Below are 230,686 nucleotides of genomic sequence, written 5' to 3'. Positions count from 1 at the left end.
GAGTACCACGCGGGGTTGAAGGCGAAACTATCACTGCTCGGTTTCGTCAGGACGTAGTCGTACCCGTAGGCGACTTGACTCCTGCCGCCGGTGGCGTTGGTCTTTCCCAGCGATAGGAAGCTCGGCGCGCCGGCGGAGACACCGGCGAGGTCCTGTTCGATCACATCGCTGCCGGTGGCGATGGTGTCGACGGAGAAGTTTTGCTGCTCGTCGGTTCTTCCCCAGCCGGTGCCGAGATCCACCTCGGCGTCGAACCTCGCGAGCCGTTCGTCAACGTAGGTTCCTTCGATACCCGGGTCGTAGCCGAGGACGAGGACGTCCTGGTTGTTCTCGAGGGCGATTCGCCGCGCCTCCTCGAGAGAGAGTTCCCATTTCACGAGATCCGAGGGATTGAGGATCGTTCGTGGTTCGAGATGGGCGACTTGCTCGATCTCGGGGCCGACATCGTCGGGAAGATCGGGCGCGAGAGTGTTCGCGGCAAGATAGTCGATCTGGGTCGCGACGAAGGGTTTCTGGCATCCCACGCTCAGGGAGAAGCCGGTGAGGAGCGCCAGGAGCAGAGGACGTCCGGGGATCATCGGAACTCGTTCCTTCGCACCTTCATCGTTGGTTCGCTCGCTTGGAAACACTCCCCGCCACCTCGACAAGATGCCTTGCTCGCGATTGTGCGGTTGGCAGGCTCGGTCGACGGCAATCGTCGCGCCGGCAAGTGGCGGCCAGGGAGGGAATGACCGAGCACTCCTTCTTGATCACCATCGACCACCGAGGACGATCTCTTTGGCGTTAATGCCGATAATGTCGATGTTGCGAGGTGAAATAGCTCGTTTTTTGGCGATTGGCGCCAATTCCCTCAAGCTCACGCCGGAAAGGGGCTGTTAGGAGGGTCTTTCGAGAACGTTGTCGCGAAGACGCTCGAAGAGCGCGCCGGCGACATGCAGACGCTCGAGGACCGCGCTGTCGATGTCGTCGACGCCGGCGGGTGTGTCGCTGTTGGTCACGGACATCCGGCGAACCGTGTGGCGCAGACGGTCGGCCAACAACATCGCCAGGGCTCGATAGAACCGTGCGGCGAAGACGTGGTCGTAGGCCAGCTTGTCGCTGAGCGCCTGACGTGGGATCTCCAGTAGTGTGGCGTGCCGGACCGATCGAACGCTCGCCAGAGGCGGCCGCTGATCCACGAAGGAAATCTCTCCCACGAACTCACCTGGACCGAGACGTGCGACCTCGCGATCGTCGGAGTGGGTCACCGCGAGTTCGCCCTCGACGATGATGCTCAGTCCCTCGATCGATCGCCCTTCGTGGATCAAGACCTCATTGGGGGAGAGACGTCGCTTGGCACCCGACTCGAGCAACCACTCGAAGTCCTCGTCCGAAAGTTGGCCCAGTACCAACAACGCATTTCGCATCATCGTCGATTCTTCCCAACCAATCAGTGGTGAAGATTCCGTGAAGTCTGCGGCAACGCAGCAGCGGTCTGCTGTTGGATCGCCCGAGCAGTTGCTAGATTACGGAGCGATCTACGAGAAAGGAGGCCCGAGGCCGTTCGCGAGGAGAACTTCGCGGCCGGGGAAACCTCCCCTCGAAGCGAGCCGAACACGTTGGCCCGAGGATGGGAAACGACAGGTTCGCTTGCCTTTGCGCTTAACGGCAATGCCGCAGGGGCCGTCGTTCCGCACTCATGGAAAGTCATCGATCCCGGTCACGAGGACACCGCATGCTCAGGGTAATGGTACTCCGCGGAGGGCCGTCGGCGGAACGCGAGATCAGCCTCAAGAGTGGAGCCGCCGTGGCGGAGGCCTGTCGCGCTCTCGGCCATCAGACAAGTGAAGCGGACATCGATCCGAACGACCTCTCCGCGCTTGACGTTCCCACCGACGTGATCTTTCCGGCGTTGCACGGGTTCTTCGGCGAGGATGGGCAGCTTCAGTCTCTCATGGAGTCGCGTGGACTCTGCTTCGTAGGGAGTGGTTCCGAAGCGTGCGAACGAACGATCGACAAGATCTCGGCCAAGCGGATCTGGCGCGAGTGTGGACTGCCAACGAGCCCTTGGCGCGAGGTTACGCCCGAGAATCTCGACGAGTTGGCGGGAATATTGACGCCCCCGTTTGTCATCAAGCCGGTCGATCAAGGTTCCAGTCTCGGGGTCCGCGTCGTCAAGGAGTCGGGAGACGCCCTCGAGGCTCTAGGGCAGGCTCTCGAATCGTGGCCGCGCGTCATGGTCGAACCGTACCTTCGGGGCCGGGAGCTGACCGTGGGCTTCCTCGGTGAAGGGCTGTTGCCGATCATCGAGATTGTTCCCGCCACGGAGACGTTCGGCTACGATGCGAAGTACGTCGATCAGCGGACACGATACGTCGTCCAACCCGGACTGAGTTCGCCGGTGCGGGAGCTGATCGAGGAGATCGCGAGCATCGCCTTCGCTTCCGTCGGCATTCGACAACTCGGGAGACTCGACTTGATTCTCGACGAACGACATGGCCCCATGCTCTTGGAACTGAACGCGATTCCGGGAATGACGGAGCGGAGTCTGGTGCCGATGGCCGCGCGCCATGTCGGCCTACACTTCGTCGAGGTGATCGAGCAACTGCTGGATCACGCGACGCGGCGTCATGCGGGGCTTGCGGAAGTCGCCACGTAACTGGGATTGAGGAGTGTTCGCTTGCCTTCCGACTGTTTGACGGGGCATCTTGTTCGAGACGCGTTCCGGCGGGTCAAGTGCTCCCCGGAGGGGATTCCGCTCGATGGTCGCTTCGGAGGAGTGGCGATCGAACCGTCGAAGGTACGTGTCGGCGAGATCCTCATCCCAAGCTTGCTCGACTCCGGTGAACGGACCGCCGCGGTAAGAGAAGGGCTCCGGCGACAGGCAGCACTGATCGTCTGCCCTCGAGGAACCGGAGTCGACGACCGACGCGTCGTCGAGGTCGATGATCCGGTTCGGGTTCTTTGGTCCTTGGCGCGGGTGTGGCGCCAAGGGATCGAAGCACCCATCGTCGTCGTGGCCGGCAGCACGGGGAAGACGACGACCAAGGAGATGCTCGCCGCGATTCTCAAGGGGCGCTGGTCCAGGACTCACGCGACCCTCGGGAATTGGAACGGCGAAGTCGGCTTACCCTGGTCCATCCTAAGAATGCCTTCCGATGCTCCCGTCGGTGTCCTCGAGTTGGGCATCGATCGTCCCGGCCAGATGCGCGAGCGACTCGATCTCTTGGAACCAAGTGTCGCGATCGTGACCCACGTCGCCGAGGAGCACTTGGCGGGACTCTCGGACATCGAGACCGTCGCTCGCGAAGAATCCCTAGCCCTCTCGGATGTCGCCAGACGTGGAGGCCTGCTCGCGATCAACACGGATGATCCCTGGCTTCGTCCCTTCGTCCATCAGTTCCCCGATGTGCGCAAAGTCGCGTTCGGGTTCTCCCCGCGACCCCGGCTTCAGCGAATGAGCTCCGCCGCGCCCATTCGCACGCGTCAACTGGTCGGCTGCTACCTTCCTGATGTGACGCAGCTCGGAGTATCCTTTCCCGACGGCGCCGTCGAGTCGTTTGCTTTGCCAATCGTGGCGAGACACCACGCGGAGAATCTACTCGCGGCGATCAGTGTCGCGGTGGGACTTGGCGTTTCCGCGGACGAGATTCGCGAAGGCTTGAACGGCTTTCGGCCGATGGTCGACCGAACGGCGTCGACGGAGTTGTCGTGTGGCGTGACCTTGATCCGGGACGAGTGCAACGCCAACCCGCGATCGATGCGCGCCGCGATCGACTATCTTGATGAACTGACGAGGGAGCGGGACTATGGGCGACGATTCCTGTGTCTAGGCGACATGCTCGACCTGGGCCGAGCCGGTCCGGACTTGCACCGTTCGTTGGCTCCCACGATCTGTGAGGGGGACATCGACAGCGTGCTATTGGTCGGTGATTTGATGTCTTGCCTTCACCAAGAACTCGAGCGGCGACGGTTCCCCGGTGACGTCTGCCATTTTCCGTCCCGCGAACGGCTCGTCGAGGCACTGGTGTCTCAGCTTGGACCACGGGACGCCGTCCTGGTCAAAGGATCGTGCGGGATGCGGATGGACCTCGTTTCCGCGGCGATCGTCGAGTTCGATCGCGACCTCGGGGCTCTCCTCGCGTGAGTCGATCAAACTGATCCACCGCGCGGGGCATCGACGCTCGATTCGGAGCGCTCACGATTAGTTCCCCTTCGGTCGCGTCTCCTGGGATTCGCTCCAGGCCAACGAACGAACCGTTCTCCTCGTAGAAGTCTTTAGAGCGATGTCGCTTCGAGGAGAATCGGCATGAGACAATCAGCGATCCCCTTTCTGTTCATGCGTGGCGGAACGTCACGCGGGCCGTTCTTCAAACGGAGCGATCTTCCTTCCGATCGGGACCGGTTAACCGACGTTCTGGTGGACGTGATCGGTTCGGGACATCCCCTCAACATCGATGGCATCGGCGGTGGTTCCTCGGTCACGACCAAGGTCGCGATGCTCTCGCCGTCCGAATCCCCCGACGCCGACATCGACTATCTTTTCGCGCAGGTCTCCGTCGCCGATCGATTGGTCGATTATCGGCCCACATGCGGCAACATGCTTTCGGCCGTCGGTCCGGCGGCGATTGAGATGGGGCTCTTTCCCGCTCGTGACGGCGAGACCCTGGTGCGCATTCGCGCCGTCAACAATGACGAGCTGATCGAGGCGTTGATTCAAACCCCGGGAGGAGAGGTTCGCTACGACGGCGCCGCCGCGATCGATGGGGTTCCCGGGACCGCCGCTCCGGTGATGCTCAAGTTCATGCGCATCGTCGGTTGCGAAACGGGGGCCCTGCTTCCAACGGGAAAGCCACGCGACCGAGTGGACGGCGTCGAGGTGAGCTGTGTTGATGTCGCGATGCCGGTTTGCATCGCCCGCGCGGGGGAGTTGGGGCTCACAGGCTACGAGAGCCGTGAGGAACTCAACGCCCTTCGTCCGTTCTTTGAGCGGATGGAGCGGATTCGCCGGGAAGCCGGACGGCGGATGGGCATGGGCGACGTCTCCGACTCGGTGGAACCGAAGTTCGCCTTGATCGCTCCCCCGCGCCAGGGCGGTTCCTTCGCCGCGCGCTACTTCACGCCTCGGGAGTGTCACCCAACGGTCGCCGTCACCGGTGCCCAGTGTCTCGCGGCGACGGCGCTCATTCCCGGGTCGGTCGCCGAGGGTCTTGTTTCCGCCGTCGATGCTCCCGTCACGATGTCGATCGAACACCCGATGGGCCATCTCGACGTCGAACTCGAATTCACCCGTTCCGCCGAGGGGATCGCTATCCACTCCGCGAAGGAACTTCGCACGGCTCGTTTGCTGGCCCGGGGAGAACTCTTCGTTCCGTGCCACGCCGAGGCGGCATGAAGGTCGCGAGCTGACATCAATCCTCCGTCCGGCGTCGCGCAATGCCTTCGCGACACCTTGGGTCAACACCTCGACACTACATCGTCGAGCGTCGGGCCGACTCGCGCTTTCTCCGCACTTCCGAGATCCGGATTGGGATTAGCATCGGGACGCGTTGGCGATAGTCGCGATAGAGGTCGCCGTGAAAGACGAGCAGGTCGCGTTCCTCCCAACGAATCGCCACCAGGATGTAGGCCGTCAAGCCCGCGGAGACCTCTTCGGCGCGAACCCCGACGCGACCGAAGGCCTTCAGCATCTCGGTGACGTGTTCGTGGGTCATTTCGACGAAGACGATATTGCCCGGTCCGTTCGACTCGACGACGTCCACGCTCGTCTCCTTCGGCGACCAGCCAAGTCGTCGGGCAATGGTCTCGACTTCGCGGCGGCCGATGTGCTGGGGGAGCTTCGCGACCAACGCCCGCGCCGAACGTGAGATGAACTCGCCACGCTCCAGCAAGTCGAACCCCGCGAGTGAATCGGACGGCGGGATGTCGATGACGAAACGTTCGCCACCCGCCGGATGAAACCCATGACGCTCCAGCCGCGCCTCGATCGTCGGCCCCATGCGGACCACGAGCGGGAGATAGCAACGCGTGAGAAAGTCGAACGGCGGCGCCCATGGGTTGTGCGTTCCCCCTTCGAGCACCAGCCGTGCGGGACCATCCGCGAGCGACAACGGTAAGAGGATCGTTTGCAACACGAGCGTCGCGCTTCCCGTGGAGCCAACGCTAAAGCGGTACTCGCCCGAGGCGACACGACGGGGCTCAAAGCGGAACAACCCCGGTTCTGATCGCTTCGCCCGGATCCGATCGATCCGCAACGACCGCCCCGGCGACGAGCGACAGGGCGAGCGACGAACGCAGCACCTGACCACCTCCTTCGCCTTTCGAACCATCGATGGCGACCACTGCGTCATTGGTCGAGCCTCGCATCTCCGTCGTCGGCCTTGTCTCCATCCTTGGATCACCCACGCTAGATTTTGGCGTTCACCACCTTTCAGGGACACCGCTCACGGCCCAGAGGTTCCTGGTCAATGGATGGACAATTCCAGAATCCATTGTCGCTTCACTCGGCCAAGGAGGTCCATCTTTCTATGCTGAGGGTGCGAGGGAGGGCGGTTCCCTCGCGGAGGATCGCTGTCAGTGGTGCTGGACGAGGCGACGTGATGAGGCCGATGACGCGCGAGACGACTCTTCCCGCTTGCTCGAAATACCCACTCGTCTGGTTGATGGCCGGATGCGGCCTGTTGGTGGCCTGCGGGGACAAGAACCCCAAGGCGGTCGTGACGACCCCGCCGGTCGTCGAAGTCGCTCATCCGATCGAGCGGACGGTGACCGACTACGAGGTCTTCACGGGAGAGACCCAGGCGGTTCAGTCAGTCAACGTCACCGCTCGGGTGACCGGCTACCTCACGAAGATCAACTTCCGCGATGGCCAGGATGTCAAGGCGAACGACATCCTCTTCGAGATCGACGATCGTCCCTACAAGGCGGCGCTCGAGCAGGCCAAGGGTGAGGTCGAATACAACCAAGCCAACCTACTCACCGCCCAAGCCCAACTCGACATCGCGCTGAAAACGCAAAAGGACAACCCCGCAGCGATCAGCAAACTCGAGATCAACAAACGCCAGGGACTTCGCGACGAGGCGCAGGGATCGCTCAAAGCCTCCCAAGCCCAACTCGCCGATGCCCAACTCAACTACGACTGGTGCAAGGTCCGTTCACCGATTGATGGGCGGACCGACCGGCACTTCGTCGATGTGGGCAACCTGGTCACCGCCGACAAAACGAAACTGACGAACATCGTTTCGCTCGCGCCGATGTGGGTCTACTTCTACGTCGATCAACGAACGGTCTTGAAGATCCGGGAACTCGTGCTCGGTGGCAAACTCCCCTCCGCGATGTCGAACACGACGCCGGCCGAATTGGGGTTGGCCAACAACAACGAGTTTCCCTTCGAGGGCTATCTCGACTTCGTCGGCAATCAGGTCCAAGCCGACACCGGGTCGATCTGGGTGCGGGGCACCTTTCCAAACACGGATCATCGCTTGCTCTCGGGGCTCTTCGCGCGGATCCGGGTTCCGGTCAGTCCGCCCTACGAGGCGCTGTTGGTCGCGGACGCCGCGGTCAGCATCAACCAGAGTGAGTACTACGTCCTGGTCGTCGACGAGAATGACGAGGTCGTTTACCGCCCGGTCGAGGTGGGCCAGGTTCAGGATGGTTTCCGTCAGGTCTTGCCCCAGCGGCAGGTCAGCGAGCCTGGCAAGGAGGGGGAGACCACAACCAAGACCTACAAGGCGCTTTCCCCGACCGATCGCGTCATTGTGCGGGGCATGCAGCGGGTCCGTTCGGGCATCAAGGTCAGTCCGAAGTTGGTGGACATGGTCAGCCAGTTGCCGGTGACCTCCTCGACCAAGGCAACAGAAGCGGAGTCGGCGTCGACGACAAAGGGCGAACCCGCTTCGAAGCCGAACTCCGCGGCGCCCGCCAAGCCGAACTCAGCGGCGCCCGCCAAGCCGGGCTCAGCGGCGCCCGCCAAGCCGGGCTCAGCGGCGCCCGCGAAAACGAAGGAAGCATCGACCCCGAGACCCAAGAAGAACTCAGCCGATGCCTCGGCATCGAAGAACGAACCCTCCGAGAAGGTGGAAGAGAAGGCCAAGAAGACATCCTCGTGACTCGGCGGTGGATGCTGCCGAGAACGACTAACGCCGGACCAGTATGTCTCGATTCTTCATCAAGCGACCGATCTTCGCGATGGTCTGCTCGATCATGATCACCCTCATGGGCGTCGTCGCCTTGTTGGCGCTGCCCGTGGCCCAGTATCCGCCGATCGTTCCCCCGACCATCCAGGTGACGACCTCCTACCCGGGGGCGAACTCCGTCGTCCTGGCCGAAACGGTCGCCGAACCGATCGAGGAACAGGTCAACGGGGTCGAAGGCATGATCTACATGTCGTCGACGTGTTCCAACAATGGCGACTACACCCTCACTGTCAGCTTCGACATTGGTACCGACCCGAACATGGCCCTCATGTTCGTGCAGACGCGAATTCAGAACGCGATCGCCCAGCTTCCCGACATCGTTCAGAAGCAAGGGATCACGACGCGGATGCAGTCCCCGAACATCCTCATCGCGATCAATCTCGTCTCCCCCAACGGACGTTACGACCAGCTCTACATGAGCAACTATGCCGAGATCAACATTTTCGACGCCCTCAGCCGTTTGCCGGGAGTCGGGACCGTGTTGATTCACGGGGAGCGCGACTACTCGATGCGGGCGTGGATCGACCCCGAGAAGTTGGCGGAACTCGGCCTGACGACGACCGACGTCTACGACGCGATCTCCGAGCAGAACGTCGAGGTGGCGCCCGGTTTCATCGGCCAACCGCCGGTCCCGGCGGGACAGGCGTACGAACTGGTACTGCAAACCAAGGGCCGACTCACCTCGATCGAGGAGTTCGGGGACATCATCGTCAAGGTGGGCCAACGGGGAGCGTTGGTTCGCCTCAAGGACGTCGCGGACATTCGGCTCGGGTCGCAGAATTCCGACCTGAGCGCCTACCGCGATGGTGCCCCCTCGGTGGCGCTCGCCGTCTATCCCCTTCCCGAGGCCAACTCGCTGTCGACCGCTCGCGGTGTCTATGCGCTGTTGGACAAGCTCGAGAAGGACTTTCCCGATGGGCTCGAGTGGGTGGTGGGCCTCGACACGACGCCGTACATTCGCAGCTCGATTCAAGACGTCGTCGGGACGTTGTTGACGGCGATTGGGCTCGTGGCGATCGTCGTTCTTCTTTTTCTTCAGAACTGGCGTGCCGCGCTCATTCCGTTGGTGGCGGTGCCGGTGGCGATCGTCGGTACCTTTTCCGCGATGGCCGCGCTCGGTTTCAGCCTCAACATGCTCTCGCTCTTTGGCTTGGTGCTCGCGATCGGCATCGTGGTCGACGACGCAATCGTCGTGGTCGAGAACGTCGAACGCTGGCTCGAGGAGGGCTATCCTCCCGACGAGGCGGCCGCGAACGCGATGGAGGAAGTGCAGGGGCCGATCGTCGGCGTGCTGCTCGTGCTGTGTGCCGTCTTCGTTCCCTGCGCGTTCATTCCGGGGCTCACGGGGCTCTTTTTTCGACAGTTCGCGCTGACGATCGCCGTGTCGACCGCCTTCTCCGCCTTCAACTCGTTGACCCTCAGTCCCGCGCTGGCGGCGTTGCTGCTTCGGAAACGCTCCGAGATGAGCGATCCGATCACGCGAGTGCTCAACGCCATTTTCGGGTGGTTCTTCCGGCTCTTCAATCGCGGCTTCGATTGGGGAACCAAGTCCTACACGTGGATCGTCGGAGGGATGTTGCGGCTGAGTCTGCTCGTGTTGGTCTTGTACGGCGGTCTCTTGGCCTTAACGGTCATCAGTTTCACCACCTACCCGACCGGACTGATCCCTCAGCAGGATCAAGGGTACATCATCGCCAACGTCCAGCTTCCCGAATCGGCGTCGCTCGAGCGAACCAGCGCCGTGCTCGAGAAGCTCGACAAGATCGCCCGCGAACAGCCGGGTGTACACGCGACGATGGCGATCTCGGGCTTCTCGATCATCGTGACGACCGATTGCTCGAACTGGGGAACGCTCTTCATCACCCTCGATCCCTTTTCGAAGCGCACCACGCCCGAGACGCAAGCGGCGTACATCACCGCGAAGCTCAACAAGATCTACCGGGAAGAGATCATTGGGGCCCGCGTCGACGTGATGGGGGCCCCGCCGGTCCCTGGTCTTGGGCAGTCGGGAGGGTTCCAGCTTCAGATCGAGGACCAGACGGGGCTCGGGCTTAGCGCCTTGGAGGGGACGGCCGAGGCCTTGGTGGACGCCGCCAACCAGCAACCGGGCTTGAAAGGGGTCTTTACCAGCTTCACCAACTCGGCGCCGCAGCTCTACCTCGACATCAACCGGACGATGGTGATGCAGACTGGCGTCAAGCTCTCGGACGTCTTCAACACGCTCAACGTCAGTTTCGGCTCGGTCTACGTCAACCTCTTCAACGAGTTCGGCCGCGTTTGGCAGGTCAACATCATGGCCGAGGGAAAGTACCGTACCGACATCAACGACATGAAGCTGTTGCAGGTGAAGAACCAGGCGGGCGAAACCGTTCCGATCGGGTCGTTCCTCTCGTCGCGGCCCACCACCGGTCCTCTCTTCGTGATGCGCTACAACGATCTCAACTCCGCGTCGATCAACGGCGGCAACGGGCCCGGCTACAGTTCGGGCCAAGCGATCTCGCTGGTCGAGCAACTCTGTGAGAAGCACTTGCCGCCGGGCATGACCTACGACTGGACCAACTTGAGCTACCAAGAGGTGACGGCGGGCAACACGGGGATCTTGATCTTCGGGCTGGCCGTGCTCGTGGCATTTCTGGTGTTGGCCGCACTCTATGAGAGTTGGTCGCTACCCTTCGCGATCATCTTGATCGTGCCGATGTGTCTGCTTTGCGCTTTGGCGGGGGTAGCGTCCGTGGGCAACTCGATGGACATCTTCGTTCAGATCGGTTTTGTCGTGCTCATCGGAATGGCGGCCAAGAACGCGATCCTCATTGTCGAGTTCGCCAAGCAGGAACGGGAGAAGGGGCTCTCGCGGCGGGAGGCGACCCTCAGCGCGTGTCGACTGCGGATTCGTCCCATTCTCATGACATCGGTCGCGTTCATCGCCGGCGTCTATCCCTTGGCGGTCGCCACCGGTGCGGGATGGGAGATGAGGCGGTCACTTGGCACGGCGGTCCTCGCGGGCATGTTTGGCGTCACGCTCTTCGGCGTCTTCCTGACGCCAGTCTTCTACTACGTCATCACGTGGTTCGGTCGTCGCCGCGATGACGCGGCCGCGGACGTCGACCCAGCGGCTACGTAGTCCTTTCTTCACCGTGCTGAGGGGAATCGTCGGCACCGACACCGCGCTCAAGCGATCCGGCACCGAGGGAGTCGTCAGCGCTTTCTGCAAGAGGCCGGAGGCTGGCTCGATCAGCTCCACTTCCGCGATCGTGGGATCTGCGATCGTGGGCGCGTTCGGCAGCGTTCCCGTCGGGCAACCATGCCCGATCCAGAGACAGCACGGCGTACGCTGATAGTCATCGCAGCACTTCTGACACTCCGGCGGCGTTGGGCAGGGGAGCCCTTTCCGACAGTAGTCGTCGGGACCGAAGCATCTTGTCGGCGGCGTTGGGCAGGGGAGTCCCTTCCGGCAATAGTCGTCGCAACACTTCTCGAGGCACTCACTGCCGCAGACGCAAGGGTAGCCGGGCCGGAAGAGATCACCCGCGAACGTGGCGGACGGGAGAGCGACGCCGATCAACCCGCAGCAGACGAAGACATCGATCCGCCACCAGTTACCCGAAAAGCAGTTCATCATGGGGCCTCTTTCTCCAGGTTCTCGAGAGCTTCGACTCCGCTCGGTTCGCTCGGCGCGGTGGAAGGCAGCGTCACCTTGGGAACGCTTTCGACCTTGGGTTTGGGAGTGCTCTCCGGTTTGGGGGCCGCCTGCTGATTGGCCCCAGCGTTGGGAAGGGGCAATTCGAGGAACGGGAGGCTGTCGCTGAGGGAGTGCGGCGGCTCCGTCGCGTACATCTCGTCCTCGGACGGGGGCTGACAGCGAATCTGCCATCCACCACCGAGAGCCCGGTAGATGTCGACAAACCCGAGAGCCACGTTGCCGAGCGTGTCGACATAGCTGACTTGCTGATCGACGAGATCCTGTTCGAGCAGGGCGACGCTGGTGAAGTTGGCTAAGCCATCGCGGTATTGGACGACCGCGGCGCTCACCGCCTCTTGATCGGCGAGCACGCTCTTGAGCAGGTACTCGGCTTGCTCTTCCGACTTGAACAGGAAGACGATGCCGTTTTCGACTTCCTGGTTGGCCGTCAACACGGTCTGCTGGTAGGCGGCGATGAGTTGTTGGAATTCCGCTCTCTGAAGTTCGACATTGGCCCGAATGCGACCGTAGTTAAAGATGTTCCACTTGAAACTGGGGCCGATGGTTCCGGCGAACGCGTTGCTGCGGAACAGGTTGCCGAGATCTTGTCCGTTGTAGTCGAGGACGCCGGTGATCGAGATCAACGGGTAGAGGTCCGTCTCCGCGATACCAATCTCCGCGCTTTGGGCCGCGACCTCCCGCTCGGCTTGGCGCACGTCGGGTCGTCGACGCAACAGATCCGCCGGCAGCCCGACCGCGACATCGACGGGGGCCTTTGGAATCGGGCCTTCGCCGAGGATTGGAGCCAAGTCGGTGGTGGGAATGCCCAGCAGGACGCAGAGGCTGTTGTTGGCCTGTCGGAGAATGATCTCCTGCTGCGGGATGATCGCTTGAGTCTGCGCGAGAATGGCTTCCGACTGATCGACATCGATCTTGGAGGTCTCGCCTCCCTTGTAGCGAGCCTTGGCGATCGAAACAGAGATCTCTTGGAGCTTGACCGAACGCGTCGCCAGTTCGATCTGACTTTGGGCGGTTCGATAGGAGACGTAGCTGGAGGCGACGTCGGCGATCAGTGTTACGAGGACGCCGTCATACTCCTCGACGCTCACGTCCAGATTGGCGTCGGCGGCCTCGATGGCCCGGCGATACCGCCCCCAGATGTCCAGTTCCCACGCCAAACTGAACCCGTAGTCCCAGATGCTGTAAAAGCGGTCCTGGACGAACGACGTATTGGCGGAGGCCGTGCTCAGGGCCTCGCGGGTGAAGCCGCCGTTGCCGGTTTGAGTCTGCGGGAAGAGATTGCCCACGGCGATTCGACGACTGGCTCGCGCCGCCAGGACGCGGAATCCGGCTTCGCGGACCGTTAGGTTCTGTTGGTAGGCCGAGCGGACCAGTCCGTTGAGGACGGGGTCGTTGAACAGCGTCCACCAGTCGGCGATGGAGCTTCGATCGGAAAGGAGACGCGGGTTGTCCCCGCTGTCGATCCAGTGGTCGGCGATGGGAGCGGGTGGCCGACCGTAGTCGGGGCCGACCTGAAAGCCGTTGCGCAAGTACTCATCGAGACTGGTACAGCCGGAGGCGCCGAGTAGGACGATCCCGGCGACGAGGACCATTGCCCATCCCGACCGGGATGTCGTGGGACGACGTTGTGGAGCCATTGCGCGATTTCCCCATGGGAGGAGATGAACCATCACTTCCCAGTGGACATCGGCAGAATCGACAGGACCGGTTCAACCGAAATGGAGCCTCCCGGCAATTTGGTTGGATTAGTGGGGATCGGAGGGATATGCGAACCTGTTGAACTGGTGGGTACCGAATTGAAGGGCCCGAAGGGGATCGCGACTGGTTGACTCAGCCCATCTCGTGGATCTTCTCTAAATTGCTTGCCCGTCCAGAGGCATTCAAGTTGATACGAAGGAGAGGGAGAGCTAGACTTTAGTAGCGTTTTTTGCGGTCGTTCGCCGATGGTTTCCAAACAGCCGCGAACGAACGGGGACGACAGCCCGCCCCTTGATTTCCTGCCAGACCGATGTGACTGATGGATCGTCGCTCACATTGTGCCTGCCTACCTTGAGGATCTCATCGCGATGGCGATGCAGCCAGGAAGACGGATCGATTGGACGACGACGGCTTTGGTGCTCACCTTGCTGGGAGTTCTGCCGACCGGATTGCGCGCCGAGGCTCCCGACCAGATCAAGTCGTTCATCGCCAATCACTGTCTCGATTGTCATTCAGGTAGCGAGGCGGAGGCCAATCTTGACCTGACAAGCCTCGACGCCTCCTTGAACCATGCGCACGACGTCACCAAATGGGTTCGGATTCACGATCGCGTCCACGCGGGGGAGATGCCGCCGGAGGAGAGTTCGACCGCTTCGGCCGAAGAAATGAAGCTCTTCGCGAAGCGACTCAGCCAGTGGCTTCAGTCGCATCAGCACGCGAAACAGAAGTCCGAGGGTCGAGTACGGGGGCGACGACTGACGCGTCTCCAGATGGAGCGCACCCTGCACGACTTACTCGGAATCGATATCCCGCTCGCGGACAAGTTGCCGGAAGAACCGCGCACCGACAGCTTCTCCACCGTCGCGGAAGATCAGACGATCTCTCACTTCCATCTCGACCGCCATCTGCACGTGGTCGATGTGGCACTCGATGAAGCATTCCAGCGCGCCCTTGGACAAGCGGATTCCTACGATCGGACGCTCGATGCCAAGACACTCTGCCGCCGCAATCCGCGCCGCCGCACGCGCGAGCCGGAACTGATCGACGATCGCGCCGTGACGTGGTCCTCCGGGGTGACCTTCTACGGGCGCCTGCCGGCGACCACCGCTCCCGAAAGCGGATGGTACCGATTTGTCATCCGCGCCAACGCGCTGAACTGTCCCGAGGGTCACGGTGTCTGGTGCACGGTTCGACGCGGCCTGTGCGTTTCCAGCGCTCCGCTGTTGCCCTGGGTCGGGGCCATTGAGGCGACCGAGGATCCGAAGACGTGGACCTTCGAGACTTGGTTGCCCAAGGGACACATGCTCGAGATTCGACCGGGCGACACGACGCTCAAGAGGGGAAGGTTCGCCGGAGGCCAAGTCGGTACCGGTGAAGGAGCTCCGCAGAACGTCCCCGGCGTTGCCATCGAATCGATCCACATGACGCGCATTCATCAGGGGATGACCGACGAGCAGATCCGCCATCGTCTCCTCGATGACTTGACGATCAAACCTGGAAAGAAGGGAAAACCCGGCACCGTCGTCTCGACGAACCCCGACAAGGATCTCGCGCGGCTGATTAAACGCTTTGCCCATTGGGCCTTCCGCCGACCGGTGACCGAGGAGGAGGTCGCTCCCTACGTGGCGATGGCGATCGACTCGATGTCCGAGGGCAACGACTTCGCCTCGACACTACGGACCGGATATCGGTCGCTGCTTTGCTCGCCCAGATTCCTGCTCTTTCAGGAAGAGCCTGGTCCTCTCGATCAGTACGCGATCGCCAATCGGCTCAGCTACCTACTTTGGAGCAGCATGCCCGACCGGGAGCTGCTGCAATTGGCGGAGAAGGGGGAGCTGTCCGATCCCAACGTGCTTCGCGCCCAAGTGCGACGCATGCTCGACTCGCCTCGCGGCAAGCAGTTCGTTCGCGACTTCGCCGCGGAGTGGCTGGACCTGGGGTTGATCGACTTCACCCAGCCCGACCGGAGACTTTTTCCACGCTTCGATCCGATCGTCCAGCAGTCGATGCTCGCCGAGACGCACGCCTATCTCGACGACATGGTTCGCGAGAACAAGAGCGTCACCTGGCTGATCGACTCGGACTACACTTTTCTGGATAGCCGACTCGCCCGCTACTACGGGATCGACGGCGTCGAAGGGGACGAAATCCGCAAGGTGTCGCTTGAGCCCGGCGATCATCGCGGGGGATTGTTGACGCAGGGGGCCATCCTAAAGGTGACGGCCAACGGTACCAACACGTCGCCGATCATCCGCGGGATTTGGGTCTCCGAACGGATTCTCGGGGTGCCGATTCCTCCGCCGCCGGAGAACGTGCCCGCCGTCGAGCCCGACATTCGCGGCGCCAAGACGATTCGCGAGATGCTCGCCAAGCACCGCTCCCAGGAAAGCTGCGCAGTGTGTCATCGCAGCATCGATCCTCCCGGCTTCGCTCTGGAGAACTACGATGCCGCCGGGTTATGGCGGGACCAGTATTTACAGAAGTCCGGACGTCGGGTTCGTCGAGGGGCGAAGGTCGACGCCAGCTACGACATGGCCGACGGGCGCCACTTCGAGGACGTCGACCAGTTTCAGACACTCGTGCTCGAAGATCGCCAAGGGCTCGCACGGAACGTGGTCGATAAGCTGATTACCTTCGGTACGGGGGCGGAGGTGGCATTCGCCGATCGGGACGACGTGGAAGCGATCGCCGCGCAGGCGGCATCGAGCGACTACGGAATGCGATCCTTGATCGAAGCGGTCGTCACCAGTCCCATCTTTCTCACCAAGTGATTCCAGGGGAGGCTTCTCGTGAGCCACGACATCAACTTCAACTTTGGACGCAAGATCGATCGACGCACCATGCTTCGCGGTGCGGGAGTCGCTCTGGCTCTCCCCTGGCTCAGCTCGATGGATGCCGCGTTCGCCGGCGTGACCGAACCGCCGCGGCGCTTTGTCGCGATGACGCTCGGGCTGGGACTGGTCGCCGACAACCTCAATCCGACCAAGGGGGGACGGGACTACGAACTCTCGCCCTACCTCGAGCCGATCGCGGACTTGCGGGATCAGTTCACCGTGGTCTCGGGAAGCTCCCATCCGGGCGTCACCGGAGGGCACCGCGCCGAGGCGAGTCTGTTGACCGCCAACCCGGGCGCTGGCACGGGGCGTTCGCGAAACACCGTCTCGCTTGATCAGTACATGGCCAAGCATCTCGGCCATCACACCCGGTTCCCATCGTTGATCCTCAGTAGCAGCGGCAGCACGAGTCCCTCCTACACCGAGAATGGTGCGATGATTCCCGCGGAGTCGTCGCCGTCGCGCCTCTACGCCCGACTCTTCATCAACGACTCGCCCGCCGATCGCAAGCGGCAGGCCAACAACATTCGCCAGGGTCGCGGGATCATGGACCTGGTCGCCGACGACGCCAAGCGGCTGACCCGTCAAGTTGGGGCCGGCGATCGTCAGCGCCTCGACGCCTTCTTCACCAGCGTCCGCGATCTGGAGAAGCGGATGGCCGCCTCGGAGGCATGGGCCGAGCGCTCCAAGCCGAAGGTCGACGCCAATCGCCCCAACGACATCGGCAATTCCAAGGATTTTGTCGGCCGTCAACGACTGATGAGCGACATGGTCCGACTGGCGCTCGAAACCGACTCGACCCGCATTGTCACCTATCACTTGGGCGGTAGTGGCGGTGTCGTCCCCCTTCCAGGAGTCGAGGAGGGCTATCATTCGCTCTCCCACCACGGACGCGACGAGGAGAAACTCGCTCAGTTGGCGTTGGTCGAAACCGCGATCGTCGCGGCTTGGGGCGACTTCCTCCGCAGCTTGCAGTCAACCGATGACACCGGCACCAGCTTGCTCGATCGGACCTCGGTGCTGCTGACGAGCAACTTGGGCAATGCCTCGAGCCACGACAATCGCAACATGCCCGTCCTGCTCGCCGGAGGCGGCTTCAAGCACGGCCAACACCTCGCCTTCGACAAGAAGAAGAACTACGCCCTCCCCAGGATGTACATCAGCCTGCTCCAGCGTCTCGGTATGGAAGTCGATCAGTTCGCCACCACGACCGGAACGATGCAGGGCCTCGAAATGACCTCGTAGATTGGGTCAGGGAACTCATGGATCCCAGCTCGATCCCCGGATGGTCTTTCTCAAGCCAAGCTGTCTCGGTCATGGCCAATGTCTCCGACATCTGCCCGTGACACTGCATCGCGGAGCTGGCGGTCGTACTCTACTTTCGCCATATCCCACTTCATCCGGTGCGTCGACGGCCGTGTTCGGGTTGCATCTCGCTTGGTCGTCATAACTGTCTAGCAACATTGGTCTTGTGTTGCCTCTTCAGGTGATGTGCTCATCGTCGCTGCGCGTCCATCGCTTCGTTGCTACATCATTGGCACTTCAAACGATTGGCTGTCCGTCAAAATCTCCACACGGCCGGCCCTCTTTGGAACAGTGGTTGCCATAGGAGAGACTCAGCTCCGGCACGGACGCCAATTGCTCGCAAGCAACGAGAACCCCCGTCGAACACTTCCGCCAGTGGGGATAGACACATGAACATGATGACGTCTGGACCACGCTCTTCTCCAGATCCTGACGCGATCAGTAGTGGAGTTGCCGCCGCGGCCGACAGCGGACTGAGCTTGGGAGCGAAGCCGAAGCCCGAGATTCAAAGCGGCCTTCCTGGCGACACGAGAAAACTGAGGCAGAAGGTTGCCCTTGTGACCGGTGGGAACTCGGGGATCGGTCGAGCGGTCGCGGTTCACTTCGCTCGCGAAGGGGCCAATGTGGCCCTGATCTGTTCCGACGCCGAGCACGAGGCTGCCAGACGGACGAAGAGAGCGATTGAAGCGGAGGGGCAAGATGCCTTGCTCATTCCCGGGGACATGTCCGATCCGGGCTCCTGCCGCGAGGCGGTCGAGCGGTGCGTCGAACGCTTCGGACGAATCGACATCCTCGTCAACAACGGGGCCTATCAGGAACAGCGGGATGGCTTGGACCAGATCTCCTTCGCGCAGTGGGAGAAGACCTTCCGGACGAACGTCTTTGGCTACTTCTGCATGACGAAGTTCGCGATCGAGCACATGCCGCCGGGGGCCGCGATCATTAACTCCGGATCGGTCGCGGGGTTAAACGGCGACGCACGGCTACTCGACTACGCCGCGACCAAAGGTGCAATTCATTCCTTCACGAAGTCCTTGGCCCAGAACCTTGTGGAGAGGCGAGTCCGTGTTAACTGTGTCGCCCTCGGGCTGGAAACGACACCGTTGTACCTCGCCGACGAGGACGAACCGGAACTTTCCATCGAGTTCGAGGAAATCGCTCGGTCCTATGTCTATCTCGCGTCCGACGCGGACTCGAAGTTCCTTACCGGCGAAGTGCTGCCGATGTGAGGAAGTGGACGCGATGGACGTGCGAGTCCCGCGAACCTCATGCCGGGAAGGTTCGCCAATCGGAAAGCATCCAGAAGTAACAGCCCATGTAGAATCCGAAAACACCGACTATGAGCGCTCGCAACCAGAGCGGTTCCACCATCTCGACATTGCGAAGGACGACGAAGAGGATGATGCCCACGACCGCGACCCCGTTCATGATCCAGCGAACGACGTCGAAGTGATCGATCAGGAACTCGCGGATCAGGTACGAGAAGACCAATACCCCCGCGAGGATGGGAATGGTGAGTACCGCGTCTCCCGTTGAGATGTCACGGCGCAAGGCGAAGAAGAAGATCAACGCGACGACGCTCAATTGCAAGATCCCGGCGACACCGGCGTTTCGGAGAAGGAGTTTGAGTCGGAGCACGTCTCGCAAGCCTCTCGGTGGGGGACAACTCGGCAGTGACGGCCCGACGGGTAGAATGTGGGCTCAGTCGCCGCTCGGGGTTGGTGTAGATTGCGAGGCTGCCGCAGTTCGACGGACATGATAGACCGCTCCCAAAGGTATTTGGCACGGTTCTCGCGGCAAGGGATTGATAGGAGGGTGATCGAGCGGGGAGTAGTCTCCTTCGTCGCGAACCCCAAAATTGCGCGATCACCCGCTCCTCACTTCGCCGTGATGCCGCCGTCGACGAAAAGGTTGGCGCCGGTGATGAAGGAGGACTCGTCGGAGGCGAGAAAGAGGATCGCGCTGGCGACTTCGTTCGTTTCGCCGACTCGGCCAAGCATCGTCCGGCCGCCGAGATCCGGGGCGGTGTTGACTTCACTTCGATCGAGGCCGTGGGACGTCGCGAACTCTTCCATCATCTCCGTCCAGATCGGTCCCGGGCTGACGGTGTTGACCCGGATCTTGTCGGGAGCCAAGTCGCCGGCCATGCAGCGCGTCAGTTGCAGGACCGCTCCCTTGGTGGCGTTGTAAGGGACCATCGCCGATTGGGCGAGAACCGACGAGGTCGACCCGATGTTCACGATCGACCCGCCGCCCGCGGCACGCAAGGGAGCGACCGCGTGCTTACTGACCCAAGCGATTCCGAGGACGTTGATGTCGAGAATCTTCTTCCAATCGTCGCCGGTGGCCTCTTCGACTGTCTTGCCGATGAGGATCGCGGCGTTGTTGATGACGATGTCGATTCGCCCGAAGGCCTCGACCGTCTTCGAGACCAGGTTCGCGCAACTTGCTTCCTCGGCGACATCGGTCGCGACGGCGATCGCCTCGCCGCCCGCCGACTTGATCTGTTCCGCCAGGGCCTCGAGAGGCTCGAGCGTGCGCCCGGCGAGAGCGAGCTTGGCGCCCTCGGTGGCGAAGAGTTCCGCCGTCGCGCGGCCGATGCCTCGTCCGGCTCCCGTGATGATGGCAACTTTATCCTTGAGGCGACTCATCATGAATCCTCCCATTGGGACTCGGTAATCACGATTCCTTCAGGTCGTAGCACATCAGCTTGTCTTGCTCGCGGAGGTAGAGCTTGCCGTCGACAATGACGGGGTGCGACCAGCTCTCGCGTTCCTGGAACGCGGGCTTGAGCGTTCCCTTGAGCCGGTACTCTTCGGGCGTCGCCTCGATGAGCGCGAGCGTGCCGTCTTGGTAGCGGAAGATGAGATGGCCGTCCGCGTAGAGGACCGCGGCCGAGCCCTTTCCGGGGCCGCGAATGTCGCCACCCCAAACGACATCCCCCGACTTCATGTCGAGACAGATGGGAAAGCCGTTGTTGTGCTTATGTCCGGCATAGAGGTGATCGCCCACCAGGAGCACACCGCCGTGGTGGTTCTGAAAGGTCTTCGCGGGGAGAAAGTAGACCTCTTCCGCCTTCACTCCGCCGCGCGGAGCGCGCGAGAGCTTCAGCAGCGCCGCGCCGGTGCCGTAGCCGGAGGTGCCGAAGACGTAGTCGCCGCTGGCGATCGGGGTCGGGATGTTGGCGGTTGGGTTGGCGACCGGATTGTAGCCCCAGAGGAACTTGCCGTCCTTGGCCCGCACGCCGATGAGGCCTCGGCCGGTGAGTTGGACATACTGCTTCACGCCCGCGCCGTTGGAAATGATCGCGGAGGAGTAACCCGCTCCGTCCTTGCCGTTGTCGCCGAGGTTGGGGACGGCCGACTTCCAGATCTCCTTGCCGGTCCTCTTGTTGAGGGCGACCATCATCGCGTCGGGGCCTCCGGGCGTGACGATGACCTTGTTGCCGTCGACGAGGGGAGACTCGGAGTAGCCCCAACTCGACATCATCTTGCCGTTCCAGTCCTTGGCGTGTCGCTTCCAGACGACTTTGCCGTCATCGGTTTGGAGGCACGCGATGGTGCCGTCGGAAAGCATGACAAAGAGCCGATCGCCGTCGACGGTCGGGGTGCAGCGTGAACCTTGGTAGCCGTGCTTGGGGACTTGGTCGGTCAGGACGCGGCGCCAGATCACTTTGCCGTCTTCCTGGTTCGCGGCGACGACCGCTTGGCCGCCATCGGAGTTGCCTGTGGTGAAGATGCGGCCATCGGCGATCGCGAGCCCGGCGTAGCCCGTGCCCATCCGGTCGGACATCCAGAGAAGCTTGGGTCGTTGCGTCTCCCAATCCTTGCTCAGTCCCGTTTCCTTGGAGAGGCCGTCGCGGTCGGGGCCACGCCATTGGTTCCACGCCGTTCCATCGGCTCCGCTCGAGCCGGCCTGCGCGATCGAAAGCGTGAGGGAAGGGGCCGCGAACAACATCGCGGCGGAAAGTCCAGCTAGGTAAAGCGTTCGGCTACGCACGCTCATCTCCCTTGTTATGGTGGCAACGCAACTTGGTTGTTGATTTCGACGTTCGCTCAGTCATCGTCGTGGCGTTCGGGCGGGGCAAACTCGACCGGTTTGTCCTCTTCGAAAGGATTGACGGGAACCAGTTCCTCTCCGAAGGGGTCGGGTGGCTGGCAAGCGGCCATGAGCCCGTTGAGTCGGCTGAGGATCGGATCATCCGACGGAACCTCCTCGTTCCGGGGACCGTTCGTCGCGGAGGGGATCCCCACGAGAAGGATACTCTCCGAATCGACCGGGCGCGTGGCATCGTTCCACAGCCGGCGACGTTCGGCGAGGAGATTCGCCACCAGCGAGCGTGCGGGGACCCGTCGATTCAGCCCGATCCAGCACTGGGCCTTCACCACGGCGAGAAGAAACTGGTCGCGGTTCGTGCCCGCGGCTTCCGAGAGACGCTCGATTGCGGTCAAGGCGTCGAGCGCCGACTCATAGTCTCTGCGCGCGTACGCCAACAGGAGTCGAACTTCCTCGAGCCGACGTTGTCGCGTTTGAGTGATCGAGGGGGAGCTGGGATAGCGGTCGAGTAGCTCTAGCCCGTGAGCGGCGAGGCGATCGATGGCCGCCTGGGTCGAGGTCGTTCGTTCCGATTGTTCGAGCGGTGTCGGGAAGATCTCGAGTCCCGTCGGGCCTTGGTAGGAACGTTCGCGACGCTCGACGGCGGGAAGGAGACCCGCCACGCGGAACGGAGATCGCTCGCCGGCCGCGTCATCGAGTACCGTTCGCTTCACGGCTTCCCCGATCGCCCAGAGAGCACGCTCGGTGGAGGCGGCATCGGGAGTCCAAGTGGTCAACTTCCCGCTGGAGAGTTCGATCAACCCGAGCGGGGCACCGACTTCGGGGATGCCGTAGCGAAGAGCCAGGAAGTCTCCCCGCGAGGATGCGGAAAGGGATCCCAAGGGGATGAGGTCGGTCTTGCCGTTGTCGAGTGGATGCCAGCTCCGAAGGATCCCGCCGAAGGAGAGATCCAGCTCGTTGACTTGGGAGGGAACTTTGGGACCTTGGACGATGGTGAAGATGCGCCGCGCGGCGGGGAGGACGACATGGTAGAGCCGGACTGGTCCCTTGGGACGCGATCCGCGCCGCAGGTCGTCGGTCGGCGTGAGGATTGGTTGTTCCTCCGATCCGTTGAGCATCGCTCGAACCAATCGGGCCCGTTCGCTGGCGAGGTGTCGCGATGGAATGCCGATGCCGGCATCGTCGTGGTGGATCGCGACGAGTGAGTTGCCGCTGGAGTCCCAGTTCGCGGTCTGGGAGGCGGAGGCGTTCGCGAGGATGCGCACGCCTTGCTCAAGGTCGTCGACCGGGTGGACGTAGAGATGAGCTTCGTCGGAGATTTCGGGTTCGATGCGATCGGGGACATCGCCCAAGAGATGTAGGCACGCGAGATACTGCCCGTCGGGCGACCACGAGGGGCGGGTGGCGTGCTCGATCGTCGCCAAATGGTCCCCACCGCTGAGTTTGAGCACATCGAGGCTCATCGAATCGATCCAAGGAACCGCGACGTGCATGCCCGTGGGGGCGACGTCGGGGGCCATGTCGGGCAGAAACGCCAGCGAACTCGCCGGGAGCGTCACGGCACGTTCGACGATGGTCTCGGTCTTGCCGAGGCGATGGTGGCGGCGGAGGGCGAGGGTGCCGGTGATGTACCGCTCCGCGGAAGTCTCGCTGGCCGGAGCGTCTGATTCGGGCAGAAACTCCATGTAGACGAGATAGCCGCCATCGGGAGCCCAGGAGGGGTTGCTCAGCAGTCCCTGGGAGCGCACGAGACGTCGGCGGGCTCCGCCGCGGGGATTGGCGATCCATAGCTCACTGGAAGTGTGCTCGTTCGCGAGGAGTGGGCAGGGGCGATCGAACCCCTCGACCGTTTGGTCCTCGAGATCGTCTCCCGAGTCGATTTTGTCAAAATCTTCGACGCGGACTCCCGGATCCTCGACGGCGCCGGAGGAGACCAGAGCGGCGCCATCGCCTCGCCCGAAAAGCCAATTCTGGGAAAAAATTGACTCTCCCTGCACCGTTTGGGTGAGGAAGGCGATCTCGGAGCCGTCTGGAGACCAGATGCCGGGGACGAAGAAGCAGCCACTTAGGAGCAAGGTGACGCCATATCGGGTGCGATCCATCAGGGCCATGGGAGAATCCAGTGAGAGGAGAAGGAGCCCTAAGGCGTTGAAACGGGGGAGATTCTGCCTCGTGGACGTCGCGGTCGTTTCGATATTGCCGAATTGTCTCAAACTGCGCTCGGCTTCACAAGTGATCCGGCAAAAGAGACGGGAAAACGATCTAGCGAGCGGGATCGGCTATGCTATTCTCGCCCCTGAACGAGGCACCCATGCTTCCTGTCTTCTCTATCTTGTTAAAGTTGAGAGGGGGGATTGGGGTGAATCTCGCTGAATTCGATTCAAAAAGCTACGAGTTTGCTCGTAACCAGATAGCATCTGAGTCGGATTTGGATCAGAACAGAGTCAACCACGCGTGGGTTGAGGAACCCTTGCCGGTCAATTTGGCATTGGCTATATATCGTGGTTTGAAACAGAGTGTGCCCACGGGGGCATACCCCGGGCCAGGCGACTGGGCCCACGGGGGATCGACCCTGGGCTGAACGACGGTGTCCGCGGGGGGTATACCCGCGACGAGAGAAGGCGGCGCGACAGCGAATCATGCGATTTACGTTAGTCGACAAAATTCTGGATCTCGAGCCCGGGTCGCGGATCACGACCGTCAAGAACCTTACCATGGCCGAGGAATACCTCGCGGAACACTTCCCGAGTTTTCCGGTCATGCCAGGCGTGATGATGATCGAGGCGATCACGCAATCGGGGGCTTGGCTTGTACGCGTGTCGGAGCAGTTCCGCCACAGCGTCATCCTGCTCAAGGAAGCCAAGATGGTGAAGTTTGGCCAGTTCGTCACGCCCGGTAGTCAGCTTACCGTCACGTGCGAACAGATCGCCAGCGACGAGACGACGACGACGCTCAAGGCGAAGGGCCAAATGAACGGTAAGACGAGCGTCTCGGCCAAGGTAGTCCTGGAACGGTTCAATTTGCGGGATCGTCACGCGGGCTTTCGTCGCGACGATCGACGTCTCCAGGCCCATCACTTGAAGACCTTCCAGATGCTGGCGACGCCTGATCTTCGCCAGAAATTTGACAAATTGGTTGCCCAAGGGGCTCGGACCGACTGATCGCGTCAAGGACGGGGTTGGGTCGAGCGGATGCCTCGCGAACCGGAGTTCGGACCAGACGATGGACCGCGCTCCCTTTCCCGAACGAACAGGACACGCACATGCGTCTTCAGGACAAGACCGCCTTGATCACGGGCGGTAGCCGGGGAATCGGCCGCGCGATCGCCAAGCGATTCGCCGACGAAGGAGCCAAGGTCGCGATCGTCTACAATCGCGGCAAGGAGCCCGCCGAGGAACTGGCCGCGCAGATCAAGGAGGCCGGCGGCGAGGCGCTGACCTTCCAGCACGACGTCAGCAACGCCGAAGGCGCGGGCGAGATTGTCGACCAGCTCGTCGAGAAGTGGGGAAAGCTCGACATCCTGGTCAACAACGCGGGGATCATCAAGGACGGGCTGTTCCTCCAGCTCGAGCCGGAGAACTGGGAAGCCGTCATCGACACGAACCTCAACGGCACCTTCTACTTCTGCAAGGCCGCCGCGCGAGCGATGATGGGCAAGCGATCGGGCTCGATCATCAACATGTCGAGCGTCGCCGCCCAGTTCAGTAACAAGGGGCAGTCGAACTACGCCGCCAGCAAGGCGGGGATCGAGGCCTTGACGCGCACCCTCGCCGCGGAAGTGGCGAGCCGGAAGATTCGCGTCAACGCGATCGCCCCCGGTTTCATTGAAACCGAGATGACCGAAACAGTTCGCTCGATGGCGGGCGACAAGATCAAGACGGCCATTCCGATGAAGCGGTACGGCCAGCCGGATGACATCGCCAACGCGGCGGTGTTTCTCGCTTCGGACGAGAGCACCTATGTTACCGGTACCGTCTTGACCGTAGATGGTGGGTTGCGACTCGGCGCGGTCGCCTAACCATTTGGAAGCACGACGGCAAGGCGAGTCGGTCGCGATGCCGATCGCGTGCTCAGTGCGTTGATTTGGTTTTGTTGTCTTGAAGGAGCGATCCATGTCGCAAGATGAGATTTTTCAGAAGGTCACGACCACGCTCGTGGATGCTTTGGGCGTTGAAGAAGACGAAGTGACTGCGGAGGCGACGCTGACGGGTGATCTAGGAGCCGAGTCGATCGACTTCCTCGATATCGTCTTCCGCCTCGAGAAGAACTTCGGCATCAAGATTCCGCGGGGCGATCTCTTCCCCGACGAGAAGCTCTTCTCCGATCCCAAGTTCGTCGCCAACGGCAAGATGACCGCCGAGGGCCTCGACGAGCTTCGCATGCGGATGCCCTACGCGGACATCAACTCGTTCGCCAACGATCCGAACGTGCAGCAGATCAGCAAGCTCTTCACGGTCGAGATGATCGTCCGTTACATCGAGAGCAAGCTCGCCGAGCCGGCCGACGCGTAAGTCCTCCCTCCCGCGTTTTGGCGGGAATTGGGACAAGTGTTGCCGCGGCAACGGAGCCGATGTCGGTCGCCCGCTTGGAATTCCCCGCGAGTTGGGGATGACGGAGCGTGTTGATGGGCTCGGTTTGAAAGAACGCTTGAGCGACCTGGACGATAGTCGACGCAAGCGTGGAAAAGACATTCGTGACGTCGGGCCCATGCGATTGAGCGAGCGCGAGAAGGATCTCTCGCGGAGGGGCCGTTCGCTCAATGTGGCTCGATCCTTTCGATTCGGCTGGTCAGGGAAGGGGATGCCGTGTGCCCTGGGGGTGTCACGAACGACCTCCCACCCGAAGGCATGGCGACCGTCGAGCGAAGTTTACGCGGGGAAAGAGTACCCCGCACATCGCTGTCGAGGCCTTAGCCGGCCTTGGATGCAGGGCCAGCGAGGGGAACGTCTGGTAAGGAACGCCACCTCGCGTCCCGCCCTTTGAGGACCAGTCCGATGCGTTGGATCTGGATAGATCACTTCGACGAGTTCCACAGCGGTCAGTCCGCGCGGGCCGTCAAAGTCGTCAGTGTGGCCGAAGACCACCTGCACGAGCAATTTCCCGGCTATCCGGTGATGCCGCACTCGCTTATTATCGAGGGGCTCGCCCAGACGGGTGGCATTCTCGTGGGTGAGGCGAACGATTTCTCCGAGAAGGTTGTCCTTGCGAAGATTCCCAAGGTCACCTTTCACGATCACGCGATCGCCGGCGATGTTCTCCACTACGAAGTGGAACTCGTCGAGTTGCGTGGCGAGGGAGGCATCGTCGACGCGAAGGTCTTCAAGAACGGCGAGCTGATGGTGGAATCGGAGATCGTCTTCGCCCATCTCGACAAGTCGAGAGGGATCGACGACGGTCTGAGTGCAAAGAACTTTGTCTTTACCAAGGACCACTTGATGGGACTGCTGAGGATGGCTCAGGGGTCTTACCAAGGTGGTGGTGGCGGAGCCAGTCGCGGCGTCGAAGAGACCCATCCAACCTCTGACGCGGTTGGAAATAATGGGCGTCCCTGAGCGAGCCTGAGGACTTCGTCTTTCAAAGGCATTACGACGGACGGCAAGAGATGAGCGGTTCCGATCGACGGATTGTGATCACCGGTTTGGGCGCCGTCACGCCGCTCGGCACGGGCAACGATACGGTTTGGCAAGCACTTGCGGCAGGCAAGAGCGGGATCATGCCGATCGAGTCGTTCCTGAGCGACGAGACCACGACGCGCATTGCTGGCGAAGTGCGCGACTTCGACCCGAAGAAATTCGTCAAACAGCGCAAGAGCCTCAAGGTGATGGCTCGCGATATCCAGCTCGCGGTGGGCGCCGCTCACCTCGCGGTGACCGATTCGACCATCGATCCCGAGAAGGTTGATCCCCTTCGCTTCGGGGTCTGCTTCGGCGCCAGCATGATCGCCAGCGATCTCGACGAGCTCGGCATGCCTGTCTCCGAGAGCATCAACGGCTCGCGCCGCTTCGACTTGAAGAAGTGGGGCGTCGAGGGAATGGAACAACTCTTCCCTCTCTGGATGCTCAAGTATCTCCCGAACATGCCCGCCTGCCACGTCTCGATCTTCTACGACGCGCAGGGGCCCAACAATTCGATCACCGCCGGCGAGGCCTCCTCGACCCTCGCGATGGGCGAGGCCTTTCGCGTCATCGAACGCGATTCGGCCGACGTCATGATCACCGGCGGCACCGACAGTAAGATCAATCCCCTGGCGATCGTTCGCTTGGCGCTGCTCGATCGCTTGACGCACCGCGGCGACGACCCGGCGAAAGCGAGCCGACCCTTCGACGCCGGCCATGACGGGCTCGTCCCCGGCGAGGGTTCCGCTTCGTTGGTCTTCGAGGAACTCGAGCATGCCAAGGCTCGGGGCGCGACGATCTACGGCGAGGTGACCGGCTTCGGCGTCAGTTGTCTTCCCAAGAAACATGGAACCGCCATCACCTCGGCGGTCAAACGAGCCCTCGCCGACGCCGGGATCGAAGCCTCCGACTTGGGCCACGTGATTCCGACCGGCACCAGTTGCCGCGACGAGGACCGGCTCGAATCGTTCGCCCTGGCGGAGATCCTCGGGGACTCGGCCAAGGACGTTCCGGTGGTCGCCTACAAGAGCTACACCGGACAGATCGGCGCGGGAAGCGGGTCGGTCGAGTTGCTCGCCAGTTTGCTGGGCCACAAGCACGGCGTGTTGCCGGCGACGCTCAACTACGAACGTCCCGATCCCGAGGCCGCCGAGCTCAAGGTGCTCCGCGAGCCGGTCGATTTCCCGAACAAGCCATTGTTGACGTACGACCTGAGCCACAGTGGTCAGTGTGGCGCTCTCGTGATCAACCCCTTCCAGGGCTAAGTTTCACGGTACACGAGCCGCGTTTGGCGCGATTAGGAACGGAAGATCATGCAACGACGCGTTGCCGTCACGGGCATCGGTATGATTGCCCCTCTCGGTCACGATCCCGAGTCGATCTGGAAAGCGCTCAAAGAGGGCAAGAGCGGCATCGATCGCATTTCTCTCTTCGATGCGTCCGAGTTTCCCACCAAGATCGCCGGTGAGGTCAAGGACTTCTCCCTCAACGAAGCGGGCGAGGAGGAGAAGGACTGGGTCTATTGCGGGCGAAATATCCAGTTCGCCATCACCGCCGCCAAGCAGGCGGTCGCCGACTCCGGCTTCCACGACAACGGCCACGAACCCGAACGGACCGGCATCTACCTCGGCGCCGGTGAGGGACGCCAGGACTTCTTCAACTTCGTCGAACTGATCGCCCACGCCTACGACCGCGAGGAGCGCGAAGTCGACACCGCCCAGTTCATCACCGAGGCGATGCAGCGCCTTCACGCGGTGCGCGAACTCGAACAAGAACCGGGCATGTCCGCCAGCCACCTTGCCGAGATGTTCGACGCCGAGGGCCCGAACCTCAACTGCTTGACCGCGTGTGCCGCCAGCAGCCAGGCGATCGGCGAAGCGACCGAGATCATTCGTCGCGGCGACGCCGACGTGATGATCTCCGGCGGCACCCACAGCATGATCCATCCCTTTGGTGTCTCCGGCTTCAACCTGCTGACGGCCCTGAGCACCAATAACGGCGCTCCGGCCCAAGCCAGTCGCCCCTTCGATCTCAATCGCGATGGCTTCGTCATTGGCGAGGGGGCCGGCATGCTCGTGCTCGAGGAGCTCGAGCGAGCCCGCAAGCGCGGCGCGAAGATCTACGGCGAGATCACCGGCTACGGCTCGACCGCCGACGCCTTTCGGATCACCGATACGCATCCGACCGGTCGCGGCGCGATCGCGTGCCTCAAGGAGGCGCTCAAGGACGCCAAGCTCAACCCGGAACAGATCAGCTACATCAACGCTCACGGGACCAGCACCGAAGTCAACGACCGGGTCGAGACGATCGCCGTCAAGGAGGTCTTCGGGGACGCCGCCTACAAGATTCCGGTGAGCAGCACCAAGAGCATGACGGGGCATCTGATTGCCGCCGCCGGCAGCGTGGAGTTGATCTTCATGTTGATGGCGATGAGCGAGAACATCGTTCCGCCGACGATCAACTACGATACGCCCGACCCCGAATGCGATCTCGATTACGTGCCCAACGAAGCAAGGGAGTGTCCGTTGACGCATTGCATCTCCAATAGTTTTGGATTTGGCGGACAGAACATCTCCCTGGTGGCGAGTCGGCTTGCCGATTGATCCTCGAAGGATCGGGAGAGGTTTGTTGGTACCCATGACGCGGTTCGGGTTCGCCGATCGTGCCGTCGAGCGAGAGGGGCGTCGGTCGTGAACTCCGCCCTTGTCACATTGCTGTATGTCCTTCTCAGTCTGGTTGGGCTGTTCCTGTTCCTATGGACGCTCTTGGCCTTTTGGGTCATTGGCCGCTACGGGCACTGGATCGTTCGCATCTTCGAAGAGAAACCGATGTTTCTCACGCATCAGGCCCAGCCGCATCCTGATGCCGAGGAAGTCGTCTTCGAGACCAAATCGGGCCGGAAGCTCGTCGGCAGCTACCTCAAGCACACGGGTCGGCAACGTCTCGGCGTCTTACTGCTCTGCCACGAGTTTCTCTGTAATCGCTGGACGTGTCTGCGCTACGCCGGCCATTTGCGCGAGGTCGGCTTCGATCTCTTCACCTTCGATTTCGGCGACACCGGCGATAGCGATCCGATCGAGGGCTACGACCCGCTTCAGTGGGTGACGAACTACGAGAAAGAGGATGTCCGCGCCGCGGTCCGCTACCTGGAAAGTCGCGAGGACCGCGATCCGCGTGGCATCGGCGCTTTTGGCGTCTCCAAGGGGGGCGGGGCGATCATCGCCGCGGCGGCCGACGAGCGGGCGATTCGCGCCGTCTGCACCGATGGGGCCTTTCCGACCCACTTGACGGTGACGCACTACATCAGCCGCTGGGCCGAAATCGTCGTCACGATGAAGACGTTTTACAACAACCTGCCGATCTTCTTCTTCGCGACGCTGACCGAACTGTTGATGTTGCGGATGCGGTTCCGGCGCAGCGTGCAGTACTTGCGGCTGGAACGGGCGATCGCGAAGTTCGGCTCGCGGCCGCTGTTGATCATTCACGGCAAGCGGGACAACTACATCAATCCGTGGATCGTCGAGCGTTTCTTCGAGTTCGCCCGCGATCCGAAGGAGCTGTGGTTCGTCAAGGGGGCCAAGCACAACGGCTGTCTCGATCAAGAGCCCGAGGTGTACCGGAGCAAGATCCGCGACTTCTTCGTCAAGGCGCTGGCTCCCGGCGGGGCCGATCCCACCGCCAGTTCGAAACAGCAGGATGCTTCCTCGCCATCTCCGGTCGCCGGTCCGTGATGCCTCGGCCCTGGCCGCTGGAACTCGCGGCGCTGGGTGATCCAAGGCCCGCGGAGCTTCCCGATTCCTCTCGGCTCACGGACTGAGCCCGTTGCCCAAAGCGACACGACCTCGAGGAACCTCGCGGTGGAGCGTCGGCAATCGGGAGCCTCGTCACGGCTCCTGGTCGAGAACCTCCCGCCGATGGGATTCCCCTCGCGAAAACTCTGTCTCCCCATGGGGGTGTTTCCATGTTTCGTCCGGTCAAATGGCTCCTCACGAAGATCGCGGCCAAGAAGGCCCACCGGGTCCGTGAGAAGTTTCACGCGCTCACCAACAACCCCATCGACACGCAGCGAAAGCGCCTCTTTTCTCTCATCGAGCGAAATCGAAACAGCGCCTTCGGCCGCGATCATCACTTTTCGGAGATCAAGACGGTCGCCGACTTTCGGCGTCATCTGCCGATCGCGACCTACGAGCAGTTTCACCCCTACATCGAGCGGGTGCGCCAGGGCGAAGTCGACGCGATGTTCGATAAGCAGCGCGTCGTGATGTTCGCGATGACCAGCGGCACCACCGCGACCCGCAAGTATGTGCCCGTAACCGAACAGTTCCTCAACGACTATCGGCGCGGTTGGCACATCTGGGGCATCCACATGTTCGAGGATCACCAAGAGCTCCTCTTCAAGACGATGCTCCAGTTCACTAGCGACTGGCAGGAATTCTCGGCCCCGTCGGGGATTCCCTGTGGCAGCATCAGCGGCCTGACGGTCCAGATGCAGATGTACGTCGTGCGCAAGACCTTCCTTCTCCCGCCGCCGGCCTCGAAGATCAAGGACATCCAGTCGAAGTACTACCTCGCGTGGCGACTCGGCTTGGTGCGCGACGCGAAGATCCTCTCGACCGCCAACCCGAGCACCGTGGTCAATTTCGGCCGGTTTCTCAACGAGCATCGCGAGCAACTTATCCGCGATGTCCACGACGGCACGCTCACCGCGCCGGGCGAGATCCCCGAGGGGATCTACAAGACCGAACGCAAGCGACTGCGCGCGATGCCCGAACGGGCCCGCGAACTCGAGAAGATCGTCGAACGCGAAGGGCGGCTTCTGCCCAAAGATGTCTGGCCCAACTTGGGGCTGCTTTGCAACTGGACCGGCGGAAGCGTCGCCAACTACATGCGGCACTATCCGGAACTCTACGGCGAGCACGGCGTGCGCGATATCGGCCTGATCGCCAGCGAGGGTCGGATGACGATTCCGATCGCCGATGGAACGCCCGCCGGCGTCCTCGAGATCACCTCGAGCTTCTTCGAGTTCGTCCCCGTCGAGGAGATGGATTCCGCCGATCCGACGGTGCTCGAGTCGCACGAGCTGCAAGAGGGCAAGGACTACTACATCCTGCTGACGACCTCCAGCGGCCTCTACCGCTACAACATCTACGACGTCGTCCGCTGTGTCGGCTGGCACAACAAGACGCCGCTCTTAGCCTTCCTGAACAAGGGGGCGAACTTCTCGAACCTCACCGGCGAGAAGATCTCCGAGCACCAGGTGGTCAATGCCGTCTCCGCGGCGCTGGCGAAGTGCGAGCACAAGCTCAACGCCTTCGCGCTGGCTCCCTGCTGGCACGATCAAATGCCTTACTATGGGCTCTTCGTCGAGGAGTCCGACTTCGCCGACCGGGAGCATGCCCAACGTTTCGCGGGAGTCGTCGAACGCGAGCTCCAGGTTCAAAACAGCGAGTACGAGTCAAAACGCGAGACAGCCCGACTTGGCCCGATCCAGATCAAGCTCCTTCCCGCCAAAGCCTGGCGGCAATGGGATCGCGAACGCCTCAAGCGAACCGGCGGCACCGCGGAACAGTACAAACACCCTTGCCTGATCGCCGACACGGAGTTCGCCGACTCGATTCCGCTCGTCGATCAAGTGACGCAAACGACGGGTTGATGCTTCGCCGTGTCGTTCGGCTCTCCTCACAGTCAAAAGATTGCCCCGTGAACCAAGACGCTCATCAACTCCGATCCCCGCAGCCGCTACCGGAGAACATCCGCTCGATCCAGCCTGGCGGAGGATGGGGCCAGGCCCTGGAGCTGGCGTGGGGACGTTGGCGGCGAGCTTTCCTGAAGACCTGCTTTCCCGGCTACGTGAAACGGATGCGATCGCTCCTCAAGGGTGACGCGTCGACCTGCCCCGTGGAGGTCATCGATAGCCGCGACTTGAAGTTCTTCCGCAACGTCGCCGACTGTTGGTTCGAGCCCGAGGACGATCCCTACCGGTGGCGCGAACGGATTCCGCTGGCCCGTTGGGGGCTGGCGGAGGTCGTCGTCTTCGGGATGCCGACGGTCCTGTTGACGATCCTCTTTCTGAGCGGGGTGCTCGTTTCCCCTTGGTGGGCGCTCGTGCCGGGGGCGGCCGCGGCGTTCGTCTTCTACTTCTTTCGCGACCCCGAACGCCCCATTCCCGGCGACGCGGCGACACTCGTCAGTCCCGCCGATGGGAAGGTCGTCCAGATCGAGGAAATCGACGACGATCCCTTTCTGGGGCAACCCGGCGTCAAGATCGGCATCTTCCTGTCGGTCTTCAACTGTCACGTCAATCGCGCGTCGCTCGCCGGTCAGGTCATGCGGCTCGACTACCGCAGGGGGCAATTCGCGAACGCACTCTTCGAGCACTCCGCGGAGGTCAACGAACGGCTGCAAATCGAGATGGTCGAGACGACCGCGCCCTTTCGGCCGATCGTCATTCGCCAAATCGTCGGCGCGATCGCGCGGCGGATCGTCTGCGATCTGCGGCCGGGGCAGGAAGTCGAGCGGGGCGCGCGGATTGGTATGATAAAATTTGGGTCGCGAACCGAATTGATCGTGCCGCGGGAGGATCTGGTCCTCTCGGTCAAGGTGGGCGATCGCATCAAGGGAGGCGCCACCGAGATTGGACACTACGCGCCGTAAATCAGCACGTCGCCGCCGTCGTCGTCGACGAACGGTCGCGGTCGTCCCGTCGCTCTTCACGCTCGCCAACGGCGTGTGTGGCTTCGCGTCGATCATCATGGCCAGCCGGATCCAACCGGCGGTCTTGATGACCGGGGGCGAGGGCTACGCCGAGGCGATGACCGACTTGGGGATCGCGGGCTGGTTGCTCGTCGCGGGGATGGTCTTCGACGTCCTGGATGGCCGGATGGCACGGTTGGCCAACGCCGCCAGTCGCTTCGGAGCGGAACTCGACAGCCTCTGCGATGTCGTCTCGTTCGGGGCGGCGCCGGCGTTCTTGCTGCTCAAGCTCGGCCCGACGCGGGCCAATCCGCTTCTCTACAAGATCCTGTTTCTCGCCGCGACCTTCTACGTGATCTGCACAATCCTGCGGCTGGCACGCTTCAACATCGAGACCGACGTCGACGAGGAGAGCCATCGCTATTTCAAGGGGCTGCCTTCGCCGGCGGCGGCGGGATGTCTCGCCTCGATCGCGATCATGCGCAGTCACCTCTACGGGCAGCATGGCGTTCTTGACGTCGAGTATCTCGGTCGTATGGTCGGCAACGCGCTGCCCTTCGCGACCATCCTTCTGGCGCTTCTGATGGTGTCGAACATCACGTATCTTCACGTCGTCAACCAGAAGATTCGAGGCCGGCACTCGTTCAACCACCTCGTGATGCTGGTAATCATGGTTGGGTTCGCGCTGCTGCTTCCCGAGTTGTCGTTGGTGCTCGGGTTCTGGGGCTTCGCGCTGGTGGGGCCAGTTCGCGCCGGCGTCTTGCGGTGGGGATGGCTCCCTCGAAAAGAGCCCACCAGTCGCTACTCGACGCGCGACGAGGAGACGTCGCCCGAGGAGGAACGCGATCCGATGGATGAACTCTACCCGCGTCCCACGGACGAGAATTGCTAAGATAGTCCCCGGAAGACCCCTCTTCTACCCTCGGAACTCACAAACCCGCTCGTCCGGGCACCTGGCGGCCCTTTCCCTTGGAGTGTTCGATGTTTACCGGCCTGGTCGAATCACTGGCGACGGTCGTCGACGTGCGCGACGATGCCAATGGCCGCAAGCTGACAGTGACGACGTCGGACTTGGCCGGCGAGTTGACGCTCGGCGAGAGCATCGCGATCAATGGCTGTTGCCTGACGGTCGTTCATTTCACCGAGGAGTCGGCGACCTTCGAGGCCGGTCCGGAGACGTTGGCCAAGACCAACCTCGGCGAGTTGCTCGCCGGTTCGCGCGTCAACCTCGAGCGGGCCCTGCGCGTTGACGGTCGGCTTGGCGGGCATCTCGTTCAGGGACACGTCGACGGCGTCGGCACCGTTGAGCGGCGCGAGACGCAGGGAGAGTGGGAGACGATCTGGTTCAACGTCGGGGCGCTCGCCCGCCAGATGGTGCCCAAGGGCTCGGTCACCGTCGACGGTGTCAGCTTGACCCTCGTGGAGGTGACCGAGACCTCCTTTAGCGTGGCGTTGATTCCACACACGTTGGCGGCGACGACGTTGGGGAGCCACCGACCCGTGGGAGCACGCGTGAACATCGAGACAGACATTCTGGGCAAGTACGTTCTCAAGCTCCTCGGCCAGTTCGCGGGCGGGTTGAGCCTCGAGACCCTTCGCTCGGCAGGGATGGCCCCATGACCGAAGAACACGAAGACCGGCAGGAAACGGTCTCCTACCCGCGTCCGACCCGCACGTACCTCAAGGGGCTGCTCGATTCGTTCGGGCTGCGTCCCCGGCGGCAGTACGGGCAGAACTTCCTGATCGATTTGAATCTTCTGGAACTGCTGGCACGCACCGCGGAGATTGGCCCGAACGACGTTGTCCTTGAGGTCGGCGCCGGTACCGGCGGACTGACAAACCGGCTCGCCGATCTCGCGCGCGAAGTCGTCTCCGTCGAGATCGACCCCGGCTTCTACGAACTCGCCCGCAAGGAGACGCGCGCTCGCCCGAACCTCACGCTCTTGCACATGGACGCCCTCAAGGGGAAGAATCGAGTTCAGCCGGAGGTGCTGACCGCGCTCGAGGAGGCGATGCGTCGGGCGGAAGCGTCGAGCTACAAGCTGGTCGCCAATCTTCCGTACGATGTCGCCGCGTCGCTTGTCGGGAACTTGCTGCTCGAGCGTCTCGAGGTCGACTCGATGACGATGACGGTCCAACTCGAGGTCGGCGAGCGCTTGGTGGCGGAGCCTGGCTCGAAGGACTACGGCCCCTTGAGCGCTCTGGTCGCCAGCGTCGGGGAGGGGCGGATCGTCCGCCAGATGCCGCCGAGTGCTTTTTGGCCTCGTCCGAAGGTGACCTCGGCGATCGTTCGCATCGACGTCGACGCGCAACGGCGTTCGGATTTGGAGGAACTGTCGGCGCAGCATCGGTTTGTTCGCGATCTCTTCACACACCGTCGCAAGAGCTTGCGCGCCGCCCTGATCTCCTTGCCGCGCTACAAACCTCTCAAAGCGAGAATGACCGATCTATTGGAGTCGGTGGGAGTTACAGGGGACGGCCGCGCGGAGCAACTCAGTCCCGCTGAGTTGGTCCGCATCCGACACGTGCTGGAAAAGACCCTCAATTCGGATGTGTGAATTGGAGGACTTGCCCCATGCCCGTCCCGTGTCTAAAGTTTTCGACTGGGCATCTCGACGAACGGACCTCTGGTTCGGCTCGTCGTGATTGCGTGCTCCACCCAACCGGCAGAGCAAGGAGCCGCGCTCGTGAGCGAGCCGATCGGCCAATATAAAGTCCTAGGAGAGCTCGGCTCGGGCGCCAGTAGCCGAATTTTCAAGGTCCGTCTCGAGAGCGACGGCAAGGAGTACGCCCTCAAGGTCATCTCCGTCAGTTCTTCCGAGGATCGCAAGTTCGTCGCTCAAGCCGAACGCGATTACGAGGTCTCCTCCGAACTCAAGCATCCCAGCCTCGTTCGCAGCTACGCCTTCGAAACCAACCGGCGAATGTTCCGCACGACCGGGGCGAAGCTGCTGATGGACTACGTCGATGGTCGTCCGCTGACGTTGGTGACCAAGCTCCCGATGATCAAGCTGGTCAAGATCTTCTACGAGGTCTCCGACGGGCTGGTCTACCTGCATCGCAAGGGGATCTACCACGCCGACATCAAGCCCGACAACATCATGGTCACGAGCGAGGTGAAGGCGAAAGTGATCGACTTCGGTCTCGCGTGGAAGTCGGGTGAATCGAAGGACCGTGTTCAGGGGACGCTGGAGTTCCTGGCCCCCGAGCAGGCCCAAAAGAAGATCGTCAACGCGTCGACCGACATCTTTAATCTCGGGGCGACGATGTACCGCGTCTTCACCGGCAAGCCGATCCTCTCGGAGATTCGCCGTGCCGACTCGAAGGAGAAGATCCTTCAGGTCGACACCCTCGTCAGACCGGTGCGCAAGGAGAACCACGACGTTCCGAAGGAACTCGATCTCCTGATTCGCAAGTGCGTCAAGCGAGCCGCTTATAATCGACCTGTAAACATGAAGGAAGTTCGCAACGAGCTTCGCAAGATCGGCCTGAAGCTCTCCCGAGCCAACCGCAAGTCGAGCACGTAGGGGTCGCTTGGTTCCCTCCTCCCCGATGGTTCCCTTCTCCCGGTGCGAGAAGGGTTGGGAATGAAGGGTTCCTACAAGAGTGACGTCGACCGTCGGGTGAACCTTTTGAACTGCCGACGTCGAGCGTGAACCTTTTGAACTGCCCACGTCGAGCGTGAACCTTTTGAACTGCCCACGTCGAGCGTGAACCTTTTGAACTGCCCGCGTCGAGCGTGGGCATACTGGCACCCCGCACCCAAGCGACTGTCTGCAACGATTGGACCGATCAGGATGCTGCTAGGTGGAGGAGGGATTCGTCGTCGGCGCGGCGTCATCCTCTTGCCCGAACTCCCGAGCGACCAAGCGGGTCAACTCATCGAGCGGCAGCGCGATCTGGCGTTCGCCGGTGTGAATGATGACGGTGTTCTGTCGGCCGAGGCAGGAGACGGTGAAGCGTTCGCGCGGACTGAAGCGAAGTTGAATCGACCCGTTGAACCCGGTCTTCGAACTCCGGAGATTGGCCTGGTGCCGGACACCCTTGTTGTCGTCAAGGTCGACTTTGAGTTCGTGGATCATCGGGCGTGGCCTTGAAGGAAAGGAGGTCTCGGTTCGCTAACGCTCGGTCGGTTCGCTTGCGTCTGGTCGGTTCACTTACGCACGTTCGGTCCGCTTACGCTCGGACTCCCTTCGCAAGAGGAGAAAGGAGACCGACGACACCTCCCTCCATTTAAGGCCTGACTCGGGTTGCCGTCAACGTTGGACATCGCCCCCGGGCGCATGCGGGCCCGGCGCGCGGCGGTATAACCGTGACGACGGCGCCGGGATGATCGCTGGAGGTAGGTCGAGGATGGCTGGCGAGAATCAGTCATGCGGGAACGACGGTCCCGTCGTCGTCGCGCCAATGGGCGACTCGCTAGAACCCGTTCTTCTCGACGATTTCATTCCCGCTCCGGGTTCCGATCGCACGCCAGATTTCGAGGTCGACACTGTTGGAGATGGTGCGGCAAGAGCCATCCATGAAGAGGGCGTTGACCATCCCTGGATGGTAGCTACGCGAGGTGACCGCGGCATACGTCGGTTCGGTGGAGCTCGTTCCCTCCTGACGCGAGTTGTAGTCGATGTCGTAGTCGCGGCTGTCGGAGTGGGTGTAGTTGACCACGGTGTTTGGCGTGAAGACGGTCGTGATGCCGCTATGGTGGACGCGGCCGTCGGGCCACTCCGTGTGTCCCGTGTTGTCGTTCGTGTTCGGCCCCAGCTTGAACTGCGCGCCCGAGGAGAATCCCGCGACCGTCGCCGGGGTTGAGGGAACCGTTGCTCCCGGATCGGACGAGTTTCTGAAGTAGGGAGTGAAGGCCTTCACCTCGGTGGCGGCGAGGGTGGAACTGGTCCCATCGGTGAAGCTACCAACGTTGAGACTGCTGTTGACGAAGAAGGCCCCATCCCCGCCTTGTCCATTGGTCGGGTTCCAGACCATCCAGGTGCCGAAGTTGAAGCCGTAGGTTTGCGGGTAGACCCTCGGCTGGCCGCTGCTGTCGAGCCGCATCTGATCGTGAACCTCGCTCGGACAGAGGTAAGTGGGGATGCGAAGGGTCGGGACACCGCTGGCCAACTGGGTGCCCCAGTCAACGTCGAGCTGAACTCGATCGTAGGCCGAAGCTCCCTCGAGATAGGGCAAGAGCCGCCCGTGAATCGACCAGGAGGAGTTGCCGGTGATCGACGAACCGGTGTTGAACGCGGCGCTGGGGGGAAAGAACCCGTTGGCGTCGAGGTAGTTGTGCAATGCGTTGCCGATTTGCCGCAGGTTGCTGATGCACTGAGTTCGCCGAGCGGCTTCGCGCGCTTGCTGGATCGCGGGCAAGAGCAGGGAGACGAGAACCCCGATGATGGCGATCACGACGAGGAGTTCGACGAGCGTGAAGCCTCGGAGCGAGGGGCGACGGTGCGGCATGGCTGGCCTTTCGCTGGCGGACGCGTTTCGTTCGGTTGACGTCCCGAAAAGATCGTCGATCCGGTGAGTCGGAAAATGGCGGAGGGAACGAACAAACGTGGTCAGTTCACTTCTTCAGAACGAGAAGCGATTCCTGTGCCAACGTGATGGGTTGCTGTTCGACGCAAATTCAGACGTCAATGGAAGGCGGCAAACTGGCCGTGGGGAAAAAGTGGCCGCGGCGCGGCGAAAAAATGATCGCGAGTCGGTTCGAACTGGTCGGAAGCAGTCACTCAACGCCGTAGCGGTTGAGCTTCTTTCGAACGGTGGTGCGATTGAGCCCGAGCCAGTTGGCGGCCTCCTGGCGACTCCCGTCGACGCGGCGAAGTGTCTCCTCGAGCAGCGCCGGCTCTACCTGGGCGAGGAGTCGATCGTAGAGATCGCGCGGGGGGAGTTCCTCCTGCGCGAGCAGCTCGCGCAACCAGGCCCGGACCGCGTGGGGAAGCGAGTCGACGGAACCACGACTAGTCGGACGAGAGTGCTCGCTGAAGTGGTCGGGGAGCAGGGGGCCGCCCCGAGCGACGAGCGCCGCCGACTCGAGGGCGTTGCGCAGTTCGCGAACGTTGCCGATCCAGGGGCCCTTCAACAAGTGAGCGTACACCTCCTCGGAGACGTGACTCACGCGCGGCGTGATCTGGGAGAGAAAGTGGTCCGCCAAGAGGGGGATGTCCTCGCGGCGATCCCGTAGCGGGGGAATCTCGATATCGAAGACGCGAAGCCGATAGTAAAGGTCGCGGCGAAACGTCCCTTCCTCGACCAGTCGAGCAAGGTCTTGATGGGTCGCGGCGAGAATGCGGACATCGGGATGGGTCACCCGTCCGCTCCCAACCGGCATGACCTCGCGCTGTTCCAAGAGCCGCAGGAGCTTCACTTGGACCAGGGGCGGGATCTCGGCGACTTCGTCGAGGAAGAGGGTGCCGCCATCGGCGAGGGAGATGAGTCCTTCGCGATGGTCCGAGGCGCCGGTGAAGGCCCCTTTGACGTGTCCGAAGAGTTCGCTTTCGACCAACGAGGGCGAAAGGGCGCCGACGTGGACGGGGACAAAGGGCTTGTTGCCTCTTCTGCCGTGACGGTGGATCGCTTGCGCGACCAGATCCTTGCCGACACCACTCTCGCCGGTGATCAGGACGGTGGCGTCACTTTGGGCGGCGAGGGCGATGCGCTTGAAGACCTCCTGCATCGGGGCGCTTTGGCCGAGGAGCGACTCGAAACCCTGACTCGATGTCGGTGAGGAGAGGTTCCCGTGTTCGGCGGTGTCGAGAGCGAGCTTGACCGACTTGAGGGCATCGTCGAGGTCGAACGGCTTCGTTAAGTAGTCGAACGCGCCCTTCTCGATCGCGGAGACCGCCGTCGAGAGTTGGCCGTAGGCGGTCATGACGATGATCGGCACGCGTGGGGCCAGTTCGCGGAACGAGTCCATCGCGGTCAGTCCATCCATCCCCGGAAGGCGGACGTCTAGCAGAATCGCACGCGGCGGTGTTTGCCGACAGCGTTCGATCGCCTGTTCCGCCGAGGCCGCCGTCTCGGTCTTGCGACCCTCCGAAGCCAAGGCCCGTGAGAGCGACCAGCAGACCGCGTGCTCATCGTCGACAATCAAGACATCACACGCATCATCGTTTTGCTTCATCGAACTCTTCTCTTCGGAGGCCATGGTCTCGACTGGTTCGTTCCTTGCCCAAGGGACTCTTGGGTGTTGTGCCCACGCGGCGCGTGGGCATGCGGGATACGTCCTTGATTCGGCAAGACATCTTGTCATGAACTTGCAACTAGGAGCCAACCGCTCTGTTCCAACTTGAAGTTGGTGATCGCGCAACCCCAACAGTCCGTTGATTTAAGCGTGCCAGGGCGAGCCATGTTTGCCAGGATCAAGGAGCAAAAACACAGGCGAATCCGTAGATTCGTCGAGCCTTTTCAGCGCCGAGATTGGTCAAAAGAGCCGTTCGCGGCCGGCAGCGAATAGATCAACGGGCCGCCAACCCTTTGGCACTGGCTGACAAGCAGCCAGTGGCACCCTAAAGCTTAGAAGAACCAGCACGCTCGCGCTCGTGTTGCTTGGGGATCGTCACTTCAAAACGCGTCATTCCGTCCTCACGCGTCCAAGTGATCGAGCCGCCCCGGCGCTGGACCACGGTCTTGGTCACGGCCAACCCGAGACCGATCCCGTCCTTCCGCCCGGTGACGAACGGATCGTAGACCGTCTCGAGAATCTCCTCGGGAAGACCCGGTCCCGTGTCGCGAACGATGAGGACGACGTGATCATTCTTACCGGTCGTTTCCCCATCGTCTCGCACCGGCGCCGTCAACTCAATCGCGACTTGTCCGGAAGTGCCGACCGCGTGGATCGCGTTGTCGACCAGATTGATCGCCACTTGGAGCCACTCCTGGGCGTGTCCCTCCACCGTGCACGAGGGCGACGTCACGCACGTCAGCTCGATCCCCTGATGGCGGCAGCGTGGCCGAAAGAGCGCCGCCGTCTCCTCAATCACCTCGCTCAAGTCGCACTGGGCCGCTCGGCCGCGGTCGCCTTCCCCTTGGGAGAGAAAGTGATGCAACCGCTCGTCGAGCATCCGCAGTTCGCGAAGCGCGACGTCGAGCCCCTCGCGCTCGGCGTCGGCATCGACTTCGCGCAAATGGGACTGGATCGCCAGTCGAGCGCCCGCCAAGCCGTTACGCATCTGGTGAGCGAGGCCGCCACCGACTTGCTCTAAGAGACGCAGACGCTCGGTTCGCTTGATCGTCTCTTCGTAGCGGGCCAGTCGAGCCGCCATGTCGTTGATCGAGTTGGTCAGGTCGGTGATCTCGTCGTCGACGGGACCTCGTTCGAGAGGTTGATAGTCACCCCCCACGATGTCGCTCGTTCGTGCCGAAAGCGTCTGGACGCGACGGCTGATGCGGTGGGCGACGGCGGTGACCGCCACGATCGCTAAGATCCCTCCCACCAGCGAGGTGATCGTGGTGGTTCGGAGGGCGTCGCGGTAGCTTGCTCGCAGCCCCGTATCGGCGCGCAGAACGACGAGCACGTCCCCGGGCGAGCTTGGTCGCTCGAGCCGGAACGCGTCGTAGCGATAGCCGATACCATCGACGGAGATCGACCGGTCGAGCCGGAGGGCGCCAGTGTCGCCACTGGCCGTCCGGCGCCCTAGATCGCTCGGAATCGACTCGCTCGATAGAGTTCCCTTGGCCGACCCGTCCCGCAACAGGACAAAGTCGAACCCGGAGAACTGCTTGATCTGTTCCAGGATCGGAAGGGTGAGGGGATACGAGGCCTCTTGGATAGAACGGGCCGTATCTCTCATCTGCGATTCGAGTTGGGTCGTTGCGGCATGCTCGGCGGTTTGGAGAGAAAACCACGCTCCGGCGAGGATGAGGCCGAGCACCAGCACGACGATCGGCCCCACCAGTTGCGTTTGAACGGTCCACCGCATGGCGTGATGTCGTCTCACCTCTCCAGGGGGCGTTGAGTCGTGGCGGATGGGAGGAAGCGTCCGCGAGAAATTCGCATTCGGGGATGAGTCCACCCTTGCTGACATCTTCGCACGGGAGGCCCGAGGAAGCCATCATCAGGTCGCCCGACCCGTCGTGGAGAGATCGTCGACGTCCGCAAAGTCTCTATCACCGTCCTCATCCCACGCATCTTGCCGTCGGCATTGCACTTCCTTGACGACTCCACCTTTGACCAGCGGCTCTGGAGGCGCTATCCTGGAATGGATCGCAGCCATCAGCAGTCGCCTGCCCCGATTCACGGTGTGCCGGTCCTTTGCGCAACCGCCCGACCTGCGGAGCCCTCACCGAATGCGTTTCACGTTACGGCTTGGCTGGACCCTTGTACTTTGTGTCGCGGCCTTTCTACCCACCACGGCACGCGCTCAAGCGACATCGTCGCTGACCGCACCGCACGTCAAACTCGACGAGTTGCTCAAGCGAGCGACTTCGTACGAGAGCCGCCATCTCTGGCAGCAAGCGGCGGACGTCTACGAGCGCGCCATTCGCTTTTATCCCGACGAGACCTCGCTGCGCAGTCGCTGGCGCAAGGCCGAGCAACTCTATAGTCTCTCGAGACGCTACCACGACATCAGCTACCGCGAGGAACTGCTGACCCTCGGTCGCGAGCGGTCGCTCGACCTCTATCGCGAGATCCTTTCCAAGGTTAAATCGCACTACGTCGACGAGGTCGACCTGGGGGATTTGGTCGAGCTGGGCTACACCAACTTGCGCGTCGCCCTGGCGCAGCCGATCTTCGTGGAAGCCAACTTTCGCGAGGGTCAGCGCGACAACGCCAAACGCCTGATCGAGGAGTTCTCGCGCAAGCGTCCGTTGAACATTCACTCGCTCGACGACGCCGTCGCGGAAGTCCGGGCCGTGAGCGATCGCTGCCGGATGTGGGGGATGAATCGACCCGTCTCGGTGGTGATGGAGTTCGTCTCGGCCGCTTCCGAAGGGCTCGATCCCTATTCGGCGCATCTGACCCCCAACCGGCTCCGCGATCTCTACGCGATGATCGACGGCAACTTCGTCGGACTGGGAATCGAGGTCAAGGGTTGCGATGAAGGGCTGCGGATCGTCTCGGTGCTCGCCGACAGTCCGGCCGAAGAGGCTGGCTTGAAGGATGGCGACACCATCCTCGTCGTCGATGACGAGCGGCTCGCCGGACGCAGCGCCGAGGAAGCCGCGAACTTCCTGCAAGGCCCCAAGGGTTCCCGCGTGCGGCTCTCCGTTCGCGACGGCGCCGGGCAGCGACGCGATTTGCTTGTCGCCCGCCGCGAGGTCATCGTTCACAGCGTGACCAACATCACGATGCTCGATCGCCAGTCGGGAGTCGGCTACGTGCGTCTGGTCTCCTTCCAGAAGCTGACCGCCACCGAACTGGACAAAGCCATCGCCGACCTTCGCCAGAGCGGCATGCGATCGCTGGTCCTCGACCTGCGGGGTAATCCCGGCGGCTTGCTCGATGTCGCGGTCAGCGTCGCCAACCGGTTCATCGACCGCGGTACCTTGGTGACGACGCGAGGACGAGCTTGGGGCCAAAGCTGGTCGCATCGGGCTCGGCCCGGCAAGACCTGGGATTTTCCGTTGGTGATTCTCATCGACGGCGACAGCGCCAGTGCGAGCGAGATCCTCGCCGGGGCGATCAAGGACCACCAACGCGGCACGATCGTCGGCACACGTTCCTACGGCAAAGGGTCGGTGCAGAGCATCTTCCCACTTCGAACGGTTCCGACCGGCCTGCGGTTGACCACCGCTCGTTTCTACTCGCCGCAAGGGGAAGCGTTCGAGCAGGTCGGCGTCGATCCCGACCGGATCGTCTACCGCGATAACGACCAACTCGGCGATCAGATCCCCGTTCCCCGCGAGCCGACCCTGACGGCCGACGCCCAACTGCGAGCCGCCCACTCCCTTCTCGCCGGCTCTCTCTCCGCCAGCCGCTAACCCCAACATCCTCGAGACGATTCCACGAGTTCACCAACCAACGTCCCTCTCCCGGCGGGAGAGGGATTTAGGGTGAGGGGCCAACGTCTGAAGTCCCTCTCCCGGCGGGAGAGGGATTTAGGGTGAGGGGCCAACGTCTGAAGTCCCTCTCCCGGCGGGAGAGGGATTTAGGGTGAGGGGCCAACGGTCTCCCGGTGGCTACTCCGCGTCGCTCGGCTTAAAGACCACACACCCCAGCGGCGGCAGCTTGATGTTGAGCTGGAACGGCAACTCGTGACACGGCTGTTCGAGGGCCATCACCCCACCGTCGTTGCCGACATTCGAACCCCCATAGATCTCCGAGTCCGAGTTGAGCGCCTCTTTCCAAAAGCCGCCGAAGGGGACGCCGACGCAGTAGTTGTCGCGCGGCACCGGCGTGAAATTGATCACGAAGAGGATCTGGTCGGACTCCTCCTTGCCCTTACGCAGGAAGGCGACGATCGAACTTTCCCAGTCGTGGAAGTCGACCCACGCGAATCCCGTCCACTCGAAGTCGACCTCGTGGAGCGACTTCTCGGCGATCATCAAGTGGTTGAGGTCGCGGATGAGTCGTTGAACGCCCTGATGCGGGCCGTAGTCGAGCAAGTGCCAGTCGAGACTGTGTTCGTAGCGCCACTCGCACCATTGGCCGAACTCGCCGCCCATAAAGAGCAGCTTCTTGCCCGGGTGCCCGTACATGTAGCAGTAGAGCAGCCGCAGGTTCGCGAATCGCTGCCAGAAGTCGCCGGGCATTTTGTCGAGCAACGCTCCCTTGCCGTGCACCACTTCGTCGTGGGAGAGCGGGAGCATGAAGTTCTCGGTGAAGGCGTAGATCAGGCTGAACGTCAGATCGTTCTGGTGGTACTTGCGGTAGATCGGCTCGCGGTGCATGTACCGCAAGGTGTCGTTCATCCAGCCCATGTTCCACTTGATCGAGAAGCCGAGCCCCCCGAGATAGGTCGGACGCGAGACCCCGGCCCACGCGGTCGATTCCTCCGCGATGGTCAGGACGCCCGGATAGTCGGCGTGGATCAACTCGTTGAGGCGTTTGAGGAAGTCGACCGCCTCGAGGTTCTCGTTGCCGCCAAACTGGTTGGGGATCCACTCGCCGTCGTTACGTCCGTAGTCGAGGTAGAGCATTGAGGCGACCGCGTCGACGCGAATGCCGTCGATGTGATACTTCTCGAACCAGAACAGGGCGCTGCCGAGCAGGAAGTTCGAGACCTCGTTGCGCCCGTAGTTGAAGATCAGCGTTCCCCAGTCGGGATGTTCGCCCTGGCGGGGATCCTGGTGTTCGTAGAGGGCCGTGCCGTCGAAGTGACGCAGCCCGAAATCGTCCTTCGGAAAGTGGGCCGGCACCCAGTCAATCAGGATCGCGATGTCGTTCTGGTGGCAGCGATCGACGAAGCTCATGAAGTCTTCCGGCGTACCGTAGCGGCTCGTCGGCGCGAAGTAACCGAGTGTCTGGTAGCCCCACGAACCATCGAACGGGTGCTCGGTGATCGGTAGTAGCTGGATGTGGGTGTAGCCGAGATCCTTCACATACGGGATGAGTCGATCGGCGACCTCGCCGTAGCTCAAGAGGCGTTCCGGTTCGCCGGGATCGCGCATCCAGGAACCGAAGTGGACCTCGTAGACCGCGATCGGCTGGTCGAGGGAGGTGTCGGCGTCGCGCTCGGCGATCCAATCCTGGTCGTTCCACTGGTATTGGTTGATGTCGTGGACGATCGTCGCGGTCTTGGGACGCAGTTCGTAGTGGAAGCCGTAGGGATCGCTTCGCAGCGGAAGGACCTCGCCATTGGGGCCGAGCAATTCGAACTTGTAGACCGTCCCGTTGTCGAGTTCGGGGATGAAGATGTCCCAAACGCCCGCGCCGGGGTGGAACCGCATCGGGTTGCGGCGACCGTCCCAGTGATTGAAGTCGCCGACGACGCTCACGCGCGAGGCGTTGGGAGCCCAAACCGCGAAGCTGACGCCCCGAACCCCTTCCCACTCGCAGGCGTGCGAACCGAGTCGCTCGTAGTTCTTGTAGTGTGTCCCCTCACCGATCAGGTGCAGATCGACGTCGCCGAGCACGGCGCTGAAGCGATACGCGTCTTCCATCTCGTAGGAGACGCCGACGCGGGGCTGCAATTGGAAGCGATAGGTCATCGGCAGCGACTTGCCCGGAAGGAAGACCTCGAAGAAGCCGTCCTCGTGAATGCGCGTCATCGGCACCGGTTGGTCACCCAGCAGGACGTTGGCCGATTCGGTTCCGGGGACGTAGCACCGGATCACCACCCCGGAGAGGCCGTCCTTCGTCGCTTGATGCGGGCCAAGAATCCCAAAGGGATCGCGGTGTCGCCCGGCGATGAACTGGTCGACGTCCTGGGACGAGACGAGCCCGTTGACCGACGATGCTGATGATGTGGAAGCTTGGGAAAGTGTATCCGGGGAACCGTTGGCATTCACGTAGGAGTACCTTCAGGCGGCGCGGAGTGGATCCGCTAGACGGTGATTACGGGCGTGCGCCCATTCTTACGAGAACCCCCCGATCGGCCAAGAACAGCCAACTCATTCCGAACGGTCGGTTCTCGAAGATGGTGCGTCTTGTGAGCCCTTTTCCGATAGCGCGGGTCGATAGAGGACGTTTGCTAGAATCGCCGCCGGGATTGTCCCTAGGAGAGACCCGATCCAGTAGATGAACTGCCCGTCCCAGAACCGGCCCGCCACCGCCGGTCCGATCGCCAGCGCCGGGTTGGCGATGCAGCCACCGACCGGCCGGCCCAGGAGCCAAAACCCCGCGGTCATCGCGCCCGCGACCAGCGCCACCAACCTCGGCCGTCGCCACACCTGGCCGGGCAGAGGGGACGGAGCCTCCGACCCGCTGGCGGTCAAGAGCGTCCACATGAACAGGGCGCCGAGGAACATCTCGAGCAACGTCGCTTGAAAGGGCCCGGCGTAGTCACCCCACATCGGAGCTCCGAAGCGGTCCCGGTAGAGGATCTCCGGCAGGAAGAACCCGTAGGAGAGGGCTGCCGCGGCGATCGACGCGAGGACTTGGACGCCGACCAACAGCAGCAGCCTCAACGGCCCGAGTCGGCCAATCGCCGCCAGCGCGATCGTGACCGCGGGATTCGCCAGGCCTGGGCTTCTCCGAATGCTCGCCAGCAGTGCCGCCGCCGTGATTCCCCCGAGCCCCAGCGCATGGGCGAGTGGATCGACTTTCGCGAAGGTCAACATCAACGATGACCAGACGATCGTGAAGGTCGCGACAGCCTCGGCAAACAGCATGGGTCATCCATTCCAACGAACAGTCCGTTACCATCGCTTCGTCGTAGAGGTAATCTCACGAGGAGACAACACTTCTTTTCCTCTTCGGGAGAAATGACATCGCGAGCGACGAGTGATGACTTTTCGTTCACTCGGCTCCACGATCGTTTGGCCACAAATGACGACAGCGCCGAGTTCCACGTGGTTGACGGTACCAACAGCGCCCCGTGATGGCGCCACCACCAACGGCCAGGTCGATCCGAACATCCTTCCAGGTTCTTCAACGGCAACGCCGTAGTCCAATGTAGCCCAGGGTCGCGCAACGCACTTTGGGGATGCTTGGTCGCTCCAGGTTCGTCAACGGCAACGCCGTTGTCTAGTGAAGCCCAGGGTCGCGCAGCGCACTTTGGGGGTGCTTGGTCGCTCCAGGTTCGTCAACGGCAACGCCGTTGTCTAGTGAAGCCCAGGGTCGCGCAGCGCACCCTGGGTAACGAATGGGACCAATTCCCAAACGCCGTAGGCGTTTTCTAAAAGGGGCAAGATGCGGCCGTTGTCAAAGGGTTGAACCGATGACGATGAACCTCGTCTCCCTCGGCATGTTGGAGAACCCGCTTCGGGGTTCTGGGGGCTCGGCGGCGGGATACCCAGGGTGCGCTGCGCGACCCTGGGCTTCACTAGACAATGCCTTCGGCATAGGCCCAGACAATGCCTTCGGCATAGGCCCAGACAATGCCTTCGGCATAGGCCCAGACGATGCTTTCGCCATGGGCCCAGCGCCGAGCTCGGCGAGAACCCGCTTCGGGGTACTACTTCTTCAGCGACGTCAGATACGCGATCAAGTCGGCGATCTGGTCGTCGTTGAGGCGGTCGAGCAGGCCGGTGGGCATGAGAGATTTCGTGCCGCGCCGCTTGGTTTCGATCTGGTCGCTGTTGACCCGTTTGACCTCGTTGGGGCCGGTCTGCAGAATCATGCCGTCGGCGGACTGGTAGATGATCATGCCCTGGATGATCTCGCCGTCGGCGGTGGCGACCATCGTCGTGCGGTAGCGATCGGAGATGTCGCGATGCGGGTCGACGATCGCCCGAAGCAAGTCTTCTCGTGAGAATCGGCCGGCCGCTCCCGCGAGATCCGGCCCCAAGGCTCTCGCGCCGCTGTGGCACGCGAGACACTTTGATTGTCGGAAGACTTGCGCGCCCCGCTCGGCGTCTCCCTTGGACCAGTCGATCGCCGCGAAACGCTCTTGCCATGCCGGCCAATCGAGAGACGAGCGTCCCTGAATGAGGGCCGCTTGGTCGGGATGAGTCGCTTGAAACCACTTCCGCCAGGCCTCGACGTCGGTGCCGTGTTCCTTGCCCGAAACCTTCGCGAGACGCTTGCCGAGATCCTTGCGAGCGGGCTCGACCTCCTTCTCACGCCCCAATTGCCCAAGGGCGACGACCAGCGCGGCGACCGATTCGGGATCCTCTTGTAGGCCGAGCTTCTCGAGTGCCCCGGCCGCGAGACGAATCGTCGAGGGCGACCCGAAACCGATCACTTCGCGGAGCCGCTCGCGGTCCTCTTCCGCCGGCTCCCGCGCGAGGATCGGCGTCGAGGCCTCCTCCAAGCCCAACTCGCCCCAGCGATCCCGAAGCAGCGGCACGACCTTCTCCGAAGGTAACTCGCCGAGCAAATCGATCAGTTCCGCGGTCCAGTCCTCGTCGTTGAAGTCGTCCCTGTTGATGTCGTCGAGATAGCGCGACGCGGCGCTGGCCCGGTCGATCACCGGCGAGCGCGTGAAGACGAGGTGATCGGGGCGCCCGAAGAGCGGATGGCTCACGAGGGCCTTGGGGAGCGAGGGATCGCGGTCGGCCATGCCCTCGATGAGTTCCTGAATACGCCGCCACCAGTTGCGATCGCGGTTGGCCTGCTGGTCGTCAAGTTTGATGCCGACGTTCAGGAGAGCCGCCGCGGTTCGCTCGGTCTGTCTGGTTGTCCGCTTGCTCGGCAGTCGAGCCAGACAAATCAGCGTGTGGATGTCGTCAAGCGGATCGGAGTCGGAAGTGATCTTGGCGAGCATCGGATCGAGGAGGCCCGCGTCCTCAATTTCCAGCATGCCGAAGAGCCGAGCCAGCTCTTGGTCGAGATAGGCGTCTCCCGTCGGATAGGCCTTCACCAGCCGGGCGATTGGCTCCGGCGGGACGGGCGGCTTTTCACGGCGAGAGTATCCTTCCCAAACGGTTCCCTTGAGACTCGGGTCCATCTGGTCGCCGACGCCGAGTTGGACGAGCCGGAGGGCTTCGCGTTTCGCGAGCGGATCGCTGGTTCGCAGAAAGAGGTCCGTCGCCGCCGCGACTAAGGGGGCCGAGTTCTCTTTGGTCGCTAGTCCCAACATGCCGGCGAGGGAGGAGGGGACCGCGTCGCCCGGCGTGAGTCCCCGCAGCAAGAGGCACGCGGCCCGATCGCTGGGGTTCTTCGGCAAATGTGCCGGCCACTTCTCGACCGGAAGTGATTCGAGCAGCCGAACGACCGCATGTCTCAGAAACGGATCGGGCGAGGACCAGCTGGTGGCGATGGCGCCGGCGACTTGTTGGTCGGAGAACTTGTCGCGGAAGCGCCGCATCGCTTCGAGGGCGAGCCGTCGTTTGACCGGGTTGTTGGCTTCCGCTAGCTCGAGGAGTCGCTTCTTGCGGTCCTCCGACCAATCGAGCGGTTGGTTATTCGCTAGGGGTCGTGGTCCGATGTCGCTCGTGGTTGCATCACCTGTCCAACGAATGCGATAGACCGCGCCGCGCGTGCCGCGGCCGCCGATCGAGACGATGAGGTCGCCCGTTTCGGGATGGACGGCGCCATCGGTGGGGGCGAATCCGGCGCTGCCTGTCGGCTCGACGAAGACTTCGGGCTCGGACTTGTAGCTGGCGTGGTCTTGTTGGAGCGGGATGAAGTAGATTCGGCCAAAGGTCCAGTCGAGCAGGAAGATCCCATCGTGGTACTTCTCGGGAAACTGACTGTTGCGGTAGGTGACGACGCCGGTCGGCGAGCCGCGGCCGAGATCGCACACCGGGGGCAACTCGTCGAAGTACTCCACCGGCGGACGCCAGGTCTCGGCCCGTTCGGGCGATTGCCAACTGTAGTGCCCGCCGGGCACGACGTGGTAGAGACGCGTGCCGGCGTACCAGGGTAGCGAAACGCAGCGTTCGTTGTCCGAGTCGTAGACGAAGAGGTCGCCAGCGGGCGTGAAGTCCATGTCGTAGGCGTTGCGGAAGCCGTCGGCGACGATCTCGGCTTGGGAGAAATCGGGCGAGAGACGAATCACCGCTCCCGCGAGTGGCTTGGTGATGGGCGATTTCTCGGAGCTGGACGCTTTCTTCGGAATGCCGGAATGGTTGCCGACCAGGACATAGAGCCAGCCGTCGGGACCGCGCTGGATCGCGTGCGCGGAGTGTTCGCCGCCGGTCTTGAAGGGAAAGATCAGTTCGGGGGGGCCGTCGGCTTTGTCGTTGCCGTCCTTGTCGGTGAAGCGGATCAAGCCCGCATCGCCCATCGCGTAGAGCGAATCCCCTTCCCAGAGGAGGCCCATCGCGCCGTTCTTGGGGACATCGGAGAAGGGAATGGCTCGGTCGGCAACGCCATCGCCGTCATCATCGCTCAAGATGCGGATGTAGCCTCGGCCGGCGACGACGACGCGGCCCTTGGGATCGAGGGTGAGGGCGTAGATGTCGTTGGCCAAGTCGCTTCCCGCGACTTCGATCGCTTCGAAACCCTTGGGAAGTCGCAATCCGAGTTGTTCCGATTGGTCTTCGCCGACGAGGAGGCAGACGAGCAGGGCGGGGATGAGCATGAACGTGGAGACTCCATCGAGGCGGGTTCGGTTCCCAAGAGGGCTCTAGGGTAACAAGTCCTTCACCGCGATGGGAGTCTCTGGCGCGGCAAGCGGAGCGACCAGATCCTTCTTTTCGAGGATCGTCGTCTTCGCATAGCGATGGCCGAAGGGATGATCCGCGTCGGCGATGGGCTCGCGGTGGATTTCGAGCTTGTTGTCGAGGAGATTCAGCACCCAATAGTCGGGGATTCCCGCGCGGGCATAAAGGCCGGCCTTCTCCCGGCGATCGTACGCGAGCGTTGAGGCGCTGGCTTCCAAGACGAAGTGGGCGGTGGTCGGAAGCTTTGAGGTGTATTCGCGAATGGTGCCGGGGATGACGGCAACGTCTGGTTCGGGCTCACAGTCTTCCGCCAGAGCGATGGGTAGTTGCGTGGTGACCGACCCTCGGCCGAAGACCTCTTCCAAGGTATAGACTGCGAGCCGGATTGCCGCGGCATGACGTGCTCCGTGGGGTGACATACGCAGGATCACTCCGTCGATGAGCTGGACGCGCTGGTTCTCGAAGAGACCTAGATCCGCCATCTGGTGGTATTCCTCACGCGTCCACCGTCGGACCTCCGGTTCGGTCGCCGTTGTCGAGATGTCGATGGTTGTGCTCAAGGGGCTCGCTCCGAACGTGTCTGTGGCACCTCGTTCATTTTCGGGTTGAACCGCGATCAAGGCAACAGATCGGCGACCGCGAGGGGAATCTCTGGCGCGGCAAGGGGAGCGACCTCGTCCTTCTTCTCGAGGATCGTCGTCTTCGCATAGCGATGGCCGAAGGGATGATCCGCGTCGGCGACGGGCTCGCGGTGGATTTCGAGCTTGTTGTCGAGGAGATTCAGCACCCAATAGTCGGGGATTCCCGCGCGGGCATAAAGGCTGGCCTTCTCCCGGCGATCGTACGCGAGCGTCTTGTCGCTGACTTCGACGACAAGCAGTGCCGTGGTCGGATGTTCCGCTGATCGTTGTTGCTCACGTAGATCGACGATGGCGGCATCTGGTTCAGGGGAGCAATCGTCCGCGAACGTCAACGGTAATTGGATCCGCACCTGCCCTTTCTGGAAGATGTTCACGAGAACGAACGTGACGCTGGTGATTGCTTCCGCGTGCCGTTTCCCGTGTGGTGACATTTTCAGGATTTCTCCATCGATGAGCTGGACTCGCTGGTTCTCGAAGAGACCCAGCTCCGCCATCTGTTGGTATTCGTCACAGGTCCATCTGCGTGGCTGCGGATCTTCGACCTGCGGAGTCAGTTGGGAGGCTAGGGCCATGCTGTCGCTCCAAACGGGTAGTCGTCACTCCGTTCTAGACTAACCGATGCGCTCAAGAGATTTGAGGGCTAGTCCAGGGGGAGTTGCCGTGCGGGTCGGCGGATGAGAGGAGATGAAGAGAAGGGGGAGGGGAGACTCTCGCGTTGCTCGCCTCTGGGGGATTGACGCGGGAGACCCCCTCTTTCTCCCCCTTGGAAAAGGGGGAGCGTTTGGATTGTAGCCCTTCGACGAGGGGGCGGCTCAGCCGATCTTCTTCCACTGGCCGTCTTTGGCGGACTCGAGGACGGCGTCGCAGACTTTCTGCGTGTAGAGTGCGTCCTCGAAGTCGGGCTTGACCGGTTCGCCCTTGTCCAAGCCGCCGATGAAGTCGGCCAGCGCGTTGATGAAGGTGTGCTCATAGCCGATGGTGCAGCCGGGCACCCACCACTTGTCCATGTAGGGATGTTCGGAGTTGGTGACGTGGATGTCGCGCCAGCCGGTGAGGTGGCTCGGAGTCTTCTGGCCCTCCGGGTTGCGGTACTCGAAGAAGCTCAAGAGCTGCGGATCCTCGAGGTTGAAGAAGACCGAACCGGCCTCGCCGTCGAGCTCGAAGGTGTTGTAGTTCTTGCGGCCGCGGGCGTAGCGGGTCGATTCGAAGGTGCCGATCGAGCCGTTGGCGAACTTCGCGAGGAACATGCACGCGTCGTCGATCTTGACCGCTTCCTTCTTGCCGGTCTCCTGGTGGACGCGTTCCTTGACGAAGGTCTCGGTCGCGGCGGTGACCTCGGTGATCGGACCGTTGAGCCAGTAGGCCGTGTCGATCGAGTGAGCCAAGAGGTCACCCGTCACGCCCGATCCCGCAACGGCTGCATCAAGACGCCAAAGAGCCGCGCCGCCCTGGGGGACGTCCTCGGCGATGGTCCAGTCCTGCAAGTAAGTCGCCCGGTAGTGGAAGGGCCGGCCGATGCGGCCCTCGTCGACGATCTGTTTCGCCAATGAAATGGCGGGAACACGGCGGTAATTGAACCAAACCATGTTCGGAACACCCGCTTTTTTGACGGTTTCGACCATCTTTTGGGCTTCGGCGACATTCATCGCCAGCGGCTTTTCGCAGAGGATCATCTTGCCGGCTTCGGCGGCCGCGGTCGCGATCTCGAAGTGCGTGTTGTTGGGACTGCCGATGTCGATGACGTCGATGTCCTTACGCTCAATGAGCTTGCGCCAATCGGTCTCGATCGACTCATAGCCCCATTGATCGGCGAATGCCTTGGCTTTGTCCTCGCTGCGAGCACAGCAGGCCTTGAGGACCGGCTTGTGGCCGAGGTCGAAGAAGTTGTTGACCTTGCGGTACGCGTTGGAATGGGTCCGGCCCATGAAGCCGTAGCCGATCATCCCGATATTGAGTGGTTTTGGCATCGTTTTGCCTTCATTTCGCTCAGAGTTGGGTCAATATTCCGTCCGTTTTGATCAAAAGTGGCGTCATTTCGCGCCGATTACTGGCCGTACTTGACGCGCTGCTCATCCAGGAACTTCTTGCACTTCTCGGTCGCTTCCCAAGCGCCCGGCCAGAAGCAAAGATCGACGACCCACCAGTCGTGCTTCAAGCCGCAATCCATGATCGGGGGCATCAGCGCGTCGAAGTCGAGGTTGCCTTCGCCGAAGGGCGGGTGGCTGCTGGTCTCGTCGTGATGCAGCGTGTCGTCGGAGTCGATGAGATGGACGTGGGTGATCTTCCCCTTGAGCTTTTCGAGCAGTTCCAAGGCGCCGCCGGGGAGGGTCTCTTTCTCGCCAGGCTGACGCGAGCCGACTTTCGCGACCATGTTGGCGTGGCAGGTATCGTAGAGGACGCCGAAGTTCGGGGCGTCGACTTGCTCGACGACCTGAAGGATCTCCGACGGCTTGTTCATGCAGAAGCCGGGCTCGAACTCCCAGCAGACCGTCAATCCCTCGTCGCCGCAGCGTTTGGCGACTTCCTTGAAGACCGAGACCACCTTGTCGAGGGTCTTCTCCGCACCGACCTTCTCAACGACGTCCGGCTCATCGAGACTGTCGACGCGGAACATCGTGATGCCCAAGTCCTTCGCGAACTTGATGTTCTTGTCGAGTTCGTCGTAGTAGGGCTTCAAGTCGTCGGTGTCGACGATCTTGTGCATCCAGAGATTCGGCGCGAGGCCCGAGAACTCCAAGCCCGCGTCGGCCATCTTCGAGCGGACCTCGGCCCGCGAGGCCTCGTCGGTGAGGGTGTCGGGGTTGGGATGCGGCGGAAAGGCCCCGAGTTCCAACCCGTCGAAGCCGAGCGCTTTGAGCTTCGAGATCACGTCGTCGAAGGGAACGGGATTGTTCTCGTACGGGCCGACGCTATAGGCCCAGGTGCCGATGGAGGTCTTCTTCGCCACGATCTGTTTCCTTCCGCTTTCTTAGGTGCTGCTAACTGATGATTCTCTGGTGCTCCCCCTTGTCCAAGGAGGGGATGATGGGAGGCCGGATTGTTCCTCCACGTTACAGTCCTCGAAGAGGGAAGCAGGAGAAGACCCCCTCTAACTCCCCCTTGGACAAGGGGGAGCAATCTATTCCGCTCTCCTTGGACAAGGGGGAGCAATTTGGGCCATGGGCCACGGGCCGACTCTGCTTTCGACTTCCGCCACGCCCTACTTACTTCTTGAAGTCGCCGACGTTCGGAGCCTTCGGCTGAGCTTCGGGGCCGAAGTAGCGGAGCATGACCATCGGGCCGGCTCCCGTGTTCTCAAAGGTGACGCCCGCTTGGGCGGCGGCCTCGGAGACGAAGACCTCGTCCTCGGTCAACTCGCCGTAGCGAATCATCGAGGGGGACTCGAGAGCCAAGTTGCCGATGCGGCCCTTGCCCTGAACGGTGATCAAGCCGTACGCCCCGCCGTCGGTGATCGTGCACTTGGTCCCCGGATCGATCGTCAGCTCCTTGGCGCTGAAGAGCTGCTCGCCCTTGATGCGTCCGTAGACGATCCAGCGATCGACGTAGCCGTCGGCGGCCGTGTCGGCGACCGGAATCGGCTCGAGGTAGTGCGAATCCTTGAAGTTCGGATTGACGTTCCCTTCCCAATCGAGCTGCTCGACGATGTAGTCGAGATCGCGATGGTGCTCGGCAGGAACGTCCTTGACGAGCAGGTCCCACGGCACGTAGCGGCCCTCGACCATCGACTGGTACATGCCGAAGACGTCCGAGCCCCACTGCGGCTCGTAAGTGACCAGCGAACCGGGCGCGTGAAGGACGCAGGGCGGCACGAGCCAGCCGGTGCCGGGCTTGAGGCGATAGGCCTTCGAGAGATCGAGGATGCCGTTGTCGCCCTCGTTCCAGCGTTCGAGGCAGCGACGGACATCTTCCTTGGTCGTGCCCGGCTCGAGGCCGAAATAGGTGTGCGGGAAGTTGTTGCCGATCGCGTTGAGCTGGGGCGGGAAGTAGTAGGACTCGGGCTTCCCTTCTTGGCCGACCTTGGCCGCTTGCTCTTTGCTCTGATGCATGTGGTGTGGGATCGGCCCCATGTTGTCGAAGAACTTGCTGTAGACCGGCCACTTGGCATAGGCATCCCAGAGGCGCGATCCGATCAGCTTGCTACCGTGGGCGGCGACGGCGTCGCGAAGGGTGAACTGCTTTCCCTCGTGGACGACGTAGCTGAGTCCTTCATCGGGCTCGCGGTTGTCGTTGGCCGCTTCGGTGGTCGAGGCGAACCAGCGCTCGTCGATGCCGCCGCGATGGGCTCCCATGGCGTAGTAGTCATCGGGATGGAGCTTGATTCGCTTGCCGGGCATCAGGAAGGAGCGGGGAACCCAGCAGGGAGCCAGACGCAGGATTCCTTCGCCGGCTTCGATCGCCGCGTTCATGAAATCGGCGCTGTTGTCAATCGTACGTTCGATGGGCATTCGTCGTCTTTTTCCTTTGATTCACCCATGTTGGCTTGTGGATGGGTGCGATGGTAAGCGTGGATCAGAGCCAAAGCAAATGGGATTTCCGAATCACCGCGCCGAACCCCTCGGCGGGTGACGTTGCTTGATCTGGGTCGCATTCGGTTCCCTGGGTTCCCAGCCCCTGTGGGATCGGCGAGCGGTCGCGGCGCGGTCGCGCCGGGCGGCATCTCTTGCGCTCGCCGAGTGACTCGGGAGCGTGCCGAAACACACCGATCCAACGAAAGCGCTTTCTATGGAAAGCACGACCTGTTTTGTTCTCTGGACAAAGCGGGTACCATGGTGCTGGCCAAATTGCCCAGGGGACCGATCTAGGGACGACCACATTCTCGAGGGGAAGCTGCGATGACGAAGCTTTGGAGGAGATCACGCCAAGTGCTGTCGCTCTTACTCGGATTGGTGGCGCTGGGCGCGTGGGGCACAACGACGGCCCGCGGCCAGAACCGATCGAGCAGGCAGCGGCAAGAAGGGCCGACGCGGCTCGTTCGCGGGACGCTCGTCGAGGTCGGATCGCGGGGAGTCGTTCTCAAGCCGAGCGATGGCTTTGGCACGACCTCCGTTCCCGCCGATCGCAACACGGAGTTACGAGTGCTCGGGTTGCCGACGGAGGAGATGCTCGTCAAGGGAGCGACCGCCGAGGTCAGTGGCGACGTCACCCCGGACTACGTCATCCGCGACGCGCAAGTGATGATCGACTACGGGACGCGTCGACGGGTACGTACCTCTGGTGGTTCCTACTACATGCGCAAGGCGAGCCGCGCCGAGGGAACGATCCCGGTCGTGATCGTCGGAACGATCCTCGGAACCGACCCGCTTCGAATCAAGGCGAACAACAGTATCAGGACGCGATACTACTTCGCGGAGGATGTCGGACAGGACAACGTCATCAACCGCACTTACGACTTCCCCTCGATCGGCAAGACGTTTGCCGTGGAACTCGAGCGCGACGAGAAGGGAAAGTTCGAGAACGTCTACGTCGACCTGGGGCCCAACTCGCAGTTCAGCAAGCCCGACGACCACGTCGTCGCGCGCGTCGATGCGGACACCGGCATCGCGCGTTCGGTGACGATCTATCGCGAGGAACCGGTCGACTTGGAAGCACTCGGGCTGAAAAAGAAGTCGAAATCCCGTCGATCGCGAACGCGCTCGACGCGACCATCGAAGTCGAAGTCCACGCCGAAGTCGGAGGAGGAAAGCGACGCGAAGGATAACTAGCTGCAATCCGTTCGGACGCGATTGAGTCACGACGGGGCGAGCCGAAAGGGGAGCCTTTGAATCGAGGGCTCCGAGAGGATACCATGGCGTCGGGCTCGTGTCCTGATTGGTGATTTCATTGACTAAAGGACTCTTGGATGCCATGCCCTCGCTCACCGTGGGCATGCGGGAAACGCGTATGATTGGGCAATCCTCCGCGTGATCTGAGGGCCGAGACTTGGTGGAACAAACTTGCCAATCCGGACACCTAGCAGGCCGTTGATTTATTCGCTGCCGGCTGCGAACGGCCCTTTCGGCCGATCTCGGCGCTTAAAAACCTCGACGAATCTACGGATTCGCCTGCGTTTGTTCTCCTTGATCTTGGCCAACATGGCTCGTTCTCGCCTTGGTCCGCTCAAATCAACGGACCGCTAGGGGGGCAATCCGCAACAAGTCGCGACGAGGGGACCATGATGGTAATGGGGCGCGTGACGTCGAGCGTGGGCGTTTGGCTGACACTTAGCTTGGCCGCTTGGCATCTGTTGGCACCGGGAGCCGTTTTCGGACAGGGGAGGTCTCGATCCCGACAACAGCAGGAGCGGGAGCAGGGAACTGGTCCCTCGCGAAGGGTGTTCGGAAGGCTAGTCGAGGTCGGCCCGCGGGGCATCGTCATCACCAACGAGGATGGGAAGACATCGGTCCCGGCCAATGACCTCACTCGCCTGAGGATCCTGGCGCAGCCGACCGAGAAGGTGTTGGTCGAAGGGGCGCATGCTGAAGTTGAAGGAAGGGTGTCCCCCGACCTTGTCTTCGAAAAGGGGCGAGTGATCGTCGACTATAGCCCGCGTCGAAACGGGAGCGTCCGACCGAGCTATCACATGCGTGAGACGAAACGGGGGACGCAGACGCTACCCGTGGTGATCGGCGGCACCATCATCCAGACCGACCCCTTGAAGATCCGAGCGGACGGCAGCGTTCGCACCCGCTATTTCTTCACGGAGGACCGAGGGCCCAACGGAACGATCAAGCGAAAATACGAGTTCCCCTCGGCGGGCAAGGTCTTCGAGGTGGGGCTCGACCGCAGCAAAGAGGGCGTTCTCCGAAACGTTCAGATCAACCTCGGCCCCGACGTGAAGTACAGCGATCCTGACGACCGGGTCGCGGTCGAAGTCGACATCGACACCGGCATCGCGCGTTCGGTGACGATCTATCGCGAGGAACCGGTCGACTTGGAAGCACTCGGGCTGAAAAAGAAGTCGAAATCCCGTCGATCGCGAACGAGGCGAAAGTCTCCGGATAAGAGCGAGAAAGAGGACAGCAAAGAGAACGAGTAACGCCTGTTCCACTTCATTCTGCTTGATGCGACAGACCCGAGCATCTACCCTGGCCCCGGGTCTGTCTCGTGGTCGTGGGTCACGACGCGCCCCCAGCGTTTCCGGGAACCGACGACCACCGCACCTTCTCGCACAGTGAGCATCAAGCCATGCCGTTGCGTTTTCTCGCTAGCCGGGCGATCAGTCCGTTGTCGTCTTTGAAGAGGTTTTTCGTCGGCGCCGCGCGCGGCCAGGATGTTGGGGGCGACTCGTTTCGACGCGCCGCCGTCGAGCTTGAATCGCTCGACGATCGGATCGTGCCGGCGACCTTCGCGGTCAATGGCACCACGCTGACGGTCGACCTGGTGGCGGGCGAGTCGGTCACGCTTTCGACAACCGGAACCGGTCAAGCCGACGACGGCGCTCTGTTGACACTCAACGCAGCGACCTTTACCGGAACGGACGTGACCGACGTCGCGGTCGGCAATGGCGAGTCGGTCCTCAAGTTCGCCAACAACGAGACCGACATCACTGACGTCGTGGTCAATGGCGCCAGCGCCAACACCTTCACCTTCGGTCAAGCGACGGAGCTTGTCGCGTTCGACTCGTCCCTCGACATCACGCTCACCAGCGGCACGGCGATCACCAACACCGAAGAATTCACGATGACGCAGGACCTGAGCGTCCTCGCCCCGGACGTCGACGTGACGCAAAGTGGCAACGGCAAGTTGATCCTGTTCCCGGCAGCGTTGTTCGAGGGGACCGTTTCGACGTTCGACCTCGGGACGACGGGGGATCTGTTGCTCGATGCCGACTTGAACGAATTCGCTACCGACCTCAAGATCATCGCCAACGATGTCGAATTGGTGAGCATCGGCGATTTGAACCAACACGAGGTCTTTCTCGGCGATTCGACCATCAGCGGCAACCTCGACGTGACAGCCGGTGTCGACATTGGAGACAGTGGGAATGTCGTCGTCGCCGGCAACTCGACGTTCATGACCGAGACCGACTTGGGCGGAGGGATCGGGTTCAACAATAGTGGCACCAAGTTCGGCGGACCGGTCAATGTCGACGGCGTGATCGCGGAGGCCGCGTTCAACACGCCGAATTCCGATCTGATCCTCGGCAACGTGACGACCAACGGCGGCGACCTCATCCTCTCCGCGATGAACATCTCGCAGACGGGGGCCATCAACGTCACCAACGAAGCGGCCACGGTTCCCCATGGGGTCTCCGTCTCGGTTCAGCCTGGCGGGGACATCATCCTCAACAACCCCAACAACGATTTTGACTCTGGTGTTGTCAACTTCATCGTCAGCAGCGCGTTCGGTGGTTCCGACACGATCAACAACATCGATGTCTTCACCAAGGGCGATCTCTTCTTCGTCAACGCGAGCGACCTGGAGATCCAAGGCGATTTGACTGTCGGCGCGGAGGGAAGTGTCGAACTCAATCTCAACAATGACTTCACGGTCGCCGGACTCGCCTCGATCTCCGCGGGGGGCGGGATCGAGATGCTTGACACCAACGTCAACCAGTTCACCCAGCTCAAGGTGACCCAGACCGACGCCAACTCGCCGGTCTCGATTCACAACCAGAGCGACCTCTCCTTCTGGGGGACGATCGCCGGGGAACTCGCTGTCGTCGTCGAGGGATCGCTGTCGCTCGGCGTCGTCGATGATTTGACCCTCACCGGCGGCAAGAGTGCGAGCGTCGTCGCCGACAACATCGCGCTCGTCGACACCACCGTCGATCTCGGCACGGGGCAGAGCACCTTCACCACGAGTCTCGGCACGCCGCTTGGTCTGATGACGACCGATCCCTTGACCGGGCAGGGGACGATTTCCACCGGTGGCGTCGCGATTGTTGCCGCCGGAATCGACGCCGGCGGCGCGACCAGCGTCGCGGGCACTGGGAGCTACGATGTCGGCGCGGTCAACGCGACGATCGCCTCGACGAGCGTCGCCAACCCGATCACGACATCAGCCGCCTTCGATATCACCGGTGCGGAGCTTCTTCTCGCGGTCCAGGGCAATGCCCCCTCGGTAGGCGCGACCTTCACGATCCTGACGGCCGGCTCGATCACCGGGACCTTCTCGAACCTCGACGGGTCGAATCAGATCAGCGCGGATGGAGTCACGTTCCAAGTGACGACAACCGCGACGACGGTCAGCCTCGAAGTGGTCGCCGTCGGCCCCTCGACCACCATCGACGGCATCGGGCTTTATCGGCCCTCCGCGGCGGAGTTCGTCTTCAACACCAGCGATGTCTTCAACTTCGTGCCCGAGCAGTTCTTCACGATCGGTTTCGGCAGCGTCGGCGATCAGGGCTTCGTCGGTGACTTTACCGGAGACGGGATTCCCAACGTCGCGGTCTATCGCGACAACGGCCCGAGCGATCCGGGCTTCTTCATCATCAACACGAGCCCGATCACCGACTTCGACCCGGATGCCTACGTCACTACGCCCTTGATCGGCAACGGGGATGAAGTTCCCTTCGCGGGCGACTGGAGCGGGGACGGCATCGACGGCGTCGGCTTCTACCGCAACTCCAACGCGACGTACGTGACGATCGGCTTGCCGTCGATTCTTCCTGGGCGAACGGGAGAGATCGGCTTGGGCGCGATCCGCAGTATCGTCTTCGGCAACCCCTCCTCCCCGGAGAACCCGACCGATCCCCCGGCGGTGGGCAAGTTCAACGCCTCCTACGCCGCCGACCAGATCGGCTTCGGGGCTCAGGGGACACTCGACCTGGCGGATGTGGACATCGCGACGTTGCCGGAGGGGAACTATTCGATCTCGGAGTTCTTCAATCCCACGCCGACCTTCTTCGGCACGACCGGCGATCAGCAACTCAGCGGCAACTACACCGGCGATGAAAACGGGCTCGACCAGCGAGGGCTCTACCGCAGCGCCGCCGCGACGTTCTCGATCTCGTCGGGGAGTCAGCCGAACATTGTCTTCGGCGTGATTGGCGATGTCGGCATCGTGGGCAACTGGGCCAGCGTGACCTCGCCGGTCGTTCCCGCGACCGAGAGCCTGATTGACTCATTCTTTGAGGAAGAAGTTGTGTAGTGCTGCGTCAAACGCTCGATTTCGGGTGGTGCACCCACGATCACTTCTCGCTGGCTGACCAGCAGCCAGTGCCACCCATTGGGGAGCTGTCCTGGCTCCTCGGTTGATTCAAGCATACTGGATTATAAGCATTTGAATAAGGAGTGCGTGTTCTCGCTCAATGGGGCGGTTCCTTCTTGTGCCACGCGAATCGTGGTCGTTCGGACAGACCGGTTTCACGACCGCGCGTTCGCGATGGATCGACGACAGTCCGCGTCTCGTCGCCTCAAGGAATAAGATAAATAGCGGAAGATCGTTCGTGCTCCGCCCCTAGATTGCGGTCGTTCACCTCGAAACAACTGGAGTTCCCATGCGATTTTGGTCACACCCCAAGTCTTGCTCCACTGGACGCTCGCTCCGTGGGGCCGCATCCGCGCCAACCGTCGGTCGAGCTGTTGGTGATACGCTATGGGTGGAAGGGTTGGAGGATCGCTGTGTTCCCGCCACGGGCCTTGGGCCGCAACTCGACGTCGATCCAGTCGACGCGGGCGCGGCCGATGTCACCGCCTCGGTCTCGGGGGGCTTCGCGCTCGACGGCATCGGGCTCTACCGCCCCTCGGCCGCCGAGTTCGTTTTCAACACCAGCAACGTCTTCGAGTTCGACGCCAATCAGGTCTTCAGCATCGGCTTCGGCAGTGTCGGCGATCAGGGCTTTGTCGGAGACTTTACCGGCGACGGAGTTCCCAACGTCGCGGTCTATCGCGACATCAGCCCGACCGAACCGGGCTTCTTTATCATCAACACCAGCCCGATCAATCAGTTCGATCCGAACGCGTTCGTCACCACGCCTCAGATCGGCAATGGGGATGAAGTCGTCTTCGCGGGGGACTGGAGCGGGGACGGAATCGACGGCCTCGGCCTTTACCGCAACGCCGACGCGACCTACGTGACGATTGGACTGCCGGCGATCTCCGCTGGTCAGACCGGCGAGATCACCTTGGGCGCGATCCACAACATCGTCTTCGGCAACCCGTCGTCGACGGGGAACCCGACCGATCCGCCCGCGGTCGGAAGCTTCCGCTCGGACTACGCGGCCGATCAGATTGGCTTCGGAGCCCAAGGGACGCTCGACTTGGCGGATGTCGACATCTCGACCCTGCCAGCGGGCAACCACTCCATCACCGAGTTCTTCAATCCGGAGCCGACCGTCTTCGGGACGACCGGCGATATGCAGATTGCCGGCGAATGGGTCGAGGACGACAACGGCCTCGATCAGCGGGCGGTCTTCCGCGTCGACACGTCGACCTTCTCGATCTCCTCGGGAAGTCAGCCCAATATCGGCTTTGGGGTCGCGGGGGATGTCGGGATCGCGGGACGCTGGGTCGGGTTGTCGCTCGAGGCCGCGTCGGAAGAAGGGCTCATCGATCAGTTCTTCGAAGAGCTGTAGCGGCCGCTCGGAGATCTCGGGACGGAGTCGTTGCTAGTCTGCCTTGATCGTCTTGAGATAGGCCAACGCCTCGTCCCGAGTGCCAATCGTTCCATCGAGCTGCTCATCGCGAATGCGTTCGAGCAGTTCGCCCATCCGCGGCCCGGGCTGGATGCCCGCCTTGATCAGATCGTGGCCCTTCAGGAGAGGCGCCGGATCGACTTCCTCATCGGTCCACCGATCGCGAAGCCGGCGCGCGTGGGTGATCTCCACGTCATCGGCCAACCCCGCCTCGGCGCGTGCCTCCGCCAGTTCGAGAAGTTCCTCCCCACCGACGTGCGCCATCAGCCGCTTGAGCCTCGCCGGTCGTTCCCCGCGCGCGTTGTCGAAGCCGTCGCGGTGCGTGGTGAGCCAAGCCGTGCGGTCGCGCTCGTCGTTGGGGCCATGCAGCCGTTCAAAGAAAGGTTCGACCAGCTTTCGGGCGTCGACCTGGGGCATCGTCGCGGAGAGGGCCGCGAGGCACAGGGGTAGGGAGATCGATTCGTGCCAATGGTCGAGCAGGCGGCAAGTCGTCTCCCAGCGACCCTCGTCGGTCGCCACTGCCCCCAGTTCCGGCAACGCGTGATCCCATAGGCAAAGGTCGCGGAGCATCCCGGCCCCTTGTCGGCGCGAGCGGGCCGTTAGCAGCAGGCGCAGTTCCGCGAGGATGCGTTCGGGGCTGACAACGTTGAGTTGCCCAGCCATCGCCCGGACCGCTCGGGCAGTCGCTTCCTCGACGTTGAAGGAGAACCGGGCCGCGAAACGCACCGCGCGTAGCAGACGCAGCTTGTCCTCCTCGAAGCGCGTCGGCGCGTCGCCGATGGCGCGAATGACGCCAGCACGCAGATCGTCGACGCCGCCGACGAAGTCGTGAACCTCATTGGAGAGAGGATCGAGGAACATGCCGTTGATGGTGAAATCGCGCCGCAGGGCATCCTCGCGAGGATCGGTGAAGCGGACCCCATCGGGATGGCGTCCATCGGAATAGCCGAGGTCGGCGCGGAAGGTCGCGACCTCAACGATACGGTTGTCGCGGCCGAGGACGCGGATAACCCCGAAGCTGACGCCGACGGCGATCGTTCGTCGAAAGAGCCGCTGAACCTGCTTGGGGTGGGCGCTGGTGGCGACGTCGTAGTCCTTCGGCGTGTTACCGAGCAGCAAGTCGCGCACGCAGCCGCCGGCGAGAAGGGCGACGTGGCCCGCGTCTCGCAAACGCTGAACGACCCAGCACGCGAAGGCTTGATCGTCGTCCATTTGATCGGGGTCGCTGGGAAAGATCGACGTGGCGTCAATCTTGTTCGGGGGTTGCGTCATCCACCTCGTCAATCGTTGGGTCGTGTTCTTCACTGGTCGAGGGAGCCCGCTCCTCGTCTGGCGAGCCGTCGTGGTCGGTCTCGGCATCGAGATCCTCTTCGCCGGTCGCCCCGGTGACCCAGATCCCGATGCGCGTCTTGCCGTACTTTCGGACCCGGTACCAGTCCTCGGCCCTGGGGAGATCCTCGGGGGCGATGGTCCGGGGGAATTGCAACACGAGCACATCTTCCGGTTTCAGGTTCGCCTGAACGTTGCCGACCAACTCCCACAGGCCGGGAAGATCTCTGGCGAAGAGCGGGTAGGGAGGTCCGATGAAGACGATCATCGGCTCCAAGTCAGCAGCGAAGTGCTTGCCCCAGACGAGGGCGTCGACCGCCCGGACTTGGGCTTCGGAGCCGAACCCCGCTCGGGAGAGATTGCGGCGAATCAGGGAGATTTGCCGATGATCGTTCTCAATGTAGATCGCTCGCTGGGCCCCGCGACTGAGGGCCTCCATGCCGACGATGCCGGTGCCGGCGAAGATGTCATAGAAGGTACATCCGTTCACCCAGTCGCCGAGCATATTGAAGACGGCTTGGCGAACGAAGTCGCTCGCCGGGCGAATCGTGTTGCTGGGAGGCGAGTAGAGTTTTCGCCCTCGCCTGGTTCCCCCCGTGATTCGCAAACGATCGCCCACTCTCGCCTCCTCGTTTTGGTTCGGGCCGACTGGCCCAGACTCCGCTTGACACACCTTGTTTTCATAGTATCCCCTGCGAACGTTCTATGATAGGAACAGGTTTGCCGACCGCCTCGGTGGAACTTGATCCTTCTTCGGCACGCCTTTCCGACCGTCGCCTCCGGAGGGCTGGCCGCGCGATTCGAACGACTCGACGGATTCATTGGATGTTCAAGTCGGTGTCCTGACGAGCGGGAGGCCTCGACCATCGAGGTTCCCGGGCTCCGGGCGCGACCCAGTTCAACGGTGGTGAGCATGAAGTCGCTAAAGTATCTCGCCTTGGGATTGAGTCTGGTCGCGCTGGCCGGGTTCGGAGTTTATCAGTATCTCTTCGCGCCGCCCGAGATTCTCGAGCGCGTCGCCAACAACAAGCCACTGGAGTTCGCTCCCTCGGAGTTCCCGACCTCGCTGCAGGTGATTCCCTCGGAAGAGACGGCCGACGGGTTTCCCAAGGAGGTGAAGATCGAGGCGGGCGATCACAGCTTCACCGCCCGCTACACCGGGCAGATGACACGCTCGAAGAACCTTCTCGTTCTGTCGATCGACCTCTACGCCTTGGCGAGCTATGCCGTCGATCCGCCGAAGGATGGCGATTCCGAGGCGATGCTCGACGAGATGTTCCAAAGTGGCGAGCGCAAGCTGTTGTTGTTGAAGTTTCTCAAGCCTCTTCCCGGGAAGCACATCTTCCAAGCGGTCGAAGAGGAAATCGAGATCAGCTTCACCGACGTCGATCTCGATCCCTTGCGTCCGAACATGGACCAGTTCCTCGCCCAGTTTGCCAACGGCTCGATGCCTGGCGACATCGTCTACATCGCTTGGCTTCCCGGCGGCCGCCTCTACAGCAGCTTCAACGAGCCGGAGGATGTCTCGCTGGTCCTCGAGGACGTACCCTTCGTCCGCGCCCTGTGGCGCATCTGGTTCGGACCGCAGTCCGGCCCCGAGCGTTTCGGCCTCGTCAGCAGCCTCACCGGCGACACGCAGATGAAGTGATCGAGCGTCCGCCTTCCTCTTTTCGAGTGCCACTGGCTGCTCGCCAGCCAGTGCGGACTGTCGTCTGGACAGACGAAAGCTCACCCTTCACGAGTCGTGCTCGCACTGGTTGCCGGCGCGGCTCTTCCCTTTCCTGACTCCCCTGCCGCGATTGACGATTGTTCCGGCGACGCCGCTCCGCCATGGGGCCAATGGGCCGAACCGTCAACATCCGTGATCAATTCGTTGCGACCGCCGACATTTCAGGTGATACTCGTAGTCAGGTTCCTCCTTCGATTGGGGTACGGAGGGGCCGCGAACATGATGACAATTCGACTCTTCCAAACACCGAGGAGACATCGTCGGCGATGCGATGCTGTGCAACCGGTCTATCTTGCGTGCTGCTGTTTGGAGCTCTTGGTTGTGGGGGGAGCGACGGTCCCGAACTGGGCCGCGTGGAGGGAACCGTCACCCTCGACGGGAAGCCGCTGCCCGCTGCCGAAGTGACCTTCAAACCGATCAAGGGGCGTCCCGCGCAGGCCACGACCAACGAAGAGGGCCACTACGAACTCGTCTATGGACCGGGCAAGCAGGGCGCGATGGTGGGCGAGAACAAGATTTCCGTGTCGACCCGCAAGCCACCCGAACAGGGCGAAACGCTCGACGACGGGCGACCGAACCCGGACAAGGGCGTGCCGGAGCTTGTTCCCGCGAAGTACAACGAGGAGACGACGCTCAAACGCGACGTCAAACCGGGAAGCAACACGATCGACCTGGAGCTGCAGTCGAAGTAGCCGACCGACGACGCGTCGCGTGTTGCTCGTCGTCTTCATTTCCATGGGAGCGAGCCACCGAGTTCGAGACCATCCAAGAGAGGGGAACTGTCGATGAAGAACGGGTTGGGTAGAGATCATGGGACGCCGGCGCGGCGTTGGGCCTTCACGTTGGTGGAGTTACTCGTCGTGATCGCCATCATCGGCGTGCTGGTTGCTCTTCTCCTGCCGGCGGTGCAACAGGCCCGCGAGGCCGCGCGTCGAGCCCAGTGCCGGAGCAACCTAAGACAGTTCGGCGTCGCGATCGCGAACTACGTCGATGCCTACGGCGTCTTTCCCTACGCCCACGGCTGGGATCGAGACAACGACGGTGGTCAGGTCGAAGGCCGCGAGTCGGCATGGGGCTGGGGGGCGTCGATTCTCCCTTACATCGACCAAACACCCCTCTTCGAGAAGCTCAATGTCGGCTACGTCGATCTCGACGTTCAATTGGCCAATCCCACCACGCTGGCCCTCATGCAGAAGCCGCTTTCCCTCTTTCGATGCCCAAGCGACAGTGGGCCCGAGCTCAACACCGGGCATCGGCTTCCCAATGGTGGCAGTGCCAATGCCGACTGCACCAACAGCACAACCGCTTGCATCGAGACCGCGACGTCGAACTACGTCGGCTCGGTCCATCATGGAGGTCTCGAACGCAACAACTGGGATGGTGTCATCGGTCGCGGTCACACCGCCAGCGTTTCCAACGACACCGCGCGGTGTACCGCCATTCGAGATATCACCGATGGGCTCAGCAACACCTTCGTCTTTGGTGAGCGTGCCTGGCAGATCGGAAACGTGCAGCTCCGGGCCGCGGTCGTCTTCGGCACCAACGGCGACTCGGAGAACAGCGACCATCAGGGATTGGTCTACGTCACCGCCGGGGGCCAGTTCCCGCTCAACTGCCTGGGAGCCGACTGCGACATGGGCTTTAGCAGTCCGCATTCGGGAGGAGCCCACTTCCTGTTCGCCGACGGGTCGGTCGCCTTCATCTCCGAGGACATCGACCAAGATCCGAGCAGTGCGATCGACAGCACTTACGAACGACTCATCGCGATCGGCGACGGTCAGATCATCGAGGACTACTGAGCGAGGGTTGGATGGAGCCCGTCCGCGATCACACTTCATAGAATAAGTTGTCCGGGCCAACTGTTCGAAGGGAGCGCGACGCGGCATGAACGACATCGACCAGCGCATGTATCGTTACGCGATGAAGCTGATGGTCGTGCTCGCGATCGGTTCGGCGGTCATGCTGACGCTCCACTACACCGTCGGCATTCTCAACGCTCGGACGACTTCGCTCATGGCGGTGGGCGTCGTTTTTTGGCTGATCATGTTCTATGGCTATCGGCAGGACTTGAACGAACGCGATCGGCTCGAACGCGAGGCTCGCCAGACGAGAGAGCCTCAGGAAGCCGATGCTTCAACTGGCGATCCCTCCAACGAATAGGTAGTCGAGCGCGGCGAGCGTCCCCATCCCCACCAAGAGCCCGGTCGCGATGGTCCAACGGAGTCGAGCGACCGCGTGATCGTCCCGGTCGGCGAGTTCGGGATCGCTGGCCACTTCCTCGAGAAACCGCACGCGTTGGGCGATGCTGCCGTGACGCCAACTCCACGCCGTCCGAGCCACTCCGTTAAGATTGGCGACATTCTCCAGCGACTGAATGAAGACTTCCGCGCCATCGGGATGAACCGGGACGGCATCGAGCTTCTCCGTCTCGGCCTGCCGGGCGTCGGCGTGTTGTTTCGCCAACGACTGCGAGCCGGCGGGATGCCCATTGGTGCCTCGGGGCGTCAGAAGCATGACCGGCGTCGGCGTGTTGGCGCGACGTCGCAGCGAGGCCGACACCGCCCGGCAGCCGTAGACGTCGGCTTGTCGCTCGAAACGCTGGGATAGGTAGCCGAAAACGATCGCGAAGTAGGGGACGAGGACGCCGAGTTCGACTCCGGCGCGCCATCCCCATTGCTGTAGTTCGTACCAACGCGCATCGCCGAGCGCGACGCGGGTCATGAGATCGAGCCATGGGACCAGCATCGAGATGAAGAGGATGCTGGCGATGACGAAGAAACAGTAGTAGGCGAGGTGATGGTGGCGAATGTGGCCGACTTCGTGCCCGAAGACCCCTTCGAGTTCCTCGGTGGAGAGGTGGTCGAGCAACGCGTCGCTCATCAGCACGTAGCGAAGTTGGGGGACCATGCCCGTGACGGCCGCATTAGCGATTCCCCCGCGCGTTCGCCAAACCAGGATGTTGGCGAATCGAAAGCCGACCTGTCTCGCGAAGGTCTCGAGTTCTCGGCGGAGGCTGCCGTCGGGCAGGGGGATCGCACGCCAGACGACGCGCAGAATCAGCGGAGACGCGATCAGCACCGATAGCGCGATGAGACTGGTGCCGAGAATCTGGAGTCCCGGGTGTTCGAGCCAGCTCCTCGGAAGGATCAGCTCGCCGAGGTCGTAGAGTCCGGTGGCGAAGAGGCTAGTCAGCAACAGGACGCCGAACTGATTGCGGGCCTGGAAGTCGAGATAGCCCAGTTGCGAGTGGCTCGGACGGGCGCGACGCCGTCGGGCTCCGCTTCGCAGCACTTCCTGATCGACGCGGTAGAAGGAGAGGATCGAGAGCGACTCGGCGCCGAGGTAGGGGGTCAGCAGGAGCAGCTCGTCGACGAAGATCCAGCCGTCCCAGGCGCCGTGATGACGGACGAGCGAATTCCAACCGATCGGCTCGAGGATAAGGATGAAGACGCCTAGGGAGACGAAACCGTGGAAGCGGCGAAGCACGGCGTAGCGGGAGTAGGGGCTCGTCGAGGCGGGGGGGCTAAGTCGCATCCGCTCGATGGTCGAGTAGGTGATCCATCGAGCGAGCAAGGTAACGACCGAGACGCCGACGAGGACGGCGACCGCTCGGGCGATGAACCGAGGTGGCTCTCCCACATCGCCTGCCGGCAACCCGTAAGCGACGGCAAGCGCGACTAGGAACGATAGACTCATCGGCGACGCCTGGGGAACTCACGACACCCGCACTCGAACTCGCCTCGGACCAACGGCCTCGGGCGCTCAGCCGAACGAGGGCGGCATCTCGCCACAGGCCGGCAACTTGACGACATGGACCGCGGAGATCCGATCGTCGGCCCGAATCTCCTGGAGCGCTTCGGGGCAGGGAACGCCGTCGACCGCCAAGATGCCAGTCGCTTCGCCTCCTTCGACTTCGCGTCCGACGGTCATCCCGGCGATATTGACGCCGTGCTTGCCGAGCACCGTGCCGACAAGCCCAATGAGGCCAGGCTTATCCTGGTGGACGTAGACGACCATCGTGCCGTCCATGATCGAGTCGAGGCGGTAGGAGCCAATCCGGACGAGACGGACGAACTGGCGTCCCCGCGTCGTGGCCGCTAGCACCGTCGTCCCTTGATCGGATTCGACCTCGACCCGTACGAGAGTCGCGAAGTCGCTATGCTCGGAACTGATCTTCTCGACGATCGTGATGCCGCGTTCCTCGGCGAGGACGCGGGCGTTGATCAGGTTGACCTCTTCCTCGAGGCTGTTCTCCAACAATCCCATCGCGAAAGCGGTCGTTAGCAGGCTCGTCTTCTTTTTGGCCGCTTCGCCCTGGTAGGTGATGGTCGCCTTGGAGATCGCTCCCTTGGCGAGCTGGGCTTGGAAAAGACCCAGCCGACGGCAGATGTCGAGGTGACGGCGGGCCTCCTCGAGCTCCGAGGGCTCCAGCGACGCCATGTTGACGGCGAAGCGAATGTTGCCCTTCTGCAAGTAGTTGACGATCAGGTTGGCCGCTTCGATCGCCACGTTGAGCTGGGCTTCCTGCGTCGAGGCTCCCAGGTGAGGCGTCACCACGACGTTGGGAAGTTTGAACAGCGGCGAGTCGGTGCAGGGCTCGGAACTGTAGACGTCGAGGGCGGCGCCGGAGAGATGACCCGACTCGAGAGCCTCGAGCAGGGCGTCCTCGTCGACGATGCCGCCGCGAGCGCAGTTGATGACCGCTGCTCCCTTGCGGAGCTTGGCCATCTGCGACTTGCCGACCATTCCCTTGGTCTGTTCGCCGAGGGGAACGTGGACGGTGACGATGTCGGCCCGGGGGTAGATGTCCTCCGGATCGGAGACGCTCTCGATGCCGAGTTCGGCGGCGCGCTCGGCGGAGAGGAAGGGATCGTAGCCGAGGATGTTCATTTCCAGGCCTATCGCCCGTTTGGCGACGGCCAGGCCGACGCGTCCGAGGCCGATGACGCCGAGGGTCTTGCCGGCGAGTTGGCTCCCGGTGTACTTCTTGCGATCCCAACGCCCTTCGCGAAGACTCAAGTCGGCGGCGGGGACGTGGCGGCTCAAGGCAAGCAGCAGGGCGATCGTGTGCTCGGCGGTGCTGAGCGTGTTGCCGCCGGGCGTGTTCATCACGACGATCCCCTCGCGGGTCGCCGCGGGGACCTCGATGTTGTCGACGCCGGCGCCGGCTCGGACGATAACGCGGAGCTTCGAGGGCCGCTGGAGCAGATCGGCGGTGATCGTCGTTCCACTGCGGATGATGACGCCATCACACTCCGCGAGGACCGACTTGAGCTCGTCGCCCTTTAGGCCGGGGGTGTTGACCACCTCGATCCCCTCGGCGGCCTCGAGAATACGAAGGCCTTCCTCCGCGAGCGGATCCGAAATCAATACTCGATGCATCCCTGTTGTTCCTGGCTTGTTGCGATCGTCGTGTTTTCGCCCGACTTGTTCGCCGAACTCGCGTCAGGCTAGCGGCCCCCTCGCGATGTGCTCCGGATCGTTGTCGGTGTGTTCTCTCTTTGTTAGCCACTATCGCGGCAATGTCGAGTTGCTCCGTATGGATGTCTCGATGAGCGCCGCAGGTTCAGGAGCTTGTCCAGGCCCTTGTATCGCATCGACTGCATCCGCTCTCCTGAGCCGCTTCGCGGCTCAGGCAGGTTTGAACCTGTTGGTTGAACCGAAGCGATGAACGGGACGACTACGGGTGATCTCGATTGGGATGGTAGCACGGCAATCGGGACTACCCGATGGTCAGCGACTACCCCTTCGGTACGAATCCTTCCGCGAAGACCGCGGTGGCGGCGGCGACCGCCTTGCCCGATTCGACCGGGTAGCCCAACTCCGCGAGCGTCCACTCGAGGGCCGCGGCGACACCAACCATGTCGAGGGCGTCGACATAGCCCATGTGCGCGATCCGGATGATCTTACCCTTGAGACTGCCCTGACCACCGGCGACCTTCAGAGCGTACTTCTTCTCAAGCAGCTTCGCCCATCCGGCCCCGTCGATGCTTTCGGGAACCTTGATCACCGTGAGACCGGCCGCGGGAGGATCGGCGAGCGTCTCCAGCCCGAGCGCCTTGACGGCGGCGTGCGTCGCCAACGACATTTGACGATGACGCTCCCACGACTCCTCGACCCCTTCGTCGAGAATCTGCTTGAGGCTCTCCGCCTGGGCGGCGATGAGCGTGTGCGCCGGCGTGTAGGGCGTGTCGCTCTCGGCGATCGACGTGAGGTACTTCTTCAGGTTGAAGTAGTAGGTCGGCGGACTGGGGACTTCTTCGAGGCGAGCCTTCGCCTTGGCGCTGACCGAGAGGAACGCGAGGCCGGGGGGCATCATCAGGGCCTTCTGCGAACCCGTGACGAGCAGGTCGACGTTCCAATCGTCGGTGCGGCACGGTTCGGTGCCGACGCCGCTAATCCCGTCGACGACGAAGACCGCCTTGGTCTTGGCGACGATCGCGCCCAGTTTTTCGATGTCCTGGCGGACGCCGGTGGAGGTTTCCGAGAGGGTGGCGTAGACGGCGACGGCGTCGGGGTGCTCGGCGAGGGCCTTCTCGACGTCGGCGGGTGTCGGGGCCTTGCCGTAGGGGGCCTCGAGCTTGATCAGCTCGGCGCCGAAGGTGTTGAGAAGTTGTTCCCAACGCTCGCCCCATTTGCCGCAGACCAGCGCGATCGCCTTGTCGCCCGGCTTGACGAAGTTCGCGACGCTGGTCTCCATCGCCCCGGTGCCCGAACTTGCGAAGATCACCAGGTCGTTCTCGGTGCAGAAGACTTTCTTCATGGCCGAGAGGGTCTCGGCGATGGCGGCCTTGTTTTCGGGCGTGCGGTGATGAATGACCGGCTTCGCCAGGCTCAAGAGCGTCTCCGGCGGCACCATGGAGGGGCCAGGCGTCATCAAACGATACTTCATTGCTCCATCCTTGCGATCTAGGAGAGACAAGCTGTTGTGGGCTCTTCGCGGATCGAGACGCGCGGTCGCTCGTGTTTGCCGATTCCCCCACCACGAAACGTGCCATTCTATGAGTTGGCCGCAACCCGGGTAGCGGGTGGGCAACGGCGTCGAGAGAGAAGCGCCCGCTCCGCCCAGATCGAAACCGGGGGCCGTTACGGTGTTGACTCATCCTCCGCACCAGATATAGGCCGAGCGGCGCTTGCAAGGCCACTGCCAGGCATCGACACCGAAGAGTTGATTCATCAGCGGCACTCCAGTCACTGGAACGAGCCGCGAGGCCGCACCAAGGGTTGCTGGACGAACGTCCACGACCACAACCTTCTCTAGGCACAAGGACGAGCGAATGTCGGTAGCCGTGGTCACCGGATCGGCGGGGCTGATTGGATCCGAAGCGGTCAGGTTCCTCTGCGACAAGTTCGACGTCGTTGTCGGGATCGACAATGACATGCGTCGCTATTTCTTCGGCAACGAAGCCTCGACGCTGTGGAATTGCAACGAACTCAAGGCCACCGTCGCCTCCTACGTCCACCGGTCCGCGGACATTCGCGAACAAAAGGACGTCAACGCGATCTTCGCCGAATACGGCAGCGACATCGAGCTGATCATCCACACCGCCGCCCAGCCCTCACACGACTGGGCCGCCCGGGAGCCGTTGACCGACTTCACCGTCAATGCCAACGGCACGATGATCCTGCTCGAGGCGACGCGGCAATTCTGTCCCGAGGCCAGTTTCGTCTTTACCTCGACCAACAAGGTCTACGGCGACAACCCCAACCGCTTGCCGCTCTTCGAGGACGAAACCCGTTGGGAAGTCGATCCGTCGCACGGCTACTTCGAGAAGGGCATCGATGAGTCGATGTCGATCGACTACTGCAAACACTCTCTCTTCGGGGCCTCGAAAGCGGCCGCCGACCTCGTCGTCCAAGAGTACGGTCGCTACTTCGACATGAACACCGTCGTCTTCCGCGGCGGCTGCTTGACCGGTGGCGGCCATTCGGGGACCGAGCTACACGGCTTCCTTTCGTACTTGATGCGGTGCTGCGTCGAGGGCCGGCCTTACACCGTCTTCGGATACAAGGGCAAGCAGGTCCGCGACAACATCCACTCGTCCGACCTGGTCAACATGTTCTGGCAGTACCATCAGGCCCCGCGTCCGGGCGAGGTCTACAACGCCGGTGGCAGCCGTCATAGCCACTGCTCGATGCGCGAGGCGATCACCCTCTGCGAGGAGATCTCCGGACGCAAGCTCGACTACACCGTCGTCGATGACAATCGCATCGGGGACCACATTTGGTACGTCAGCGACGTCTCGAAGTTCCGCGAAGACTATCCCGATTGGTCCTACCAGTACGACCTCGAGGCGATTCTCGGCGAGATCTACGAAGGTTGGCAGAAGCGGCTTCAGAAGGCGGCGGGCTAACCACGCGTTGGCACCACGGCTAGCGGGTCGCCGCAGGCCGCGATCAAGGAGTTGTCGTGAACTATCGTCATGTCATGATCACTGGTGGAGCCGGGTTTGTCGGGGCCAATCTCGCGATCCGCTTGCGCGAACATTCCTCGTCGACGCAAGTCACGGTGCTCGACAACTTGTGCCGCCGCGGTTCGGAGCTCAATCTCGCTCGGCTCGCTGAGCACGGCATCACCTTCGTGCACGGCGACATCCGCTGTCCCGAAGACATCGTCGATAGTCGACCCTTCGATCTGCTGATCGACTGCTCCGCCCAACCTTCGGTGCATGCCGGTCTCGACGGATCGCCGATGCCGGTGGTCCGGAGCAACCTCGACGGGACGGTTCATTGTGCCGAGGCCGCACGTCGGCACGACGCGGCTCTGTTGTTTCTGAGTACCAGCCGCGTCTACCCGATTCAGTCGCTCAACGAACTTCCGTACCAAGACGCCGGCACCCGTTTTCAGTGGACCGGGCATGCCGACACGCCGGGCTTCTCCGAGCATGGCGTGGCCGAGGAATTTCCGCTCACCGGCGCTCGGTCGCTCTATGGGGCGACGAAGCTCGCCAGCGAGTTGGTCCTTCAGGAGTACGCTTACAGCTACCAGATGCCGGTGCTGATCAATCGGTGTGGCATCCTGACCGGGCCCTGGCAGATGGGAAAGGTCGACCAAGGGGTCATCACCTATTGGATCGCGAGCCACCTCTTCGGGCGAGGGTTGCGCTACACCGGATTCGGTGGCGACGGCAAACAAGTCCGCGACTTGCTTCACGTCGACGATCTCTTTGACTTGATCGTCGCCCAAATCGGCAAGCCCGATCTTTGGGATGGGCGGGTGTACAACGTCGGGGGAGGCAACGACGTGTCGACTTCCCTGTGCGAGCTAACCGAGCGGTGCCGGGAGGTCTCTGGTTCGGTCGTTCCGGTCGAGCCCTCGCCGGAGACTTCGTCGGTCGACCTGCGGATCTACGTGTCGGACAGCCGCCGGGTGAGTGACGAGTTCGGCTGGCGCCCCCAACGCGGCGTGGGCACGATCGTCGAGGACATTTGGGATTGGATGGCGGCGCGGCGGGAACTGTTGGCGCCCGTCTTTGGTTGAACGCTAAGGGACTGCTCGAGGGCGACATCGTCTCTCGCGCGTCGCTCATGCGTCCGAAGGAGTTTCATGGCTGTGAATTCGCTCACGCTTTCGGTCGTCGTTCCCGTCCACAACGAGGAAGAGAACCTTCCCAACGTCGTCGATGAACTTCGTGACACGCTCAATCGCGAGCGGATCCCCTTCGAACTGGTGTTGGTCAATGACAACAGCACCGACGGTTCCAGGGGAGTCATCGAGGGGATGATGGCGGCCGACGAGCGGATTCGGACCGTCAACCGCCGACCGCCCGGCGGGTTCGGTCGAGCGATCCGGTCGGGACTCGACGCCGTCAAGGGCGATATCGTGGTCATCTGCATGGCCGACTGTTCCGACGACCCGGAAGATGTCGTCGCCTACTACCGCACGATCGAAGAGGGATACGACTGCGTCTTCGGTTCCCGGTTCATCAAGGGAAGTGTCGTTCGCAACTATCCCCGCTTCAAGCTGGTCTGCAACCGCGTCGTCAACAAGATGGTGCAGCTCCTCTTTCGTTGCCCCTACAACGACATGACCAACGCCTTCAAGGCCTACCGGACGGAAGTGATTCGGGATCTCGGTCAGCTTCAGGCGAGCCACTTCAACATCACGCTCGAGCTCTCGCTAGGCGTTTGGAACCGCAACTACAAGATCGCCCAAGTGCCGATCCGCTGGTACGGCCGGACGTGGGGGAGTTCGAAACTTCGGCTTCGGGAGATGGGCCGACGCTATCTCGCCACGCTCCTGAAGATGGGAGTCGACCGCACGCTCATCCTCGACGACATCCGTGCCGAGCAGCAGGCCGGCAAGCTGCAGAACCAAACGGCCACCTCGGAGCCGTGTGAGGCGACCTCGGCCGCTTAGGGGGTTGGCATCACACCGATCGAACGATCCCTCATTTCAACGATCGGTCGATCATTCCATTCCTCAACTGGCCGTGGGTGCTCCTGGGCATCTTGCGGCCGTTCCCTTTTCTTGACGTTCGTCGATTGCCGTTTGACTTGGGCCGCCTGAGAAAGACGTCGGCGGTCGTCGGCGTGTTGTATGCTTGGTTTGCATCTGGCTGGAACGATCCTCGACGAACGTTTGTCCATGCTTGCAAGGAGTCTTCCTGGTTCCTTGCCGGAACGGATCGTGGATTCGGGGGGCGACTCTGGTCTATGATGGAAGGGAGCCCACCAGCCGTCACAAGGATGGCCAATGTCCGCCGCGATTAGGAAGCAACGATGAACTTTCGCTCCGTTTTGCGATTCATCGTCCAGTCGATTCTCTTGGCCACGTTCGTGTGGCTGATCATCGTCCGGCCGGCGATGGTCTATCTCAATCACGACGACAAGCCTTCGAGTCGGATCTTCAAGATCGACGAGGCGACGGCGGAAGAGGAGGTTGCCGAGACGATCGCTGAGGGGATGACGCTCCTTTGGTTTTTCTTCCTCGGTGCCTCGGTCGGTAGTTTCATCAATGTCGTCGCCTATCGCTGGCCGCGGGGCATCTCGATCTCGATGGGCAAGTCGAGTTGCCCCCACTGCGAGCAACGGATCGCGTGGTACGACAACGTCCCGGTCCTCTCTTGGCTGCAACTAAAGGGGGCGTGTCGAAAGTGCGACAAGACGATCCCGGCTCGCTACATCGTCGTCGAATTGGTGATGGGGTCGATCTTTCTTTCCTTCTTCTTCCTGGAACTCATCGGTGGTGGGGCAATCGGCCATTCCCGCTTCGAGTTCACCTACGTCAGCCTGTTCAACGTTCTGCTCATCGATAAGCGAATCATCCTCTACATCTTCCTCTTCCATGGCCTGCTGATGGCATTCCTGATGACGATGGTGCTGATTCGTGTCGAGGGAAAAGCGATCTCGCCACGGCTGGTGATCCTGGGCATGGTGTTCGGATTCTGGGCCTTGCTCTACTTCCCCGACCTACAGCCCTACTCCGTGGAAGGGCTTTCCGCTCGTCGCTGGGGAGTCGGTTGGGGAGCCGACAAGGCGCGGCCCATTCTAGTCAACGCCTACGAGGCCTGTTACGGCATGGTGGTCGGAGGGCTCATGGGGCTGCTCCTGGCTCAGAGCAAAGGGGCCGGAGGGAAGGAATCCGCCCTGCGCACCGGCGCGATCGCGATGCTTTCCTCGGTCGGTCTCGCTCTCGGATGGCAGGCGGCGATCGCGGTCTCCGTCGCCAGTTCACTGCTCCTGCTGGTGGCTCGACTGGTCGGTTTCATCTGGCACGCCATCAACCGGATCCCACTTGCGATCTATCTTTTCGTGATGACCTACGCTCAAATCGCCGCATGGAGGTGGCTTACGAAGATCTGGTGGTGGCCAGGACCGGAGTCGCCCCATATCGTCTTCACCTTAGGCGTCGGCGTAGTGGCTCTTGTGGCGTTGCTATTTCGGATCATCGACTGGGCGAGCACGTTCCGTCTCCCGAAACAACCAATCACCAAACCCCGAGCGTCGCTGCGCTCCAGTTCGCCCAAGTGAACGAACTGACTCGAGCAGGAGCGAATCATGGGCTGGCAGGAAGTCCTTCAAAGCAATTATCCCGGGGCCAAACGCAATAGCGAGGTCGGCCGAACTTACGCCAAGCTTTTCGCCGACAAGGTCAACGCCGAACCCGAGACGACAATCTTCGCCAAGTGCTGCTGTGCCGACGAAGTGAACGGGTTCTGGCCGATTTTCACAGGCCTCTTCATCGGCCCGTTCCAACTCGGTGGACTCGCCGGGTTTCCGTTCACGGGGCAGACCGGCGTCGGTGCTTTCGCTCACCACGTCCCGGAGAACGGCACCGCGGTGATCCTCTATGGTCCCCATGTCGGCATTTCCGACATCGAAGGGGAAAAGGGAGGAATCGGCCACGTCCGTCGCATCGGGCAACCAGCGATCTCGTCATGCTGCGGCGCCCTGGTGGCGGCTCTCGACTACCTGAAGAATGGAACCTCGGCCGAAGCAGCCGTCGACGACTACCAGCAGACGACGCTCAAGGAGTCGCTGCTTCCCTTCAAGTCCGAGATTCTCCAAGGGCATCCCGCTCAGCAGAAGAAGGCGATCACCGACGTGATGTATCGCCTGATCCGGGAGCGGATTCGGAAACTCGTCGCGTGCATGGGTCAGGAGTTCCATGGCCACGCGATCGTGACGCTTGGTGGCATCTTCATCAACACCCACCACGCCAGCGAGGACTATTTCGAGCCCCGCGATGCCGAGCAGTTTATCGTCGAAAGTACTCCCGAGAAGGGGCGTTGGGAATCGCTTCTCGAGTATGACTTGGCGTAGGCTGACCGCTCGGTCGGGATCCAGCCCAAGATTGTTCGCAACCCGGTCAGACTCGATCGCCACGACTTGACCGCTTTCATCGCGATCGGAGCATGGCGATTTCCATTATGAATGGATTAAGTTTTTGCGAGTTGTGGGCGGTTTTCGTGTGCGTACACCGTTTGCGCTGTGAATGTTCCAATTCTGATGGAATTTCTCTCTCTTTCCCCCTCCTAAGCCTGTCGTGTGACGCATAGTTCTAGCGTACACGAACACGACGCTCATCAATCGTGGGGCCGAAGGTCCTGTCGCTCGTTTGACGCGACGGGTCGGCTCCTCGAACGGCAGGGGAACCATGTCGACCGCACTCACTGGACTTGGTGGATTTGCTCCACCGCTCGACGTGCTCCGTCGGGCGGCGGCCGGGGCAGCGCCTTCCCAGGAGTCGGTCGCTCCCCAGGCGGCCCCGCCAGCTCCCGAAGATGTCAACGAGATCAACTTCGAGAACGCGGTGGCGACCCCTCCCATCGGGCAGGCGCCTCCCGTTCAGTCGGCTTTTGATGCTTCCGACGCTTCGCAAGCGCCGGGCCTGGACACCGCGGCGACGAACGCCGCTTCCGCCGGACCTCCTCCTGGAGCGGCCAATCGGCCACCGCCTCCCCAGGAGCAGGGGCGCGAACCCGACTCCTTCGAGCAGTCGGTCGCGAACGCCATCTTCTCCTCGCAAGAGACCAACGGAACCGTCGAGGCCGCTAGCACGCCCGCCTACGAAGACACCGCAATTGAGTTCGGGCTCGGCGAGCTTCTGCGTCAGTCGACAGGCGATGCGGAAGAGGCGGCCGGGGCCGAGGCGACCATCGCCGAAGCCCTCGCCCAGCGAGTGGAAGCGTCGGCTCAGTACGAGGCTGGCTTCGGTTCCGAAACGGTCGAGGAGAGCGGCGCCGTCGAGGAACTCGCGGAAGCGGTCGCCGTCAACGCCGCGGCCCCAGAGACCTCCGCTTCGCGAGAGGACGAGCGTCCCGAGTTGACTCCCTATGCCAGTGCGTTCCCGTCGCTTTCCGCCGCCGGTTCCCAGATCGATTCGCTTGTCTGACGCAACTCGTTGGCCCACAAAACGCTCCCGACGTTGGGCCCCCATCGAGCAAGAAAATTCGGATTGACGCGTTTTGATCGACTCGGTAGCGTACCGGCAGAAATGACCGTGATGACTCTATCGGAACCGATCGTTGTCGCCAGCTACCGGCGGACGATGCGAAATCCTCACGGCCACTCATTCCTCGAACGCCGGCCCCCAGCCTTCCTTCGTCGGCACGAGTAGACTCCAGGATCGTTCCTCACGATCCGCTAGCCAGAGGCCACCCCATGCTGGTGCTCACACGACGACTTGGAGAAGGGATCCGTCTCGGCGACAACGTCGAGGTGCGCGTGCTTGAAGTGCGCGGACAGCGGGTGCGGCTCGGGATCGAGGCTCCTCGCGAAATGAACATTCAGCGAACGGCTCCCGAAGACCAACGCGAAGTCGTCGCGCTCGCCGGGGATCGTCCCGCAAGCGGCGACAACTACTCGTAGCGGAGCGCTTCGATCGGATCGAGCATCGAGGCTTTTCGCGCGGGATAGTAGCCGAAGAAGATCCCCACGGCCGCCGACGTCAGTACCGCGACGATGATGCTCTCGACCGAGATGACGAAATCCCACTGAAGCGCGATCGCGATCACCCAGGCGCACATCGCGCCGAGCGTGATGCCGACGCCGCCGCCGATCAGGGCGAGGATCACCGACTCGGCGAGGAACTGGTTGAGGACATCGCCGGTCCGGGCGCCGACGGCCATGCGGATGCCGATCTCGCGGGTTCGTTCGGTGACGGAAACGAGCATGATGTTCATCACGCCGATGCCGCCGACGACCAGCGAGATGCTCGCGATCGCGAAGATCAGCCCGCTGAGCGTGTTGGCGAAGGTCGTCGCCAGTTTCGCCATGTCGCGAATCGAGTTGATGGTAAAGTCCGCGTCCTGTCCCGGACGAATGCGATGGCGTTCGCGGAGAATGCGCTCCATTCCCGTTTTCACCTGATCGACCAGTCCGGGGCTGCGAGCCTCGACGACGATCAGCAGCGTCTTGGTCTTTCCCATCACCTTGCGCAACAGTGTCGAGATCGGAACCATGATGATGTCGTCCTGGTCGGCGCCGGTGATCGACATTCCCTTGGGTTCGAGCAGACCGATCACGCGAAAACGCTGGCCGTGGGCGCGAATTGTCTTGCCGACCGGATCGATGTTGGGGAAGAGCTTGTCGGCGACCGTCTTGCCGATGACGCAGACCTTGTCTTGCCTCTTGACGTGCTCTTCGTTGTAGGGTCTTCCCGAGCGAAATTTCCAACGACGGATGCGGAAGACCTCGGGCATGCCGCCGACCAGCGCGGTGCCGTAGCTTCCCATCTCGCTCGAGGCAATGGCGGGGAACTGGGTGATCTCCGAGCAGCCGTTGATCATGGGGCCGAGTTCGCGGCGAATCGCGTCCGCATCCGCGGAGGTGAAGGCTCCGTCGGCGACCCCGACGCGCAGGCCGCTTCGCGTCGTGCTGCCCGACATGCCGACCACCAAGTTGGGGCCGATCGCGCCAAGGGCGTCGTCTAGTTTGGCTTTCGCTCCCCGTCCGGCGGCGACCATCGCGATCACCGCCGCGATGCCGATCGTGATTCCAAGGCTGGTCAGTGCCGTGCGGCCCTTGTTGACATTCAGGGCGTTTAGCGCGGTGTTGAGGACGGCCCACAGATTCATGTTCCGACCCCCAGGACGACGGCGCGTCCCTCGATCAACTCCTTCAGCTCCGCCGCCGCGTCACGCCAGTTGGGCGTTGCGCGATCGGAGAGGACTTGGCCGTCTTGGAAGACGATCTGGCGCCGGCAACAGTCGGCGATTTTCTGGTCATGCGTGACCATGATGATGGTCTGATCCTCGTCCGTGTTGAGTCGTTGAAACTCCGCGAGGATCTCGAGGCCGGTGCGTGAGTCGAGGTTGCCGGTCGGCTCGTCGGCGAGCAAAATCTTCGGTTGATTGACGAGGGCGCGGGCAATCGCGACGCGTTGTTGCTGGCCGCCGGAGAGTTGGTTGGGCTTGTGGTCGATGCGTTCCCCGAGGCCGACCCGCTGCAGCAGTTGCACCGCGCGGGCATGGCGTTCCTTCGCCGTGACATTCTTGTTGTAGAGCAGGGGGAGCTGAACGTTGTCGATTGCACTGGTGCGACTGAGCAGGTTGAATCCCTGAAAGACAAAGCCGATTCGCTCGTTGCGAATGTCCGCGAGCCGGTTTCGCGTTAGCTTGCTGACGTCGTCGCCGCAGAAGTAGTACTTCCCGGCGCTCGGCGTGTCGAGACACCCGAGCAGGTTCATCAGCGTGCTCTTGCCCGAGCCGCTGGTTCCCATGATCGCGACGAATTCACCTTCGCGAATCTGGAGATTGATCCCGCGCAGGGCATGCACGCTGACATCGCCCGTCTGGTAGGTCTTCTCGAGGTTCTCAACGTGGATGACCGACTCGCGCTGGTCCATGCGGCAGCGTTCCTGCTGTTAGCGTTAGCCTGAGAAAGGAAGTTGAAACGATGTCGAGTCGCCGAGCGGCTCGCCGGTGATCACTTCGTCCCCCTCGTTGAGCGGGCCGCCGGTCACCTCCGTGACGATGCCGTCGGTGATGCCGGTCGAGATCACGCGCGGTTGCGGCTCCTCGTCGGCACCAAGCACCCAGACCAAACGTTGGTCCCCTTCCACTTTGGGAATCTCTCGGTCGAAACGTGCCGGCGTGTAGAGAAGCGCCGAGTTCGGCACCAAGAGGACGTTGCCCGCCTTGCGGACTTCGATATCCGCGGAAACCGTCGAGCGGGGTTTGACCATCCATTCGTTCGAGCCGGCATCGCGCCGGTTGTCGAACTCCAGGACGGTGGCGTATGAGACCGCGGTGCGATCGGAGTTGGGGGCGTTGCGGATCTGGATGACTTCCGCCTCGAATTGTTCATCCGGGTAGGCGTCAATGGTGAAGACGGCCTTCTGGTGAACCTTGACGCGGCTGTAGTCGGCTTCGCTCACCTTGACGATCGCCCGCATCCGATCGAGTGGGGCGGCGATCTTGAAGAGAGCCGGCGACGATTCGGTCAGACTCACCTTCGGTCGACCGACCGTTTCGCCCACGCGAATGTCGCGGTCGAGGACGACCCCCTCCATGTTGCTTCGAAGCTCGGACTTGTCGAGGTGAAGGTTCGCCAGTTCGATGGCGACTTTGGCGACTTCCGCATTGTTTTGAGCCTGCAGGCGCTGGGCTTCGGCCTGGGCGACGAGCGCCTTGGCTTCGGCGACGCCCGCTTCGGCGGAGTGAACCAAGTCGAGGGCGGAATCGACCTTCGACTGGGGAATGAGGTTCGCCTTCTGGCTCTTCGACGCCGTTTCGTACTCGCGCCGCGCCGCGGAGAGATCCGATTCGGCCTTCATCTTGCCGGCGAGGGCTCGTTCGACGGCGGAACTGGCCGCGTGGATCGCAACTTGGGCGGTGTCGAATTGGGCCTCGGCTTGTCGAAGTTGGACACGTTGCATGTCGGAGGAGAGTCGCGCGAGCAAGTCCCCTTCCTTGACCTGCTGGTTGAAATCGACCCGGACCTCGGAGACGACACCGGGGATCTCCGCCTGGATGACGCGCACCTCGACCGGTTCGGCGAAGCCGGTGACCGCGACCGCTTCGGTGATGTCACCCTGGGTGATGTGGTCAGTGAAGAACTTCTCTTCGGAAGTGTTGCCCCCGGTCATGTAATTTCCCGCGACGAGCGCGACGATGACCAGAACGAGAATGATCAGAAAGGCTCGCAACGTCCCTCTTTCACCTCCGTAGCGATGTTGGCTGGTTGGTCACGAATGCTGCAAGAGTGCGTGATGGGCACCAAACCATTGACGAGAACAAACGGTAGCCCGAGGGTTATTGTATAAGACCTCATCAAACTGATCGAACCTTCTGAATCAAGCAAGCAATCTCCTACCCGCTCCGCCGACCATCTTTCAAGTGATGCTTGGGATTCCTGCGTAAGATGGGCAGTCTCTGGTCGCCCTCGAAGCCCATTCCTCCTCCCGTAGAATGTCTCCATGGCCGATGAACGACTCGAACTGCTCCGCGACAATCTCGCCGCGATGAAACGGCGCATCGCGACGGCATGCGCGGCTAGCGGTCGCGACCAAAACGAGGTGACTTTGGTCGCCGTCACGAAGTACGCTCCGCTCGAGGATGTGCGCCGTTTGTATGAGTTGGGCGTGCGCGACTTTGGGGAGAGTCGACCGCAGGCACTCTGGGAACGTCATCCGCAGCTCCCCTTCGATGCGCGCTGGCATATGATCGGACGCTTCCAGACCAACAAGGCGCGACGAACGTTGCCACTGGTGAGCATGGTTCATTCGGTGGATCGCTGGTCGCTTGCGGAAACGCTGTCGTCCCTTTCCGCCGAGCGCGATCGGCGTTTGCCGGTGACGATCCAGCTTAACCTGACTGGTGAGGAGACCAAAGCCGGCTTCGCCCCGGAGCAGTTTGTGGAGGAGTTCGGCCGACTGCTCGAACTGCCAGGACTCGACATCGTCGGATTGATGACGATGGCCAAGCACGAGGAGGAGGTGGAGCGCTGCCGAGCGACGTTCGCCGAACTTCGGCAGCTTCGCGAGAGGCTCGGCGAGCGCCGGGCCCTTCCGGTCCTCTCCATGGGAATGAGCAACGACTTCGACATCGCGGTTCAGGAAGGGGCGACCCACGTTCGGATCGGCTCGGCGCTCTTCGCGGAGCCTGCCACGTGATTGAACTTCGCGAGCAGCCAGAGGGGATCGTCTTCGCGCTGAAGGTCCGGCCGGGCGGAAAACGCAACGCGGTCGTCGGCGATCACGATGGCGCCCTCAAGGTGACGGTCACCGCGGCGCCGGAGAAGGGCAAAGCCAACGCCGCGGTGGTGAAACTCCTCGCCAAGGAACTGGGGGTCGCGAAGAGCGATCTCACGATCGTCCGTGGGGAGACCTCCTCGACGAAGGAAATCCTCGTGAAACGCCTCGAGCGGAGTGCTTTGGCCGCTCGACTCGCCGCCTTGATGGCGCCATTCGGTCCCGCCGGCGCCTAGAATATCCGTTTGGACAATCATCACGGGCCCGAACTGGTCGCCCAACGTTTGATCGCGTGGAAACGAGAACCCGGACGTGAAGTCACCGACAGAAGGAATCGTCTATCTGGTAGGCGCCGGCCCGGGTGATCCCGAGTTGATCACCGTCGCGGGACGTCGACTTGTGCGGGAGGCCGACTGCGTCGTCTTCGACAAGCTCGTCGATCGTCGCTTGGTCGCGCTCGCCCCGCCTGGCGCCGAACGAATCTACGTCGGCAAAGCCGCCGGTTCGCGCCAGCACACCACGCCCCAATCTCGGATCAACGAGATCATCATCGAGAAGGCTCGCGAAGGGAAACGCGTCGTCCGTCTCAAGGGAGGCGATCCGCTCCTCTTCGCCCGTGGCGCGGAGGAAGCCGAGTGCTTGCAGCGAGAAGGGATTCCCTACGCCATCGTTCCCGGAGTCACCGCGGCGCTGGCGACCGCGGCGACTGCTTCGTTGCCTCTGACTCATCGCTCCTGCTCGTCGGCGGTCGCCTTTGTCACCGGTCACGAGGACCCGGCGAAGGCTCAGCGGCTCGACTGGACCAACCTCGCGAATTTTCCCGGTACGCTCGTCGTCTACATGGCGTTGACGCGAATCGGCTCGGTGGCGGGGGAACTCATTCGCCACGGAAAAGACCCCAAGACGCCGTTGGCCCTCGTGGAGTGGGGAGGCACCAATCGACAGCAGGTGCTCACCACGACGTTGGCCGACTCGGCGGATCGTCCAAGTCCCACGCAACTCGCCTCGCCGGTGATTGCCATTGTTGGAGAGATCTGCGAATATCGGGAGCGCCTGGGGTGGTTCGAAAAGCGCCCCCTGTTCGGGACGACGATCTTGGTCCCTCGCCCCGCCGAGCAAGTCGCCTCGACCGTCGACCAGCTTGAGCGTTTGGGTGCCCGCGTCCTCGTCGAGCCTCTGCTTCGGATCGAGCCTTGTGAGGAGACGGAGCCGATCGACGACGCGATCGCTCGGCTCGATCAATTCGACTGGCTGGTCTTCACCAGTCGCAATGGGGTGACTCACTTCCTCGATCGCGTTTGGGAGCATCACGGAGATCTCCGCCGGCTCGGCCGTTGCCGATTGGCGGTGATCGGGCCCGCGACCGGCGAGGCGCTCGCCGAATACCATCTTCGTCCCGATTTGGTTCCCGAGGAATTCAGTTCCGAGGGCCTTGCCCGCTCCTTGATCGCGAAGGGCCATCGAGGCCCGGCGCTCCTTCTTCGGGCGAACCGCGGGCGAGAGGTTCTTCAGGACGAACTTCGCGGTGCCGACTGGCCGGTGGAGACGGTGAGAGTCTACCGCCAGACGGACGTGGAAGCACCTTCGGACGAGACGCGCGAGACGCTGCGACGCGGCGGCGTCGATTGGGTCTTACTCTCCAGCGGCAACATGGCGCGGGGCTTCGTACGCTGGATCGACCAGGAGATGGAGGCGGCTGTCCGGCAAAAGACTCGTCTGGCGTCGATCAGTCCGATCACGTCGGCCGTCATCCGGGAACTCGGCCACGATGTCGGCGCCGAGGCGAGTTCCTACACGCTCGACGGTCTGGTCGAGGCGATTTGCTCGCAAACCTCCCGTCACGGTGGCTGATCTCTCTCGGTGCCGGCTCCGAGCATTCACCCGAATCCGCTCGCATCTTCCCCTTCCATGATTCAGACTATGCTCCGTCGCTGGTTCTTGATGGATACTTCGTGGTGACGCGCGGAGATGAATTGGAGTCGATCGTGTCGATGCAACGATGGTTGTTGGTGTGGTTCGGGGTGCTCGCGAGTTGCTCGGTGGTCGTCGCCGAGTCCTGGGATCGCTGGCGTGGGCCGGGCGGACGCGGCACGACGACGGAACAGAAACTGCCCACGACCTGGTCCGACACGGAGAACCTCCTCTGGAAGACCGAGCTTCCGGGGTGGGGCAACTCAAGCCCCGCGATCATCGGGAAGCGGCTCTACCTCACGTCCCAAACCGACGATGATCGTTGCTGGATCCTCGCGCTCGATCGTCTCTCCGGAAAGATCGTTTGGAAGAAGGAAGCGGGGCAGGGCATGCGCAACGCCCACAAGCTTCACAACATGGCGACGCCCTCGCCCGCGGCCGACGCCGAACACGTCTGGGCTCTCTTCGGCACCGGCGCGTTAGCTTGTTTCGATCGCGACGGCAACATGCTCTGGCAGCGCGACCTCGTCAAGGATCACGGCGACTACAAGATCAAGTTCGGCATGGGATCCTCTCCGGTCCTCTTTGGCGATCTTGTCTACGTCGTCTGCATGCACGGCGGTCCCTCCTACGTCCTCGCGGTCGACAAGCGAACCGGACGCGACGTTTGGAAAGCGGAACGGGACCTGCCCGCAAACAACGAGGCCGAGGATTCCTACTCGACCCCCCTGGTCATGGACGTCGATGGTCATCCCGAGCTGATTGTCGCCGGCGCCGATCACGTGACGTCCTATGAACCGAAAACGGGCGAGTTGTTGTGGAAAAGCAAGGGAACCGAGGTCGACCATCCCTACGGTCGCACGATCGCCTCGCCGACAGCGGAGAAGGGGATCATCATCGCTTGCTCGGCGGGTCGGCAGGCGCTCGGCAAGGCGGTCGCCCTCCGCGCCGGCGGCAGTGGTGACGTCACCGAATCGAACCGGCTTTGGCAGTTCGACAAGTTCACGCCCGACTGCCCGACGCCCCTCATTTACGACGATCGCGTCTACATCCTTCGCGACGACGGCATCGCGAGTTGTCTCGACCTAACCACGGGAAAGGACGACTGGATGCAGAAACGTCTCGGTCGGGGAAACTACAAGGCCTCGCCGGTCGGAGGTGACGGGAAGGTCTACTTCCTGAATACCGACGGGCTGACGACGGTCATCAAGGCGTCGAAGGAGTTCGAGGTGATCGCGAAGAACAAGCTCGAAGGCGTCTTCCTAGCATCGCCCGCGATCGCCGACGAGACGATCTTTCTCCGCGCCCAGCGAACGCTTTTTGCCGTCTCGGATCTCTCCAAGGGGGACCGCGTCGTTGGTCGTCCGAAAACGAAGTGACGGTAAGGACTTGGTCCTTGAGACACTCTCCGCGGCGAACGTGGTCTAGCCACGCTCACCTCTAGGGATGCTCCTCACGCACTACTTCTTCAGATGAATACGCACGACTTTCGTTGCTGGCGAGTTGCTGCGAGCAACTTTGCGAGGATCACTATGCGTCTTTCGGTGCAACTTGGATAATATGAAGCTTTCTTCATGGATCTCAGCTTCTTCTGCGCCGGAGGGAGCTGTCAGCAAATGCTAGGAGTTTCGAGGCATGCCGTTGAGTCTACTTGCCAGCCGTGCCGCTGGACCGCTGTCCTCCCTCAAGAAGTTTTTCGCCGATGCCGCGCGTAAGAGCGAGTGTCCACTCGATCGCTTCAGCGCCGCTGCGGAAGTCGAGGGCTTGGGCGATCGTATCGTGCCGGCCAACTTCTCGTTGAACGGAACAACGCTGAACGTCCTCTTGCTCCCCGACGAGTCGGTCACGGTCTCCACCATCGGCAACGGCGCTTCGGATAACGGTGGAGTCCTGACGCTCGACGGCACCACGTGGTCAGGATCCAACACGATGGACGTCGTTGTTGGCGATGGACAGGTCATCCTCGGTTTCGACAACAGCAATGATGACATGATCATCAGCAAGGTGAACATCGTCGGGCAGGGGAACAATTCGGTTACCTTGGGCGAGACGGTCGCCAACTTCGACGAGTCGCTCACGGTCACGCTGACCGACGGAAAGTCGATCACCAACCCCGAAGCGTTCGCGTTCGACGACGGTAATGACACACTGAAGGTTACCGCGACCGGCGTCGACGTCACGCAGAGTGGGAACGGCAAGCTCACCTTGAGCGGCGCCACCACGTTCGACCTCGGCACGACCGGTGATCTGATTCTCGACTCCGAGAACAACGACACCAATGCCGTCGATCTCTCGGTCATTGCCGCCAACGTCGAGCTGGTCGACGGGGACGGCTCGCTCGCTCTCGTCGAGTCGACGATTAGCGGCAACCTGGACGCGAAGGCCGTCGGCAGCATCACTGACAATGGCGATGTGGTCGTCGCGGGGACGACGACGGTCGAGTCCACGGGCGGAAGCATCACCCTTGACGCGGCGGAGACGAAGTTGGTCGGAGCGGTCAACGCGAAGACCGATGGCGGTAGCGTTCAACTCGATACGGTGACCAGCGACCTGATCGTCGGCGACGTCACCACCAAGACGGGTAATGTGATCCTCATCGGTAAGAACATCTCCCAGACGGGCGCGATCGACACCTCAAACGACGACGATACGGTGTTCGGTGATCTCTATCTCTCGACCCCGACCGTCGGCAACATTATCCTCAACAACGCGGAGAACTTCGTCGACGGGGCCAAGGGTGGTGAAGTCTTCATCTTCAGCACCGGCTCCACCATCTTCAACAGCCTTGATGTCTTCACCAAGGGCGACCTCGACTTCCAAGACAACTCCGGCATCCAGATCCTGACCGAGCTTTCGCTGGGGGCCGAAGGCGGAGTCGCCAACGACAATGACAACAACGGCACGGCGCTGACCGTGTTCGGTCTTACCTCCATCACGTCGGGTGGTGAAGTCGATCTGTTCAACAACGACAATGCGGACAACGACTTCAATGAACTCAAGGTGGTCCAGACCGATCCCGACTCACCCGTCGCGATCAAGGATAAGAGTAGTCTCGTCTTCTGGGGATCGATTGCCGGCGAGTTGCAGGTCGATGTCGGCAACTTTTTGACCCTCGGTGGTGTCTTCGATCTCGTCCTCACCGAGGACAAGGATGCGCTCTTCGACGCCGATCTCGGCATCGAGATTCTCGACTTCGGCGTCGGGCTTGGAGCTGGCGAGTCGGGGTTCGTTGTCGGCAACGGCGCCCCGGTGAAAGTCACCTCGGTCGACGGGACGGGAATTTTGAGCGTCAGCGAGGGAGGCACGGCGGAGATCATGGATGGGATCGTCGTCGGTTCCGGGAGCGAGCTCAAAGGTGACGGCACCTTCGATGTCGGAACCTCGGGAGTGATGATCGAAGAGGGCGGTGTCGTCGGCGCAGGCGACCCCTATGCCGAATCGATGTCCCCCGAGAACATCCAACTCGACATTCTCGGCGATCTGACCTTCAGTCCCGGCGGCATCATTCGCGATAAAATTTTCACATCCGACGATGTCGACTTGGTCAACGTTAGCGGCACCGCCACCATCACCGATACGAATCTGATCCTGTTCCTGGACGAGGCGTTCGCCCCGCAGATCGGCGATAGTTTCGTTCTCCTGACCGCCGACTCCGTTGTTGGGAACTTCGGCAACCTCAACGAGGACAACCAGCTCATCGTCGATGGCGTTACCTTCGACATCGTCATCGACGCGACCAGCGTGACCGCGACCGTTTCGGATGTCGCCCCGACGGCGATGATCGACGGCATCGGCCTCTATCGTCCTTCGGCCGCCGAGTTCGTCTTCAACACCAGCGACGTCTTCAACTTCGTCCCCGATCAGTTCTTCACCGTCGGCTTCGGCTTGGTCGGGGATCAGGGATTCATCGGCGACTTCACGGGTGATGGGATCGTCAACGTGGCGGTTTACCGCGATGTCAGCGACACCGAGCCTGGCTTCTTCATCATCAATACCAGCCCGATCAACGCGTTCGATCCGGCCGCCTTCATCACCACGCCGTTCATCGGTAACGGTGACGAGGTTCCCTTCGCGGGCGATTGGGATGGGGATGGAGACGCGGATCTTGGTCTCTACCGTAATGCCGACGCCACCTACGTGACGATCAACCTGCCGGAGATCGCCGTGGGGCAAACCGGCGAGGTCGCCTTGGGCACCGTTCGCAACATCGTCTTCGGTAACCCGTCATCGGTCGAGAACCCAACCGATCCGCCCGCGGTCGGTCGATTCCTGGTCAATTCGGTCGCCGACCAGATCGGCTTCGGAGCCCAGGGCACCCTCGACATGGCCAACGTCGACATCGCGACGCTGCCGGCGGGCAACTCCTCGATCACCGAGTTCTTCAACCCCGATCCGTTCGTCTTCGGGACCACCGGCGACCAGCAACTCGCGGGAGTCTTCACGGAGGTCTCGGCCGATGGGCTCGATCAGCGCGCGATCTATCGAGGCGAGACGGCCACCTTCTCGATCTCCTCGGGGAGCCAGCCGAACATTGTCTTCGGGTTGGTGGGTGATCAAGGCCTGACCGGCAACTTCGTGGGGCTACCGCTACCGGTCGTTCCCGTCACCGAGAGCTTGGTCGACAGCTTCTTCGAAGAGGAAGGGTAAGCTCGTCGGGTGGATCTCGATCCACCGCGAACGCTGATGACGTCGTGCCCGACCGCGTGACGTCAGAGAGAAAAAGCACGAAGAGCCGGGGCGTATGCTCCGGCTCGCTGCGCGTCGAGGTTGTCCAGCGTCATGATGGGCCGTTTCGCGCCATGACTTCTCGTCCCACGTTCATATGGACGATTGAAGTTGGAGAGGCGTTTCCTGCATGCCCACGCAAGCGTGAATCTCTTGAGCATGCCCACGCAAGCGTGAGCATGGCACCCGGCCGTCGAGGTTGTCCGGGTTGGCGGCGGACTACTTTTCGATGCCCTTGGTGGGATTGGGATCGAGCGAGAGATGGTCCTTGAGCAGGTACTTGGCGAGTTCCCGGACGGCCCGTTCGTCGTCGGCCGACGCGTAGTCCTTCAGGACGCTCTTGAGTTCCTCGTCGTCCGAGGTCGCGGCGACGCGGGCCACTTCCATGCGGACTTCCGGCGAGGGATCATCGCGGAGCGCCAGCACCCACCGAATCGGGTCGATCCCTTCGACCTCGAACGCCATCGTCACGACGCGCGAACGTTCCGAGGGTAGGGGGTGCTTGACGAGCTTGGCCAGCTCGACGACCGACTTTCGGACACCACTGGCCTGCAACAGGACGTTGGCGGCTTCGCACAGAGTCGCGTCCTCATGATGAAGGTACTCGACGAGTTTCATCTTCGTGGTCGGGCCGAGACTATCCGCCAGCGAGGCGGTAAGGCTCTCAAAGACCGTTCGCTTCACGGTGCAATCGGGATCGTCGATCAGTTCGATCAGCGCGAGATCGCCCTCGTGGAACGGAGCGCGAGCGAGCCCGGCCGCCGCGGCGGCGCGAATCTCAGGGTTTGACGAACGTAGCTGCGTCACCGCGTGCTCGTAGCAAGTCCTCTTCCACCCCTCGACGACCGAACGAACGACTTCGTCATTGCCACGCCACGACCAGACGTCGGTCAGCTTGCGTAGCGTCTGTTCCCGAACTCCGTCAACCTTGTCTTGGAGGGCCAGGAGGATGACGCCACCGGCGGTTTCCAGGGCGGTGGGGACGTTGGGAGACCAGGTCGCCAGATGCTTGCCGAGCAACTGGTAGGCGACCCCCACGGCTTGTTCCCGCCCGAAGTGGGAATAGGTCGGGTACATCTCGTGCAGGCGCGAGGCGATCAGCAACGCCAGATGAACGTGCTCGGGGTCGGTCGGATCGGGATGGCGATCGATCACCTCCGAGATGAACGCGCCGGCATTGCGACAGATCCCGCTGTCTTCCTGACGGAGGTAACTCGCGAGAATGGGAAGCGAAAGGATCTGACGTTGGGCCAACCACTCGCCGAGCTCTTCGTCGGGATTGGGGGCGTTGACGTAGCGCCAGGCGTTGTAGTGGACAAGAATCTGATCTCGTAGGGAGTAGACGACGCAGCCGGCCACGGTCAAGACCAGCAGGCCCGCGCATACGAGATAGAGAAGCCCCTGGGTGCGGCTGCCCTTCGGCATCATCGTGTTCGTCCTCATGGTGCGTGCGGTTCTCCGTGTCATCGACGGGTGGAAAGCCGACACGGCCCTCGATGGTTGGTCGCCTATAGCCCATGCGCGAGAGTGCCTCAACCGCAAACGGACGGCGGCGATCGGTTTTCATCATGCCGATGGGGCTGTTTGGGCGATAAAGAGCAAGTGCGGAGACCATCCGCGCCGTGGGTCTGAGCGGGTTGTCGGACTCTTGGGATACTTGCCAAGGATCGGCGGGATTTCGCAACGCTGGTGGTTGCATCGGGATCAGGCAGTCTTGACAAGGTGGGAAAGGGCCGTCGACGCCAATGCGACGACTCGTGCACGATCGCTGCCTCCTCGCCGCCCTGCTGATGCTGGCTCCGCTGGCTTTGGTGGATAGGGCGTTCGGGCAAGCTTCCTCCGTCACCACCTCGGCGCCCAGTCAGGGGCGCGTCGAGCAGGCACGCGTCGAGCGTCGGATGATCGTCGATGACTCCTTGCCCGCTCCGCTCGCCGAGCGACTACCGCTCGACTTGATCGGGGGCCCGCATCGCGAGCGAGCGATCGAAGTGCTCCAGAATCCCCAGCTTCACCATCGTGGTCCCGCGGAAGTCTTTTCCTGCGACGCCGAACTCTTCTCCTGGCTGATCAACCACCCCGACTGGGTGAGTCAGTTCTGGCGAGAAGTGGGGTTTCCGGTCGAAGAGGTCCATCCGATGCGTGATGGAGGCTACACCTGTCGCGAGGAACGCGGCATGGCGCGCTTCCACACCGTCTACGAGCAGGATGATCTTCGGATCATTTACTGCTACCTTGAGTACCGCCATCCGTTGTTGCCGAGGAAGCTTCGCGTCGAGATGGTGCTCGTTCATCGCTACCGAACGATGACACGGTCGGGTTCGAGCCCTATCGTGATCCATCGACTCGAGGGATACGCCCGTTCGAAGAACCTCTCGATCCGGGCGCTGATGAAGATCTCTCGGGAGACGAGTGATGAGCTCTTCGAGCGAACGCTGAAGGACTTGATGCTCTACTTTTCCCTGATGGGGCGCGTCATTCAGCAGCGCCCCACCTGGGCGGAGCAGACGTTCCGCGGACTCACCCAAGACGAGAGCAAGGAAATGGCGGAGTTTCGGCGGATTCTGGTGCGGCTCAACCAACCGGTGCCGCCACAGATTTTCGCCCCCAGCGAGATCGACTACCCGCGGCCACCAGCGGTCGCCACTCCTCCGGTCCTTTCGTCGCTTCCCGACGCGGACGTGAAGTAGCGGCGAGCCATCGCCGACGACCCCGTCGTGGGGACTAGGCTCCGTCTCAAAAGTCGGCTCTGGCTTCGGCTGGCTGCGTCGGCGCGGGACTTTGTCGGGCTGCATCGACGAATCCAGTGGATTCGCCTGCTTCGCCCTCCTCGTCCCGCACCAACTCGCTGAGCCTCGGACCAACGATCAACTTTTGAGACGAAGCCTAGTGATCTGGTCCAGCTTGACGTTAGTGTTGGTGCAACCCTAACCCTTTGGCACTGGACGACAAGCAGCCAGTGGCGCCGCAAAACTTAGATGGACCAGTGTACTAGCCGACGATCTCATCGTGAACACTAGCCGACGATCTCGAACTCGGGCGGCGCGGGGCCCTTCTCCCCCGACAATCCCTCGATGAGACGGTCGGCAATCGCAAGCAGCGGCTCACGGACGGGACTTCCTTCCTCGAGATTCTCGCCGATGCGACCATCATCGCTGGTGATGCGAATCGAAGGATCGAGCGGCACGGCCCCGAGGAACGGCACGCCGGCTTCCTTGGCCCACTCTTCGGCTCCGCCCGACCCGAAGATCTCCGAACGCATGTTCTCGACGACTCCGCGACAGGCGATCTTCACGGTCCCGAGCATGTTGAGGGCCTTGCGCGCATCGAGCAGGGCGACCTTCTGGGGCGTGCAGACAATCACGCCGCCGGAAACGGGTAGCTGTTGGGAGAGGCTCAGGACGACATCGCCGGTGCCAGGCGGCAGATCGACGACCAGATAGTCGAGCGGGCCCCATTCGACCATGAAGAGAAAGTCGCGGACCGCTTTGTGGAGCATCGGCCCCCGCCAGACCACGGCCTGCTCGGCGGGAACGAGGAAGCCCATCGACATCACCTTGATGCCATCGACTTCCGGCGGAATGTAGCGATTGTTGGTGACGCGTGGCTGGCCAACGACCCCGAGCATGGTGGGGATGCTCGGACCGTAGACGTCCGCGTCCATCAGTCCGACCTTGCCGCCTTTCATTTTGAGCGCGTAGGCCAAACTCGCGGCGATGGTCGACTTTCCGACCCCGCCTTTGCCCGCTCCAACGGCGATGATGTGCTTGACGTTCGGCGGCGCGGGGGCGGCTTGAGCGGTTTCCGCCGGTTGTTGGCCAGCTTGGTCAGCGGTTTGCCACTCAACCACGACGTCGGCCAATGCGGGAATTCGGGACTGAATCGAGGCCTTGATCTCGCGCGTGAGACGCTGACGAATCGGTTCGGGGAAGCCCGGATCGCGACAGAGGACGTTCAAGTTCGCGTCCTCGCCCTTGAGTCCCGCGACGATGCCCGCGTCCATCAGGTTCTTTCCCGTCGGCTCGGTCACCTGACTGAGGGCTTCGACAATGGCTTGCTGATACTCTTCTGCCTTGGTTCCCATGAACTCTTTCCTATCGCTGTTGGTCAATTCCCGTGGTGCCGAGCCGAGAAGGCCGCGACCGCTCGTGTACGAGTGCTCTGTTCCAACTTGAGGTTGGTGTACGGGCAACCCTAACCCCTTGTCACTGGCTGACAAGCAGCCAGTGACACCCTAGAACCTAGATGGACCAAAGCACCAGCGGTTCGTGGGGCTCGGGGCGAACCGGCCTCTTTCGCGCTTCGGACTTTTATCGGAAGTCGTTTGGAATAAACCAGTACGAACGCAAAACGGGCCGACCCCACGGAAATCTTAGAGGGGGCGTCCCGGAGAACCAAATCACGATAGAATTGGGGATCACGACCAGAAAGCGTCGAAGGACCCCGGAACCAGTGATGCAAGAGCTTAGCGACGAACTGTTGATCCAACCGGTGGCCGCGTGTGTCCGAGGCACCGTCAGACCGCCGGGATCGAAGAGCTACACCAACCGCGCGTTGCCGATCGCGGCGCTGGCTCGGGGGGCGTCTCGACTCGAGGGACTTCTCGACAGCGAAGATACCCAGGTCATGATGGAGAGCCTCCGCCGACTCGGCTTCTCCCTGACCCATCGCCCGGAAGGGACCGTGCTCGAAATTGAGGGCGCCGGTGGGACGATCCCCGCCAAAGGGGCCGAACTCTACCTCGCCAACTCGGGAACGAGCATCCGGTTTCTCACCGCGATGGTGGCGGTCGGCGAGGGAACGTTCCGGCTCGATGGCGTCGAGCGAATGCGCGAACGACCGATCGCCGACTTGCTGACGGCGCTGCGCGATCTCGGTGTCGATGCCCGATCGGTGCCCGAGAACGGCTGTCCTCCCGTGATTGTCGAAGCCAAGGGGCTCCCGGGCGGAACGGTGCGGGTCAAAGGATCGACGAGCAGTCAATTCCTTAGCGCCTTGCTCATCGCCGCTCCCGCCGCCCAGGCGCCGTTGACGGTGGAGGTCGACGGCGAGCTCGTTTCCAAGCCCTACATCGAGATGACGCTGCAAGTGATCGAGGCTTTCGGGGCCAAGGTCACGCGCGTCGGGGAGCAGGTTTACCGCTTCGACGCCTCGGGATACCAAGGGACCGAATACACCATCGAGCCCGATGCCTCGGCCGCGAGCTACTTCTTCGGGGCCGCCGCGGCGACCGCGGGATCGGTGACCGTCGACGGGTTGGGGACATCGAGTCTGCAAGGCGATCTCGACTTCGTTCGCGTGCTCGAACGAATGGGCTGCCAAGTCGACATGAGCGAGAACTCCACCAGCGTCACCGGCGGTTCCCTCATCGGTGTCGATGTCGACATGGGAGACATTAGCGATACCGTCCCGACGTTGGCGGCGGTCGCCTGTTTCGCGAAGGGACCCACGCGGATTCGCAACGTCGCTCATGTCCGGGTGAAGGAAACCGATCGCCTCAAGGCGCTGGCGACGGAAATACGCAAGACTGGCACCGAGGTGATCGAGCATCCCGATGGGCTCGACATCCATCCCGGCCAGCTCCAAGGGGCGACGTTCGACACTTACGACGATCATCGCATGGCGATGAGTCTCGCTCTCTTGGGGCTTCGAGTCCCGGGTGTCGTGATTCGCAACCCCGGCTGCACCTCCAAGACCTATCCCGACTACTTTCGCGATCTTGCCACGCTTCACGACTAGTGTCCTGATTGGCTAACTCATCGCTCGGGTGCCATGCACACGCTCGTCGTGGGCATTCGGGAGACACCTTGGTTTCCGCAAGTCCCTCCCGAGACGTGGACGACGTTTCCTCCAACTATCTGCTCGCGGACCGTCGAATGATTCGATGCTGGCTGTCGTCGTCGAGTGACCATTGCTCGCCACCCAGGAACACGGTTGGTCTGGGGTGGCTACGAGAGCGAGGTGGAGTGCGCAAGCCCGTCGTCCCCCTGTCGGTTCATTCCCAAGGTTGCTGAAGTTCCATCGATCGTTTATCGCGAATTTTCAAATTGGGTGTTGTTACGGATGGATTGACGCTGCTTTTCCGATTATCCCGGCGAGCAAATGGGCGAAGCAACTCGGGAGAAGCGGGTTGTGTCGTAGTTACCGACCCTGGCGGACCGATGGAAAATTAGGAACGGCGCGAATGTGTGTGAGCGAGAGGCCCCGAACCCCGGTTCGCTGGGACTCTCTCCTGGGAAGTGGCAGCCAATCTTCTCGGGAAGCGCATCGTGGGCGTTGTGAGCGGCACCATGCGAAGTGCTGGGCTCGGCAAGGATCGCTGACCCGAAAAACCAGGATGGTACGGATGAAGGTGTTTACGAGGCACGGATGGATTCCGCTCCCGGACCCGACGGTTTGCCTGATGGCACTCCTTGTCGGACTGGCGACTCCACTCGCCGCGCAAGAGCCGACGACTGAGCCGGTCGAGCCTCGGACGTTTCCCACTCCCTTGCCGGAAGCGATTCCGAAGGAGAGTGTCTTCCACGCGACTGGAGACGAGTCACAGCCGATCGACTGGGCGACGGTGCTCGAGTTGGCCCGAGGTTCCAACCTCGCGATCGAGATGGCTCGCGAAAAGGTCTTCGAGGCCCACACCCGCTTGAAACTCGCTCAGCAACAATGGCTTCCCAGCCTCAACGTCGGCGTCAACCATTACCACCACGAGGGACGAATCCAGGAGATTCCCGGTCAGATCATCGACACCAGCAAGGGGAACCTCTTCGGCGGCGGCTACCTCGACATGACGATCGAGCCTAAGAAGATCTTGATCGACGTTCTCAAGGCCAAGCAGGGAGTGCACTCCCGCTCCGGCGAACTCGATCGCGCCACCCGCGATACGCTGCAGAAAGCGTCGCTGGCTTATCTCGATCTCGTCTCCGCTCAAGCCGGTGCCGCGATCGCCGTCGAAGTGGCGGATCTGATCGGCGAGTTGGTCGATCGCTCGGCGGAACTGCTCAAGCAGGGTGTCGGCACGCAAGTCGACGTCAGTCTCAACCGGGCCCAGTATCAAACGCAGCTTTACAAGCTCAACATCGCCCGCAAGAACCAGTTGGCCGCCTCGGCGCAGCTCGTTCAGTTGCTCAACCTGCAACCGGGCACGCGCCTCTATGCCGCCGACAGCCATCTGGTGCCGATCCAGCTCATCGACGTCAGCCGGTCGGAGGACGACCTGGTCATGCAGGCGCAAAGCCAAGGTCCCGGACTGGCCGAGGTCGCGTCGTTGATCGAGGTCCTCGAGAACCAACAGAACCGGCTTCGCCGGGTCAACTTCCTGCCGACCATCTCGCTTGGCGTCGGCCAGGGAACGTTTGGCGGTGGCTTCGGCGGTGACTTTCAGGACTTCGACAGCCGCACCGACACGACCGTCGGAATCAATTGGGATCTCATGAGCATGGTTGGGACGCGGCAGACACGCAATCTCTTCCAGTCTCAGAAGCGCCAGGCCCAGATCGCGCATCATCAGCTTATGCAGAAGCTGGCGGCCGGAGTGATTGTCGGACGGGCCGAGGCCATCAGCGCCCACGAGCGGATCAAGCTCTCCGAGTCCGAGATCGAGACCGCGATTCGCTCCTACAAACTGAGCCAAGCTCGACTGAAGGCGGCCGAAACGCTTTCCTTCGAGGTGCTGCAAGCGATCGGAGCGCTGGGGCAAGCTCGTGTCAACTACTTACGGGCGGTCATGCAGTACAACCAGGCTCAGATCCAACTACAGTACTTGCTCGGGTTCGAGGACTGCCGCTGCCACGACAACGAGATTTTGACCGTTGACTCGGAGATCACGCCCACCGAGGCGGTTGATGGAGTCGAGTCAACCGATGGGGCCGTGGTGACCGAGCCGGCGACGGCCATCGAGATGCAGCCCGCCGCCCCGCCGGTAAGCGCGGCCGAGGAGATCGTCGACCCGGAAGGGATTCCCTCCCCGGCGAGCGTCGCGCCGCGTCCGCTCGACAACGACATCGACCGGTTGATTCGCGATCCCTCCTCCCAGAAGAATCCGAACAAGTCGATGCGGAAGTGGATCCGCAGCCATCGACGTCGGGTCAAGAGGGACGTGATTCTCCCGGCGGGCCCTTGAGACCGCCACCGAGGCAACACCTGGCTTCGGCGGAGCAGTCGGTGGGTCTCTTTCGTCCTTCCGGAATTCGCGTGAAGCCGCAGCCTCCAGATCCCCCCGTGTCAGATGTGACGCCCCCGTCATCGCAAGCTTTCCTCACGAGGGGACTTGCCACTTTCCATCCATACAAAGACCAGGCAGAATCAGGGAGTAGAGCCTCGCTCCGAACGCTTTGCCTCCGTTGAAGGAGGGCCCGAGTCGGTCAACGGAAACCCCGTTGCTCACTAGTGCCTCGGCTCCCGAAACGTGTTAACCTTCGATGGACATCGTTGGGGCGACGTGCCACACGACCGATTCAACAACGCACGCAGTAGCAGCTTCACTTGAGGCAAGGCCCTTGTCTACAAAGCAACGCGAGGTGGCCCCTCATGCGCCCTTGCGACGCGCCCGCAGCAAGATCTCCCATTGGTGCCTGACCGACGTCGGCGTACGTCGCAGTCACAATCAGGACAGCTTCGGCGTTACTTTGGCTCCCAACGAAGAGAGTTGGCTCTCGCGCGGGCACCTCTATGTCGTCGCCGATGGAATGGGGGCCCACGCCGTCGGAGAGTTGGCCAGCAAGATGGCCGCCGATGTCTTGCAACACGCCTACACCAAGTCGCGAATAGGAAGTCCCAAGGAAGCCCTCAAGGCATCGATCGAAGAGGCCAACCGCAGCATTCGCGAAAAAGCGCGCCAGAATCCCGACTTCAAGGGGATGGGCACGACGATCACGGCTCTGGTCCTCCTCCCGGAAGGGGCGATCATCGGCCACGTCGGGGACAGTCGTTGCTACCGGGTCCGCGCCGGGAAGATGGAGCAGATCACCCAGGATCACAGCGTTCATTGGGAGACCGCCCGCAAGCGTGGCGTCGATCCCGACGAGGTGAAGGACGTTCCCAAGAACGTCCTCTCGCGGAGCCTCGGTAACGAGGACGACATTCAAGTCGACGTCGACGGACCCTATGAGGTCGCCAACGGCGATCGCTTCCTGATCTGCTCCGATGGTCTCTCCGGTCATCTCACCGATGTCGAACTGGGAGCCATCAACGCGGAACTCCCGCCCGGCGAAGCGGCTCCCTTGATGATCGAGATGTCGAACATGCGCGGGGGCGTCGACAACATCACCTTGATCCTGGTCGAGATCGGGGAGGCGGCCGTGACCCCTCCGCCGAAGCGTTCCCTCATCTTCTGGCGTGGTTGGGGGGGGCCGGCGCTCACGGTGCTTCTAGGCATCATCTCGTTCCCCATCGCGTACCTCTTGCATGACCTGGCGATCGGGGGGGCCCTGTATGTCGGCCTGGCCGGCGTGATCCTCTTCGTCGCCGGCATGAGCTGGTTGTTGGCGGTAAGCGAGAAGAAGGAGAAGAAGGAGGACAAGGAGGTCGAACTACCGCCACCGATTCATCGTGTGACCAACTCGACCGTCGACGACGCGCTGACCAGTCACCTCCACGACACCGTCAACCGCATCTCGCGGAAGGTTAGGGAAAGTCAGTGGCCGACCGAGTGGGACGCGTTCGAGGAGCACTGCCAGCGCGCCGACGAATCCTACCGTTCGGGTGATCTGCACGAAGCATTCCGCGAATACTGTCGCAGCCTCGCCGTCTTGGGACGGGCCGTGAAGCAGCATCGGCACAAGCAAGAGGTTTTCGATCCCAACTGGGAGACGAAGCGACGCCCCAGCCCCGTCAAGCAGGACGGCCACCGCTAAACGCCGATTCGTTGATTCATCAAAGGTTTCCCGTTCGGGTTCCATGCCCACGCTGGCCGTGGGCATGCTTGAAAGACCCACGCTGGCCGTGGGCATGCTTGAAAGACCCACGCTGGCCGTGGGCATGCTTGAAAGACCCACGCTGGCCGTGGGCATGCTTGAAAGACCCACGCTGGCCGTGGGCATGCTTGAAAGACCCACGCTGGCCGTGGGCATGCTTGGAAGACCCACGTTTCTCTTGCGGTATGATGATTGGGGAGATCGGCCGTTCCAACACGTGCCGGTCTGGATCACCTACATCGGGCGCCGTCTTGTCCAAGCGAGACGTTCGCCTGTCGCTCTCCCGCCTGCCTGTATCGAGTGATGTCTCCTCTTCGAGCCGACCCTTCAAACATGTTCCGATGACAAGAAAGCGAAAGAGCCGGAGCGAATGGCCCCGGCTCTTCGGTTATTCAAGGATCATTGGGGCGTTGCCCCAGCGACTTAGACTTCTTCGAAGAAGCTGTCGATCAGGCTCTCGGTCGCCGGAACGACGGGGAGCGGCAGGCCGACAAAGTTGCCGGTCAAGCCTTGATCGCCCACCAGACCGAAGACGATGTTCGGCTGGCTTCCCGAGGAGATCGAGAAGGTCGCCGACTCGCTGCGGTAGAGACCACGCTGATCGAGCCCATTCTCGTCGGCGGTGTAGTTGCCGTTGAGTTGAACGTCGCCGGTGGTGCCGAAGACGAGCGGCGAGGGCTGGAAGAAGGCGCTGATCGAGGAGTTGCCCGCGGGCAGCGTCGCGATGTCGACGTCCGCCATGTCGAGGGTACCCTGAGCACCAAAGCCGATCTGATCGGCCGCGTAGGCGGCGTTGAAGTTGCCCACGGCGGGAGGATCGGTCGGGTTGGTCGGCGACGACGGGTTGCCGAAGACGATGTTGCGGGTCAGGCCGAGAGCGACTTCGCCGGTCTGGCCCGGGGCGATCTCGGGAAGGTTGATCGTCACGTAGGTGGCGTCAACGTTCCGGTAGAGACCGAGGTCATCGTCACCATCACCATCCCAGTCACCCGCGAAGGGAACCTCGTCACCGTTGCCGATGAACGGCGTGGTGATGAAGGCGTCCGGATCGAAGCTGTTGATCGGGCTGGTGTTGATGATGAAGAATCCAGGCTCGGTGTCGCTGACGTCGCGGTAGAGGGCGACGTTGACGATGCCGTCACCGGTGAAGTCACCGATGAAGCCCTGATCACCGACTTGGCCGAAGCCGATCGTGAAGAACGCGTTCGGATCGAAGTTGAAGACGTCACTGGTGTTGAAGACGAACTCGGCGGCCGAAGGACGATAGAGGCCGATGCCGTCCGCCTGAACCGTCGGGCTAACGGCGACGACTTCGAGGGCGACCGAGGTCGCGGTGGTGGTCACTTGGTAGGTGACACCGTTGACGGTGAGCTGATCGTTCTCGTCCAAGTTGCCGAAGGTGCCGGTGACGACGTCGGCGGTCAGGATCGTGAAGGTGTCCCCGATCGTGGCCGAGTAGCCTTCGGTGGCGATGAACAGGGTCGCGCCGGTGATGTCGGCAGTCCCATCAACGGCGATGGTGTCGAACTCGCCATCGGCGGTGCCCATGATCTCCTGGCCGAAGATCGCACCCTCGGCGAGGCCCAAGTCGCCGGTGATCTCGAGGCTGCCGGGGGTGATCAGGCCGAGAGGCGACACGTTGGCCGCCGCGACGGTACCCATCGGATCGACGGCGATGCCGGCCGAACCGACGTCGAACAGGCCGTCGCCGGCGAGAATGCTGCCGGCGCCGACCTTGACACCGTCCAGGATTTCGACGGAGCCGCCGTCACCGACGAAGAGCACGCCCGTGGAGTTGGGCGAGCTGACCGCAACGGGCGTGTTGAAGGTGGCATCCAGCACTGTCTCGCCAGTTCCAAGATCGACCGGCTGGTCGAGGATCTCGATGCCTCCGGCGGTGAGAGTTCCACCCGCTTCCATCAGTCCGAGCGGAGCGACCTCGCCAAGCGTCAACGTGGCGAGCGCTTCGAGATCCAGCTTGCCGGCGATCGAGCCCCAGAAGCTGAGCGTGGTGGCGTCGCCGATGGTGACGGGCAACTCGGGATCGGTCTGGACGACCTTCAGTTGGCTGAACTCATTGTTGGTATCGCCAAGACCAACTTCGCCCCCGGAGGTGACCGAGGTGAGTCCGAAGACGGTCAGCGAGTTGTCGACGCTGATGACGTCCAGTTCCGCACCCAAGCCGAGGAAGCTCTTGATCTGAACGGGACCGTTGACGTCGTTGTCGTTGTCGAAGGCGAGATCACCCTGCGTGAAGACGTCGACACTGTTGAAAATGGAGGATCCGGCAACGTCGTCGACGAGGAAGAAGCCGCCGAGATCGCTGTCGAAGTTGTTGTCGGGGCTGTTGAGGATGATGTCGCCGAGTGTCGAGGAGGAGACGTTGACGCCACCGGCGACCGTATCGTCCTCATTGGTGGTGTCGATGAAACCACCTTCGGTCTGGGAGATGTTTTGGGCGCGGAGTTCGACCAGACCTGTGTTCGAGGTGATCTCGTCGAGAAGAAGATCGGAAGAGAGCGTCCAGAGCTGGATCTTGCCGGTCGCCGTCGCGCTCACCGGGCCGAGGAGGGAGGTGTTTGGCTCGTTGAGGCGAATCACCTTCGCGTTGACGTTACTGTCGTCCGTCGCTTCCAAGTTGGAAGATCCGGTGACGACGATGCCGTCGTTCAAAGCGTCATAGATCTTGTTCGCCGTGACGTCGAGGTTGCCAGACACTTTCGATGCTTTGAAGACAATGTCGTTGGTGTCAACCAGCGTCGCATTGTTGACGATGAGCGTGAGGTCACTGCCGAGGCCGCCGAAATCGTTGTTCTTGGAGGTGAGCGATAGATCGCCCGTCTCTCCGAGGTCGATCGTGGAGTCTTCGAGCAAGGTCAGGCTCGCATCGGCGCCGGTCTGGGTGAAGTTCACACCATCGGCATCGACCGTGAGCAGGTCGGAAGTCGAATCGAACGCGAACGCCCCATCGTTGGTGAGTTTTCCACCGGCGTTGAAGGTGATGTCGAGGTCGAGTTCGAAGTTCTTGGAGGTTCCGACCCCATCCTGAGCATTGCCGATATTGAAGCTGGTGCCCGTCTGGTTGCTGATGATCGTGAGAGTGTCGATGCCGCCATCGTTGGCGAACTGGAGCTGCGAGAGACCATCACCAACGACTTCGTCGGGTACGTTGGTACCGCTGAACGTCGAACCACCGGAGGTGATGCTGAGCACGCCACCAGCGCCGGCGCCGGCATCACCGATGGTTTTGAGCGACAGCGCCTCGTTGGCTTCAAGCTCGACGATCAGGTTGCCGCCGGCAAGGCCGAACGAAGCCGGAACGATGCGATCGTTCAGCGCTTCGACTTCCGCCGTCGCGCGGCCGAAAGTCGTGTCGGCGACGGTGCTCTTGCGCGTCGCGGCCGAAAAGAACTTGCGAAGGGACGAGAGGGGACCAGCCGCCCGGCTGGCGAGTAGGCTCAACGCCATGTCTTGATACTCCCTGGAGTAAACGAAAAACACATCTCAACGACGGAATCACACCCGAACATTGGTTGGCATGCGCAACGGGATCAGGACTGTGGACGCGGATGTCGCGCCGAAGAAGGATGGTCGAGAACGGGAATCGAATTCACCGAGGGTGAGAGGTCGATGCTGCTCAACGGGCAAATCCTTTGCCGGCGCGAATTTCAGTCGCTCTGATTCCGCATGCCCTGCGGAACCGATCCTAAATGCCCATTTGATTGCGGGACGGATAGGGGCCATCCGCGAACCCATTCGGGCATACCAGCTACGTAGCTTGGTCTTGCGAGACGAAGTCGTCAAGACGAATTGGCGAGACTTCTTTCGCCGCTCGTCCATTCTGGCGGGAAACGGCGCTCTCTCTCCGTCCCTTGAGCGAGGACGATTATGGGGGAAATGTTGTAACGGATGGGGCGGCGTCTCTTACCTCTCACGGGAGCAATCGGTCGTCAACGGGCGATAGGGCGAAGCCTCTTGGTTGCACTTGTTCGCCCTGGTCCTCAGGAGTCGTTCTCGAAAAATAGGTCGATCTGGCTCTCGGTGGTCGGGAGATCGAGCCCGATCCAGTTGCCCGCGATCGCTCGATCACCCGCCTGTCCAAAGATGATGTTCGGCTGACTCCCCGAGGAGATCGAGAAGGTCGCCGCGGCGGCGCGGAAAATGCCACGCTGATCGAGGCCGGTGCTATCCACGGCGAATTGGCCGTTGAGCTGTTGATCGCCGGTGGCCCCGAAGAACTCCGGGCTGGGAATCGCGTAAGCGTCGATCGAGGTGTTCCCCGCCGGCAGCGTCGCGATGTCGATGTCCGCCATGTAGAGTCTTCCCTGGGACCCGAAGCCGATCTGGTCGGCCGCGTAGGAAGCGTTGAAGCGGCCCACCGCCGGCGCGTCGGTGGGGTTCTGCTCGGTGGAAGGGTTGCCGAAGACTAGGTTGCGAATCGTGTCGAAGCCGACCAGGCCGGTTTGCCTCGGGGCGATCGGCGGTAGGTTCGCGGCCACGTAGGTGGCGGTGGCGTTGCGGTAAAGACCGAGATCGTCGTCGCCATCGCCATCCCAGTCGCCCGCGAAGGGCTGTTCGAACCCGACGCCGATGAACGGGGTGACGACGAAGGAGTCCGGATCGAAGTCGTCGATCGGGCTGGTGTTGATGATGAAGAACGCATCGAACGGAATGGGGATGGGAAGAAAGAGGGTCAAGTCTCGATAGACCGCCACGTTGGGCGAGCCATCGCCGGTGAAGTCCCCGACAAAGCCCTTGTCGCGGGGGTTGCCGAAGACGACCGAGAAGTACTGATTCGGATCGAAGTCGAAGACGTCGCTGGTATTGAAGACGAACTCGGCGGTCGAGGAGCGGTAGACGCCGATGCCCTCGAACGGGTTTGGCGGAGCGACCGCGACGACTTCCAAACGGACCATGCTGGTGGTTGTGGTGATTTGAAACGTGACCTCGTCGACGGTGATCTGATTGTTCTCGTCGAGGTTGCGGAAGCCGCCGGTGAGGTTGGTCGCGACCAAGATCGTGAACCGATCGCCGATCTGAGCCGTGTAGCCCTCCAGGTCGAACGTCAGGTCGGCGTTCGTGATGTCGACGGTGCCATCGACGGACATGGTGCCGAACTCGCGCGATCTGGTGCCGGCGATCTCTTGAACGAAGATCGCCCCGGCGCCAAAGGTCAGGTCCCCACTGATGCCCAAGTTGTCCGGACTGGCCTCGCCGGAGGCGCCCACTTTTGCCGTTGGCTCGACGGTGACGCCGCCATTGCTGACGTTGACGTAGCCCTCTCCCGCGAGGACCGAGCCCGCCCCGATGCGAACACTGCCACCGGAACTGACGGTGACCTCGCCGTCGCGACCGACGAAGAGGGTGCCCGTCCCGTTGGTCGACGTGACCACGACTGGGGCGCCATCGTTGATCAAAAACTCCGACCGGCCGCCACCTAGGTTGACGGTGGTATCGAGGATCTCGATCGTTTCATTGGTGGCGAAGAAGGCGTCTTGATCGCCGGTCAGCGTGAGATCGCCTCCGCCGCCCAGGATCAGATTCCGGCCGACTTCCACGTGCAGCGTGCCGGCGACCTCGCCCCAGAAGGTGAGGTTGTCGTAGTGCCCCACCTTCACCATCGCGTCCGCGGACGACTGGAAGACCGCCAATTCGTTCAGCTTGCTGGCGTGGTACATGTCCACGGCGCCGCCGGCGGTGACGGTCGTCAGTCCGTACGCCGTCAGTGGTTGCCCGTTGGTGGTCGTCACGCTGCCTTGAGCGCCGAGCGAAAGCTCATGCTGGATCCTGATCCCCGAGACATCGATGAAATCGAGGTCCCCCTTGGTGAAGACGCTCAGGCTGTTGAACGCGCCAGAGCCCAGGTTGGCGATCACGACATGGGCTCCGCCCGCGGCGTCGAAGTGGTTGTCCGGATGGTCGAGGACGATGTCGCCGCCAATGCTTGAGGAGGCCTCCACGTCGCCGAACGCAGTGCCGTTGTTGTTGGAAGTATCGATCGCGGCGGTCTGGGAGATGTTGTTCCCCAACAGATAGACACTCCCCCCATCGGTATTGACGGCCCCGAGGGTCAGGTCGTCCGAGCGGATTTCGAGATAGACGTCGCCTCCGTCGGTGGTCGCGTGGACGGGGCCGACGAACCGGGTGCGTTGATGGTCGAAGTCGATCTTCTGGCCACTTCCGGCTTCGAGCGTCGTTGTACCCAACACGTGGACGCCGCCGTCATCGGCGATGCCCCTGGCCGAGCGAACCTCGAGGTCGCCGTTGATGAACGAGGAAGCGAATTGCACGTTGTCGTTATCGACCACGACGACATCGTTGCCATCGACCCAAACGAGGTGGCCGTTCGAGAAGTTGTTGGATGAGTCGAGACGCAAGTCGCCCGACGTGCCGAGCTGGAAAAGCGCCCGGTCGCCCAGCGAGAGTCCGCCATTGGGGCTCTGCGTAAAGTCGACGCCGGACGCGACGACCGTCAACTTGTCGTTGAGGAGGCCGAACGCGCCTGAGTTGGTGATCGCGTCGCCTTGCTCGAGCGTGATCGAAAGCTCCGACGCGAAGGGGGCGGATGTCTCCGCGAGGGTGACGGCATTGTTCGCCTCGCCGTTGATCACGACTTGGGTGACGTTCCTGTCATTGTTGGCGAATCGCAACACCTCCTCGCCGTTGCCGAGGATGGTGGGTGCGTTGTCGACTCCCGTCCAGGTCGTCCCGTCGAGCGAAAGCTGAGCCCCATCGGAGGCATCATTGTTCCCCGTGGCCGTGAGCGTGACCGACTCGTCGGCGGCCAAGGTGACCACCAGCGTGGAGCTATTGAGCACGAAGGTGGCCGGCACGATGCGCTCGGTCAGCGCTTCAATCATCGCCGGAGCACGCCCGGGAGTGACCTCGCGACGGTCGCTCCGGCGGGTGGCGTTCCCGAAGAACCTCTTCAGCGACGAGAGGGGATCAAGCGCCCGGCTGGCAAGCGGACTCAACGGATTCATGCTCGGCTCCATGGGGCGTCGAGGGTTGCGGATGCTCGCCATGATAGAGTACCGCGGGGCGACGAGGGCTGTTGTTTCATCATTCATGCAAGTCTAACGCCGATTCGGTGGCCGCAAAAGCAGCACACGCCGATCGACTCGACATGCTCGTCGCTTCCTGGTCGCGAAGCAGCCAGTTAGGGCGGGTCTTGGCCGACGATCATGTGCCGTTCGCGAGTTCGCACGTCCCGTCCGAGATGTGCTTAACCCCATGAGTCAACGACGATCGTCGAGCCAGCCCACGTCGAACCGGCCGAGCCACCACCCAGGATTCTTGACAAACCGCCCATGGCTAGAGAGACTCACGAGAACCAGGAGCAGTCCATGAACGATGGTGCATCGGCAAAGACGCTCGAACGTCCGAAGAGGGGTCGAGGACGTTTCGCGTGGGTCGCTTTCTGTCTGGCGCTCGCGGGTTCCCTCTTCTTCGCCGGCATGCGAAGTCCGCAGCCGACCAGCGCCAACCACGCCGCATCGCTGGCTGTCGCGGCCGTCACGCCCGAGAAGTTGCCGACGAAAGCGATCGAGGAGGTCGCTCTCGGCGACCGTGTCGTCGGCACGAACCCCGACCGGAGCGAAGTCGAACCGACGGCCGAGCCCGATGCCAAGACATGGCGGCATGTCACCCTTTGGATGACGAAAGCGGACGGCGGCCGTCTCGATATCGAGCTGTTGCGGCCCTTGGCGTGGCTCGAGGCTCAAGAGGCTACGGTCGGCGACACGATTCATCTCGACCTGGAGGAGATGGGGGCTCATGGTCCCGCCGTCATCACCGCTATCGCTCCCTGTCCGGAGATTGAGCCAGGCGACGGCAACGTCGTCACCGGTCGCTTCATCCACCAAGCCGCCGGCAACATCGTCGATCTTCGACTCGCCAACCAACCCGAAGCCACCGGCGTCACCGACAATCACCGCTACTGGTCCGTCGACCGCAACCCGTTCATTCCCGCCGGCAAGCTGCGAGTAGGCGAAACTCTCGACACCCTCCACGGTCGGACCACTGTTGCCTCGATCACGCCACGCTCTTCAACCGAGGCCGTGTACAACCTCGAAGTCCACAACGAGCACGTCTACCGTGTGGGCACGGTCGGGACGTTGGTGCATAACAACTATGTCCGAGATGCCGCACACAATGCGGCCAATTACGAAGGCCTCAAGGACCAACTCCGCCGAGGCGAGGACTTCGTCCATGGAGAGGAGTTGCTTGAAGAAGCCCTACACGGCACTGCAATCCCGATGATTGGAGCCGGTACTTCTAGGACTCTTCGAGACGCTCAGCGACTAGCGGATACGTATGGAGGGAACGCCGCTGACTGGGCGAAGGTTGGAGGATCGAGCCGCACACTATATGACGGCCGCAAGGTCGAGATCCATTGGTGCCAGAATCTATTGACGGGACTGCGAGTCGAGTTTAAGACGAAAATACAATGACAACAAACAACGAATCGTTGCCCAACAAATTGGTCGGCATTTATGCAGAGTACTTACTTCGGCTGACGGACATTGAGGGTGTGAAACGAAGTATTGAGGCACTAGTAGTCGATGACATGCCTGATTCAATACTTGCCAGATTCACTAGCTTGCCCGAAGATGTTTCGCGCGTTGCCGTGCTTGAATTGTTGGAAGCATCTATCCGTGAATCTCCTGCGACCGTTCCTGATGGTGTAGCTGCGCGGAGGATATTGGCTAGAAAGTATGCCGAGCAGATAGTCGACGGGACGCTGTCACCCTATGAAGGTGCGCGAAGAATCTGGTGGGAGTTGTGGACCGATTGCCGGGAACTGAAAGAGCTTGCCATCTTCGCAGGATTGGCGAGTGAGTACGAGGACGACTCATCAGAAGCACATCGCTCTGAATATCAACGTGACATTGTAGATGAAGCTTGCGTGCTACTCAGGAATGCCCATTCAAATTCGTAGCGTGGCTTGGAAGGCATACGACTTGAGGTGTCTAGAGCGCTGAATGGTGGAGCGGACCGGTTGAGTTGCGTAAATTTGTGGCCAGTGTGTGGCTCACGATTCTTTCTGTTGTGGATCATCTGCCTCGTGTACCGTTTACGAGTCGAGCGAACCTGAGCTGGTCGCGATTTCACGGAGTGTGAACAGTAGAAAGCGTTCTTCTCTTCGACTGCGCCGGTTAGCTCCTATGTCCGACAAGAACGCCGTAAATCGGATCGTGATTTCGACCAAGACGTTTGCACCTCAAAGGCCCACAATGCCGCGCATCCTGTTTACCTGGGAACTCGGACGGGGATTGGGGCACTTGTTGCCGCATCGGCGGACGGTGGAGGCACTGCGCGAGCGGGGAGATGAGGTCTTCTTCGCCTCGCGGAACCTGCAGGCGATGGAGAAGGTCTTCGTCGGCCTCGGCGTTCGCTACCTGCAGGCTCCCTTCAAGTGCAGTCCGCCCACGCACCCCATCGAGAAGACTGTCGCCTTCGCCCATGTCCGAACGGACCGTTGACCGATTCGATGCCGGCTGCGAACGGTTCTCTTGACCAATCGTGGCATTGGAAAACCTCGACGAATCCGCGGATCCGCCTGCGCGTTTCCTCCTTGATCTTGGCCAACATGGCTCGCTCTCGCCCCGGCTGGCTTCCATCAACGGACTACTAGGGGAGGAAAACGGACGACGGGGTGTCTAGGTTAACGAGTGGGGTCGAGCCGTTCGCCCATCGCGGGGAGGCGGCCGACTCGGACGGTCGCCGAGATCGGAGCGGTCGCGGCGTCCCCCGTTGAGCGAGCAATGCCCACACGCTCCACCCGGGAGAGAGCCCATGTCCACCACGGAACGGTCTGAACTCGATCCATCCCACGACATCTTCCACGCCCGTCGTCATCCGCTCGACTACATCTTCGATCCGAAGTCGGTCGCGGTGATCGGTGCCTCGGAACGGGCCGGAAGTGTCGGCCGAACGCTTCTGTGGAACCTGATCCGCAACCCCTTCGGCGGAACCGTCTACCCGATCAATCCCAAACGCCCCAACGTCCTGGGCATTCGTGCCTATCCCAACATCGAGGCCGTGCCCGAGCAGGTCGATCTGGCCGTGATCGTCACGCCCGCCCCGACCGTGCCGGGCGTCGTCAGCCAATGCATCGAGGCGGGCGTCAAGGGGGCCATCATCATCTCGGCCGGGTTCAAGGAACTCGGCCCCGAGGGAGCGGAGCTGGAACAACGTATCCTCGAACAGGTCCATCGTTCCTCGATGCGGCTGATCGGCCCAAACTGTCTCGGGGTCATGAATCCGCGCTCGGGGCTCAACGCCACTTTCGCCGGGTCGATGGCGTTGCCCGGAAACGTCGCGCTCGTCAGCCAGAGTGGCGCCCTTTGCACCGCCATTCTCGACTTCAGCCTTCGCGACAATGTCGGGTTCAGCGCCTTCGTCTCCATCGGGTCGATGCTCGACGTCGATTGGGGGGATCTGATTCAGTACCTCGGCGACGACCCCCACACCAACGCGATCGTGCTCTACATGGAGTCGATCGGGATCGCGCGCGACTTTCTCTCGGCGGCTCGGGAGGTGGCGCTGACCAAACCGATCATCGTCATCAAGGCGGGACGCACCGAGGCGGCGGCGAAGGCGGCGGCCTCCCACACCGGGAGCCTGGCGGGGAGCGATGAGGTCTTTAGCGCCGCGGTCCGCAGGACCGGCGTCGTCCGCGTCGAGACGATCGAGGATCTCTTCAACATCGCCGAAGTCGCGGCGAAGCAACCGAGCCCCAAGGGGCCGCGGCTGACGATCGTGACCAACGCCGGCGGCCCGGGCGTCCTCGCGACCGATCGGCTCATTTCCAGTGGAGGGGAACTCGCCGAGCTCAGCGACGAGACCCGCAAGGCGCTCGATGAGCTGTTGCCCCCTCACTGGAGCCGGGGCAATCCGATCGACATCCTTGGAGACGCCGATCCCCTGCGGTACGCCAAGGCGCTGAAGATCGCCGCCGACGATCCGAATAGCGATGGTTTGCTCGTGATCCTGACGCCGCAGGACATGACCGATCCAACGATGACGGCCGAGACGCTCAAGGAGCATGCCCACATTCCCGGCAAACCGGTCCTCGCCTCGTGGATGGGGGGAGTCGACGTCGCGGCGGGAGTCGACATTCTCAATCGAGCGGGGGTCTCGACCTTCGACTATCCCGATGCGGCGGCGCGTGCGTTCACCTACCTGTGGCAACGAAGCTACAACCTGCGGGCGATTTACGAGACGCCGCGCGTCGGCCACGCCGATACGTCGGTCCTTCTCGAGCGGCGGGCTCGCGCCGAGGAGATCATCGGGGCGGCTCGGGAGCAAGGGCGGACGCTCTTGACCGAGGCGGAGTCGAAGCGGCTCTTGGCGGCGTACGACATCCCGGTCGTCGAGACTCTGGTCGCGACCGATGTCGACGAGGCGGTCGCTCACGCCGACCACATCGGCTATCCCGTCGTGCTGAAGCTTCATTCAGAGACGATCACCCACAAGACCGACGTGGGCGGTGTCGTGCTCAACGTTCACTCCGCCGACGAGGTCCGCGAAAATTTCGAGGGGATTCGCGAGTCGGTGACCCAACTCGCCGGCGCCGAGCACTTCGACGGCGTGACGGTCCAGCCGATGTTGCAGTTCTCCGATGCCTATGAACTGATCATTGGGAGTTCGCTCGATGCTCAGTTCGGGCCAGTGCTTCTCTTTGGGACGGGGGGGAGTCTCGTCGAAGTCTATAAGGATCGCTCCCTCGGACTGCCGCCGCTCAATGGGACGTTGGCGATTCGGATGATGGAGCAGACCAAGGTTTTTCGAGCCCTCGAGGGGGTTCGCGGCCGCTCGCCCATCGACATCGGGGAGATTCAGCGGGTGCTTGTGCGGTTCAGCGATTTGATCGTCGATCAGCCCTGGATCAAGGAATCGGACATCAACCCGTTGCTGGTTTCGTCCGATCGGGTGGTGGCGGTCGATGGCCGCTTCGTGCTTCACGATCCCTCGACGAGCGAGGAGGAGCTGTCGAAGCCGGTCATTCGTCCCTATCCGATGAAGTACGCCGGGACGGCCAAGCTTCGTGACGGGACGGAGGTGAAGCTGCGTCCGATCCGTCCGGACGATGAGCCGCTGTTGGTGCAGTTCCACGAGGGGCTCTCCGATGACAGTGTTCGGATGCGGTTCTTTCAGCCGCTGAAGCTGAGTCGTCGGGTGCGGCACGAACGGTTATCGCGGGTTTGCTTCAACGATTACGACCGGGAGCTGGCGTTGGTGGCGATTGTGGGAGACGAGAACCCGGAGGTCATCGGAATCGGCCGACTGGCGAAGCTGCACCACGCCCGGGTAGCGGAACTGAGCATGATGGTCAGCGACGGCTGGCAGCGTCAGGGGCTCGGGTCGTTGCTTCTCGAACGGGTCATCCCCTTCGCGAAGGACGAGCAGCTCGAGGGAATCGTGGCGACGATTCTTCGGGACAACATCGCGATGCAGAAGATCGCCCAGCGGGCGGGGTTCACGCTGAAGAACGATCTGGAGAGTCCGGTGGTCGAGGCATACTTGAGCTTGCGGGAGAATTGAGCGAGACCCTCGATGGTGAGAATGGGATGAATGGGTGGCTTGGGGGCGAGCAATGGCCGCCCTGTAGTTCTCGTCCGAGGGGCGAATCGGAGCGAGATCGGTCCCGTTTTTGTCAATTTTGACTCAAGTTTGGACCGAAGAATGGTCGCCGACCGACCAAATTGGGCGTCAGATGGCCATGACCGGGTGGTCGCGCGGTGACTGTTTCGCTAGTCGCCGAGATTGCCGACGAACAACCTGGAGGAGGTCTTGGGTTACAAGTTGTTTTGTCGTAGTTGGTTACGGTCTTGGTCAAGTGGTCGCAGGCGTTTCGTGGCAAGAGGTCGTGGTGAATGGCACGGTGCTTGCATTTATTCAGTGGCGTAAGAGTGACCGATGGACTTGGTCGCTCTGAGTCATTGCCAGCTAAGGCGAAACACCACGGAGGGTTAGATATGCTCGTCCTCACCCGTCGCGAACGTCAAGCCATCGAAATCGGCTACGACATCAAAGTGACTGTCCTGTCTGTCCGAGGGAACAAAGTCCGCATCGGTATCGAAGCTCCTGGCGATTGTCCGATTCGCCGCGAGGAGATCATCGACATCGAAGCCGGCGCTGAAGCCGAACTGGCGCTCGTCTGACGACGCACGCCGTTGACTAGCTTCCTCGACCTAAGGGCCCATGCCCGAAGGCTTTCCGCGAGGTGTCTGGCAACGGCGCTTTCCCGCGACACCACGGGAGTCCCTCTCACTCCATCGTCGGTGCTGCCCCCGCTCGTGCGACTTCGCCACTTCTCCTTCGGCCGCGTTTCGAGTACATCATCGAACTGTGCCCCGTGAGGGTTTTCCCCACGCAACAGTCCTTCGCGCTCTCGGAAAGCCGACGCCGATGATGTTTCTCCTCGCGAGAATTCTCCAGTTTGCCGGTCTCGTCGTCCTCCCCGTCGGGATTCTGCTCGAACTTCAGGGCCAGTTCAACCTACGCGAAAGCCTCCTCATGGCGGTCTTCGGCGCTGCGCTCTTCGGCGTTGGCTACACGATCCAAGCGTCGCTCTCTCGCTAACGTCCCAACTCGGCTCGTTCGCGCTGGAATCGTTGCCGCAGTCGCGCTCCCCCGAGGTCCGGGTAGAGGGTCTCGAGCACCGTCAGGAGGCGTCGAGCTTCCTCGGTTTGGCCCGATTTCCGCAAACTTTCGATCAAACCGAGTCGCGAACGGTACCAAAGTGGGCTCGTTTTGCGCAAATTCGACGCCATTTTGCGCAACTGTTCCGCCGCGGCCGTCCAATGGGACGTCCCCAGACCCGCGATCGCGACCGCTTCCTGGGCCCGCGGCGATCGACCGATGTCGTCTTCAAGCACACTCGCCACCTTGGCCAGAATTTCGCGATTTCCCGAAAGCACCTCCGTCAGGACAAGCTCGATCCTCGCCTCGCGCTCTTGGTCATTGTCGAGTTCGTCCGTCCGAATCCCGCTCGCCAGCCTTTTCGCGATGGCGACAACGCCCGATCGCTCGGCTGCGGGCAGCGTCAACGCAGCCTCGTTGACCAACCGAAGGCCCTCAAGTCGAGCTGGCATCCGGGCCGCGAGCACCTTGTCGACATCCCCAGAGACGTCCGATCGCGGATCTTGCAGCAGCTTTCCATAGAGCATGAGCGGGGCGATGCGCGACCGCGACTCCCCATCTCCTTGGGGATCGTCGGAAAGTGTTTCGAGCAACTCAACCGCTTCCCTTGGACGATCGAGACGCGGATCCAGCAGTATCATGGAGCGAAGGATGATCGCGTCGACCCGATCCTTTGCCGACATGGGCAACCTGCCGATCGTTCCCGCGCTCACCCAGGCTTCTAGGTCGTTCACGAGCGTCGCGGCCCGCTCGCGCGTCACCATGGGCGCCGTCGCGTCGAGTGGCTCCAGCGAACCGCGATAGGCCTCCAGGATCAGCGTCGGGACGTGCTTCGCGAGACCATGTTCCTTGGGAATCGACCTCCACAACTCGATCGCTTCCGCAAAATCGCCTTCGGCGTGCCGAAGCTTTCCAAGGAGAAACGTGACATCGTGACGGCGGCGATCATCGGGAAATCGCTCCCGGTGCTCGCCAAGCAAACGATCGTATGCCTCCATACGCTCCGTCGACGGGTCGGCGGCGTAGGCTCGGTTCGCCGCCCGGGCCGCCTCCCATAGCAAGCGGCTGGCGCTAGATTCCTCACTGACGCGACGAGAGGTTTCGGCAAGTAGTTCCATTGCCTTGCGATGCTGGCCGACCTCGCTCCAGTTGCGCGCGGCATCGAGGGCGAGTGTCACTTGGTCGGAACTTCTCTCTCGCGCCGCCCGCGCGAACATCTCGGCAGCCTGTTCCGGTCGCCCCGCCCGTTCGAAGAGCCTGGCCGCCCGCCGCCATTCGGGCGGATTTCGCTTGGTGACTTTGCTCGCCTGCGCTGCGAAGAGCCGACGCGCCTGGAGAATCGCCTGCATCGGTCCTGTCTGCTCCAGTCGATCGAGGACACCGATCGCGTCAGACTCGGACTCGACTTGCTCGGCTGGCGAGGTCGGCCGATTCGCTTGGGCGTGGAAGAGGGCGACCCGCTGTAGGCCCATCCAACCCGGTTGGCGATCCCGCTCGGGTTCGCTCTCGAGGATCCGCTGAGCCTCGTCGGTCTCTCCTCGTTCAAGAAGTAGGGCGATGCGCTCGCCGTCGAGTCGTTGCCGGTCGTCGGAAGCAAGGTCGGAGCGACCCTCATGAAGAGTCGCGAGCGTTCGCCCGGCGGTGGCATCATCGCCGAGCAATCGCTGAGCCCGTGCCAGATCGAGCATCACCTCGGCATTCGCCATGTCGACGCCCGACGACGATGTCGCCTCGGAGAGCGCCTTGACGGCCTGTCGCAGAAGCATCTGCCGGTCTCGCGATGTCTCTTGGGTCTCTTCCGCGAGGGAGAGGGCGATGTTGCCAACAAGTCGCTGGAGGGAGGAGTCGGGCACCCCGTCACTGGGTGCTTCGTCCTCGTCGCTCGTCGTGTTCGCCTCTCCCGGACGGAGCTGTTGAAGCAGGGTGAGGGATTCGCGGAAGTCGTCGACCGCTCGGCTGGCCTCCGAGGGAGGAAGTAGCTCCCGCCAGCCCGAAGTCCACCGCCCACGTTGGGCGAGGCGTTGAGCCCGCAGGAGTTGGAGAGACCGCCGTAGGCGGACGTCGTCCGTTCGCGCAAGTTCGGCGTCGATGGTTTCGAGCGACCGCCGCCAAAGGCTCGCGCGTCGCTTGGTCTCGGCCGTGGTCATGGCTCGTCGGGCCAGCGAGTCGGAAAGCCGTTCCGCCAGCAGCAGTCGACGCTCGGTAGGCGTATCGGCCGCTGCCAAGCCACGCTCGCAGTAGATCTCCAGCAATTCGGTCAGGCCACGGCGCTCGAGTTCCCAAAGATAGAGTTCGGTGGCGCTGACCTCCTCCGCTCCCGAAAGCATCGCCATGCTCGCAAGAAGCCATGCCACCATCATCGTTCCTTCTCCGGGAGTCGTTCGTTTGTCAGTCTGTTCGCGAGCGTTCAATCACCCCGCTGCCCGACGGCGAAGTTGATCGCCCACAGCCCCGACTGACGGCACTGATCGTAGAGATCGACGAAGCGGCCGAGGCGGACATCGGGTCCGATGTCGAGGATGACGGGGGCGTCGGGCGTGACGCTTCCGAGCGTCCGAAGCTTCTCTCGCATCTCGATCATGGTGGTGATCGGCCGATCGTTCAGGAGCATTCGGAAGGAGTCCTCGCGACCGCGCAGCTTGATCTGGATCAACTCGACGTCGTCGGGAGCCTCCAACGGCGAATCGGCGGTCAGACCGCTCGAGGGTAAATAGGTCGGCAACAACGCTTCCGGTAGGGCCAGACCCGCCGTTGCCAGGAAGAAGACCAGGAGCAGAAAGATGACATCAATCATCGGGGTCATCTGCAAGTCGAACCGGGAGGAGCCCAAATCGCGCGTCGTCGGGGTTCGCATCGATCCGCTACCTCCCTTCCGGACGGCTGGGCGTGTTCGGCACCGCGTCGGCACTTCGCGGCGTCACGACGAAGGAGACCTTCCACACCCCCGCCGAGGCACACGCCACGAGGATCGGCTCGACGAAGCGGTACGCGACATCGCGGTCGGCTCGAATCCGCACATCGAGCACGCGCGGACGCACCTCCGCTTCCCGCTCTACGAGAAGGGTCTCCATCGCTTCCTTGGGAAGCGGTTCGCCGTCGAGGAGGAAGGAGCCGTCATCGCGGACGTGGACGACAACTGTTTCGGGTGAATGCTGATCGATGGGGGTTTGGTCGACCGACTCGGCGGCGGGGAGTTGGATGCTCTCGGGAGAGGCGGCCTCCTGGTATTGACGGACGCAGACGAAGAAAATGATCAGCAGGAAGATGACGTCGATGAGCGGCGTGACGCGAATGACCTGATTTCGCTTCCTGGGGAACTGGGGTGTCTTCATCGCTCCCGCGTCCTCCCGGTTAATCTTCCGCGATTCAGGCACTCTTCAGGGGTGCTCTCGGTTGCTTGCAACCGAGGTGGCGCAGCCACAAGAGGCACTCGGACATTCGTCCACCGGTTCAGTGAGACCCCCTCTAACTCCCCCTTGGACAATGGGGAGCAAATTGGGACACTCGTCCACCGGCTCAAAGATCAGAGTCTTCCGGGGCCTCTTGCGTGCGTTGCACGCCCAGATTGACGAGCAATCCGGGCTGCCCGAACGTGTCGGCAAGAGGACTCGAACCGGCCCCATTCACGCCGGATTGCCCGAGTCCTGGCGTCGTTCGAGTTCTCTTCCATCCTCGACTGGCGAGCGCGTCCTTCGAGACTTCTTGCGGCGTCGCCGCCCCGGTAGCGAAGCAACCGGGGCTAGCCACTGGACCTAGTAGCGAAGCAACCGGGGCTAGCCACTGGACCTAGTAGCGAAGCAACCGGGGCTAGCCACTGGACCTAGTAGCGAAGCAACCGGGGCTAGCCACTGGACCTAGTAGCGAAGCAACCGGGGCTAGCCACTGGACCTAGTAGCGAAGCAACCGAGACGCAAGAGGACTGTTCGAACAATCGTCTCCCAGTACCCCCGCTGGCGTCATCATACACGTCGATTTGGCGAACGACGGTGGAACGAATATATTTCTCCCCGGCGGGTCGCGAGTGGCGGGCCCGCGGGTGCATCCGGCCAGAGCGGATGAATTCTTCGGGAGTCGTTGCGATGAGCGACAAGATTCAAGAACTCCTCGGCAAAGACGCCGATTCTCTTCTCGGTCACAGTTGCCGGACCATCACCAAGGAACAGCTTCATCTGCCCGGTCCCGACTTTGTCGACCGGATCTTCGGACCGAGCGATCGGACGCCGCGGGTGCTTGCGAACCTTCAGCGGATTTTCGACACCGGTCGCCTCGGCGGCACCGGCTACGTCTCGATCCTGCCCGTCGACCAGGGCATCGAGCACACCGCCAGCTCCTCCTTCGCCCCGAATCCCGACTATTTCGATTCGGAAAACATCGTCAAGTTGGCGATCGAGGGTGGTTGCAACGCGGTCGCGTCGACCTTCGGCGTCTTGGCGTCGGTCGCTCGCAAGTACGCTCACAAGATTCCGTTCGTGGTCAAGATCAACCACAACGAACTGCTGACCTACCCGAACAAGTACGACCAGATCATGTTCGGCACCGTGCAGCAGGCCTACGACATGGGCGCCGCCGCGATCGGGGCGACGATCTACTTCGGCTCTCCCGAGTCGAATCGTCAGATCATCGAGGTCTCCGAGGCGTTCGCCGAAGCCCATGAGCTTGGCATGGGAACGATCCTCTGGTGCTACCTTCGCAACCCGGCCTTCAAGACGGACAAAGCGGACTATCACACCGCCGCCGACGTCACCTCGCAGGCCAACCACCTCGGGGCGACGATCCAGTCGGACATCGTCAAGCAGAAGCTCCCCGACTGCAACGGCGGCTTCAACGAGATCAAGTTCGCGAAGACCCACAAGCTGGTCTACGATAAGCTGACGACCGATCACCCGATCGACCTGTGTCGCTACCAAGTCGCGAACCAGTACATGGGACGCATCGGCCTGATCAACTCCGGCGGCGCCTCCTCGGGCTCGACCGACTTGGCCGAAGCGGTCACCACCGCTGTTATCAACAAGCGTGCCGGCGGCTTGGGCCTGATCAGTGGTCGCAAGGCGTTCCAACGTCCGCTCAAGGACGGCGTCGAGATCCTCAACGCGATCCAGGACGTCTACCTCGACGAGAGCATCACCATCGCCTAAGGCGTTTTTTGGGTCTGGCGACACGTGACACGTGATGAGACGGCCCGCTTCGGTGGGCCGTTTCGCATTTCTTGAAGCAGCCGCCGACGGGCCCCCACTCTTGGGTGCCATGCCCACGGTTGCCGTGGGCATGCGGGAGAGACCCACGCTGGCCGTGGGCAAGCAGGAGAGACCCACGGTTGCCGTGGGCAAGCAGGAAAGACCCACGCTGGCCGTGGGCATGCGGGAAAGACCCACGCTGGCCGTGGGCATGCAGGAAAGACCCACGCTTGCCGTGGGCATGCAGGAAAGACCCACGCTGGCCGTGGGCAAGCAGGAGAGGGCGCTCGAGTGACTTCTCACTCAACGTGGCGTCGCGTGCCGTTCGATCCAGGGAGCGAGGTGCCCCTTATCGTGAACGCCCGTCGCGGCCCCCAAGACCGTTCGCACGGCTCGCTCGTCACCGGGGCGAAGTTGGTATCCCTCGCGAAGCAGGAAGGCGCGCATCGCCAGCCAGGCGATTCGTTTGTTGCCGTCGATGAACGGATGGTTGCGGGCGAGATGAAACGCATACGCGGCCGCCATTTCGAAGGGGTGTTCGTGCAGCCATTTCCCGCCAAACGTCGATCGCGGCTGCGCCAACGCCGAGTCGAGCAGCGCCTCGTCGCGAATCCCCGGATCGCCGCCAAACTCCGCGACGGCGAGTCCGTGGAGAAGGAGGGCTTCGTCGCGCGTCAAGAATCGAGGCGAGGGCTCGTCGTGACTCATTGGGCTAGTTCCCGCAGGATTTCCGCGTCGTGTCCGAAGGTCTCGCGAACGTCGTCGAGGATGCGCGGATCGATTCCTTGGACGTGGATCTGGTGAAGCATCATCAAGTAGGTCGAGACCCGCAGCCCATGTTCGGCCGCCGAAGTCTCGATGGCCCCGATGACCTCGGCCGGCCCTTCGATGGTCAAACGACCGCTTTTTCCAAAGGAAGTTGGCATCGAGTCCTCGCCGAAAGTGGACATCTTCCCATCGAACGTCCAAGATAACAGACACGCTCGCACGCGTCACCGTTCGCGAAATCTCGCGATGGGGCGGCGGGCGTGGGGTCCGAACTGTTGGGAATGACGTCAGTGGGTGGAACGACAATGAGCGAACAAGACCCGGGCTTTGCCAAACGCGAGACGGTCGAGCAGGTCGAAGAGGGGGGCGAACTTGCCCCGAAGTTTGACAAGGATGGGCTCATTCCGGTCGTCACGACCGATTTCCACTCCGGCGAAGTCCTGATGCATGCCTACATGAATGCCGAGGCGATGCGCAAGACGATCGAATTGGGCGAAGCGGTCTACTGGAGCCGGAGCCGTCAGGTGCTCTGGCACAAGGGAGCCACCAGCGGCCTGGTGCAGAAGGTCAAGCAGATGCTGATCGACGACGATCAGGACACGGTTTGGCTCCGGGTCGAAGTGACTGGCGGGGCGAGCTGTCACGTTGGCTATCGTTCGTGTTTTTATCGTCAGATCCCGGTCGGATCCGACGCGACGATCGGTGCCGACGGCGCGGTGAAGTTGACCTTCACCGAGACCGACAAGGTCTTCGATCCGAAAGAGGTCTATGGCGACGCTCCGAACCCGACGAAGCTGTAGGAGGCTTCGGCTTGATGGGACGAAGCCGTACCAGGCTTCGGCTTGATGCGACGAAGCCGTACCAGGCTTCGGCTTGATGCGACGAAGCCGTACCAGGCTTCGGCTTGATGGGTTCGTCGGGAGGTGAAGAGGACCCTATCTCGCACGTGAAGAGGCCCCCCTCTTTCCCCCCTTGGACAAGGGGGGACGGTTTCATCGCTTCCCCTTGTCCAAGGGAAAGTCTGCTTGCTTTCCCTTGTCCAAGGGAAAGTCTGCTTGCTCCCCCTTGTCCAAGGGAAAGTCTGCTTGCTCCCCCTTGTCCAAGGAGGAGGTAGAGGGGGTCTTCTTCCTTCCCCCAACCGCAACGCGACGATCGCAAGAGGCAAACGGTCCCGTCTTCGCTACTCCTTCTCCTCTTGTTCCTGCACTTCCTGACTCTCTTTCTCCTGGGCTTCGGCTTTTTCTTCCGCCTCTCGTTGAGCTTCTTCAAGTGCCTCCGCTTCCGCGTGGGCCTCGACACCTGGACCGATCAGCTCGAGCTTGAGAATCCGTAAGAGCGCGAAGAGAACCGCGCCGATGATCGGTCCGATGAACATCCCGAGGAAGCCGATCACCTGCAGGCCGCCAATGACACAAACGAAGAGGAGCAACGGGTGCAGTTGCACCGTGTCCTTGAGCACCCAGACGCGGATGATGTTGTCGGAGCTGGAGACGACGGTGGCGCCGTAGACGATCAGGCAGGCGGCGCTGACGTAGCTGCCTTGGTAGATCATCACCGCCGAGACGACGACCCAGACCGACGCGGCTCCCAGGAAGGGAATCATCGAGAAGAAGACCGTCGCAAGCGAGAGCAGGATGATCCACGCGCCGAGCCCGGGGTGGAAGAGCAGATTGATCAGGAGAAAGCCGAACCCGAAGAGGAGTCCCTGGGCGATGGCGGAGATAAGGGTGCCCCAAACGACGCCTCGGCAAACTTTCGCGAATTCTTCACGGAGCACGCGATCGTGCTCGGGCTGCATCGGGGTCAGCTCTTCCCAGAACGCGATCAGCTTGCGGCCATCGACCAGGAAGAAGTAGACCGCCAGGACGAACATCACCGAACCGACGACGAAGCCGACGATGTCCCCGAGGAAGCCCATCGTTTGGCCGTAGATCCGATCGCCGAATCCCTGCACCGCCCGAATCGCCAAGGTTCTGGCTTGGTCGAGGTCGAGGGAGAATCGTTCCTGGAGCCAAGTGACGAAGCCCGCGATCGTCGGATGCTTCTCGGGGTCGAGCAACTGCTCGACGCCGTCTTGCTGGATTTCCCGCGGAATATCGCCAAGAGCCTGGTAGAGTTCCGAGGCTCCGATGATGATCGCGGTCACCAATGGACCGAGAATGATCATGACGATCGCGAAGGTCATGGTCAGCGCCGCGAGCCGGCGCCGGCCCTGCATCTTGAAGGTGACCCAGTCATAGAGCGGGTCGATCAGGAGAGCGAGCACGGCGGCCAGAAAGAGGGGAAGCAGCAGCGGCTTGATGACCTGGTAGAACATCACGCCGAAGCCGACGGCGACGCCGAGGAGGATCAGCAGAGGCAGGACGTTGCCCGGTTTGATGATCGGTGACGACGAATCTGAGGCTGAGGACTCTGGCAATGGTCCGGTCCTTCCAGATGGTTGATGCGAAACCGGCTCATTCCACGCCGATCCGGTGGTTCCCCTCGGTCGGTTCATTCTTATAATCCCCCTGGTTGGGCATCTCGCCCCACCGTCGAGGGACGAGCGGCTAACGTAACGGCGCGTCGTTTCTTGACCGTCGACACAAATACCGGGTAGGTTGAAACAGAGACGGTTCGCCACGCGGAAACCACGCGAAGTCGTTTCGCCAACAATCGCAAGAGGAGAGTGGTCTGATGAGTTACCTCGACAAGCTCAAAGAGTACACCGTCGTCGTTGCCGACACCGGCGACATCCAGTCGATTGCCGAACACAAACCCCGTGACGCGACGACCAACCCCTCGTTGCTCTTCCAAGCCGCTCAGATGGAGCAGTACCAGGATCTCGTCGATAACGCCATCTCTTATGCCGAAGGCAAGACCAGCGACGCCAAGGAGCAGACGCTCTGGTGTCTCGACAAGCTTGCGGTCAACTTCGGCTCGAAGATCCTCGAGATCGTTCCGGGCCGCGTCTCGACCGAGGTCGACGCCCGTCTGTCGTTCGACACCGAGGCAACCCTCGAGAAAGCTCGTCGGCTGATCGGCATGTACGAGGAGATCGGCGTCGCCAAGGAACGCATCCTCATCAAGATCGGCTCGACCTGGGAAGGCATCAAAGCGGCGGAGGTCCTCGAGAAGGAGGGCATCCACTGCAACCTGACGCTGCTCTTCAGCTTCGCCCAAGCGGTCGCGTGTGCCGAGGCGGGCGTCACGCTGATCTCGCCCTTCGTCGGTCGCATCATGGACTGGTACAAGGCCGCTCGCGGCGTCGATTCCATTCCCGCCACCGAGGATCCGGGCGTCGAGTCGGTCACCCAGATCTTCAACTACTACAAGAAGTTCGACTACAAAACCGAAGTCATGGGCGCGAGCTTCCGCAACACCGGCGAGATCATCGAATTGGCCGGCTGCGACTTGCTCACCATTGCGCCGAAGCTCCTTGCCGAGCTTGGCGCCAACGATGGCGAACTGACCCGCAAGCTCTGTGCCGATCACGCCAAGTCGCTCGACCTCGAGAAGATCTCGCTCTGCGAGAAGAGTTTCCGCTGGATGCTCAACGAGGACCAGATGGCGACCGAGAAGCTCTCCGACGGTATCCGTCGCTTCGCCGCCGACACCGTCAAGCTCGAGGCCTACATCCACCAACGGATTCACGAAGCGGTCAACGCGTAAGCGTCATCCCTCAGTCGATGAACCATGAAGGGCGGGCCTACGGGTCCGCCTTTTTTGATGGAGTCGTCCGCTTGTCTCGCCCACGACTTGTCACGTGATGCAGGAAAAGCGCGATCGGCACGAGAGGCAACGCGATCCAACCCCACAACTCGGTCCACGCGGGGAGCGGCGGTTGGATCTCGATGCTCGTGGTCGCCTCGATCGTCCCCGCCTTGGTGTCGGCGACGGCCGCGATGTTCCAATCGCCCGCGCGGGGGATCTCGACGAGCGCCGAGTAGAGAAGTTTGTTGGTCGCGGCGGCGTGGGTGGCGGCAACGAGGTCACCTCGACGCGCATCCCCTTCGGGCCAGACGCGGACAACGAGCTCTCGATCGAGGATCGCCTTTCCCGAGGCCCCGTCCTGAAGCAGCAGGCTGATGTCGACGACCCCGGCCCGTGGGGGCTCCGGCGAGGTCATCATCGTCAGCCGAAGACCGTCTACTTCTTCCACCGCGCGAACCGTCCCACCATCCCCAAAGAGGGAAGTGGCCAGGCAGCAGATCCAGGCAATCGCGGCGAACTCTCGCAATGGTCCCATCCTCAAAACCCCGTTCCACGCATTTCCATCGGTTGCAGCAAGATCGCGACTCCGCTGGCAAAGAGCGCGACCATCAGGCACGCCCAAGGCAAGACCGCCGCCCCGATTCGTCCGAGACCCTCGACCCGAGTTCTCGCGATGCGGTAGGCCGTGTAGAGCGAGACGACCAGTCCGATGTCGAGCGCCACGATCTGGGCTCGGAGCATCCACTCGACCACCGTGGCGGAGCATCCCTCCGGCCAGACGGGCGTTCCGAGCCCGCGGATTCCGATGTCGAGGGCGAATCGCTGCAGCGCCGGCCAAAGTCCCCAGAAGCCGACGACGAAGTGGAACAGATAGTGTGACAGCCACATCGCCGCTCCCATGGGGACCAGGGCGAAGCTGTAGCGGGTCGCGATCTGGAGACTCCGTCCCCGGTCGCCGCTGAGGATGCGGGAGCCGACTGCCGCCAGAGTGACACCAAGTAGGGGAATGACGACGACGGCCAAGAGGATCGCCGCGGTCGTGGCGAGCATTGGGCCCTGGGAGCCGAGCATCATCCCCGTCCGCTCTAGCCGAGTCGCGACCGGCGCGGTCATCAGCGCGGCATTGACGAACGCGCCGAAGACGAGCACCAAGACGAGGGCCGCGAGATCGGTGCGCTGGGAGAATCGGCCGACTCCCGAACGACGCCGATCGTCCCAGAGATCGGCGCTCGGCGTGACTGCGAGCAAACCGACATTGTCGTGCGGGCAGGCGTGGACGCAGTCGAGACAAAACGTGCAGTCGGCGTTGCCGACCTTCCGCGGCTGAAAGAGGGCCAGTTCGCAGCCTCGTTGATTCTCGTTCCCGCGAATGCAGTCCTTGGTGGCGCAGGCGGAGCAGATGTCCACGTTGCGAACCGCGACCTCGAAGGGCGAGAGAAGCGACTGAATGAAGTGGAACTGGCCGATCGGGCAGACGTACTTGCAAAAGCTGGCGCCGCGAAAGATGCCGTCGATGAGGATGGCCGCGGTGAAATAGCCGAGCGTGATCCAGGCGGTCGCCCACGGGGCGGACCAGAGGGCGAAGGTCTCGTATGCCCAGAAGAAGAGGAGGAGCAAGCCCGCCGCGAGCCACTTCGTTCGCAGCCGGCGCGGCCAATGCCGGTTCGCGGGAAGCCAACGCTTTGCCAGATCGCGGGGGAGCATGAACGGGCACGCCATGCAGAAGACGTTGCCGACGACGAGCAGCCCCAGCACGACGAAGCCACGCCAATGAATCCAGGGCAAGATCCCCGCCAAGTTGATCGGCGCGACTTGGGGACCGACGAGCCCATCCCAGATCACGAGCGCCGCCACGAGCAGCATCGTCGCTTGGAGCAAGCGCCGGCCGTGACGCCATCGCAGCCATGGTCCCACCAGCGGGAGATGAAAGAGATCGGCGCGAGCACGACCGCGGTCGGCGTCGACTTGCCCCTGGGAAAGAACGGAGAGGGTCACCGGTCGCGGTGATGGCTGGGATCGGCGCGATGGGGACGCAGAGGCGAACAGCGACGGGAGAATGACGACCAGTGGCAGGAGATACATCATCGATCCGCAAACCCACATGATGGCGCCGGCGGTCGCTTGGTCCTCGATCACGGTCGAGGCGAAGAGTCTCGGCGCCTGCGCGTAGGTTCGGTAGAGCGGTTCGTCGGCGTAGCAGAGTGTCGCGGCCAGGATCGTGTTCTGGATGCTCGCCGCGAAGAGGTAGGGAATGAGCAGCCAACGCGGAAACGTCCGGCGAAATGGATAGGGAGCGACGACGAGATACCAAAAGACGAAGCCGGCGAAGAGAAAGAGGCCGTGCTCGATCCGATGCCAGTCGGGATCGCGCAGCGCCAAATCGTAGAGTCTGGGGATGTGCCATAGCCATGTCACGCCGATGTAGAGGGCGAGAGCGGGAACGGGACGCGTCAGCCACCGACTGAGCAGCAGGACGAGGGGAAGGCGCAAGATCGGGACGATCCAGCCGCGGCGTATCGCGGTCGGCAGGCCCTTGAGCATCGGAACTAGCGGCCAGCCGAGCCAGATCAAGAGCGGCGTCGCCATCATCAAAAGGAGGTGCTGAACCATGTGGACGCTCAGCAGAACGCCGGCAAGCGGTTCGAGTGGCGAGATGAGGGAGAGCAGAAAGGTCGCGAGCCCGCCGTGGAAATAGGCGAGGCGGTCCCAGCCGAATCGCTGGGGAAGCCGGCGCCGGAGCCAGTACCAGCCGCGAAGGTAGATCCAGGAACAGAGCAGGGCGGGGAGAACGATCTCCGGGCTGGGCACCCACGATTGCCAAACTGCGGCCGAGTTACCCTCCACGTTGCCGCCTCAAAGAGGAGTTCCGTTCTGGCGAACGGCCAAGACTACTGATCCCGGGCGACCTCCGTTTTGTCGTCCTTGGCATTGTCGCCGCCGGCAAGGGGGCCGGTGATCGGCTCGACCGAAGGCTTGGCGGGAGCGATCCCCTCGGGGTGGAGGGTGGCCAGGAACGCGACCAGGGCCTCGACGTTGGCGGAGGAGAGCTGTTTTCCGTAGGCGGGCATGTTGCCACCACCTTGGACGACCTGACGAACGAGTTCCTCCTTGGTGAGTCGGGTCGCCACCGTGGTCAAGTCCGGGCCACGGGTGCCGCCCTGGCCATCGAGAGCGTGGCAGTTGCGGCAGTTCTTGTTCTGGAAGACGACGGCGCCGACTAACTGGGTGGGAGAAAGTGATTCGACCATCCGCTCGGGAATCGGCGTTCCGCTCCAGGCTTCCATCGCGGGGGACCAGGGCGCGACGGCCCCGAGCCAACCCAGCACGATCATCAGCACGACCCCGACCACGACGCCGATCGTCCCGACGGGCCTGCGCCAAGGACTGCGTTCTCCCGTCCCCGAAACGAAGGGGATCGAGACCAGAAACGCGAAACCGGCGACCGGCAGCACCAGGATGACGAATGTCTCCATCCACGGCGGGCAGAGTGACAGCAGGGCGAAGAGGGGAAGGAAGGGCCAGTCGGGCCTCGGGTTGGCATTGATGATCGTCGGATCGGCCGGCAGCTCGTTGAGACCGACGCCATAGACCGCCGCGAGGACGAAGACGACCAGGACGATCAGGGCGCTGAAGATCACGTCCTTGGCGAGCGGATCGGGCGCGAAGGGTTCACCCTCGGCGAGTTCCCGTTCATAGACCTTGTCGTAGGTCTCCTTGTCCGTCCTCTTGGCGGGGAACGGAGGAGCCGAGACGCCTTGCCTCATCACCAGCAGCAAGTGGATCCCGAGAAAGCCAAGGAGTAGGGCGGGCAGGACGAAGACGTGCAGTGCGTAGAAGCGACTGAGCGTTTCGCCACCGATGGTCTCGCCGCCAAGGAGCAGATGCACCAGCGCGGGACCGATCAATGGAACGCGTCCGGCCATCGCCGCCCCGACCCCGATTCCCCAGTAGGAGGAGGAGTCAAAGCGAAGCACTTGGCCCGAAAACAAGAATCCGAGCAGGAAGACGAAGAGGAAGCAGCCAACCACCCAGGTCAGTTCGCGCGGATACTTGTAGGCTCCCCACAGATAGACCTGCGTCATGTGCAAGAGGACCATCACCATCATGGCGTTGCCCGACCACGAGTGGACGGCGCGAACGTACCAGCCGAGGAACTGCTCGTAGCTGATGTACTCGATCGTTTGGTACGCCAAGTCGGGTGTCGGCACGTAGACCATCGTCAGCAGCACGCCGGTAAGGAGCTGGATGGTCAGGAGCGTGACCGAGGCGCTGCCAAAGACGTACCACCATCCGGTGTTTTTCGGGACCGGGTGATTGAGCGCTTCGAGAACCTGATCGCGCATTCCCAAGCGGTGCTCGAACCAGTTGAGCGTTTGTAGGACCCAGCCTCGCTTCATCTCAGGAATCTCCCGCGACGATGGCCGACGATGTTTGTTCCGCGTGTCGTTCGACGTGGCGGTGGCCAGTCGTCGGCACCGCCGTGAATTGAGAGTCGTCCGGATCCACTTGTCCGTGGAGGTGCCCCGCTACCCTGGTAAGGATCGCAGGGCATCCAAAGGGGAGACCGGGAGCGAGGATCGAGAGTACCGATCCCCCTCATTCCCCCCTTGGGCAAGGGGGAACGCGAGGAAGCCAAAGACCCCTTCGTCGATTCGTTTGCCGCTAGTCGCTTGCCGTTGGTCACGATGTCTCCTTCATCGTGTCCTGAAGCGTCGGAAGGTGTCCAGCTCGGACGAGCATGCGACCCTTCTCGAGACGAAAGGCATACTCGTAGAGGCCGCGTGGCGGAGGACCGGAGGCGCGTCCGCCATCCTCGTAGTAAACGCCGCCGTGGCAGGGGCACATGAAGAGGCCCGACTCGGGGAACCAGTGGACCGGGCATCCGAGGTGGGCACAGTTGATGGAGAAGACTTGAAAGTTCTCTCCTTGAAGCCGCCTGACGTAACAGGAGGTCTTGCCGGTCATGCCGTCCCAGGGTCGGCGGTCGGGATCCTCGAAGTCGACCAAGAGGGTCTGGTTCTCGGGAAAGTCCTCGAGCGCGCCGATGTCGACCCACTGGTCCTCCTTCCGGCGCATGATCGGGCCAATGATGTAACCGACCAGCGGGATGGCGAGAATCAGTCCCGCCAGCGCGAACAGAGCGCCGCTGACGAGTAGGATGCCTCGGCGCGTGATGCTGGCGAGCGTCACTTCCGCGTCGCCGGAGCCGCCGTGACCGCCGGATCCGCTCGAGTTGCAGCAGGGAGGAGTCGGGTGCTCGGAGTTCATGGCTTCGTGGCTCCTGGGGCTGGTTCCTGGGCGAACGAATCGCTGGTTCGCCAGGAGGCGAGCAACGCGACGATGTCGGTGATCTCCTGATCGGTAAGGGCTCGGGCCTCCGGTTCGGTGATCTGTTGGCGGTAGTCGGGCATGCCGAGATCGGGGCGGCCGGTGATGACGATTCGTCGCAGGAACTGGTCGCTGACGAGTTTCAAAAACGCGCCGTCGTTGATGGCTCCCGCGGTGTCGGTCCCTTCGCCCTTGGCCCCGTGGCAGCGGGCACACGCGAGGGCGAAGGCTTGGGCGCCTCGCGTCGCATCGCCCTTGGCGTCGGTGGCGTAGGGGGGAAGCGTGCCGCTGAACTCTCTTGGGCTCGACGGCCACTCGGCCCTGATCCCCTTGACGAGGACATCGACCTGTTTGGCCGAGAGCGTCAGTCCCGGGTTGAAGCCGAAGCCGGGCATTAGCGTTCCGGGCCGTCCGTTCTTAATGACCTCGTTGAGTTCCTGGTCGGTCACGACTCGGAGAAAGAGAGCGTCGTTGAGGGGAGGGGCGGGGCCCATCTGGCCGGTGGTTCCGTGGCAGCCGGCGCAGTTCTCTTGGAAGAGCGGTTGGAAGGCCATCACGTCGAGCGGCGGCAGCGGTTGGTTGGCGCGATTCGGCTGGCCGCAGCCGGCGAGCAGGGCGCAGAGGCACCACGCCGCGATCGAGATCGGGCGGCCCCTGGCGACGATGAACGAGAGAGCCTGATCAAGCACGCCAACCCCTCGTGGTGTGAATCTTTTCCGTTCTCACGACGATGATGCCGACGACGATTCCATAGGCGAACTGGGAGGCGATGAACCAGACCCAATCGACGCGCTGCGCCAGGACCGGATCGAGCACATCCATGCTGGCCCAGAGGCAACCGCTCCAAAAGAGGGGAGCGACGAGACCTCCGAAGAGGACGCGGCCGCGGGGAATCATCGGCAACACGATCCCATAGATCAGACCGACAAAGAGCGAGCCGACCGCGTGAATGAAGAGCCCAAGGATCAGCGCTAGAAGGTGGAACTGTTCGAGTTGGGCGACGGGATCGGTATCGGCTTCCTCGAGGACCATGCCCGCCAGAAGGTTGACCGGGTACCAGATGCCTCGGCCGCTGACCACGCCGTAGATCGCCGCGAGAACCGCCATCGCGACGCCGCCGACCAGTCCAGCCTTGGCGCCGGCGGAGTAGGGATGAACCTTCTCCGGCATGTGCATGCGGTGACCGGGCATGCCGGGTGCCATGGGAATGACATCGACGTCGGCCCGCTTGACGGGCTTGGGACGAAGTTCCTCGGGGCGGAGTTCCTCGTGAATGTGACCGCGTCCGGGAAGGATCTCCGTCACCCAGCCGACGATGCCGACCAGGGCCATGATGATGCCGAGAAAGCTGAAGGAGATATTGGTCAGGATCCCGAAGGCCACCATGATCAGCCCCACCGAGAGGACGAGCGGCCAGGCGGTCGGTCCGGGAAGCTCGACGGTCTCGATCGAATGGCCGTCGTCGGGAGCCGGAACGTGTCCGTCGAGCGGCGTGTCGGAGGCATGATGCGGCGTGGACATAGACTCGCTCTAACGGGTGATGACATACACGACGAGAAAGAGAGTCACGGAGACCCCGTTGACGAAGTGCCAATACCAAGCGATCGCTTCCATCCCCGGGGAACTGCGGGCATTGAGGCTCCCCGAGAAGGCGATCCCCATCATGATCAGCAGCATGACACATCCCGCCAGGACGTGTCCAAGGTGAAAGCCGAAGAGGGTGTAGAAGCTCGAGCCGAAGAGGTTGCGGTTGATGGTCAATCCATCGACGGCGATCAACTCGCGCCACTCCAGGCCGGTCACGATGAGGAACCCGACCGTCAAGATGAAGGTCAGGATCACCCCGACGGTGCAACTGGTGCAGCGGCCGCGCGCCAGGTCGCGGGAAGCGAACTGGACCGTGATGCTGCTGACGAGCAACAGGATGACCGCGACGAGTTCGCGTCCGACGTTGAGGACCTCGGGGGTCGGGCCGCCGTCGTCTTGGCCGAGGAACTTGAGGTAGGCGACGATCAGGGTCGCGAACAGGGCCGCTTCTGAAAAAAGAAACGACGCCATGCCGACCTTCAGGGGCGTCCACCCGCCGAGGGCATGTTGGTCGTGATGGGGGCTCTCGGCGTGGGCGGAGAGCGCGGCTGCGTGATTCACGGTGGCGATCTCTCCGTTACTCGTGTTCCCAATCGGGGTCTTCGGGGTGCTTGAGATCCCAAAGAGGACGACGGCTGCGGACCGCGGGGATGACTTCGAAGTTGTACGCCGGCGGCGGCGACGTCGTCAGCCACTCCAGCGTCCAGGCATCCCAGGGATCGTCGCCCGACCGCTCTCCGGACCGCAGCGAGCCGATCAAATTGACGGCGAAGACGATAAAGGCAGCGGCTTGGACGAGGACGCCGATGGTCGAAAGCTGGTTCCAAATGTCGACGCCAAGCTCTGGATCGTAGGTGTAGATCCGTCGCGGCATCCCCATGAGTCCGGAGATGTGCATCGGGAAGAAGGTGAGGTTGAAGCCGATCATTAAGAGCCAGAAGTTCCACTTGCCGAGCGTCTCGTTCATCAGTCGGCCCGACATTTTGGGGAACCAGTAGTAGAACCCGCCGAAGATGCCGAAGAGCGTCCCGCCGAAGAGGACGTAGTGGAAGTGGGCGACGACGAAGTAGGTGTCGCTGGCTTGCCAATCGAAGGGGACCGCCGCGAGCATGACGCCGCTGAGGCCGCCGATCAGGAACATCGCCAGGAAGCCGAGACAGAAGATCATCGGTGTCTGGAAACGGATCTTCCCCCCGTAGAGGGTCGCGATCCAGTTGAACATCTTGATGCCGGTCGGGATCGCGATGAGGAACGTCGAGCCCGAGAAGAAGATGTCAATCGTCCGACTCAGGCCCAGGGCGAACATGTGGTGGGCCCAGACGCCGCAGGCGATGAACGCGATCAGGACCGTGGCGGCGGCGACCGACTCGTAGCCGAAGATGACCTTCCGCGCGAAGACGGGGATGATTTCGGAGATCATGCCGAAGGCCGGAAGGATCAGGATATAGACCTCGGGGTGGCCGAAGAACCAGAAGAGATGTTGCCAAAGGACCGCCGAGCCCCCCTGTTGGGGATCGAAGAAGTGGGCGCCGAGCTGGCGATCGAGCAGGAGCATCGTCTGGGCGGCGGTCAGCGGCGGGAAGGCGATCACGATCAGGACCGCGTCGACGAGCATCATCCAGATGAACAGGGGCATCCGTCCGAAGGTCATGCCGGGGGCGCGCATCGTCAGGATCGTCGCGATGAAGTTGATGCCACCGCTGAGCGTTCCCAGTCCGCTGGTCATCAGCCCGAGGATCCAGTAGTCGGTGCTCATCCCGCGCGAGAAAGTCGCCGACGTCAGCGGCGCGTACGCGAACCAGCCGACATCGGGAGCGCCACCTTGGAGGAAGCTGTAGTAGGTCAGTAAACCGCCGAGGATGAACATCCACAGTCCGAAGGCGTTCATGCGCGGGAAGGCCATGTCCCGAGCGCCGATCATCAGCGGGACGAGAAAGTTTCCGAAGCCGACCAGGATCGGCATGCCGACGAAGAAGACCATCGTCGTGCCGTGCATGGTGAAGAGTTGGTTGAAGGTATCGGGCTCGAGGAAGTCGAAGCGCGCTTTCCAGAGCTGGATCCGCATCAGCGCCGCCTCGGTGCCGGCGCAGACGAGAAAGAAGAGTGCCGCGAGCAGGTACATGATGCCGATCCGCTTGTGATCGACGGTCGTGACCCATTCGAGCAGGCTCGAGCGGCGCGGCGATTTGTCGGTCATCTCGGGGACGGCGACCGTGGTGGCCATGACAACTCCGCGCGCTAGTGAAGCGTTTCCAGATAGGCGACCAAGTCGTCGAGCTGCTTGCTGGACAACTGAAAGCTTGGCATGAGGCAGCCGGGCTTGATGGATTGCGGATTGTCGACCCAATCCCGGAGGTTCTTGGGGTTGTTCTCCACCATGCCCGAGGCCAGCGTCTGCCGGCTCATCAAGTGCGTCAGGTCCGGCGCGAAGGTACCGTTCGCGGGCGTTCCCTTGATCGTGTGGCAGTTCATGCAGGCGAGGCTCATGAACAGTTGGCGGCCGGCGGCCACCTTCGGATCATCGACCGCGGGTTTGGCCTGCTGGGCCGCCCATCGCTCGAACTCCTCGGGAGACTCGGCGACGACTCGCAGCAGCATGTTCGCGTGCTGGGTGCCGCAGTACTCGGCGCACTGTCCGCGATAGAGTCCTGGTTGCTTGGTCGCGAACCAAAGCAAATTCGTTCGGCCTGGAACGACATCCATCTTCCCGGACAGTTGGGGCACCCAGAAACTGTGAATGACGTCGACCGATTGCAAGTCGAGAAAGACGGCTCGCTCGTTCTCGTCGTCGCCAATGGGAACGTGGAGTTCGTTGGCGGTGGTGACGCCCAGTTCGGGGTAGTGGAACTCCCACCACCACTGGTGGCCGGTGACGACGACCCGTAGGGCGTCCTCGGGGACGTCGACTTTTCTGATTTGGACGATCGAGCGAAGCACGACCAGGAAGAGGACGAAGACGATCAGGGCCGGCGCGACGGTCCACGCGATCTCGACCGGCTTGCTGCCGTAGATCTGCGGTGGTTCGCTTTCGTCGCCTTCGCGCTTGCGGAAGCGGACCATGCAATAGATCAGGGCCCCTTCCACGATGAGGAAGATGGCGCCGACCACCGCGAGGAGTAGGTAGAAGAGAAACTTGATCGAGTCGGCGGGCGGCGAGACGGTTTGGACGATGTTCGTCTCCCCCGCGGCGAAAACGCTCGAGGCGAAGAACAACAATCCAAATGCAAGCAGCAAGATGCCGCGTCCGTGGCGTTTGGCTTGCACTGGGATCAACCCCTTGGGACGCTGACCCGTCATGCCGATCCGCTATTACCGAGGAGAGAATGTTTTCCCAGGACTCCTGGTCCACCACGCTGGTTCTATCGTATCGGCCACTCGGCGTCACCGAAAATCGGAAACAACTGACGGGCGACAGACAGCCCGGACGGGAACGTCGCCGCGGCGAGGGTTCGGGCGGCGATGGGCTGTGTCGAGTTGCGTGTGGTCAAGAAGGGATCGCGGATCGCCTAAACGTCGACGAGACCCTCCCGAATGGCGAAGCGAGCGAGCACGACCCGGTCGTGAATCTCGAGCTTGGTCATCAGGTTGGCGGTGTGTCGAGCGACCGTCTTGGCGCTGATGCCCAACACCTTGGAGATCTCCTTGCGTGGAAGTCCCTCGGCGAGATAGCGAAGCACCTGCACCTCGCGAGCGGTGAGCGTCGCCATGCGCGACTGCTTGACGCCGTGAATGGCGTTGGCTCGTTTTGGGTTGACGATCCGTTCCTCGACGTCGGGCGAGAAGTAGGTTTCTCCCTGGGCGACCTTCCGGATCGCGTTGACCAGCGACTCGGGTGTGTCCGCGGTCGTGAAGTAGCAAGCCGCCTCGACCGCGAGAGCGCAGTCGATCGCGTGATCGCGCGGAATGCGGCTGAGGAAGCAAAGACGCGTTCGCGGAAGCGTCTTGCGGATGCGCTCGGCGGCCTCAAACGGGTTCAGCCCCGGCATTTCGTCGCTCAGAAGGATGACCTCCGGCCGCAACCGCTTGGCGGCGGCGACCGCTTCGGTCCCGTCCTCGGCGGTTCCCGAGACCGTCAAGTCCGATTCCTTCTCGAGTAGACTTTGCACCGACTCCCGAACGAACGTCTCGCTGGACGCCAGAAGGATGGAAATCGATGCTTCACTGCTGTTCGAATCGCTCACTGCGGCGTGACCTTGAAAAAAGTGTGCGAGTCATGTCCGAGGCGAGAATGGGCACGAGAGAGAAGGTGAGTCTACCGTTTCCGCTTCGCGAGAACGTGGTCGCCAACGTTCGTCAGCCTACAACGCTCAATGGAAGTTCGCGGGGAACGATCCGTTTGGCTCGATCCCTGCGATGGAAACAACCGATCCGTCGTGGATGGCGGCCGATGCGAACTTAGAAAGCGCTTGGATCCCGCGCGGTGCGTCAGGGCACGGCGGCATCACGAAATGCAGGCGATCGAGTCGCGGTGAAAGACTTTACCCGGTCTCAGCCTATTCTTTCCTCCGGCACTACTCTCCCCCCGCATACACTCTAGCCTTGACTTCTGCTGGAGCCATGGGGATTTTGGTGTATCTTTTGTTGTTGTTAATGGTTGCGTGATTCTTGGGCCTCTCCGTAGGCCTCCATCATGTTGCGATTTCACTAGAAAACCGAAAGAATTAGTGAGTCCCGTCAGCCAAGAACGTGAGGGCTAAGTTTGGCGATCGAGGCGCTAAGGACAATCCAGTAGAAGCAAAAAAAGCCACAATCAGTCGATTTTCATCACCTTCTCTTCACCGTCAACTGACGATTGGTGACTCCGCATGGCCTCTTCTCCCAGCGACTTCATCCCGAGCGAGCTTGGGCTCTCGAGGCATTCTCGCGTTCAGTGCTGGCAGCATTTGGCCGCCCTCTTGGTCGTCATGGCGGCCGCCGCCGCTCCCTTCCCCTACCTCGCCGACTCAGGCTTTCGCGGCACCGCCGACCTGATCAGCACCATCGAAATGGTCGGAGCGCTCTTCGGACTGGTCACCGGATTGGCGTTCGTCCTTCGCTTCTACGCCCTTGGCAACCGATTCCACCTCTTCATCGGACTCGCCTTCTTCGTCAACGGCGTGGAAGACCTCGTTCACGGCATCATCGGATCCCGCGACCTTTGGGGGTTCTCCGGCTGGTACTACCAAGAGTTCCTCCGCGCGACCTACGTCACCGGACAACTGCTGATGGGCCTGACGCTGTTGATGGCCTTGATGTTTCCGGCGTGGATTGCTCGGGGAGCCAATCGGCAACGCGAAACGATTCTCACGTCGTTGATCGTCCTGCTGATCACGACGATCGCCGCGGCGGTGCTCGTCCCTCCCGCTCCGCGATTGGTCGGGCCGTTTCCCTTTGTCGGCCGACCCGCCGATCTGCTCTCGTCCTTCGTGCTTCTGGTCGCCCTCATCGTTTACCTGGTTCGCTATCTGCAGCGGCGCGAGATGCTCCTGTGGTGGGTGGCTCTCTCCATCGGGGTCAACCTCACCGGCCAGCTCATGATGCTCGCCTCGGTGGAAGTCCACGACGCCCTCTTCGAGGCGGCCCATCTCTACAAGGTCGTCGGCTACCTCATCCCACTGCTCGGCTTCTTCCTCTACCAGACGTTGGTCGTCCTCGAGTACCAACGCTCCCAAGTCGAACTGATCGCCGCGCGCGAGGAGGCCCTGGCGGCGACCCGGGCCAAGTCCCAGTTCCTCGCCAACGTCAGTCACGAGATTCGCACGCCGATGAATGGCGTCATCGGGATGACGGCGCGACTGCTGCGCTCGTCGCTCTCGGCCGATCAACGCGAATCGCTCGAGGCGGTGCGCGACTCCGCCCAAGCCTTGCTCGACCTGCTCAACGATGTCCTCGACATTTCCAAGATCGAGGCCGGCAAGCTGACGCTGCGAACGTCTCCCTTCTCCGTGAGGCGCTGTCTCGAGGAGGCGACGCACGCGGTCGCGTTCGAGGCCTCCGAGAAGGGGCTACGTCTCTCGACCGACGTCGATCCGGAGGTCCCCGACGTATTGCTCGGGGATGCGGTTCGGCTACGACAGGTCTTGGTCAACTTGCTGGGCAATGCCGTCAAGTTCACGCTCGAAGGCTCGGTCGACGTCAGGATCACCGTCGACGGTGGCGATGAGGAGACAAAGACGCTGCACATCACCGTTCGCGACACCGGGATCGGCATCTCCGAGGAACAGCAGGAACTGATCTTTGGACTCTTCGTCCAGGGCGACGGTTCGACCTCCCGGCGGCACGGCGGTACCGGGCTCGGACTTGCGATCGCGCGGCAATTGGTCGAGATGATGAACGGCGAGCTTTGGGTCGAAAGCATGTGGGGCGAGGGAAGCACCTTCCACTTCACCGCTCGGTTTCCCCTCGTTTCCGCCGAAGAGCAGGCCCTGCTGCTCGCGGATGGGGACGAACTCGCCGATGCGTCGACGCGCGAGGATGCTTCGCCCCGGCCGCTTCGGATCCTCTTGGCGGAAGATAACGCGATCAACGTCAAGGTGGCTCAGAGCCTGCTCGAGGACTTGGGCCACGAGGTGCTTGTCACCGCCGACGGCCCCGAAACGATCGAGCTCGCCCAGTCCGAGGTTGTCGACCTGATCCTCTTGGACCTGCAAATGCCGGGAATGGGCGGTTTGGAGGTGACGCGGATTCTCCGCGACCGCGAAGGGGAGTCCGGTCGACGGGTCCCGATCGTCGCGTTGACGGCGCACGTCATGAAAGGGGATCGGCAGCGGTGTCTGGAAGCGGGGATGGATGATTACCTCGGCAAGCCGATCGACGAACAAGCCCTCAAGGCGGTCTTGCGGAGAATTGCGCTCGCGAGCCACGATGGGTCGGCGGAGCCGGAGGAGACAGTCGTGCGCGAATCGGCGTCCCGTGCGCGTGATGGGGCCGAGTCTGGATTGATCGATCGCGCGCGTCTCCATGCTCAAGTTCGCGGCGACCCCACGATCCTCCGCGAGATCGTCGACCTCTTCCGGGGGCAGTCGAGAGACCTTGCCGATCGGATCGCGCTCGCCCTCGCGGAGCGTGATTTTGAGGAACTGGCTCGCGGTGCTCACTTGCTCGCAGGTTCGGTGGGGAACTTTCACGCCCTCGCGATCCGGCAGGAGATGCTCGACTTGGAGTTCGCGGCGAAAGCGGGGAGTGTGGCGGACTGCGAGCGAAGCGTCAACGCCTTGCCCGAACGGATGACGCGGCTTCTGGCGGAACTCGATCAGCTCATCGGGAGTCTGGAGAAACCGGCCGAGCGTGCGAAGTAGACATCCTGTCGTTCGACGCGCGCTCTCGAAAGCTCCCCTCTCCCCGTGGGTGAGTGAGACTCTTGTTCCCCTCTCCCCGTGGGATATTGAGCCTCTTGTTCCCCTCTCCCCGTGGGATATTGAGCCTCTTGTTCCCCTCTCCCTGTGGGAGAGGGAGCCTCTTGTTCCCCTCTCCCTGTGGGAGAGTGAGCCTCTTGTTCCCCTCTCCCTGTGGGAGAGGGGTTAGGGGTGAGGGGGTTCTGGATGAGCGAGGTCTGGGTGGATGAAGGGGTTCTGGGTAAGAGATTCTCTTCCCCGAACCGTCATTCTCGTCACGCGAGGTGATCCCCTCACCCGGCTCGCGTTGCTCGCCGAACTCTCCCCGAGGAGAGGTGGTAGGGACATGCCATTGAAGGGTTGCCGTCCCCTACGCCTCGGAAGCGGCTTTCAGCCGATCGAGATCCTCTTGCGTCACGGTGATGTGGCGGATCATGCCGCTGGGGCAGCGGACGTAGTCGAGTTTCTTCGTCTCGCTGGGCGAGGCGTGCAGCAGCGTGGCGATTCGGACCTTCTCCCCGTGAGGGAGATCGAGATCCGTCGGCCAGGTCGTCTTCTGCTCGACGACGAGCGTCTCGCGTCGTTGATCGAACTGATTGTCTTTGACCGGTGCTTTCGCCATCCCACGATTCTCCTAGCGTCGTTCCCCATCCGACGCGGCGGCGTCGGTGTTTGTGCAGAAAATGTAGCGATCGGCGCGGCGCACTTCCATCGAAAAGACCGCCGCCAGAACTCCTTGGCCGTCCGCGCCCAGCCGCCTTACCGCTCGGCGACGTACTCGGCGGTGACGGCCGTCGTGATGCCCCCACGGGGACTAAAGTCGCCGACGAGCTTGGCGCGTTTCGGCTGACAGGCCGCGACGAAGTGGTCGAGGATGCTGTTGGTGACGTGCTCGTAGAAGATCCCCCGCGTGCGGTAGGCCTGCAGGTAGAGCTTGAGCGACTTGAGCTCAACGCAGAGTTCGTCCGGCGTGTACGTGAAGGTCAGCACGCCGAAGTCGGGCTGTCCCGTCTTCGGGCAGAGGCTCGTGAACTCCGGGCAGCGGATCTCGATCGAATAGTCCCGTTTGCCCGCGTACTGGTTTGGAAAGGTCTCCAGCGCCGGCAATTCCTCGTCACTCATCACCCGGTTCCTTCGTCGCTCTGGGAGGTTTCGTCTCCTTGATCATATAGGGGACTTGGTGCGACGCGGCTTCCTTCAGCGCGTCCCGAATCGCCCTGTCGACGTCGGGTCTCGGGTCCGGCAAGGCCTCTTCCAGAGCTTCGACAGCCTTCGGATTAGACTTCGCAAACTCCGCGAGGTCCTCAACGACCACCAGACGGAGCTGCCAATCGCCGAGATGCAAGCCTTCCGCAAGGGCCTCGAGTGCCATGGGCGATTCTCGCGCCTGCTCAGCGAGCCGTTTCGCCGCGAGAGTCTGAATGGTGAAAGGGGTTTGGATTTGGATGTCGGGTTTCGGATCGAGCAAGTTTATCTTGAGCGATTCGATTACTTCCGGCCTGATCGGGCGTAGGTGGGCCACGCAGTTGAGGGCGGTTTGCCAATGCTTCCAGCAGTCTCCGCCCGGCTGGGAACAGAGTGCGACGTAGGCATCCCAAATTTCCTTGCGATGGGGATTGCGACGAGCCAGCGGTTCGAGAGATTCATGCGACCGGCCGGCTAGAGAGTGAGTCGAGGCACGCCTACGAACAGAGAAGATCCACGTCCGGACGGCGGACGAGTCTTCCGAGAGAAGAGGATCGACGCCGTTCGCATCGCGGAAGTTTTTGGTTCAACTAGCGTAATCGCTCGGCGCTACGTCGCCAAGTGCTTCTTGAGGAAGGCGAGTTCGGACTGGGCCTTGGCGATGCGCTCGTCGAGATCGGCGGTGTGGTACTCGGCGTGGAGACTGATGATCCCGTTGTAGTGCTGGTCGATCAGTCCTCGGCGAACGTCTTTCCAGTCGACGATCCCCTCGCCGACGGGGACGGTGACGTGACGCCAGCCCTTGTCGGTCTTCTCGTAACGCATGTCCTTGATCGCCAGGAGCGAGAAGTATTCGGCGACGGTGCTCAGGCCCATGCGGAGCGGGGCGCCGTCAACGGTGTCGTGGCCGGTGTCGACGTAGCTGCCGACGTAGTGGGGGTCGATTCCCTCCAGGAGTAGGAGTTGGGCGGCGCAGTTGCAGCCGAGGTAGTTGCCTGAGTGGGTGTGGTAGCAGGCGCGGACGCCGGTCTTCTCGCCGAGCTTGGCGAAGCCCTCCATTTGCTTGCGGGCGGCGGCGAGTTCCTTGGCGTAGTCCTTCATGAAGCGGAAGTAGCCGATCTTGATGTAGCGTACGCCGTTCTCACCACAGGCTTCGAAGATCCGGGCGGCCTCTGGGGTGCTCGGATCGGTCATGTTAGTCGGAGCGGTGACCAGCGGGATCGCGAGGCCCTCGCTCTTGAAGACGCTGATCGCTTCGGGCAGTGCCTTGGCGACGTTGGTCGGGTTGACCGGATAGCCTGGCCGGACGGCGAAATCGGCCCCATCGACGCCCATTTTCGTCAGGATCGAGGCGATTTCGGGCAAATTCTGGTCGCGAAAGTGCTTGCTGAAGTAAAGGTATTGCATGGTGTCTTCTCGGCGGGTTGGCTTGTTGGTGGCCCCATCATGCCATGATGGGGGGCCGGATGCCAGTCGTTGGGGAGGGTGAAGTTCGCCAAACGATCCTCGGTCAGAATGCCTTGGGTGCATTTGTCTTGAGTGCTATGCCCACGCTTGCGTGGGCATAGCACCCGGAGTCTTGCAAAAGGTCTTGATGAACGCTCCATCTGATCTCAATCACTTGTTCGTCGTTCAGCCTTCTCCCACGACCTCCTGCGGCTGCGCCGCCCCGGTAGCACAGCAACCGGGGCTACCCATGAGGCGGAAGGATTCTCCCCGCATGGCCACGCAAGCGTGAAGCATGGCACCCGGAGTCTTGCAAAAGGTCTTGATGAACGCTCCATCTGATCTCAATCACTTGTTCGTCGTTCAGCCTTCTCCCACGACCTCCTGCGGCTGCGCCGCCCCGGTAGCACAGCAACCGGGGCTACCCATGAGGCAGAAGGATTCTCCCCGCATGGCCACGCAAGCGGGGAGAATGGCACCCGGCCAAGTCTCTGCGGATAGCGACCCGTGGCGTGGCGGTGGGTTTCTTTCCCAGCATGCCCACGCAGGCGTGGAAGATGGCACCCTGCCATGGCACCCGGAACGCTCATAGGATGAAAGAAGGAAGTATCTGAGGGATCAAGGGATTCGGGAGAAAGTCACGCGATGATCGACGAAGCACGGACGTTCTTTACGGAGCTGATGGAGACGCCGAGTCCCTCCGGCTACGAGCAGCCGGTGCAGAAGGTGATCCGCAAATGGTCAACGACGCATGGGGCCGAACACCGGACCGATGTCCACGGCAACGTCATCGCGACCATTAACCCCGAGGGGCGCCCGCGGGTGTTGCTCGATGGGCACTGCGACCAGATTGGGCTCATCGTCCAATACATCGACGAGAACGGTTTCTTGCGAATTCTGCCCGTCGGCGGCTGGGATACGCAAATCCTGCTCGGACAACGGGTGACGGTTTGGGCCGATTCGGGGCCGATTGTCGGCGTGATCGCCCGGAAAGCTCCGCATCTGCTGAAGACCGAAGAGCGTAAGAAGGTGCCGGAAGTGACCGACCTTTGGGTCGACGTCGGGGCGAAGAGCCAGGAGGAGATCGCCGAGGTGGTCTCGATCGGGGACCCGGTGACGGTCGCGTTGGGCTTCCATTCGATGCGAAATGGGCTGCTTTGTGGTCCGAAAATGGACGATACGACCGGTTTATTCTCCGTTTTTGACGTTTTGCGACGACTTTCGGGCAAAAAGTTCGAAGCCGGGCTCTATGCGGTCTCCGCCGTACAGGAGGAGATCGGACTTCGCGGGGCGAAGACGGCGGCTCATGGAATCGACCCCGACGTCGGGATCGCGGTCGACGTCACCCACGCCACCGATTGCCCGACGATCGACAAGAACATCAGCGGCGATGTGAAACTCGGGGGCGGTCCGGTCATCTTCCGGGGGCCGAACATCAACCCGGTCGTCTTCCGTATGTTGGTCGATTTGGCCGAGGCGAACGGGGTGCCCTACCAGCTCAGCGGAGCCAATCGCGGGACATCGAACGACGCCAACGCGTTGCAAATGACCCGTTCCGGGGTCGCGACAGGCTGTTTGGGGATTCCCAATCGCTACATGCATAGTCCGGTCGAAATGGTCGCAGAGGCCGATTTGGACGCGACGGCCGAGTTGATGGCTCTCTTCGTGGAGAATTTGACGGCGGACGTCGATTTCACTCCTTAGAGGCCCGTCGTCCTGGAGAGGCACGCCACCGCCTGGCTTGACGGAGAAGGGGGATGCGGGTACAGCCGCGGAGAAGGAATCGGTGTTCGGTGGCGTGGAGTTCCGCGAGGCACCGGCATTGGGATTGGTACATCGCGGGCGATTGCATAAGTTGAGCATGCCTTCCCTGGGTGCTGCACTCATTCCGAGCCATGGCCGACAACCCGGTCCGTTCGGATAGCGAGGAGCGACGCGATCGAGGATCGCCCTTCTCGGGAATCGACTTAATTGCCTCCGATGAATGGATTTAGGGTCCTTCTCCAATCTCTCTCTGAGGCGCGGTACACTGGTGCTCCTCCGGGGTTTGGGGGGCTGGGAGCGATCGGGACGAACGACGACCCGGAACGTCGCCATCGATTCGAGGCGACGACGTTTCCTGGCTGCGGGATTTCGGGCACGCCCCTGAAGTCCTGACTCGCGACGAATCGCTGCGCAATCGAGGAAAGGATCGTGGTCACGATCACCCGACCCACGACCGACTTCAACGAGCCGGCTCACCGCTACCTCACCGGCTTGGAGGAACTGCTCCGCTACTATCGCGAGCGGTCGCTTGTCGGTGAAGACATCACCGAGGCCGAGGTCCATTTCGCGGCGTCGCTGGCCCGGTATCGTTTTTCTCCCCCTCCCGAAACGCTCGTCAACGATCGCTTCCACGTGATGGTCTTCGGCGGAGCCGGGGCCGGAAAGAGTACCGTCGCCAACATTCTCGCCGGCGACGACGTCGCGGAAGTCAATGCACAAGCCGGGTTCACCAAGCATCCGATCGCGCTTTATGGCGGCGATTTCGGGAGCCCCGACGAGGCCTGGCCGACGCATCTGGGCCTATTGGAACGCTACGACGGGACCGAATCGTCCAGCACCAACAAAGATCATTTCGGCTATCGCCGGGTTCCGGGCGATCCGGTCGCCTCGACCTTCTTGCATCAATGGGTGGCGTGGGACTGTCCCGACCTGACCGCGAAGGACTCCGATCGCTACCAGCCGCGCCTCGTCGAGATCGCCGCGTTGACCGACGTGGCGATCTATGTCGCCTCCGACGAGCGTTACAACGATGAGCTTCCGACCCGCTTTTTGCAAATGCTCTTGGACGCGGGCAAGCCGGTGGTCGTGGCGTTGACCAAGTCGGCGCCGATGGATGTCGAGGAGCTGACGCGTCTCTTCCAGCAGCAAGTGGTCAGCTCGCTTCGCGGTGCCGAGCGAATCGTCGCGGTCGTCCCCGTCCCCTCGCCGCCGCCGGGGCGCTATCACGAGCTTTGGACCAGCTCCTATCCGCACACGGGGGAGCTGCGCGAGGCGGTCGAATCGGCGGTGTCGAACAAGCTCGCCGAGAGCCGTCGGCAAGAGCGCCTCCGAACGGCCGAGTATCTGAGCATGCTCCACGCTCGGCTGCTCGCGCCGCTCAACCGCGATATCGAACAGTGGAATACGTGGCAGGATCTGGTTCGCAAGGATGCCGCGATCGTCATCGACCGCTACGCCCGCGAGTACCTGGCGGGGGTCGAGTACCAACAGTTGGTCGACGCCCAAGAGCGGGTGACGTCGAGCTTCGCCCTGGGCGGTGCCGCCGAGATCCTCGATCGCGTGCTTGAGTCGCTGCGGACGCCTGGCAGGCTCGTGAAGAAGTACGCCGAGTGGTTGATCCAACACAAACCGATCGAGCTGCCCGACGAGGATCGCATCCTGGACAAGCTCCGCAAGGAGATGCTTCAGAATCTGACGGTCGAGTGTGCCGCCCGCCGGGAGGAGCACACGCTGTGGACGCAGCTTCACGAATCGCTGCGCACCGAGGCGGTCGCGTTGGTGGAACCTCCCTATTTGCTGACACGGGCCCAGCATCGCCAGAAGTTCGACGAACTACTGGTGCGGATCACGCACGAGATCGTCGAGATCCTCGAAGCGCGGGCGACGCTCTTGGTGGCGCTGCGGGTAGTACGCGCCGTGGCCGACATCGTCGCGGTGGGACTCGTCATCTACTGGGTGGGGCTTTCGCCCTGGCTATTCCTGTTGATTCCGCTCAGCATCTGGGCGCTTGAGGAGATTTTCCTCTCCCTGTGTCGCCAATTCGTCCAACGACGTCGCCAACAGCTCGTCGATCATCAGCGTTCCCAAGCCGAGGAGTTGCTCAACAAGGCGTATGTCGAACCGTTGGGGAACTTGCCGGGAGCAACCGGTCCTCAACTGAGATCGCTGTCGCGGCTGGCGCGCGAGTTGCCGCGTGATCTGGCCGATCTGGCCGAGGCGTCCCGAACGCCGGTCGGCCAGGACTCAGGGGCGGGTCATGACGACAGCGATCGATAGTTCCCTGATCGACAAGACGGCCTGTGTCGACCAACTCGCCGAGTCGCTCCTCGCGTGGCTCGACCAGCCGCCGCTGGTGCCGCCCGATGCCGACAATGAGCGAACGCTGCGCGACTCGATCGAGGATCTGCTGGCGCGGATCCGTCATCTGCGTTCGGAACCTTCCCTGCTCACGGTGATGTTTCTCGGAGGCACCGGCGTCGGTAAGTCGACGTTGCTCAACGCGCTGGCGGGAAGCAACATCGCCGAAGCGAGTCTCGCTCGGCCGACGACCCGCACGCCGACCGTCTATCACCATCGCGACGTCGCGATCGATCGGCTCGATCCGGTCTTCAAGACGTGTCACCACGTCACGCACAATCGCCCGGAACTTCGGCATAAGGTGCTGATTGACACGCCCGACGTCGACGGCTCGATCAAGGAGAACTGGGATACCCTCGGCGAGATGCTCCCGCTCGCCGACGCGGTCGTCTACGTCGGTTCCCAGGAGAAGTACCACGACCGGTTCGCGTGGGAACTGATGCTCAAGCACCGCTCCTCGCGCGGGTTCGCGTTCGTCATCAACAAGTGGGACCGGTGCCAGCTCTCGCTCAACGAGAAGACGGGGCTCGCCCCCGACAAGGACCTTCGCCAGAGTCTCGCCGAGGCGGGATTCGGCGACCCGCTCGTCTTTCGCACGTGTGCCAGCCACTGGTCGTACCAGCGATTGCATCCGGAGAAGGATCTCGGGCGGATCGACGACGACTTTCTCCGGCTTGAGGACTGGGTCGAGGCGGGCCTCACCGACCGGGTTATCCGCGACATCAAAGTTCGCGGCATCGTGGGGCGACTCGAGGAACTGCTCGGCGCGCTGGGGCAACTGATTCCCCCTTCGTGGAACGAGCAGACCAACCTCCTACGCAAGGAGTGGGAGCGAGCCCTGCTCGACGGCCTGGCCGATCATGCCTCCTTGCTCACCGCGGCCGCCGACGTCCATTCGTCGGCTTTCGAACGCTACTTCAGCCATGTCGCGCGGGGAAACTTCCGTGGCCTCTTTCGCGTCTACTTATCGGTGATCGATTGGCTGACGCAGTTGCGCGTGCCATCGTTGTCGAGCCTGCGGACGACCGAGGAGATGCGCATCAACGAGTTGGTCAATCGCTGCGTCGCGTCGATTCCGCAAGCGACGAGGTCCAACTACCATCAAGCCCTGACGTCGAACTTGCTGGTGTTGGCCGACCGGAAGGGGTGGCCGGTGAAGACCCTGCGGGACTTCCTGCCGAAGACCTCGTCTGATTCCCTGGGAGACGCGGTGCTCGCGGACATTCTCGGCGAGCAGCTCCAAGCCCTCGAGAAGCGATTCACCGATCCGACCGGCGGCCGGCGTGCCCAACAAGCGGTCGTGTGCGGGTTATGCGACTGGCTGCCGATGGGGATCGTCATCATCCTCTTCCTCAAGTGGTGCTACAACGCGGTGATGACCGGCTTTTGGGATTTCGAGGACTACCTCGGATCGCTGCTGGTCGTCGTCGGAACGCTGATGGTGCTGCACATGTTGCTCATTCGGACCATTCCCTCGCGGTGGGATGTGTTGCGCGACGAGCTTCGAAAGATGATCGGCACCCGACTCGTCGAGAAGGTTGGCCCGATCTATCTCTCTGGTCTCGAGGACTTTCACGAGCAACTCAAGTCGGAACGCCGCATGGTTGTCGAGGTCCTGGAGGACCTGACGCGGCTGCACGATCAGCTTGAACGGGCCGAACGCCCTGGCAGCCAAAGCGGCATGTTCGCCCATCCCACCGAAGGCTGACATCCACGAGGCAGTCGCCTCCTCCGTCGACTCATTCTGATGCAGGGAAGCGTCCATTCGGCGAGCTGACGCCGGGGATCGAGCGATTCTCTTTCTCTCGATCGCTGGTCCGCGGCGAATTCGCGTCTCCCGAATGCGAAGAAGTGCTCGAATCGCCGGAACACCTCGACTACAATTCGGCGGGGAACGTCTCTAATCAACCGACGACACTTGAGTTCGAGGATCGAAAGTCGTGGAGCTATCGACTACTAACTCGTCGAAGCAACGACTCCGTTCCGATTCGGAGTCTCTGTCGCTGACGTCGTTTCTCTTCGACCTGGACGGAACACTCGTCGACAGTTACGGCACGATTCAGTCCTCGGTCAACTACCTGCGCCGCGGTCACGGTCTGCCGCCGCTCGATCTTCCCACGATTCACAAGGCTGTCGGACGAGGGGTCGGATGGCTCCTCGAACAAACGCTGCCCGGCTGCGACCCGGAGGTCGAAACGCCACTCTACCATCGACATCACAAGGCGATCATCGGGCGAACCAAGACTCTCCCCGGGGTCCGACGCACGATCAAGTCGCTCTATCGTCGAGGCTGTCGACTGGGGATTTGCAGCAACAAACCACTCGCGTTGACCCAGGTCCTCTTGGCGGAGCTGAAACTCGAACCTCTCTTCGAGATTGTGCTCGGACCGGAGTCGGTCACTCAGCGCAAACCGGCCCCGGACATGATCGAAGTAGCCCAGTCTCGCTTCGGCGTCGACTCCGACCAAGTTCTCTATGTCGGCGACATGACGATCGACATTGAGACCGCCCGCGCGGCGGGAGTGCCCGTTTGGGTGATTCCGACCGGTTCCCATGATGTAGAGAGGTTGCGTGAAGCAAAGCCCGATCACATCATGACTCAGTTCAATGAGCTTCTTTCGCTGGTCCCGCGTCGTTAGTGGGAACTCTGGTTCACTCCACGACCTGTTTTGCCCGATAGATCGATTAGGCGGACTCTCATTCCATGAGCAAATGGGAGGTCTGGTGAATTCGGCGCTGCCGGGATGTGGTCGGGTTTTTCTCTAGTGTACCCAGATGGCCGAATATCGACGATGATCGCGAACCGCTTGCGAGCGGGCCTGGCCCCAATCTTGTTTCTCCTTCCCCTGGGCTGCGCGGGAACGTCGATCAAGTCGACCAACCCGTCAGGCTCGACGCCCGACGTCGCGCTTCTGCCGCCGCCGACCACCAGCCATTCGCGAAAAGAGAAGCAAGACGACGAACGGAGGATCCGAAACCTCCTGCTGGACGAACCAAACGATCCACGCCACTACGAGGCGTTGGGGGCGCTGCTCTACAAGGAAGGACGCTATCAAGCCGCCGCGAAGGCGTTCGCTTCCTCGGTCCGGCTCGATGGATCGAATCCCCAGGCACGGTTTCGACTCGCCCAGGCCCTCGCCCGCCAGGGCAAGAGCAAGGAGGCGCTTGACGAGGCTGACTACATCGTCAAACGCTATCCCGACTTCGGCGAGGCCCACGCATTGCGTGGAACCATCCTCCGGTCGCTTGGGCGAAATCAGGAGGCTCTTGACGCGTTCGAGCGCGGCTACCGGGCCCATCCTCCCTCAATCACGGCAGGCTCGGCGTTGGCGAAGTTCGATCTCGTCCGTGGTGACGCCGATTCCGCGGCCGATCGGCTCCGCATCTGTTTGGCCCGCGATCCTCGCAACGTTCGACTTCGCGAGCTCTACGCCCAAGCCCTCCAGCAAGCGGGGAATCACCGTCAAGCCAAGGAGGAGTGGAGCCGACTCGTCCATCGAGGTGACGGCGGCGCCAACGCCTACTATCGTTTGTCGGAGCTTTGCGCCCAAGCCGGCGCGGCCGACGAAGCACTCGACTACTACGAGTCCGGCAAGCGCCTCGATCCCCATCATCCCGACGCCGGTCGAATCAAGGAACTCCTTTCGTCGACGCCCCAACAGGTTGCCGCTCCCCCCGCCTACGCCCCTTTGCTGAATCGTCGTTAGCGTCCTGGCTAGCAGCCCTGTTGATTGGTTCATTGCCAAAAGATCCCTCGGGTGCCATGCCCCCGCTCGCCGTGGGCATGCGGAAAATGCCTATGATTTGGCAATCCTCCGCACGATCTCAGCGCCGAGTTCTAGTGCGACGAACGTGCCAAGTGGGATCATGGTCGGGAGGGTCGCCGAGTTCCCTCTCGATCGACTCTCCTTTTCCTCTCTCGTACAAAAGCTCTTTCCGTTTGGTGGTCGAGTTCCGAGAGTCTCTCGGCGATAGGATCGAGTTGCTGCATGCGCGTCTTGGTGCAACGAGTCTCACGGGCGTCGGTGACGATCGAGGGAGAGGTCGTCGGCGCGATTGGGCAGGGGCTGCTCGTCTTGCTCGGGATCACCGCGTCCGATGGCGATGCCCAGATCGAGTTCCTGGCGGAGAAGCTCCTGGGGCTACGCATCTTTCCCGATGACGAGGGGAAGATGAACCGCTCGGTGCGCGACATCGGCGGGGGGCTGCTGGTGGTCAGTCAATTCACGCTCTATGGCGATTGTCGCAAGGGGCGTCGTCCCAGCTTCATCGACGCCGCCCCGCCACCGATCTCCGAGCCACTCTATGAACGCTTCGTCGAACGCCTGCGGCGAAGCGAACTCGAGGTGCAAACCGGGCGGTTCGGGGCGATGATGGATGTCGAACTGGTCAATGATGGCCCGGTCACGCTGATGATCGAGGCTCCCGCGTAGCGGACAAGGGGAACGGGGCCGCTCGCCGGCCAGTGCCAAGAAGGTGTCAATGTGCGCACGCTACTGATCGAGACGAGCACCAGCGAAGGCGCGGTCGGTCTCGCCGCGGGGACGCGACTCGTCGCTCGCAAGCAACTCTCCCAAGCGCGCCGGCACGCGCGGGACCTCATTCCCGCGATTGGCCAGCTTCTCGACGAGGCCGGTTGGGCCCCGAGGTCGATCGAACTGGTGATCGTCGATCGTGGGCCGGGAAGTTACACCGGGCTTCGCGTCGGGATCATGACCGCGAAGACCTTCTGCTATGCGACCGGGGCCATGCTGGTCGGAGGTTGCGCTGCCGACATCCTCGCTCATGCGGCTTCGGACGACGCGCTGTCGGTCGCGACGCTCATCGATGCCCAGAAGGGGAACATTTACGCGCGGCACTTCACGCGGACGGGTGCGGGCGAACCGCTCGAGCCGACAAGCGAATTAGCGGTCGTCGACGCCAAGGAGTGGCTCGCGACCTTGCCGGAGGGAACGCTTGTGACTGGTCCGGCACTCGATCGCTTCGCGGATGTCGTTCCCGCGACGCTACGGACAACCGAAGAAGGACGCCGCTATCCCGAGCTTTCGTCCCTGTTAGGGATTGGTCGGTCTTCTTGCGACGCGGGCCGGCGCGACGATCCCTGGGGACTCGAACCGACGTATCTCCGACCCAGCGAAGCCGAAGAGCGTTGGCGACAGCGACACGGCGCGGACGCGTCTTGACCGCGGCGTCGGCCATGGTCGACGCCCGAAAGACGAATTTTCTCGGGGATCTGTACAGCCTTCGACGGACTCCTATAAATTCGGTGGGGAAAAACCAACCGATACACCAATGCCTAATCGATCTTAGAGCATTCGGGGAAGGGGGAACCGTGGCACGCATCGTGCGAAGGGAAGAAGGTGCGCGCAAGGCGCGTTTGGGGTTCACACTGGTCGAACTCTTGGTCGTGATCGCGATCATTGGCGTACTTGTCGCGCTGCTCTTGCCAGCGGTACAACAGGCCCGCGCGGCGGCCCGCCGGATGCAATGCACTAATCATCTCAAGCAGTTGGGCCTGGCCTTACACAACTACCACGATGCTCACGGGGTGTTCGTCTTCCGCAAGGGCGGGACGACGGGAAGCTCGAGTGGATTGAGCGATAACTGGAGCCGTTTAAGCGGATTCGTTCCGCTCCTTCCTTACATCGACCAGCAGGCGCTGTACGAGAACATTCAACGGGGGGACTCGACCTACCCGCCCGGCGGCCCTTCGCCTTGGACCAGTTGGTCGGTTTGGAACAAGGTCGTTTCCCAGTACATGTGTCCCTCCGATCCGTTCCCGACGAAGATTCGCTGCAACAACTACGCGTTTAGTCTCGGGGACTCGATCAACAGTGTTAACTACGATCACACGATTCGTGGGATGTTTCCCTATCAGGCCTGTTATTCGCTAAGTAGCGTCTCCGACGGCACGGCGCAGACCGTGGCGATGAGCGAGCACGCCCGCGCGAACTTCAATCGAACGTCGGACTTGAGTCGGCTGGATCCACGAACGGCCTTGATTCTCGACCAGACAAACTTGGCGAGCAATCCCAGTAGTTGTCAATCCGCCACTCCCTCTTCCATCAAGGGAAAGTTCGGCACGATGATGACGGACGGTCAGATCGAGCGAGTCGGCTTCCACACCGTGCTGCCGCCCAATCACATTGGGTGTTCCGACGGCTCGGGCGGAGACGGCAGCGCCGACTCGAATACCGCCATCCTGCCTCCGAGCAGCTACCACCCCGGCGGAGTGAATGCCTTGATGGTGGACGGCGCGGTTCACTTCATCAGCGACTCGATCGATACCGGTGACTTGACTCAACCCGAAGTCTCCTCCGGTCGTAGTCCCTACGGCGTTTGGGGCGCACTTGGGTCGAAGGACGGCGGCGAGCCGATCGATCGGCCATTCTAAAGAGTTGTGGTGACGTCACTCGCTTGAAAATGGGCTCGATCGTAGGGGAGCACTCGATGCATGTTGTTCGCTCGTTCCACCGCTTCGCCGTTTGCGTCGCGGTCGTCGGTTTGGTAACACTCGGCGGCTGTGGCTTGCGGAGCCAGCCGACCGTGAAGAGTTGGCCCGAATTGCAGACACTTCGCGAGTCGGCCTACAGCCTTGAGGTGGCGGTCACGCAAAGTAAGAACGTCAAGGTCGCCAAGAGGGCTGCCGAGCACTATTCGAAGGTGTTGGACACTTTCGAGAAGGCGGGGGTGCCGTCGGGCTACGCGAAGTACGAATCAGCGACCAAGCAGTCGATCGCGACCTCTCGCGAGTTGGTCGACGTCATCGGCAACGGCGATCTTGCCAAAGCGCAGGAGCTTTCCCTGCGGTTGAGCAAGGAGATCGCGAAGTTACCCGAACTGATTCACACGGTGGACGAGTCCTGACCGAACGTTTAATCCGCCCGGCGATCCGGCAGGGGTGGGTTTGAGGTTTGCCTTGGGTCTTTCAATGTGTTCGCGGCGCCCCTCCAGTCCGATGGGAGTGACTCTCCGGACTCGAAGGTTGTTGCCGAGACAAAAAGTTCATGGGGAAAGCCGCGGAAGCCATTGCATTCGTGCTCGTTAGGAACTAGGGTTAGGCCGGGGAATACCTACATTTCGTGGCTTCGTCTTGTAGCGTCGATCTGTCTCTCGCAGACGGTGTGGGCCGGCCGAGATTGTCGACATGACTTGAGCGTTTTCGGCAAGGTAATTTCGCGTCCTTGTTCTGACGAGCGGGTTCGCCCGCTTCGCTCTTAATGTCTGACTCCAGCCCGCTCTTGTGTGCGCGTTCACGGGTTGACCTTGACGAAAACGGTGGATTGTTCAGTCTTCGTTCATGGAAGGTCATCGGGAGCAAGCATGGAGGATTGCGACGGCGCCACTCGAAGAGCGAGTGGTCGCCATCGAGGAGATCCTGATTCGTCTGAGTAAGCTTGAAGAAGAGGTAGAGGATCTTCGGGCGAAGGCGGGTCAGGATTCGACGAACTCTTCTCGTCCTCCTTCGAGTGATGGTCCTCGTGGCCAGTCCAAGGGGAAGGCGAAGCGCAAGCCACCCTCCGCGCCAACGGGTCGTAAGCGAGGCGGTCAGCAAGGTCATCCGAAACACTCTCGGCCGTTGACGCCTCCGGAAAAGGTGGCCGCGGTGGTCGATTGCAAACCGCGGTCGTGCGGTGATTGTGGGGCGCCACTGCATGGGGACGACGCGACGCCCGTCCGGCATCAGGTCGCGGAAATCCCTCCCATCGAGCCGGTGGTCACCGAGTATCGACTTCATGAGTGCGTCTGCGACCGGTGTGGGGCTCGGACGCGCGGCGGCTTGCCCAAGGGGGTACCCACGGGCAGCTTCGGTCCCCGGTTGACCGCGATCTTGGCCTTGCTCTCGGGCGGCTGCCGGTTGGGGAAGCGGACCGTCCAACAATTGGCCGACCAACTCTTCGGCCTGACCATCTCGCTGGGCATGATCTGCAAGTTGGAACGCCGGGTGGCCGAGGCGTTGGAGCAGCCGATCGCCCATCTTGGCGAGTACGTGCGAACCCAGCCGGTCAACATCGACGAAACCTCCTGGCGTGAGCATAAGAGCAAGAGTTGGTTGTGGGTGGTGGTCGCTCCCTTGGCCACCTTCTTTCACATCGCTGACCGTCGAACTGGCCAAGTGGCCAAGTCGCTGCTCGGCGAAGCGTATGATCAAGTAGCCACTTCGGATCGTCACGGCGCCTACAACTGGATCAAGCATCGCCAACTTTGCTGGTCGCATCTGCGGCGCGACTTTCAAGCCATGGTCGATCGCGGCGGAGCCGGTCAGCCCATTGGCGAGCGTTTGCTATCGATGTCCGATGCCCTCTTTATCTGGTGGCATCGGGTTCGTGACGGCGATCTGGCCCGCAGCAGCTTTCGCACCTATGTCAGCATCCTCCGTGGCGAACTAACCGACGCTCTCGAAGCGGGAATGCAATGCGGCTGCGCGAAGACCGCGCGGATCTGTAAACGATTGCTCAAAGAAGAAGCGCATCTTTGGACGTTCGCACGCCTCGAAGGGATCGAACCGACCAACAACACCGGCGAGCGAGCGATCAATGTCGCGGTGCGTTACCGTAAAATGAGCGGGGGAACCGACAGCGAGGCGGGAAGTCGATTTGTCGAGCGCGTCCTCTCGGTCGTCGCCACTTGCCGACAACAAGGCCGCGACGTCCTGGAATATCTCACGGAATGCCTGCAGGCCAAACTGCATCAACTCGAACCGCCTTCGCTGGTACCATCACGCGAGCACTAACATCCTACCCAACCAAACCAACACGCCCGCCGATCAAACCCCGTGAACGCGCACGCTCTTGTTCGGGATGACGATGCCGTAAGCAGCCGGCGCTCAGTTCGCGACCAGATCTTAGGGGGATGTCGATGAACCATGCTCGTATGGAACGGAACTTTTCTTGGGGCCGTCCGAAACAGATAACTCGTGCGGGCTTCACGCTCATCGAATTGCTTGTAGTCATCGCGATCATCGGCGTGCTCGTCGGTCTCCTCTTGCCGGCGGTTCAGCAGGCCCGTGAGGCGGCGCGCCGGATGCAGTGTGCCAACCACCTCAAGCAGTTGGGACAGGCCCTGCACAACTACCACGACATTCATGGAACGTTCGTCTTTCGCAAGGGAGGGTCGGGTGGCGGTAGCGATGATGAGAGTAACCGCAACCGACTCAGCGGCTTTGTTCCGTTGTTGCCATACGTCGATCAAGGGGCTCTGTGGGATCGGATTCAAGAGGGGGCGCCGCCGACCATCGCTCGCGGTGGACCACGCGGATGGAGCGGTTGGTCGGTATGGCGGAAAGTGATTCCGACCTATCTCTGTCCTTCCGATTCCTACACGCAGAAAGTGCAAGCCAACAATTACGCCTTCAACATTGGGGATACGATCAGTGGAACGGCGACCTCGCCGTCCGTTCGCGGAATGTTTGCTTTTCAAACATGTTACCGGATTGATGACGTGGCCGACGGGACGTCCAACACGCTGGCGATGAGCGAGCACGTTCGCGGCAACCTCGCATACACCTCGCCGGTCTCCGACTTCGACCGGCGATTGGTTCTCTCGATGGACCAGTCGGGCATTACGTCAAACCCAAGCTCGTGTCTTGGGGGGACGCCATCGGCGATCAAGGGACGCTTCGGCACCGTCATGACCGACGGTCAGTCGGAATCCGTTGGCTTCACGACGGTCTTCTCGCCCAATGAAATGGGATGCGCGGTCGGGACAAATCCGAATCGCGACTCGAGCACGAACATCCTGCCGCCCTCGAGCTATCACCCTGGTGGTGTCAATGTCTTGATGGTCGATGGAACCGTGCACTTCATCAGCGACTCGGTCGACACCGGCGATTTGACGCAAGCTCCCGTCAGCTCAGGCAAAAGTCCCTACGGTGTCTGGGGAGCGCTCGGATCGAAGGATGGCGTTGAGCCAATTCAGGATCGGCCTTTCTGACGGCCCGTCGACTTATGCCGGCTGGCGGTGAGTAGATCAACAGGCTGCGAAGCCGCGTCGTCGATCACATTCGATGACGTTTGGTGAACGTCGAACGATCGCTTTCGAGTCGGGGTAAACGCGCCGCGTGAATGACGACGCACGATGAAAGCCAGGACCTGAATTGGAATCCGCTTTCCGAATTGGTTGAGCGGCCAAGAGATCCGGCTTATAGTCGACATGGGGACCACCTTAATTCATTTCTACACTCACAGGGGGAAACTGTGCGAACATGTATTCGCGGCGCTCGCGCCAAGCAATCGCGTGTTGCGTTCACGTTGATCGAACTGCTCGTGGTGATCGCGATCATCGGCGTGCTCGTCGGACTACTACTACCGGCCGTTCAGCAGGCCCGGGAAGCGGCTCGCCGGATGCAGTGCTCCAACAATCTCAAGCAGTTGGGATTGGCGCTTCACAACTATCATGACTCTCACGGCGTGTTTGTTTTCCGCAAGGGAGGTACCAACGGCAGTTCCTCGGGATTGGACGACAACTGGGGCCGATTGAGCGGGTTCGCTCCCTTGCTGCCGTATATCGATCAGCAAGCTCTCTACGAGAAGATTCAGCGAGGTGACTCGTCCCAGCCGCCGGGAGGACCCGCGCCATGGAACAGTTGGTCGGTCTGGAACAAGGTCGTTCCGCAGTATCTCTGTCCGTCCGACTCCTACATCGCGAAAGTCAAGAACAACAACTACGCCTTTAGTCTTGGCGACACGATCGCCAACAACCGGGACGACGACACTGTCCGGGGCATGTTCGCCAATCGGACTTGCTACCGCATCGGCGATGTCGGCGACGGGACGGCCAGCACGGTGGCGATGAGCGAGCACGCACGGACCGCCTACGACATCAGGTCCGCCGGGAGCGGGTTCGATCCGCGCACCGCGATCGTGATGGGGCAGACGGGACTCGCCACGAACCCGAGTGGGTGCGTCGCGACTTCGACCTCACAAGTGAAGGGGAGATTCGGAACCCGCATGTTCGATGGACAGCCCGAGTGGGTGGGATGCCATACCGTCCTGCCGCCGAACCACATCAGTTGCGCGGTAGGCACCAACGGTTCCGGGGACTCGCTCACGACGATTCTTCCCCCGTCGAGCTACCACCCCGGCGGCGTCAATGTCCTGATGGTCGATGGTGCGGTCCACTTCATCAGTGACTCGATCGACACGGGCGACACGACGGCCTCCGAAGTCATGGCGGGCAAGAGTCCGTACGGCGTTTGGGGAGCTCTCGGGACCAAGGACGGCGGCGAGCCGATTCAGAATCGGCCCTTCTAGGCTTTGTCCGATCTAAGAATTCGGGTGGCACTGGCTGCTGCTCACCCCGTGAGAAGTGATCGCGAGTTCACAACCCGAAATCGAGCGTTTGACGCGGCACTAGGTCATGCGTTTCCATCCGACATGAAGTCCGGCGGAGCCGGTTTGTCGCGATCGCCGATAGGAAAGGAATTGCTAAATGCGGACGCGACGTCCGAAAGGGATTCATTGGATCGCCATTCTCCCGGCCGCGATCTTACTCGCCGGTTGTGGCGAGCCGGCCCCGCCGCCTGTGAAGAGTTGGCCGGAGCTACAGGCGTTTCGCGATGCCGCGTACAACCTCGAAGTGACGCTCACGCAGGATAAGAACTTTCGCGCGGCCAAGAAGGAGGCGGAGAGTTTTACCAAGGTCGTCGACGACTTCGAACAGGCCGGCGTCCCGTCTGGGTTTTCGACGTATCAGCCTGCCGCGACGCAGGCCTTGGAGCTGTCGCGAAAGTTGATCGATGCGATCAGCAACGCCAGCTACACCAAGGCCCAACAACTCGTCCAACAGCTAAGCATGGAGATGGGCAAGCTGCCGCAGTTGGTGCCGCCGGTCGAGTAGCGACCGAGTCGTCCGCCGGTCGAGGTAGCGACCGAGTCGTCCGCCGGTCGAGGTAGCGACCGAGTCGTCGGACGAATCTTGACCCATCTTCTCTGCTGGCCGTCGGTGTGTTAGCAGTCCGTTGATTTAAGCGGGCCCAGGCCAGAACGAGCCATGTGGGCCAAGATCAAGGAGGAAAAGCGCAGGCGAATCCGTAGATTCGTCGCGGTTTTTCAACGCCGAGATTGGTCAAGAGAGCCGTTCGCAGCCGGCAGCGAATAGATCAACGGGCTGTTAGAGCGAGTCGAGGAAGGTTTGCATCTCCTCGGCGGCATGGATATTGCCGGTGCGCTTGGCGGCGTCAACCCCTCGCGTGAGCCAATCCTGTGCCTCGTCGATTTCCCCCTCGTCGGCGAGAAGCTGACCGATCTGAAAGTAGGCGGCCTGGTAGTCCGGATCCTTTTCCGTGACGTCCTTGAGCCGCGCGAGGCCTTCTTCGGTCTCGCCCTCCTTCACGTACTCCATCGCCAGCCCGTAGAGCAGAAACGTGTCGTCGGGACTGTCTTGAATGAGCGATTCAAGTTGCTCGCGTCGACTTGCCATGATCTCTTCCTTCTCTGAAGTTCTTAGTTGATCGGTTCGACGTAGTGACCGGCGCTCAGTTGGGCGAGGTCGTCGATCCAGCAATCGACCGCCAGCGACTGATTGAGAAAACGCCCGATGTGAAAGTCGGCCTGAAGGCACCGCTCCATCAAATCGAGCAGTGTCTCCGCGTCGAACAACTGGGCGGCTTGCTCGACGGCGGCGCGGTCGGAGTCGCGGGCGTGCACCATCCCCGCTTGCTGGTAGCGAAGACAGTCGCGGTAGAAGTCGGCGGCCATGCGAATGACATCCCGAGACCGTTCGCGGCGCGCGGCGGCCTCCTTTCCCGCCTCATCGATGAACTGTTGTACTTCCCGCGTCAGGGTGCCGCTCGGCAGCGGCTTCTCGGACAAGTGATCGTGAAGGAGACGACGCACGAGTTGCCACTCGTCAGACGAGAACTGGATCGCCCGCCCGACACTGCCATTTCCCCAGAGAGCCATGCGCCGAGCCTCGTCCTCGTCGGGTGCCAGTTCGAGGCTTGTCAGCACGCTTACGACTTGCGCGTCGGTCAGCGATCGGAAGTGCATCACTTGGCAACGACTGACGATCGTCTTGAGTTGAGATTCCAGGCTCGTCGCTAGGAGGATCAAGACCGACTGCGGGGGAGGTTCCTCGAGCGTTTTGAGAAAACAGTTGGACGATTCGACGGTGAGCAAGTCGGCGTCGTCAACGATCGCGATCTTGTGGCCTCCGCGAGCGGCCTTGAGACCGAGCGAGCCACAAAGCCCGTGAATCAGTTGCACCGGCAGCTCGTGCTTGTCGGCTGGTTTGGCGATCTGGGTGACGTCCGGATGGGTGCTGGCGGCGACTTGCACGCAGTCGGCGCAGGTGCCGCAAGGGGCGAGTTCCCGAGTGGGGCGATGGCGACAGAGTAGTCCCTGGGCCAATTCGAGCGCGAGACGTCGCTTGCCGATCCCGCTTTCTCCGACGAAGAGAAACGCGTGCCCCAACCGGCCTATCGCCAGCGCGTGCCTCAGCCGTTCGAGGATCGGCTCATGGCCGACGAGTTCGGTCCAGGACACGTTGTACCTCCACGATAATCGCTTGATGGATCTCCTCGGCGGCTTGCCGACCGTCGAAGAGACTCATGCGGTCGGCGTGTTGCTCGACCTCGGCCTGAAAGCCCCGGCGGACCTTCTCATGATAGGAACGATCGCGTTGCTCAATCCGGTCGGCGGGAGCGTCGCGGCGTTGGGCGGCCGTCTCGGGAGCCAAGTCGATCACGCCGGTCCAGTCGGGCATCAGCCCCGTGGTGGCGAAGGCTCCCACCGCACGAATGTCCTCGACGTCGAGCCCGCCGGCATGGCCCTGATAGACCAACGTCGAGAGCAGGTAACGGTCGCAGACGACGACTGATCCGCGATCGAGCGCGGGCTGTATGACCTCGGTGACGAGTTGGGCCCGGCTCGCCATGTAGAGGAGCATTTCGCTGCGAAGCGAGATCCGCATCTCCGGGTCGAGCAGCAGTCGTCGGATCTCGTCGCCGGTCGGGGTGCCGCCGGGATCGCGACAGGAGACGACGTCGCGGCCTTGGCGCGTGAGCCAATCGACGAGCAGACGGATCTGCGTCGACTTGCCCGCTCCATCGACTCCATCCAGCGAAAGGAACGTCATCCCGTCCTCTTGGTCCTCGGGGGTGGTTCTCGGCGAACTTGCGAACAGATTGGGATAGCGATTCGGCGAGGCGAGACCAAACGGGCTCGGGTCAGTCGCGATCGGGGAGGATGGCACCGAGGAAGTCGCCCGGAGCGACCGATTCGTCGGTCTCGGCGTCGATTCGTTTGAGACGGCCGCTGGTGGGGCTCGCGACATCGAAGGTGATCTCGCCGGTCAGCAACTCGACGACGCGATCGCCCTCCACGACATCGTCACCGACGCCCACGAGCCAGCAACTGACGGTGAGGGCGTCGTCCGGGCCGAGGCCAAGTTCGGGCACGACGATCGGGACGGTGGGTAGCGACACATCGGCCCTCGATTGGGATCAGACTTGCTGGCCCGCCTGCTCCCATGCTTCGTCGGCATGGTAGCTCGAACGGACAAACGGTCCGCTGGCGACATGGCGGAAGCCCATCGTCTCGGCGAGTCGGCCCAACTCCGTGAACTCCTCGGGTGGGACGAAACGTTCGACGGGGAGGTGCTTGGCGGAGGGTTGGAGGTACTGGCCGATGGTCAGCAGATCGACGCCCACCGCCCGCAGATCGGCCATGGTTTCGAGCAGTTCGTCCGTCGTTTCGCCGAGTCCCAACATGATGCCGCTCTTGGTCGCGGTCTCGGGCGAGATCTCCTTGACGAAGCGAAGGGCTTCCAGGCTCGTTTCGTAGGCCGCTTTGCGTCGGACGCGTTGTTGGAGCCTATTGATGGTCTCGACGTTGTGATTGAAGACCTCGGGACGAGCCGACATCACGGTGCGCAGGGCGTCGTGGTCGGCGTCGAAGTCGGGGGTGAGGACCTCGACGGCGGCCCCGGTCCGTTCGCGGACGGCGAGGATGCAGCGCCGGAAGTGATCGGCTCCCCCGTCGGGCAGATCGTCGCGCGTGACCGAGGTGATGACGACATGTTTCAGGCCGAGACGCTCGGCGGCCTCGGCGACCCGCGCCGGCTCGTCGTCGGCGAGGGGCTCGGGCTTACCGCGTTCGACGGCGCAGAAGCCGCAGGGGCGCGTGCAAACCCGGCCGAGAATCATGAAGGTGGCGGTCTTTCGCGACCAACATTCGGTCCGATTGGGGCAGTGGGCCTCCCGACAGACGGTTTCGAGACCGAGATCGGCGATCAGGTGATCGGTGAAGCCGAATTCCTTGCCGGGCAGGGGACGTTTGAGCCACTTGGGGAGCCGGCGCTTCGCGGGCTCGACCGCGGGGGGGGCGTCAATGATTGGGAGGGTGGGAAGATCAACCGACGACATTGGCCGCTTTCCTGACGGGGTAGATTCGGGGTGGACGGCACAGATAGTAGGCCTGGAACCCGAAGACATCGACGAATTTGCGCAGGAAGCTTTCCCGCACGGTCTCGGTGCGAATCGGGGAACAGAGTTCGCGGAACATCGACGTGGGCCGATGCTGCCCGTTGGTTGGATTCAACGTGATCCCATCGAACCATTCGGGGGGAACACAGACATTGATCCAACACCCGTGATAGGCAACCCAATTCTTGACGGCCAAACCCATTCCGGCGATTTGTCGGCCGTCGACGTGAACGCCCCCGCCATGACTGTCGTGATCGGCGCGAAGATGAAACTCGTCCAAGACCGAGAGAATCGACTCGTAGAGCGCCGTGCGATAGCGAGCCAGTCCGACCTCGGTCGGATGGATGGGGACGACGGGGTAGATCGCCAGCTGTCCGGGAGTCTGCAACCAGCAACCGCCGCCGCGATTGGTCCAGCGAATTTCAAGGCGGCGCGCTCGTAACTCCTCTTCCTCCAAGTCGATATGGCCACGGCTGCCGCGTCGGCCGACCGTGATGATCGGCGGGTGTTCGCACAGGACCAGGGCCGCTCGGCGGCGGGGTTCCTCGCTCAACTCGTAGGTCAGCCGTTGGAGAAGGAGATTGGTTTCCTCCCACGGGGTCTTGGGCAGCAGATAGACGTCGAGCGCCGTTTCGGCGTAGACGTCGTCGAGTCGTGCCCGCTGACATGACATCAGGTCATCGTCCCTTCATCTCCCCAGGAACCGCCCCGGCGATCCTCACTTCCGGTTTATTCTACCAGTCTGGTTGGTGCTAGCCTAATCCCCCTGGGACCAGTCGCTCTATCTGGGCGAGGGATCTCTTGGAAGAACCCGAACTCCCGATTAGAATTCGGGCGATTCGAACAAGGAGAAAATGGGTGACGAGAGTCCTTCACTTGGATTGTTTCAGTGGTGTGTCCGGCGACATGATGTTGGGGGCGCTGATCGACCTCGGCGTGCCGGAAGGGGAGTTGTCCAAGGAGCTTTCCACACTGGGGCTCGACGGAACGCTTCACGTGAGCCGCATCCGCAAGTCGGGGTTTGCCGCCGTCTCGGTCGAGGTCATCTCGCCGCCCGAACAGCCGCATCGGCATCTTTCGACCATTGAACGAATGATCACCGCGAGCACGATCGCCGAACCGGCCAAGGAGCGGGCTCTGCGGATCTTCCGCAAACTGGGCGAAGCCGAGGCCGCCAGCCACGGCATCGCGATCGAGAAGGTCCATTTCCACGAAGTCGGGGCGGTCGATAGCATCTTCGACATCGTCGGTACCGCGATCGGGATGAACTGGCTCGGGGTCGACCGTGTCACGTGCACGCCAATTCCGACCGGGCGGGGAACGGTCCGTTGCGCTCACGGCGTTCTTCCGGTGCCCGCGCCCGCGACGGCCCGCCTGCTGGTCGGCGTTCCGCTCGCGGATGTCGCGATCGAGTCGGAACTGACCACGCCAACGGGTGCCGCGATTGTCGCCGCCACTGTCGATGAGTTCGTCAACACGCCCCCCATGACGATCGAACGAGTCGGCATGGGAGCGGGGAGTCGCGATCTCGAGGAGCAACCGAATCTGTTGCGGCTCTTTCTTGGGGAGATCGCCTCCCATTTGCAGGAGTTTCCGTCGGGCAGGGTGTGGCAGGTCGAAACGAACCTCGACGACGTCACGCCCGAGGTTGTCGCGTACGCCAAACGCTGCTTGCTCGACTTGGGGGCGCTCGATGTTTGGACCGCACCGATCCAAATGAAGAAGGACCGTCCCGCCGTGATGCTGGGTCTCCTCTGCCACGAGGGGGACCGGGACCGTCTGGAAGCGTCCCTCTTCCGGGAGACCAAGACCTTCGGCATGAGACGCTGGCCGGTTGAGCGAACCGTGCTCGATCGGGTCTCCCACTCCGTCACGACGCGGTGGGGAGTCGTGCGCGGAAAGATTGGCACACGAGGGGACATCGAGTCTCTATCGGTCGAGTACGACGACTGCGCTCGATTGGCTCGCGAGCACGGCGTCTCCCTGGGCGATGTTCAGTCGGAGGCCCTGGAGCGGCTGCGCGACGTCGTCGCTTCCGCGGGGAAGACGCGAACGACGTAATGGGCGTTCGGCGGTGAGAGGCGAATCTCTTCCAGTTCGTCGGCCGTACGCTGAGGGACGATGGCCACAAGCTCTTCTTCGATCGTCCAGGGATTCGTGAGAGTCCGATCTAGCAGGCAGGCATGGCGATATGAACAATGCTCAGCTACTGATTATCGCCGCGATGGCGTTCCTGATCATCGTCCTGTTGTTGCGGGGGACGCGGCGCCGCAAGGCTTCCAAGAACACCAACCACATGAACGACCTGCGCAAGCAGATGGCCGCTCAGCGAGCCGACGAATCGGCCACCCAGCTCAAGGTCGAGTTGCAAGAGCTCTTTCGGGAGATGAACGCGCGCATCGATACCAAGATGCACGTTCTCAACGAATTGATTCTCGACGCGGAGCGAAAGATCAAAGAGCTTCGCCAACTCCAAGACGAGTCGGCCTTGGGTCGGGATGACGAGGCCGAGGAGGATCGCGAACCGGTCGTCGTCGAGATGGACCGATCGGTGCTGATGGGACCGGCAGCTCGGGCCGCGAAACTCGCCGCGACCCCGGAACCGGATCTCTCGTTGCCGGCGGAGTCCGAACCCGAGGAGTCCGATCAGGAGCCCAAGGACCGCTACGCGATTATCTACAAGTTGGCCGACGACGGGATGACCCCCGCGGAGATTTGCGAGGCAACGGGCCAAGCCAGGGGGGAGGTCGAGTTGATCCTGGGCCTGCGTCGACGTCGTCAATCTGAACAACGCTAGATGGTGGAGACGAGTTCGTTGGCCTGGAGTTTTGCATCGTTGACGGTGCTGGCGGCACTTGCCGGACTGCTGGGATTGCTGGCGGCCAGTCGCGGCTACCCGCGGGTGGCGAAGGGACTGGCCGGTGTCGTGGCTGGGCTCGCCGTCGCGTACGTCGCGCTGGTTGACCGCCGTTGGGGAGCGATTCTTCCCTTCGCGGGGCTCGCGGTAGCGATCGTCGTCATGAGCCTCCTGCGAGGAGGGCGCCTTCCCGCCACTGAATCGAGATGACCCTGGGCAAGCGATTCATATCTCAACGGACTGGATCAAGCAGATGACGCGACCCAAGGAGGCTACCACCATCGCGTCCGGAGCGAAACGACCCGCCAAGAACGCTGCCAAAGCGTCCGCAACGAAACGCTTCGGGACCTTTGGGGGCGTCTTCACCCCCTGCACGCTCACGATCTTGGGCGTGATCCTGTTCCTACGTTTCGGAGAAGTCGTCGGCAATGCCGGCATTCTCCAGTCGTTTCTCGTCGTGCTGATTTCGGTCGCGATCACCAGCCTGACGGCGATCTCTCTCTCGGCGGTCGCCACCAACACCCGAGTACGCGGGGGCGGCGTCTACTACCTCGTCAGCCGCAGTCTCGGAGTCGAATTCGGCGGTGCCATCGGGTTGACCTTCTTCGGGGCTCAAGCGGTCTCGGTCTCAATGTACGTGGTCGGTTTCACCGAAGCGTTCATGGCGGCCTTTCCCACGATCAACCTGCCGGTTTGGCTGATCGGTTCATTGGTCAATCTCGGCGTATTCGCGTGCGTCTACGTTGGGGCGGGCTGGACGATCAAGATCCAGTACGGCATTCTCGCCGCGTTGGTCCTGTCGCTGCTCTCCTTCTTCGCGGGGGCGCTCCCGTCGGCCAGTTGGGGGCAGTTTGTCGAGAATCTTGGTCCCGACTACCGAACGGGAAGCAGTTTCTTCTCGATGTTCGCTCTCTTCTTTCCCGCCGCGACGGGAATCATGGCGGGAGCCAACATGTCGGGAGACTTGCGCGATCCCGGCAAGTCGATTCCGGTGGGGACACTCGGCGCCATCGGGACGACGTCGATCATCTACCTCTTGATGGCGTTGATGCTCGGGGCCTCGGCGTCGCGGTCGAGCCTTCTCGACGACCCGCTGATCGTCAAGGACCTCTCGTTTTGGCCCCTCCTGGTGACGGTCGGGGTCTTCGCCGCGACCCTTTCCTCGGCGCTGAGCAGCATGATGGGAGCGCCACGCATCCTGCAAGCGCTCGCCCGCGATCAGATCTTCGCACGGCTGCGCACCTTCGCGACGGGGAGCGGGGAGAGCAACGAACCGCGGCCGGCGATCATTCTCACCGCGATCATCTCGGGCCTCGGGGTTCTCGCGGGAAGTCTCGATACCATCGCGCCGATCATCACGATGTGTTTCATGATCACCTACGGGTACTTGAACCTCGCGACCTTCTACGAAGCCTACACCGGGAATCCGAGCTACCGACCAACCTTCCGCTTCAGTCACTGGTCGACGGCGCTGGCCGGGACAGTGAGTTGTGTCGTCGTCATGTTCCTGGTGTCGCCGTTCTGGGCGATCCTCTCGATCATCGGGATCTCGGTGCTGCAGTGGTACATCGCGCGCAAGAAGATCGAGGCGGCTTGGGGCGACGTGCAGAGCGGCACGGTCTTCGAACGAACGCGGCTCAACCTTCTTCGCCTCGAGGAGGACCTCTACCATCCGAAGAACTGGCGCCCGTCCATTCTAGCGCTCAGCGGCGGGGCGTGGACGCGCCCGCACCTGGCGGTTTACGGACAATGGTTGACCGGCGGCTGCGGGATCCTCACCCTTGCCCAAATCATCGCCGGCGAGGTCGACAGTCGGCTCGAGCGCCGAGCGAGCCAGGAAGAGGCGCTGCGATCCTTCATTCGCGACAAGGAATTGGAAGCCTTTCCCGCGGTTCTCGTCGCTCCCAGCCTAACCGTCGGCATCGAGGCGTTGGTGCAGTGCTACGGTATCGGGGCGCTGCGTCCGAACCTCATCCTCATGGGATGGTCCAGCGACGTCGATCGCATGAACAGCATCGCGGGAGCCTTGAGAACAGTCGCTCGGCTTGGCCGCTCCATCGTGATCGTTCGCTACCGGGAGACGACGGCCGATCCCTGGGTCGCGCCGATGGGAACAATTGACGTCTGGTGGCGGGGAAAGGCCAACGGGCATCTACTCATCTTGTTGGCATATCTCTTCGCCCAGAACGACGCGTGGCGTGGTCGACCGATTCGGCTATTGCGAATGATCTCTTCCGAGGCCGGCCGGGAAGAGGCGACGCGACACTTGGAATCGCTCCTGGGAGATGCCCGCATTCGGGCGACCCCGGTCGTCGTCGTCGCGGACGACTTCCTCTCGACGATCCGGCATGTCTCCGGAGGTGCCGCGGTCGTTTTCCTTGGGTTCGCGCCCCCCGAACAGGGGGAGGAGCTGACCTTCTTCCACCACACCAACGACCTGATGGAGGATCTCCCCACCGTGATCAGTGTCTGGAGCGCCGGGGACTCGCACCTCGAAGCGTGAGTCCCGGAACCTCACTCCCCATCCACCCACCTGGGCCTCGTTTCCCCGGGCGAGTTCATATACCTTTCTGTTTGTTCCGGCGTCGAGTTCTCAGCCTCGGTCGCGACGCCTTTGCATTGCTCGTCAATCCGTGTCCATCGAGTACCCCCCGCGATGCCAATCTGGGAAATTGTCGTTCTCTCGCTCTATGGCCTGGTCGTCCTGGCGACGTTTTTGAACCACTTCGCACTGACGGCCGTGCTCAAGCGGACCCTTTTTTTTAAGCCCGCCGCCGAGCCGGTCGAGGACCGGGAGGTCCCGCTGGTCTCGATCATCGTGCCGGCCAAGGACGAAGAGGCGACGATTGCCCAATGCCTTGAATCGCTGTTGGGCCAGGACTATCCAAACTTGGAGATCTTCGTCGTCGACGATCGCAGCGACGATCGCACCGCGGAGATCGTGCGATCCTTCGTCGAACGCGATGAGCGGATCCACCTCGAACAGGTGACCGAGCTTCCCCCCGGATGGACCGGGAAGACGCACGCGCTCGATCAATGCCAACGCCGGGCGACGGGAGAGTATCTGCTCTTCGTCGACGCCGACACCAGGCTACAGTCGAGTTGCGTTCGCGTCACGGTCAACGAGGCGATCGCGAGCGATGCGGCGATGGTTTCGATGATGCCGTCGATGGACAGCCGCACGTTCTGGGAGCGGGTCATTCAACCGGTGGCGGGCTGGTGTTTGATGCTCCTCTTTCCGCTGCCGAAGATCAACGATCCCGAACAACTCGACTACGGTTTCGCCAATGGACAGTACATCCTGGTGCGTCGCGACGCGTACGATCAGATCGGCGGCCACGAGGCGGTGAAGGACAAATTCGTCGAGGACATCCATCTTGGACGCCGGATCCGACGCGCCGGTTTGGGGCTCCGGGTCGCGTTGGGGCCGGAGCTTCTGACGGTTCGGATGTATCCCTCCCTGTCGGCCATCCTTCGCGGGTGGAGTCGCATCTTCTACTCCGCCGTCGATGGGCGTCCCGGCAAGATGTACGGGCTTCTGTCGTTGCTCTCGATCTTCAGTGGCTTGAGCTACGTCATGTTGATCGGATGTGGGACCTTGGCGCTGCTAGGCTATTCGTGTCCCTTTCTGTGGACGATGCTCGGGCTTGGCGCGGCTCATCAGCTCTTCCAGTCCGCGCTGGCGGCGCGGGTCTATGGGCTGAGCCACAGCGATCGCCGCTACCTCGTCTTCCGGATCCTCGCGGTCGGGGCAATGTACGTTATCGGCTACCGCACCATCAAGATGTGCAAGACGGGCGAGGTGACGTGGCGCGGGACGACCTACGGCAAGGAACTCGATCAGACGTCCGCGACGGCTTGAGCGATAGACGCTGTCCGTTCGCTGCTGATGACAAGCGCGAGTCCGTTCGCGGGGAGAGTGACGCTCCGCGGAGCGGCTACGAAAGGAGCGACTCGATGGGGGTTCCCCCATCGACGATCTTCATCGGACGTCCCAGCGGGCTCATGTTCTCCTTGTGCGGATCAATCCCGAGCCGGGTGCAGAGCGTCGCGAAGAGATCGACGACCGAGACCGGCTCCTCGATCACTTCGGAGGCGTCGTCGGACGTCTTGCCGATCACTTGGCCACCCTCGATCCCGCAGCCGGCGAGGGCGACGTTGAAGGCCCGGGGGAAGTGGTCGCGTCCCCCACGCCCGTTGAGTTTTGGCGTTCGTCCGAACTCTCCCATCCAGACCACAAGCGTGTCGTCGAGCATGCCCCGCTGCTTCAGATCGGCGATGAGGGTCGCGAAGGCGGGATCGCATTGTTCGGCCAAGTTCGACACCTGTTCGAAGTGGTTGAAGTGCGTGTCCCAACCGCCGAGCGTCACTTCCACGTAGGTCGTACCGGTCTCGACGAGTCGCCTGGCGAGGAGGCAACCCTGGCCGAATCGGTTGTCACCATAGGCCTGGCGGAGGGCGGCCGGCTCATCCTTGATATCGAAGACGCCGAGCTTGGGGCTGGTGGAGAACGTTGATGCCTTCGAATAGAGGGTGCGATGGTCGCTCACCATCGCGTCGTCACCTCCCTTGGTGGAGGAACCCTCGAGTTGGTTGAGCAGACCGAGTCGGCGCTGGAATCGCTGCTTGGGGACAATCGTGTCGACGTTGTCGGGCATTTTCGCGGGATTGCCGAGCTGGAACGGGTTGTACTCGACCGGAAGAAAGCCCGCCCCGCGTGCCGGTCCGCCGATCGAGACGTAGCCGGGCAGGTCGAAGTCGGCGGGCGCGAGCTCCTTGGTCACAAGGGAGCCGAAGCTCGGATGCCGGACCGTTCCGCCGGGGATGTAGCCGGTGTGGAGCTGGTACGTCGCTCGCTGATGATTGCCTTCCTTGTTGGACATCGAGCGGATGAGGGTGATGTCCTTCATCTGCTTGGCGACCTGGGGCCAATACTCGGCGATCTCGATGCCGGGGACCGCGGTGCCGATCGACTTGGCTTCTCCCTCGGCCTTCGGTTTGGGATCGAAGGTTTCGAGGTGACTTGGGCCACCCTGCATCCAGAGGACGATGACCGACTTGCCTTGTTGACGAAGGGTGGGGGCGGCAGCCAGGAGAAGGTCCTGCCAACCCAGCATGGACAAACCTGCCGCCCCCACGCCAATCGTTCGCAGAAAATCGCGTCGCTGAATCGCTCCATGTCGATCGATGGTCGCATTGCTGACGCGTCGGATGAGATCGGTCATCGTCGTTTCCTCTCCACGTTGTTCGATTGGCTATTCCAAGGAGATGAATCAGTGATTGTTGAGAAACTCGGTGGTGTTGAGCATCGCCCAGAGAAGGTCCTCGTAGGCTTCACCGCGGGAGGCCGACTTGGCGACGTAATCCTTGGCGATCGCGTTCTCCTTGGAACTCGGCAGGCGACCGAGGACGCGTAGGTAAAGCATCTCGATCATCTCCGGATCGGATGGATAGTGTTCGAGTAGCTTCGCGAGAACCGATCCGGGACGCTTGGTGTCGATGCGCTGATGGAGCATCGGGTTGTTCATCAGTAGGAGTGCTTGGGGAATCGTTCCGTCGATGTCCGAGGCCGGCGTGGAGGGATCGAATCCAAATGCCTCGCGAAAAGTGCGTCGCGACTCGGAGGGGCGGTTGAGTCCCCGCCGAGGCCGAGTCTCCTCGAGCCCACCGAGGATGAGATCGAGGGAGTCGAAAAGCTGATCGGAAGTCAGTCGCTTGGCGGTGGCCGCGGTCAACGGGGACTCGCCGACGGAACCGTCCGGGGCGGGACTTCCCGCTGCCGCCGCGTAGGCACTGGAGTTGAGGATCAGTCGCATCAGCTCCTTGACGTCGTAGTCACTCGCCGCGAACGACCGGGACAATGCCTCGAAGAGTTCCGGATGGCGGACATCGGCCAGCAGACTCAAGTCGTCGACGGGAGTCGTGAAGCCGACGCCGGTGAGCTTGGCCCAGGCGCGATTGACGAAGGCTTTGGCGAAGTACGGGTTCCGTTTACTGGTGAAGAAGGCCGAGGCGGCTTGACGGCGCTGGGCATCGCTCAGGTCATTGCTGACGGGTTGGCCGGTGAGAAAAGTCGGTCCCATCACGTCGCCTGGGGAACCTGGATCGTCGAGATCGGGCATTCGGTAGTCGCCGAGCGGGCGCGAAAAGATCTCGATGGCGACCCCTCGGCGATTGGTGTCGACGTTACGTCTTAGCCGAGTCCGCGCTTTCCCGAAGAAGGAGGCGACTTGGTGAAACTGGTTCCGCGTCCAAGCATCCGAGGGATGATCGTGACACTGGGCGCAGGCGATCTGAATGCCAAGGAAAAGGCGGCTGGCTTCACCGGCGACATCCGCGGGCCGGCCTTCGTGGGCGGCGATGAAGTAGCCTTCGGGAGTGCTGTCGCTGAGCCCTTCCGCTCGCAGCATGTCCGAGACGATCTCGTCCCAAGGGCGGTTCTGGTTGAATTGCTCGGCGAGCCAGGTCTCGATGTCGAAGAGTCCGAGGCGTCGTTGATCCGACGCCGTTCGGTAGGCAATCGCATCCCGCCAGTAGCGGGCCCAGTGGCGTCCGTAGCGGGGTTCGCTCAGGAGTCGTTCGATGAGCTGGGCTTTCTTGTCGGGCGAGTCGCTTTCAAGGTAGTCGCGGACATCGGCCGGAGCGGGGATCTGGCCGATCGTGTCGAGGAAGAGTCGTCGCACGAAGTGGTCCTCGGGGGCCTCGCGGCCCGGGTCGGCCGAGGTGGCCGAGGACTTGATCAGCGCGTCGAGTTCGGCGATCGTCAGCGGCTTGCCGAGTGTACGAGGATCGATGAGCGAAAGCTGGCCGCCGACCTCGACCGGTTTGGCCGAGACCCATTCGAGCTTGGGGGGGAGCTTGGCTTGCGGCTGGGTCGCGCGGCGAAGGGGAGCGAACTGTTCCCGCGGCATCATTGCTTGACGCTCGTCGGCGTTGGTTAGCGTGGTGAGGAGCAGCAGCCCCAGAAGGGAACTGGGCAGCGCGACGCGCATGGGGCGACTCGTGACAACCGGCAACCGGCTCATGGGACCTCCCTCTCGGTGGTCAGATCGTTCGGGTGGAAGGGCGCGTGTGCCGATCGCGAACGATCCCTCGAAGGAGTGATTCGCTTGGCACGAGGAATTGAACCCCGACGGTGGGACGAGGTTCTTTGGGAGAGGGAAAAAACTCGCGAGATCGACCGAGGACGGTCTACCGGGAGGTGAGTGGGCGAATCAGTTTCCGTTGAGGTCGCGGGCGAACCGGTAGCCGACACCGCGAACGGTTTCGACGACGCGAGAGCGTTCGCCGAGCTTTTGGCGCAGGGAACGAATGTGGACGTCGATGGTCCGTTCGAGCACGATCGTCTCGTCGCCGATGGCGGAGGAGAGCAGGTCGGAACGGCTGAAGGCACGGCCCGGTTGCCGCATCAGGGTTTCCAGCAGTCGGTACTCAGTCGGCGTCAACATGACGGCGCTTCCGTTGCAGGTGACCGCGTGGGCGAGTCGGTCGAGCTTGATGCCGTGGTGTTCCATGACATCTTGTTCGCCGCCAGGCCGACCGCGCCGCTCGAGGAGGACACGCACCCGCTGAAGGAGCACCTTGACGCTGAAAGGCTTGGTGACGTAGTCGTCGGTGCCGACGGAGAAACCGACCATCTCGTCGATTTCCTCGGACTTTGCCGTCAGCATGAGGACCGAGATGTCGCGGGTCGACTTGTCGGCGCGTAGCTCCCGGCAGACGTCAACGCCGTCCATGGATGGAAGCATCAAGTCGAGGATGATGAGGTCGGGGACGTCGTTTTTGGCCTCGCGAAGGCCTTCCACCCCATCGGTTTGCAATGCGACGTCGTAACCTTCGCGCGCGAGGTTGAATTCGAGCACTTCGGAGATCGCGGCATCATCTTCGATGATGAGAATTCGCTGCTTCCTCATCGTCGTGGCCTGATTCACTGGTTCAAGTCCTCATCAAATGTTCGAGATCGACGGGGCTTCCATGGTGTCCCAACATATCAGAATCTCGGCGTGATGACGCATTCGCTGCCATTTCCCCGTCATCGGACGGGCGAAAAATCACCCTGAAGACCGATCCTTCGTTCAGGCGACTCGTGACCGAGACGGATCCTCCGAACGATTGGGCCAGGTGCTTGACAATCGAAAGCCCAAGCCCGGTGCCACCTAGCTCGCTCGATCGCGCCTTATCGACTCGATAGAATCGCTCGAAGATGCGGTCAAGGTCTCGTTCCGGAATCCCGACGCCGGTGTCGCTAACCTGGAGCGCGATTCCCTCGTCGACTCTCTCGGTCCATATAGCGATTCGTCCCCCTTCTGGGGTGTACTTCGTGGCGTTTTCGAGAAGATTTCGCAGGATGGTGGCCGCCCCTTCCGCGTCGGCGGTGATCTCGTCGGCGTCGTCGGCGACCTCCGCCCGCAGGGCCAGACTCTTCCCTTCGGCCTTCTCCCGGAACTGATCGACGCACGCCGCCACGATGTGTCGCAGACTCACCGATTGGATCTCGAATCCAGGCGCATGCGATTCGCAACGGGCAAGCGTGAGCATGTCGAGGATCAGGGCGCTGAGGCGATCGGCTTGCCGATTGATGCGCTCCAGGAAGTGGCGAAGCTGGGGGACGTCATTGGGATCGCTTTCGAGAATGGTCTCCGCGAAGGCCTTGATGGCGGTTAGGGGAGTCTTCAATTCGTGGGAGGCGTTGGCGACGAACTCCTGCCGGACATTCTCGAGTCGACGCAGTTCCGAGACGTCGCGGAGGACGATGATGCTGCCCGCTCCGGAAGCCAGGGAGATCGGTCGCGAGAAGTAAGTCAGGAGCCGGTGAGGGCTTAGGACCTCAAATTCGGTGCTCCACGCCGCGTTGCCGTTGAACGTCCGCGCGACCGCCTCGTGCAGGGCCGGATGGCGAACGATCTCCCAGAGTTTGCGTCCCACCGCGTCACTTCGGGGCAGGCCGAACAGACGATAGAACGTTGGGTTGGCGAAGAGGATCTGCTGATCGACGTCGATCGCGATGATTCCCTCGGGCATCGTCTCCAGCATCGCTTGCAGATCGTGTTTCACACGATCGGTGCGCAGCCAATGGCCGATCAACGTCGCGCGCATCTTTTCCAGGGCGTGAGAGAGCGAGTCGAGCTCGTCGCCGCGATGTAAGTCGAGCGAAATATCGTGCTCGCCGGAGGCGACCGCTTGCACCCGGGCGGTGAGCCCGTCGAGTCGCGCTTGCCAACTTTTCAAAAGAAACCAGGAGCAAGCGGCTCCGGAGACGAGGAGCACCATGCCGATCGCGGCCGCGGTGCGCCAAACGCCTGTCTCTTGCGTTCGAAGTGATGCCAACGGAACCGAGAGGCGGACAAATCCGACCGGAACCCCATCGAGCTCTAGGCGACGGGCGACAAAAAGCTGGCGTTCGCCGTTGGCGCGATCGGGCCGAAGAATGCTGCCGAAACCCGAGCGGGATGCTTGATCGAGTTCGGGACGGCTGGTTTCCGCGGAGTCTTGGGTTCGTTTTGGAGAGGAATCGGCGAGTAGCCGCCGTTCTTGATCAAAGAGGGAGATCCGTGCCGAGATGTCGCTAGCCAACCGATCGAGCGTGGCTTGGCTGGGCTGTTGGCCGGAAGCACTAGCGAACTTGGCGAGTTGGGGAGCGATCAACGAGGAGGTCGTTCGCAACGACTCCTTCGCTTGGCTGACCGCGACCGCGCCGAGTCGATCGCGGATGGAGGTCGCGAACACCGCCAACCCGACGATCGTCAGAGCGGCGAACGGGCCAAAGAGCTTCCAAAACATCGGCACCTCGCCTGCCTGCGAAAAGGGACCGCGGCTTGGGAGGCGGTCCGGGGCGGGCCCTTCGCTCAAAATATAGGGCTTGGATCACCCCATGTCCCAGTTTGTTCGCTGTGAATTCGTGATGGCAAATGATCTTGGGCCGGACAATGCGAGCTTGCGGATCGGCTGCCTTGAAATCGGATCGATGATGACGGATAATCCAGCGGATCAGTCAAGGAGGGCATTGGGCCAACTCGACTGCGCGTGGGAGAGGGTCGATCCTTGTTCGTCGTCTCGTTCGACCCGCGCCGGCGGTCCTCGACGCGGCGACGGCGGTCAGCGATGAGTCTCGACGCTTTCGTTTCGCGCACCGGTATGATCCTTGAGCGTCCCCATCGAATGCTTGAATCCCGCTCGATTTGGGAGTGATTCAGGCTGGGCGTGGCGATCGAGAATCGTCCGGAGCATGCGGTTGAGTTGACGGGGTTCCTTGGGGAAGCCAAGGGGACCATGGGCCCGATGGGGAAGGAGACTTCCGAGGTGTCTCGACTTTTTCATGCCGCGATCGAGAGCCTCAAGAAGTCCCTGCTCGCGGAGGCGGGCGTTGTCGAGGACAATGTGCTCACCGCCGTGAAGTCCCTTCGCGAACGCGACGCGCGGCTCGCCCAGCGAGTGATCGAGGACGATACCCGCGTCGATCAGATGGAGGTCGATCTCGAGCAGGAATGTCTCGAGATTCTCGCCCTTTACCAGCCCGTGGCAGCCGATTTGCGCTTCGTGGTGACGGTCCTGAAAATCAACGTCGATCTTGAGCGGATCGCCGATCTCGCGGTCAACTTGGCCGAGCGTGCCGAGTATCTAGCGACGCACGAGGCGATTTCGTTCCCCTTCAACTTGCCGGAAATGTCGCGGGTCGCTTCGGAGATGCTCAAACGGGCGATCGATGCGCTCGTGCGGATGGATGCCGATCAGGCTCGCGCGGTCCGCGCGTTGGACGATCAAGTCGATGCGATTCATCGCAACGCGTTCACGAAGGTCCAGGTGAGCATCCGGGAGAAACCCGAAGTCTCCGATTGCCTCATCCAGACCCTGTCGGTCGCCCACAACATCGAGCGGATTGGCGACTTGGCCTCTGGCATCGCGGAGGACGTCATCTACATGGTCGAGGGAGACATCGTGCGCCATCAACCGCCACGTCCCTCGTCACGCCGGCGCCGGGCGTGACCGATTTCGCTACTTGGTCGCGATAAACGCCATCCAGTAGAAGGTCCAGCCGGTGACCCCGGTGAAGTACATGCCGATCGCGGCACTCCAACCCAACCACTTGTGTGTGGAGCTGTAGGGCCCTGGGACGGGTGGGCTCGCGAAACGCCTTAGCGCTCCCGCGATCGTGACGATCCACAGGAGGGTCGTGAGGCAAGCGAGCGTCACGTGGAAGTAGAGGAAGGGAAACAGGATCGTGTCGTAGTAGGGCGATTCGGTCGCGAGGTGCCGCCAGCCGTAGATGCGAATGTCGAGCTCGAAGAGGATCACCGCCAACAGCAAGACGACGCCGGTAGTGACCTGGACTCGCTTGTGCAAGAGGTAGTTCTGGCGCGCTTTGACGAGGTAGATGCTCCAAGTCAGTACCGGCAGAATGGCGACCATGGCCGTCGCGACCACGTCGAGCATGAATGAAGCCCGACTGAACGGAATGAACCCCGGTGGCATCATTGAAGATCCTTCGCCTCTCGTTGGCCGACGACGGTCTTGAGGTGTCGGCGACCTTTCCCCCCATGGGGACATCATATGAGTGGGAGGGATGAACGCGGGCGCGTTTTGGCGGGAACGTCGGCCTCGCGCGAGGGAGGATATTGTGAGATCTGCGTCTTCTGTCGGCATGGACTGCTAGGACACTGTCGAGCGTCCAAGTTCGGGCTTACGGTTGAACAATTCGCCCTCACTGGCCGAGCAGTAGCCTGTGGCACCCGAGAATCGAGTGGACCATCGCACTATTCCGAGGTGGATGTGGCGAGTTCTTCCTCGGTGATTTCGAGACCAATGCCGGGACTGGTCGGTAACTCGATGGCGTCGCCCTCGATCGCAAGCCCCGTGGGGACTCGGCTGGTCGTCATGCGCAAGAGCGAGAGGCCGATGCTCGGGTTGCCGAGGGCCTGCGACTGGAAGTGCAAGCGGTGCGCGAGCGCAATGTCCGTGTCGATCTTGCCACGCAACGCGACGCCCAGGCCGAGCGACTCGCAAAGCGTCAGCAGACGTCTTCCCCCGGAGTGACCGCCAGCCCTGCCCAAGTCGATCACCGCCGTGTCGATGCCCCCGCTCTTGGACAAGTTCAAGAGCTCGCCGGGATGTGTCACGCTCACGCCGACCTGCGGACCACTCCCCGCGACTCGTCCCAACTGGGCGTATCCTTCGGCACCAGGCATAAGTAGAGGATCCTCGACTCCGTCAATCCCCGCCTTCGCGAGCTGCCCCAACAACCGCTTGGCGGTCGGCAGGTCGTGACCTCGCTCGAACGCGACGACCAATTCCGTGCTCGTGGGGATCGCCTCGCGCACGGCCATCGCGAACGCGGCATCCTGAGCCATGTCGCTGGAGCCGACGTGGAGTCGTACGGAGCGATACCCTTCCTGGACGGCTTTCCGGGCCTGTTCCGCCGCTTCGTCGGGGTTCTGTCCCGCCACCGAGTGACAAACGCGCTGAGGACGTCCGTGATAGCCCCCGAGCAGCGCCGCGAGAGGCAGGCCCAGACAACGTGCCCAAAGATCGTGAACCGCCATGTCGATCGCGGAGGCGGCCGGGCCGAGCGGTTCGCCCAGCGAGAGAGAGGTTCGTCCGGAGAGAATCTCGTTCATCCGTGCGACGTTCCAGACGGGAAGGTCGGCAAGCAGCTTGCCGAGGGACTCTTCGACGGCCAGGGAGATCGCTTCGGCCGCTTCCTCGGTGCCGAGGGGCCCTTGAGAGATTTCCGCCCAACCGACGACCCCGTTGGAGGCGGTCACGTTGACCAGCAGGGCCGGAACTCGGGTTCCCTTCTCGACAAGGAGTCGTTCACCCAACTGAAGGTCGCGATCGGACTCGAAAGCGTCGACGACAACCCGGACTCCGTCGATGACGACGCCGGTGAGTCCCGAGTCGGCCGAGAGCGGCGGGGTGTTTCGAATCTCCTGGAGGACTTCGGGCGGAAGAGTGATCCGCTGGCTGTCACCGTTGGCGCTCGTGGGCGCCACCGATTTGCTCGAGCCGTGTGGTTCGGGTACGGGATGGGTGATCGGGGCGGACTCCGAGGAGGGAACTTCCTCGGGAGCTGTTGGGACGCGGAAGATGCGGCGGCACGATTTGCAGCGGCCGCGTCGCCCCAGATGATCGGGGGTGACTTGGATCGGGCTGCCGCAGTGGGGGCACTCGATCCGAATGCGTCCCGCGACGACCGAGCCCTCGACCCACTTGCCCATGGGGGCGGCGAGTCGTTTGCTCGAAGCCTGCGAGTCCGACGTCGAGGCCGAGTCTTCCGCGGAAGCGGGTGTGAAGAAGAGTTCCTCGGAGGTCGAATCCATTTCACCACTGCCTGACAAGGGATTGTTGTTTCCGGTCGACGCCGAGTCGTTTGGCTCGGCCGATTCGTTCGACTCATCGGGTAGACCGATCCAATGGACGCTTTCGGGAGAGGTGTAGAGGTCCTCGCTCCTCTCGCCGGAGGGGGAGGCCGGTGGCTTCGATTCGCCCGACGGACGTGGTGCCGAGCGAATCGCGCTTGGAAGGCCGGAGTTATCGGAAGGGGACGATTCGTCGGACACGACCTCGTATCCGGAATCGGGAACGACCACGACGGCCTGGCATCCTCCACACCGACCCTTCCGGCCGATCATCGCTCCGGGGACGAACATGGAGGCGCCGCAGTGTGGGCAGGCGAAGCGAATTTGTTGGGAGTGAGTGGAAGCCATGGTGCGATTCTACTGGCGGGCACTCGTGAAAGAAGAAGACACCGGTGCCGCCATGGAAAGATTCATCGAGTTGTCCGTGACCCATCGCGCTCGTTGTTGCTCGCGGGCGGTCGCCGCCGAGGGCATGCGAAGGGCAGCCGCCTGTCATCGGGCACGTTCGGGACCGCCTGAGGTATCCGCACCTCTCCTTGCCCGACTGCTGCAAGCGTAGCAGACTCTCGGCGGCTCGTAAAGCAGGCCCGCGGGATCGTGGCCCTGTTCGTCATTGGCTTTCGTGGTACCCTAGGGGGGAAGGAAGCCGGACCGAACGGAGACGCCGGCACTGCCAAGCTTTTCACGTGATTCGTCGCTCGGGAAGAGCATGTCGCACGCGCGGCGGGACGAGCTGGACCGAAGCTAGTTCGAAACGTCGACTAGCAGCCAGCATCGCTTCGCGGTCTGCTGGCGCGGACAGAGCTTTCGCGAGAGGACCAAGTTGGGATACGCCAGGTTGTCGCGACGTCGTTGGATCATCCTCGGAAGCCTTCTCGGTGTCGTTCTTCTTTTGTTGTTGGGAGTTGGACTGACGATGCTTTCGCCACCGGCGAGCGCCGTGGAGTTCGCGCCGCCGGTCACGGCCAGCGTCTTCGATGGCGATCGCGCCTACGAGTATCTCAAGGGAATCTGTGCCCTCGGTCCGCGCATGAGCGCCTCCGACGCGATGCGCCGCCAGCAGGAACTGCTCAAGGAGCACTTTGAAACGCTCGGAGCCACGGTCGAACTCCAGCGCTTCGAGGGGAGACAGCCTAGTCTCGGGCAGCGGACCTTTCCCTGTGCCAACTTGATCGTCCGCTGGCACCCCGAAACCAAGCGGCGCGTCCTGCTCGGTGCCCACTATGACACCCGACCCAAGGCCGATCAGGAGCCGATCTTCCGCAACCGCGAGAAACCTTTTCTCGGGGCCAATGACGGCGCCTCGGGGGTGGCGTTTCTCATGGAACTGGGGCGAGTGATCCCCCAGCTCGACCTGAAGGTCGGCGTCGACTTCGTCCTCTTCGACGCGGAAGAGTACATCGTTGACAAGAACCGCGACCGCTACTTTCTCGGCTCGGAGTACTTTGTCGACCAGTACGTCAACAGCCGGCCCGACTATCGCTACGAGAAGGTGATCGTCGTCGACATGATCGCCGACCGTGAGCTAGAGATCTTTCCCGATCAACGCTCCGCGGCCAAGGCCGGCAGGCTCGTGGGGGAAGTCTTCGGCATCGCCAACGAACTCCGCCTCCGGCAGTTCGTCCCTCGCGTCAAGTACGACGTGCTCGACGACCACGTCGCCTTCCAGAAGAAGGGGATTCCCGCGATCGTGCTGATTGACTTCGACTATCCGCATTGGCACCGTTTGACCGACACGCCGAAACGCTGCTCGGGTGAGAGTCTCGAGGTGGTTAGCCGGGTGATCATCGAGTGGTTGAGGCGGCAACAATGAGCGACGTCTATTCAGCAAGCGTTCTCGTCGCGGACGTGACGCCGTTGGCGACCTCCGGGAAGGTCCTGCTCTCGCTTGCCGGGGTGGGCGCGATCGTGACCGCTCTGTGGCTGCTAAGGCTCCGTCGCCGCACCGCCAAGTCGGGGGACATGGTTCATCACTTGTGGGAAGCCGTCCCCTCGTCGGGATGGCGTCCGGTCATCGCGATCCTGCTCGCGATCGATGGATTGATGGCGATCGTGGGCGTCTGGATTGATCCGCGCCAGACGCCGCGCGCGTTTGTCGTTTTTTGGAGCGTCATCATCCTGTTGACGGGCGTCGTTGTCTGTCTGGCGGTCCTGGACATCCTCATTCTGAGGCAACAGGGCCTGCGCGCGGAGCGAGACCTCGCCAAGACGCTCGACGATCGCCTGCGCGACGAACTCGAGGAGTATCGCCAAGCACAGGCGCACCGCCACAACGGAAGCACGCCAAGACAGAACTAATCGAGACGAATCGTGCAATCGGCGTGATGAAACGCGGAGATGCTCACCAGAGCCGGCCATCGGCCGGCACGCGTGATGTCACGAGAAGCTCGGCAGTACCAAGGGTACTAACGGTAATAGCTACCAAAGAGCAACAGCGCGATCGCGCTACACCCCAGCACCAACGGCAAGGCTTCGAGAACGACTCCCATGAGGGAGGATCGGCTTTCTGCCCGAGAAGGTGTCCGAAACTGGGGATTGGTCAATCCAGCCGAAACAATGCGGTTTGCGTGATATGCCACGGTTCTATCCCTCCTTAGGAGAATGAGCACGCGCGGCCCGAACCGGACAGTCGGTTTGCCGACCAGCCGGTCGGAACAAACCCCTTTAACATGCTTTTGCGGAGCGAGAAAGATGGATTCCCGCTTCGGGCTCGGTAACGCACTCCCAAACCATCGCCTCGTCCATGAGGCCTCGGGAGAGGAACACCATAACCTCTCCCGCGTCAATCACTTGAGACAAATGGCATGCCGAAGAGGTTCACCCTCCTCTTCTGCCATTCTCGCACCGTCCATAAGATTTGCAAATCGTGTTCCAGTAGGTCAATCAGGATCACTAATTGTAAAAAGTGGTACGCGGAGTCGGGAATCAAGGCCGAAATGGACCAGAATCGAGCCCGATCGGTCCCATTTTGCTTCCTTTTCATCTCCGACTGCTGCTGTGTTTGCTGTCACCGCTGCTGAAACTTTTCTCATCTGGACACTTTGTGATCACCGCGCGTTTCAAACTGATCGTCCCTGACCTGGATTCTCTATTTCCTCACGGTGACAAATCACCGTCCGTGCCCCTTTCGAGGAGCGTCGATTGGATCATGGCCGGCATGATGGCTCGTTCAAGCACGCTGTTTTTGGCCTCTTCGCCGAACTTGCCCAACTAACGGTAGCATCGATGATGCCACGGGGAAGGGGTGGGAGCATTTCCGTCACAAGTGGTGACCGGGGAGCCATTTCGCTCGCAGGGGCCGAACCGGTGATGAAACCGCCACTGGATCGTCGACGGCCAAAGTGACTTCGAATCAAGCAGTCAGCTCGTGGAAATCGAGCGGAAATGGGACGCGATCGTCCACTTGCATCCAACGCTGGCCGGGAAGTCAGAGATGGGTAGAATCGTGCATGCCGATGCCGCGTCGGGGAACCGAGAAACCTATCTCGGAGAAGTAGCCATGCATTGTTGGGACGTGGGGGGCGCTGTCGCGCCTCGGTTCACTCGTCTTTCGATCCTGTTGGTCCTCGTGGGGTCTCCGTTTGGATGTTCGGAGTGGTCTCCGCCGGGAGATTCGTCGGACCCCGCCAGCCTCGAGGCCCGGCTGTCGCACATCAAGATTCAAGAGGAAAGGATGTCCGAGGAAGCCCTGGCGCGAAGAGCTCGCTCGTTCGCGATCCTGAAAGAGGAAGGTGTTCCCTACATCGACCATTTGCCGGTGATCGAGACGGAGGCGGAGTCCGTGCGCCGATCGACCGAGGAGGTTGCTCTGCGGACAATGGCTCTGGCTCTCGTGGCGGCGAAGGGGGAGGGGCTCGAACAGGAGCATGTCGACAACTGGATCGAACGGTTCGATCTGGCGGAAGCCTTCACGCCGCAGGAAAGAGAGTTCATCCAGGATCCCGATCCGGACCCCGCACGGAGCGTTCATTTATCCTGGCGTTATGAATGCTGCTGGGTCCTGCTTTGGGCTCTCGGGTACTTTGAAGAACTCCATCGACCGGACACGATGTGTGACCCCAAAAAGGTGGTCTCGCTTATCTTTGGCGACTCTCGTGAGGCGTTCATCAAGAACGCCAAGCTTCGCTCCCAGAAGGATCTCCTTGATGCCGCCGACCTGATCTACCGTTATCACTGGGCTGCGGTCGAGGCCCAAGTCAACAATGGAGACGATGCTGCCGGGCTTCACGATGGCGTCTGCGTGGAGCATCATCGTGCCTTGAACTGGCTCATCGGCCACATGAACGCGCAATGGGATGATGTGAGCACCGATACTTAGCGGCTAGTCGCGACGATGATCGGGTGTGGTTCTCCGGCAAGGCGGTCGCGAGGCGGCCACCGTCTCGACGCCCCCATTGGGACGAAAGGATGAACCGAACACCATGCGACGTGTCCTCTTTAATTGTTCCAGGAACAAGGTGCGCCGTTCTGTGGGGCAGGCCAATACAGTGCGACGCTGAGTGCTTTGCGGCTATCCCGGCCTCGTCGCGTTCGTCGACCCATCAGTACCCCAAAGGAGTCAGGCAATGGCCTGACCTACGAAGCGGAAACAGCAATGGGGCACGCGAGCCTCGGTTCGGGTAGCTGTAGCTTGACTCCGACCCCGCGCGATTGACCCGTTTGGACGGCACGTCCACAATGGCCGATCTGGCGCGGGGAACGCGAGGGACGTTGGCTGAGTGGGGACTTCAACCGTCATGAAGATGGATTGCCCGAAGTGCGGGGAACCGGTTCCAGATGATCAGGTGAACGTGGCGACCGACGTCGCGTTCTGCCCGGCGTGCGACGAGATCTTCTCGCTCTCGAAGATGATTTCGGCCGGCAAGTTCGTCAGCGACTTCGACATTCATTCGCCGCCAAGCGGGGCGTGGTTCGAGGACCATGGGCTCGGCTGCCAAGTGGGGGCGACGACGCGGTCGTGCGCCGCTTTCTTTCTCGTCCCTTTCATGTGCGTCTGGTCGGGCTTTTCGCTCGGTGGGATCTACGGCACCCAGATCGCCGCGGGGAAGTTCAACTTGGTCATCTCGCTCTTCGGCATCCCCTTCCTCTTCGGGACGATCCTCTTCGGTTCGATCACCCTAATGGCCATCTTCGGCAAGGTCGTGGTAACGATCGATGGAAACGATGGCTCGGTCTTCACCGGAATCGGACCCGTCGGGTGGACGAGGCGGTTCGATTGGAGGGAAATTTCCGCGATCGAGGAGGAGATCGTGGCTTCGAGCAGATCGACGAGCAACTATCGTAGTACGATGCAAGTCATCTCCCTGCTGGGCCAGAAACGGCTTCGCTTCGGCAGTATGCTCTCGCAAGCGCGGCGCTACTACATGCTTCAAGTCTTGCGGACACTTCTTGCACGCCGGGGATGAGGCGATGGGATCTCTCAGAACTCGATAATACTGCCATCGTCGACGATGGAGAGGTTCTTGTAGAGATCGAGGTCGATCGTCTCGTTGAGGAAGCGAACCGACCCGTCCCCCATCGTGAAGTGGGCGCCGCCGGGATGGAGGCTCGAGAACCAGTGGCGAAAACGCCAGTCGGTGTCGGGGAAGTTCATCGGGTAGCCGGTCGAGCCGGCAACTTCTCGGACGCCGGAACCGCCGCTGTTGTCGCGATTGCCCATGCTGGCGCCGACCCAGTGCGAGTAACGATCGCTCGTCTCTCCGGGCATGCGCGAGGCACGTTCGCCGACCATGAGCGTCTTGCTGGCGCCGTCACTGATCTTGCTCAAGTTCGTCGAGATGTTGCGCGAGCCGAAGATGCCGTTGCCGGCTTGGCGCAGGGCGAGCGAGTAGTAGCCGCCGTCCCCGTTGACGCCGATGTAGTTGGCCCGCGCGACTTTGGGGCTCGAGCCACCCATGTCGGGAATAAAACGCCCGCTGGAGATCGCGTCGGCGGCGCTGTCGGTTGGGCAGCGGAAGACGGCGATGCGCTCCTGCATCAATTCGAGAAGTTCCGGGGTGGTGGCCGCGTCGTCGAGAGGAATCGCGCCTGGGCCGAGCCGCTCATAAAGTCCGGACAGATCGAGCTGCGGAAGGATCAGCGACGCCCATCCCCAAGACGGATCGTTGCATTCGCCGGCGACGTTGCCCCCGGTGTAAGTGCACTGAGCGGTGTCGGTCTGGTAGATGAGCATCGGCGGGAAACCGCCATGGGCCTCGTGGTAGCTATGCAGGGCGAGGCCGATCTGCTTGAGGTTGTTGGCGCACTGACTGCGGCGGGCCGATTCGCGGGCCTGCTGCACCGCGGGAAGCAGAAGCGACACTAAGATCCCGATGATCGCGATGACGACCAGAAGCTCAACGAGCGTAAACCCACGGCGATGACGCATCTCGACACTCCTAGGTGGGAATCGGATTGAAGCGGCGACACATTGAGTAGCGATCATCGTGCCAAATGCCCGCGAACCGAACAAACGCGACCAGGCAGGCGATGATCGGGAAGGTTTCGAGGGATGGGGAAGCGAATCGCGAGCGATCACCGCCCGAGAACTGCTCTCGATCTTAGCAGCGCTGTTGTGATCGCGGCAAGAGAACCCGTCAATGAACACGTCTTTGTTCAGAGAATCTCGCGCAGCTCGTCGAGGACCGTAAGGGCCTGTTCGCGGATCTCCCCTTCGGTCGGTTCTCCCCCATGCTGGAACGCGAACGCGCTGGCCCACTGGTTCATGTCCGACGCGTATGCGACCAGAAGGTCGTGAACCCTGGTCGGGTTGCCGTCGGGGCCGATCAGGTAGAGCCCCTCGTTGGCGGCGGTATCGTAGATCTGCCAGTTGAGCACGAAAGGAGTGCCCCAGTCGATGGCCGCTCGCATGACGTCGATCGTGAGTTCGAACCGCTGATCGGGCGTGACATCGGTGAGGTAGAAACCGAACTCTCCGATGAAGACCCGTCGATCGAAGGGAAGTCCCTTCTTGGAAATGAGAAGACTCTCGATGTAGGAGAGGTTCTCGCCAAGGGCGTCGTCGTAGTTCCCGACGTTGCCCTCATCGAGAATCACGTCGTAGGCCGAGTAAGACACGAAGTCGACATTCGTCGCCGGCAACACGGCGTTGACGACGCGTTCGAAGCCGAGTTCCTGGGCATCGTCGACCCGGTTGACTTCGAGGTAGTGGAAGACCTCGACGCCGTCGCCGGTGAAGTCAAACTTGGCTTGGTCGATGGCGTCCTGACGCAGGTTGAGCCAGTCGATGAGGCCTTGGACCCGCTGATCGTTGACGTCGGCGAGGGTGGGGTTCCATTCGAGCAGGTTCCAGTCGGTCTCCCAGTTGCCGATCATGAACGTCTTGCCGGTTCCCTCGAAAGTCTCGAGCAGGTAGGTCGCGAGGTTGTAGGTCACTTCGTATTCGTTGACGTACTCTTCGGGGCTGATGCCGATGTTGTCGGCCCACGGTCCCGAGCGTTCGAGCCAGAAGAAGTAGTAGTCGAAGTCCATGCCGAGGACGGTTTGGAAGGACTCATTGCTCTGGAGGAGAGCGACCGGATCCCATTGGTGCAGGCTCCCCAAGCCGTAGAGCGTCGGGTCGAGCGCGACTTTGAGGATATTCGATCCCGTCGCTTCGATGGCCCGGGCGGTTTCGACGAGGGAGGTCTCCTCCGTGAACGAATAGCCTGGCCCGATTGATTGGGTACCGAGGAAGACGTTTCTCGCCGGCGTCACGTCGCTCGGATCGGGGGTGGTTGGGGGAACCTCGGTGGCGGGAGGAGCCGTACCTTCGAGGTTCACGGCAAAGTCGGGAGTGACGACGGACCCTCCCAGATAGCTGGCGTTGAATCCGAAGCTGATCGCTTCGCCGGGAGCGAGGGTCTTGTGGTCCTCGGTGGGAGTCGCGACGAGATTGGTTCCTTGGTGGCGAGTGATGGTGGCGTTCCAAACGTAGTCGATGCCGTAGTCGGAAGGCCACGCCCACTGGATATCTCGAACCGTCACCGGCTCGGCGGTCGGGTTTCGGAGCACGACGTTGGCGCTAAACCCGGTCGCCCACGTCGAGAAGATGGAGAATTCGACCAAGACTGGCGAAGGGCTGGGCGACGGCGTCGGTTTGTCGGTCGATCCGTCCTCGAGCGGGGTGGTGGGATCGGAAGGGGGAACGTCCGGCGACGACACGGGCTCGCCGTTGAGTTCGACCAGTTCGAACGCAGGCTCCGTCCAACCGTCGGGGCCGGTGGCGACGTTGAAGCCGAACGCGATTGCTTGACCGGGGGCAATGGCGCCGTCGGTTTCGGAACGAGCCATCACGGTATCGCCCTCGAACGCGAAGGCGGCATCCCAGGCGTAGGTGATCCGTTGCTGGGCGGGCATTTCCCAAGCGACGGCCCAGCTCTCGACGGGAGCATCGCTTCCATTCCTGACGACGACCGCCACCGTGGCACCGGTGTCCCACTGGCTCAGCAGATGCGTCTCGATGGTGACGAGATCGGCAAGCGCGTCAACCTTGCCCATCTCCGCCTGGCCACTCGCTGTCGGGATCTCGGGCGAAAGGAGGAGATCGGGGCTCGCGGTCAGCAGGCAGCGATCTTCGAGGCTCTCCAGGCAAAGGAGTTGGGTCTTCGGGCGACGCTTTGAGCGCAGCTTGGCCATGCTCTGCTCCAAACGAATAGGCGCGGGTGACGGGATCGAACGGAAGTGTGTGCTATCTAGTACGCCCTGGGCCGAGCAAGCGTTGGTAACCGCCGATCACGGCGAACGACGGCTGGGGCGACATCTGGTGCGGGAGCATTGTTGCGTCCGGTGCGGCGAGGTCAAGTGGTCGCGATCGGGAAGATCGCGTGCGGGCGGACAGTGAGAGGAGAAGGGCGGAGTAGAGAGGGAGGGCGATTGAGAGGGAGGCCAACAAAAGGACCCGGAGGTGGGCCGAGACCCACCTCCGAGACGAGGCTCTTCGCCGAGTCAGCTCAAGTTCATCGACATGAGGAACTCGGGATTGGTCTTGGTGCGACGCAGTCGGCTGGTGAGCAGCTCCATCGCCTCGACCGGGTTCATGTCGTTAAGCACGCGACGCAGGATCCAGATCCGCTTGAGTTCTTCGGGATCGAGCAGCAACTCCTCGCGGCGGGTGCCGGAACGGTTGACGTCGATGGCTGGCCAAATGCGCTTCTCGACCAAGCGGCGGTCGAGGTGAAGCTCCATGTTGCCGGTACCCTTGAACTCCTCGAAGATGACTTCGTCCATCCGGCTGCCGGTGTCGATCAGGGCGGTGGCCAAGATCGTCAAGCTGCCGCCACCCTGGATATTCCGGGCGGCCCCGAAGAACCGCTTCGGCTTGTGAAGCGCGTTGGCGTCGACACCACCGGAGAGGATCTTGCCCGAGTGGGGGATCTCGGTGTTGTAGGCGCGGGCCAGACGTGTGATCGAGTCGAGCAGAATCACGACGTCGTGGCCGAACTCGACCATCCGCTTGGCCTTCTCGATGACCATCTCGGAGACCTGAACGTGGCGGGAGGCGGGCTCGTCGAAGGTCGAGCTGATCACCTCGGCACGCGGGCCCTTGACGGTCCGCTCCATCTCCGTCACTTCTTCCGGTCGTTCGTCGATCAGAAGAACGATGACGTAGACGTCGTTGTGATTGACGAGGATGCTGTTGGCCATCTTCTGCAAGAGGACGGTCTTACCAGTCCGCGGCGGAGCGACGATCAAGCCACGCTGTCCCATGCCGATGGGGGTGACCATGTCGATCACCCGCATGTTGATTTCGGTCGGCTCGCTGGGCAGTTCGAGCTGAAGGCGCTGCTCGGGATGCAGCGGCGTCAGGTCGTCGAAGCTGATCATGTTCCCCATCTTGTCGGGGTCTTCGAAGTTGATCGCCTCGACGCGAAGCAGCGCGAAGTAACGCTCGTTTTCCTTCGGCGGCCGAATCTGTCCCGAGACCGTCACGCCGGTCTTCAGCCCGAAGCGTCTGATCTGGCTCGGCGAAATGTAGATGTCGTCGGGGCAGGGCAGGTAGTTGTAATCGGGACTTCTCAGGAAGCCGAAGCCATCGGGAAGGATCTCGAGAGTTCCTTCGCCGTACATCAGGCCGTTCTGTTTCACCCGTTCCTTGAGGATCTTGAAGATCAGATCCTGCTTTTTGAGGCCGGCATATTCTTCGATGTTCTCTTGCTGAGCCAAGAGCAACAGGTCGGCCATCGACATGTGCTGCAGCTCGGCGAGGTGGGTGCCGAGTTGGCCGCCGCCGCGTTTGATCGCTTCGTAGCGTTTGTTGGTATCGAGATCGGCGAACGCGACTTCTCCATCGCCGTTCTCGGCCGGTGGCGTGGTGGATCGTGACTCCTTACTTCGCTCCCGGGACCGCGCCTTGGCGGGAGGCGGATCGGAGACGGCGACGTTGGAGTCCTCCTCCTTGGCGGTCGGCGTCTTGTCTTCCTTGGGGGCGTCCTCTTTGGCGGATTGGCTTTTGGGACGACGGCCACGACGGCCGGTTGATTCGGACATGATCTTGCTCCTTCTTCGGTGCCGGCGCCGAGATTCGCGAACGGCGGTTGCCGTGTCGATCCGGGAGGGAAAGTACCCCAAAGTCTTCCCCGACATGAGAGACCTGCCCGGATCCGCCGGCGGCGGGATTCGTACCTCTTCTGATTGCACCAACTGACCGTCACCGGGTGACATCCCGATGACATTCGGCATCATCGGGGGACGCCCCGATGATCTTCGGTTCACCGTTCGCCGGGACGATTGGCCCTCGCGGACCAGTCCTCGACCAAGCGAGCGATTCGTCGGCTCACTTCATCCTTCGAGCCGACATTCTCGAGCACGAGATCCGCTCGTGCCCATTTTCGATCCAGCGGCCACTGGGCCGCTTCTCGTCGCGTCAACTCCTCGTCGGTCCACGAGCGGTTCGATCGGAGTCTCTCCAAACGTATTGCCCGTGGAGCGTCGACCGCGACGACATGGTCGCACAGATCGTCCCACCCCGCTTCCGCGAGGATGGCCGCATCGAGGACGATCAATCGCTTCCCTCGTTCCCTCTCCTCGGCGATCCGTTTCTCGAAACGGCGCCGCATTCTCGGGTGCACGAGCTCTTCCAGCTTTCGCATCGAGTCGGGATCGCCGAAGACGATCCTTCCCAGCACCCGTCGGTCGATGTTCCCCGGATCCCCATCCTTCAGGATGCGGTCACCGAACCTCTCGACCAAGCTCTCGATGACCTCGCGGTCTTGGAGCACTTCGTGGCCGACTCGGTCGGCGTCGATGACGACCGCTCCTTGCTCGGTGAAGAGCTGGGCGACGAACGATTTGCCCGCCCCGATCGACCCGGTCACGCCGATCACGATCGACTGTTTCTCACTCACGCCGACCTCCGTCGGCTGTTCGGTTGCCGCCCCGACCAAAGTCGGGTGCTCGGTTGCCGCCCCGACCGAAGTCGGGTGCTCACGACAGGCCCACGACCTCGCCGATCGGCTCGAGGTCGAGCCAGTTGGGACCGACCCCGATGTCGACCTTCAGCGGCACGCCCTTGAGTTGGAGAGCTTGACTCATCTCCTCGTTGACCATCGCGGCGAGGGGATCGACCCGGTCGGCGTCGACTTCGAAGAGGAGTTCGTCGTGGATCTGTAGTAGGAGCCGCGCGCCGAAGTCCTCCGACTCCAAACGCCGATGAATCGATAGCATCGCCCTCTTGATCAGGTCCGCGGCAGAGCCCTGGATGACGGTGTTGATGGCCGTCCTCTCCGGCAGATTGCGGGAGCGGCCAGTCGTCCGCTTAATTCCGTTAATGGGACGACGACGACCCAGGATCGTGGTGACGTAGCCATTTTGCCGAGCGAATTCAAGGACGCCGGTCATAAAGGTCTCGATCGTCGGATAGCGATCGAAGTAGGCATCGATGAACTCGGCCGCTTCCTCTTGGTCGATTTTGAGTTGTTTCGCCAGTCCGTAGGGGCTCTGCCCGTACATGATGCCGAAGTTCACCGCTTTGGCTCGGCGGCGCATCTCCTTGGTGACGTCCTCCAACGACACCGATTCGATCTGGGCCGCGACCACCGCGTGAATGTCCTGATCCTCGGCGAACGCCCGGATGAGGTTCTCGTCCTCACTGAAGTCGGCCAAGAGACGCAACTCAATCTGAGAATAGTCCGCCGAGAGGAGCGCCTGCTCCTTGGCGCCCGGGACGAACGCTTGGCGAATCTTCCTCCCATCCTCCGTACGGATCGGGATGTTCTGAAGGTTCGGATCGCTCGAACTCAAACGCCCCGTCGCGGCGACGGTCTGATTGAACGAACAGTGAACGCGTCCCGTCTGGGGATGACGCATCTGGGGCAACGCGTCGACGTAGGTACTCTTGAGCTTGGCGAGCCCACGATACTCGACGATGAGCGCGCACAGCGGATGCTTTTCCGCGAGCGTTTCGAGTACCTCTTCGTCGGTGCTGGGGCCGGTCTTGGTCCGTTTGACCACCGGTAGCCCAAGCTTTTCGAAGAGGATTCGCCGCAATTGGAGTGGCGAGTCGAGATTGAATTCCTCGTCGGACGCTTCGAAGGCTTGGGCCCTGATCGTTTCGATACGCGAGGCGAACTCCTCGGAGAGTTGCTCCAAACGGGAGGCATCGATCGCGATCCCATGGTGCTCCATCGTCGCGAGGACGTCGATTAGCGGACACTCCAGGTCGGTGTAGAGCTTCTCGAGTTTCTCCTCACCGAGGCGCGGTTCGAGAATTTCGGTCAAGCGAAGCGCGACGTCGGCATCCTCGCCGGCGTAGGGAGCCACCTCGCCGACCGGGACCTCGAGCATCGACTTTTGCGACTTGCCCTTCCCGATCAGCTCGGAGATCTTGATCGTCGTGTGATTCAGGTAGCGTTGCGAGAGCTCGTCGAGGTTGTGATTGCGCTCCCCCGGTTCCAGCAGGTAGCTCGCGATCATCGTGTCGAACGCGACTCCTCGCAGTGCGACGTCGGCGGCCATCAAGACGATCATGTCGTACTTGAGGTTCTGCCCGACCTTTTGGATTTCCGGGTTCTCGAGGATCGGACGCATCCGTTCGAGCACGTCATCGGGATCGAGTTCCGTATCCCCTTCGGGGCCTCGGACAGCGACGTAGAAGGCTTCCCCCGAATCGAAAGCGATCGCGTAGCCGACGATCTCCGCCTCGGTCGGGGTGACGCTGGTTGTTTCCAAGTCGAAGCTGAATCGCGTCGCCTCGGCGAGCCGCTTAAGCAGGCCCGCAAGTTCGCTCTCGCGCGTGACGGCGACGTAGTTGGCTTCCCAGGTGTCGACCGTGGGTTTCTCGGCCCTGATGTCGTCGGCGAAGCGATGGAAGCCGCACTTGGCGAAGAGATCTAGAAGCGCCTCGTGATCGGGTTCGGTCAGCCGCCATTGGGACCAGTCGTCGGGAAGCGGGATGTCGGTCTTCAAGCGAACGAGTTCCCGGCTGAGCAGGGCGCTCTGCTTGCCCTTGGCGAGTTTGAGCCGGACCCCCTTCTGGGGGATCTCGTCGAGGTGCTCGAAGATGGCGTCGAGCGTGCCGTACTTCTGGAGCAGTTGGCTCGCGGTCTTGGGGCCGACCCCCGCGATCCCGGGGACGTTGTCGGTCGAGTCCCCCACCATCGCTTGGTAGTCGACGACTTGTTCGGGGCGAACGCCCCAGTCCTTTTCGAGGGCGTCCCGATCGAGGGTACGATGGCGCCGCAGATCGTAGAGGAAGGCGTGGTCGCTGATGAGTTGCCGGGCGTCCTTGTCGGCGGTGCAGATGAAGACTTCGATCTGTTTGCCGGCGGCTTGGACGGCGACCGAGGCGAGAAAGTCGTCGGCTTCGAGGCCCTTTTCGGAGAGAACGGGGATGCCGTACGCGCCGAGCACCTCTCGAATGACGCCGATCTGCGGTCTCAGGTCAGTGGGCATCTCGCTGCGGTTGGCTTTGTAGTCGGTGTAGATCTCGTGCCGGAAGGTCTCGCCCGAAGCGTCGAAGGCGCAGACGAGGTAGTCCGGGTTCTTCTCCTTGCGCAGGAATTGGATATCGCGCACGAAGCCGAAGACCGCGTTGGTCGGTGTTCCGTCAGGCGCCGTCATGTCCGAGATGGCATGAAAGACCTGATAGATCAACGAATGGGCGTCCACAATGTAAAGACGCTCAGCCATGAAGGGGAACTCGGCTTGGGATCATGATCAGAGAGGGTCCGTGTGGCTCTCGCTGTTGTCGTGAACGTTCGGCCCCGCGATCGGTCTTTTCGGAGACGACTCGGGCACCGAGACTCATCGGCGATAGAAGAGATTGAGCTGGTCCGTCACAGACGACGGAGCCAACTTGTCATTCCGTATCTCGCGGAGAAAAACCCCTTCGCGGGGAATGTCACTCTTGGAAATCGATTGCTTGCTTAATGACCTGACTTCGGAACCTTGGAAATCCATGTCTCTTCGAAGGAAGCCGACAGTGATCGGGATGAGGCCAGATTCGTCTCGTCGACCGGAACTCAACAATTAGCGGGGAGAACGCAGGCCGACGCGGGTCAGGACCTTCGCACCCTCGTGTCCGTCCTATTGGATTGGGAACCCCCGCGGACCGTTTGGCAAGCGGGATAGATGGGAAGGTATCTCAACCACTCGAAGTTTAGAGCGACGCGCCGGGCATGTCAAGACTGAGCTCCGGCAAAACCCGAGCGGATCAAAACCTTTCCCGCCGAGATTTTGTTCACCTAAATCAAATTGACAAGTGACCCTTCGAGCGATACGCTTCCACTGATACCCCTCTCTATTCCAAGTTCGGTGAATTCGTCGAGACCCGTGGATGGATTGCCGGCACCAAGGAGTGAGAAATGACCTGGCTGATGGCGCTCGTTCTAGACGAGGATGGAGCCACCGCCGTTGAGTATGCGACAATGCTTGCACTGATCATTGTGGTATGCATCGCCGCGATTAGCTCGCTAGGTGGAACTACGAGCGATCTTTGGGACGACAACAAGGGCGAGATCACGAAGGCTCTTCAGGGAGGTTGACCCTTTCTCTGCCACTGGAAAAAACCTCAAGGGGCTCCGCCAAGGAGCCCCTTTTTTATTAGTCATGTCTCGGTCAGAAGTCCCAAGTCTTGTCCAAAGCGACCACTGCTGGTTGTTTCAGTAAAAGGGGAATGGTCGCTGCCTCGGGCAAGCCGGAACAGCGCCCAAGATTAGCCGCTAAGCCTCCGTCGCCACGAGTGCCTGCTCCTTGGCGAGCGCGATCTTGTTCAGTGCGTTCATGTACGCGAACGCGCTGGCTTCCACGATGTCGGTCGAGACCGCTCGGCTGCGATAGACGCGGCCCTCGTGCTTCACCTCGACGTAGACCTCGCCTTGGGCGTCCTTGCCCACCGAGACACTTCGGACCGAGTAGTCGATCAGCTTGACCCGGATCCCCGTGATCTTCTCCAGGGTCTTGAAGATCGCGTCGACCGGCCCGTCGCCGAACTCCGCCAACTTCGTCTCCTGGCCGTCGGCGCGTCGGAGGGTGATGGTCGCGGACGGGATGCATGCCGTCCCCGCGCTGGTGTGCAGGCTGGTCAAGTCCCAGGCGCGCTGCCCCGACTGGATCCGCTGCTCGATGAGCGCCTCCACGTCGGCGTCGAAGATCTCCTTCTTTTTGTCGCACAGCACCTTGAAGTCGGAGAAGATCTTGTCGAGTTGCGCTTCGGCAAGGTGGTAGCCCAACTCCTCGATTCGCTTGCGCAGGGCATGCCGACCCGAATGCTTACCGAGGACCAACTCGGTCTGGGAGATCCCGACGTCCTCGGGGCGCATGATCTCGTAGGTCGTCCGCTCCTTGAGCATGCCGTCCTGGTGGATCCCCGATTCGTGGGCGAAGGCGTTGCGTCCAACGATGGCTTTGTTGCGCTGGACGTGCATGCCGGTGATGTTGGAGACGAGTCGGCTCGTCGGGTAGAGCCGCTTGGTCTTGATGTTCGTCTTTGTTCCCAGGCGATCACCTCGCGTGGTCAACGCCATGACCAACTCCTCGAGTGAGGCGTTGCCGGCGCGCTCGCCGATGCCGTTGATGGTGCACTCGACTTGGCGGGCGCCCTGTTGGACCGCGGCGAGGCTGTTGGCGACGGCCAGGCCGAGGTCGTTGTGGCAGTGCACCGACAGGATCGCTTGGTCGATGTTGGGCACGTTGCCCTTCAAATAGCGGATGATCTCGGCGAACTCATCGGGGGTGTTGTAACCGACGGTATCGGGGATGTTGATCGTCCGGGCTCCAGCCTCGATGGCCGCTTCGACGACTTGGCCGAGGAACTCGTGCTCGGTTCGTCCCGCGTCCTCGGGAGAGAACTCGACATCGTCGCAGCCGTTGCGGGCACGCTTGACTCCCTCGACCGCGCGGCGGATGATCTCCTCCTTCGCCATCCGGAGCTTGAACTCCCGGTGAATGGCGCTCGTGGCGAGGAAGACATGCACGCGAGGTCGCTCGGCTCCCTTGACGGCGTCGAGCGCTCGGTCGATATCCTTGTCGTTGCAGCGAGCCAGGCCGCAAATCGACGGGCCCTTGATCTCGTCGGCGATGAGCTTGACCGCCTCGTAGTCACCGGGGCTGGCGATCGGAAAGCCGGCCTCGATCACATCGACGTTTAGATCCGCGAGGGCGTGAGCGACTTCGAGTTTCTCGGCGGTATTCATGCTGGCGCCCGGCGATTGCTCGCCGTCACGCAACGTCGTGTCAAAGATAATGACGTTCTCGTCACTCATCGGATCACTCCACAACTAGCGCCCATCCCTCTAGGTTGCTCAGGGGGGATTCCCAACCGCGGGCCCACGAAAAAACCCTGGCAACCATTTAGGTTCCAGGGCCTTCGAGTCTCGCGTTGTTACCGACGGTCCGTCGTCTGAGCGAACACCAAGCCCTGTCACCTTCCCCCATCTAGGAGGAGTAGACTAAGTCGATCGAGGGCTAGGATCGGCAGGGTCGCCACGTTGACGTACCTTCGGGTCAGTCGGTTCCTTACTTGCGGGCAGTCTATCGACCAGATCGGCGTCGGTCAACCAGAACCTCCAGGAAATCCTTCCCGGAAGTGGTGTCTAGCCCGACACCACCGACGACGGCTCGTCGAATCGTCCTCCAAAGACGAACGACTCGAGCGGTCGTCGGGCGCGGGGGCTCGACTCTCGCTTCTGGAGTTCGGGCGGAAGTTGCCCGGCGTCACCGGGATAGCCGATCGCGATCGCGGTGACCGGATCGAACGACTCGGGGACGCCGAAGGCGACTCGGACCTTGTCGGGAATGATGCCCGCCATCTGGTGCAGGACCAATCCGAGTTCGGTTGCTTGCAGCGTCAGCGAGCCGATCGCGAGTCCGACATCGTGGAAGGCATGCCGGTTCGGCTTACCGTTGCGTTCGAACTTGGTGCTCGCGAGCGTGAGAAGCAAAACCGGAGCGTTCTGGGCCCAGGGTTGGTTTCCCTCGGTCAAGCAGGAGAGCGCCTTGGCGAAGTTCTCGGGATCGTTCTTGGTCGCGAGCAAAAACCGCCAGGGTTGTTCGTTGTAGGACGAGGGCGACCAGCGTGCCGCCTCAAGCAGGGAGAGAAGCGCCGAGCGTTCCACCGGTCGGTCGGCGAACGCGAGCGGACTCCAGCGTTTGGCGAGCAAGTCGTGAATCGGATGGTTGTTGTCGGCGGGTTTTTCCATGGATTGGTGATTCCTCTAGGGTGTCTCTTGTTCGGGTACCGCCGCGGGAGCGCTCTTTCCGCGACAGCACTCATCGACGCTCCACGGGCCTGGCCCGAAGCCGATGACTAGCAACATCGCTCCCATGAGTCCGACGTTCTTCAGGAACTGAATCGTTTGCATCTGGACCTGCTCGGCTGGCACGGCCCAGAAGTCGTGAAAGACCAACGTCGCGGGGATGAGAAAGAGGATGAGGCAGAAGGCGCCGAATCGCGCGCACCAACCGAGGATCAGGGTCGAGGCCCCGCAGATGAGCGCCGTGATCGCGATCGCTAGCTGTACGGTGGGAAGGACGGTGATGCCGTGGCTCTCCAGATGGGCCAGGCTGCCGCTGAATCCCATGAGGTGCTTGATGCCCGAGAGAAGGAAGATCGCCGCCAGCATCAATCGCCCGACGAGCGTCGCCAACCCTTGTCCTAGTTTGACCATGACCACTCCTCCCGAGATGGGTAACGTTCACGTTCCTGCTTGGGTGTCGTCTCTGTACCATGGTAGCGGCACGACCTTGGTACGTCGGCCTGCCGACGCGAGTTCACTCGTCGCGGGTGGAATGGCCGCCGCGTGCCAAGTGCGCCGGGAGGAAGCCCCGAGTCGACTCGGGGCTTCCTTCCGCGGGCAAACGCGTGGGGAAGGGAAGCGCGAAGCGACAGGGAAAGCATCACACCATGAGAGATCCTCGTATCACTCGGCTGGCCGAAGTGCTAGTCGACCACAGTTGCCGCCTCAAGGCTGGAGAGTCCGTGCTGATCGAGGCATTCGATTTGCCCAGCGATGAGCTCGTTTGCCGACTGGTGGAGATCGCCAGCGAGCGCGGAGCTCACCCATTCGTGGAGCTCCGGTCCAGTCGGGTGCTGCGGTCGCTCTACCGTTCCGCGGGCGACGAGATGTTCCGTGCCGTGGGGCAGATCGAGAAAGCGCGGATGGAGAAGATGGACGCGTACATCGGCGTTCGGGGCAGCGACAATCTCAGCGAACTCTCGGACGTGCCCGTCGAGAAGCTCGACGCCCTTCAGAAGGAATGGTGGAAGCCGGTCCATCTGGAGGTTCGCGTTCCCAAAACGAAGTGGGTGGTGCTCCGCTACCCCAATGCCTCAATGGCGCAGGCGGCGAAAAAGAGCACCGAGGCGTTCGAGGACTTTTACTTTGATGTCTGTACCGCCGACTACGCCAAGATGGCCCGCGACCAGGAACCGCTGGTCAAACGCATGGCGGCCGCCGAACAGATCCGACTCGTGGCCCCCGGCACCGACTTGAGCTTCTCGACAAAGGACATTCCCGTCATCCCCTGTGCCGGCGACCGGAACATCCCCGACGGGGAGGTCTTTACCGCCCCCGTGCGCGAGAGTGTCAACGGCGTCATCCGCTTCAACACGCCGTCACTGCACCAGGGCTTCGTCTTCGAGGGGATCGAACTCGAGTTCCGCGATGGAAAGATCGTCCGTGCCGAGTGCAACGACAGCGAACGGCTCAACCAGGTCTTCGACTCCGACGAAGGGGCTCGCTACTGCGGCGAGTGGTCGATTGGCTGCAACAACCACGTCCGCCAACCGATGCTCGACACCCTCTTCGACGAGAAGATCGGTGGCTCGATTCACATGGCGATGGGCAATGCCTACGACGAGGCCGACAACGGCAACCGGTCGAGTCTCCACTGGGACCTGGTGCTGATCCAGACCCCGGACTTTGGCGGGGGTGAGATTTGGTTCGACGGGGAACTCGTCCGTAAAGATGGTTGGTTCTTGCCCGAAGACCTCCAGGGCCTCAACGACGGGCTGCCGTGAGGCTCTCGACTTCCTGAAACGGCCATCGATCGCTGGCGAGTTCGTTGCCTAAGATCGCGGCGAACCATCGTGCGGGAATGCCCACGGCGTGCGTGGGCATGACGCGAAAGCGTATCCTGGCGAAGACAAGCGGTTAGGGGAACTCCGTCACGCGTTGGTCGTGGATGCGACCGAGGCGTTGGTAGACCCCCAAATTGTTGATGTTGAGGTTGGTCTGTGCGGAGTTCGACAACGTGACGTTCGCGTTTCGAAACTGAATCGTCTCGTTGACGAAGTGAACCGAACCGTCGACCATCAGAAAGTGCGAGCCCCCTGGATGTTCGCTGGCGAACCCGGTCTCGCAGGGGCCCGCGTCGGCGGTTCGGGGGTCGTTGAGTGGAGCCGATACGCGACCGAGAGCGTAGTCGGCGCCGCGAGGACCGCTGCCGCACGGATTGCGATTGCCCACCCATGCTCCCGCCAAGCAGCGCCAACTGCGTTCGCCCACCGCGAAGGTCTTACTCGTTCCATCGGCGATATCGGCGATCTTTCTCGGTTTCATGCCATTCCCAACGTTGGAGTCCGCGGAACTGTCGCGCAGATTGACGAGGAAGCCGTCGTTGGACTTGTCGACGTGATAGAGGCCGGAAACGCCGATGTAGTTCGACGTGCCGGTGAAGTAGTCATTGCCGGGGGGAGAGGGAACGCCGCTGCCGTTGAAGTGGCGGCCACCGCCGCTAAGTGGCGTACCTTCAAGAGTGTCTCGCGCGGCGCCGTCGGAGGGACAGCGGAAGGTTCCGAGCCGTCGCTGGGCCAACGCGCGGCCCGTCGCGGATTGAAGAACTCGGCGAAGACTGTTGGATTGAACGTTCAGCTTGTCGTAGAGCTGCTGCTGGTCGAGGTAGGGCAGGATGAAGGCGCCCCATGTGAATTGTTCCCAGTTGTTCCGGCACCCGTCGTTGTCGGTCGGATCATTCGGCTCGGCGATCCCGCCAGGCGGAAAAACGCCGTGGGAGTCGAGGTAGTTGTGAAAGGCGGCCCCGATTTGTTTGAGGTTGCTCTTACACTGCATCCGGCGAGCCCCTTCACGGGCCTGCTGGACGGCCGGGAGCAACAGGCCGACTAAGACACCGATGATCGCGATGACGACGAGTAACTCGACGAGTGTGAATGCTGCCGAACGACTTCTCCTGGCGCACATGATCGTCCCCCCCGAATTGGACTTGGTCAGCGAGTGTCGACGTGGTTGATGCCGGTTCGCGGCCCGCGCCCGGAGGGGGCGCTGAAGATCGAACTTGCACCGTGCCGCTGACATAGAAACGAGTGACTTGAACGCTTGCGGACCGTTGAACGATACGATGGGCGCATCGTCTCGCGGCCCGCTTACCCCGAAGTTCCCAACATCAGTTCCGGGTCTCCTTGACTCTATTAGGCGTCTCTTTCTTTTGCTAGCGCAAAATGAGGCTATGTGTCCACTCTCTCGCGATAGGTCGTCGTGGGCCAATCGAGAGAAACGGATCGCCGTCGAGCCCGAGCACGACGACCAGTCCGTCGACGATGCGGCCGAGACGTTGATAGATGCCGAGGTTGGGCTCCATCGCGAGAGTGATGCTCGAGGTATCTCCGAACACCCAAGGTCTTACGGGTGCCGTGATCCCGGACGGCTCCGTTGGACGAGCCCTCCCCGGATCGTCTCAAATGGTCGAACGCCACGGACATCTCTCGGTGGCGGTGCTTCTTCTCCCGTTGTTCCCGTTCGCGCAACTCTCTTTCATCCCGCGTGTTGGGTCGGCGTGCCCCCTTCGGTCGCCTACGTCAGCCACTTGAGGAAGCCGAGGCTGGACGCCGTCTAGACGAACTGACAAGAATGTGTTTTTGATTATTCAAAAAACTGGTTTGCGTATTGCCGCATGTGTTCATAAGGTGAGCGTAACTTCTGTGGTCGTCTCTCCAAAATGATCTCGTCGCCCGCCAGGGGACGAGATGTCTCGAATAGGAGTCTCCCTCGTGTCGCGTTCCTCACCGTTTCGACGGGGATTCACCCTCGTCGAACTCCTCGTTGTCATCGCCATTATCGGCGTCTTGATCGGCTTGCTCTTGCCCGCGGTTCAGCAGGCACGCGAAGCCGCTCGCCGCGCCCAGTGCACCAACAATCTCAAGCAGTTGGGGGTCGCCCTGCACAACTATCACGATGCCCACAATTGCTTTCCCGCCGGCTACTACTCCTATGGAACCAGCACCGGGACTGGACCGACGTGGGCGGCAATCGATCCCAACACCTGGGACGCGGCTCCCGGCTGGAGTTGGAGCGCGATGCTCTTGCCCTACATGGATCAAGATGGGCTCGCGTCGAGACTCGACACCAACAATCCCGTCTGGACCGCGGGCTACGAAGACCTCATCTCCGCCACGCTCCCTTCATTCTTGTGTCCTAGCTCCTCCGGGGATCGCGAGCCATTCGCCGTGCGGGATGCCAGTGGTAGCAATCTCTCGATTGGAGGGGGGGACGTCACGCTCGGCCGTTCGCACTATGTCGCCAGTCACGGCCAAGAGTCGTGCTGGGGTGAGTGTGGGTCGGATGTCACCGGGACGGTCTTCACCGACATCTACAGCAGCGCCACGACCTCCATCACGATCAATGGCGACGTTTCCCGCGTGGCCGACGGACCGTTCTACCGGAACTCGCGGACCCGCGTCGGCGAGGTCAGCGACGGTCTCTCCAAGACGATCTTCCTGGGGGAGCACTCCTCCAAATTGAGTGAGAAGACGTGGGTCGGCGTCATTCCGGGGGCCTACACGCATCCGAACTTCACGTCCCCGGAGAACGGGGAAGACGCCGCGGCGACGCTCGTCTTGGTTCACGCCGGCCCCTCCGGTGGTGAGCTGGATATTACCGGCAGTCCGATCATTCACCCCGTCAACTTCCCGACCTACCACGTCGGCCAGATGTTCTCGGAGCATCCCGGCGGGGGCAATGTTGGCATGGGTGACGGATCGGTGCGTTTCATTTCCGAGAACATCGACCTGATCACGTTCGCGGAACTCTCGAGCATCAACGAAGGCGAGATTACGGAGGGCTTCTAAACCATGAATCGTTGGAACCTGAAAGCGAACCGATGGTTGCTCGCGCTAGTCGCGGCCGGGACGCTCGCATTGTCCGGATGCGGGTACGGCAAGGTCGGCCCCGAGACGTACAAGTACGCGACGGCGCTCTACTCGATCTGCAATCGTCGCGACGAGAAGGGACTCGACAAGATCACTGACATGTTGGCTCAGGCGAGCCAGGAGGGAGCGATCTCCAGTCGGGAGGCGGCTTGGCTCGACGATATCGTGGAAGAGGCTCGTGGGGGGGACTGGGAGTCGTCCGCGGCGCAAGCGCGTCGTATGCTCAGCGATCAGGTTGAGCGCGTTCGCTGAACACCGCGTCGGAACAGGACGAAGAGGCGGACCCTAAAGGGATGGTGGTCCGCCAAGTCCTTCGGGGCCGACCAGCGGCAAGAGGGGAAGCTACTTCGACTTCAGATCGAAGTCGAAGTCGTTGCTTCCCGGGACCACTTCGACGACCAGGGTCGTTTCCGAGTTGTACTGAGGCGGTACTTTCTCCGGGATCTCGATCGTGTTGCCCTCGTCGTCCTCCTTCATTGTCGCGGTGGAGATGCGAACGGTCTGCTTGCCGAGTTGGGCCCCCTTGCGGCGGACGGTGTAGAGCAATTCATAGTCGCCATCCGCGTCGGTCTGGCCGACGGAGGGACGCCCTTGTTCGGGCTGGAAAAAGACCTCGGCATTCGAAAGCGGCTCACCATCAAGGGTCACGGTGCCGGTGACGGTACCTAGGTCAGGCTTCTCTCCGCCGCCGCATCCTGTGAGAAGGGTGAGTGAGAAAAGGACGAGGGCTGATGGAATCGCTTTCGGCATCATTCGTTTCCATTTGGCAATGAGTCTGTCATGAGTGACCCAGAACAACAAAAAACACGCGGACTTGCTAGTGCTGGGTCAAACGCTAGATTTCGGGTTGTGAACCCACGATCACTTCTCGCTGGCTGACCAGCAGCCAATGCCACCCGAACTCTTGGATCTGACAACGCACTCGGCGGTCATGATAGCAAATCGCCGTTCGGTCTGGAGCGCCCACCCCTTGGCTTCGTCTCAAAAGTCGAGCGTCTGCCCGTCGTCAATGCGGCCGAGGCGCTGATAGACACCAAGTTGCCGCTCCTCGGCGGCGTTGACGGAACTGGGATCGGCGACGTTGACTCCCGACGGGATGTTGTAGTTGATGTCGTCCTGGATGAAGTGGACCGATCCATCGACCATGAGGAAGTGTCCCCCTCCCGGATGCTCGCTCGAGAACCCGGTCGAACACGTGTTGAAGTCGGTCCCGGCGCCGGCCGGCTTCGGATCGTTGAGCAGTCGGCTCAGTCGGCCTTGGGTATAGTCGGCCCCACGCGGCCCGCGCGCGTTCCCCGGACTCGTGCCGGTGTTGCGATTGCCGATCCAGCAGCCGGCGTTGCAGCGCCAAGATCGTTCGCCAACCGCGAAGGTCTTGCTGGTGCCATCGAGAATCGCGGCGATGCGACGACTTCCTCGAAGTTGTAGGACGCCGTCGTTGTCCGTGTCGACGTGAAAATTGCCCGCGACCCCGACGTAGTTCGAGGTTCCCGCGTAGTAGCTGCCTCCGGGAGGGTTCGGAACGCCATTGCCGTCGAAGTGCCGATCGACGGGCGTTCCCTCGAGGGTGTCGCCGGCGCTGCCGTCGGAAGGGCACCGAAAGAGATTGATCCGCCTTTGTGCCAGCCGTCGACCGTCGGCCCCGCCGTACCCGTTGTTGAGAAGATGGAATAGCTCCCACTGGTTGACGTTGAGTTGGTCGTAGAGGGAGTGCTGATCGAGGTAGGGGAGGAGCAGGGCGCCCCAGCCCCATGCCTCGCGTAGATGGACGTTGACGTTGACGCCGCCGGGAGGAAAGGCGCCGTGCTGTTCGTGGTAGTTGTTGAGCGCGACGCCGATTTGGCGGAGATTGCTCTGGCACTGGAGACGCCTGGCCCCTTCGCGAGCTTGCTGCACCGCCGGCAAGAGCAGCGCGACGAGAATGCCGATGATCGCGATCACGACCAGGAGTTCGACAAGGGTGAAACCGACTCTGCGAACGTTCACGTTGGTCCTCCTCACTCCGTTTGGGACTTCGCGGCGGGCCGACGATCGGGTCAGAAATCGTTGCCGAGCGGACGCCCGTCGTCGATGCGACCGAGTTGCTGATAGACTCCCAATTCGTTGGCGTTGGCGGAGGTGACGCTGTTCAGGTCGAGTTGGTCGAAACCCGAAGGCAGGCTGTAGTCGATCGATTCGTTGATGAATCGCACCGAACCGTCGGCGAGGAGGAAGAACGCTCCCCCGGAGTGCTCGCTGGAAAAGCCCGTCGTGCAGGAGTTGTAATCGGTGCCCGCCCCGGATGGAGCCGGATCGTTGAGGGTGCGACTGAGCCGTCCGATCGTATAGTCGGAGCCGCGCGGTCCCGAACCGGGCGTGCTGCGATTGCCGACCCAGGAGCCGGCGTTGCAGCGCCAGGAGCGCTCGCCGATCGCCAGCGTCTTGCTGGTCCCATCGATGATGTCGGCCAAACGTCTCGGCGAGTAACCGGCGCCGGCGCGGGCGACGACCATCGCGCCGTCGTTGGACTGGCTCGTCACGAACGTGCCGCAAACGCCGACGTAATTGGAAGTGCCGGTGAAGTACGACGAGCCCGCCCCCGCGTCGCCTCCGAAGTGTCGACTGACGGGAGTCCCTTGCAAGGTGTCGTTCGATCCCCCGTCGGAAGGACAACGGTAGAGGTTGATCTTGGTTTGGGCGAGTGCCCGCCCGGTGGCGCCGCCGCCGGAAGCGGAGAGCAGGTCGTAGAGTTCCCAACGATCGACATTCAAGCGATCGTAGAGCGACTGATTGTCCAACTGGGGCAGAAGAAATGTTCCCCAGCCCCATTGCTCACGGCCGGGATCGGTGGAGTACATGCCTCCTGGCGGCAAAACGCCGGTTTGATCGGCGTAGTTGTGCAGCGCGATGCCGATCTGACGGAGATTGGCGGAACACTGCATCCGTCGTGCCGACTCGCGTGCCTGCTGAACCGCCGGAAGTAGCAGCGCGACCAGGACGCCGATAATGGCGATCACCACGAGCAGTTCGACGAGGGTGAAACCCCGCCTTGGTGTTTGACGCACCATGGAGTAGATCCTTCTTCTCGATGTTTGTGTGCCGTCGACCTCGCCGACGGTGGAGTTGAACTCCCCGAAAGGGGATGATGGTCCGCAGCTATTCCCGCCCCATTCGATGAGTGGCGAGCGTCCGCGTGAGATGGAGTATTTGGCCCGCGGACACTCTAACGCCTTTGGTCTTTCTTCGCCAACCGATTTCGTCGTATCGCCGACGCGCTACCCTAGCAGCCCGTTGATCTAATCGATGCCGACTACCAACGGCCCTACTGACCAATCTCGGCGTCGAAGAAGCGTGACGAATTTACCGATTCGCCTCCATTTCTTTTCCTTGATCTTGGCCAACATGGCCCTTTCTCGCCCTGGCCCGCTTAAATCAACAGACTGCTAGTCAGAACGGCGTTTCGAGAACCGTTCCGTCGTCGATGCGTCCGAGACGTTGATAGACTCCGAGTTGGTTGACGTTGCTCGTCGAGACGCTGTTGGGATTGCCCTGGTTGAAGCCGCTCGGCAAGGTGAACTCGATACCGTCGCTGATGAAGTTGACCGAGCCATCGGCCATGAGGAAGAAGGCTCCGCCGGAATGCTCGCTGGCGAAACCCGTCGAGCAGGTGTTCTGCGCGGTGCCGGCGCCGGAGGGGCTCGGGTCATTGAGGGCCCGGCTCAACCGTCCCAGTGTGTGGTCGGCGCCGTTGGGGCCCCGGCCATTCTGATTTGGACGGCGATTTCCCACCCAGGAGCCGGCGTTGCAGCGCCATGAGCGTTCGCCGATCGCGAAAGTCTTGCTGGTCCCGTCGGTGATGTCCGCGATCCGCCTCGTGGCGTAGCCCGTCCCCGGGCGCGTGAGTACCAGGAAGCCGTCGTTCGAGATGTTGACGTCGAAGGTGCCGCAGACGCCCAGATAGTTTGTCGTTCCCGCGTAGTAGTTGTTTCCGGGGGGATCGGGGACGCCGGTATTGTTGAAGTGGCGACCGATGGGCGTTCCCTCGAGCGTGTCGCGCGAGCCGCCGTCGGAGGGGCAGCGATAGAGATTGACGCGAGTCTGCGCCAACGCTCGCCCGGCCGCGCCGCCGCCGCTGTTGCTCAAGTAGGTGCATAAGCTCATGCCGTTGACGTTGAGCTGGTCGTAGAGCGACTGGCGGTCGATGAAGGGAAGCAAGAACGCGCCCCAACCCCATTGTTCGCATTCCGTGCCGTCGGAGAAGAGTCCGCCTGGCGGAAAGACACCGACTTGGGAGTGGTATTGATGTAGCGCCAAGCCGATCTGTTTCATGTTGGCCGAGCACTGCATCCGCCGCGCCGACTCGCGAGCTTGCTGGACCGCGGGCAGCAAAAGTGCGACCAGGATCCCAATGATCGCGATGACGACTAAGAGTTCAACGAGGGTGAATCCTCGCCGATGGTTCCCCACAGAGAGCATGCCGGACTCCTACCGGTGGCGCGAGCACGCGTCGAGATGTTGGTACGAAGAATAGGCCCCCCGTACTCTAAGCGCTTCGCGTAGTGGAACGCCAGTCTTTTTAGGAGGGGCGACTCATCTCTTGGCGATGACGGCTCCGGACACGGCGACGCTTGGAGTGTGTGATCGGCGTGGCCGGAGGTGGCGCGAGCGTCTTGGGGCCTTGACTCACGAGGTTCAAGAGCAGGAAACCCGCGACAACGCTGATGACGACCACGAGAGCGAACGGCCAGATCGTTGGATGGGCCTCGAAGCCGTGGGTCAGGTTCATGCCGAAGATCGCGCTGACGGTCGCTAACGGAAAGAAGAAGGCGACCAGGACGTTGAGTCGGTGCGAGGCGACCGCCATCTGGTGGGAGGTGCGCGCCTGCTCCTCGGCCTGTCGCGCGATCGAGAAGTCCAGACCGTACTTCGCCTCCTCGTGGATCATGGTCGCGGTGTGCTCGAGCTGTTCGGCGGCGTCTCGGAAAATGATGAGATCGCGATCGGTCGGCATTATCTCCCGCGCTTGCTGCAGGGCGGTGCGCTGATGGGCCGCGGCACGGTGCAGAGGCCTGAGGTGACGCATCACGCTGAAGTAGTCCTCGGCCGACGTGGCTTGTTGCACCTCGTCATCCAGCTCGTCCAAGAGTTGACTGTATTCGGCCAGGTGGCTCTCGAGCGCCCGCGTGCCTGTCCCCATCTCGATGCTCTGCCATTGGCCCTCCGGCTTGCGCCAGAAGAAGCGTCCGTGACGCTCCGACGCCCCCTCGCGCGGCGGTGCATGGAGAATGAGCAGCAAGTGGCCCTCGGCGGTCATCGCCCGCTGGCGACCCGCCTCGCGTCCGACCCGTTCACGAAACACCTTGGGAACGGCCCAGGACCCTGGCAGAGCATTCACGGCATGGCTCACGGTTGATCCCCCATCGGCATCCGCGAGTCGCCCGTTCGCTCCAGGAGCGGCGGCCGTCAGAACCTCGCGATGTCGCTTTCATGTCGTCGCGACGGTCGTCCCTATTACCGAGTTCGCGGACGATCGTCGAATCTTGCCAAGGCGAGCGGGGGAAATCGAGGGGAAAAAGGTGCCGCTCCGGTGGCGCCTCGGATCGGCCGTTGGCGGTGTTCGCAACCAGTTTCGAGTTCGACGACGGTCTTGCTAGTCGACGGCGAACTCGAAGTGGTTGCTCTCTCCCGTCGCGACGTTGGCGGTCAATCCCGATGTCTTCGGGTTGGCGTAGCGCGGATCGAGCGGAGTCCCCATCTTCATTGGGAACTGCATCCCCGGAGGAGCCTTCTCGGCGGGGATCGAACTGATGATCGCCACCCCGTGGTTACCTGGGACGGCTCCGTCGCCCGGGGCGAAGGTCGTGAGCGTGAAGTGACCCTCGTGATCGGTCTTTCCCGAGGCCGGGCGACCCGCTTCGGGCGTGAAGACGACGTTGGCGTTGACGACCGGCTGACCTTTCTTCGTGATCAGGCCGGAAACGGGAGACGTCGGGGGCGTGTCCTTGCCGGAGGAGCAGCCCGCCGAGATCGTTTGAAGGAAGACCGCCAGCGCGAGCGATGGGACGGTCTTTGCGAACGTTGAACGCTTCATGGTTTCCCCTCCTCGTCGATGCGGTAAGCGGTTTACAGGGCCTCGCTGACGATCTCCTCGCCCGAGATGGTGGCGAGATGGCGATACGTGGTGATCTCGATGCTGTCGCCGATGAACTTCACCGCGCCATCGCCCATCAGGAAGTGCCCGCCGCCGACGTGCTGACTCATGAACGAGTAGTTGTTCGGCCAATCGCCCCGATTGGTGGCCATGAAGCCGCTACCGTTCGCCACTTGGTAGTTCAGAGGGACGCCGCATGTCGCGGTGCTGCCGTTGAACCAGAACCACCAGGTGTGATTGCACCAGTCGGGGACCGCTTCGCCAACGAAGAAGGTGTTCTTGAGTCCGTCGGTGACATCGCGAAGCCTCGTCACGATCGCGCGAGGGGTGCTGCCACCGCGGCAAATCACGCCGTTGCCTTCATCGAGGCCGTTGGTGCGACCGGCATTGCGTCCTTTCGGGGCCGAAAGACCGGGAAAGTTGCCCCAGGCCCAGTTGCTTCCCGCGACCGCCTTGTAGTTCTGCGTCCCGAACTCGGTGGCCGAGGGGGCGTTGGCACGGCCGGTCATCCGGCCGGGGTTCGCACTGTCGCTGGGACAATTCCACTGCGGCAAAATGGTCTGGGCGACCGCGAGGTTGGTCGTGACCGACTCGCCAAACTCGATCCGATCGTAGAGAGCCTGCTTGTCCGTGTACGGGAGCAGTTGGGTGATCCAACTCGTGCCGGTGTTGGCGTTGTTGTATGCGTCGCCGGGAGGCAGGCCGCGGAACGTGACCGGAAGAGTTCCGTGGCTCTCGGCGTAGTTGTGCATCGCGACGCCGATCTGTTTCAAGTTGTTCTGGCACTGCATACGTCGAGCCGACTCGCGTGCCTGCTGGACCGCGGGCAACAGCAAACCAACGAGGACGCCAATGATCGCGATGACGACTAAGAGTTCGACCAGCGTGAAGCCGGTGGTGACGGACTTGATAGAACCTGGGCGCAGTTCCCCTGATGTGCGCATGGGCTTCCCCCTCGAATCAACGAACCCGGAATTGAAGTGAAATCGCCGCTAGCACACCCCCCGCCGCCAAGTCTAATGAGGGTGCTCTCCCATCACAACAGGTTTGTTGAAAGCCGACGTGATTGGGGATTCTCAACGTTCGCTGCCCACGATTGGTTCCTACATGCCGATCGTTGACAGCGACCGAGCGTTCACCTAACAGGTACGTCAGGCCATTGCCTGACCAGAATCACGGTAGCGTTCCCCACTCTCGGTGGGAGAGGTAACCAATTGTTCCCCGTGGGGGAGAGGGGGGGAGGTGCGGGGATTCGTCTTCGTGAATCACCCTTGTTTCTCCGAGCCGGAGTCTCGCTCACCCGTCTTGCTTCGCTCGCCGACCTCTCCCCAAGGAGAAGTGAGGAATCCCTGACTCATCGAGCTAGCCGGCCGCGAATAGACCGACGGGCTGCTGGCGCCAGGCGCGGCGAGCGTTGCTCGCTTTGGGCAATAGGCCTGGCTATGGGGAGGGAGGCGGAGAGCCGCGAAACGACGAGGGCGCGGGCTCGATCCCGCGTCGCTCGCAGTAGGCCCGCCAGTCGTCCCAGGTGTCGATGTCTCCCCGGGGGGAGAGTAGGGTGTGCGACCAGTCGTTGTCTTGGCAGCGTTTGCGCTGGTCGGCGAGGGTGTCGGCGCACGACCAACGGACGTCGTCGAAGAGGCCGGGAAGATGGCGGCTGGTGCCGACGAGGTAGTAGCCCCCGTCGAATGCCGGGCCCAGGACGACATCGTGCGTCGCCAGCGCGTCGAACCCCGCGCGGACGAGGGACGCGTCGATGTCGAGGCAGTCGCTCCCAAGGGCGATGACCCTCGCTGAATCGTGATGCCCTTGGCGAAAGGCGGCATCGAGGCGGCGATCGAGCGGGCCTTCCGGTTGCACCCACCAACCATCGACGAGGTCCTTCCAGGGAGCGAAGTCTTCCACGGGAGCTCCGTCACAGTACCCAAGGAGTCGCCCTTCGCCGCGAAACTCCTGCAATTGGCCCAGCACGAGCGCGATCCACTCACGATAGAGTTCGGCGGCGGCTTCGGGGCCGATGCTCGCCGCGAGCCGGGTCTTGCAACGCCCAGGGGCGGGGTACTTCAAGAAGACCACGATCGTCATCGTCATGCGGAGTCTCCGGGCGTCTTTCGGCCGAACGGGGCGAAAACGTTCGCGAATCGGTCCCATTTTTTTGATTCGGCAATTGTTGAGAGCGATGAAAGATTTTTCCCGCGTTCACGTATCTGGTGCGGGGGAGAGTTTGCGAACCGGTTTTTGGGCGTTTTCCTGATTGTTTGACAGATCAGGTTGGCCGTTTGCCATTCACAAACTGTCATGTTCGCATTGACGGTTGGTAATTTGGTGAAAATGAGAACGGCAACGTTTTTGTCTAAAGACTCCGTAAGGTCTTTTGCGTGTTATGTTTATGGTAAGTCAATGCCGAATCTGCCGCGGTCGAGAGGTTTTGGCGCGCCGTGTGCGACTCTTGTCCGACGCCTTGGGAGGGCAAAACGAAACAAATCGTCTCTCATCCCGTCAACCAACGCCCCCGCTCGTGCGTAGTAGTCTACGGAGCGGAGCGCTGGATCGAAGGCCGGCGCCAGACCCAAGCAAGCGACCGGCCGGACGAATGCGGATTGGGAGAACATTTTGTTTCCTTCCGGTGTCCTAATTTGAGGCGCCGGGAGACCGCCCAAAGCAAACAAGTCGACGTTCGGGTCAGCAGGGGGGCTCTTTTGCTGATCGGACGAAACGGAGAGTGATCTCCGTGGTTAAATCATGCGGAGAGCAATTTCCGCCGGGCCCCAGGAGGCATGGCATGAGTCGGTACCGTCACCCCGCGATGAAGCAATTCACCGAGCAGCAAGTGCGCTTCGCTCCTCGAGAGCAGAAGAGCGCGCAGCTCGCCCGTGCCGAGGAACTTCTGCACGAAGTCGTCGAGGGGAAGGACTACCCCTACCAATACGTCTGCTTCCGAGTGACTCAGTACCGACCCGACTCGTATCCCGACTTGGTGCTCGAGGCGTCCGACGTCCAGCACGACTTGCGGCTCTTTATCGAAGACCTCTCCTCCAGCGCCAACATCACGCCCGAGGAGGCCGGCGAAGCGGTTCTGACCGTCGAGGAGATCAGTCAACAGTTCAACATCTCGACCAAGACCGTCAATCGCTGGCGCGACCGGGGACTGGTCAGCCGACGGTTCCTCGTCGATGGTCGCAAGCGGGTTGGGTTCCTGAAGTCTTCCGTCGATCGTTTCGTCGAGGTTCATGCCGACGATGTCGAGCGTGGCACGCGCTTCAGCCAGCTCACCGATGACGAACGCGAGCAGATCATCGAGCGGGCTCGGCAAATGGCCCAGTCTTCGTCGGCGACGTTGGCGGAAGTGAGTCGACGGATCGCCGATGAGATGGCGCGCTCGCCGGAAACGGTTCGCTACACGATCAAGCACCACGACCGCGAGCATCCCGAGGACGCGATCTTCTCGTCCCTGCGCAGTCCGCTCGACGACGACGCGAAGCGGAAGATCTACAGCGCCTATCGACGTGGGATCTCCATCGACGCGCTCTCGACGAAGTATCGTCGCACCCGTTCGAGCATCTATCGCATCATCAACGAGGTGCGGGCCGATCGCGTCGTCGCGCAGCCGATCGACTACATCTACCACGACAGCTTTGACGATCCCGAGCAGCAGGACGTCATTCTCGGCGAGGAGCCGGCTCCGAACCCCGAAACGCGGGCGATCCGGCCGCCGGCGGGGCTGCCCCCGTACCTGCAGAGCCTCTACGAGGTGCCGCTGCTCAATCGCGACCAGGAACAGCACCTCTTCCGGAAGATGAACTATCTTCTGCACCAAGCGAAGCTGCGACGCGAGAATCTCGATCCCAATCAGCTCAAGGCAGGCGAGTTGGACGAGATCGAGTCGCTTCAGGACGAGGCACATGAGATCAAGCGACGATTGGTGCGGGCCAACCTCCGATTGGTGGTCTCGATCGCCAAGCGTCACGCGGGGCTTTCGGCGAACCTGTTCGAACTCATCTCCGACGGCAACGTTTCGCTGATGCGGGCGGTCGAGAAGTTCGACTATAGCCGAGGCTTCAAGTTCAGCACCTATGCCAGTTGGGCGATCATCAAGAACTTCGCCCGGACCATCCCCGCGGAGAATCGTCATCGCGACCGCTACCTGACGGGACAGGAACTGGCGTTCGAGCTGACGCCCGACAATCGGGCCGATGAGTACGAAGTCGAATCGTCGCACAAGCAGATGCAGTCGGCGGTCGAGAACATCCTCAGCCGACTCGATGAGCGCGAACGCAAGGTCATCATCTACCGCTATGGGCTCGATGACCGGATCAACCCCCAGACGCTCGAGCAGGTCGGCAGCAAGTTCGGCGTCACTAAGGAGCGGATCCGGCAGATCGAGGCGCGGGCGATCAACAAGCTTCGCAAATACGCGACCGAGGCGAAACTCGACCTCGCGTTTCTCAACTAAGTCGTTCTCGCGACAACCTGATTCGACCAGCGGCGGGGCGTTCCTCGGAATGTCCGCCGCGGTGTCGTTTTTCAGGCCCATCTCGACGCAAATCGTTTGCTCTGCGTCCGCTCGCGCTGGTAGAACAATTTCAGTGGAGGTGGGGACCGATCGTGACCGAATTCCTCCGCGGGCCACCTGTAAGCACTTCGTACATTTGATCTCACCCGGCCGCCGCGTGTTCGGTGTTGGGTGTGACCGCATCGATTGGGGGGAGTCTGGTTCCATGGGGAAGTCATTGTCCCGGCGCGCCGGGTTCACGCTCGTTGAGCTACTCGTCGTGATCGCCATTATTGGAATCTTGGTGGCCCTGCTTCTGCCGGCGGTGCAGCAAGCACGGGAAGCCGCGCGGCGCACTCAGTGCATCAACCACCTAAAGCAGCTCGGCACCGCTCTGCACAACTACGTCACCAATCACAACGTCCTGCCGCCTGGCGGGATCTCGTCCACTCAGATGGGGTGGCACGTGTTGGTGCTGCCGATGATCGATCGCGCGTCGCTCTACGATCAGTTCAGCTTCGCCGCCGGCCACTACACGATGGCGAACAAGATCGAACACAGCCTCAACCGGATTGAGACCTTTCTCTGTCCGAGCTCGTCCCAGCACCAAGGGCTCGCCGGCGACGATGTCGTGGGAGGGCAGCGCGTCTACACGACGAACTACTACGCCGTCATGGGCCCCATCGGGACCAACCCGGTGACCGGGAGTGACTATGCCGTCAAGGAACCGGGAGGGACGCATGGCGATCTCGCGATCGATGGAATGCTTTACCGCAACAGCAGTGTGCGATTCTCGTCCGTTTCCGATGGGCTCTCGCATACCTTTTTGTTGGGAGAGATTTCCCGCAACAATCCTGATCTCAGCGGCGATTCGATCCGCTACCGAACCTGGGTTCGTGGATGCACCGCGGGTGGGTCAGGGTCCTGGTGTGCGAGTTGCAAAGGGGTCGAGTTGCCGATCAACTCTGCGCCGGCCGACAACGACTTCAACAACATCGCGTTCAACAGCAATCACGAGGGTGGAACCCACTTTATCTTCGGCGACGCGTCGGCTCGTTTCGTCAGCGAGAGCATCGACTACGACGTCTTTCTCGGGTCGGCCAGCCGCGATGGCGGCGAGACCGGACGCATCCACTGAGCGAACGGAACGTATCCGAAATCGGCGCGAATTTGATCGGAATCGGATCAACATGGTCGCTTTCGCGTCGATTCCTGCGCACATTGGAGCGTTTCTGGCGCCCAATCGGTAAGCCTTCTTGTTTCCCCTCGTTTGAGGAACCTGGCGAACGCTCGACGGCTTTGCTACCATCTAGTGGAGCCAGGGGGGGGGACTGGGACAGGCTTCATTCACTTCGCCGCTCCCGGCCAAATTCATTCACATCGTTGAGAGCGACCCGCCGCGACCTCCACATCCTTGGGTCGAGGGCGAATCGCGATGCAGGGGGACATGCTGATGGGGAATCTGTCGATGCGGCGCCACGGGTTCACGCTGGTGGAACTGCTGGTGGTGATCGCGATTATCGGGGTGTTGGTCGGGCTCTTGTTGCCGGCGGTTCAGCAAGCACGCGAGGCCGCGAGGCGCACGCAGTGCCTCAATAACATGAAACAAATCGGCACCGCGCTACACAACTACATCTCCAACCACCAGGTTTTGCCGCCGGGAAGCGTTGCCGCGAACGAACTGGGCTGGACCGTGATGATTCTCCCCCTGATGGACCGCGAGTCGCTCTACTCGAAGTTCAACTTCCGCAGTGGTTCCTACAGGCTGGCCGGAAAAGCGGAGAACGGACTCGTCCGAGTCGGCACCTTCCTCTGTCCCAGCTCCTCGGAAGATCGTGGTCTGCACGACCATGACCTCATCGGGGGACAACGCGTTTACACGACGAACTACTACGGCGTCGCCGGGCCGATCGGGAGTCATCCGGTGACGGGGAGCGCCTATCCCTCAAGTCCGACCAGTGGCGTTCACGGAGCGCTCGCGACCGGCGGCGTTCTCTACCGCGATAGCAGCGTTCGGCCGACGAACATCAAGGACGGCCTGAGCCACACGCTCATGTTGGGAGAAATCTCCCGCGAAAATCCCGACATCGCGGGCAACAGTATTCGCTATCGCAACTGGGTTCGCGGGGCGCCTAGCACGAATACCGACCCGTGGTTCGCGGGCTGTAAGGGCGTCGAATTACCGATCAACTCGGTCCCCGCCGACACGGACTTCAACAACATGGCCTTTACGAGCAATCACGAGGGCGGAGCCCACTTTGTCTTCGGCGACGCGTCCGGACGTTTCGTCAGTCAGTCCGTCGACTTCAACGTCTATCTCGGCTCGGCAAGTCGAGACGGAACCGAAACCGGGCGCATCGATTGATGGGACGCCGGTCGATGTTTTTTAAAGCTCTACTCCTCAGCGGTGGCATTCGATGAAGAGACTCGCACTCTGTTTCCTTGGACTAACGTTGCTCACCGGTTGTGGTGGGAAGTCGGCGGGACCACCGCGCTACGACGTTTCCGGCGCCGTGACGTTTGACGGTAAACCCGTTCCCGCCGGCGTTCTGATGTTTCGTCCCGACGCCTCCAAGGGCAATAGCGGGCCGGCGACGACGATCCGCATCGTGGACGGTGCCTTCGATACCCAAGTCGCGGGCATGGGGGTTGTCCCCGGCGAACACAAAGTCACCATCACCGGCTATGACGGCATGACCGACACCGCCAACGAACTCCCCGATGGCCGTCCGCTCTTTCGTCGCTACGAGGAGCAAGCGACGATTGGCGAGGAGGCGACGACAATCGATTTCGACGTGCCCAAGAGTGCGAGCGAGCCCGCCAAGAACCAGCGACGCCGGCGCTCCGACGTCTAGTGCACTGGCCGCCTGTCAGCCAGTGCCAAAGGGACAGGGTTGCACCAACACCAACGGCAAGTTGGAACAGGTCACTAGATTCGTCTCTCCTTTCGAGTCCCTCACGAGCATCCCCGCCGGGATGCTCGACGGTCCCAATGCGCGCTCACTCTCGAAACAGGGTGCCATTATGGCGTTTCCTGTCGCCATGATCCTCGGTCGCTGCCGGAGGTGCCACTATGGCAGTCTTTGTAGGTGGTCGCAAAGCGTGTGTATGACGTAAGTCTTTGTTAAATAGATTGTTGCATCTTTCTTTTCTTTTGGCATTGCCGTTGCTTTTCTCTTAGGGCGTCGCAGGATCGAAGAACGAGGTCAAACGGTTCACTGGAATCACGAAGGAGGAACACGCCATGAGAATGTTGGCGCTACGCAACGGAATCTCCGACTGGAATCGGTTCCAGAAGGAAATGGATGAGCTTTTCCAAGGTGCCTTGAGTCAGGCTCCCGCCGCCGGCCGGGCCCTCTTGGGACGCTCGCGCGGAACGACCCCGCTACGTGTCTGGGAAGATGACAACAGCTACCACGTCGAGGCGGAACTGCCCGGCCTGAAGCTCGAGGATCTCGAGATCCTCGTCCATCGCAACGAGGTCAGTCTCTCCGGCGAACGCAAGATCGAATTCGGCGAAGAGGTGACCGCCGGCCGACGCGAGCGCGTTGCCGACAAGATCGAACGCAAGTTGCAGCTTCCGCTCGAACTCGATGCCGACAAGGCCGAGGCGTCGCTGGTCAACGGCATCTTAACGTTGACGTTGCCCAAGGCCGAAGCCGCCAAGCCCCGGAAGATCGAAGTCTCCGCGGGCTGAGTGGACGGGTCGTTCAGCGGTTGAATCGAAACGAATGAATCAAAGGAGATGAACATGAGCAACGAATCGACTTCTCTGGAGCAAGCTCAATGCCAGGAGCCCAAGGTTCGCGCCCGCAGTGGCTGGACCTATCGTCCCGATGTCGACGTGGTCGAAACCGCCGAAGGGATCACGCTCGTCGCCGATCTCCCAGGGGCCGACGTCTCGTCGATCGACGTCAAGTACGAGCAGGGGACGTTGACGATCAGCGCGTCGATTCCGCTCCGCCAAGACGAATCGACCAAGTACCTCGTCAATGAGTACGGGGTCGGCGACTATCACCGCCAGTTCAATATCAGGCAGGACATCGACGCTTCCAAGATCGAGGCGAACTATGTCGATGGTGTGTTGACGGTTCGGCTACCCAAGCCCGAAGTCGCCCAGCCGCGCAAGATCACCGTCAAGGCCGAGTAATGCACTCCTCGGTTCCCCCTTGAGGAAAGGGGGAGCCTCTTCATATCCCCCCTTTCCCAAGGGGGGGTAAGGGCCGGAGTCAAGGGTAACAGGTGTTCGGGGACATGGGTGACACGTCCTCTTCTTCGGTTTCGGGGGGTGGAACGGACGGAGGGAGCGCAGCGACCGCAGTCCGTGCCACCGCCGAAAGGGACACCATTCCGGGAAAATCAGTGACGAAGATCGGCAATACATCAGCCGCGGAGCGGCGCCGGTTAGTAGCCTGGGGTTTCAACCCCTGGTTTTAGATGTGGTTCGATCGAGCCCCGAAGGTGGCGACGGAAGCTTTGGGACGTTGCGACCCGACTCATCTTATTCAACACGTCGCGAGCCGATGTTGAAAGGGTTGATTGCTCGCCAATCTGGGTTCGCTTTGCGACCAAGAGGCCCTAAGAGGGTTCGATGTTGACCGGCGATCAGCACGTCATTCGCGACTTCTTGCGGCTGCGCCGCACCGGTAGCACAGCAACCGGTGCTGGCCGGAAGTAGAGTTCAACGGGGAAGAGACCCCCTCTAACTCCCCCTTGGCCAAGGTGGAGCACAGGAAAACCAAGGGGGAGCACAGGAAAACCAAGGGGGAGCGTAGGAATGCCAAGGGGGAGCGTAGGAATGCCAAGGGGGAGCACTCTTCTCCCTTCCAACAAAAAAGCCCTCGCTCGATGCGAGGGCTCTTCGTTCTGTTTCAACGGAGCCCTGGACACCCATGCCCGCGCTCGCGTGGGCATGCGGGAGAAGCGGCGACTCTTTCCACTACACCGATCGGGCGGCATAGGCTTCGAGCATGTCCCACTGACGGAAGAAATCCTGCTCCTTCGTGTTCAGCGGCGACTTGAAGTAACACGCCAGATGCGTCAGACAGCCTCGCTCCCCACGCCGATAGGCCAACTCCGTCCAGCGGACCAAATCAATCGCCAACGGCGCCGCGAGCAGCGAGTCGCAACCCTGCCAAATGAATTGCAGGCTCATCTTCGTCCCGAGGAAGCCCTCGAAGTGGATGTGGTCCCAGGCCGTCTTCCAGTCGCCCATCGACTCGATGTGTTCGATCGAGACGAGCGTCTGCGGCTCATAGCCGAGGATTCCGCCGATGAGCTCCGACTTGGAGGTCAGCTTGCCCGCCTTGCTCGCGGGATCTTGCAGGACCTTGCCGTCGCGGTTGCCGAGGATGTTGTGGCCGACCCAGGACATGACTTTCCAGTGACGATGTGCGAACATCGGGGCAAGAACCGCCTTCATCAGCGTTTCGCCCGTCTTCCCATCCTTGCCGGCATAGATCATTCCCGCCTCACGCGCCCGTTCCGTTAGCGCGGGGGTGTCGAGACCAAGCGACGGCGTGAAATTGACGTAGCTCGCTCCCACTTCGGCGGCCGCCAAGCCGTAGAGCGAACTGGCCGGGATCACCGGCGGGTTCGGCGAGGAAAGGCTCGCGACCAGCTTGGCCCACGTGTCGTGCTCGGGACCGACCGTCGGCATCGGCTCCGATGAAGAGACATTCAGGACGATGAGATGGTCGATCTTCTGCCGCGACGCAAAGGCGCGCAAGTCGTCCGCGAGCCGCGTGACGATGTCGAGCGGGGTGCTGGCCGTCTGCGAGGTCGTCCAGTCGGCGAATTGGGCGACTGGGGCGCCGGAGCCGGAGAGCAGCCCGGGGCGGACATTCTCGCTCCACGCCTTCAACTCCGGCTCGCAGGCGGCGATCGCCTCGGCGTCGTAGACATTGGAGTTTTTGTGAAGAGCCTGGGCTTCGGTGAAGAGGCTCGAGCGGCGCACGTCGTGCCCCCCGACGACGATTCGGTCGAAGGGAAGAAAGCCGAGGTCCGCGAAGTTCGGCAACTCCGTCGCCAGCGAGGTCGAATTGGTCAGTCCGCGGGCCAAGGAGGCGATGCCGAAGGAGATCGTCGTTCCGACCCCGCCGAAAGCACCGATCAGCCAAAGCCCAACCTTGCGTGTTGGTTGTCCAGTCACTCTCTCATCTCTGTCGAGTAGGGAAATTCGGCCATCATGCGGTCGCACCCATGGACCGCATCCTCAGCCAAGCCGTGTGGGTCGGGAGAAATCGGTCGCGGGCCGACCGTCCCCGAACACGAAGCCATCTTCGCTCCGCTTCTATTATGACCGTTCCGCGTCCGTTCGGGGCCGATTTTTTTGCCGAGTGGGGTCGGATTGCGGACCGGACGACCCGCGCAACTAGAGATGGGTGGGTCAAGCGGGGCACTCTCCCCACACCGACGAGAAGAGGAATCGACTGACCGATCGCGATGCAACTCCCGCCCGCCCGACGCTTTGCACCGTGGGCACTCTCGCGAGTCCCCCGCTTGGCACGAAGCGCCCAGACTGGTACCTTGCTCAGCACCGATTGAACACAAGGAAGGATCATGGCGAAGAAACAACAAAACGCGATCAGTCCCACCCGGGGCCAGGACTATCCCGAGTGGTACCAGCAAGTCGTCCGCGCGGCCGACCTTGCCGAGAACTCCCCCGCGCGCGGCTGCATGGTGATCAAACCCTGGGGCTGGGCGATCTGGGAGAACATGCAGCGCATCCTCGATCGCCGCTTCAAGGAGACCGGGCACGTCAACGCCTACTTCCCCCTCTTCATCCCGATGTCCTTTCTCGAAAAGGAAGCCGAGCACGTCGAGGGATTCGCGAAGGAATGCGCCGTTGTCACGCATCACCGGCTCGAGCCCAACCCCGAGGGAGGACTCGTCCCCGCCGGCCCGCTTGAGGAGCCGCTCATCGTCCGGCCGACCAGCGAAACGATCATCGGCGCGATGTACGCCAAGTGGGTTCAGTCCTACCGCGACCTCCCCATCAAGATCAACCAGTGGGCGAACGTCGTTCGCTGGGAGATGCGTCCGCGCGTCTTCTTGCGCACCGCCGAATTCCTCTGGCAGGAGGGGCACACCGTGCACGCCACCGCCGAGGAGGCGATGGAAGAGACGCGGATGATGCTCGACGTCTATGCCGACTTCGCGGCCAACGTGATGGCCGTCCCGGTCATCAAGGGCGAAAAGACGCCTGATGAGCGTTTCCCAGGAGCGGTCTCGACCTTCACCATCGAGGCGATGATGCAGGACCACAAGGCCCTGCAAGCGGGAACGTCGCACTTCCTCGGCCAGAACTTTTCCAAGGCCCAGGAGATCAAGTTCCTCAATGCCGACGGGCAGGAGACTTTTGGCTGGACGACCTCGTGGGGGGTCTCGACGCGGCTGATCGGCGCGCTGATCATGACGCACTCCGACGACGATGGACTCATCCTGCCGCCGCGATTGGCCCCCAAGCATGTCGTCATTCTGCCGATCTACCGCAACGACGAGGAACAAGCCCGCGTCCTCGAATACGCCCGCAAGCTTGCCGACGAGATTCAATCGCAACGCTTCGCCGACGAGCGGATCGAGGTCGAACTCGACGACCGCGACATGCGTGGCGGGGAGAAGAACTGGTTCCACATCAAGCGAGGCGTTCCGATCAGGCTCGAAGTCGGCCCGCGTGATGTCGAGGGGGATGCGGTCTTCATGGGGCGGCGCGACTTGTCGCCCAAGGAGAAGACCTCGATGAAGCGACCCGAATTCGTCGCCTCGGTCGGCTCGATCCTCGAGGAGATCCAGAAGACGCTTCTCGAACGTGCCACCTCCTTCCGCGACGCGGCGACGACCAAGGTCGACTCGCTCAAGGAACTCGAGGAGTACTTCGCTCCGGTGAAGGAGGGTTTCGAAGGTGGATTCGCCTACGGCCACTGGGCCGACGATCCCGCCGTGACCGAGACGCTCAAGAAGATGAAGCTCACCGTTCGCTGCATCCCGCTCGACGGCGACGAGGAGCCCGGCCAGTGCCTCATCACCGGCAAGCCGAGCGCCAAACGCGTGATCTACGCCAAGGCGTATTGAGAGAGTGGGAGGGAGAAAGTGGAGAGTAGAGCCGTTGCAACGACGTCTCCTCTCAAGTCTCCTTGCCAATCTGAGGACGTGCCGCGACCAAGAGGCCCAGAGCAAACTCACGATTGATCGGTCGAGGTTCGCGTCATCCGAGACTTCTTGCGGCTGCGCCGCACCGGTAGCGAAGCAACCGGTGCTAGCCGTCAGAAAGTTGATAGCGAAGCAACCGGTGCTAGCCTGGTGAGAGAGTGGGAGGGAGAAAGTGGAGAGTAGAGCCGTTGCAACGACGTCTCCTCTCAAGTCTCCTTGCCAATCTGAGGACGTGCCGTGACCAAGAGGCCCAGAGTAAACTCACGATTGATCGGTCGAGGTTCGCGTCATCCGAGACTTCTTGCGGCTGCGCCGCACCGGTAGCGAAGCAACCGGTGCTAGCCGTCAGAAAGTTGGTAGCGAAGCAACCGGTGCTAGCCGTCAGAAAGTTGGTAGCGAAGCAACCGGTGCTAGCCTGGTGAGAGAGTGGGAGGGAGAAAGTGGAGAGTAGAGCCGTTGCAACGACGTCTCCTCTCAACTCTCTCAAGTCTCCTCTCTCTCTTCCCCCCTTGGCAATCTGGTTCGGGATTCGGAAGATGGTCCTTAGCGGGTCACCACGCGATCGGGTTGCCGAGGATTGGCGATGCAGGATGTGCTGACGATGATTCTGGCCGGGGGACGAGGAAGTCGCCTGGAACCATTGACGCGAGATCGGGCCAAGCCGGCGGTCCCCTTCGGGGGGCAGTACCGGATCATCGATTTCGCCCTCTCCAACTGCATCAACAGCGGCCTGCGGCGTATCCTCGTCCTGACCCAGTACAAGATGCTGAGCCTCGATCGCCACATCAACTCGGGTTGGCACTTCCTCTACCGCGATCTCGGGGAGTACGTCGACGTTGTCCCGCCCCAACAGCGCATCCACGAGCAGTGGTACCAGGGGACCGCCGATGCGATCTACCAGAACATTTATGCCATCGAGCAGGAAAACCCCCGCGACGTCCTGGTCCTCAGCGGCGACCACATCTACAAGATGAATTTTCGCACGATGATCAACGCCCACCGCGAGCGCGACGCCGACCTGACGATCGCGTGTCTGCCGGTCTCGCTGGACCAGGCTCGTCATTTTGGGATTATGGAGATCGACGCCGATTCGCGCGTCACCGGTTTTGTGGAGAAACCCAAGGACACCCAGTCGACCCCTTGCCGCAATGGCCAGGCTCTCGCGTCGATGGGGATCTACGTTTTTCGCACCCGCGAGATGTACGACCGGCTTTGCGAAGACGCCGGCGCCCCCGGCAGCAGCCACGATTTCGGCAAGAACGTCATCCCAAAGATGATCGAGGACGGCAACGTCTACGCCTACCCCTTCCAGGACGAGAACCGCAAGGCGTCGGCTTATTGGCGCGATGTCGGGACGATCGACAGCTACTTTCACGCCAACATGGACCTGATTCACGTCGATCCCGACCTGAACCTCTACGACACGACCTGGCCGATCCGCTCGGCGCCGCGTTCGGACCCGCCGCCGAAGTTTGTTTTCGGGGAGCCCGGGATCGGGGCCGATGTTCGCCGGGGCGAGGCGACCGACAGTCTGGTCTGCTCCGGGTCGATCATCAGTGGCGGGCACGTTCACCGTTGCATCATCGCGCGAAAGGTGCGCGTCAATAGCTTCGCCCTGGTCGAGGATTCCATCGTCTTTGAGGGGGTCTCGATCGGCCGACACGCCCGCATCCGCAAGACGATCATCGACAAAGGGGTCACGATCCCCCCCCGTGTCCACATCGGCTACGACCACGAAATCGACCGCGCCCGCGGGTTCACCATCAGCGAGGAAGGCGTCGTCGTCATCGCGAAGGGGGAGAATGTCGACGCCGACGCCCCACTCGGCAGGGGCGTCCATCGATGAGCGAGGCGGCCGGCGCGCCCCCCGCGATTTCGCCACGAGCCGACTGGGGGAGGTGGCTCCTCTACGTCGTCGGGCCGCTGGTGACGACGGCGGTCCTGGCGGTACTGGTGCTCGATCGCGACGTTCCCCTCGGCGTCCTGGGCGAGTGGACCTGGAACCGGATGCCGTCGGATCCCTCCGTCTTCTCCCTCCTGGTGGCGTCGCTCGTCGCGGCGGGCTATCTCGTCGTCGCGGTTCTTGGCGAGATGGCGCTTCAACGCGTCGGCGCCCGCGTCCTCTGGGCAGCGCTGCCGGTGCTCCTGATTGCGGGAGGGCTGACGCAGTGGGCGCTACTCGAACTACCGCCCCAAGGCGTCGGGCTCGAACGTTGGCCCTTGGTCCTCACCTCCCACGCGACCAGCGGCTACCTTGAGGAGGCCCACCAACTCGACGATTTGGGGGACTTCGTCGCGAACTACCAAGCGTGGCTCGCCCGCCAGGGCCCCTTCCACATGGGGACGCACCCGCCGGGACTGATCATCGTCAGCCGCTGGACGCTCGACCTCGCCGCCGCCAATCCCTGGCTCGAGCGGACGCTTCCCGGGTGGACACCGAGACGGTTGCGCGACGGCTTTCTTCTACTAGGCGATCGGGAACGGGCGTCGGCCCGTCTGGTCACCGCGGCGTCCTTGCTCGCGATGGGGACCTGGCTGCTCTCGCTCGCCACGACGCTTGGCATCTTCGCGCTGGGCTGCGCGAGCGGGTCGCGGGCGATCGCTTGGCGGGCGGCGTGCATATGGCCGTTGGTGCCGTCGGTGCTCCTCTTTCTTCCCAAGAGTGACTGCCTCTATCCACTGATCGCGATCGCGGTGGTGGTGCTATGGCCGCGAGGAGATGGACGTTGGGGCGTCGCGCGGGCGTTCGCGGGAGGCGTCGTGCTCTGGCTCGGGCTGATGCTCAGTTTGGCGTTCCTGGCAATCGTGCCGATCGTCGGGCTGGTCCATTTGGGACGACTTTCGTCGAGTGCTTCCAAGTCCCGTTGGCTCGCCGAGGGCGCGGGAGGTCTGCTGGGGGTGCTCGTGCCGATTGTCCTCTTTGGATGGTGGTGGGATCTCGACTTGATCGCGGTGTGGCGACAGAATCTCTCCAAGCACGCCGGGTTTTACGAAGCGATGCCGCGGAGCTATGCGACGTGGGTCGTGGTCAATCTGGTGGAGTTCGCCGCCGTGACGGGGCCGTGTCTCTTGTTGCCGGCGCTGGCGGGGATTGGGGCACGTTCGACGTGGAAGGGTCGGGAATGGGTCCATGTCGGATGGGTGGTGACGCTGATGGCCCTGAACTTCAGTGGTCGCAACTTGAGCGAGGTGGCACGGCTTTGGATCTTTTTGGCACCGTTCGCGTGCGTTCCCGCGGCGCGGGTGGTTGCCGGTTTCGGGGGGCAGGGGGGCTTGGGGGATCTCGAGCCGGGACACGGACGATGGTGTTGGCTGCTCGCCGGGGAGGTGGTGATGGCGATGATCTTGGTGTCGATGGTCGAGCCGCTCTTACCGGTGACGCTCTCCCGTTGATGGCGTGCGAGGCCTCTCGGAGTGGGGCGAGAGGTTGTCGGGACGCGGGGCGTTTCGGACTTGCCAGACAGGGACCTCACCCTGTCGGGGCGTTGACGCACTTTTCTCGCTTCCATAGGACATGGCCAAAATAGTTCTTCTTCACGGAATCAACGATCGCGAGCAGCTCGTCTTGATGTCCACATGCGGGGTTGTCGAAATGCCAGGATTGGTCGACCAATGCGAGAGTCCAGCAGGCGACGCGCCGGAGTTGGAATGGATCGTTCCCACTCTCATCGTCGTTCGCATCGACGATGACGATGTCGAGGAGAGCCAGGATGAAGAGGAGGGCGAGACTCTCGGCGGCGGTGGCGGTCTCGACGCTGACGACGACGATGGGCTCGCTGACGACGAGGACGATCGGTTCGAGGACGACGACGATGACGACGATGACGACCTCGACATGGACGACGATCTCGACGACCTCGACGACTATGAGGACGAAGACGATCTCTTCGAAGACGAGGAGGAAGAGGGCGACGACTTCGATCAGTACGACGACGACTACGACGACGACTACGAAGACTACTACGATGAGGACGCGGACTAGGTCTAGGAGCCTCGGGCCAACGAGAGTCAAGCAGCCCGTTGATCTATTCACTGCCAGCTGCGAACGGCCCTTTTGACCAATCTCCGCGTTGACGAACCTCGGCGAATCTACGGATTCGCCTGCGTGTCTTCTCCTTGATCTTGGTCGACATCGCTCGTTCTCGCCTTGGCCCGCTTAAATCAGCGGGCTGCTAGGGGGCCACGGGCTGCTTGTCGGCCAGTGCCAAAGGACGCTCCCTCGCCCTTAGGGAGTCGATCTCAACAGATGGTGTCCCTCTGAAACGCCGCAAGATCACTCACTGGATCGGACGCAACTGGGCACGGATCGTCTACAGCCATCAAGTCGAGCCGGTCTGGCTCGAAACCAATGTCTTCGAACTACCCATCCCGCATCTCGACGAACGCCTCGACGGCGTCAGCATTCTCCATCTCACCGACTTTCACCTCGGCGACCGCGTCGCCAAACGTCACATTCGCCAAGCGGTTGATCTCGGCCAGCAACAGGCCTGCGACCTGATCGCGTTGACCGGCGACTTCGTCCAAGGCGGCTTTCGTCACGTCGATCCGGTCGCCGAGATGCTTTCGAAACTCTCGGCGCCCCTGGGCGTCTACGCCGTCCTGGGCAATCACGACTACGCGGTGCGCAACGCCTCCGGGCTTCGTCTTCATCGCGGTCTTGCCGAGCGGGTCCGAAAATCCCTGGAAGACTACGGCATTCCCGTACTGCACAACGAGCACCGGATCGTCGCCAAGGAGGGGGCACCGCTCGCGGTCGCGGGGGTCGCCGATCTCTGGAGCCGGGAAGCCGATTTACGGCAAGCGCTCGCGGGACTCGATTCCGAAACACCACGAGTCGTGCTCGCCCACAACCCGACAACGATCGAGCAGTTGGAGACTCTTCGCTGCGACCTCATGCTCAGTGGCCACACCCACGGCGGCCAGATCGACGTGCCCGGTTGGGGACGTCCGATGCTCAGCCGCAAGATGAAAGGGTACGCGGCGGGGCTGTATTACCACCAAGGTGGCTTCCTTTACGTGAACAAGGGGATCGGCTACACGGTGCGGTTCCGATTTCGCGTCCGTCCGGAAGTCGCGGTCATGCGTTTGGTCCGGGCAAACCTGGGCGCTTTGTAATCGACGTAGCAGCGAGAAATCCGATCCAATTTCACCTTTGGACGTGACTCGGCTTGTTCGAGGCCAATCCCCCCCTCTATACTCGGAGACGTTGAGAACAACCTCGCGAGAGGGAACCTGGTGCCCCGGTCCAGCGAAGTGGTCGGGGGCCACGGGTTGCTTGTCAGCCCGTGCCGGAGCGTTGGGGTTACACCAACTCAGGCGTGACGTCGGACCAGTGTGCTTGATCGATGAATTGAGGAGCCTGACACATCGCGTTCACCGCGAACGTGACGTGCCATCGACATTCACTCCGCGGGAACGGGTGATGTCGGCCGAGCCTTGCTCGGCTTTTGGGCTCTCGAGGACGCGATCGATCCCAACGCCGAGGTGGAGCGAACGACCCCTCCCACGGGAGCCGCAATGTCGATGAGTGGAAACACGCCCGAATACGAGTTCGGAGCGGAACTGACCCCGAGAGTCCCCCAGCGATGGGCCGGCCAGACGCAGCTTGAGTTCGAGATCGAGTTCTTCGGGGGAATTTTGGATTCGCATCCCGATCAGCTCGATATCCTCCGCGTGATGGCGTCGAACTTGGCCGCTCGCGGGGAGTACGAGCAGACGCTCGAGCTCGACCGTCGGCTCGTCCGGCTCTCCCCGGGCGATCCGGTCGCGTACTACAACCTCGCCTGTAGCTTCGCCCGTCTCGACATGATCGCCGAGTCTTGCGAGGCGCTACGGCGTTCTTTCGAGTACGGCTACGACGACCTGGTCTATCTCTTCGAGGATCAGGACCTCGATTCAGTCCGTCGCGATCCCGCCTTCCGCGAAATCCTCGAGACCCACGGCCTCGACTGACTCTCCGTCAGGTGGGCCTCGACTGACTCTCCGTCAGGTGGGCCTCGAACGCTTCGCCTGTTCCGGTTCAGCGCCTATTGCCCGCAAATCAGCGGACGCGTCGTGTTTTAGAGTCAGGCGGTTTTCACCTCTCCCAGGGGGAGAGGTCGGCGAGCGAAGCGAGCCGGGTGAGGGGATGGAACGCCCGGAATCTCGCGACGCTTTGCCGTATGGAAACCCCCTCACCCCTAACCCCTCTCCCACAGGGAGAGGGGAATAAGAGGCTCATTCTCCCACGGGGAGAGGGGAACCCAAGAGGACGTTGGGTGGTTCTTGACCCACCACGAAGGCCAACCGTCGTTCGCGTCAGGCAATGGCCTGACCTACGGGTCGGATTGTCAGGCGGTTTTCACCTCTCCCATGGGGAGAGGTCGGCGAGCGAAGCGAGCCGGGTGAGGGGATGGAACGCCCGGAATCTCGCGACGCTTTGCCGTATGGAAACCCCCTCACCCCTAACCCCTCTCCCACGGGGAGAGGGGAATAAGAGGCTCATTCTCCCGCGGGGAGAGGGGAATAAGAGGCTCATTCTCCCGCGGGGAGAGGGGAACCCAAGAGGACGTTGGGTGGTTCTTGACCCACCACGAAGGCCAACCGTCGTTCGCGTCAGGCAATGGCCTGACCTACGGTCTTCCGGCTCCTCCGAAGCCTCTTGTGGCTTCGCCACCTCGATTGACAAGCAACCGAGACCACCCAAAGAGTTGACGTCGCGAAGCAACCGATGAGGTACCCACACCTCCAGTCAACATTCCGAATCCGGATCGGGCTCGGACCAGGGTGTTTCGGGATGACGCCGAAGTTGTATCATCCTCCCATCGGATCTTGGACGTAGGGACCGTCTCTCGCGGAGGTGTGAAGGCGTGGCTATTCGGTTGGCGGTGTTGGTTTCGGGACGTGGGACGACACTCGCGAACTTGCTCGATCGCATCAACGAGGGGCAGCTCGATGCCGAGGTGGCGGTCGTCATCTCCAACCGCCCGAACGTCCTCGCGCTCAACCTTGCCGAACTTGCCAACCTGCCCGCTCACGTCGTTGACAAGGACGCCGACGAGGAACTGGGGGCGAAGGTCTTTCAAATCTGCCGCGAGGCGAATGTCGATCTCGTCGTTCTCGCCGGCTTCCTGAGGTTCGTCAAGATCCCCGACGACTTCGTCGGCAAGGTAATGAATATCCACCCCTCGCTGATCCCCGCCTTCTGCGGTCACGGCTACTACGGTTCCCGAGTTCATGCCGGCGTGCTTGAGCGGGGCTGCAAAGTCTCCGGCTGCACGGTCCACTTCGCGGACAATCACGAGTACGACCACGGGCCGATCGTCCTCCAGCGGGTCGTTCCCGTCCTTGAGGGAGACACGCCCGAGTCGCTTCAGCAGCGCGTCTTCGAGGCCGAGTGCGAGGCCTTTCCGCAGGCGATCCAGCTCTTCGCCGAGGGCCGACTTTCGGTTGAGGACGGCCGCGTCCGCGTTCGCCGAGACCCGTCGGGCGGTTCTTGACCCACCACGAACGCTTCGCCTGCTTCGGATCGCCGAGGTTGATGCAACCTAGGCCGACGCAGTCGGCAAGAGGTCTCGGGAAGAACTTCCATCCGCGGTCGTCCCGAAGACTCGATCCGGTTCGGCGCCTATTGCTCGCCCATCAGCGCACGCGTCGTGTTGGAGATTTACCAGGACGATTGGCCGGTCGAGGTTCGCGTCATCCGAGACTTCTTGCGGCTGCGCCGCACCGGTAGCGAAGCAACCGGTGCTAGCCGTCAGAAAGTTGGTAGCGAAGCAACCGGCGCTAGCCTGGTGAGAAGAGTGGGAGGGAGAAAGTGGAGAGTAGAGCCGTTGCAACGACGTCTCCTCTCGACTTTCCTTGCCAAACTGGGGACGTGCCGCGACCAAGAGGCCCAGAGCAAACTCACGATTGATCGGTCGAGGTTCGCGTCATCCGAGACTTCTTGCGGCTGCGCCGCACCGGTAGCGAAGCAACCGGTGCTAGCCGTCTCTTGTTCCCCTCTCCCCGTGGGAGAGGGGCTAGGGGTGAGGGGGTTCGTCTTCGCGAATCACCCTTGATTTTCCGAGCCAGACACTCCCTCACCCGATTCATTGCGTTCGCCGACCTCACCCCAAGGAGAGGTGAGGAATTCCAGATACCCGGGCCGAGACGGTCTTCCGGCTTCTCAGCGTCTGGGATCCCCTTTCATCTCTCACGCTGAAGGTTTGATCGTGCCGATGGGACGGCTTGTCGGGAGCGGCTAGCGGGCCGACGGCCGCTTGACGCGACGGTGCCCGGCAGGCTTGCCGGAGAGATGCGGAAAGCCTGTCGCCGCCCGTCCATTCGCCCGGCTTGTTCATATCATGACCCCCAAGAAAACGCCGCCATGAGGGCGACTACTAGCGCTGGGAGGGATTGATGGGGGTCTTCAAGAGTTACGACATTCGTGGGGTTTACCCGAACGAACTCGACGCCGCGATGGCTCGAAAGATCGGCGCCGCGCTCGGCAAGTACTACGCCGACCTTCCGGAGAACGCCGGCAAGGACAAGCTCCACATCGTCGTCGGCCGGGATATGCGCACGAGCGCTCCGGAGATGTCGGCGTCATTCATCGAGGGGCTTCGCTCGCGCGGTCACGACGTGACCGATATCGGTATGGTGACGACGCCGTGCACCTACTTCGCGATCCAGCGTCTGGGTGCGGACGGCGGCATCATGGTCACCGCCTCCCACAACCCACCCCAATACATCGGGTTCAAGGTCAGTCGCGAGCTGGCGATTCCGATCTCCAAGGACACCGGACTTGGTCAGGTCGAGACGATGCTCGACGACACAGTGCCGGAGACGTCCTCGGGCGAACTGAAGTCGATCGACTTGACCGACGCGTACCTCGACTTCCTTGTCGGTTTGGCGAAGGATCTCAAGCCGCTTCGGATCGCGGCCGACGCTTCCAACGGCATGGCCGGCAAATATCTTCCCGCTCTCTTCGATCGACTGCCGTGCCAGCTCGAGGGGATCTTCCTCGATCCCGACGGCACCTTTCCCAACCACGAGGCCGATCCGCTCAAGGCCGAGAATCTCGACGATGTCCGCAAGCTCGTCAAAGCGAGTGGCGCGGCGATCGGATTCTGCTACGACGGTGACGCCGACCGCGTCGCGATCGTCGACGATCAGGGCGAGATTGTCGGCTGCGACATGATCACGGCCCTCTTGGCCCAGTTCGAACTCGCCGGCAATCCTGGACGGGCCGCGACCTACGATCTTCGCTCCAGCAAGGTCGTGGCGGAAGTCATCGAGCAGGCTGGCGGCGTTCCCTTCCGGGCTCGCGTCGGTCACTCGCACATGAAGCAGCTCATGCGGCGCGAGAACGCGATCTGCGGTGGCGAGCTTTCGGGCCACTACTACTTCCAGCTTCACGACAAAGAGACCTACTTCGCCGACTCGGCCCTCGTCGCGACGGTCAAGCTGCTGAACATCCTCAGCGCGACCGGCAAGCCGATCTCCGAACTGCTGGCCCCAATGAAGAAGTACTTCCACACCGGCGAGGTCAACTTCAAGATCGACGACAAAGAGGGGGCCCTGGCGGCGATCAAGGAGACCTTCTCCGACGGAACCCAGGACGAACTCGACGGCGTTTCCGTCGACTATCCCGACTGGTGGCTCAACGTTCGCCCGAGCAACACCGAGCCGCTATTGCGGCTGACGCTCGAGGGCGATACCGCCGCCAAACGCGACGAGGGTTTCGAGCGAGTTCTCGGCGTGCTCAACAAGTTCGGCGAGCGGGCCACCGGCGGGCACTAGCCCTTGATTCTCCGAACGGAATGCTGTTCAAGTAGGGTGGGCCTGTGGGTGATTCGCGAAGATGAACCCCCTCACCCCCAACCCCTCTCCCACGGGGAGAGGGGAACAAGAGGCTCACTCTCCCACGGGGAGAGGGGAACAAGAGGCTCACTCTCCCACGGGGAGAGGGGAACAAGAGGCTCCCACGGGGAGAGGGGAGCTCGGACGGCATCGTCGGGCGGGTCTTGCCCCACCACGACCGCCGACAGCTGTTCGTGTCAGGCAATGGCCTGACCTACGGTCTTTCCAGAAACGTGGGGCTTGATCCAACTCCGAATGAAACCACGTGGGTTCGAACCCACCCCCCGATGACATCGGGACGTCACGGGCCGGAATGGCAGGATGGAACCAATGCGGGAGCGAGCGTGAAAGCGAAACGGCATCGCGTCATGGTGACGGGAATCGGCATCATCTCGCCCCTCGGGCGGACGCGCGACGCGACCTGGCGTGGACTTCGCGACGGAGCGGGGGCGGTTCGCAGGGTCGACCACGAACTCGCCGACGGAACGTACACCACCCTCGGAGCCCCCGTGGAGGCACTGAGCGTTCCCGAACCGGTTCCTGTTGGCGCTCTCGTCGAGGGACAAGCCGACCGGCTACCGATCGCGCGCCGTTCGGCAGGTGCCAACGAGGATCTCTCCGGGGAGGCCCCGATGGGGTGGGCCGGCGAGTCGGGCGATCAACCCGATCGGCTGCAAATGCTCGCGATGACGGCCGCCGACGAGGCGATGGGTGACGCGGGATTGTCCCGACGTAGCCTTCCCGATGACCGATTCGGGTGTTCTATCGGCAATAGCAAGGGAAGCCTCGAGGCCGTCGGCGCGGCCCTCGACGGGATGCGGGAGACGGGCTACGTCGATCCACGGCTCTGGTTCTCCTTCATGCCGGACGCCCCCGCGGTCAGGCTCGCCCAACGATTCAACCTCGGCGGCCCCTCGCATTGCATGGTCGCCGCGTGCGCGACCGGGCTGCTTTCGGTCATTCAGGGGGCTTCCTGGATTGCCGAGGGCCGCTGCGACCGGGTCTTGGCGGGAA

General features: G+C 62.1%; 180 protein-coding genes and 1 pseudogene (2 of these 181 running past the window's edge). 98 read left to right on the top strand and 83 right to left on the bottom strand.

Going from position 1 to position 230,686, the window contains the following annotated elements:
- A pseudogene (locus Pan216_RS28710) lies at nt 1-578 on the bottom strand (TolC family protein) (its annotated part extends 367 nt beyond the left edge of the window); the annotation flags it as partial.
- A 297-nt stretch (nt 579-875) separates the two neighbouring features.
- Nucleotides 876-1,409 (bottom strand): cyclic nucleotide-binding domain-containing protein, encoded by a 534-nt coding sequence (locus tag Pan216_RS23145; protein WP_145261836.1) that lies wholly within the window; start codon nt 1,407-1,409, stop codon nt 876-878.
- A gap of 305 nt (nt 1,410-1,714) precedes the next feature.
- On the opposite strand from Pan216_RS23145, the gene Pan216_RS23140 reads away from it, so the two are divergent.
- The 3 genes from Pan216_RS23140 (at nt 1,715) to Pan216_RS23130 (ending at nt 5,374) form a co-directional block, all read left to right on the top strand.
- Nucleotides 1,715-2,638 carry a D-alanine--D-alanine ligase family protein gene (locus Pan216_RS23140; protein ID WP_419192890.1) on the top strand — a complete coding sequence of 308 codons (924 nt, stop codon included), beginning with the start codon at nt 1,715-1,717 and terminating at the stop codon, nt 2,636-2,638.
- A gap of 21 nt (nt 2,639-2,659) precedes the next feature.
- The gene (locus Pan216_RS23135) at nt 2,660-4,126 is read left to right on the top strand and encodes a UDP-N-acetylmuramoyl-tripeptide--D-alanyl-D-alanine ligase (RefSeq protein WP_145261833.1); all 1,467 of its coding nucleotides are present in this window, start codon (nt 2,660-2,662) and stop codon (nt 4,124-4,126) included.
- Nucleotides 4,127-4,288: 162 nt separating this feature from the next.
- Complete coding sequence (locus Pan216_RS23130; protein ID WP_145261831.1) at nt 4,289-5,374, top strand: 4-oxalomesaconate tautomerase; 1,086 nt, start codon at nt 4,289-4,291, stop codon at nt 5,372-5,374.
- A gap of 76 nt (nt 5,375-5,450) precedes the next feature.
- On the opposite strand, the gene Pan216_RS23125 is transcribed toward Pan216_RS23130, so the two are convergent.
- Complete coding sequence (locus tag Pan216_RS23125; RefSeq protein WP_419192889.1) at nt 5,451-6,191, bottom strand: RNA 3'-terminal phosphate cyclase; 741 nt, start codon at nt 6,189-6,191, stop codon at nt 5,451-5,453.
- Between the two features lie 387 nt (nt 6,192-6,578).
- On the opposite strand from Pan216_RS23125, the gene Pan216_RS23120 reads away from it, so the two are divergent.
- Together Pan216_RS23120 and Pan216_RS23115 are read left to right on the top strand one after the other, a co-directional pair.
- Nucleotides 6,579-8,087: an efflux RND transporter periplasmic adaptor subunit gene (locus Pan216_RS23120; protein WP_419192888.1), complete on the top strand. Its 1,509-nt coding sequence runs from the start codon at nt 6,579-6,581 to the stop codon at nt 8,085-8,087.
- Nucleotides 8,088-8,130: 43 nt separating this feature from the next.
- A complete protein-coding gene (locus Pan216_RS23115) occupies nt 8,131-11,295 on the top strand; it encodes an efflux RND transporter permease subunit (RefSeq protein ID WP_145261825.1) in 3,165 nt (1,054 codons plus the stop codon).
- Nucleotides 11,296-11,789: 494 nt separating this feature from the next.
- On the opposite strand, the gene Pan216_RS23110 is transcribed toward Pan216_RS23115, so the two are convergent.
- The gene (locus Pan216_RS23110; protein ID WP_419192887.1) at nt 11,790-13,511 is read right to left on the bottom strand and encodes an efflux transporter outer membrane subunit; all 1,722 of its coding nucleotides are present in this window, start codon (nt 13,509-13,511) and stop codon (nt 11,790-11,792) included.
- Nucleotides 13,512-13,940: 429 nt separating this feature from the next.
- Here Pan216_RS23110 and Pan216_RS23105 point away from each other — a divergent pair, with 429 nt between their 5' ends.
- The 3 genes from Pan216_RS23105 (at nt 13,941) to Pan216_RS23095 (ending at nt 18,940) form a co-directional block, all read left to right on the top strand.
- Complete coding sequence (locus tag Pan216_RS23105) at nt 13,941-16,343, top strand: DUF1592 domain-containing protein (RefSeq protein ID WP_419192886.1); 2,403 nt, start codon at nt 13,941-13,943, stop codon at nt 16,341-16,343.
- Nucleotides 16,344-16,412: 69 nt separating this feature from the next.
- Nucleotides 16,413-17,651, top strand: a complete 1,239-nt coding sequence (locus Pan216_RS23100) for a DUF1552 domain-containing protein (protein ID WP_145264300.1) — start codon at nt 16,413-16,415, stop codon at nt 17,649-17,651.
- Nucleotides 17,652-18,100: 449 nt separating this feature from the next.
- Entirely contained in the window at nt 18,101-18,940 is an 840-nt protein-coding gene (locus tag Pan216_RS23095; RefSeq protein ID WP_145261819.1) for an SDR family NAD(P)-dependent oxidoreductase, read from the top strand.
- A 37-nt stretch (nt 18,941-18,977) separates the two neighbouring features.
- On the opposite strand, the gene Pan216_RS23090 is transcribed toward Pan216_RS23095, so the two are convergent.
- The 4 genes from Pan216_RS23090 to Pan216_RS23075 all read right to left on the bottom strand — a co-directional run bounded on the left by Pan216_RS23090 (nt 18,978) and on the right by Pan216_RS23075 (nt 23,878).
- Entirely contained in the window at nt 18,978-19,349 is a 372-nt protein-coding gene (locus Pan216_RS23090; protein ID WP_145261817.1) for a hypothetical protein, read from the bottom strand.
- Between the two features lie 239 nt (nt 19,350-19,588).
- Entirely contained in the window at nt 19,589-20,365 is a 777-nt protein-coding gene (locus Pan216_RS23085; RefSeq protein WP_419192885.1) for an SDR family NAD(P)-dependent oxidoreductase, read from the bottom strand.
- A gap of 25 nt (nt 20,366-20,390) precedes the next feature.
- Nucleotides 20,391-21,716: a PQQ-binding-like beta-propeller repeat protein gene (locus Pan216_RS23080; protein WP_145261815.1), complete on the bottom strand. Its 1,326-nt coding sequence runs from the start codon at nt 21,714-21,716 to the stop codon at nt 20,391-20,393.
- A gap of 50 nt (nt 21,717-21,766) precedes the next feature.
- On the bottom strand, nt 21,767-23,878 hold the full coding sequence (locus Pan216_RS23075) for a TolB-like translocation protein (protein ID WP_145261813.1): 2,112 nt from the start codon (nt 23,876-23,878) through the stop codon (nt 21,767-21,769).
- 528 nt (nt 23,879-24,406) lie between these two features.
- Here Pan216_RS23075 and Pan216_RS23070 point away from each other — a divergent pair.
- The 13 genes from Pan216_RS23070 (at nt 24,407) to Pan216_RS23010 (ending at nt 37,602) form a co-directional block, all read left to right on the top strand.
- On the top strand, nt 24,407-24,928 hold the full coding sequence (locus Pan216_RS23070) for a 3-hydroxyacyl-ACP dehydratase FabZ family protein (protein WP_145261811.1): 522 nt from the start codon (nt 24,407-24,409) through the stop codon (nt 24,926-24,928).
- 101 nt (nt 24,929-25,029) lie between these two features.
- A complete protein-coding gene (gene fabG, locus Pan216_RS23065; protein WP_145261809.1) occupies nt 25,030-25,785 on the top strand; it encodes a 3-oxoacyl-[acyl-carrier-protein] reductase in 756 nt (251 codons plus the stop codon).
- 94 nt (nt 25,786-25,879) lie between these two features.
- Complete coding sequence (locus Pan216_RS23060) at nt 25,880-26,278, top strand: acyl carrier protein (RefSeq protein WP_145261807.1); 399 nt, start codon at nt 25,880-25,882, stop codon at nt 26,276-26,278.
- 483 nt (nt 26,279-26,761) lie between these two features.
- Complete coding sequence (locus Pan216_RS23055; RefSeq protein ID WP_145261805.1) at nt 26,762-27,319, top strand: 3-hydroxyacyl-ACP dehydratase FabZ family protein; 558 nt, start codon at nt 26,762-26,764, stop codon at nt 27,317-27,319.
- A 50-nt stretch (nt 27,320-27,369) separates the two neighbouring features.
- Nucleotides 27,370-28,647 (top strand): beta-ketoacyl-[acyl-carrier-protein] synthase family protein, encoded by a 1,278-nt coding sequence (locus Pan216_RS23050; RefSeq protein WP_145261803.1) that lies wholly within the window; start codon nt 27,370-27,372, stop codon nt 28,645-28,647.
- 48 nt (nt 28,648-28,695) lie between these two features.
- On the top strand, nt 28,696-29,985 hold the full coding sequence (gene fabF, locus Pan216_RS23045; RefSeq protein WP_145261801.1) for a beta-ketoacyl-ACP synthase II: 1,290 nt from the start codon (nt 28,696-28,698) through the stop codon (nt 29,983-29,985).
- 87 nt (nt 29,986-30,072) lie between these two features.
- Nucleotides 30,073-31,113 carry an alpha/beta hydrolase gene (locus Pan216_RS23040; RefSeq protein ID WP_145261799.1) on the top strand — a complete coding sequence of 347 codons (1,041 nt, stop codon included), beginning with the start codon at nt 30,073-30,075 and terminating at the stop codon, nt 31,111-31,113.
- 230 nt (nt 31,114-31,343) lie between these two features.
- On the top strand, nt 31,344-33,035 hold the full coding sequence (locus Pan216_RS23035; protein WP_145261797.1) for a GH3 auxin-responsive promoter family protein: 1,692 nt from the start codon (nt 31,344-31,346) through the stop codon (nt 33,033-33,035).
- Between the two features lie 47 nt (nt 33,036-33,082).
- Nucleotides 33,083-34,036 (top strand): phosphatidylserine decarboxylase, encoded by a 954-nt coding sequence (locus Pan216_RS23030; RefSeq protein WP_419192884.1) that lies wholly within the window; start codon nt 33,083-33,085, stop codon nt 34,034-34,036.
- Nucleotides 34,017-34,967, top strand: coding sequence for a CDP-diacylglycerol--serine O-phosphatidyltransferase (gene pssA / locus Pan216_RS23025; protein ID WP_419192883.1), 951 nt, complete (start codon nt 34,017-34,019; stop codon nt 34,965-34,967). Before Pan216_RS23030 ends, pssA begins: the two co-directional genes overlap by 20 nt.
- Nucleotides 34,968-35,056: 89 nt before the next feature.
- Nucleotides 35,057-35,695: a riboflavin synthase gene (locus Pan216_RS23020; protein ID WP_145261790.1), complete on the top strand. Its 639-nt coding sequence runs from the start codon at nt 35,057-35,059 to the stop codon at nt 35,693-35,695.
- Nucleotides 35,692-36,633, top strand: a complete 942-nt coding sequence (rsmA, locus tag Pan216_RS23015) for a 16S rRNA (adenine(1518)-N(6)/adenine(1519)-N(6))-dimethyltransferase RsmA (RefSeq protein WP_145261788.1) — start codon at nt 35,692-35,694, stop codon at nt 36,631-36,633. The genes Pan216_RS23020 and rsmA overlap by 4 nt, the downstream gene beginning before the upstream one ends.
- A 129-nt stretch (nt 36,634-36,762) precedes the next feature.
- The gene (locus tag Pan216_RS23010; protein WP_419192882.1) at nt 36,763-37,602 is read left to right on the top strand and encodes a serine/threonine protein kinase; all 840 of its coding nucleotides are present in this window, start codon (nt 36,763-36,765) and stop codon (nt 37,600-37,602) included.
- A gap of 276 nt (nt 37,603-37,878) precedes the next feature.
- Here the strand turns inward: Pan216_RS23010 and Pan216_RS23005 are convergent, their stop codons facing one another.
- The 4 genes from Pan216_RS23005 to Pan216_RS22990 all read right to left on the bottom strand — a co-directional run bounded on the left by Pan216_RS23005 (nt 37,879) and on the right by Pan216_RS22990 (nt 42,993).
- Nucleotides 37,879-38,157 (bottom strand): hypothetical protein, encoded by a 279-nt coding sequence (locus tag Pan216_RS23005; protein WP_145261785.1) that lies wholly within the window; start codon nt 38,155-38,157, stop codon nt 37,879-37,881.
- Nucleotides 38,158-38,494: 337 nt separating this feature from the next.
- Nucleotides 38,495-39,529 carry a DUF1559 family PulG-like putative transporter gene (locus Pan216_RS23000; protein WP_145261783.1) on the bottom strand — a complete coding sequence of 345 codons (1,035 nt, stop codon included), beginning with the start codon at nt 39,527-39,529 and terminating at the stop codon, nt 38,495-38,497.
- 268 nt (nt 39,530-39,797) lie between these two features.
- Complete coding sequence (locus tag Pan216_RS22995) at nt 39,798-41,195, bottom strand: sigma-54-dependent transcriptional regulator (RefSeq protein ID WP_145261781.1); 1,398 nt, start codon at nt 41,193-41,195, stop codon at nt 39,798-39,800.
- 385 nt (nt 41,196-41,580) lie between these two features.
- The gene (locus Pan216_RS22990; protein ID WP_419192881.1) at nt 41,581-42,993 is read right to left on the bottom strand and encodes a sensor histidine kinase; all 1,413 of its coding nucleotides are present in this window, start codon (nt 42,991-42,993) and stop codon (nt 41,581-41,583) included.
- Nucleotides 42,994-43,360: 367 nt separating this feature from the next.
- Here Pan216_RS22990 and Pan216_RS22985 point away from each other — a divergent pair, with 367 nt between their 5' ends.
- On the top strand, nt 43,361-44,995 hold the full coding sequence (locus Pan216_RS22985; RefSeq protein WP_419192880.1) for a S41 family peptidase: 1,635 nt from the start codon (nt 43,361-43,363) through the stop codon (nt 44,993-44,995).
- 198 nt (nt 44,996-45,193) lie between these two features.
- On the opposite strand, the gene glgB is transcribed toward Pan216_RS22985, so the two are convergent.
- From glgB to Pan216_RS22945, 8 genes are all read right to left on the bottom strand, one after another.
- On the bottom strand, nt 45,194-47,464 hold the full coding sequence (gene glgB / locus Pan216_RS22980) for a 1,4-alpha-glucan branching protein GlgB (protein WP_419192879.1): 2,271 nt from the start codon (nt 47,462-47,464) through the stop codon (nt 45,194-45,196).
- A 102-nt stretch (nt 47,465-47,566) separates the two neighbouring features.
- Nucleotides 47,567-48,286 carry an aquaporin gene (locus Pan216_RS22975; RefSeq protein ID WP_145261778.1) on the bottom strand — a complete coding sequence of 240 codons (720 nt, stop codon included), beginning with the start codon at nt 48,284-48,286 and terminating at the stop codon, nt 47,567-47,569.
- 785 nt (nt 48,287-49,071) lie between these two features.
- Entirely contained in the window at nt 49,072-52,083 is a 3,012-nt protein-coding gene (locus Pan216_RS22970) for a DUF7133 domain-containing protein (RefSeq protein ID WP_145261776.1), read from the bottom strand.
- A 45-nt stretch (nt 52,084-52,128) separates the two neighbouring features.
- The gene (locus tag Pan216_RS22965) at nt 52,129-52,725 is read right to left on the bottom strand and encodes a Uma2 family endonuclease (RefSeq protein ID WP_419192878.1); all 597 of its coding nucleotides are present in this window, start codon (nt 52,723-52,725) and stop codon (nt 52,129-52,131) included.
- A 56-nt stretch (nt 52,726-52,781) separates the two neighbouring features.
- Nucleotides 52,782-53,378 (bottom strand): Uma2 family endonuclease, encoded by a 597-nt coding sequence (locus tag Pan216_RS22960; protein WP_145261772.1) that lies wholly within the window; start codon nt 53,376-53,378, stop codon nt 52,782-52,784.
- Nucleotides 53,379-53,618: 240 nt separating this feature from the next.
- Nucleotides 53,619-54,773 carry a Gfo/Idh/MocA family protein gene (locus Pan216_RS22955; RefSeq protein ID WP_145261770.1) on the bottom strand — a complete coding sequence of 385 codons (1,155 nt, stop codon included), beginning with the start codon at nt 54,771-54,773 and terminating at the stop codon, nt 53,619-53,621.
- A gap of 77 nt (nt 54,774-54,850) precedes the next feature.
- The gene (locus tag Pan216_RS22950; protein ID WP_419192877.1) at nt 54,851-55,753 is read right to left on the bottom strand and encodes a sugar phosphate isomerase/epimerase family protein; all 903 of its coding nucleotides are present in this window, start codon (nt 55,751-55,753) and stop codon (nt 54,851-54,853) included.
- 256 nt (nt 55,754-56,009) lie between these two features.
- The gene (locus tag Pan216_RS22945) at nt 56,010-57,251 is read right to left on the bottom strand and encodes a cupin domain-containing protein (protein WP_145261766.1); all 1,242 of its coding nucleotides are present in this window, start codon (nt 57,249-57,251) and stop codon (nt 56,010-56,012) included.
- 387 nt (nt 57,252-57,638) lie between these two features.
- Here Pan216_RS22945 and Pan216_RS22940 point away from each other — a divergent pair, with 387 nt between their 5' ends.
- The 4 genes from Pan216_RS22940 (at nt 57,639) to Pan216_RS22925 (ending at nt 64,303) form a co-directional block, all read left to right on the top strand.
- The gene (locus Pan216_RS22940; protein WP_145261764.1) at nt 57,639-58,508 is read left to right on the top strand and encodes a hypothetical protein; all 870 of its coding nucleotides are present in this window, start codon (nt 57,639-57,641) and stop codon (nt 58,506-58,508) included.
- Between the two features lie 857 nt (nt 58,509-59,365).
- Nucleotides 59,366-59,821 (top strand): hypothetical protein, encoded by a 456-nt coding sequence (locus Pan216_RS22935; RefSeq protein ID WP_145261762.1) that lies wholly within the window; start codon nt 59,366-59,368, stop codon nt 59,819-59,821.
- 149 nt (nt 59,822-59,970) lie between these two features.
- Nucleotides 59,971-62,877, top strand: a complete 2,907-nt coding sequence (locus Pan216_RS22930; RefSeq protein ID WP_145261760.1) for a beta strand repeat-containing protein — start codon at nt 59,971-59,973, stop codon at nt 62,875-62,877.
- A gap of 460 nt (nt 62,878-63,337) precedes the next feature.
- Nucleotides 63,338-64,303 carry a hypothetical protein gene (locus Pan216_RS22925; RefSeq protein ID WP_145261759.1) on the top strand — a complete coding sequence of 322 codons (966 nt, stop codon included), beginning with the start codon at nt 63,338-63,340 and terminating at the stop codon, nt 64,301-64,303.
- A gap of 33 nt (nt 64,304-64,336) precedes the next feature.
- On the opposite strand, the gene Pan216_RS22920 is transcribed toward Pan216_RS22925, so the two are convergent.
- Both Pan216_RS22920 and Pan216_RS22915 read right to left on the bottom strand, forming a co-directional pair.
- Nucleotides 64,337-65,635: a CCA tRNA nucleotidyltransferase gene (locus Pan216_RS22920; protein ID WP_419192876.1), complete on the bottom strand. Its 1,299-nt coding sequence runs from the start codon at nt 65,633-65,635 to the stop codon at nt 64,337-64,339.
- Nucleotides 65,610-66,311 carry an RsmD family RNA methyltransferase gene (locus Pan216_RS22915; RefSeq protein ID WP_419192875.1) on the bottom strand — a complete coding sequence of 234 codons (702 nt, stop codon included), beginning with the start codon at nt 66,309-66,311 and terminating at the stop codon, nt 65,610-65,612. The genes Pan216_RS22920 and Pan216_RS22915 overlap by 26 nt, the downstream gene beginning before the upstream one ends.
- A gap of 294 nt (nt 66,312-66,605) precedes the next feature.
- Between Pan216_RS22915 and Pan216_RS22910 the strand changes: the two genes are divergently transcribed.
- The 4 genes from Pan216_RS22910 to Pan216_RS22895 all read left to right on the top strand — a co-directional run bounded on the left by Pan216_RS22910 (nt 66,606) and on the right by Pan216_RS22895 (nt 69,581).
- The gene (locus tag Pan216_RS22910) at nt 66,606-67,340 is read left to right on the top strand and encodes a chalcone isomerase family protein (protein WP_145261754.1); all 735 of its coding nucleotides are present in this window, start codon (nt 66,606-66,608) and stop codon (nt 67,338-67,340) included.
- A 347-nt stretch (nt 67,341-67,687) separates the two neighbouring features.
- Nucleotides 67,688-68,113: a transthyretin-like family protein gene (locus tag Pan216_RS22905; RefSeq protein WP_145261752.1), complete on the top strand. Its 426-nt coding sequence runs from the start codon at nt 67,688-67,690 to the stop codon at nt 68,111-68,113.
- A gap of 93 nt (nt 68,114-68,206) precedes the next feature.
- Nucleotides 68,207-69,220, top strand: coding sequence for a DUF1559 family PulG-like putative transporter (locus Pan216_RS22900; protein ID WP_145261750.1), 1,014 nt, complete (start codon nt 68,207-68,209; stop codon nt 69,218-69,220).
- A gap of 85 nt (nt 69,221-69,305) precedes the next feature.
- Nucleotides 69,306-69,581 (top strand): hypothetical protein, encoded by a 276-nt coding sequence (locus tag Pan216_RS22895; protein ID WP_145261748.1) that lies wholly within the window; start codon nt 69,306-69,308, stop codon nt 69,579-69,581.
- Here Pan216_RS22895 and Pan216_RS22890 read toward each other — a convergent pair.
- The 3 genes from Pan216_RS22890 to Pan216_RS22880 all read right to left on the bottom strand — a co-directional run bounded on the left by Pan216_RS22890 (nt 69,555) and on the right by Pan216_RS22880 (nt 74,313).
- Nucleotides 69,555-71,117 carry a M48 family metallopeptidase gene (locus tag Pan216_RS22890; RefSeq protein ID WP_145261746.1) on the bottom strand — a complete coding sequence of 521 codons (1,563 nt, stop codon included), beginning with the start codon at nt 71,115-71,117 and terminating at the stop codon, nt 69,555-69,557. The two genes, Pan216_RS22895 and Pan216_RS22890, sit on opposite strands and share 27 nt — an antisense overlap.
- A 66-nt stretch (nt 71,118-71,183) precedes the next feature.
- Nucleotides 71,184-72,803, bottom strand: coding sequence for a phosphoglycerate dehydrogenase (serA, locus tag Pan216_RS22885; RefSeq protein ID WP_145261744.1), 1,620 nt, complete (start codon nt 72,801-72,803; stop codon nt 71,184-71,186).
- Between the two features lie 358 nt (nt 72,804-73,161).
- Nucleotides 73,162-74,313 (bottom strand): pyridoxal-phosphate-dependent aminotransferase family protein, encoded by a 1,152-nt coding sequence (locus Pan216_RS22880; protein WP_145261742.1) that lies wholly within the window; start codon nt 74,311-74,313, stop codon nt 73,162-73,164.
- A 385-nt stretch (nt 74,314-74,698) separates the two neighbouring features.
- Between Pan216_RS22880 and Pan216_RS22875 the strand changes: the two genes are divergently transcribed.
- From Pan216_RS22875 to Pan216_RS22845, 7 genes are all read left to right on the top strand, one after another.
- Nucleotides 74,699-75,775 (top strand): NAD-dependent epimerase/dehydratase family protein, encoded by a 1,077-nt coding sequence (locus tag Pan216_RS22875; protein WP_145261740.1) that lies wholly within the window; start codon nt 74,699-74,701, stop codon nt 75,773-75,775.
- A 74-nt stretch (nt 75,776-75,849) separates the two neighbouring features.
- Entirely contained in the window at nt 75,850-76,902 is a 1,053-nt protein-coding gene (locus Pan216_RS22870) for an NAD-dependent epimerase/dehydratase family protein (protein ID WP_145264291.1), read from the top strand.
- A gap of 66 nt (nt 76,903-76,968) precedes the next feature.
- Nucleotides 76,969-77,781 carry a glycosyltransferase family 2 protein gene (locus Pan216_RS22865; protein WP_145261738.1) on the top strand — a complete coding sequence of 271 codons (813 nt, stop codon included), beginning with the start codon at nt 76,969-76,971 and terminating at the stop codon, nt 77,779-77,781.
- A 362-nt stretch (nt 77,782-78,143) separates the two neighbouring features.
- Nucleotides 78,144-79,394 (top strand): A24 family peptidase, encoded by a 1,251-nt coding sequence (locus tag Pan216_RS22860; RefSeq protein ID WP_145261736.1) that lies wholly within the window; start codon nt 78,144-78,146, stop codon nt 79,392-79,394.
- A gap of 27 nt (nt 79,395-79,421) precedes the next feature.
- Nucleotides 79,422-80,186 (top strand): hypothetical protein, encoded by a 765-nt coding sequence (locus Pan216_RS22855; RefSeq protein ID WP_145261734.1) that lies wholly within the window; start codon nt 79,422-79,424, stop codon nt 80,184-80,186.
- Nucleotides 80,187-80,520: 334 nt separating this feature from the next.
- The gene (locus Pan216_RS22850; RefSeq protein WP_145261732.1) at nt 80,521-81,258 is read left to right on the top strand and encodes a hypothetical protein; all 738 of its coding nucleotides are present in this window, start codon (nt 80,521-80,523) and stop codon (nt 81,256-81,258) included.
- A 269-nt stretch (nt 81,259-81,527) separates the two neighbouring features.
- Nucleotides 81,528-81,734, top strand: coding sequence for a carbon storage regulator (locus Pan216_RS22845; RefSeq protein WP_145261730.1), 207 nt, complete (start codon nt 81,528-81,530; stop codon nt 81,732-81,734).
- Here the strand turns inward: Pan216_RS22845 and Pan216_RS22840 are convergent.
- Genes Pan216_RS22840 through Pan216_RS22830 form a run of 3 tightly spaced genes read right to left on the bottom strand, consistent with a single transcriptional unit; the run spans nt 81,725 to nt 85,014 of the window.
- Nucleotides 81,725-82,942 (bottom strand): ABC transporter permease, encoded by a 1,218-nt coding sequence (locus tag Pan216_RS22840; protein ID WP_145261728.1) that lies wholly within the window; start codon nt 82,940-82,942, stop codon nt 81,725-81,727. The two genes, Pan216_RS22845 and Pan216_RS22840, sit on opposite strands and share 10 nt — an antisense overlap.
- Entirely contained in the window at nt 82,939-83,712 is a 774-nt protein-coding gene (locus Pan216_RS22835) for an ABC transporter ATP-binding protein (protein WP_145261726.1), read from the bottom strand. Before Pan216_RS22835 ends, Pan216_RS22840 begins: the two co-directional genes overlap by 4 nt.
- Before the next feature lie 24 nt (nt 83,713-83,736).
- Nucleotides 83,737-85,014: an efflux RND transporter periplasmic adaptor subunit gene (locus tag Pan216_RS22830; protein ID WP_145261724.1), complete on the bottom strand. Its 1,278-nt coding sequence runs from the start codon at nt 85,012-85,014 to the stop codon at nt 83,737-83,739.
- A gap of 270 nt (nt 85,015-85,284) precedes the next feature.
- Between Pan216_RS22830 and Pan216_RS22825 the strand changes: the two genes are divergently transcribed.
- The 5 genes from Pan216_RS22825 to Pan216_RS22805 all read left to right on the top strand — a co-directional run bounded on the left by Pan216_RS22825 (nt 85,285) and on the right by Pan216_RS22805 (nt 92,616).
- Nucleotides 85,285-85,980 (top strand): YggS family pyridoxal phosphate-dependent enzyme, encoded by a 696-nt coding sequence (locus Pan216_RS22825; RefSeq protein ID WP_145261722.1) that lies wholly within the window; start codon nt 85,285-85,287, stop codon nt 85,978-85,980.
- Nucleotides 85,977-86,294: a DUF167 domain-containing protein gene (locus Pan216_RS22820; protein WP_145261720.1), complete on the top strand. Its 318-nt coding sequence runs from the start codon at nt 85,977-85,979 to the stop codon at nt 86,292-86,294. Before Pan216_RS22825 ends, Pan216_RS22820 begins: the two co-directional genes overlap by 4 nt.
- A 76-nt stretch (nt 86,295-86,370) precedes the next feature.
- Nucleotides 86,371-87,909 (top strand): uroporphyrinogen-III C-methyltransferase, encoded by a 1,539-nt coding sequence (gene cobA / locus Pan216_RS22815; RefSeq protein WP_145261718.1) that lies wholly within the window; start codon nt 86,371-86,373, stop codon nt 87,907-87,909.
- A 140-nt stretch (nt 87,910-88,049) separates the two neighbouring features.
- Entirely contained in the window at nt 88,050-89,348 is a 1,299-nt protein-coding gene (locus tag Pan216_RS22810; protein ID WP_145261716.1) for an outer membrane protein assembly factor BamB family protein, read from the top strand.
- A gap of 256 nt (nt 89,349-89,604) precedes the next feature.
- Entirely contained in the window at nt 89,605-92,616 is a 3,012-nt protein-coding gene (locus tag Pan216_RS22805) for a beta strand repeat-containing protein (RefSeq protein WP_145261714.1), read from the top strand.
- A gap of 297 nt (nt 92,617-92,913) precedes the next feature.
- Here the strand turns inward: Pan216_RS22805 and Pan216_RS22800 are convergent, their stop codons facing one another.
- Nucleotides 92,914-94,137 carry a HEAT repeat domain-containing protein gene (locus Pan216_RS22800; RefSeq protein ID WP_145261712.1) on the bottom strand — a complete coding sequence of 408 codons (1,224 nt, stop codon included), beginning with the start codon at nt 94,135-94,137 and terminating at the stop codon, nt 92,914-92,916.
- A 302-nt stretch (nt 94,138-94,439) separates the two neighbouring features.
- On the opposite strand from Pan216_RS22800, the gene Pan216_RS22795 reads away from it, so the two are divergent.
- The gene (locus Pan216_RS22795) at nt 94,440-95,381 is read left to right on the top strand and encodes a hypothetical protein (RefSeq protein WP_145261710.1); all 942 of its coding nucleotides are present in this window, start codon (nt 94,440-94,442) and stop codon (nt 95,379-95,381) included.
- A gap of 326 nt (nt 95,382-95,707) precedes the next feature.
- Here the strand turns inward: Pan216_RS22795 and Pan216_RS22790 are convergent, their stop codons facing one another.
- Complete coding sequence (locus tag Pan216_RS22790; protein ID WP_419192874.1) at nt 95,708-96,775, bottom strand: Mrp/NBP35 family ATP-binding protein; 1,068 nt, start codon at nt 96,773-96,775, stop codon at nt 95,708-95,710.
- Between the two features lie 371 nt (nt 96,776-97,146).
- Between Pan216_RS22790 and aroA the strand changes: the two genes are divergently transcribed.
- The 3 genes from aroA (at nt 97,147) to Pan216_RS22775 (ending at nt 102,539) form a co-directional block, all read left to right on the top strand.
- Nucleotides 97,147-98,430, top strand: a complete 1,284-nt coding sequence (gene aroA / locus Pan216_RS22785; RefSeq protein WP_145264285.1) for a 3-phosphoshikimate 1-carboxyvinyltransferase — start codon at nt 97,147-97,149, stop codon at nt 98,428-98,430.
- Between the two features lie 607 nt (nt 98,431-99,037).
- Nucleotides 99,038-100,807 carry a TolC family protein gene (locus Pan216_RS22780; protein WP_419192873.1) on the top strand — a complete coding sequence of 590 codons (1,770 nt, stop codon included), beginning with the start codon at nt 99,038-99,040 and terminating at the stop codon, nt 100,805-100,807.
- 376 nt (nt 100,808-101,183) lie between these two features.
- Nucleotides 101,184-102,539, top strand: a complete 1,356-nt coding sequence (locus tag Pan216_RS22775) for a PP2C family protein-serine/threonine phosphatase (protein WP_419192872.1) — start codon at nt 101,184-101,186, stop codon at nt 102,537-102,539.
- Between the two features lie 483 nt (nt 102,540-103,022).
- Here Pan216_RS22775 and Pan216_RS22770 read toward each other — a convergent pair whose 3' ends face one another.
- Both Pan216_RS22770 and Pan216_RS22765 read right to left on the bottom strand, forming a co-directional pair.
- Complete coding sequence (locus Pan216_RS22770; protein WP_145261705.1) at nt 103,023-106,067, bottom strand: beta strand repeat-containing protein; 3,045 nt, start codon at nt 106,065-106,067, stop codon at nt 103,023-103,025.
- A 533-nt stretch (nt 106,068-106,600) separates the two neighbouring features.
- The gene (locus Pan216_RS22765; RefSeq protein WP_145261703.1) at nt 106,601-109,582 is read right to left on the bottom strand and encodes a hypothetical protein; all 2,982 of its coding nucleotides are present in this window, start codon (nt 109,580-109,582) and stop codon (nt 106,601-106,603) included.
- A 363-nt stretch (nt 109,583-109,945) separates the two neighbouring features.
- Here Pan216_RS22765 and Pan216_RS28590 point away from each other — a divergent pair, with 363 nt between their 5' ends.
- From Pan216_RS28590 to Pan216_RS28585, 6 genes are all read left to right on the top strand, one after another.
- Nucleotides 109,946-111,052 (top strand): hypothetical protein, encoded by a 1,107-nt coding sequence (locus Pan216_RS28590; protein WP_419192871.1) that lies wholly within the window; start codon nt 109,946-109,948, stop codon nt 111,050-111,052.
- On the top strand, nt 111,049-111,540 hold the full coding sequence (locus Pan216_RS22755) for a hypothetical protein (RefSeq protein ID WP_145261701.1): 492 nt from the start codon (nt 111,049-111,051) through the stop codon (nt 111,538-111,540). The genes Pan216_RS28590 and Pan216_RS22755 overlap by 4 nt, the downstream gene beginning before the upstream one ends.
- 295 nt (nt 111,541-111,835) lie before the next feature.
- Nucleotides 111,836-112,084 (top strand): hypothetical protein, encoded by a 249-nt coding sequence (locus Pan216_RS22750; RefSeq protein WP_145261699.1) that lies wholly within the window; start codon nt 111,836-111,838, stop codon nt 112,082-112,084.
- Between the two features lie 313 nt (nt 112,085-112,397).
- Complete coding sequence (locus tag Pan216_RS22745; RefSeq protein WP_145261697.1) at nt 112,398-115,148, top strand: bifunctional acetate--CoA ligase family protein/GNAT family N-acetyltransferase; 2,751 nt, start codon at nt 112,398-112,400, stop codon at nt 115,146-115,148.
- A gap of 434 nt (nt 115,149-115,582) precedes the next feature.
- Nucleotides 115,583-115,768 (top strand): carbon storage regulator, encoded by a 186-nt coding sequence (locus tag Pan216_RS22740; protein ID WP_145261693.1) that lies wholly within the window; start codon nt 115,583-115,585, stop codon nt 115,766-115,768.
- 247 nt (nt 115,769-116,015) lie between these two features.
- The gene (locus tag Pan216_RS28585; protein WP_419192870.1) at nt 116,016-116,189 is read left to right on the top strand and encodes a hypothetical protein; all 174 of its coding nucleotides are present in this window, start codon (nt 116,016-116,018) and stop codon (nt 116,187-116,189) included.
- Here the strand turns inward: Pan216_RS28585 and Pan216_RS22735 are convergent.
- Genes Pan216_RS22735 through Pan216_RS22725 form a run of 3 tightly spaced genes read right to left on the bottom strand, consistent with a single transcriptional unit; the run spans nt 116,186 to nt 119,581 of the window.
- Nucleotides 116,186-118,609, bottom strand: a complete 2,424-nt coding sequence (locus Pan216_RS22735) for a hypothetical protein (protein WP_145261691.1) — start codon at nt 118,607-118,609, stop codon at nt 116,186-116,188. The genes Pan216_RS28585 and Pan216_RS22735 overlap by 4 nt on opposite strands.
- A 47-nt stretch (nt 118,610-118,656) precedes the next feature.
- Nucleotides 118,657-119,103, bottom strand: a complete 447-nt coding sequence (locus Pan216_RS22730) for an ExbD/TolR family protein (protein WP_145261689.1) — start codon at nt 119,101-119,103, stop codon at nt 118,657-118,659.
- Between the two features lie 7 nt (nt 119,104-119,110).
- Nucleotides 119,111-119,581: an ExbD/TolR family protein gene (locus tag Pan216_RS22725; protein WP_145261687.1), complete on the bottom strand. Its 471-nt coding sequence runs from the start codon at nt 119,579-119,581 to the stop codon at nt 119,111-119,113.
- A 747-nt stretch (nt 119,582-120,328) separates the two neighbouring features.
- Between Pan216_RS22725 and Pan216_RS22720 the strand changes: the two genes are divergently transcribed.
- On the top strand, nt 120,329-121,384 hold the full coding sequence (locus Pan216_RS22720; protein ID WP_145261685.1) for a class I fructose-bisphosphate aldolase: 1,056 nt from the start codon (nt 120,329-120,331) through the stop codon (nt 121,382-121,384).
- A gap of 342 nt (nt 121,385-121,726) precedes the next feature.
- Here the strand turns inward: Pan216_RS22720 and Pan216_RS22715 are convergent, their stop codons facing one another.
- Nucleotides 121,727-122,131, bottom strand: a complete 405-nt coding sequence (locus Pan216_RS22715; RefSeq protein WP_145261684.1) for a type II toxin-antitoxin system death-on-curing family toxin — start codon at nt 122,129-122,131, stop codon at nt 121,727-121,729.
- Nucleotides 122,128-122,349 (bottom strand): hypothetical protein, encoded by a 222-nt coding sequence (locus Pan216_RS22710; RefSeq protein ID WP_145261683.1) that lies wholly within the window; start codon nt 122,347-122,349, stop codon nt 122,128-122,130. Before Pan216_RS22710 ends, Pan216_RS22715 begins: the two co-directional genes overlap by 4 nt.
- Nucleotides 122,350-122,496: 147 nt before the next feature.
- On the opposite strand from Pan216_RS22710, the gene hisI reads away from it, so the two are divergent.
- Nucleotides 122,497-122,991, top strand: a complete 495-nt coding sequence (gene hisI / locus Pan216_RS22705; RefSeq protein WP_145261681.1) for a phosphoribosyl-AMP cyclohydrolase — start codon at nt 122,497-122,499, stop codon at nt 122,989-122,991.
- Nucleotides 122,992-123,371: 380 nt separating this feature from the next.
- On the opposite strand, the gene Pan216_RS22700 is transcribed toward hisI, so the two are convergent.
- A complete protein-coding gene (locus tag Pan216_RS22700; protein WP_419192869.1) occupies nt 123,372-124,610 on the bottom strand; it encodes an AI-2E family transporter in 1,239 nt (412 codons plus the stop codon).
- A gap of 257 nt (nt 124,611-124,867) precedes the next feature.
- On the opposite strand from Pan216_RS22700, the gene tal reads away from it, so the two are divergent.
- On the top strand, nt 124,868-125,842 hold the full coding sequence (gene tal, locus Pan216_RS22695; protein WP_145261676.1) for a transaldolase: 975 nt from the start codon (nt 124,868-124,870) through the stop codon (nt 125,840-125,842).
- 37 nt (nt 125,843-125,879) lie between these two features.
- Here tal and Pan216_RS22690 read toward each other — a convergent pair whose 3' ends face one another.
- From Pan216_RS22690 to Pan216_RS22645, 10 genes are all read right to left on the bottom strand, one after another.
- A complete protein-coding gene (locus Pan216_RS22690) occupies nt 125,880-126,410 on the bottom strand; it encodes a hypothetical protein (protein WP_145261674.1) in 531 nt (176 codons plus the stop codon).
- A gap of 11 nt (nt 126,411-126,421) precedes the next feature.
- Nucleotides 126,422-128,692: a cytochrome c oxidase assembly protein gene (locus Pan216_RS22685; RefSeq protein ID WP_419192868.1), complete on the bottom strand. Its 2,271-nt coding sequence runs from the start codon at nt 128,690-128,692 to the stop codon at nt 126,422-126,424.
- A gap of 80 nt (nt 128,693-128,772) precedes the next feature.
- On the bottom strand, nt 128,773-130,281 hold the full coding sequence (locus Pan216_RS22680; RefSeq protein ID WP_145261670.1) for a cytochrome b N-terminal domain-containing protein: 1,509 nt from the start codon (nt 130,279-130,281) through the stop codon (nt 128,773-128,775).
- A gap of 283 nt (nt 130,282-130,564) precedes the next feature.
- On the bottom strand, nt 130,565-131,152 hold the full coding sequence (locus tag Pan216_RS22675) for a QcrA and Rieske domain-containing protein (protein WP_145261667.1): 588 nt from the start codon (nt 131,150-131,152) through the stop codon (nt 130,565-130,567).
- Entirely contained in the window at nt 131,149-131,901 is a 753-nt protein-coding gene (locus Pan216_RS22670; RefSeq protein ID WP_145261666.1) for a c-type cytochrome, read from the bottom strand. Before Pan216_RS22670 ends, Pan216_RS22675 begins: the two co-directional genes overlap by 4 nt.
- Nucleotides 131,894-132,733 (bottom strand): hypothetical protein, encoded by an 840-nt coding sequence (locus Pan216_RS22665; protein WP_145261664.1) that lies wholly within the window; start codon nt 132,731-132,733, stop codon nt 131,894-131,896. Before Pan216_RS22665 ends, Pan216_RS22670 begins: the two co-directional genes overlap by 8 nt.
- A gap of 9 nt (nt 132,734-132,742) precedes the next feature.
- A complete protein-coding gene (locus Pan216_RS22660) occupies nt 132,743-133,360 on the bottom strand; it encodes a cytochrome c oxidase subunit 3 (protein WP_419192867.1) in 618 nt (205 codons plus the stop codon).
- A gap of 16 nt (nt 133,361-133,376) precedes the next feature.
- The gene (gene ctaD, locus Pan216_RS22655; protein ID WP_145261659.1) at nt 133,377-135,023 is read right to left on the bottom strand and encodes a cytochrome c oxidase subunit I; all 1,647 of its coding nucleotides are present in this window, start codon (nt 135,021-135,023) and stop codon (nt 133,377-133,379) included.
- A gap of 14 nt (nt 135,024-135,037) precedes the next feature.
- Nucleotides 135,038-136,096, bottom strand: coding sequence for a cytochrome c oxidase subunit II (coxB, locus tag Pan216_RS22650; protein WP_145261657.1), 1,059 nt, complete (start codon nt 136,094-136,096; stop codon nt 135,038-135,040).
- A 209-nt stretch (nt 136,097-136,305) separates the two neighbouring features.
- Complete coding sequence (locus Pan216_RS22645; protein WP_145261655.1) at nt 136,306-136,980, bottom strand: LuxR C-terminal-related transcriptional regulator; 675 nt, start codon at nt 136,978-136,980, stop codon at nt 136,306-136,308.
- A gap of 624 nt (nt 136,981-137,604) precedes the next feature.
- Here Pan216_RS22645 and Pan216_RS22640 point away from each other — a divergent pair.
- A complete protein-coding gene (locus Pan216_RS22640) occupies nt 137,605-140,076 on the top strand; it encodes an ATP-binding protein (protein WP_145261652.1) in 2,472 nt (823 codons plus the stop codon).
- A gap of 406 nt (nt 140,077-140,482) precedes the next feature.
- Here the strand turns inward: Pan216_RS22640 and Pan216_RS22635 are convergent, their stop codons facing one another.
- From Pan216_RS22635 to Pan216_RS22620, 4 genes are all read right to left on the bottom strand, one after another.
- Nucleotides 140,483-140,734 (bottom strand): hypothetical protein, encoded by a 252-nt coding sequence (locus Pan216_RS22635; RefSeq protein ID WP_145261650.1) that lies wholly within the window; start codon nt 140,732-140,734, stop codon nt 140,483-140,485.
- 137 nt (nt 140,735-140,871) lie between these two features.
- A complete protein-coding gene (gene queF / locus Pan216_RS22630; protein ID WP_145261648.1) occupies nt 140,872-141,234 on the bottom strand; it encodes a preQ(1) synthase in 363 nt (120 codons plus the stop codon).
- Nucleotides 141,227-141,484: a HEAT repeat domain-containing protein gene (locus Pan216_RS22625; protein WP_145261645.1), complete on the bottom strand. Its 258-nt coding sequence runs from the start codon at nt 141,482-141,484 to the stop codon at nt 141,227-141,229. The genes queF and Pan216_RS22625 overlap by 8 nt, the downstream gene beginning before the upstream one ends.
- Before the next feature lie 422 nt (nt 141,485-141,906).
- On the bottom strand, nt 141,907-142,704 hold the full coding sequence (locus Pan216_RS22620; protein WP_419192866.1) for a sugar phosphate isomerase/epimerase family protein: 798 nt from the start codon (nt 142,702-142,704) through the stop codon (nt 141,907-141,909).
- Nucleotides 142,705-143,388: 684 nt separating this feature from the next.
- Between Pan216_RS22620 and Pan216_RS22615 the strand changes: the two genes are divergently transcribed.
- The 13 genes from Pan216_RS22615 (at nt 143,389) to Pan216_RS22555 (ending at nt 158,703) form a co-directional block, all read left to right on the top strand.
- The gene (locus Pan216_RS22615; protein WP_145261641.1) at nt 143,389-144,447 is read left to right on the top strand and encodes a M42 family metallopeptidase; all 1,059 of its coding nucleotides are present in this window, start codon (nt 143,389-143,391) and stop codon (nt 144,445-144,447) included.
- 489 nt (nt 144,448-144,936) lie between these two features.
- On the top strand, nt 144,937-146,784 hold the full coding sequence (locus tag Pan216_RS22610; RefSeq protein ID WP_145261639.1) for a GTPase domain-containing protein: 1,848 nt from the start codon (nt 144,937-144,939) through the stop codon (nt 146,782-146,784).
- Nucleotides 146,765-148,573, top strand: a complete 1,809-nt coding sequence (locus Pan216_RS22605; protein WP_145261637.1) for a GTPase — start codon at nt 146,765-146,767, stop codon at nt 148,571-148,573. The genes Pan216_RS22610 and Pan216_RS22605 overlap by 20 nt, the downstream gene beginning before the upstream one ends.
- Before the next feature lie 232 nt (nt 148,574-148,805).
- Nucleotides 148,806-149,504, top strand: a complete 699-nt coding sequence (locus Pan216_RS22600) for an HAD family hydrolase (RefSeq protein ID WP_145261635.1) — start codon at nt 148,806-148,808, stop codon at nt 149,502-149,504.
- Between the two features lie 153 nt (nt 149,505-149,657).
- Nucleotides 149,658-150,572 carry a tetratricopeptide repeat protein gene (locus Pan216_RS22595; protein WP_419192865.1) on the top strand — a complete coding sequence of 305 codons (915 nt, stop codon included), beginning with the start codon at nt 149,658-149,660 and terminating at the stop codon, nt 150,570-150,572.
- A gap of 282 nt (nt 150,573-150,854) precedes the next feature.
- On the top strand, nt 150,855-151,298 hold the full coding sequence (gene dtd / locus Pan216_RS22590) for a D-aminoacyl-tRNA deacylase (RefSeq protein WP_145261631.1): 444 nt from the start codon (nt 150,855-150,857) through the stop codon (nt 151,296-151,298).
- Nucleotides 151,299-151,349: 51 nt separating this feature from the next.
- Nucleotides 151,350-152,048, top strand: coding sequence for a tRNA (adenosine(37)-N6)-threonylcarbamoyltransferase complex dimerization subunit type 1 TsaB (tsaB, locus tag Pan216_RS22585; RefSeq protein ID WP_145261629.1), 699 nt, complete (start codon nt 151,350-151,352; stop codon nt 152,046-152,048).
- Nucleotides 152,049-152,197: 149 nt separating this feature from the next.
- Nucleotides 152,198-153,259 carry a DUF1559 domain-containing protein gene (locus tag Pan216_RS22580; RefSeq protein ID WP_419192864.1) on the top strand — a complete coding sequence of 354 codons (1,062 nt, stop codon included), beginning with the start codon at nt 152,198-152,200 and terminating at the stop codon, nt 153,257-153,259.
- A gap of 56 nt (nt 153,260-153,315) precedes the next feature.
- Nucleotides 153,316-153,732, top strand: coding sequence for a hypothetical protein (locus Pan216_RS22575; RefSeq protein ID WP_145261627.1), 417 nt, complete (start codon nt 153,316-153,318; stop codon nt 153,730-153,732).
- Between the two features lie 433 nt (nt 153,733-154,165).
- Nucleotides 154,166-155,599: an IS66 family transposase gene (tnpC, locus tag Pan216_RS22570; RefSeq protein WP_419192686.1), complete on the top strand. Its 1,434-nt coding sequence runs from the start codon at nt 154,166-154,168 to the stop codon at nt 155,597-155,599.
- A 125-nt stretch (nt 155,600-155,724) separates the two neighbouring features.
- Nucleotides 155,725-156,798 (top strand): DUF1559 domain-containing protein, encoded by a 1,074-nt coding sequence (locus tag Pan216_RS22565; RefSeq protein WP_419192863.1) that lies wholly within the window; start codon nt 155,725-155,727, stop codon nt 156,796-156,798.
- 263 nt (nt 156,799-157,061) lie between these two features.
- A complete protein-coding gene (locus Pan216_RS22560; RefSeq protein ID WP_419192862.1) occupies nt 157,062-158,117 on the top strand; it encodes a DUF1559 domain-containing protein in 1,056 nt (351 codons plus the stop codon).
- Nucleotides 158,118-158,295: 178 nt separating this feature from the next.
- Complete coding sequence (locus tag Pan216_RS22555) at nt 158,296-158,703, top strand: hypothetical protein (protein ID WP_145261623.1); 408 nt, start codon at nt 158,296-158,298, stop codon at nt 158,701-158,703.
- A 273-nt stretch (nt 158,704-158,976) separates the two neighbouring features.
- Here Pan216_RS22555 and Pan216_RS22550 read toward each other — a convergent pair whose 3' ends face one another.
- From Pan216_RS22550 to Pan216_RS22525, 6 genes are all read right to left on the bottom strand, one after another.
- Nucleotides 158,977-159,285 carry a tetratricopeptide repeat protein gene (locus tag Pan216_RS22550; RefSeq protein WP_145261621.1) on the bottom strand — a complete coding sequence of 103 codons (309 nt, stop codon included), beginning with the start codon at nt 159,283-159,285 and terminating at the stop codon, nt 158,977-158,979.
- A gap of 23 nt (nt 159,286-159,308) precedes the next feature.
- Nucleotides 159,309-160,349 (bottom strand): DNA polymerase III subunit, encoded by a 1,041-nt coding sequence (locus Pan216_RS22545; protein ID WP_419192861.1) that lies wholly within the window; start codon nt 160,347-160,349, stop codon nt 159,309-159,311.
- Nucleotides 160,321-160,941, bottom strand: coding sequence for a dTMP kinase (tmk, locus tag Pan216_RS22540; protein ID WP_145261617.1), 621 nt, complete (start codon nt 160,939-160,941; stop codon nt 160,321-160,323). The genes Pan216_RS22545 and tmk overlap by 29 nt, the downstream gene beginning before the upstream one ends.
- A gap of 91 nt (nt 160,942-161,032) precedes the next feature.
- Complete coding sequence (locus Pan216_RS22535; RefSeq protein ID WP_145261616.1) at nt 161,033-161,290, bottom strand: biotin/lipoyl-containing protein; 258 nt, start codon at nt 161,288-161,290, stop codon at nt 161,033-161,035.
- Between the two features lie 18 nt (nt 161,291-161,308).
- Nucleotides 161,309-162,229, bottom strand: coding sequence for a lipoyl synthase (lipA, locus tag Pan216_RS22530; RefSeq protein WP_145261614.1), 921 nt, complete (start codon nt 162,227-162,229; stop codon nt 161,309-161,311).
- The gene (locus Pan216_RS22525; protein ID WP_145261612.1) at nt 162,216-162,962 is read right to left on the bottom strand and encodes a lipoyl(octanoyl) transferase LipB; all 747 of its coding nucleotides are present in this window, start codon (nt 162,960-162,962) and stop codon (nt 162,216-162,218) included. Before Pan216_RS22525 ends, lipA begins: the two co-directional genes overlap by 14 nt.
- Before the next feature lie 185 nt (nt 162,963-163,147).
- On the opposite strand from Pan216_RS22525, the gene larC reads away from it, so the two are divergent.
- From larC to Pan216_RS22500, 5 genes are all read left to right on the top strand, one after another.
- Entirely contained in the window at nt 163,148-164,350 is a 1,203-nt protein-coding gene (gene larC / locus Pan216_RS22520) for a nickel pincer cofactor biosynthesis protein LarC (RefSeq protein WP_419192860.1), read from the top strand.
- Between the two features lie 130 nt (nt 164,351-164,480).
- The gene (locus Pan216_RS22515) at nt 164,481-165,086 is read left to right on the top strand and encodes an HMG-box domain-containing protein (protein WP_145261611.1); all 606 of its coding nucleotides are present in this window, start codon (nt 164,481-164,483) and stop codon (nt 165,084-165,086) included.
- An 18-nt stretch (nt 165,087-165,104) separates the two neighbouring features.
- Nucleotides 165,105-165,356, top strand: a complete 252-nt coding sequence (locus Pan216_RS22510) for a hypothetical protein (RefSeq protein WP_145261609.1) — start codon at nt 165,105-165,107, stop codon at nt 165,354-165,356.
- Nucleotides 165,357-165,399: 43 nt separating this feature from the next.
- Nucleotides 165,400-167,649 carry an amino acid permease gene (locus tag Pan216_RS22505; RefSeq protein WP_145261607.1) on the top strand — a complete coding sequence of 750 codons (2,250 nt, stop codon included), beginning with the start codon at nt 165,400-165,402 and terminating at the stop codon, nt 167,647-167,649.
- 153 nt (nt 167,650-167,802) lie between these two features.
- Nucleotides 167,803-169,008, top strand: coding sequence for a glycosyltransferase family 2 protein (locus Pan216_RS22500; RefSeq protein WP_145261605.1), 1,206 nt, complete (start codon nt 167,803-167,805; stop codon nt 169,006-169,008).
- A gap of 76 nt (nt 169,009-169,084) precedes the next feature.
- Here the strand turns inward: Pan216_RS22500 and Pan216_RS22495 are convergent, their stop codons facing one another.
- The 4 genes from Pan216_RS22495 to Pan216_RS22480 form a co-directional block, all read right to left on the bottom strand.
- On the bottom strand, nt 169,085-170,371 hold the full coding sequence (locus Pan216_RS22495) for a DUF1501 domain-containing protein (protein WP_145261603.1): 1,287 nt from the start codon (nt 170,369-170,371) through the stop codon (nt 169,085-169,087).
- A 48-nt stretch (nt 170,372-170,419) separates the two neighbouring features.
- Nucleotides 170,420-172,171 carry a DUF1549 domain-containing protein gene (locus tag Pan216_RS22490; RefSeq protein WP_145261601.1) on the bottom strand — a complete coding sequence of 584 codons (1,752 nt, stop codon included), beginning with the start codon at nt 172,169-172,171 and terminating at the stop codon, nt 170,420-170,422.
- A 189-nt stretch (nt 172,172-172,360) separates the two neighbouring features.
- Nucleotides 172,361-173,077, bottom strand: a complete 717-nt coding sequence (locus Pan216_RS22485) for a response regulator (protein WP_419192859.1) — start codon at nt 173,075-173,077, stop codon at nt 172,361-172,363.
- Nucleotides 173,078-173,081: 4 nt separating this feature from the next.
- Nucleotides 173,082-174,926 (bottom strand): HAMP domain-containing sensor histidine kinase, encoded by a 1,845-nt coding sequence (locus tag Pan216_RS22480; protein ID WP_145261599.1) that lies wholly within the window; start codon nt 174,924-174,926, stop codon nt 173,082-173,084.
- A gap of 519 nt (nt 174,927-175,445) precedes the next feature.
- Between Pan216_RS22480 and phoU the strand changes: the two genes are divergently transcribed.
- The gene (gene phoU / locus Pan216_RS22475) at nt 175,446-176,129 is read left to right on the top strand and encodes a phosphate signaling complex protein PhoU (RefSeq protein WP_419192858.1); all 684 of its coding nucleotides are present in this window, start codon (nt 175,446-175,448) and stop codon (nt 176,127-176,129) included.
- A 9-nt stretch (nt 176,130-176,138) separates the two neighbouring features.
- Here the strand turns inward: phoU and Pan216_RS22470 are convergent, their stop codons facing one another.
- Nucleotides 176,139-176,618: a DUF420 domain-containing protein gene (locus Pan216_RS22470; protein WP_145261595.1), complete on the bottom strand. Its 480-nt coding sequence runs from the start codon at nt 176,616-176,618 to the stop codon at nt 176,139-176,141.
- A gap of 278 nt (nt 176,619-176,896) precedes the next feature.
- Nucleotides 176,897-178,846, bottom strand: coding sequence for an enolase C-terminal domain-like protein (locus tag Pan216_RS22465; RefSeq protein WP_145261593.1), 1,950 nt, complete (start codon nt 178,844-178,846; stop codon nt 176,897-176,899).
- A gap of 568 nt (nt 178,847-179,414) precedes the next feature.
- Here Pan216_RS22465 and Pan216_RS22460 point away from each other — a divergent pair.
- The 4 genes from Pan216_RS22460 to Pan216_RS22445 all read left to right on the top strand — a co-directional run bounded on the left by Pan216_RS22460 (nt 179,415) and on the right by Pan216_RS22445 (nt 183,903).
- Nucleotides 179,415-180,311, top strand: coding sequence for a M28 family peptidase (locus Pan216_RS22460; RefSeq protein WP_145261591.1), 897 nt, complete (start codon nt 179,415-179,417; stop codon nt 180,309-180,311).
- The gene (locus tag Pan216_RS22455; RefSeq protein WP_145261588.1) at nt 180,308-180,796 is read left to right on the top strand and encodes a hypothetical protein; all 489 of its coding nucleotides are present in this window, start codon (nt 180,308-180,310) and stop codon (nt 180,794-180,796) included. The genes Pan216_RS22460 and Pan216_RS22455 overlap by 4 nt, the downstream gene beginning before the upstream one ends.
- Nucleotides 180,797-182,171: 1,375 nt before the next feature.
- On the top strand, nt 182,172-182,816 hold the full coding sequence (locus Pan216_RS22450) for a DUF4272 domain-containing protein (protein ID WP_145261587.1): 645 nt from the start codon (nt 182,172-182,174) through the stop codon (nt 182,814-182,816).
- A gap of 418 nt (nt 182,817-183,234) precedes the next feature.
- A complete protein-coding gene (locus Pan216_RS22445; protein WP_145261584.1) occupies nt 183,235-183,903 on the top strand; it encodes a zinc ribbon domain-containing protein in 669 nt (222 codons plus the stop codon).
- 14 nt (nt 183,904-183,917) lie between these two features.
- Here Pan216_RS22445 and Pan216_RS22440 read toward each other — a convergent pair whose 3' ends face one another.
- The 5 genes from Pan216_RS22440 to polA all read right to left on the bottom strand — a co-directional run bounded on the left by Pan216_RS22440 (nt 183,918) and on the right by polA (nt 192,604).
- Nucleotides 183,918-184,865: a DUF1559 domain-containing protein gene (locus Pan216_RS22440; RefSeq protein ID WP_419192857.1), complete on the bottom strand. Its 948-nt coding sequence runs from the start codon at nt 184,863-184,865 to the stop codon at nt 183,918-183,920.
- A gap of 227 nt (nt 184,866-185,092) precedes the next feature.
- Nucleotides 185,093-187,114: a cellulose binding domain-containing protein gene (locus Pan216_RS22435; RefSeq protein ID WP_145261580.1), complete on the bottom strand. Its 2,022-nt coding sequence runs from the start codon at nt 187,112-187,114 to the stop codon at nt 185,093-185,095.
- Between the two features lie 309 nt (nt 187,115-187,423).
- Nucleotides 187,424-188,965 carry a transcription termination factor Rho gene (gene rho, locus Pan216_RS22430; RefSeq protein ID WP_419192856.1) on the bottom strand — a complete coding sequence of 514 codons (1,542 nt, stop codon included), beginning with the start codon at nt 188,963-188,965 and terminating at the stop codon, nt 187,424-187,426.
- Between the two features lie 221 nt (nt 188,966-189,186).
- Entirely contained in the window at nt 189,187-189,822 is a 636-nt protein-coding gene (coaE, locus tag Pan216_RS22425) for a dephospho-CoA kinase (protein WP_419192855.1), read from the bottom strand.
- Nucleotides 189,823-189,901: 79 nt separating this feature from the next.
- Nucleotides 189,902-192,604 carry a DNA polymerase I gene (polA, locus tag Pan216_RS22420; protein ID WP_145261574.1) on the bottom strand — a complete coding sequence of 901 codons (2,703 nt, stop codon included), beginning with the start codon at nt 192,602-192,604 and terminating at the stop codon, nt 189,902-189,904.
- 674 nt (nt 192,605-193,278) lie between these two features.
- Here polA and Pan216_RS22415 point away from each other — a divergent pair.
- Nucleotides 193,279-193,458, top strand: coding sequence for a Flp family type IVb pilin (locus Pan216_RS22415; RefSeq protein ID WP_145261572.1), 180 nt, complete (start codon nt 193,279-193,281; stop codon nt 193,456-193,458).
- Nucleotides 193,459-193,635: 177 nt separating this feature from the next.
- Here the strand turns inward: Pan216_RS22415 and Pan216_RS22410 are convergent, their stop codons facing one another.
- The 3 genes from Pan216_RS22410 to Pan216_RS22400 all read right to left on the bottom strand — a co-directional run bounded on the left by Pan216_RS22410 (nt 193,636) and on the right by Pan216_RS22400 (nt 196,581).
- A complete protein-coding gene (locus Pan216_RS22410) occupies nt 193,636-195,177 on the bottom strand; it encodes a 2-isopropylmalate synthase (protein ID WP_145261570.1) in 1,542 nt (513 codons plus the stop codon).
- A gap of 330 nt (nt 195,178-195,507) precedes the next feature.
- On the bottom strand, nt 195,508-196,113 hold the full coding sequence (locus tag Pan216_RS22405; RefSeq protein ID WP_145261568.1) for a nitroreductase family protein: 606 nt from the start codon (nt 196,111-196,113) through the stop codon (nt 195,508-195,510).
- Nucleotides 196,114-196,128: 15 nt separating this feature from the next.
- Nucleotides 196,129-196,581, bottom strand: coding sequence for a DoxX family protein (locus Pan216_RS22400; RefSeq protein WP_145261566.1), 453 nt, complete (start codon nt 196,579-196,581; stop codon nt 196,129-196,131).
- Nucleotides 196,582-196,817: 236 nt separating this feature from the next.
- Here Pan216_RS22400 and Pan216_RS22395 point away from each other — a divergent pair, with 236 nt between their 5' ends.
- Nucleotides 196,818-197,933 carry an aminopeptidase gene (locus Pan216_RS22395; RefSeq protein ID WP_145261564.1) on the top strand — a complete coding sequence of 372 codons (1,116 nt, stop codon included), beginning with the start codon at nt 196,818-196,820 and terminating at the stop codon, nt 197,931-197,933.
- Nucleotides 197,934-198,066: 133 nt separating this feature from the next.
- On the opposite strand, the gene Pan216_RS22390 is transcribed toward Pan216_RS22395, so the two are convergent.
- Complete coding sequence (locus Pan216_RS22390) at nt 198,067-199,113, bottom strand: DUF1559 domain-containing protein (RefSeq protein WP_419192854.1); 1,047 nt, start codon at nt 199,111-199,113, stop codon at nt 198,067-198,069.
- A 247-nt stretch (nt 199,114-199,360) separates the two neighbouring features.
- Nucleotides 199,361-199,543, bottom strand: coding sequence for a hypothetical protein (locus Pan216_RS22385; protein WP_145261560.1), 183 nt, complete (start codon nt 199,541-199,543; stop codon nt 199,361-199,363).
- A 352-nt stretch (nt 199,544-199,895) separates the two neighbouring features.
- Here Pan216_RS22385 and Pan216_RS22380 point away from each other — a divergent pair, with 352 nt between their 5' ends.
- Both Pan216_RS22380 and Pan216_RS22375 read left to right on the top strand, forming a co-directional pair.
- Nucleotides 199,896-200,996 (top strand): DUF1559 family PulG-like putative transporter, encoded by a 1,101-nt coding sequence (locus Pan216_RS22380; RefSeq protein WP_145261558.1) that lies wholly within the window; start codon nt 199,896-199,898, stop codon nt 200,994-200,996.
- Between the two features lie 3 nt (nt 200,997-200,999).
- A complete protein-coding gene (locus tag Pan216_RS22375) occupies nt 201,000-201,329 on the top strand; it encodes a hypothetical protein (protein ID WP_145261556.1) in 330 nt (109 codons plus the stop codon).
- Nucleotides 201,330-201,419: 90 nt separating this feature from the next.
- On the opposite strand, the gene Pan216_RS22370 is transcribed toward Pan216_RS22375, so the two are convergent.
- The 8 genes from Pan216_RS22370 to Pan216_RS22335 form a co-directional block, all read right to left on the bottom strand.
- Entirely contained in the window at nt 201,420-201,830 is a 411-nt protein-coding gene (locus Pan216_RS22370) for a transthyretin-like family protein (RefSeq protein WP_145261555.1), read from the bottom strand.
- Nucleotides 201,831-202,058: 228 nt separating this feature from the next.
- Nucleotides 202,059-203,063: a DUF1559 domain-containing protein gene (locus Pan216_RS28580; protein WP_419192853.1), complete on the bottom strand. Its 1,005-nt coding sequence runs from the start codon at nt 203,061-203,063 to the stop codon at nt 202,059-202,061.
- Nucleotides 203,064-203,113: 50 nt separating this feature from the next.
- A complete protein-coding gene (locus tag Pan216_RS22360; RefSeq protein ID WP_145261551.1) occupies nt 203,114-204,124 on the bottom strand; it encodes a DUF1559 domain-containing protein in 1,011 nt (336 codons plus the stop codon).
- Between the two features lie 379 nt (nt 204,125-204,503).
- Nucleotides 204,504-205,532, bottom strand: a complete 1,029-nt coding sequence (locus Pan216_RS22355; RefSeq protein ID WP_145261550.1) for a DUF1559 domain-containing protein — start codon at nt 205,530-205,532, stop codon at nt 204,504-204,506.
- 100 nt (nt 205,533-205,632) lie between these two features.
- Complete coding sequence (locus Pan216_RS22350) at nt 205,633-206,463, bottom strand: CorA family divalent cation transporter (protein WP_145261548.1); 831 nt, start codon at nt 206,461-206,463, stop codon at nt 205,633-205,635.
- Between the two features lie 243 nt (nt 206,464-206,706).
- The gene (locus Pan216_RS22345; protein ID WP_145261546.1) at nt 206,707-207,147 is read right to left on the bottom strand and encodes a hypothetical protein; all 441 of its coding nucleotides are present in this window, start codon (nt 207,145-207,147) and stop codon (nt 206,707-206,709) included.
- A 32-nt stretch (nt 207,148-207,179) separates the two neighbouring features.
- Entirely contained in the window at nt 207,180-208,151 is a 972-nt protein-coding gene (locus tag Pan216_RS22340; protein ID WP_145264267.1) for a DUF1559 domain-containing protein, read from the bottom strand.
- A 496-nt stretch (nt 208,152-208,647) separates the two neighbouring features.
- Complete coding sequence (locus Pan216_RS22335) at nt 208,648-209,298, bottom strand: TIGR04282 family arsenosugar biosynthesis glycosyltransferase (protein ID WP_419192852.1); 651 nt, start codon at nt 209,296-209,298, stop codon at nt 208,648-208,650.
- A gap of 691 nt (nt 209,299-209,989) precedes the next feature.
- Here Pan216_RS22335 and Pan216_RS22330 point away from each other — a divergent pair.
- The 6 genes from Pan216_RS22330 to Pan216_RS22305 all read left to right on the top strand — a co-directional run bounded on the left by Pan216_RS22330 (nt 209,990) and on the right by Pan216_RS22305 (nt 215,849).
- Nucleotides 209,990-211,660 (top strand): sigma-70 family RNA polymerase sigma factor, encoded by a 1,671-nt coding sequence (locus Pan216_RS22330; RefSeq protein ID WP_145261542.1) that lies wholly within the window; start codon nt 209,990-209,992, stop codon nt 211,658-211,660.
- A gap of 265 nt (nt 211,661-211,925) precedes the next feature.
- Nucleotides 211,926-212,837 carry a DUF1559 domain-containing protein gene (locus tag Pan216_RS22325; RefSeq protein ID WP_419192851.1) on the top strand — a complete coding sequence of 304 codons (912 nt, stop codon included), beginning with the start codon at nt 211,926-211,928 and terminating at the stop codon, nt 212,835-212,837.
- Nucleotides 212,838-213,134: 297 nt separating this feature from the next.
- A complete protein-coding gene (locus Pan216_RS22320; RefSeq protein ID WP_145261538.1) occupies nt 213,135-214,064 on the top strand; it encodes a DUF1559 family PulG-like putative transporter in 930 nt (309 codons plus the stop codon).
- A gap of 52 nt (nt 214,065-214,116) precedes the next feature.
- Complete coding sequence (locus tag Pan216_RS22315; protein ID WP_145261536.1) at nt 214,117-214,554, top strand: hypothetical protein; 438 nt, start codon at nt 214,117-214,119, stop codon at nt 214,552-214,554.
- A 389-nt stretch (nt 214,555-214,943) separates the two neighbouring features.
- Nucleotides 214,944-215,396, top strand: coding sequence for an Hsp20/alpha crystallin family protein (locus Pan216_RS22310; protein WP_419192850.1), 453 nt, complete (start codon nt 214,944-214,946; stop codon nt 215,394-215,396).
- Between the two features lie 54 nt (nt 215,397-215,450).
- Complete coding sequence (locus tag Pan216_RS22305) at nt 215,451-215,849, top strand: Hsp20/alpha crystallin family protein (protein WP_419192849.1); 399 nt, start codon at nt 215,451-215,453, stop codon at nt 215,847-215,849.
- 789 nt (nt 215,850-216,638) lie between these two features.
- Here Pan216_RS22305 and Pan216_RS22300 read toward each other — a convergent pair.
- On the bottom strand, nt 216,639-217,850 hold the full coding sequence (locus tag Pan216_RS22300) for an inositol-3-phosphate synthase (RefSeq protein WP_145261531.1): 1,212 nt from the start codon (nt 217,848-217,850) through the stop codon (nt 216,639-216,641).
- Nucleotides 217,851-218,260: 410 nt separating this feature from the next.
- Here Pan216_RS22300 and proS point away from each other — a divergent pair, with 410 nt between their 5' ends.
- The 9 genes from proS to Pan216_RS22255 all read left to right on the top strand — a co-directional run.
- Complete coding sequence (gene proS, locus Pan216_RS22295) at nt 218,261-219,772, top strand: proline--tRNA ligase (RefSeq protein WP_145261529.1); 1,512 nt, start codon at nt 218,261-218,263, stop codon at nt 219,770-219,772.
- A 661-nt stretch (nt 219,773-220,433) separates the two neighbouring features.
- Nucleotides 220,434-221,696 carry a glucose-1-phosphate adenylyltransferase gene (glgC, locus tag Pan216_RS22290; protein WP_145261527.1) on the top strand — a complete coding sequence of 421 codons (1,263 nt, stop codon included), beginning with the start codon at nt 220,434-220,436 and terminating at the stop codon, nt 221,694-221,696.
- Nucleotides 221,693-223,243: a hypothetical protein gene (locus Pan216_RS22285; protein WP_145261525.1), complete on the top strand. Its 1,551-nt coding sequence runs from the start codon at nt 221,693-221,695 to the stop codon at nt 223,241-223,243. The genes glgC and Pan216_RS22285 overlap by 4 nt, the downstream gene beginning before the upstream one ends.
- Nucleotides 223,244-223,442: 199 nt before the next feature.
- Nucleotides 223,443-223,832 (top strand): DNA primase, encoded by a 390-nt coding sequence (locus Pan216_RS22280; protein WP_145261523.1) that lies wholly within the window; start codon nt 223,443-223,445, stop codon nt 223,830-223,832.
- Between the two features lie 209 nt (nt 223,833-224,041).
- Complete coding sequence (locus tag Pan216_RS22275) at nt 224,042-224,965, top strand: metallophosphoesterase (protein ID WP_145261521.1); 924 nt, start codon at nt 224,042-224,044, stop codon at nt 224,963-224,965.
- A 402-nt stretch (nt 224,966-225,367) separates the two neighbouring features.
- Nucleotides 225,368-225,802 carry a TPR end-of-group domain-containing protein gene (locus Pan216_RS22270; protein WP_145261519.1) on the top strand — a complete coding sequence of 145 codons (435 nt, stop codon included), beginning with the start codon at nt 225,368-225,370 and terminating at the stop codon, nt 225,800-225,802.
- Nucleotides 225,803-226,698: 896 nt separating this feature from the next.
- Nucleotides 226,699-227,328: a phosphoribosylglycinamide formyltransferase gene (gene purN, locus Pan216_RS22265; protein WP_145261517.1), complete on the top strand. Its 630-nt coding sequence runs from the start codon at nt 226,699-226,701 to the stop codon at nt 227,326-227,328.
- A 901-nt stretch (nt 227,329-228,229) separates the two neighbouring features.
- Complete coding sequence (locus tag Pan216_RS22260; protein ID WP_145261515.1) at nt 228,230-229,612, top strand: phosphomannomutase/phosphoglucomutase; 1,383 nt, start codon at nt 228,230-228,232, stop codon at nt 229,610-229,612.
- Between the two features lie 404 nt (nt 229,613-230,016).
- Nucleotides 230,017-230,686: the 5' portion of a beta-ketoacyl-[acyl-carrier-protein] synthase family protein gene (locus Pan216_RS22255; RefSeq protein WP_419192848.1), read on the top strand. It continues 686 nt past the right edge of the window; 670 of the gene's 1,356 nt are visible here — the first part of the coding sequence; it begins with the start codon at nt 230,017-230,019; its stop codon lies beyond the right edge, outside the window.

It is taken from the genome of Kolteria novifilia, from assembly GCA_007748055.1.
In the GTDB taxonomy this organism is placed as follows: Bacteria; Planctomycetota; Planctomycetia; order Kolteriales; family Kolteriaceae; genus Kolteria; species Kolteria novifilia.
This window is presented reverse-complemented; position numbering and strand designations above follow the sequence as displayed.

Bases quoted from the DNA above. Each gene is read 5' to 3' on its own strand.
- Pan216_RS23145 (WP_145261836.1), bottom strand. From the start codon at position 1,409: ATGATGCGAAATGCGTTGTTGGTACTGGGCCAACTTTCGGACGAGGAC.
- Pan216_RS23140 (WP_419192890.1), top strand. From the start codon at position 1,715: ATGCTCAGGGTAATGGTACTCCGCGGAGGGCCGTCGGCGGAACGCGAG.
- Pan216_RS23130 (WP_145261831.1), top strand. From the start codon at position 4,289: ATGAGACAATCAGCGATCCCCTTTCTGTTCATGCGTGGCGGAACGTCA.
- Pan216_RS23120 (WP_419192888.1), top strand. From the start codon at position 6,579: ATGAGGCCGATGACGCGCGAGACGACTCTTCCCGCTTGCTCGAAATAC.
- Pan216_RS23115 (WP_145261825.1), top strand. From the start codon at position 8,131: ATGTCTCGATTCTTCATCAAGCGACCGATCTTCGCGATGGTCTGCTCG.
- Pan216_RS23110 (WP_419192887.1), bottom strand. From the start codon at position 13,511: ATGGCTCCACAACGTCGTCCCACGACATCCCGGTCGGGATGGGCAATG.
- Pan216_RS23105 (WP_419192886.1), top strand. From the start codon at position 13,941: ATGGCGATGCAGCCAGGAAGACGGATCGATTGGACGACGACGGCTTTG.
- Pan216_RS23100 (WP_145264300.1), top strand. From the start codon at position 16,413: ATGCTTCGCGGTGCGGGAGTCGCTCTGGCTCTCCCCTGGCTCAGCTCG.
- Pan216_RS23095 (WP_145261819.1), top strand. From the start codon at position 18,101: ATGAACATGATGACGTCTGGACCACGCTCTTCTCCAGATCCTGACGCG.
- Pan216_RS23085 (WP_419192885.1), bottom strand. From the start codon at position 20,365: ATGATGAGTCGCCTCAAGGATAAAGTTGCCATCATCACGGGAGCCGGA.
- Pan216_RS23080 (WP_145261815.1), bottom strand. From the start codon at position 21,716: ATGAGCGTGCGTAGCCGAACGCTTTACCTAGCTGGACTTTCCGCCGCG.
- Pan216_RS23075 (WP_145261813.1), bottom strand. From the start codon at position 23,878: ATGGCCCTGATGGATCGCACCCGATATGGCGTCACCTTGCTCCTAAGT.
- Pan216_RS23070 (WP_145261811.1), top strand. From the start codon at position 24,407: ATGCGATTTACGTTAGTCGACAAAATTCTGGATCTCGAGCCCGGGTCG.
- fabG (WP_145261809.1), top strand. From the start codon at position 25,030: ATGCGTCTTCAGGACAAGACCGCCTTGATCACGGGCGGTAGCCGGGGA.
- Pan216_RS23060 (WP_145261807.1), top strand. From the start codon at position 25,880: ATGTCGCAAGATGAGATTTTTCAGAAGGTCACGACCACGCTCGTGGAT.
- Pan216_RS23055 (WP_145261805.1), top strand. From the start codon at position 26,762: ATGCGTTGGATCTGGATAGATCACTTCGACGAGTTCCACAGCGGTCAG.
- Pan216_RS23050 (WP_145261803.1), top strand. From the start codon at position 27,370: ATGAGCGGTTCCGATCGACGGATTGTGATCACCGGTTTGGGCGCCGTC.
- fabF (WP_145261801.1), top strand. From the start codon at position 28,696: ATGCAACGACGCGTTGCCGTCACGGGCATCGGTATGATTGCCCCTCTC.
- Pan216_RS23035 (WP_145261797.1), top strand. From the start codon at position 31,344: ATGTTTCGTCCGGTCAAATGGCTCCTCACGAAGATCGCGGCCAAGAAG.
- Pan216_RS23020 (WP_145261790.1), top strand. From the start codon at position 35,057: ATGTTTACCGGCCTGGTCGAATCACTGGCGACGGTCGTCGACGTGCGC.
- rsmA (WP_145261788.1), top strand. From the start codon at position 35,692: ATGACCGAAGAACACGAAGACCGGCAGGAAACGGTCTCCTACCCGCGT.
- Pan216_RS23005 (WP_145261785.1), bottom strand. From the start codon at position 38,157: ATGATCCACGAACTCAAAGTCGACCTTGACGACAACAAGGGTGTCCGG.
- Pan216_RS23000 (WP_145261783.1), bottom strand. From the start codon at position 39,529: ATGCCGCACCGTCGCCCCTCGCTCCGAGGCTTCACGCTCGTCGAACTC.
- Pan216_RS22995 (WP_145261781.1), bottom strand. From the start codon at position 41,195: ATGAAGCAAAACGATGATGCGTGTGATGTCTTGATTGTCGACGATGAG.
- Pan216_RS22990 (WP_419192881.1), bottom strand. From the start codon at position 42,993: ATGCGGTGGACCGTTCAAACGCAACTGGTGGGGCCGATCGTCGTGCTG.
- Pan216_RS22985 (WP_419192880.1), top strand. From the start codon at position 43,361: ATGCGTTTCACGTTACGGCTTGGCTGGACCCTTGTACTTTGTGTCGCG.
- Pan216_RS22975 (WP_145261778.1), bottom strand. From the start codon at position 48,286: ATGCTGTTTGCCGAGGCTGTCGCGACCTTCACGATCGTCTGGTCATCG.
- Pan216_RS22970 (WP_145261776.1), bottom strand. From the start codon at position 52,083: ATGCTCATCCCCGCCCTGCTCGTCTGCCTCCTCGTCGGCGAAGACCAA.
- Pan216_RS22960 (WP_145261772.1), bottom strand. From the start codon at position 53,378: ATGGCCCTAGCCTCCCAACTGACTCCGCAGGTCGAAGATCCGCAGCCA.
- Pan216_RS22955 (WP_145261770.1), bottom strand. From the start codon at position 54,773: ATGCCAAAACCACTCAATATCGGGATGATCGGCTACGGCTTCATGGGC.
- Pan216_RS22945 (WP_145261766.1), bottom strand. From the start codon at position 57,251: ATGCCCATCGAACGTACGATTGACAACAGCGCCGATTTCATGAACGCG.
- Pan216_RS22940 (WP_145261764.1), top strand. From the start codon at position 57,639: ATGACGAAGCTTTGGAGGAGATCACGCCAAGTGCTGTCGCTCTTACTC.
- Pan216_RS22935 (WP_145261762.1), top strand. From the start codon at position 59,366: ATGCGTGAGACGAAACGGGGGACGCAGACGCTACCCGTGGTGATCGGC.
- Pan216_RS22930 (WP_145261760.1), top strand. From the start codon at position 59,971: ATGCCGTTGCGTTTTCTCGCTAGCCGGGCGATCAGTCCGTTGTCGTCT.
- Pan216_RS22920 (WP_419192876.1), bottom strand. From the start codon at position 65,635: ATGACGCAACCCCCGAACAAGATTGACGCCACGTCGATCTTTCCCAGC.
- Pan216_RS22910 (WP_145261754.1), top strand. From the start codon at position 66,606: ATGAAGTCGCTAAAGTATCTCGCCTTGGGATTGAGTCTGGTCGCGCTG.
- Pan216_RS22905 (WP_145261752.1), top strand. From the start codon at position 67,688: ATGCGATGCTGTGCAACCGGTCTATCTTGCGTGCTGCTGTTTGGAGCT.
- Pan216_RS22900 (WP_145261750.1), top strand. From the start codon at position 68,207: ATGAAGAACGGGTTGGGTAGAGATCATGGGACGCCGGCGCGGCGTTGG.
- Pan216_RS22895 (WP_145261748.1), top strand. From the start codon at position 69,306: ATGAACGACATCGACCAGCGCATGTATCGTTACGCGATGAAGCTGATG.
- Pan216_RS22890 (WP_145261746.1), bottom strand. From the start codon at position 71,117: ATGAGTCTATCGTTCCTAGTCGCGCTTGCCGTCGCTTACGGGTTGCCG.
- serA (WP_145261744.1), bottom strand. From the start codon at position 72,803: ATGCATCGAGTATTGATTTCGGATCCGCTCGCGGAGGAAGGCCTTCGT.
- Pan216_RS22880 (WP_145261742.1), bottom strand. From the start codon at position 74,313: ATGAAGTATCGTTTGATGACGCCTGGCCCCTCCATGGTGCCGCCGGAG.
- Pan216_RS22875 (WP_145261740.1), top strand. From the start codon at position 74,699: ATGTCGGTAGCCGTGGTCACCGGATCGGCGGGGCTGATTGGATCCGAA.
- Pan216_RS22870 (WP_145264291.1), top strand. From the start codon at position 75,850: ATGATCACTGGTGGAGCCGGGTTTGTCGGGGCCAATCTCGCGATCCGC.
- Pan216_RS22865 (WP_145261738.1), top strand. From the start codon at position 76,969: ATGGCTGTGAATTCGCTCACGCTTTCGGTCGTCGTTCCCGTCCACAAC.
- Pan216_RS22860 (WP_145261736.1), top strand. From the start codon at position 78,144: ATGAACTTTCGCTCCGTTTTGCGATTCATCGTCCAGTCGATTCTCTTG.
- Pan216_RS22855 (WP_145261734.1), top strand. From the start codon at position 79,422: ATGGGCTGGCAGGAAGTCCTTCAAAGCAATTATCCCGGGGCCAAACGC.
- Pan216_RS22850 (WP_145261732.1), top strand. From the start codon at position 80,521: ATGTCGACCGCACTCACTGGACTTGGTGGATTTGCTCCACCGCTCGAC.
- Pan216_RS22845 (WP_145261730.1), top strand. From the start codon at position 81,528: ATGCTGGTGCTCACACGACGACTTGGAGAAGGGATCCGTCTCGGCGAC.
- Pan216_RS22840 (WP_145261728.1), bottom strand. From the start codon at position 82,942: ATGAATCTGTGGGCCGTCCTCAACACCGCGCTAAACGCCCTGAATGTC.
- Pan216_RS22835 (WP_145261726.1), bottom strand. From the start codon at position 83,712: ATGGACCAGCGCGAGTCGGTCATCCACGTTGAGAACCTCGAGAAGACC.
- Pan216_RS22825 (WP_145261722.1), top strand. From the start codon at position 85,285: ATGGCCGATGAACGACTCGAACTGCTCCGCGACAATCTCGCCGCGATG.
- Pan216_RS22810 (WP_145261716.1), top strand. From the start codon at position 88,050: ATGCAACGATGGTTGTTGGTGTGGTTCGGGGTGCTCGCGAGTTGCTCG.
- Pan216_RS22805 (WP_145261714.1), top strand. From the start codon at position 89,605: ATGCCGTTGAGTCTACTTGCCAGCCGTGCCGCTGGACCGCTGTCCTCC.
- Pan216_RS22800 (WP_145261712.1), bottom strand. From the start codon at position 94,137: ATGAGGACGAACACGATGATGCCGAAGGGCAGCCGCACCCAGGGGCTT.
- Pan216_RS22795 (WP_145261710.1), top strand. From the start codon at position 94,440: ATGCGACGACTCGTGCACGATCGCTGCCTCCTCGCCGCCCTGCTGATG.
- Pan216_RS22790 (WP_419192874.1), bottom strand. From the start codon at position 96,775: ATGGGAACCAAGGCAGAAGAGTATCAGCAAGCCATTGTCGAAGCCCTC.
- aroA (WP_145264285.1), top strand. From the start codon at position 97,147: ATGCAAGAGCTTAGCGACGAACTGTTGATCCAACCGGTGGCCGCGTGT.
- Pan216_RS22780 (WP_419192873.1), top strand. From the start codon at position 99,038: ATGAAGGTGTTTACGAGGCACGGATGGATTCCGCTCCCGGACCCGACG.
- Pan216_RS22770 (WP_145261705.1), bottom strand. From the start codon at position 106,067: ATGGCGTTGAGCCTACTCGCCAGCCGGGCGGCTGGTCCCCTCTCGTCC.
- Pan216_RS22765 (WP_145261703.1), bottom strand. From the start codon at position 109,582: ATGAATCCGTTGAGTCCGCTTGCCAGCCGGGCGCTTGATCCCCTCTCG.
- Pan216_RS28590 (WP_419192871.1), top strand. From the start codon at position 109,946: ATGAACGATGGTGCATCGGCAAAGACGCTCGAACGTCCGAAGAGGGGT.
- Pan216_RS22755 (WP_145261701.1), top strand. From the start codon at position 111,049: ATGACAACAAACAACGAATCGTTGCCCAACAAATTGGTCGGCATTTAT.
- Pan216_RS22750 (WP_145261699.1), top strand. From the start codon at position 111,836: ATGCCGCGCATCCTGTTTACCTGGGAACTCGGACGGGGATTGGGGCAC.
- Pan216_RS22745 (WP_145261697.1), top strand. From the start codon at position 112,398: ATGTCCACCACGGAACGGTCTGAACTCGATCCATCCCACGACATCTTC.
- Pan216_RS22740 (WP_145261693.1), top strand. From the start codon at position 115,583: ATGCTCGTCCTCACCCGTCGCGAACGTCAAGCCATCGAAATCGGCTAC.
- Pan216_RS28585 (WP_419192870.1), top strand. From the start codon at position 116,016: ATGATGTTTCTCCTCGCGAGAATTCTCCAGTTTGCCGGTCTCGTCGTC.
- Pan216_RS22735 (WP_145261691.1), bottom strand. From the start codon at position 118,609: ATGATGGTGGCATGGCTTCTTGCGAGCATGGCGATGCTTTCGGGAGCG.
- Pan216_RS22730 (WP_145261689.1), bottom strand. From the start codon at position 119,103: ATGCGAACCCCGACGACGCGCGATTTGGGCTCCTCCCGGTTCGACTTG.
- Pan216_RS22725 (WP_145261687.1), bottom strand. From the start codon at position 119,581: ATGAAGACACCCCAGTTCCCCAGGAAGCGAAATCAGGTCATTCGCGTC.
- Pan216_RS22720 (WP_145261685.1), top strand. From the start codon at position 120,329: ATGAGCGACAAGATTCAAGAACTCCTCGGCAAAGACGCCGATTCTCTT.
- Pan216_RS22715 (WP_145261684.1), bottom strand. From the start codon at position 122,131: ATGAGTCACGACGAGCCCTCGCCTCGATTCTTGACGCGCGACGAAGCC.
- Pan216_RS22710 (WP_145261683.1), bottom strand. From the start codon at position 122,349: ATGCCAACTTCCTTTGGAAAAAGCGGTCGTTTGACCATCGAAGGGCCG.
- hisI (WP_145261681.1), top strand. From the start codon at position 122,497: ATGAGCGAACAAGACCCGGGCTTTGCCAAACGCGAGACGGTCGAGCAG.
- tal (WP_145261676.1), top strand. From the start codon at position 124,868: ATGAGTTACCTCGACAAGCTCAAAGAGTACACCGTCGTCGTTGCCGAC.
- Pan216_RS22680 (WP_145261670.1), bottom strand. From the start codon at position 130,281: ATGAAGCGAGGCTGGGTCCTACAAACGCTCAACTGGTTCGAGCACCGC.
- Pan216_RS22675 (WP_145261667.1), bottom strand. From the start codon at position 131,152: ATGAACTCCGAGCACCCGACTCCTCCCTGCTGCAACTCGAGCGGATCC.
- Pan216_RS22665 (WP_145261664.1), bottom strand. From the start codon at position 132,733: ATGTCCACGCCGCATCATGCCTCCGACACGCCGCTCGACGGACACGTT.
- ctaD (WP_145261659.1), bottom strand. From the start codon at position 135,023: ATGGCCACCACGGTCGCCGTCCCCGAGATGACCGACAAATCGCCGCGC.
- coxB (WP_145261657.1), bottom strand. From the start codon at position 136,096: ATGACGGGTCAGCGTCCCAAGGGGTTGATCCCAGTGCAAGCCAAACGC.
- Pan216_RS22640 (WP_145261652.1), top strand. From the start codon at position 137,605: ATGGCCTCTTCTCCCAGCGACTTCATCCCGAGCGAGCTTGGGCTCTCG.
- Pan216_RS22635 (WP_145261650.1), bottom strand. From the start codon at position 140,734: ATGGCGAAAGCACCGGTCAAAGACAATCAGTTCGATCAACGACGCGAG.
- queF (WP_145261648.1), bottom strand. From the start codon at position 141,234: ATGAGTGACGAGGAATTGCCGGCGCTGGAGACCTTTCCAAACCAGTAC.
- Pan216_RS22625 (WP_145261645.1), bottom strand. From the start codon at position 141,484: ATGGCACTCGAGGCCCTTGCGGAAGGCTTGCATCTCGGCGATTGGCAG.
- Pan216_RS22620 (WP_419192866.1), bottom strand. From the start codon at position 142,704: ATGCAATACCTTTACTTCAGCAAGCACTTTCGCGACCAGAATTTGCCC.
- Pan216_RS22615 (WP_145261641.1), top strand. From the start codon at position 143,389: ATGATCGACGAAGCACGGACGTTCTTTACGGAGCTGATGGAGACGCCG.
- Pan216_RS22605 (WP_145261637.1), top strand. From the start codon at position 146,765: ATGACGACAGCGATCGATAGTTCCCTGATCGACAAGACGGCCTGTGTC.
- Pan216_RS22595 (WP_419192865.1), top strand. From the start codon at position 149,658: ATGATCGCGAACCGCTTGCGAGCGGGCCTGGCCCCAATCTTGTTTCTC.
- dtd (WP_145261631.1), top strand. From the start codon at position 150,855: ATGCGCGTCTTGGTGCAACGAGTCTCACGGGCGTCGGTGACGATCGAG.
- Pan216_RS22575 (WP_145261627.1), top strand. From the start codon at position 153,316: ATGCATGTTGTTCGCTCGTTCCACCGCTTCGCCGTTTGCGTCGCGGTC.
- tnpC (WP_419192686.1), top strand. From the start codon at position 154,166: ATGGAAGGTCATCGGGAGCAAGCATGGAGGATTGCGACGGCGCCACTC.
- Pan216_RS22565 (WP_419192863.1), top strand. From the start codon at position 155,725: ATGAACCATGCTCGTATGGAACGGAACTTTTCTTGGGGCCGTCCGAAA.
- Pan216_RS22555 (WP_145261623.1), top strand. From the start codon at position 158,296: ATGCGGACGCGACGTCCGAAAGGGATTCATTGGATCGCCATTCTCCCG.
- Pan216_RS22550 (WP_145261621.1), bottom strand. From the start codon at position 159,285: ATGGCAAGTCGACGCGAGCAACTTGAATCGCTCATTCAAGACAGTCCC.
- tmk (WP_145261617.1), bottom strand. From the start codon at position 160,941: ATGACGTTCCTTTCGCTGGATGGAGTCGATGGAGCGGGCAAGTCGACG.
- lipA (WP_145261614.1), bottom strand. From the start codon at position 162,229: ATGTCGTCGGTTGATCTTCCCACCCTCCCAATCATTGACGCCCCCCCC.
- Pan216_RS22525 (WP_145261612.1), bottom strand. From the start codon at position 162,962: ATGTCATGTCAGCGGGCACGACTCGACGACGTCTACGCCGAAACGGCG.
- Pan216_RS22515 (WP_145261611.1), top strand. From the start codon at position 164,481: ATGAACAATGCTCAGCTACTGATTATCGCCGCGATGGCGTTCCTGATC.
- Pan216_RS22505 (WP_145261607.1), top strand. From the start codon at position 165,400: ATGACGCGACCCAAGGAGGCTACCACCATCGCGTCCGGAGCGAAACGA.
- Pan216_RS22500 (WP_145261605.1), top strand. From the start codon at position 167,803: ATGCCAATCTGGGAAATTGTCGTTCTCTCGCTCTATGGCCTGGTCGTC.
- Pan216_RS22495 (WP_145261603.1), bottom strand. From the start codon at position 170,371: ATGACCGATCTCATCCGACGCGTCAGCAATGCGACCATCGATCGACAT.
- Pan216_RS22490 (WP_145261601.1), bottom strand. From the start codon at position 172,171: ATGAGCCGGTTGCCGGTTGTCACGAGTCGCCCCATGCGCGTCGCGCTG.
- Pan216_RS22480 (WP_145261599.1), bottom strand. From the start codon at position 174,926: ATGTTTTGGAAGCTCTTTGGCCCGTTCGCCGCTCTGACGATCGTCGGG.
- Pan216_RS22470 (WP_145261595.1), bottom strand. From the start codon at position 176,618: ATGATGCCACCGGGGTTCATTCCGTTCAGTCGGGCTTCATTCATGCTC.
- Pan216_RS22465 (WP_145261593.1), bottom strand. From the start codon at position 178,846: ATGGCTTCCACTCACTCCCAACAAATTCGCTTCGCCTGCCCACACTGC.
- Pan216_RS22460 (WP_145261591.1), top strand. From the start codon at position 179,415: ATGCTTTCGCCACCGGCGAGCGCCGTGGAGTTCGCGCCGCCGGTCACG.
- Pan216_RS22455 (WP_145261588.1), top strand. From the start codon at position 180,308: ATGAGCGACGTCTATTCAGCAAGCGTTCTCGTCGCGGACGTGACGCCG.
- Pan216_RS22450 (WP_145261587.1), top strand. From the start codon at position 182,172: ATGTCCGAGGAAGCCCTGGCGCGAAGAGCTCGCTCGTTCGCGATCCTG.
- Pan216_RS22445 (WP_145261584.1), top strand. From the start codon at position 183,235: ATGAAGATGGATTGCCCGAAGTGCGGGGAACCGGTTCCAGATGATCAG.
- Pan216_RS22440 (WP_419192857.1), bottom strand. From the start codon at position 184,865: ATGCGTCATCGCCGTGGGTTTACGCTCGTTGAGCTTCTGGTCGTCATC.
- Pan216_RS22435 (WP_145261580.1), bottom strand. From the start codon at position 187,114: ATGGCCAAGCTGCGCTCAAAGCGTCGCCCGAAGACCCAACTCCTTTGC.
- rho (WP_419192856.1), bottom strand. From the start codon at position 188,965: ATGTCCGAATCAACCGGCCGTCGTGGCCGTCGTCCCAAAAGCCAATCC.
- polA (WP_145261574.1), bottom strand. From the start codon at position 192,604: ATGGCTGAGCGTCTTTACATTGTGGACGCCCATTCGTTGATCTATCAG.
- Pan216_RS22415 (WP_145261572.1), top strand. From the start codon at position 193,279: ATGACCTGGCTGATGGCGCTCGTTCTAGACGAGGATGGAGCCACCGCC.
- Pan216_RS22410 (WP_145261570.1), bottom strand. From the start codon at position 195,177: ATGAGTGACGAGAACGTCATTATCTTTGACACGACGTTGCGTGACGGC.
- Pan216_RS22405 (WP_145261568.1), bottom strand. From the start codon at position 196,113: ATGGAAAAACCCGCCGACAACAACCATCCGATTCACGACTTGCTCGCC.
- Pan216_RS22400 (WP_145261566.1), bottom strand. From the start codon at position 196,581: ATGGTCAAACTAGGACAAGGGTTGGCGACGCTCGTCGGGCGATTGATG.
- Pan216_RS22395 (WP_145261564.1), top strand. From the start codon at position 196,818: ATGAGAGATCCTCGTATCACTCGGCTGGCCGAAGTGCTAGTCGACCAC.
- Pan216_RS22390 (WP_419192854.1), bottom strand. From the start codon at position 199,113: ATGTGCGCCAGGAGAAGTCGTTCGGCAGCATTCACACTCGTCGAGTTA.
- Pan216_RS22380 (WP_145261558.1), top strand. From the start codon at position 199,896: ATGTCTCGAATAGGAGTCTCCCTCGTGTCGCGTTCCTCACCGTTTCGA.
- Pan216_RS22375 (WP_145261556.1), top strand. From the start codon at position 201,000: ATGAATCGTTGGAACCTGAAAGCGAACCGATGGTTGCTCGCGCTAGTC.
- Pan216_RS22370 (WP_145261555.1), bottom strand. From the start codon at position 201,830: ATGATGCCGAAAGCGATTCCATCAGCCCTCGTCCTTTTCTCACTCACC.
- Pan216_RS22360 (WP_145261551.1), bottom strand. From the start codon at position 204,124: ATGGTGCGTCAAACACCAAGGCGGGGTTTCACCCTCGTCGAACTGCTC.
- Pan216_RS22355 (WP_145261550.1), bottom strand. From the start codon at position 205,532: ATGCTCTCTGTGGGGAACCATCGGCGAGGATTCACCCTCGTTGAACTC.
- Pan216_RS22345 (WP_145261546.1), bottom strand. From the start codon at position 207,147: ATGAAGCGTTCAACGTTCGCAAAGACCGTCCCATCGCTCGCGCTGGCG.
- Pan216_RS22340 (WP_145264267.1), bottom strand. From the start codon at position 208,151: ATGCGCACATCAGGGGAACTGCGCCCAGGTTCTATCAAGTCCGTCACC.
- Pan216_RS22335 (WP_419192852.1), bottom strand. From the start codon at position 209,298: ATGACGATGACGATCGTGGTCTTCTTGAAGTACCCCGCCCCTGGGCGT.
- Pan216_RS22330 (WP_145261542.1), top strand. From the start codon at position 209,990: ATGAGTCGGTACCGTCACCCCGCGATGAAGCAATTCACCGAGCAGCAA.
- Pan216_RS22325 (WP_419192851.1), top strand. From the start codon at position 211,926: ATGGGGAAGTCATTGTCCCGGCGCGCCGGGTTCACGCTCGTTGAGCTA.
- Pan216_RS22320 (WP_145261538.1), top strand. From the start codon at position 213,135: ATGCAGGGGGACATGCTGATGGGGAATCTGTCGATGCGGCGCCACGGG.
- Pan216_RS22315 (WP_145261536.1), top strand. From the start codon at position 214,117: ATGAAGAGACTCGCACTCTGTTTCCTTGGACTAACGTTGCTCACCGGT.
- Pan216_RS22310 (WP_419192850.1), top strand. From the start codon at position 214,944: ATGAGAATGTTGGCGCTACGCAACGGAATCTCCGACTGGAATCGGTTC.
- Pan216_RS22305 (WP_419192849.1), top strand. From the start codon at position 215,451: ATGAGCAACGAATCGACTTCTCTGGAGCAAGCTCAATGCCAGGAGCCC.
- proS (WP_145261529.1), top strand. From the start codon at position 218,261: ATGGCGAAGAAACAACAAAACGCGATCAGTCCCACCCGGGGCCAGGAC.
- glgC (WP_145261527.1), top strand. From the start codon at position 220,434: ATGCAGGATGTGCTGACGATGATTCTGGCCGGGGGACGAGGAAGTCGC.
- Pan216_RS22285 (WP_145261525.1), top strand. From the start codon at position 221,693: ATGAGCGAGGCGGCCGGCGCGCCCCCCGCGATTTCGCCACGAGCCGAC.
- Pan216_RS22280 (WP_145261523.1), top strand. From the start codon at position 223,443: ATGCCAGGATTGGTCGACCAATGCGAGAGTCCAGCAGGCGACGCGCCG.
- Pan216_RS22270 (WP_145261519.1), top strand. From the start codon at position 225,368: ATGTCGATGAGTGGAAACACGCCCGAATACGAGTTCGGAGCGGAACTG.
- Pan216_RS22260 (WP_145261515.1), top strand. From the start codon at position 228,230: ATGGGGGTCTTCAAGAGTTACGACATTCGTGGGGTTTACCCGAACGAA.